We start from the raw sequence: 230,686 nt of genomic DNA, 5'->3' as shown, positions 1-230,686 counted from the left end.
CCGATATCGAGCAGCGCACCCACACCATCGCCGCCAGGATTCAGGCGGTCGACGATCATGGTGTCAGCCGCATGCATCGGCGCGCCCTGCTCGGCGCCGAGCTCCCTCATCTCACCGGACCCGATCCAGCCCCGGTCTGGATCGAACAACGCCGGGCACGCTGGGAGGGACTCCGGGCATGGTTCCTGCCCGCAGACGGGTCCGCACCGCGGATAGACCAGCTACGGCTGGTCGGCCGCAAGGCGATCATTGCACTATTGCAAGTTCTCGATCGCATCACCGAATCGCGACGACGATCGAGTAGCGCGGTTGCCGACTTCCGTGAGCTGGCCCGCTGGTTTGCGGTCATTCCGGACCGCGAGGATCTGCACCGGCTCTGGGCGACGGCGTTCGGTCTCGGGTCGGCCCGACACGCTCATCTGGCCCACCCGGACCCGGAACTGGTCGGCTATACCGAATCGTGGCACACCGCGCCGCCGGTCGAAGTGTCGCCGCTGCTTCGAACGTCCGGGCGTACCGAGCGTTTCGGACGCACCGGCACCATCCCGGATGTGGCAGCCGTCAAGGCCGAACGCGCCGCGCGCGCAGCCGCTGAACGCGCCGAGCTGGAAGCGGCGTGGGACATGCTCGATACCGGTGCCGCCGTGCGACTCTCGTCATTCGGCGCGCTCGATCACGACCTGTTCGATCGCTTACTCGAACTGCTCGGCAGGGCGTTGGGCGCGGGGGCGGATGCCACGGGCGCACGGCGCGGGGTCACGTTGGATGGGCGCGTCGAGATAGTGCTGCGCCCACCGGCGGACAGCGCTGAGGCGGAGTTGAAGACCCGCGCGGAGTGTTCCGTGGACCCGACTATGTGTTGGAGATCGAGGCGTTGGGGCGCCGCAGCGAACGCGAGGCCTCGGCATGATTCGACACCTGCCGGGCAGCCGGCGATGAGCGAGCTCGCCAATCAATTGGTCATCGCGGAACGGGCGGACGTCTCCCGCGGTGTCCGCGCGCTACTGGCCGACCCGTTGATCGTCGAACGACACGCACCGGAGATCTTCGACATCGTGCGCCGCCGCCGCGATCCGATCGCGAAGTGGTTCGACTTCTACTGTGGCTGGACGCTGGTCGTCGAGCCGCGCCTGGGTTATGCCCGATTGATGAAGGTACGCACCGAAATCGACTCGACCCGCCCGGCTCGGCGGATTCGTTCCGGCAGAGCCGAATTCGATCGGATCCGCTATGTGCTGCTGTGTGTGGTCGCCGCGGAATTGTTCTCGGCGCCGGTGACGACGATCGGCCTGCTGGCTCGGCGAGTGCATGCGGCCACCCGTCACGATCCGCTGTTACCCGAATTCGACACCGCCACCCGCGCGCACCGGATGGCGTATGTGGACGTGCTTCGCCTCTTGGAATCCTTCGGCGTCATTCAGGTCATGGATGGCAGCACCGACGCCTACATCGACTCCGACGCGGCGAAAGTGCTGTTCCGCGTGGATTCGACCCTGCTGCTCAGACTGCTCGCCACGCCCAATGGGCCATCGCAGATCGCTGGTGCGGCGACCGAGGTCAGCTCACGCCTCGATGACCTGCTGGCCGAGCTTGTCCGGGAACGCCGATACGGGCCGGCCGCGTCCGGTAAGCACGCCGACCGTGCGGGGGTATCCGATACCCAGCGCAACCTGTGGCTGCGGCACAGCGTCTTCCGTCGTCTCGCCGACGACCCGGTGGTGTACTTCGACGATCTCACCGGCGATGAACGCGCGTACATCACCTCCCTCACCGGAAGGCAGCTGCTGCGCAAAGCCGCCGACCAGGGTGGCTTTGTCCTGGAAGAACGCGCCGAGGGAATGCTCTTCATCGACCCCGACGCCATTGCCACCGACGTACGGTTTCCCGACGACGCCTCGACGGCCAACGTCGCGGCGCTGGTACTGCTCGACGCCATGCCGGGCCCGACCACCCCAGAGCGGTTGCACCGCGCGGCCGCCGACCTGCTGACCAGGTTTCCGCGATGGGCGCGCACATACCAGGGCGACGACGGTGCGCAACGTCTGGTCACCGATGCACTGGCGGTGTTGCGTTCGTTCGGGTTGCTGCGCACCCGGTCATCCGGCCTGATCGAACCCCTGCCCGCCGCGGCTCGCTACCGGCTCTCCACCATCCGCACTACCAGCAACGAGGAGGCCGAGTCATGACCGTGACCCAGCTACCGCGACACCAATCCGGCAGCGATCGGCAACCGCGGTGGCTGCCCACGCGCGCGGGCATCCTCAATGTGTGGCGCTACTACGATGAGATCTTCGAGTTCCACCACGGCCGGCTGCTGCTGCGTGGCCCGAACGGCAGTGGCAAATCGAAGGCGCTCGAGCTGCTGCTCCCTTTCCTGTTCGATGCCAGCCTCCGGCCGAATCGGCTGTCGACCTTCGGCACCGGGGAGCGCACGATGCACTGGAACCTCATGGGTGAGGGCGCATCCGGCACTACCCGCGTCGGGTACGTGTGGCTCGAGTTCTGCTTGCCCGGATCGCCGGATCGGTGGTTCACCTGCGGTGCCCGGCTGCAGGCCACGTCACGGACGACCAGTGTGCATGCCGATTACTTCACCACCGAACTGCGCATCGACGCTCCCGAGCCGTCGTCGGTGTCGTTGACCGAGTCGAACCGTCCGCTCACCCGAGCCGGTCTGGCCGACCGTCTCGGTGACGGCGGGGTGGTGCACGACAATGCCACGGACTACCGGGAGGCGGTGCGTTCGACGTTGTTCCCGACGCTGAACGACGACCGCTACGACGCGCTGATCACCGCCCTGCTGCAACTGCGGACACCCAAGTTGTCCCAACGTCTGGACCCGGCTTTGCTGTCTACCTTGCTCTCCCGCGCACTTCCGCCGCTGAGCAGAGAGGAAATCGCCGACCTCGCCGAAGGCTTCGAACGCCTCGACGCCCAGCGCGAACGCCTCGCCCGGTTGGATGAGGAAGTGGCCGCGACCAGGAAGCTGGCTCGCCAGCAGCAGGTCTACGCCCAGCGGGTGCTGCGCGCCCGCGCCGCGGCGCTGATCTCGGCGACCACCGAGCTGGATCGGTTGTCCGAGAACGCGAGGGTGTCCGCGGCCGAATACGACCGGGTGGATTCGCTGAACCAGGACACGCAGGCTCGGGTCGGCCGGTCCGCTTCGGAGCTGGCCACGACGGAGGCCGCGCTCGAGGGCTTGATGAAGCTACCGGCATATCAGAAAGGGCTCGAGCTCGACGATCTGCGGAAATCCGCCGAGCGGGCGCGCGATCGTGCCGCCGGCGCCGAACGCCGCGCAGCCGAGCTACGCCTGCGTGCCGAACGCGATGCGGCCCGAAGCGCGGAGGCGGCCGACACGGTCCAGAGCTGGCAGCGAGTGGCTGACAACGCGGCGATAGACGCCAGGCAAGCAGCCGGCCGGGCGGCATTGACGAGTGTGTTCGACGAACTGGAGCAACATTCGGAGGCTTCTCGAGCCCGTGCACTCCTGCGTGCGGCTGTCCGGTCCCGGCATGATCAGATCGACGACCTCCGCGACCTGCTGACCCGTCACAACAGCGCGATCACCCGGCGCACCGACGCCGAATCCGACCTCGACGCCGCGCGCGCCGGGCTCCTCGCCGCCGAAACCGCACACAGCCAGGCACAGCAAACATTCGATCAGGCGCTGGCCGAGTTTCGCGACGCTGTCCGCGGCTGGGCCGGCAGCTGCACAGCACTGGTGTTCGATGATGTCGACGGCCTAGTCGACCTCGCTGCGGATCGGCCGGCGCTGGTCGAGCGGGTCAATGCCGCCGCGAGCGTGGCGGGCCAAGAGATCATTCGCCGCGAAACGCACTGCCGGCACGAGATAGCGACGGTGAAAGCCACGCGAGACGACCGCATCGCCCAGCGCGATCGTCTCGCAACCGAGCAGGCAATCGCCCCGGAGCCGCCCCCGTGGCGCACCGCCGACCGAAGCCGGATGCCGGGTGCGCCGCTGTGGCAACTGATCGAATTCGCCGATGACCTCACCCCCGAGGCCGAGGCCGGTGTGGAGGCGGCCCTCGAATCGGCCGGGATTCTCGACGCCTGGGTCGGCGACGACGGCATGCTCACCGGTCACGACCTGTTCGCCGACCCCAGGGCATTGCCGCCGGTGCCGGGCAGGTCACTGGCCGATGCACTCCGCCCGGTGCCGGACGCCGGGGTTCCCACCGAACTGGTGTATCGGTTGCTGAGCAGCATCGCCTTCGGCGATGAGCTTGCGACGGATGTTGTGGCGGCGGTGTCCAGCGACGGCCGGTGGCGGCTGGCCAACCTCACCGGTTCGTGGTCGAAGGATCAACCGAGCTTCATCGGCGCGACCACGCGGGCACGTGTACGCGAACACCGTATCCACATGTTGGACACCGAGATCGCCGAACTCGAGCATCGCCTGGATGCGTTGGACAACGAGCTGGCTCGGTGCGCCGCACGACGGCAGCTCATCGAATCGGAACGGACCGGATTGCCGAGTTCCGAGGCGGTGGTCGCGGCCGAAACCGCCTGTACCCGTGCCGAATCAGTGCTCCACGCCGCCGACCGGCTGGTGCGTGAACGGGTCACCACGGTGAGCACACGGGAACAGCAGGTCGGGCGAGCCCAGCGTGCTCTTGCCGCGCGCGCCGCGGAGTCCGGGCTCCCGGCCGATCCGGCCGCGCTGCGCGTGATCAGCCAGGCCACCGCGGACTTCGAAGGTCAAACCGGGACCTGGCTGGATACCTTGGCCGAAGTGCGTAGCGCCCGTGCCACCGCCGGTGAAGCCGCCGACCGCGCCGTCCAGTCCGCCGCCGATGCCACGGCAGCCACTGCCGCCGCGGCAGCCGCGGCTGAGGAACACGAGATGCTGACTGCCGAGCTCACGACCATCGAGAACTCGATCGGGCAGGAATACCGGCACGTCATCGAGCAGATCGCCCAGACCCGGCAACGCATCGGTTCCCTCACCGAAAGCTTGGACAACGATCGCGCCGACCTGACCGAATATGCCCGCACGCTGGGAAGACTCGAGTCTCAGCGGTCAGCCGACATGGCCGCCCGCGATGCCGCCACCGCACATCGCGACGAGCTGGCCGCCGAGTTCAGGAGACTGGCCGTCGGCACCTTCCCTGATGACGGCAGGCTCCCCCATCTGGCGAAATTCCGGGCCACGCTGGCCGCCTCCGATGGTGTCCGCGCCGCGCTCGATGCCGCCCGGATGGTGGCGGCTGCCTGGCCCGCGATCCCACATTCACCGACCAACCTCAGCGAGGCCATGCGCAGGCTCGCCGATTCGGTCCACGAATGCCGCAGCGCACTGAGCACCCGCGCCGATCTGGATCTCGAATCCAACGACGACATCCAGGTGTTCACCGCCGTCGTCGACGGCGTCCGGGTCGGCTGCGCCGAACTGTTGCGTGCGATCGAAGCCGAGGCCGAACAGAGCAAGCAGGAGATCACCGACCAGGAACGGCGCCTGTTCGACCACACCCTCACCGGCGACACCCGACGCCACCTGGCCGCCCGGATCCGGCAGGCCAATGAGCTCGTGGACGGCATGAACGCCCGCTTGGAGCGAGTCCGTACAGCTTCCAATGTGGCGGTGAAACTCGTATGGCAGGTACGCAAAGACCTTCCACCCGGCACCAAAACCGCTCGCGACCTGCTCCTGCGCGATCCCGCCCGCCTCGATGGCGCCGATCGCGAATCCCTGCATCGCTTCCTGCGCGATCGGATCGAGGCAGCCAAGGCCGACGATTCCGCCACCAGCTGGGAGCAGCAGCTCGCGCAGGTCTTCGACTACACCGCCTGGCATCAGTTCGTCGTCAAGATCGATCGCGGCAAAGGCGAGGACTTCCAGGAGCTGACCAAGAAGCTGCACGGCGCACTCTCCGGCGGCGAGAAAGCCATCGCCCTGCACCTACCACTGTTCGCCGCCGTCGCCGCCCACTACCAGGCCGCACCGCAAGCCCCCCGCATGATCATGCTGGACGAGGTCTTCGTCGGCGTCGACACGGCCAATCGCGGACAAATCTTCGCCTTGCTGTCGGCCCTCGACCTGGACCTGGTACTCACCTCCGACCACGAGTGGTGCACCTACGCCGAATTGAGCGGTATCGGAATTCATCAGATCATCAGCGGCGACGGGGTCGATGCGGTGACGACGGCACGGTTCACCTGGAACGGGAGTGAGCTGATCGCGGTGTGAGACGGCCGTAGGACCCCCTACCGCCTCGGTCTGCACGACCGAGCCGCGCACGAGCTTGCGGGCAGCACCCGGTTCGGTCTCCCGAACCTCGAGGGCGGGCCGAGTCGTGAACCATTTACCGTCGAATAGCGTTGCTGTTCAGGTACTCTGGCGGAATCCGGGTCGCGCAAAATCCGGAGTATCCAGCGAGACCACCCCGGCCAGGAAGGATGCGCGTGAGCAGCACCTCGCGTGGCGACCACATCGATGTCCCCAGCCAGGTGCGTCAGGTAGCCCGCTTCCTCCGCACTACCTACATCGAACCCGGGTTGCTCGACCTCAGCGATCTCGACGACAAGCCCGACGAGGAACGCTCACCACGAGCACTATCCCGGGCATTGGCCGCCCAGGCTGTCCGCATCGTCACCGGGTTCGGTCCCGAGCAGGCCGCGCAAACTGTGATCGACGGTGTGGCCGACCAGGGAATCGACGCATTGGCGGTCGTCGAGGGCCCCGACCCGCACATCTACCTCGTGCAAGCGAAGTGGAGCAAGACCGGACGCGCTCCGAGTGAACGGTCGGCCGTGCAGGAGTTGCTACACGGACTGCGTCTCATCGACGACGAGGACTACGCACCGTTCAATCCCCGTGGCCGGCACCTCGCCGAATACGCCGGGAAAGTAATGACTTCGGACGCGGTCCCGGTGACCCAGGTGATCGTTCTGATGCGAGCCGACGAGGTCACCCCGGGATTCCGGGATGCCATCGAACACGGGGAGAAGGAATTCAACCGGCATGGCGCGATCCTGAACCACCGGATCATTCTGGCCCCCGAGATCTGGCAATCGGTGCGCGATGATCATTCGGCCGATCCGGTTGTCCTGTCGGTCGATCTCTTTCCGTGGTTCAGTATCTCGACGCCATACGAGTCCTATCAGGGGGTTGTCGACGCCGAGCAGGTTGCCCAATGGGTGGATGCCGGTTCGCACCTGTACAACCTGAACATTCGTAATCCGCTGGGTCGCACGTCGATCAACAACGGTTTGATCGAAACCCTGACCACCGAGCCCTCCGCCTTCTGGTATTTCAACAACGGCATCACCATCCTCTGCGATTCGGTGCAGAAGGCCCCCCAGTCGATGCGGAATCCGTACAGCCGTCCGCTCGCCCTGACCCTGCACAACGCCAGCGTCGTCAACGGAGCCCAAACCGTCAGGTCCATCGCGGAGGCGGTCGCCTGCGAACCTGATGCCGCCGCGGCACAAGTCGGTGTGCGCATCATCGTGACCGGCGAAGAGCAGGAATTCGCCAAGAAGACCACCCAGGCCACGAACCGCCAAAACCGAGTCGAGCAGCGTGATTTCATCGCCCTGGAGTCGGTGCAGGCCGAAATCATGGCCGAGCTTCGCGCCGAACTCGGCCTGGAATACGGTGTCCGGCGCGGGGAGCTCGACCCTCCGCCGGAGACCGGCTGTTCGGTCGTGGAGGCGGCGTGCGCATTGGCATGTGCCCATCCGGCCAGCCAGTACGCGGCGCGCATCGCGACCGACCTCGACGTCCTGTGGGAACGCGGCCCACAGGGCATCCATGACGCCCTGTTCCGCCCGCGTCCGAGCGCCTACCTGCTGTGGAACGCGGTCAATGTGCTGCGGGAGGTGCGCACCAGCCTGCACGCCTTGCGCTCTCGTTACGAGGGTCGCGCCATCGCACTCGCCGAGCATGGCGTCTACCTGCTCGCGCACCTCGTCTTCCGCAGTCTCGACACCGAGGCGATCAGCGAACCGGACCAGAACCTCACCTGGCTGGCCGGGGCTCGGCAGCAAGTCCCGGGGATTGTCGGCCGCCTGCTGCCCGCCGTGGTTACCGCGATCGACGACCTGTACGGCGAACGCTCGCAAATACGCGCTGTGTGCGCCGACGTCGAGCGCACTCGTGACGTGGTCGCGCGCGTCCTCGCCGCTGGCACGGACCAGTCGGCGCCCGTGGCTGGCAACAAGTACAAGCGAACCCGCACGACCAAACGCCTGCGGCGCCCGACCGCGGTCTCGGTGTTGATCGACCGGAATGTCCTGCCCGAGGGCGAACCTCTGACGTTGGTCGCCGGCCATCCGTCCGAGGCCGAAGCGATGCGGGCCTGGCTTGCCGAGGACCCCCAACGCGGGCGAGCGACGTGGGCTCTGCATCGGTTGAAGCCGATCCTGTGGGCCGTCGACGGCAAACAGTATTCGCCATCTGGTCTGGTCAGCCTGATGTGGGAGTGGGCAGGGTGGGCGAATCGCCCGGTCGCCAACCAGGGCACCCGGCGTTGGGTGACCTCGACTGGCGACACCTTGGCCGATCTGGCCTGGCGCGCGCTCGAGGAGCTCGAAGAGTCCGACTGATCGCCGCACGGCGCCAGGGCTGCCAACCACCCGAAACCGCCGGACACTCAGAGTGCGGCCAGCAGCTCCCCTACCTCCTCGGTGAACGGATCACCGGGCCCTTTGATCATCGTCAGATCCTCCAGCAGCGCTTGCAGCATCGTGCGGGCGGCCGCATGATCACCGATCTCGCGTTTCAGGTCACCGATCTCGAAGCGCAGGTCCAGCGCCAGTTCGCAGCCGCTGCCGTCGGCGGCGGTCAGCTCGGCCAGCACCTGTTCGAGTTCGGCCAGACCGGCCCCGACGTCACCCAGCGCCATCCGCCCGCGGGCGGCGCCGGCGCGGCATTCCAGGGCCGAGCGGCTGAGGCGGCCTTCGGCGCGCTGGTAAGCCTTGGCGAGCAGGTCGAACTCGCGGCAGGCGCGGCGGTCCTCACCGGCCAGCGCCCATGCCGCCGCCACCTGCTTACGCAAGCCGAGAACCTGGATATTCTCCTTCCCCAATGCCGATGCAGCGCTGTCGATCACGGTGCTCAGCGCGTCAACCGCCTGAGCGAATCGCCCGCTCTCGAGTAGCGACCAGTAGCGCTCCTGGGCAGCGGATATCGCGGTCTGCATATGCTGCGCCGATACCGGAGCGGTGGGGGCCGAAGGCTGCGAGCGCAGCCGGGTGGGTTCGATCTGCCCGGCTTCCAGCGGGGCGTTCGGGCGCCGGAATATGCGTGTCGGATCGGGGAATCCGGGCAGGTACAGCTCGGTGGGCGCCACGGGGGTACCCGGCCCGGGCAGGAACGGCAGCAGACGCTCGTAGACGGTGAAGGCATCGGCGGGCCGGCCCTGTGGGTCCTTGTGCACGAGATCGAGCACGAGCTGTTCGAACTCCGGCGGAACGTCGAGACCGAGTTGCCGCAACGGCACCGGCGCCTGCTCCGTATGCGCCAGCATGATCGAGAACTCCGAATCGGCCTCGAACAGTGGGCGACCGCTGATCATTTCGTGGATCAGGCAGCCGAGCGCGTACAGGTCGCTGAGTGGGGTGACCCGGCGGCCGTGGACCCGTTCGGGCGCCATATAGCGCAGGGTGCCGATCTGCTGGCCGGTGACCGTCAGTTTCGGCGCCGAACTGTCGAGGATGGCGGCGATACCGAAGTCGATGACCTTCACCGCACCGTCGCGAGTGATCAGTACATTCCCGGGTTTGAGATCGCGGTGCACGACTGGCAGCGCATGTGCGTACGAGAGCACGGTAGCGATCTGGGCCGCCACCGACGCCACCCAGGACAGCGGCAGCGGGTGATCCGGGTCGATGTAGTTCTGCAACGGAACTCCGTCGATGAGTTCCATCACCAGGTACACCGTCTCGAACGACGCATCCAGCACAGCGTCGAACACCTGCGGCACCCCGTGGTGGCGGATACGGGCGGTGACTCTGGCTTCGCGGCGGAAGCGCTCGGTGAATTCCTCGGCTTGTTCCGCGGTGACCACTTGATCGACGCGGATGGTTTTCACCGCGACTTCGCGGTCGAGCACGATGTCGTAGCCACGCCACACCGAACCCATGCCGCCGGATGAGATCTGCTCGGTGAGCTCGTACCGGTTATCGATGCGCCGCACCCGCATTGATCGTCCCCTGTTCCCCTACACCACTACCGGCAGACTTCGCCGCGCCTGCACCATATGCGACCGGAAGGCGTCCCCGCCGGACAACGGCACCCGGTCACGCTACGCCGTCCAGTCCGTGCTGTCGCCGGATCATCCGCCAGGCGGCCCGGCTGGCATGCCGGTTGAGCGTTTCCTTGAACGCCGGTTCGGAACGGCTGAAGTACTTGTTGCCCAGATCGGCGACGGTGTCGAAGTGTTCCATCATCTTGTCCTGGAACACTTCGACGAACTTGCCCTGGAATTCGTCCTCGCTGCGGTTGGCAACGGCGGCCAGCTGGACTTCCGGGTCGGCCAGCGCCTCCTGATACGGCTTGGCCAGATCACCCTCGTCGAATTCGGTGCCGAAGCGTTCGTTGAGCTGTTCGATCAGCTCCGACAGCAGTGACTTCTCCGGTTCCTTCGGCGCAGCAGCCGATTCACCGAACCCACGCAGGGTGGCCGGACCCTCGGGTGCGAGCCCGAGGTCGAGATCGCCGATGTGCTGTACCCGGACGTGGCTGAGATCGACCTGCCCGACGTCCACACCACCGTCGGCACGCCGCGGCAGTACGTTCAGCAGATGCTTGCCGTACAGGTGCAGCAGTTCCAGCTCGGCGTCCTGATACGGCACGATCTGGGCTAAGAATCCGTACTTGCGGACGTAATCGCGCAGCTCGATCCGGAACTGCTCGGCCAGCTCCACATCCGATTCCTCATCGCTGTGCAGCAGCGCCGCGAACCGGTCGACCGCCGGCTGGAGGTGCCGGTACAGCTCGGCGTGCAGCTTCTGCCATTTCGACTGCGATCCGGCAGCCTGCTGTTCGGCGGTCAGATAGGCATCGGCGAACGCCCGCATCTCCGATTCGATGAGTATCGGCGCGGCCATCACCTTGGTCTGCGCCAGATACAACAGGTTCGGGTCGGTCGGCATTGTCTCGGCCAGCTCGTAGTAGGGCCGAAACGATTCCTGGATGTCCTCGCCGTCATTGGCGAAGTCGAGGACGGCGAGATCGGATTGGGATTTCAGTTCATGGGTGCGGTTGAGCCGTGACAAGGTCTGCACGGCGGCGATTCCGTGCAGCTTCTTGTTCACGTACATGGTGGTGAGCAACGGCTGATCGAAACCGGTCTGGTATTTCTCGGCGACCACGAGGATGCGGTACTCGCGTTGTCCGGCACCACCGGATCGGGTGGCGAGATCGTCGGCGCGGGTGTAGGCGAAGGCCTTCGGCAGCTGGGATTCGGGTAGGCCGCCGTTCTCCTTGGATTCGGTGGTCTCCTCGCCTTCATAATCCAGCGGGCCCGAGAAGGCCACCAGCACACCGATATCCGGATACTTCTTGTCGTAGCCGATATCGGCCAGATGCCGTTTGATGGCCCGCGCCATCGCGACCGCGCTCTTGCGGGAATCGGTGACAACCATGGCCTTTGCCCGCCCACCGAGCAGATCGCGGGTGTGCTCGACGAAGTGCTCCACGATCACCTGCGCCTGCTGCACGACCGTGGAGGGATGGGTGAGCGCGAACCGGGCCAGCATCGTCTTGGCCTTGGATTCGGGCACCTCGCGGTCGGAGGGGTTCTCGTTGACCAGGCGGTAGAACGTTTTGTAGGTGACGTAGTTGCGCAGCGGGTCGAGGATGAAGCCCTCCTCGATGGCCTGACGCATCGAATAGGTGTGGAAGGGGCGGTAGCGGTCGCCGTCGAGAGTGCCGAACGATTCGAGCGTCTTGGCTTTAGGCGTCGCGGTGAAGGCGAAGTACGACAGATTCGCTGCCTGCGCCCGTTCGGCGGCCTTGCGGTCCAGCCGCTGTTCCAGCTTCAGCTCCGTCGCGCCGTCCTCTTCGTCGTCGGCATCCAGGCCCAGGTCGCGCAGCGCCGCCCGCACCGCGGTCGCGGCATCACCGGACTGTGAGGAATGTGCCTCGTCCACGATGATCGCGAACTTGCCGCCGCGCAGTTCGGTGGGATTACGGCGCAGGAAATCCAGCAGCGCCGGGAAGGTGTGCAGGGTGACGGTGATGATCTTGCCGGATCCCTGCGTGAGCGCCTTGGCCAACTGCTTAGACTTCGCGCCCTGCTTGTCGTCGATCTTGACGACCAGGCCGTGCACCCGCTCAAAACTACCGACCGTTTCGCTCAGCTGACTGTCCAGATTGCGGCGGTCGGTGATGATGATGACCTTGTCGAACACCGGTGTCCCCGGCGTCAACCCGGCCGCGGGATCGAGCTGGGCGGGATCGGCCGCAGTGTGCAGATCGGTGAGCCGATGCGCCAGCCAGCCGATGGTGTTCGATTTGCCCGACCCGGCCGACGCCATCACCAGATAGTTGTGTCCCGCACCGTGCGTGGACGCATGCGCGGTGAGTTTCTTGACCACATCCCACTGGTGATAGCGCGGGAAGATGATCGTGCGGCTGCCCCGCCCACCGGGACCTTTCGATTCGTGGGTGTGCACGAACCGTTCCAGCAGGTCCAGCCAGTTGTCCGGATGCCAGATCTGCTCCCACAGATACGCGGTCGCATGCTTGCCCTCGATGGTGGACGCCGGGTTTCCCGCACCGCCGGCCTTGCCCGGCCCCTCCGAACCGGTATTGAACGGCAAGAACCGCGTCTTCTTCACCTTCAGCTGGGTCGCCACGAACACCAGATGCGGGTCGACAGCGAAGTTCGCGATTACCCGCCGGGTGAAGATCAGCTCACTGGGATCGCGTTCACTGCGATACTGATCCTTCGCGTGCTCCACCGTCTGCCCGGTCAGCGGATTCTTCAACTCGGCCGTCGCCACCGGAATCCCGTTGAGCAGCAAGGCCAGATCGAGTCGATTCTTCGCGTCGGCTTGCTTCGTTGCGTATGGCAACTCGCGTACCACCGTCAGCCGATTGGCGCGGTAGTCCCGCAGATCATCCGGCGAAGTCACCAGATTCGGCTTGAAATACGCCAGCCGGATCCGCACTCCCCGATCCTTCACCCCCGACCGCAGGGTCTCGATCAGCCCCTTGAGCCCGATCTGCTGATCCACGGCCCTCGCGAACCCGAGCTCGGCGGCCCGCTCATCGCCGCCGTAGAAGGAGACCAGCTCATCCCACTCCTGCTGCTGCGTCGCACCGATGAAGGCGAGCAATTCGCCCAGATCCAAGCCGAGCTCGGGCCTGTACTCGTGCGGATTGCCTGCGAGCCAACCGTTGTCGAGCATGGCGGCGACGATGGAGTCGCCGAAGGTGAGTTCGTCATGGACCGGGCTCATTGTTCCCCCTTGGTGTCGGGTGTGTGACCGGCCGCAGCCGGGCCGGACCGTGTCGGTCGGGTTACTCGGCGATATCGGACATTGGGGCTACGGGGCCGGCCGATCTGCTCGACCTCTCCGTCTGCCACCAGGGTCGCCAGCCACCGTCTGGTGGTGCTGTCCGGCAAGTGGGTTCGGGCCGCGATCTGCGCACGGGTCAGTTCCGCGGCTCCGATAGCGGTAAGTATGTCCGCGCGCCGGTCGGCCCGCCGCGCCGCCGATGTGGAGTTTGGGGTGGCGGTGGGCGCGAGTTGGTACCGCGTCCACCGTCCGGTTCCCTCGCGGGCGACCAATCCGCGCGAGACGAGGTCTTGGAGTTCGGTGGTCGCCACCCGTGAATCAACGCCGGTTACCCGTCGATACCCCGAGTTGTCCAGGAACCCACCATCGCGCAGGACGGCCAGGCACAGGCATTGGCTCTCGGTGAGCTCGCGCGCACCGAGACCTTCGATCCAGCCGACCACCTCGGCGCCGAGCAGCGAATGATTCGGGAAGATGACCGAGAACTGGGCGATCCGATCGCGAAACTCCGGCGCGCGCATCCCGGCCGCGCGCAGCGAACGCACCATGGTCCGGATACCGGAACCGATGTTCTCGCACACCGGCCGCCCGTCCTCGGGCAGCACCACATCACGTAACAACCGCAGCAGGGTGGCATTACGGGCTGATGAGGCGCCCTCCTCACCCAGATGGTCGACGGTAACGGGCCCGAAGAGACCACCGGGGTTCCTGATCACAAGGCGATCGGGATACATCTCCACCTGCACCTGGGTGCCACGCGAATCCGGCGACAGATCTCGATGAACGAGGGCGTTGACCACGGCTTCACGCAACGCGACCTCCGGGTATTCCCAGACGTCTTGCCGGCCGACCCCGCTGATGACCGCCCGGCGCTTCATATTCCGGCGCAAGGCCTGCATGGTGTCCTGCACCATGATCGGGATCGGCCCTTCCGCGACGATCGAATCGAGGTACCGCACCCCGGTGTCGAGTTCGGCACCGTCGGGGGTCGGGTAGTGGACGAAGGTCAGTGCCAGTTGCGGGAATTGCTCCTGCGGAACCCCGCCGAGCGCGAGCAACCCGGCCACCGAGAGCGCCTCGCCGTCGCCGGACCGCACCAGCACCCGCATCCGGCGCAACACATCGTGATCGTCGAGCCCGGCGTAGGCGTGCGGCCGGGACTTGCGCAGCCGGTCGAGCAACGCCGACACCGCTGCCGGGTTCAGATCGTCGATACCGGTGCCGGGCACCGGCTCCTCGTCGTGGCGTGGCTGCCCGCGGTTGGCGAGCATCAGCTGCACCTCGTAGCTGGTCATCCGGCGATCGCTGTCACCGACCCGCACGAAACTGCCGTTGACGATCCCCGCGCCCCGGTAGAAGCACGGCTTCTGTTCCCGCAGCAGTTCGGGGACCTCGGCGATCACCAGCGTGACCTCCTCGAACGGCACCGCCTGGATCACCGGCCGCAGTGGCGGCTCCATCTCGGCACAGACGGCAGCGAGGTCGGCGGACATCTTCCCCGCGTCGGCCACACCTGTCGCCGCGAACCCGGACTCCTCATCCAACCCCAGCACGATCAGCCCACCGCGAGTGTTCGCGAACGCCGACAACGTGTCGCGCACACTGCGCGGCATTCCACCCGCCGCCTTCTTGACCTCGACATCGGCGTCATCGCGACCGACGGACCGGAGAAAGGCGACCATCTCGTCCAGGTCGGTCACGCTCATCGCGGCACTCCTCCGCTCGGCAACATGCTCACGTGGTAGCAAGCTAGCATGCTAGTGGTCATGTTAGTGAGCAAGTTGCTGGCGAAGGAGGACGCAGCCGCAGTCGAGGACGGGCGATTCGCCCCGGTCCACGCCGAACTCGGGATTGCGCCGCGCGATGCTCTCACGCCAACCGTTGCCGAGCATGGCGGCGACGATGGAGTCGCCGAAGGTGAGTTCGTCATGGACCGGGCTCATTGCGGTTATACCCCCTGGGTTGCGTTTCGGCCGCTGGCGGTTGATACGTCGAATTGGCCGGTTACGGCGGCGGTGATTAGGGACTGGCGGCGTTCGGAGAGGAGCCGGTTCCGCCTCTCGATCGCGGCACGCAAGTTGGCAAGATCCTCCCAGACCATCGCTACTCGATTAGCCAACGAATGTTGCATACTAAATTCAACATCCGGAACACGCAGCTGACGAATTACGCCCAATGGGAGCCCGGGTTGCGCAGCTGCTGTGATGGATATCCGCATTTGGTCCTGAACAAATCGCGACCGCAGTACATACGTGAGCCATAGACTCGATGCCCCGTCTACGACTCGAAGGAGCGCCACATTTCGATCCAGGACCACCCGGCCGAATCCAACTGGCACAATCGCGCACGCTCCAACTGTCCCCTTAACCGAAAGAAGAATATCACCTGGGATAACTTCAAATGACTTCTCTAGAGACGCGGCATCTTCCTCGCTGACGAAACTATCGAATTCAGTAGTCCGCAAAACTCCGGTCGATACGTTACGGGCTGTAAGAAATCGAACGCCTGATGCAGTACGCTGCGGCGGCTGATGCGTTCCATCCCTAAGTACCGACAACCCGTAGAATAGCTTCGTCGTCGAGCTTGAAGACTGGAGGACCTCTCGATCAACTATGGCGTCCCCCCGCTCTTCCAGCCCCTTAATGGACCTCATGCCTAGAAAAACAAGCCGGTCGATGCGGGAGGTTTCGGCGTCGAGGAAGTCGGCGATGCGGCGCTGCTCCTCGAGTGGGAGCAGCGCAACATCCAGATCCCTCAGAAACGAATCCGGCACGCGCTGTTGACCGGCAACACCGTACATTTCTGCCTCACCCAGCTTCAGGAACTGATGGGTGTTGACTAGGTACAGCAGGAACCGAGGATCAATTTCTCTGGCAGCACGGAGGACGTGCAGCTCGGTTGTACCTGCACCGGCACCGTTCTGGAGGCCATCAACCAACACGGCGCGGCCAGCCTCGAACGTAGGCGTAATCTTTGGAACCAGGACGTCTCCGTCTTGAAATCTTGTGAACCCCGTTGCGACTGCGGCTTTGGTGCGCCTTCTACTCAGCTCCCGCCAGGAGCCAGGCCATACCGCCTCCATCGGCAGGAATGTCAATTCTTCCTCGGCACCTAAACGGTCGAACGCAGGAGTCGGAGGGTTAATTTGCGCAAGATGCCGCAGCCGGACCTTACTCACTGCGTAACCTCCCCCAACAACTCCTGAATCTCCGCCTCCAACGCCTTCAACTCCGCATCGATCTCCTCTAGCGGACGCGGCGGCGTGTACACGTAGAAGTGGCGGGTGAACGGGATCTCGTACCCGATCTTCGTCTTGCTGTAGTCGATCCACGCGTCGGGTACGTGCGGGAGCACCTCGCGGGCGAGGTATTCGTTCACGTCCTCTTCGAGGGGCACGTTCTCGTAGTCCCGCAGTTCGGTGTCGGGTTCGGGAGAACCCTTGACGAGCTGGAGCTCACCTTCGGGGTCGCGGACGCCGAGGGCGTCGCGGAAGGCTTTGGCGAAGGGTGCGCCGGTGGGCCAGGGTTCGCCGGCACCGGCCACCGCGTCTTTCAGCGCGGTGATGGCGTCGGCCTTGGTTTTCCAGGTCGAGCCGACCAGCGGGCGCAGTAGGTCGGTAAAGACGGTGGGGTCGGTGTACTGCTTGCGAACGGGCGCTGAGGCAGCGAGCTGGTCGAGGGCTTCCGCGGTGAGTTCGAAGCGCAGGCGCAGGGGGCGTTCGACGGTGATGCGCTGGTAGCCGAAATCGCTGTTGGCGAAGACCTTCACCTTGCTGTGCAGGGGGTGGTCGGGGTCGGCGGCGACGTCGATGGCGTCGCGGTAGAGGCGGGTGATCTCGTCGATCTGCTCCTTGCCGACGTACTTGCGCTTGTCGCCGAGAGATTTGCGCATCTTCTCCCAGTAGTCGCGCGCGTCGAGCAGCACCACTTTGCCCCGGTGCTCAGCAGACTTGCGGTTGCTGAGGATCCAGAAGTAGGTGGAGATGCCGGTGTTGTAGAACAACTGATCCGGCAGGGCGACAATGGCTTCGAGCCAGTCGTTTTCGATGATCCAGCGGCGGATATTGGATTCACCGGATTCGGCGGCACCGGTGAACAGTGGTGAACCGTTGAAGACGATGGCGATGCGGCTACCGCCACCGTCGGGGCCGACGGGCTTCATCTTGGAGATCATGTGCTGCAAGAACAGCAGGGAGCCGTCATTGATGCGGGGCAGGCCGGCGCCGAAACGGCCGGCGTCGCCGAGGTTCTTGTGCTCCCATTCGACGGCTTCCTTGACCTTCTTCCACTCCACCCCGAACGGCGGATTGGCCAGTAGGTAGTCGGCGCGCAGGTGTTTGTGGCCATCGTCGCTGAAGGAGTTGCCGAAGACGATATTGTCCGGATCCTGGTCTTTGATCATCAGGTCCGAACGGCAGATCGCCCATGATTCGGGGTTCAGTTCCTGACCGTAGACCTCCACGCGCGCATGCGGATTCAGGTCCTTGATGTGTTCCTCGGCGGCGCTGAGCATGCCACCGGTACCGCAGGCGGGGTCGAGCACCTTGCGCGTCACGCCAGGGGTGCCGACCAGGTCGACATCGGGCGCGATCAGCAGGTTCACCATGAGTTCGATGACCTCCCGCGGGGTGAAATGCTCACCGGCGGTCTCATTGGACTGTTCCGCGAAACGCCGGATCAGCTCCTCGAACACGTAGCCCATATTGTGGTTGGAGACCCGTTCGGGATGCAGATCCAGATCAGCGAACTTGCCGATCACCTGATACAGCAGGCCCGCACCGTCGAGCCGCTTGATCTGCTGGGCGAATTCGTACTTCTCCAGCACCTCGCGGGCGTTATCGGAGAACCCGCCGACATAGTTGGTCATGTTCTTCGCCACCTGTCCCGGATCGGACAAGATGGACTTCAAGGTCAGCGGCGTGACGTTGTAGAAGCGGACACCGGAAGCCTTCTTCAGGAACGGATCCAGATCCAGATCGCTGCCCTTGCGCGCCTCCACCACCGCGAGCACCTTCTCCCGCGTCGGCTCCAGCACACACTCCAGCCTTCGCAACACGGTGAACGGCAGAATCACCTTGCCGTAGTCGGACTGCTTGTAATCCCCACGCAGCAGATCGGCGACCGACCATGCGTGGTTGGCCAGCTCGGTGTGCTTATTGGTGTTCACTTCCTACCTTTCCGAGAGGTGGTTTCCGCGGTATCGGCGGAGTGCTTCTGTGGTTCGAGTGCGCCGACTGTGAGGCCGGCGGTGATCAGTTCGGTCAGTCTGCCCGCGGTGGCGTCGGCGCGGCGGGCGGTTGTGCGTAATCGGTGCAACTGCCGGAAGGCCGCGCCATAGCGCTGTTGCTGTTCCATTGGCAGCAGCGGGATGCGCAGGCGGCTGGGGATGACCCGGATCGTGGTCGCGCCGACCATGGCGGCGGCATTGTCGGGTCCGGCGGCGAATCCGGCGAGGAACCAGGGATCGACCCGGGTCGGGTCCGGACGCAGCAGGAAGACATTCGGCCCGAGCACCGCACCCGCATCGCCGGAGTCGGCGACTCGCGCGCCGAGCTGACCGTCGCGGGTACCGCGCAACTGCGGAATCACCACATCACCGACTTCGACCACGACCACCGAGCCAGACCACTCCGCATCGACCACCCCGGACGGCGGGGCGCCGGTGACGAGGTCGCGGCCGGTCAGCACCGGCCTGCCCAGATCGGATTCGGCCACCGGCCCGGCTTCCTCACGCGAACGGTAGGCGAGCACTCGCAGCGCGCCGCCCTTGTCGAGATCGGCGACCGTCGCCGTGCGCCACGCCCGCTCTTCGACGCCGGTCAGCTCCGGGAGCTCGTCGAACGCACCGCGCAGTGCCGCGATATCGCCCGCCAAGTCGACCACGGTGGTCTCGACCGCGTCCACCGTCCGGGCAGCATCGACCGCCGCCCGGACATATCGTCCGGGCGTCAGGTCCACGTCCTCGTCGAGCACGTCCATCACCCGCACCACAGCCGCTACATCGGCGATGGCGGCGGATTCGATATCACCGCGGTCGAATGCGCGCCAGGATTCGGCGATGGTCTCCGACAGCTCCTTCCACTCCCCCGCATGATCGACCGCCGAATCGCGGGTAGTCGCGTCGATGAACAGCACGTCGGCGGCACCGCTGCCGTCGGGCCCGCGCAGCACCCACAGATGCAGGCCCAGCTGCCGTGGCGGGGCGGCGCCCGCCGGTAATCCGATGACCGCGCGCAGCGCACCCTGACGCAACAACTCACCGCGGATTCGGCGGCCGGAGCCACGCGAGGCGACCGCCGGCGGTAGCAGCAGCACACCGGTACCACCTGGCCGCAGATGCGCCAGCGCATGCTGCACCCAGGCCAGCTCCGATTCGCCCCGTGCGGGCACCCCGTATTTCCATCGGGGGTCGAGGGACAGGTCGTCGGCACCCCAATCACGCTGCTGATACGGCGGATTACTCAGGACCGCATCCACGTCCACGCCAGCGAACGCATCGGCAAGGAGGCTGTCGCCCGCGCGGACGGTGACCTCGGTGTCCGGGGCATCGACCGATAACAGCATGGCGGCGCGCTGTGCCTGCACCGCAAGAATGTCTTGGCCGAAACACGCCTGAGCGCCGAACCGGGCGGCCGCGGCCAGCAGGCTGCCGCTACCGCACGCCGGATCCAGCACCCGGCCGATGACGGCATCCGCCCCTGGGCGCGCCAGCTCGGCCATCAGATCCGCGACCGCATCCGGTGTGCGGTAGACGCCAGTCGTCGGGCCTTCCTCCAGACCACGTTCGGCCAGCGCCTCCACCGTTTGCGCGATGCCCGCATCCGCCACCGCGGCCCGCATCGTCCGCATGATCTCCGAATCGCCACGCGCGGCGTTGTCCTCGCCTGCGGCGGCGAGCTCGTCCAGCAGCCTGGGGATGTCCTGCGGCGCGACATGAGCACGGAGCAGGGTGCGCAATTCCCGCAGTGGTGATTCCGCCGATTCCACCCCGTGCTCACGCAACCAGCTGCGGACATCGCCGAGGTCGAACACCGGCCGCGACTCGCTGCCACCCGCGGGAGACGGGAAGTCGGGATGCCGCCGGCGCCAGTTGCTGACAGTAGCTCGGGTGACACCGGCCAGCCGGGAGATCTCCGCGGCGGTGACCAGTGGGGCGGTGTCTGACATACGCCTCCTCTCGTGTCCGGATAGCTTCACCCACCACGTCGTTAAAGTCAATCTCCGCAATATTGATTGACAATGTTTTCATTGCTGTTCTACTGTTACATCGCACCCAGCGACGGCGGCATGGTTCGCCGCAGCTTCCATCCCGATCACGTTGTGTCACAGGAGGTTTGCCATGCGTCAGCACCGCGATCAGCTCGCCGACCGTGCACTGCACCGGGGCGCCAGGCGCCGGCTCGCCGCCCGCGGCCACCGGCCACTGCGCCTGCGGCACGGCCACGACCTGCGGGAACTGCCTCCGCTGCCGCGCCGGTCCCGCTGCGACGCGACCGGGAAGATCCGCTACTTCGACCCGGAGACCGCGGAGCTGGTGCTGGCGGGGATCGACCACACCGATCCCCGCCGGCGCGAACAGCGCACCTATCACTGCTCGCGCTGCGGTGGCTGGCACCTCACCAGCCAGCCGCCGCGCGACGACCACACCCCCGGCACCGGCCCGGCGCCGCTGCCCTGATCAGGGAGAACCATGTTCACTCGAACCCGACTCACCGCGACCGTCCTGACCGCCGCCGCCGCGGCCACACTCGTCGGCGGCCTCGGCGCCGGCACCGCTGCGGCCGAAGCCCACGTCCGCCACTACTCCGGCTACGACGCCGAATGGGCCTGCAATGCCGATAAGGCGGCCATGGGCAGCGTGCCCGGCGCGGTCGTGCTGTGCGACCGGCTCAACGGCGGCCGCTACCGGCTGTCGGTGGTCCCGCACGCCGAGATCCCGCTACATCTGCTGACCCTGATGGCCACCGGCAGCTTCGACGGACTGTCATAGCCCGCTGACAACCCCTGACGGCTGAGCGCCGTCACCTCGTCGACCGCGATCCCCAAACGGTTCGCGGTCCGATCACCCCTGCCCAGACGAGCTCACTTCTTCGGCCCCGGCCAGCCGGGATCAACTGCACGACACACCTTCCCACCAGCCGTGATGGTGCCGATCTCGGCAGCCGGTCGTCGCCCCAGAGCTCGCCCACTCCCCCGGAGATCATCTGATGACAAAGAACCTGTCCTTCGCGGCGTTGGACGTCGAAACCGCGAACCCGAAGTACGGCAGCATCTGCTCGATCGGCGTCTCGATCGTCCGCGAGGGCGAACGCGTCAGCACTCAGCAGTGGCTGTGCCGCCCTCCAGATCCGGTGTCCACGTTCGCACCTCGCAATATGGGGATCCACAAGATCACCCCCTCGATGGTGGCCGACCAGCCGAGCTTCGCGCAGCGCGGGCAGGAGGTCCGTGCTGTGATCGGCGACCTGCCGGTCGTGGCCCACAACGCCCAGTTCGATATGGGCGCGGTGTATCAAGCGTGCGGTCACAGCCGGGTGCCGGTGCCGACCTGGGTGTACGGCTGCACCAAGGTGTGGGCGCACGTCAACTGCCGCTGGCGAAGTACCGGTTGAGCACCGTCGCGCAGGCGCTCGGCGTCGATCTCGACAACCATCACGAAGCCGGCGCCGACGCCACCGCCGCCGCAGATATCGCCATCCGTCTCGCCCGTCTCGCCGGTGCCGATGACCTCACCGGGCTGGCGCACGCCACCGGCACTCGACTCGGCCTGCTCAGCCCGGCCGGCCGGCGCGATTGCCGCTGACCAGGATTCCCAGCGAACCATCAGGAGCAACCATGCACTCTCTCGATGCACTGAACTTCTCCGGCAGGCGAAACGTGTCGCGCCTGGTCGAGACACTGACGACGATCACACCCGGCACCACCGCGACGGCCGCGTTCCGTTCGGACCTGTACGGCCGGCACTTGGTCTGCGGAACCGTCGTGGTGTCCGGCGCAACCGGCGGATACCTGCTCGGCGGACAGCCCCTGGACACCAACGGGCAGTCGCGGCGGCCGGTCGCTGACCTGTTCTCGCTCGAGGCATCGGTGAAACCGCTCACGCCGCACACCGAGCCGGATGTCGCCGGCCTGTCCCACGGCGACATCGTGACCGCCGTCTTCGACCAAGCACCTTACGGCTTGTTCGGCATCACCGGATTCGCGATCCACGCACCGGTGGCGGGAGTCTTCGCGGTCGGTGGCGGCTGGTACCTGACCGACCGCACCGGGTCACCTGCCGCACGACTGATCGGCATCGAGCGAACTGCCGGAGCCGGAGCACACGGGCTGCCGGTGCCAGCACCCATCATCCGCTGGCCGGAGGCCGCGGCTCCAACCGACTGAAACATTCAACCCAGAGCCCACCCCAGGAGTTTCAATGACCTACCCGACCGGCCCCCAGCCCTACCCGCAGCCGTTCCAGCCGCCCAAGCGCAAGATGCCCGTCTGGCCGTGGATCCTGATCGGCGCCGTCATTCTGCTGTGCGGCGGTTGCTTCGGCATCGTCGGCATCGCCGCCAACAACTCATCCGACAGCGACGCCACCTTCACCTCCGCCGCGAACCCGGAACCGGGCAATCCCGGCGAACCCGGTAAACCTGCCGAAAAGGATTTCGACACGGCGCCCTCCGGTGCCTCCGTCCGCGACGGCAAGTTCGAATTCACCGTCACCGCAGTGGATCCCCCGGTATCGACCATCGGCGACAACCCCTATATGCAGAAGACCGCACAGGGCGAATACATCCTCGTACACGTCACCGTCACCAACATCGGCGACCGCCCGCAGACCTACTTCAGCAGCAACCAGAAGCTGTTCGACGACCATGGCCGCCGGTACGAGAACGACACCATGGCCGAGTTGAACGTCAACGACCACCTCTCCACACCGATCAACCCCGGCAACTCCGTCGACGTCACGATCGTCTTCGACGTGCCGTTCGGTACTGTGCCCGCCGCACTGGAACTGCACGATTCGATGTTCTCGGGCGGGGCCAAGGTCGCACTGCGATGACACCGGATGGCCTACCGGGCCACCTCACCTCGGCTGGCCCAGCGCCGAATGCCGATGCCGATGGTTGTGCTCGTCGTTGAAGTCGCGGACACAAGGGTTGCCGGGTTGTCGCCGGCATCTTGACGACGGCATGCATGTAGCTGTTTCGCTTCATATTTCACGCGGTCGATGCCACGAATGCTCTCGAAGTTGCCGCGCGCGGTATCTGTCTCGACGTTTGCCGAGAGCACACACCTGGCTGGGATAATCCGGCTAGGATCGGGGCGGCTCACGATTGACGCGTCTCTGGCCTCCAGCACATCGAGGCCTTCTCACACGATCAGGGGGATCGTCGATGCAAGATCTGTCATCTGTCACCAGTACATCCGATTCGTCCACCCGACGTCTCACCGATCTCGTCGCCGCGGCACTGGCAGCCGACACCACAGTGCCCACCGCGGTCGCTGAGACCGTCCTGGCGTCATTCCCGGAGAGCGCCGGCCCCGCGACGAGCGGCACGGGCGACACACTGGCCGGGATGTTCGTCCGGTCGATCACGGTCAGCGGCTTTCGAGGGATCGGGCCACAAGCCCGGCTCCCCATTCAGCCCTCACTAGGCCTGACCCTCGTGGTAGGCCGAAATGGTTGTGGCAAGTCCAGTTTCGCGGAGGCTGCCGAGTTCGCGATCACCGGCGACAACAAACGCTGGGCAAACAAATCCAAGATCTGGAAAGACGGCTGGCGCAACCTGCACGAAGGCACGACACCGTACATTGCTGTCGAGCTACAGACCGAATGCCCGGACAACCCGCTGACCATCAGCGGAAGCTGGGGCCCCGGCACGGCCCTGGAAGCTGGTCAATGGATATCCCAGCGCAAGGCAGGTGATGCGGCCCCGCTGGACCGTTCGCGACTCGCGAAACCTCTCGAGCTGTATCGCCCGTTCCTTTCCTATAGCGAGCTGGGATCCCTCATCGACGGGACACCGAGCAGCATGTACGACGCGCTGCACAGCCTGCTCGGCCTGGACGACCTCACGACCGCGTTGGCTACCCTGCAACGCAGACGCCTGGACCTCGACAAGGCGATCAAGGAAACCAAGCGCGGCAAGGAAACTCTGCTCGCGGAACTCTCGATCCTCGAGGACGAGCGCGCGCGAACGGCCGAGCAACACCTGCAAGCGCGCCAGGTCGATCTCGAGGCGCTCTCACGTGTTGTGCTCGGCGCCGAGAAATCGCCGGAAGCAGGCGCATCGCTGTCGGCGGTAACCGCGGTCGAGCTGCCATCGGAAGAAGCCGTCGATGCTGCTCTCAGCCGACTCACAGCGGCGACGACCCGCCTCCTCGGCGTCGCGACCGCCGATGCCGAAGCCAGCGCGCGGATGCTCGACATCCTCGTGCTCGCATCCGAACTCGCCGAGGATGCCGACTGCCTGTGCCCGGTGTGCGGTGAGGGCGAACTCGACGAGCAATGGCGGGAATCCACGCGGCAGACGATCTCCGACATTCGCACTCGCACTGGAGAACTCGCCGAGGCGCAGAAGCAACACGCGGCGGCATCAGACCACGTCCGCGAGCTGATCCGACCGCTTCCCGCGGCCCTATCGAACTGCCCGATAGACTCGACGGCTGCTGTCCTCGCGTGGCGTGAGTGGGCCGAGCTCGCGGGTAGCGAGCCCACGTCGCTGCACTCCCGAATGCCCGCCCGCCATCGGCGGGCGCGTGCCGAGTTGGCCGCGCTACAGGCGCGCGCTCGGATCGAACTGGTCAGACTCGATGACGTCTGGGCACCGCTGGCCCGGCAGATCGCTGTCTGGGTCGAGATGGCGACGACCTGCGCCGGCGCGCCTGACGAGCTGAAAACAGTCAAAGCCGCGGAGAGCTGGCTCAAGAACGCGGCCGGGACCCTGCGCAATGAGCGCATGCGGCCGCTGACCGAGCTCTCGCAGCGGGTCTGGACAACACTGCGACAGCAGAGCAATGTCGAGCTCGGCGACGTGGTGCTGGAGGGGACGGCGCAGACTCGGCGAGTCAATCTCGACGTCACTGTCGACGGCGTCGCCGGTGCCGCGTTGGGGGTGATGAGCCAGGGTGAGCTGCACGCGCTCGGACTGTCGTTGTTCCTGCCGCGGGCCACCGCCGAGCAGAGCCCATTCCGGTTCCTGATGATCGACGACCCCGTGCAATCGATGGACCCCGCGAAGGTCGACGGGTTGGCGCGGGTGCTCGCCGATGTCGCACGCACGAGGCAGGTCATCGTCTTCACCCACGACTTGCGCCTGCAAGAAGCCGTGCGGCGCTTGCAGATTCCCGCGACAGTCCTCGACGTTCAACGGCGGGAACGATCTGTTGTCGAAGTCCGGGTGTCGATCGACCCGGTTCGCCGTTACATCGATGACGCTCGCGCGCTGAGTCTCACCCGCAACCTTCCCCGCGAGGAGGCGGACGAGATGATCGCACTGTGCTGTCGGCTCGCGATCGAATCAGCAGCCACCACCAAGGTCAGACGTGTTCTCGGCGAGCACGGATTCCCTCAATCCGACATCACCGAGCAGCTCGACAGGGCCGAGCGCACCGTACAGAAGCTGGCGCTGGCGGTGTTCTATGACCGGACCAGGGAATCCGACGTGCTCACTCACCTCGACAAAGAACTGGCACCTTGGGCATCCGACGTTGTCCGGACCTGCAACAGCGGCGCCCACGGCAGCACCCGGGACGAACTCGGTGATCTCGTCAACCGCGCGGAGAGGATCGCCAAGTGGATCAATCGCTGACTGCCGTCCACTCGCGTCTGCGCACGGCGGACACACTCATCACCGACGCGGGTGCCGACGTCGGCGGGATGTGGCCACGAGCCGCGGCCTGGATGCTGCGGATCGCGATCGAACAGGCCATCCTCGAGTTGTGGCGGGCCGTGTCGCCGCAGATGGAGCGTGTGACAGTGCGGGCACAACTGCTGGTCCTGCCCAAATACATCGGCGAGGAAGCCGCGGCCGAAGCCCGTCTGCTGTGGTCGGAGCTGTCGGCGACAGCCCACCACAACGATTTCGAACTGGCACCGGCGGTTCATGAACTACGCCGCTGGCAGGAAGCCGCGCGCCGTGTGGCCACTGCTGTCGATGCGGCCATAGCAGCCCGAAAGGTGCAAGAGACGACGCGCGCCTCCCACGGAACTCATGCGGGTAGGACTTGGGCACGATGACGTCGTTCCAGTCCTGTCTGTCGGCAACCAGGTCGGTGTCACCCATCCGTGCCGCAGCCCTGGATCATGCTGTCGCCGACCGCTGGAAATCATCCGCCGGCTGATCCCGACAGCACTAGGATCGGTGCGTTTTCCTGCAGGTATCCGGTGGCGTTCCCGCGCCACTCGGGTCCACTGCGCAGCGCACGGTCGAGGTCAGGGCCGGTGGCGTAGCGTCCCGGTGGGACAACCTGCTGAACTTGCGATGTGAGTTCTGGTCTCGCGGCGGTCGGTGCGGGTTTGTAGGTGTTGCGTAGGCGGTCGGCATCGGCGGGTGTCAGCCTGATGACGGCTTCGATCCAGTAGATCGTGGGGCCGGGTGTCCGTTCCGACGCGTTGTTCCAGGTGACCCACTGTGCCGTTTCGGGATTGCCGATGGCTGGGAAGTACTTCACCAACGCAGCAGTGTCGGTGCGGGTATCGCCGTGCCGGGTTGTCGCGGTCTCCTCCGACGGTGAATCCGTTCCCGGCATCGTGCAGGCGATCGGGGCACACGGCAGGATTGCCGCGAGGGCACCGTGAAACAAGCTTGCCGTCGGTCTCATCTGCCGTGCCTCGCTCTCGCGCTCCGGTCGTGACCAGCACGAATAGTACTGGCCACTGTTTGGGGCAGTCACGAGACAGGAAGGCCCGGGAGGTATCGGTGGGCCGCACCTCTGCTCGCTCGGATGCGATTCCGGCAATGACGGCGGAGCGCGGGCAAAGGGCAGAGCTATCCGAACTCGCCCCGCCGGACAGCGGCAGTGAAACCGTCCCAGGCCATCGGAGTGAAGACGAGGGCGGGACCTGCGGGGTTCTTCGAGTCGCGCACACCGACGCCGGAACTCGCCAGGTGCGCCACCTCGACACAGTCGCGACTTGCGGTACTGCGGCTGCTCTTGAACCAGCGGCCGCGGGATAACTCAGCGGACACGGTCGAACTCCTCTGCAAGATCGAGGCTTAGCGCACGGCTCTTGGCCTCGTCAAGAAGTCAGGCCGACCCGAGTTCGCCGTGCTGGACAGCAGCGGTGAAACCGTCCCAAACCTCCGGGGTGAAGACGAGGACGGGACCAGTGGGGTTCTTCGAGTCACGCACACCGACGCCCGCGTCCACATGAGCGACCTCGACGCACTCCTGGCTCCCCGAGCTGTGGCTGCTCTTGAACCAACGCGCTCCCGATAGATCAACGCTCACCGAACCCACTCCTCTGCTATTGCTTGGATGCACCGACGACTCTCGGTCTCATCCAACGCGACACGCTGAATGTCAGCATACGCATCGCGGTACTGCTCGAACTCTGCACGCTTGTCCAGGTATAGCGCGCCGGTAAAGCCCTGGACGTAGATGACCGGCGGGTCGGTGAGGTTCGCCGTCGGGTGGTTCGGGAACTCCAGGATGACGAAGTGGCCGGTGACGACACCCTTGTGCCGTCGGCCGTCAAGCGGCACGACGCGGATCGATACGTGGGGCAGTTGGTCGGTCGCCAGCAGATGGTTCAACTGGTCCGCCATGATCTGCGGCGACCCGATCCGGCGGCGAAGCACGGATTCGTCCAGCAAGACGTTCAGCTCCAGCGGATTCTCTCGGCTGTGTAGCCGCTCGAGCCGCCTCTTGTGCAGCTCGAGTCGAAGATCCACCTCCTCCGTTGTCATGCCGGGAAACTCTGCCCAGATCACCTCGCGCCGGTAGTCCATGGTCTGCAACAGCCCCGGCAGCAGCATCGTGTGGTACGAGCTGAAGCTCTTGGCGGCGTCTTCGAGGCCGACATACAGGTCGAAGTGTTTCGGGATCGCCTCGCCGAAGGCGTGCCACCAGCCCTTCGCGTGCGTCTCCTCGGTCAGACCCAGTAGCACCTCGGTGTCCCTGGCATCCACCCGGTACATCTGCGCCAGATGGCTGATGAACAGCGGATTGATCTTCGTCGGTTGCCCGGTCTCCATCCTCCAGAACGTCTGCTTCGAGACGCCGATCGCTTGCCGGGCGGCTTCCACGGAGATTCCGGCGGCTATCCGCTTCTCCCTGAGTAGTCCCGCGAGTATGCGGCGCGGGAGCGTGGAGTTGGTCGTCGTCGAACTCGCGGTCATCGTGGTGCTCCGTAGTGGTTGCGCGGACGATTCGGGGTTCGTACTGGAACCAATCGTGACGGCGCTCGGGGACTTTCGCCGCCGGATCGCGAAAACTCGCTCGGGAACGTTCCCGACGACCGTCGATGGTGGTCAACTGGATCTGCGCCCGGCAGGGAGACGCCCCGAATCCGTTCCGTCACTCCCGCTCCGGTGTCCGTCATCGCACCGGGCCGGGCGCTTCCAACCCTCGAACCCCGAAAGTCTGTGCCATGGAGCATGTTCCATTCGGCGATGCGCCGCGCACTCGCTGCCGGTACTACCGCGATGTCTGCGGCCTGCCGGCTTGGATCCAACCCGTCGAGCTCGGCCGCATTGTTGTACCGGCGGTGCAGGTATGGGCGCTGATGATGCCGTCGGCGCTCGGGCTTGCCGTCCAATCGGACCTGGAACGCTGTCGCGGCCGCGGCGCCGGGCCGATCATTTCCCACGTCCGGTCCGGCCGGTGGAGCTTTCTCGTCGAACCCGACATCCCCGACGATACCGCCCTCTTCGCCGAGATGTTCCGCCTGAACGTGTCCATCGTTCGCACCGGCGCCACCATCGCGCTCCCCTCCCCCAGCGACCGTGGCGAGCTCTTCCGTCGCTGGATTCACCTCCCGCCCTGCGCGATCCGCCCGTCCGGGCTGACAGTCATCGATTCGATCCGCGCCTGCGCCGCTCGGACCGGCTGGCGCAGCATCCCGACCGCTGTTGAGTCCCGATGACCTCACCCGGCACGTTCGGGTTGGCCATCACCGAACACCGCCGCCTGCCCACCATGACGATCGACCTCGCGCACGCGGTGATGCAGCGGCACATCGATTGCCCCATCTCGGTCTGCCCGATCAAACAGCAAGCCAAGGCCCGCCTCGTCGAAGCACGCCGCATGGTGCCGGCCGACCGGCCGCACATGGGCTTCTGACCACGATCCGGAGGTACACATGCTCGACGAACTGCCGCGGCGTGAGCCCGGCCGAACTCAGATCCCCTCACCGAGAGTCCGTCTGGTTTGCCAACTGGACTTCACCGAATTGACGCGTATCGCCGAGGCCTTGCGTCTATGGCAAACCACAATCGACGGGAGTACGCAGTGACCGACGATCACCAGCTCGCCCCGGACACCGGCCGCCTACGCTTCCTGATGGCCCGTGCTCGCCGCGCCGGATACCAGCTGATCGCCGAACCGAAAGAGCCCAACCGATGGACGCTCGTGGACCTCGAGGAAGGCGAGCGACTGTTCGAATCCACTTCCCTGGCCGAGATCGAGCACTACCTGAGCGAATAGCCTCGCAGCGCGGGCTCGTCCGCAGCCAGCTCGATGACAGAGGCCAAGCCGCCTCACGCCGCTGCTTGCCGAGCAGGACAACCCGCCTACGGCGCACGCACTTCTTCGGTTGGCTACCAGCCTCGCATAGTCCGACGTCAGGTATCCGGACGCTGGACAACCGCGTTCCAACGCGATGACCAGCCATTTCCGACTCGAGCGGGCAGGTCGAAACTTCTCTGTAACGCACCTCACAGCGCGGGCTATTAGTCAGTGAACGCCACGAAATGCGCTGACCAAGCCCTCCACCTGACCCTGCACAACCGAAGGTGCGCAACTATGACCTCGCCTCCCATCCCGCCCTCGTCGATGCCTCCATGGTCGCCTCCCGGCCCGTACCCAGGACTGCCCGCCGCACCGAGAAAAGAGCGGAACACCCTCGGGATAATCGCGGTCATTACAGCCGTCATTGGCTTCATCTTCGCCTGCATTCCTGGGGCTCTGATCGTTGGATGGGTTCTCCTCCCGATCGCTTTCATCCTCGGAATCGTGGGGGTGTGCCAGTCCGGCAAGACCAAAGGCACCAGCATCGCCGCCATCATCATCTCGGTCGTCGGCACCGTCGTCGGTTTCGTTGTCTTCCTCACCGTTGTCTCCGATGCGTTCGACGATGCGTTCAACAGCAGCGACGTATCGGTTGCCACCCCGGCGGCACCCGGACAGGCAACCGACTCCGACGCCCGCGACCAGGACGCATCACCGGATCAGGGCACACGTGCAAATCCGTACCCACTGGGGTCGGTGATCACCGACGGCGACTGGCAGGTGACTGTCAACAGCGTCACGCTCAACGCGAATGATGCTGTCGCCGCGGAGAACCAGTTCAACGACCCGCCCCCGCCAGGCTCGCAGTATCTACTGGCGAATGTCACGATCACCTATATTGGGACCGACCCACAAGGCGATACGCCATTCGCAACGGTCAGCTACATAACTGCGGACGGGAACACCGTGAACTCCCACGACAGCAACGCCGTCGCTCCCGACGCACTCGACACAACCAGCCCCCTTTTCGAGGGAGCGTCGACCACCGGCAACGTCGAATTCATTGTGCCGTCCGCATCGGCGGCGCAAGGTACCCTTGCCGTTGAACCGACACTACTCTCCGACAAGGTGTTCGTCGCAGTGAGCTGATCGACCCGATCGACCAGACAACTGTCGGGGGCCTCCTTCGGTCAGAGACCCTGAGGCACCCGGCAGTTCTTCAGCAGCCCGAAGAAGCAGATAGCACCAGGATTGGCTCATCTTCTCGGAGATAGGCGACCGCGTGCCCGCCGCATTCGGGGCCGCTGCTCAGCGCCCTATCGAGTTCGGCTCCGGTGACGTGAGGCCCGGCTGGAACAACCTGCTGAACTGAACCGGCACGGATTTGGGGACCTTTGAGCGCGCGGGGCTGAAGTCGCTCCTGGCTGAGCCAGCCCTCACAGAGGTGGGATGGACCGGACCACATGGCGCGGTGTGGAATCTCCAACCGGGCAGGTGTCCCTCGGCGCTCATACAATGACGGGCATTCACGATCAGCGCATTTCGGTAAGCCCACATCATCGCCATACCTGGGCACCGCACTGCGCGATCCGCGTCGGAGGAGGAAGTGGGATGTTCGAGCTGATCTCGAAGCTGGCCGAGATCTTGTCGTCACACTGGGGAGGTTTCGTCGACGGCAAGCGCGCGGGCAAGGATGCCGACGTCGCCGCACACTTGGTGCGTCTACTCACCGGATTACAGGACCTGTGTGTTCGCGGTCAGCAGTTGCTGGAGATGGCGGAGCGGCTGGTCGATGGCGACGATTCGCCGGAACTGTCCGCGGAATTCGTTCGCCTACTGGATGAACAGGCGCAGGCGGTGGACGGCATTCGGTCCCAACTGGATGGTTCCCAGACCGTGCTGGCAACCATCGATGCAGACTTCTATCTGGATCTGGCCCCGCTGGTTGACAAGAAGTCCGGACTGCTGACCCGGTGGTGCCAGCAAGTCGCGAGAAGTCACTTCTCTACCACAACTCTGTTCTTCTTGCCCGCCAACGATGTCACGCGAATAGTAGATGCCGGCCGTTCCGATACCAATGGTCTAGGCATCCACCGACCGGAATACACCGTCGCCCTCGCTGAGAGCATTCGCAGCATCGGGGCACGGGCGGTGCGCGACATTCGCCAAGCACCCGTCAGCACCCGCGAACAGGTAAATACAGAAATCGCTACCGCACGTGCCGACTTGGCGGGTGTAAGAGACTACTGCTCAACATTGCTGTCGGCGATTCAGGAAACGGTCGGCACCGAAGCCATGGCCATGCTGCGCCGAAAAGCATTGCGGTGAAACCGCACTATCGGCCGCGGTGCTGTGTCCTACGCAACTCCGGATCTCGTGGGTAACCGGTAGCCGCGAAAGCGTATGCACCGACGCCGGTGGCCAAAAGCGAAACCCTCTCGAATCCGAGCATCTTTGCGATTCTCGTGGTATTGAACATCAGGCGCTGGAACAAGCCGGTGTGCGCCAGTGCATCCGGAATCCGAATCTCGTCGATCTGCAACTCGTCCCTACCACACCAACTGATCTGAAGGATCGCTACCTCTGCGCCACCCTGCACCGTTATGTCGACACTGCCGCTTCCTTCCGGATACAAGGTGACGTAGGCACGTCCGCTGTCCAGCTGGTCCAACAACACTTCGGTGAACTTCGCAGGCGTTACCGATATCGACGCCGTCCAGCACCCTACGAACTCTTGGTCAAGCCCGACAGCAGTGAGTGCGGGCTCCAGACGCTGGAAGTCGGCGACAGTGAGCTCGGGTACCACTCCCTCCCACGGGCTCTTCGGTCCCTCGCCGTCCAGCACGAGTTCGGTTGCTTCGTGGGTCAATTCGTCCCACATTGGATCGAACCGGAATGGCGGTAGTGGCACATCCCCGCCGACCGCGGACCAGCCTCGCTGCCACCACGCCACACTTCGGACTGGGCGCATGCCGGCTCGTACAGCAGCGGCTACGTAGCATCGGACGAGCAGGAAAGCAGCCGCCACACTTCCCAGCTCGATCGGTCCGGGGCGCTCGCAGACGCCGGCGATCCTCTCCGCAGCGCGCTCCATTTCTGTGTAGGCCACGATGTGTGGCGCATCCACGACGCTGAATTCGATCGGAAAATCCAGCAATACGCCTGTGTCCAAGGGCTGAAAGACAACATCATCGGGCGTGATGATCAAGGGGCGAACCTCCTGACCGGAGCCAATGACGAACTCCAGGGCCGGATCCCCGTTCGGTGCCCAGATACGCCTATACCGTTGCACTTCGGCAACGTCGATAGTCACCGTGTCATCGAGTTCCGGTAGGTAGACCTCTATACTGCCGGCGGTCACATTCGGCTGGATCCTCAGCAATGCTTTCAGCGCCTCGATTACTTCCGCGACCTTCATCGCGTCCCCTGTCCGTTGCTGATGCCCAACGCCACTCATCCTCGCCTATCCGCGGCCGGCGCGCATCCATTCCGTCGCAGTAATCGCTGTCGATATCCACCGGCATCACATGGCTGGAGATCGGGTCGATTCCGTCATCCGGGAGCGAACCTCGGGCGGGCAGGGTTCGGCAATCTACGCCCGTTGCTCACCCCGATCCGGTCGGTGAACTGAACCTATGTATCCCGCAACGCGGTACGCAGCGCAGCGACCTAGACCCCAGTCCACCTGATAATCGTCATCTTTCGGCATTATCCCTCCGCTGCGATACCGCCAGGGTACGGCTTCCGTACGGGTTCAGCGTGTCCTTCTGCCGCAAGAACACAGCAATGCTGAAACCAATCACTACCGCAATCCGCAGAGGCGCACGCTCGACTTTCGCCCCGACAGAACCCGGAGCCGACCGTTATGACCGTTCCTCCAACCGAAACCACCGTCCGCGAGCCCGCCCGGGCGGACCCGATCCCCTCCGGCACCGCCCCAGTCGACAACCACCTGCGTCAAGAACCACCGAAACTCCCCACCAGACGCGCACACAATCAGTCGATGGCGACCACCCTCCGACTTTGACACACCCGCAACCGCGACCTCCTCGAGCGCGTTGCCGCCGGACCGAGGGCGTGCGGCTCGGTCCTGGTACGTCCATATCGAATCGCGGAAGGGCAATCACTGTGACGGAACCGGACGCACCGACACAGGCGGTTGCCCTCCTGCACAGCACCCACCACCCGGCCACCTATGAAGCACTGACGCGGAAACACCGGCTGACCATCGTCCACACCATCCACACGGATACCGTCGCCGTCCTGGCCGCGCTGATCCCCCACTTCGGCGCCCTCGAGCCGCGCACCCCGTGGTGGTGGTCACCCAAGCCGGCGACCTGATCACCGGAACACAGGAGTATCCCACTCATTCGAGGAGCCCTTCACGGATGGTGTAGGTCCGCAACTGTGTTGTACGAGGCAGAAAGGAGGCCCGCGACCTCGGCCTCGACATCCTCACCAAAGGCCGCCTCGCGCTCATCACCGACACCAGAGATGATGCGAACGACCGCCCTCGACCTCAGCGCCCGACCCACCGCACCGAAGGACGCTGCGTTACACCACTGCTGGGGCCTTGATCGCCGTTGCCGAGCCTCAGGCGCCCTAGATACATTCAGCCCACCCACCTATTACCGACAGGAACTGAATCGCCCCGCGTTTGATGCGCACCCGGTTATCCGACTCCGGCGGGTTGCTGGGTCAGGTCGGCATAGTAGTCGGCTTGGAACTCGACCGGCGGTTTGCGGCCCAGGCGGTGCATCAGCCGGGCGTTGTTGAACCAGCCGACCCAGTCGGCGGTCAGGAGTTCAACATCGGGCCACGCGGTGTAGCGGGCCGCGCCGGAATGGTGAGTCGTCACGAACTGCTTCGGTCTTGTATAGCCCAATTGTGGTCTCCGCCAACGCATTATCGTAGGCATCGCCGATCGATCCGATCGACGGGACCATGCCCGACAGCAACAACGTCTCCCCGAGCCGCCAAGCTGTGTATTGAGACCCGGCGTCGGAATGGTGAATAGTGTTGCCCGCCAGCGGGTGTCCTTCGCGGCCACGGACCGCAGCGGCCTGGCGGATCGCGGACTCGACGAAGCTGGTGGTTTTGCTGGTCGAGCATTCCCATCCCAGGATCCGACCCGCGTAGGCGTCGATGACGAACGCGGTGTACACGAACACGCCCGTGACCAGGCGGACGTAGGTGAAGTCCGCGACCAGCAGCATGTTCGGTGCCGGAACCCGGAATTGCCGGTCGACCAGGTCCGGTGCCCGCGACGCGGCGGGGTCGGGCTCGGTGGTGCGGACCTTCTTGCGGCGTGTGACACCGCGCCACCCGTGCTGCCGCATCAGTCGTTCCACGGTGCAACGCGCCACCGCGATGCCCTGACGTTGCAGGTGAGCCCACATCTTCTCGGCGCCGTAGAGCGACTCCCGTGCCTGCCGTCCGTTGTCGCCGGGCTCGTAGTAGCCGGTGAGGATCGCGGTGACCGTCGTGTCCCACAAGGCCCGTTTCGACGGTGCCCGCCAGGCCCAGGCGTGGAAGGTCCTCGGGGCGATCTTGACGCCGTGCGCGGTCAGCGCCCGGCAGATCGAAGCGACCCCGAACCGAGCGCGATGCTCGGCGATGAACGCGCAGATTACCGGTGTCGCGGGTCGCTCTCCCGCGCGAAGAAAGTTGTTGCAGCTTTCAGGATTTCGATGGTCTGTTCCAGCTCGGCGATCTTGCGTTTCTGCTCTCGGATCAGCTTCGCGGACTCCGTCGAGACGCCCTCGGCGGCGCCGGTGTCGATCGCTGCTTGCCGGATCCATTTACGCAGTGTCTCCCCGGTCATCCCGAGCCGGGACGAGACCGCGGTGATCGCGGCCCACTCGCTGTCGTAGTCGTCACGGTGCTCGGCGACCAGCCGGACAGCTTTGGCCTTGGTCGCTTCGTCGTACTTCGCAGGCATGATCTGCCCATCCTTCCCAAGAAAGAAGGTGGGCACCAAACCCAGGGCGACTCATACAGGTGCGCTCGCCGCCCGGGTGGCCGCGGTGAATTTATGTTGGATCGCATATGATTGGGGCATGAACCTTCAACGCAAGATCGCCACCATCCAAAAACAAATTGATTCGGTTGACTCAAACGGAGAAGTTGCCGACCTTGATCACTGGCGGGCGAGGAATGAAGTTGCGCTGCGCACAACCCTGGGAGCTGATAATCCGACCTATAATCACCTCATCAAGGTAACGTTCTCTCCCGGGATGGCCTGGTCTGGCATGTCCAATGACTATTACGTACAAGCTCGGCGAGGCGGCATCAAACAGTCGGTGGCGCTGATGAAAGCCGCTATCGGGGAGATAGAACTGGTTGACGGAATATCAGTCGACGAAGGTGGAGCTACCGCACCTGGCGGAACTCGAGTATTCATTGTTCACGGACACGACAACGCCCGAAGGCTCGAGGTTTCAACGCTCGTCCGCGACCTGACAGCTGTCAAACCGACAATCTTGATCGATTACCCTAATCAAGGCGATACGGTCATCGAGAATCTGGAGCGTGCCGCATCCGAGGCTGCTTATGCGATCATAGTAGCCAGCGGTGACGATGTCGGATCGACAAAAAATGCATCAGACGAACCGCGGCCTCGCGCCCGTCAGAATGTAATCTTTGAACTCGGTTATTTCATCGGCAAACTGGGGCGATCTAGAGTTGCGCTACTTGTGGAACCCGGCGTCGAACGTCCATCGGATACCGACGGAATTCTCTATATATCATTGGACCCGAACGGGGGGTGGAAACTGCCGCTCGCTAAAGAACTTAACAACGCTGGGATGACTGTCGACTTCAATGCCCTTGCCGGATAGAGCTCTTGATAGAGCAGTCCGGAAATGACACATCCATCTCCGTACACCCTAGTTATTTACAATACTGTCGAACTATCAGCCACAACGAAACGATGAGCCCAGTAGGAGAAAGCGGAAACATCTCGCTGCTCGCCCCTGCATTCTCCGCCCTATCGCCGTCACTCGTTTAATTATCGCCCCTACACCCGTTAATTAGGAACGGTGCGATGCCTGATCATGCGGTGCGGCGATCTTCAACCATGACCCCATCTCCTTCTGCTCAATCCTGGTTATTGCCATTGCGAGGACTTGCCCACGTGTATCCATATCGTTGTATGGAACTGTGCCGGTATTATAGAGCCGCCTTTCGGCCTCGACAGCTTCTCGCGCCTGACTGAACCTGAGGTAGTCCTCGTGCCAGTGAAAGGCTGCTCGCAGACCTGTTATAACCACCACCATCGAGCCGAGAATGGCGGGTACAGTGGCATTTTCGGGCGATACCGCGACAGAAACCGGTATGGCTGCCGAGCCAACCAACTGCAGTACCTCAGTGGCCCGATGGAACTTGCGCGCTTTGATTGCAGCCTGTCGATACCACTCGTACGAATCATTCGCCAGCGTCAAGGCGTAATCCTCATCAGCACTTCGGTAAGGCATCTGCATCCGTTCGCCGGGAAGCTGTCACATCATGATGACACTAGACGAGCCAGTGTTCCGCGCCTGAAATCCGTTGGTTAATTGTAGGACTCGGCGGCGACGAGGACTGGGCGGCCGAGATCGGGTCCGGAGTTGGTGGTGACTCAAGCGCAGCGTCGGGAGTTGGTGCGGGGTGCGCGGGCGGCGACATCGACGCAGGCGTATGCGTTGCGGTGCCGGGTCGTGCTGGCGTGCGCGGAGCCGGGCGCGGCGAACGCGCATGTGGCGACAACGGTCGGTGTCACGCCGATGACCGTGGCGAAGTAGCGGAACCGCTTCATCGAACACGGTCTGCCCGGGTTGGCCATCGAACCCCGGCCCGGACGGCCGCCGTCGATACTGTTGGACCGGGCGCTTGTTGGGCCAAGCGTATACTATTCACGAATTTGCACGAACGCCTAGAGAGACACAACTTGCCATCTGTGATAACTATCCTGGTAGTGCTGATCACGGGGATAACCGCCGGTTATTTTGGTGCATATTTTCGGTCCCGCGGGGACGTACAGCTTGTACAGACACAGGTTGACACATATTTCAATCTCAGTCTACGCCAGTATGAGATGCAGCTCGAGGCCGCTCGGCAAGCCAATATTCGCGAGCGCCTGACAGATGCCTACGACCGGTTGGGCGTGTGGCTCTACAACTTGGAGCGAACCATCGACGAAGTGTGGTTTGGCTACTACGGAGAAGATACATCAGTCGTGCGGCGCGCCCGAGACTTGCTTGAGAACTGGTACCCAGAGACTCTACGAGTACCACTGGAAGCATGCTCGGCCCAATTCTACTGGTCAACCGAGGTCCGGGAGGAAATACGGAAATTCGAAGGCCTGTCCTTCAATTTTGTTGCGTACGCCACAGCCGCGATATCAAATAAGCAGACAAACGAGAGTGAAGCTCTTATCCAAGAGGCCGGATCAGAAATGCGCCAAAGTCGACGCGAACTTCTCGCCGCCCTCGATAGAATTCGAGATTGCGCTCGTCTAGATTTGGACTACTAGTTCCGTGCTAGCAGACACTGGCACCCTACACCTCTCAGTGCTTAGCACATGCCAGGATCTGCGCGGCGGGACGGCCACCAGCGTCTTCGCGATCGGGCAGTCGCCCGCTCTATATATAGTGGTGTCGCGATAACCAACCTAGTGGCCCACTGGGCATTGTCGATGTCCATAAGCACTCGAGCATGTCCACAGAGCCGACTGTAATCCGGCCGGGGATGCGTCGATCGCATCAGACCGCCAAAGACTTCGTGGGCAACATGTTCTGGGGTAATGGAGCTGTGATGGTGTGGCACAGTCGCCGTCGGGAACTCTGGTATCACATGGACATTTGCCCATTCACGACGATTCAGTTCGCTGGCGAAATCGTACAACCAGTCTGTATTTGAGCCCATGCGACCGTAGCTCGCGACCCGGCTTCGAAGGTGCTGAATCGATCCGCAGAGAAGCAAGTCGAGTGATCGGCCATCGCCGCCGCCCTCGGATTGAACGCTACCGCCGAAGAGGACTACGTCATGTGGTGCACCTGATGTAGCGCTGTCCTGGCGGGCTGTACCGTATCTCATGTTGAGATCGAAGGTGATCCATTGATTGGGCCGGAGATTGGCCTTGAGTCCAGGTGCCTCGAAAGGTTGCGGACGATGTCTTCGATCAATGTGGCGGATAACCTTTTCGAGCTTGGCAGCGATCTCCACCGAACTGAGCGACCCAGCAGGCGTCAAGACCTTCATACCGTTGCCCGGCAGACCAATGGATACCTCACCTCCAGCCTTCCTCCGATCAAGCGAGCTCGCCTCGCTGAATTCCCACTCCAACTTGCCTTCGGAAACGAACAGGACCTCGCGAAAACGGGGCATGCGCACCACAACATCTTCGCAGCCCACCTGGAGACACCGCAATCACGCGATTTCGGCGGCCTATCATCCGATAGCTTCGCAGGGCCGCACTTAGCCTCGATCCACCGATGAAGTTGCTGAGTGGGCCGCGCGCCGCAGGCGCGCGGCCCAATGGAATTTGGGTGTCGGGTAGCTGCTGGTCTGCCCAGCCTTTCCACTGTTATTCCTAGTCGTAGGGGTGTTTCGCGGTGTTCAGGCGGTCGGGAGTCCGGTGGTGGCGTGCCACAACTGCTGCCAGGCCCGGGCCCAGGGCCAGTGAGGGGGCAGGTGCAGGACGGGTCTGCGTTGCGGGCGGGTGAAACGGGCGGGCACAGCGACGATCTTTCGGCGCAAACTCGCCCGCGAGCGCGGCCCAGTTGCGGGTCGGCGAGCCGACCGGCGGCACGCAGCAGATTGTGGGCGATCGCAGCACAGCACCCAAGCCGAATTCGCGCCGAAACACCCAGAGGGCATATGCGCCGGCGGGCCGTCGATCAGGTCGGCGAACACGGTTTCGATGACGGCATGGCAGCAGTGAGTGAGATCGGCGTCCACGACGGGTTCGGTCGAGTCGGTGAAGAACGGGTGATACCGCCAGACCGGGAACAACTCGTCCTGACGCGCAGCTTCGCGGACACGACGCACGATCAACCGGGCGGCCACCGCTTCGGGTCGCGCGACGCAGACGGCGCATGATCGCGGCGCATGATCGCTCCATGACCGAAAGGTCGTCGGGCCGCAACTCCTGGAACATCGCAGCGACAACCTTCAACGACTGGCGGCGCTCCTTCTCGATCCATTTCGTTTTCGAGTCGGTCCATGGCGTGAACAGCAGCAGTTCGATCGTCAGCAGGACCGCTCGGTGGCGGTCGGTGATGTTGCCGCACAGTTGAACAGGCGCCTCGCAGACCGACTCGGGCGCGATCGGCCGACAGGTGTCGGCGTAGGTGCGGGCCCACTGCGGCGCCGAATCGGACAACTGCTCGAGGAGTTCGACCGCTGAGGACACGACGGCGTCGCGGACCGCGATCTTGGCTTCGGGCGCGCGCTTCTCGGCGGCGAGATCGCGGTCGAGCATCAGCAGTTGCAGCGATGCGAGCAAGAAGGTTTCGCCCTCGTCGAGATGGAGTTCCGCTGCGATATCGCCGTCTTTGGTCGTCGTCACACTGGCCCTGTCGGTTTCCCGCGTCGTTTCGTTAGTGCCCGTTACTCGATGAGCTTTCGCAGATGGCGGCTTGCTGCATCGCTATCCCGCGATAGCTCGGCGCTCACTTCGCGCCCATGCCGACCGCCATGCGGATGAGCGGATCCGATCGCGCCCTCACGACTCCAATCAACCATGATGAACTCATGTCAGATCTGGTCTGGGACGACGTCAGGAACTTCTTCGATCCCGCTCTCATGGGTGCGCTGCCGGATATCTACGTCCACGACACGACGGTCGAGGACTGGCAGGCGGTGTTCGAGCTGGTTCGGTCGAGTGGGTGGGAGTGGGAGTTCAGGGAGGGGGATGAGGTGAAGGCGTTGCCTTCGGCGGCGGAGGTGTTGGGGCGGGGTGAGGATGATGAGGTGGTCAGTCTGCATGTTCGGGCGGCGCCGGAGCTGTTGGCGATTTTTCGACCGTGGGCCGAGGAGCAGATCGAGTTCGACGTCGACCTTCAGGAATTGCAGGGGCAGGTGGGGGTGGATGTGCTGTGTGGGTTTCTCGGCGCGATCGGGCGGGTGCTGCGGAAGGAAGTGGTGATGGTGGCCGAGGGGGATTTCGGGCATCCTGTGCTCGGGTATTCGCCGGAGGTGGATCGGGTGGTGTTGATGGCGGATCCCCATGAGTGAGCCGCCGGGGCGGTGGACCTGGATCTACACTGGCCGGGTGTATGTTCGACGGCTGATCGCAGCATCTTTCTTCGCCACGCTGACCACATTCGGCGCGGTGGCCTGCACCGTCCAGGGTGATGGGTACACCTCCGAGTGCAAGGTCGAGGGCTGCCTCATCACCTTCGAGCGCGGCGTCGATGCCGAAGCGAGCGTTCTCGGGCTGAAGATCAAGGTGGTCAAGGTGGAGGGCAATACCGTCAGCCTCTCAGTGGGCGGGCAGGAAGTCACTGTGCCGGTGGGCGAGTCGGGTTCCCTCGATGGCAACACCATCTCCGTCCGCGAGGTCACCGACGACAAGGTCGTCATCAATGTTTCCTCCGGTCTTCGACCCGGGAGCTGACCGAGCCCGACCAGTGAACCACGCCGCCTGAGCCGACAGCCGTTCCCACCTGGCGCTGAACTCGCAAGCACCCGAACAATGTTCATGCGTCTGCGCGATCGGTCGGCGGTCGAGCGGGAGTGGCGATGAAGGCCGGAGAGACCCCGGACATCCGAATGCTCTCCCGGAGCGGACCGGATTGATGACGAATCCGGGCGAGCGAGCGGAGCGTGGTCGGCCGGATGAGCCGACCACGCCGCGGTCTACTCCTCCCCCGCGTCTCCTGAGCAGCTCGCCGAGGCGAACGGCCCGCTGGAGGTCTGCTCGGAGACGACCTTGTCGCCAACCAGGATCCGGCAGGTGATCTCGCCGCCGTCGGCGTTGTTGGAGGCGGTCATGGAGACGTACTTGCCCAGACCGTCGATTCTGGTCGGGGCGCGGCCACGTCGCGCTATTGAGAGGTAGATCACATTGCAGGAAGAGTGCGTTACACCGGTTTTCTGAATGGGTACTGAAACAGGTTTTGGGCGTGACAGAATCGGCAGCGTTTCACAAGTGAATGGAGCATGATGAGATTCGCCGCTGTTCTCGGAACGTCCGCTGTTGCTGTCGGGCTGGTTCTGTCGATTCCGGTGCAGGCCTCGGCTCAGCCGGGGTCCGGGTGCCATGAGTCCTACGATCCGTGTGTGCCGATCACGTCCGATGTGGACTGTGCCGGTGGGAGTGGGAACGGGCCGGAGTACACCGGGCGGGTGCGGGTGATCGGGCCGGATGAGTACGACCTCGACCGCGACGGTAATGGGATCGGCTGCGAGAACAGCTGATTCCGGTGGGTGAGATCCGGGTGGACCGCCCGGATCTCGGCCACGTGTCTCGTGCTCGCTGGGCTCGCATCGCCTGGCTCCGGAGCACGTCGGCCTCACAACCAGGCGTGGCGGGTCGAAGCCGTGCTCGACCAGCAAGCGAACACCGAGGCTTCACAACGAACGCGAGCACAGGCGGCCTGGGCTATAGGACGTCAGGGGTGGGGATCGGCGCTCTGGCAATCGCGTCGGTGTTCGACTGATCGGCGTCGATCTTCAGGAACATATCGCCTGCACGCGAGATCGCGCGCTCATGATGGGCGACGACGACTTCTTCATGTCGGCCATCACAGCCATGACGACCGCCGAGGTCGGATTCCACCCGCAACATACCGGCCACATCACCATCTGGCTCATACTCGCTTCACATCACCGGTCCCTGTGATTCAATCCGGTCATGCGCAAAACCTTGCTGGTGGTCGCGTTGATCGCGGTGTGGTCGATGGTCGGAGTCGCGCCCGCGCAGGCTGGGACGCAGCCGTCATGGTCCGGCGACTATTCGGTGAAGCGTTTTGCCGCGACCAAGCACGGCACCAGTCTGGCGGCGAGGCAGTGGGAGCCCGACTTCGCCGATACGTATCGATTCGAGACGACCTGCACGGGTGACATATGCGTGGCAACCGTGCTCGATGGGCCGACACCCGCCAATCCGACACTTCCGCAGCCGCCGCAGTACACCTGGGACGGGACCAGCTGGGTCCACGCCTACGACTGGGAATGGGACTGCTACCAAGGAGAAGGTGTGCCGAAGGTGTGGGCTCCGGCGCATTCGGTGGCGTATTACACCCCGCGAGCGGATGGGACGCTGACCGGGTCGTGGCGTACCGATATCGATGGCGGACCGTGCGACGGTTCGGTGATCATGGATGTCGCGGCCTACCCTGTGCAGCGCTCTCCCCTACCGTTCGGGAGCAGTTCGTAGCTGGATCAGCCGACACGCTCACCCCACCGGACCAGCTTCAACCGCCCGCGGTCCTGAATCCACTCCGAGACCGAGGCATTCGGCACCGGAGGCAGTTCCTCGGGCAGCGCAGGTCCTGGACCGGCGAAGATTCGACGCAGTGCCGCGATGGTCGCGTCGTGGGCGACGATCAGTATCCGGGTTCGCGCTGCGGGACGTTCGAGATCGTTGACGAGATCGCGCACGCGCAGGGTGAGGTCGGCGAGCGATTCACCACCGGGCGGGCGGTAGAACCAATCACCCAGTCGCGCTCGACGTTCGGCCTCGTCGGGGGCGTCGGCGCGGATAGCGGCGGGCGACCACAGTTCCAGCGCACCCATTTCGCGATCACGCAAACGCTCGTCGACGACCACGATCGGTTCATCACCGGAGTGCCGCGCGGCCTGCGCCATCGCCGCCCAGGTCTGCCTGGTGCGGAGATACGGTGAGCAGAGAACGAGACCGGGGCGATCGTGGCGACCGAACCCGGACCACCATTCACCGAGCTTCGCGGCTTGGTCTCGACCCAGCGGGGACAGTTCGATATCCCCATCGGGAACGCGAGGACGAGTGTCGGCGTCCGGATCGTCACCCGCCGCGTTCACCGTGCTCTGCGCGTGCCTGACCGCCACGACCCCGGCGAGTTCCGTCGGCCGTGGCAGGTGGTGGGGGATCTCGTCGAACATCGAACGGTACGTTCCTTTCGGCTCCAGGCAGTCCGGGCTCGAAACCTCATCGGGCAGTGACGATCATCCACCACGGACGCCGTCATTCTCCACCGACACCTGCGCCGGACGTGCACACAAAGCCACGATGCTCTCTGCCACGACGAGGTCGAAGGTCAGCGGCCGAGCGGAATCGCGCCCAGTACCGCGCCGACCGGGGCCACCGCCTCCGCCCGCGAAACCTGGAGACGCCAGTTCAACCCGTGCGTACTCATCAAATCCAGGTATCCGTATCGCACCACCGGGCATACCGGGTTGTATCTGAACCGGCGATCCGGCGCCCCGGTCCGCTTGTTCACCACCGCATGGCGCTGCCCGGTCTGCTCGGTGTCACTGGGCACCGGGTGGTCGGCTTCCCGGAACTCCCCGACCTCGTGCGCGACGAACAGGTGCCGATAGTCGACATCGGTATATCGTTTCCCGTCCCGAACGAGCAGCCGATCGGGGAGGAAGTGCAGGCTCGACGGACCGACGGTGATGGTCGGCACCGCGACGTTGGTCGCAAGATGTTTCGGAGCGGCCAGCGATGCGGTGGCGTCGGCGCGAACGACCACCGTGTCCACCCCTGAATTGCGTTTGTACTGTTCGGTTGTCCGTACATCGCCGGTCTCGACAACCCGCCACATGCGCTGCGAACCAGTGAGGCAGGACCATGATCGGACCAGCTGCTCGAACCATGCGGCGGGCTCGTCGGTGACGTCGTAGAAGAGCACGACTCGGCTCTTCGCCCTGTCCTGCAAGATCAACCAGACACACATCGGCACCGCCGCGATGCCGATCGCGATACCCACCGGCGGCACATACAGCCACAGGCACAAGCTTGTCAGAATCAGCATTGTGGTGGCGGGGAATGCGCTGCCGACCCGCCCCGCCGCGGCGTTCAACTGATCCACCACGTCCCCGCTGCCGGTGGGCTCCAACGTCAGCGGGGTAGCACCGGTGACATCGCTCAACTCGACCTGACCGGCCGGGTGGCTGGTCGGCGCACCGACGCGCAGGTTCGGCCGAGCACGTCCACCGGCGCCGAAGGAGGCCCGGTAGTAGATTCCGTGGCGGCCGACGGCGACGTAGTTCCCGCGCGGGCCGCTACCCACGCGAAATCCGGGAAAGCCGACGCTCACCCCCACCCCCGACCCGCTCAGGTTGAAGCGGAACGGCCCGGCCGAGACACTGCGCCTGACATAGAACCCCATTGCACCCCTATCGCTTCACGTCCCGCCCGGTCCCAGGTATTGCGTTCGCTGCCATCAGTCGGTCAGGAATGCGACCCACAAATAGTCGCGTGGGCGACTCACCGCCACCAGTGCCTGGCGGGCGAGGAGTTCGGCTCGGTCGCGGGCGCCGCCGGACAGGGTGTCGATGGCGGCGGGCTTTTCGCTGATGTGGAAGACGGCGGCGAAGTCCATGCCTTTGGCTCGATGAACGGTGCCGACCTTGATGCAGTCGAGCTGGGTGCCGTCGTATTCCTCGAGAGCCAGGACCGGGAAGTTCGCCTGTTCCAAGACCTCTTGGTAGTGGGCGGCCTCGTTGTTGGTGTTGACGATGACGGCGATATCGGTGGCTGGCAGGCCCGAGTCCTTGATCGCGCGGACCAGGACCGTGTCGATATCGCTGCGGCGGACGATGTGCTCGGACGCATTGCCGCCCGGGAGCACCGAATCGCTGTCTCGCAACACGAATCCGCGGCCGCCGTCGAGATCGTCGACGCTGTTGCCCGCTTCGATCCGTTGGGTGTATCGCAGGATCGACTCCCGGTTGCGGTAGTTCGTCCGCAGGATGCGGCCACGCCCGGCCAGCGGGATGCCCGCGTCGGAGATTCGCCAGCCACCGGCGTAGACCTGTTGTTGACCGTCCCCGACCAGGAGCAGGTTGGCATCCGGCCCGCCACCGGCGATCTGGTGGACGAGGCGCAGCTGCATCAGGGTGAAGTCCTGGACCTCGTCGACGACGACCATGGCGAAATCTTCGCTGCTGTCCAGCGGCCTGGCGCGCAGTTCGTCGATGGCCTTCCGAATGATGTCGTTGAAATCGTCGGCGCCGCGATTGGCCATCCGAGCCTGGTATGGGCGATACAGGTGCTCCCACACATAATCTCGACGGCTGCCGTGGAGCTGGATGCCGTCGCGCCCGGTACGTCTGATCGCTTTGTAAGCGTCACGGGTCTCGAGGCCGCGGCCCTTGATCGTCCGATCGAGTTCGTCCTGCCAGTACTGATGATCGGTGCCGTCGATCCCGCCGAGCACTCGGCGCGCCCGGCTCCAGGCGCGGGCGAAGGCATCTTTCTGGATCGTGGAGTCGAGATAGTAGGGGACCTCGCGGCGCTTCAGAAAGTCGATCGTCCACGCATGGAGGCCGATGAACGTCGCCCGGTCGATCGCATGCGGCGCGAGATGGGCGAAGCTCTGCCGGTGATAGGCGGGCAGGGTTCTGACGAAGCTGGTGAACAGGATCCGGCCGGGATTGCGTTTGGCGAAATGAGCCATCCGGTGCAGCGCGACGACGGATTTGCCGGTGCCCGCCGGGCCGCTGAATCGGGCGGGGCCGCTGAAGTTCGTGTGTACCAGTGCGAGTTGATCCGGGTCGAGGAAGGTCATCCATTCGCGGAAGGGGCGGGCCAACCCGTTGGCCCTGGCGTCCTCGGTCAGCGATGATTCACCGAACAGCCCGTCGGATGCGGCCTGTTCGACTGTCGGCGCCGATTCGGTGGAGATGCGCTGGTACCAGGTGAGCCGGTCCGATACCGACAGTGCGATGTCTCGGGCCCTGCGCCGTGACAGCTTGGTCTCACCGGTGATCAGTGTTTCGCGGATGGTCGACTCATCGACCGCGATGTACTGATCGTGTGCCTCGGTGACCGCGGCGGACCGCATCAGCAGCATGACATCCAGCATGTGCGGTACGAACTGTTCACGACCGAACAGCAGACCGGCGAAGGCCTCCTCCGCGTGTTTGCGCACACGCACCAGGTGTGCGCGCGAGGGCACGACGTCGGTGAATATCAAGGCGTACACACCGGTTCGGCCGATGGCGAACCCGGACGCTCGGCCCTCGTTATCGCCTGCGCGGTCGATCAATAGATGCCAGTCGCGCTCGGATAGGGGGACCGACAGGAACCTGCGTTGCGCCGCCGTGAGGCGCGGCAGATCGGCTAGTTTGCGCTCGACCCAGCGACGTCGGCGCTCACGAGCAATGTCGGTCATGAGGAACCCCCTGACTTCTGGATGATGTTCGCATCCGGACGGAAGTTTACCGGAACATTGTCGTTTCAACAGTGAATTCCACTTGTTGCCAAGGTAATTGGAAATGTTCTTGCAGATGTTGTTGCATCAGAACCGTAACCATCCGCGCTTTTGGTACCCGGCTCGACCGCGCCCTGCTCGGCCGTAGTGCAATCAGCTGACGATCGAGGTGGGACCCCGTACGGCAACCGACGACCGCGCGACGGCGTTGCAGAACTCGGTGAACGACACGCCGTCGACTCCGAAAACGCCGCGGCGACATAGGATGTGCGACCGATTCGGCGCGAAACCCGACGCCCAGATTTCACCGGATGTCATGCTGTCGACAGCCGATCGCGCACCGGCGATCATCAGCGATGGGGGATGTCGATGGACGAGTTCCGTGTTTCACTCCGGCCGATTCCGGTGTATGAACCGCTCTTGCGGCCGTACGCGCCGTCGAGTCCACAGGAACCGTTCCCGGACGAGCGCGCAGCGTTACCGTGCCGGAGTCGGGTGCGGCCCCGGTCGGCGGCCGACCACCATCGAGAAACCGTAGGTACCCACCGAGCCGGGTGCTCGGCAGCGAAGGCGAAGCGCGGTGGTGAGGCGATGGAACAGGCGCGGGTGGCGGCGGAGCGGTCCTTGCGTGTGGCGCTGGAGGTACTCGATCGGAGGCGTCCGGTCGCCCAGCTCGCGGCACTCGCCGACCCGTCGACGGTCGCGGCGGTGCGCACGCTCGTCAGGGCCGATCTCGTACCCGGTCGGGAACTCGGCTCGGCAGTGCTGGCCGGTGTGCACGTGGTGATGGTGGACGAGCGCAGCGCCGAGGTTTGTGCGCGGTATCTGCGTGGGTCACGCAGGCTCGCGCTCGCCGCACGCATCGAACGCTCGGGTCCGAGAGGCTGGCGGCTGACCGCGTTACGGGTCAGCTGAGCCGCAACGGCCGAACCCGAGGATCACCGCGCCGCCAGCCGCTGCACCCACTCCAGATGGGTGTCGATGTCGGACACCGCGAACATCAGGTCGGCGAACACGTCCGAGTAACCGATATCGGCCAGAGTCGCTACGGTCTCGGCGACCTGTTCGACGTCGGCGCCCGCCGCGACGTTGACCCGGACGAAGGTGGCGACCGCTGCCGGATCCCGGCCCGCGGCGAGGGCGGCGTCATCGATGATCGCGCGCTGCTGCTTCAGCGATTCGAGGTGGTGTAGCCCGGCGGGCACCTGGACCACGGCCATCCAGCCGTCGGCCCGCTCCCCTATCCGCCGCAGACCGCGTGGGGTGAAGGCGCCGAGGTAGATCGGCGGGCGTGGGCGTTGCGCCGGTTTGAGATCGACCCAGGATTTCGGGATCGACCAGTGCTTTCCGTGGTGTTCGACCGGGTTCGAGGTCCACAGTGCGTCGAGCACGTCGAGCAGTTCATCGAGCTGGGCACCGCGCCCGTGGAAGGACGCACCCGCGGCCCGATACTCCTCCGGTGACCACCCGATACCGAGGCCGGGCAGCAGCCGACCGCCGCTGATCACATCGATACTGGTGAGCTGCCGGGCCAGCTGCACCGGCGGATACCAGGGAGCGACGAGCACATTGCTGCCGAGCCGGGCGGTGCTGGTCACGGTGGCGGCTACCGTCAACGCGATGAGCGGATCCAGGTTGGTGCGGAACTGCTCGGGAATGGTGTCGGTACCCGCATAACCGACCGATGGCTCTACCGGCGCGAGCAGCCGGTCGCCGACCCACAGACTGTCCGCGCCCAGTTGCTCGGCGGTCGAAGCGAAGCGGGCCACATCCTGATAGGCCGACTCGCCGAATTGCGGTAGCGCGAATCCCAACATGATCCCGAGGCTAACCATCGAACCGTAACCTTCAATATTTGCAGCCACGCTGTTCTTTTCTCGACCACCGCCGCCGACCCCGGCTCGATACCTCGACGCGATGAGCTGGGCCGACCGAATCGTGGACGTGAACACCGCACTGGTGGGAAGCTCGATATAACCGCGTGTCGATTCCCGAGGACGGTGAGTCATGGTGGACAGAGCGAATGGGGCGGGGCGGCCGGAGGCCATCCGGAATGTGGTGCTGGTCGGGGGTAGCGGGTCGGGGAAGACGACGTTGGTGGAGGCGTTGGCGCTGACCACCGGGTCGGTGAACCGGGCGGGGCGGGTGGAGGACGGGACGTCGCTGTCGGACTACGACGAGATCGAACAACGTCAGCATCGGTCGGTGCAGTTGTCGGTGGTGCCGGTGCAATGGGACGGGGTGAAGATCAATTTGATCGATACACCCGGATACGCGGACTTCGTCGGCGAGCTGCGAGCGGGTCTGCGGGCGGCGGATGCGGCGTTGTTCGTGGTGTCGGCAGCCGAAGGGGTCGAGGGCGTCGCCGGATCGACCAGGGCGTTGTGGGAGGAATGCGCAAGTGTGGGAATGCCGCGCGCGATCGTGCTGACACATCTGGATACCGCGCGCGCCGACTTCGAGGAGATGACCCAGACCTGCCAGGCGCTGCTCGGCGGCGGATCGTCGGACACCGTGCTGCCCTTGCATCTGCCGGTGTACGGACCCGCGAGTGCGGATGGGCATCGCCCCGCGACCGGGCTGGTCGAGCTGCTCGAGCAGAAGGTCGCCGACTATTCGACCGGCGAGCGCACCTGGAAAGAACCCGCACAGGAGGAACTGGATCTGATCGAGGAGGCACGGGCACGGCTGATCGAGGGCATCATCGCCGAAAGCGAAGACGAGACCCTGATGGAGCGGTATCTCGGCGGTGAGGCCATCGAGCTGACCACGTTGGTCGCCGATCTGGAGCGGGCGGTGGTGCGCGGCAGTTTCCATCCGGTGCTGTTCGCGGCGCCCGCGGCCGAGGAGGGCACGCAGGGGCTCGGCACGGTGGAGATGCTCGAACTGATGACCGCCGGGTTCCCGACGCCCGCCGAGCACGCAGTGTCGGCGGTGCATCTGGCGAACGGCTCGAAACCCACTCCCCTGCACTGTGATCCATCCGGTGAGTTGGCGGCGGAAGTCATCCGCACTTCGTCGGACCCCTATGTCGGCCGGGTTTCGCTGGTACGGGTGTTCTCCGGGACGTTGCACGCCGACGACACCGTCCACATCTGTGGGCACGGTTCCGGCACCGACCATGACGCCGACGAACGAGTCGGTGGCGTGACGGCACCGTTCGGCAAACAGCAGCGGCCGCTCGGTGAGGCCGTCGCGGGCGATATCGCCTACGTGACCAAGCTCGGCCACGCCGAAACCGGCGACACCCTGTCCGGTACCGGTTCGCCCCTGCTGATCGAACCATGGCAGATGCCGGAACCCTTGCTGCCCATCGCAATCCGCGCGCACAGCAAGGCCGATGAGGACAAGCTGTCGCAGAGCCTGTCCCGTCTCGTGGCCGAGGACCCGGCGATCCGGGTGGAGAACAACGATCGCACCCACCAGCTGGTCCTCTGGTGTCTGGGCGAGGCGCATCGTGATGTGGCGCTGGAGCGGTTGCGCACCCGGTTCGGGGTGCAGGTCGATGTGGAGGACCACAAGGTCGCGCTGCGGGAAACGTTCGCGGGCAAGGCCGGTGGGCGCGGCAGGCATGTGAAGCAGTCCGGTGGGCACGGTCAGTACGCGGTGTGCGAGGTGGAGGTGGAGCCGCTGCCGGAGGGGTCGGGGATCGAGTTCGTCGACAAGGTCGTCGGCGGGGCGGTGCCGCGGCAGTTCATCACCTCGGTCGAAAAGGGCGTGCGCGCACAGGCGGCGCGCGGTGTGGCGACCGGATATCCGCTGGTCGATGTGCGGGTCACGCTGTTGGACGGGAAAGCGCATTCGGTCGATTCCTCCGATGCGGCATTCCAGACCGCGGGTGCGCTCGCGCTGCGTGAGGCAGCGTCCGGGAGCCGGATCGAGCTGCTCGAACCCATCGCGGAGGTGCGGGTCAAGGTGCCCGACGATTATCTCGGCGCCGCGCTCACCGACCTGTCGGTGCGACGCGCACGCATCCTCGGCACCGAACCCGCCGAATCGGGGCGCACCCTGATCCGCGCCGAGGTCCCGGAGCTGGAACTCACCCGGTATGCGATCGATCTGCGTTCGCTCACCCACGGGGTCGCGCATTTCAGCCGCGACTACCTGCGCCATGACCCGATGCCCGCCCAGCTGGCCGAACGGGTGCGGAAGGAATCCGTGTCGGCATAGCCGACGGGCTGCCCGACGGCGCCGGCCGGCACCATCGGAGACGCGAGGCGGGCGGCGGTCACGGTGACCTCAGCGAAGGCGGCGAGTGCGACCACACGTCGTCCACCACATCGATGATGCGCACGACGAGCCGATGACCTGCCGCGATCGGCCGGTCCTGGGCGAGCAGCTGCGCCGACCGCTCAGACCTCTCGGACGAAACTCGCACAGTCCGGACAGCCGTCGAGGTATCGATGCCGACATTCGGCGGTGTGCCGGAGAAACGTGATCGCCTGTTGTCGACGGACGATCTCTTCTTCGAGGGCCGCGATTTTGGCCCGAACGACAGTCTGTGCCGCCGACTTCTTCGGCGCCATCGCGGCGACCACCTCGGGGAGCGAGAGTCCGACGCGCCGCAGTTTCAGCACCGTGCGCGCCTGGTCCACGGCGCTGTCGTCGTAGATGCGGTAGCCGTTGCCGTCACGACTCACGGTCAGGGCCCCGACATGTTCCCAGTGCCGCAGTACATGCGCCTCGACCCCGAGTTCCGCGGCTACCTCGCCGATCGTCTGCCTCATCCGCGGCCTTGCCTTCATGTCGACCTGAACCCTTAGCGTTCCGATCATGCCTGACACCACCGACCTCGTCGATTCCCGCCACCGATCGGTCCTCGTAACCGGCGCGACCGGCAACCTCGGCCGGGAGGTCGTCGACCGCCTCGTCGGGCGGGCGCGCGTTCGATGCCTCGTGCGGGAGGATCCCGGACCGCGCCCCGGAGTCGATTGGGTGGTCGGCGATCTCACCGACCCCGCCGATGTGCGGGCGGCGCTCACGGGCATAAACGCCGCATTCCTGATCTGGCCCCTACTCGATTCCGCCCCGGCTCGTGAGATCGTGCGCGAACTCGTCGCGGTGGCGCCTCGTATCGTCTATCTGTCTTCGACCGCCATCGACGACGACGTCTCCCGCCAGAGCGATCCCATCGTTCAGGTGCACGCCGATATGGAGGCCTTACTACACAATTCCGGTCTGCGCCCCGTCGTGCTGCGCAGTGACACATTGGCGTCGAACGCGCGCGGTTGGATAGCGCAACTACGGGCGGGCGACGAGGTGTCCGGCCCGGACATCGCGCGAACGGCCGTGGTCGATGAGCGAGATGTCGCCGACGCCGTCGTGGCCGCGCTGCTCGAGCCGCGTGACCGACTCGAGCACGAACCGTACCTGCTCACCGGACCCGAAGCTCTCACTCGCGCCGACCAGGTGGCCCGGCTCGCCGCCGTCCTCCACCGCCGCCTGCGTTTCCGAGCGCTGTCGGCCGACCTGGCGCGATCACACATGCTCGCAGACGGTCGACCGGAGCTACTCGTGGACGCACTGATCGCGGCCTCGGTGCGGCGACCGGAGTCCGACCGCATCACCGACCATCTCGAGCGCCTCACCGGTCGACCGCCCGGCACCTTCACCGAATGGGCCGCCGAGCACGCGGCCGAGTTCACCTGATGCGACCTCCGCGGCATGCCGACAAGCAGTGACACATATGCTCGATGACCTGTCCGGGCTGAGCGGGTACAAAGTCATCGACCCGCGGCGAGAACGACCCACAGGCTCGGCGAGATCACCTGCCACCGCATGGTGCGTCGGCCGTGCACATGATCGGCCGCATCCCGGATGGTCGGGGCGACGGATCCGCGGCCGCCGCCGGGAACCGTGACAGCTCGCACCGCCATTCGATGATCAGCGGGACAGTCCGACCGCGGGGTGCGAAAAACCAGTCGCGCAATCGACTCGTCACGCGGCGATGATTTACGAACCTCTCGGCTCGTCTGCATTCGTATGTGACTCGATGGCAAAAATACGGTGGTGTACGGAGCGGCCGGAAGTACGGGCGGGGCTGTGGCGCAGGCGTTATCAGCTCACTCGGTCAACGCCTGGGCAGCACACTTGCGAGCCTGGCCCAGCTGGATCGGGCAAGGCTCGCAAGTGACGACCGTTATGCCGTCGACCGGCGAATCGCTGCCCACGCCCCGGCCGTGCTCGCGACCGCAAGAACACCGGGAAGCAGCACCATCGGCACCACGCGCGGGCTGTCGGCGAACCATCGGCCGACCTCGGGCCACCAGCTCTGCCAGGTGATCAGGATCGCCGCGAGCCCGAACCCGATCAACAGCGCGGCGAAGAAGGAGTACACGCCGGTCACGCGCCAACGCTGATAGAGCGCACCCACCATCAACCCGGCCCCGGCGATCAGTGCGAGCAAAGCCAGGTATGTGCCGAGTTGGAGGAATGGGTTGGTGGTGAACAGGCCCGGGATGTCGAACATCACCATCCGCACACCCCAGCCGTCGGTGGCGTCCTCGATCCGCCCGAGCCCCCACAGCGCCAGCCCGGTGCCGACGATCTGCACCGCGGCGACCAGCAGAGTGGCCGCGAAGTAGTCGCGACGGGTGACGCTCATACCGAGTGCGAACGGGTAGGTCTGCGTCATGGCACCCAGATAGAACGCCAAGGCGAAGCCGAGAGCCGCGGACACACTGCCGGTGACGTTGTTTTCATCGGCGTCCACCAGCAGGAAGATCACCCACGGAATCAGGAATGACACCACAAGGATGCCGATCGGCCAGGCGATCAGCAGCGGCCAGGCGACGGTGTGGATCCGCGAAACGGACAGGGCACGGCGCAGCATTACTGGTCCTTTCCGCGCAGGCTGGTGGTTTCGACGATGAACTGTTGCAGCGATACCGGCTCGACAAGCAGTCCGAGCGATTTGGCGTGCGCGATGTCGTCGGCCCGGTCCTGGATGCGCAGCATCACCCTGGCCTGGTTGCCGAGCGCTTCGCGGCGTAGTTCGGGGCGGCCGCCGGTGAACGAGTCGACATCGGCGAGGGGGCCGGACACGGTCATCGCGGTATCGCGCAGATCGTCGGCGGGCGAGTCGACCACGAGACGGCCCTTGTCGATCAGCAGCACGTGTTCGAGGAGGTCGGCGACCTCGTCGATGAGATGGGTGGACAGCACGATGGTGCGCGGATGTTCGGCGTAGTCGGCGAGCAGCCGGTCGTAGAACAACTGCCGGGCGACGGCGTCCAGGCCGAGATACGGTTCGTCGAAGAAGGTCAGCGGTGCACGCGAGGCGAGGCCGATGATGACGCCGAGCGCGGAGGTCATACCGCGCGACAGCTTCTTGACCTTGCGGTCGGTGGGTAGATCGAAGTCGCGCAACAACTCTCGGGCGAAATCCTCGTCCCAATCACGCAGCAGATGACGGGCCGCGGCCAAGACGTGCTTGACCTTGTAGTCGGTCGGATACGCCTGACTTTCCTTGATGAACGACACCCCGCGCAGCACCTCGGTGTTCTCGTGTGGGGTGTGGCCGAATACGCGCACCTCCCCCGAGGTCTGGAACGCCTGGCCGGTCATGACCTGCATGAGGGTGGTCTTGCCCGCGCCGTTGCGGCCGAGCAGACCGTAGATGGTGTTCTCGCGCAGATCGAGGGTGATGTCCTCGAGCGCGGTGACGGATCCGAACCGCATGGTGAGTCCGCGCGTGGATGCGACGACTTCGGTGTCGAGCACGGCCGGTTCGATGGTCGCGGCGCTCATCGTGTCCCCTCTCGATGGTCGAGCATGGCTTTCAGTTCGTCGATGCCCATGCCGAGCTTGTCGGCCTCGGCGATGAGCGGGTCGATGAACTGTTCGGCGAAGCGTTCCCGTCGGCGCATCCGCAGGGCATTGCGCGCACCGGCCGTGACGAACATTCCGATCCCTCGTTTCTTGTACAGAATCCCGTCCGCCACCAGCTGATTCAGCCCTTTGGCCGCGGTTGCCGGGTTGATCCGATGGAAGGCCGCGAGCTCATTCGACGACGGCGCCTGTGACTCCTCGGGCAACGATCCGTCGACGATCGAGTTCTCGATCATCTCCGCGATTTGCAGGAAGAGCGGTCTGCCGTCCTCGAACACGGTCACCTTCCTCGGTTGAGTGGTTCATTACTCATGTAATGAACCATAGGGGTTCCGCTGGAGTGGCGTCAAGCGGAACGGGATGACGGCCGCCTCGCATCGACGCATGCCTGTCGACGAACCTGGCAGGCCTCGCATCCGACAGAAGCGCAGCCGGAACACGGACTCGCCGACGTCGAGATACCGAACTGGGAAGAGGTGTTCCATACGGCGTACAAAACCAATAGGGTGGCAGCTGATATCAGTCCAGCGGAAGGAACCCGACATGTCGGTCGGTGCGGCGGTGAACCCCTATATTCAGCAGCTCGGTGGAGGATTCATGTTCTCCAGGGAGGCAAAGGAATACGCGGCGGAAACCGGCGTCGAAGAGTTCTTCGGCCCCTACACCCGCGGCCGAGGCGGGGTACTGGGCGATGCGGACGCCGACGTGGTCACCGCGGCATTCGGATTCTTCCCCGGCCACTCGATTCGCAAGGCCTGGGAATCGGTGCCGATGCCCGCGGCGAAGGCCGCCGAACGATACGCACGAGTCTGCCAGGATTTCGGGCGACGCAAGCTCGCCGGATTCGAGGAGGCCGGCCGGCTCGCGGAACTGCTCGAATCCGTTGCCGCGGCCGCCGATCCGGCGGGCGTGCCGCTGTTCGCGGGCTGGCGGGCCATGCCGCTTCCCGATGACGCGCCGGCCCGCGTCCTGCAACTCACGCACGTACTGCGCGAACTGCGCGGTGGCCTGCATCTGATCGCCGTGCGCGCATCGGGCATCACCCCGCTACAGGCCGTACTCATTTCCGGCTCGGCCATCAACGACGGCCCCGGCCAGGCCCGCTGGTACGGCTGGCCCGAGCCGTTCGAGGTGATCACCGATGAAGTGCGCGCACGCTGGCAGCGAGCCGAAGAGGTGACCAACGATCTCATCGACCCGGCCTTCGCGGTACTCCACGAGGCCGAGGCCACCGAACTCACCGCACTCCTCACCGCCGCGCACACAACGGTATTCGCCCGCTAGAGGCGCAGTTTTCGCAGCCTCCGCCAGCGCTGCCGGAGGCTGCGGGTCCGGCCCAACCGCGAGGCCGCACACGGTAGCGCTGGAGCGCAGGTCGACATCAATGATGGACACCGGGTCGCCGCCCAATCCTCGAACGGCGACCCGTGTCCTGTTGGCGATCACCCGAACTCAAACCCACTGGGTATCGTCGGTGGGCCCTGACTCGGCGTCATCATCCGGCGCAGTCGAATCTCGCGCATCTCGCGTGCCGGGATCATCCTTCGCCGAGCGGCGCGCCGCGAACCTCCCGCCGGGCAATCCCGTTGCGTGTGGCGCCTGCGCATCGCGGGACTCATCGGGGAACATCCGGTCGACAGCGTGAGCGGTGGCCGCCGAGAAGTCCGTTGCGGGTGGTCCATCCATGCCGGGGATATCCCCGACACCCGAAATAGGCAGCACCGCGGGAATCCCAATGCCGGACGGGGCAGTGACACCGCTGGGAGGCGGCGACTGTTGCGTATGAAAATCTCCCTCGCCGGGCACAGGATCATGGCGGCGGTCCCAGCCGGGGATGTCATGATTGTCTTGCCGGTCCGTCAGCCACGAGCCCGGATCGAAGCTTTCCACCCTCTGGTTGATGGAGTCGGTGAGCTGTGAAATCCAATTGCTGACATTGCCTGCTCCGCCATCGCCGTGTCCCCCGGGCAGTGGGCTCTCACCGATATCAGGAAGGAGATCGTTTCGGCCACCGTCGAGGTCGGGCAGAAGGTTGTCGATACCCGGCAGAACTCCATCAAGACCGGGTAGTCCGGCACCAAAGCTCGGACCTGCACCATTTCCGAATTCAGGCAGGTCGAATCCGGGCTGTGAACCGGCATTACCCAAACCGGGTGGTTGGTACGGCAACTGCGTTGCCGGCGGGGTCGTTTGAGCCGGTGGCGTGACCTGGGCTGGGAGAGTTGTCGGCGTCCCCGGGGTTGTCGGGGTTGTGGGCGTTGTCGGGGTTGTCGGCGTTGTCGGGGTTGTCGGCGTTGTCGGGGTTGTCGGCGTCGTGGGCGACGTCGGGGTTGTCGGCGTTGTCGGGGTTGTCGGGGTCGTGGGCGTTGTCGGGGTCGTCGGCGTTGTCGGGGTCGTCGGGGTCGTCGGGGTCGTCGGCGTCGTGGGCGTTGTCGGGGTCGTCGGCGTTGTCGGGGTCGTCGGGGTCGTCGGCGTCGTCGACTCGTCGTCCTTGCCGTCGTCGTCCTTGCCGTCGCCGTCCTTGCCGTCCCCGTCCTTATCGTCCGTCGCCGACGCGTCGACATACTCGACCAGCAGATCCATACATTTCTGCACGGAATCACCCATGATGCGATACAGCGGGAATTCTTCCACTATGTCCTGGATACCGCCTGCACTACTACCCTTTTCACCCTTGACGCCCTTGGCGAGGGACTTGGCAATCGCATCATTGGCGGATTCCACATTGTGGTACATCTTCTTGTATGTGTCGATGTTGTCTTTCGACAGCTTTTCGACCATCTTCTTCAACTGTTCATCGTGCGCCTTGGCGTCATTGAACCGCTTTTCAATGTTCTTACTAGCTTTTTTATAACCCTCATTGGTGAGACCCGCCCCCTCCAAAGGTTTCACCGAAGATTCGTCGAAAACATCATTCTTTTTACTTGCGAGAAACTTGGGAATCTCGGGATTCTTCGACCCCATCTGACTTCCGATATGTTTCAACTTGACGTTCATGTATCCCACCCAGTTGTTCAACGCCGGCGACGGCTTTTCACCGCCCTTCGGCAACCTGAACTCGAGTAGGTGATTCTTCGGATTCGATCCGACGACGAGACCTGTATGCGACTTTCCCCAGACCGCAATCGCACCCGAGTCGCTCATCGGGTCGTACTTGTCCCAGTTCTTGGGCACCCCACCTCGGGCCGCTACGATTCGGCCATCATTCGTCAGGTAGAAGTTGTTGGGCTTGTTGTCGCTGTCATCATCCCAATCACCGTCATAGGCCGGACCCTTTCCGCCCTTCTCCTCCTGATTTCCAGGCTCCGTCGACCAAACCCGGTAATCTTTCTCTTCTTCATACTTGAATTCCTCGTCATCACCTCCTCCGCCGGTCTTTTCTACTAATTTCTTACCGATCAGATTGAGCCTGTTCGCACCATTCTGAAAGAAGCCTTCTTCCTCGAACTCTATTCGATAGCCACTCTTCGAACCCGAGATGTTGTTGACAACATTCCCTGTCGCGACCTCTTGTACGACAGCGTCCCCGTTTTCGATACCGAATCGGTATTGACCATTATCGGAGTAGAGCCACCGTTTCTTGTCCCCACCGAGCTCATCGCCCGGACTGAAGACACCACCCTTTATGTCATTCTTACCTGGCTCTCTACCGGCCACAGCACAACTCCTTTATCTACCTGCCGCACCGGACTGCTCGCGAGTCAGGAACGTTCGATCGGTTCATACATGCCGGCAAACACGCGGCGAGGCTACTTCTTCGGCCCAGCACGGCGCACATTCGCCGCACTATCAATATCTGTGTCATCGAATCTGGCGGCGGAAGTATCGTTGTAGTCACCCACCGTATTGCGATCGTCCCCGATGCCGGTGTATTTGACCTTGCGGCCATGGATCCGCCGCATCCATTGCCCGCGTGCTTTGTTGGCTGCTTTTCCGAACATCTCCTCGAAGTCGCGCTCCCAGTCGGAGTCCCCCTCGGAGCGGACGTAAGCGGGCGTCGCGGCCGCGCGCTCGGCGTTGGCCTGTTTACGCATCTCGGGCGAATCATGGTCCAGGATCATCTCGACGAACACTCTCCTTTTGTTGTGCCGGGCCCCCGTTCCGATGTCGGGCCTGGCTTCGGTTGCAGCCCTGATCGAGGTCAGTAGCCCGGACCGAATTCATCTTTCAGTTGCCGCCGGAACTCCGCATCCGTCGGAAGTCCCAGTGCATCGGCGGTGTATGGCGGCGTACCCGCCTCCAGTAGCTCCACCCGGCGACCGACTCGTGACTTCAGATAGGCAAGGCGGGCAACCCGCACGATCTCGGCCGCCGCCCAGTGATCGCTGTGTCCCCACACCTCATCCCCGAGGTGAATGCCGACGATCATGCCGCTGCGGTCACACGCGACACCCACCGAGAAATCAGGATTGAATACCTCGTGGTAAACCTCCTGCTCAGCAGGTGGTGCATCGTGCTCATCGAGTTCGTCCACATGTGTCATCAATCGGCTCCCCACCTGATGGTCAGGTCGAATCGGCAGCTGTCGAGCCAGGACTGTCCGGCGGTCGCATCTCCTCCAACGCGATTCGATGCTGACGAGCGGCATCGCTGGCGCTGTCGCGGATCGCAGCCATGATGTCGGTGACGAGGTCCTGAGCGTTCGCCGAATTGGCGATGGTTCCCGGAGCGATGTACAGATCTGTGAGCCTGCCCAGCCCGTCGACCTCCGGGATGACGCGACCGGACGGCGACGGGCGGCGGGCGCGAATGCCGTCGATTCGTTCGAGCATCGCATCGACGGCATGTACCGCCGCCCGACCGCCGTCGAGCGCGGCCTCTGTATCGGGATGCATCCCGAAGTCCCAATTGTCCGACATCGTCACCACACAGCGGGCAGCCGACGACCCGCGTCAGCGGCGCCGGGTAGCTGTGCCGCAGCCTGAGCTGAGCCGTCGATCGGTAGCTGGATCAATCGCGCATGCCGGATACCGCCGAATTCGGTCCGCACACCGCCTCCTCCCACGCTGGTATCCCTTCAATTTTTCATACGCCCGCATTTTTGCCAGGGATGGGAAGGGAGTAGGGCGCCCGCTATCTCTCGCGAGCTCAGCTCTCGACCGGTTTGACTGCCGTCAGCATTCCGGTCGAGTACCGGGTGCCAACGAACTGCGGTTCAGCGAAGCCGGCGGCGCGCAGGGTGTCGGTGTAGCGGCGGATGTCGACGTCGACGAAGGGGTCGGTGGCGGTGCCGCGGCGGGTCAGGCGCAGGAATCTGGCGAACACAGCACGGAACAGTGGGGAGGGGTTGGCGTCGGCCAGGAGGAGGCGGCCGCCCGGGCGCAGCACGCGGAACATCTCGCCGATGGCGGTGGCGCGGTGCTGTGCGGGGATGTGGTGCATGACGAAAGTACAGGTCGCTACGTCGAATTCGGCGTCGGGCAGGTCGAGCTGCTGGGCGGCGGACTGGATGTAGTGGTGGTTCGGGTCGTGGACGCGGTTGTGCTCGATGGCGGTATGGGACGGGTCTGTTCCGGTCGCCGATCCGGTCGGGCCGACTGCGGTGCCGAGCGAGCGGACGAGTTTGCCCGGACCACAACCGATATCGAGCGCCGTGTGGCCGGTTTGTGCGCCGCTGATCCTGGCCAGTTCACGGATGAGGCGAGCGTGCCTCCCGAGGAAGAACATGGCGGTGAATGCGTTGTAGCGGCGCAGGTCGGCGATGACGAGGCCGGTGTCCGCCTCGTCGACGAACATGGTGCTGGTGTGCTGCTTGTGTCCTGACATGTGCCTATCGTCGGAACTTTCGCCGAGTCCGGCCAGCATCAGAATGGGTGGATACGTTCGTTTCCGCACAGATCCACCTGATCTGTCCGCCGACAAGAGAGCCAGCATGGACGAATCCCCCGATCGCCGGGTGCGCAGGACCCGGAACCTGCTGCATCGCGCGCTGATCGAGTTGATGATCGAACGCGGATACGAGCGGGTGACGGTCACCGATGTCATCGACCGCGCCGACGTCGGCCGCTCCACTTTCTACGCGCATTACCGCGACAAGGACGACCTGCTCGTGGTGAGCTGCACCGATTTCCTGCGCCGGGAGATCGACCGGGTGCGCGGGGCGCATGGCTCACCGCTGGCTCCGCTGCGGGTGATGTTCCGGCTGGCCGCCGACTACCCGGACGTCTACCGGCCCCTGATCGGCCCGAAGAGCAGCGCGACCGTGCTGCGGGCTTACCAGCGGTCGGTCACCAGCATCGTCACCGAACAACTCGACGGGCGGCTCGAGATGGACCAGAGCGAGTTCGCCGATACGGTCGCGTTTCTGTCGTGGGGGTTGATCGGACTACTCGAGTCGGTCATCGACACGAAGGACCCGACGCCGCCCGCGACTTCGTGGAAGCGGTTCGAGACGCTGTGCACGTCGGGCCTCGCGGATCGTATGAGACCGGCGGGCTCGGGGTGAGCGGCAAAAGGACTCCGCCTCGGATCGGTTCGGACTACCCACCGTCACGAGTTCGCGGCCGCGCGCCCTGTCCGACCCTGGTGCCCACGGTCACCGCACTTCCGCCCGATCGCTGTCGGTGACGTTGCCGCAGTGGATGCCTACTGACACCCCCGACCACACCCCGTGGCAGAGATCGGGCCAGGGCGGGCGGCGAAGGATGGCGAGGGTGGCGCCGTCGGCATCCGATCGCCTCCCACCGGATTCTCGCAACCCTGCCGCATACCCACCGACAAGCCGGGTATGCCGTGCTCGAGGCGGCCATATCGCCGCCGGTCAGCAGCGGTAACGGTCAGGAGGATGTCATGGGTGTTGTTCACCGAGTGGTCGCGTCGATCGCAGTTGCCGCGGCTATGGCGCTCACCGGGGCTGGGGTTGCGGGGGCTCAGCCGGAGGCTCCCGAGCCGGAGTCGCCGCTGACCCAGTACATGGAGATGTTGCCGCCCGCGCCGGAGGGGTGTGCGGCGATGTGGGATCCGATCGAGGATCGGATCGAGGATTCGGTGCCGCCGCAGGCGCAGGAGGCGTTCGACGCGTTCGACGACTGGTGCGAAGGCGATGAAGACTGACGCCCGCGAGGCGGGTCAGCGAACGGTGAGGCGGACCACCGGGTAGATCCGCTTGGACTTGGCCTGGTATTTCCCCAGACGGGGCTGGTCGGCGACGATGCGTTTCCACGCCTGCTCGCGGTCGTCGCCGTCGAGGCGCTGCGGAGTCACCGGTACGGCATCGTGGCCCGGCAGCTCCATCGACACCTTGTCGGGATGCGCCATCAGGTTGACGTACCAGTCCGGGTTCAGGCTCCCACCGCCCGAGGCGACGACCAATTTGGCGTCCTCCCCGTCCGGGAACCAGGCGATCGGCGATTCCCGATGCTCACCGCTCCGTCGCCCGACCGTGTGCAGGATCAACACATCCATCCCCATGACCTTGCCGCTGCGTTTGCGGCGCATACGCCGGTTGGTCCTGGCGTTCATCGTGCGCTGCATCCACCGCGAGAGCGGGCCGGGTGTTCCGGGTTTGCGTTCGGTGCGACCGCTGCCCTGCTCGCCTGCCATGCCTGACCTCCCAGTTGGTTTCTCGGTCCATGCCGCGATCGTTCAGGCTCGCCGCATTCCGGCTTTCACGTTAGCCACGGCCACCACGGGGACGCTTCTCGATTCCTGATCGCTGCGAGCAGGAATCACCCATGGCAGCGCCGTCTGTACTACGCCGATTGTCCCTCGCTCGACTGCACCGGTTGCGACTCGGGGGCAGTGCGCTGCGACATCGGACACCCAGATTTCTTCATTTGGTGAATGATTCGACCTCGGCCCCACGAGCCCGAAACGGGACGAGCCCTCCCGCACCGTAGTGCGGGAGGGCTCGAAACATCTTGCGTTACTTCGATTTACACGTCGAAGTACAGCTCGAACTCGTACGGGTGCGGGCGCAGGTTCACCGGGGCGATTTCCTGCTCGCGCTTGATGTTGATCCAGGTCTCGATCAGGTCCTCGGTGAAGACGTTGCCTTCGGTGAGGTAGTCGTGATCGGCCTCGAGGCGGTCGATGACGGTGGCCAGGCTGGTGGGGGCCTGCGGGATGTTCTTGGCCTCCTCCGGCGGAAGCTCGTAGAGGTCCTTGTCGACCGGGGCCAGCGGCTCGATCTTGCGCTTGATGCCGTCGAGACCGGCCATCATCATGGCGGCGAAGGCCAGGTACGGGTTGCCCGAGGAGTCCGGCGCGCGGAACTCGATGCGCTTGGCCTTCGGGTTGTTGCCGGTGACCGGGATGCGGACCGCGGCGGAGCGGTTGCGCTGCGAGTACACCAGGTTGATCGGGGCCTCGTAGCCCGGAACCAGGCGGTGGTAGGAGTTCACGGTCGGGTTGGTGAACGCCAGCAGCGACGGCGCGTGATGCAGGATGCCGCCGATGTAGTGACGCGCCAGATCCGACAGACCGCCGTAGCCGGACTCGTCGTGGAACAGCGGCTTGCCGTCCTTCCACAGCGACTGGTGCACGTGCATGCCCGAGCCGTTGTCACCGAAGAGCGGCTTCGGCATGAAGGTGACGGTCTTGCCTTCCTGCCATGCGGTGTTCTTGACGATGTACTTGAACAGCTGCAAGTCGTCGGCCGCCGAGAGCAGGGTGTTGAACTTGTAGTTGATCTCGGCCTGACCGGCGGTGCCGACCTCGTGGTGGCCGCGCTCGAGTTCGAAGCCGGCCTGCTGGAGGTTGGTGGAGATCTTGTCGCGCAGGTCCACGTAGTGGTCGTACGGCGCGACGGGGAAGTAACCGCCCTTGTTGCGGACCTTGTAGCCGCGGTTGAGGGTGCCGTCCGGGTTGAACTCGGCACCGGTGTTCCAGGAACCCGAGACCGACTCGATCTCGTAGAAGGCGCCGTTCATGGCCGAGTCGTAGCGGATCGAGTCGAAGATGTAGAACTCCGCCTCGGCGCCGAAGTACGCGGTGTCGGCGATACCGGTGGAGCGCAGGTACTCCTCCGCCTTGCGCGCGATGTTGCGCGGGTCGCGGGAGTAGGCCTCGCGGGTGAACGGGTCGTGCACGAAGAAGTTCAGGTTCAGCGTCTTGGCCGCGCGGAACGGGTCGAGCTGCGCGGTGCTGTAGTCGGGCAGCAGCAGCATGTCCGACTCGTCGATCGACTGGAAACCACGCACGGAGGAGCCGTCGAAAGCCAGCCCTTCCTCGGCGAGATCGGCGGTGAACGCCTGCGCCGGGATGGAGAAGTGCTGCTGAACACCGGGCAGATCGCTGAAGCGGATGTCGACGTATTCGACGTCCTTGTCAGCGATGTATTTGATGACCTCGTCGGCCGTGCTGAACGTCACTTAGTTCTCCTTACGGATAGTTTCCCAGGCCAGTGTCGATTGCATGGGCGTCGCGACCAGACGGTATGGACGCGGTGTTTCCCGGCAGTCAAGGTTGTGTTTCGCCAGTGTTACACGTGCGATCGAACGGGTGGCATGTGCCACCCACGCTCCGGCAATAGCGCCATTGTGCCATCCGTGACCTGGGCCGACGGCGTGAGCACCGGTTATGCGGTGGATGGTGACCTGCCGCACCCACCTATTCTGGAAGCCATGGCACGTATCACCGGATCCTGGCTTTCCGGACCGACAGCGGATCCGGGTGATCCGGCAACTCCCGAGTTCCGCGGCGAACACATCGGGCTGCCGCGTTCCGGTGCGGGATCGCTGGTCGGGCTCGGCCGCCGGATCGCGGCGCTGATGGTGGACTGGGTGATCTCGATGGGTATCGCGGCATTGATCGTGCGGCCGAACCCGCAGCAGATCATCGCCGACCTCGACCTTCCGGCCGATAAGCAGCCGCCGACCAACTTCGAGGCCGTGGTGAGCGCGTTGAGCACCCCGACCTGGCTGGTATGGGTGGTGATCGGCATCCTCGCGGTATCGCTGTTCGGGTTCACACCGGGTCAGTACTTCCTGCGCCTGCGGGTGATCCGGGTCGACGCGCCGGTCCGGGTGGGTTTCGTGCGTGCGCTCGGCCGCCAGCTGCTGCTCATCTTCGTCGTGCCCGCCCTGTTCACCGACGCCGACGGGCGCGGTATGCACGATCGGGCGACGGGGACCGCGGTGGTGCGTTCCCGCTGAGCCCCGCGCCTCTCGACAGAGACGCGGGGACAGTAGCGGTCACTCGAGGACGCGTCCAAGGAACTCACGCATCAACGCCGCGATCTCCACACCGTGCGTTTCCAGCGCGAAATGCCCGGCGTCGAGCAGATGCAGTTCCGCGTCCGGCAGGTCGCGCAGATAGGCGCGGGCGCCGTCGGCTCCGAAGATCTCGTCATGGGCGCCCCAGGTGATGAGGGTCGGCGGACGATGCTCGGCGAAATACTTCTGGAACGTGGGGTAGCCGTCGAGGTTGAACTGGTAGTCCCAGAACAGCTGGAGCTGGATCTCCTTGTTGCCCGGACGGTCGAGATATGCCTGATCGAGAGTCCAGGTATCGGGATTGACGAGGTCGACGCGATCGGCGGGCACGCCGTGCAGATACTGCCATGTCGTGGCGTCGAGCTCGAGGAGCGTGCGCACCTGCTGCTCGTTGGCCTGCCGGTCCTTCGCGTGCGCGAACAGCACGTCCCAGAACGGGGTGAAGCCCTCGACGTAGGCGTTGCCGCTCTGGGTGATCAGTGCGGTCACCCGTTCCGGATGCCGAGCGGCGATGCGCAATCCGATGGGTGCGCCGTAGTCCTGGATGTAGAGCGCGAAGCGGGCGATGCCGAGGGTGTCGAGCAGGGCTTCGGTGATGTCGGCGAGCTTGTCGAAGCTGTAGTCGAATTCGTCCACTCCCGGCATATCCGATCGGCCGAAGCCGATGTGGTCGGGTGCGATCAGATGGTAGGTGTCGCCCAGTTCGGCCAGCAGGGTGCGGAACATGGCCGAGCTGCTCGGAAAGCCGTGCAGCAGCACGACGGTGGGAGCCGTGGGGTCTCCGGCTTCGCGGTAGAAGACATTCAGCCCGTCGATGCTGACGGTGCGGTGGTGGATGGCGATCATGCTCGTGTCCTTCTCGGTCGATGTCGGATCGGTCTTGTAACCGTTCATCGACTGTTTAAAGGTTAGAGATGCGGGTGGACATTCCCGCATCGGCGAAACTTTGTCGAGTTTTCTCGGTGACCCAACCCCAGGCCCGTCGCTAACTGGCCTTATAGCGATCACAAATAAAAAAAGAGCCCGCGCCCCACAGGGACACGGGCTCGATGCCTGCGCGGTCAGCGCCTGCGGATGGTGCGCTGTACGCCGCGCATCTTGGCGCCCGCGGGCATCGGGCCCTTCGGCAGGGCGGGGCCGGTGCGCGAGCTGAGGGCGGCGAGGCGTCCTTCGATGAGGTCGATGCGCTTGGCGTCGATATTGCGGGGCAGTTTGGTGAGGTAGCGCTGCAATTCCTTCAGCGGTACCTGACCTTCCTCGTTACCGATGATGACGTCGTAGATCGGGGTATCGCCCACCAGCCGGGCGGTGCGCTTCTTCTCCTGCGCCAGCAGCGACTTCAACCGCTGCGGGGCACCCTCGGCGACGAAGATGACACCGGGCAGGCCGACCACGCGATGCACGGCGTCGAGCTGGGTGGTGGCGGCGACACCGTTGCTGACCCGCCATTTGCCTTGCAGATTGTCCAGTACCCAGGCCGCGGCGCCCGCCTGACCTTCGGCCTTGCTGTAGACCGAACGCTGCACCCGGCGGCCGAAGATGATGAACGCGACGAGCACACCGAGCAGAATGCCGAGCGGCAGCAGGAACCATTGCAGGCCGAAGATCAGCCCGATCAGGAAGAACACGACGGTGATGCCGACCAGCGCGCCGATCATCAGCGGCAACAGCAGCTTGTCTTCCTTGCGCTGCATCTGGAACGCCTGCCACAGCTGCTGGCGGCGCTCCTTCGACTGCTGTTTGCGGGCCGCTTTCGCCGCGGCCTTCGCTTCCTTGGTGGGCTTACCTGCTGGCATGTCTCTCAGAATAGTGCCCACGGGTGAACGTCTCGCCACGGGACGACCAGCGCTCACCGGGGCCGCACCTGCGATCATGTCTCTACGGCGATCCGGCCGCCCGCGACGTCGGCGGTGTCGACGGCACCCCCGGTTCCGGGGGCTGGACGTGCGTCCGGCAACCGGATACTTCTTAGGTGCGCTGCCGACGTAGTCCGTCGCCGGTCCGCGCATGGACCGGAACGGATGCGGAGGTGCTCGAGCGGTGAGCCGACGACCGGTCCTGATGCGCGCGCTCCTGCTCGTTCTCGGCGTCCTCGTGGTGGTGACCGCCGGGGTACCCGTGATGGGCAGCGCGCAGCCGCAGCCGCCGTACCAGTGGCGCGAGACCTACATCGACGCACCGGACGGCACCCGGCTGCACGCCGATATCCTGCGCCCGACCGGTCTCGCCGACGATGCCCGCACCCCGGTGATCCTCACCGTCAGCCCGTATCGCGCGCATTCGGCCTACCTGAGCGAACCGCGCCTCGGCGGCGGGCCGTCGGTGGAGAACCTCACACCGGAGCTGTTCCTGAACGCCGGATACACCTACGTCATCGTGGACCTGCGGGGATTCGGCGGCTCGTCGGGCTGCCCTGACTTCGGCGGGCCTGGTGAGCGCGCGGATGTGTTCACCGCGGTGGAATGGGCGGCGCAGCAACCGTGGTCCACCGGCAAAGTCGGGATGTGGGGCACCTCGTACGAAGCCTGGACGGGGCTGATGGGGTTGGCGACCAGACCGGAGGGACTGGCCGCGGTGGCCGCGTTCGAACCGGTGGTCGACCCATACACCTACCTGTACATGCAGGGTGTGTCGTGGAAGTTCTCCGGTAAACCGGTCACCGAGGACGGCGTGCGCCCCGCTGATCTGGCGGGCTTCGAGCACGTGCTGATCGCGTCCACCCCGCCGCACCCCGGCGACTCCCCCGAATATCGGGCCAACGCCGGGCAACTGCCGATGCAGTGCTACGCCCGCTACCTCGAACAGATCACCGACCACAACGGCGGCACCGAATTCTGGCGCGACCGCGATCTGGTCGCGAAGCTGGACGGCAACACAACGCCGCTGTTCCTCGGACAGGGGTTCCTCGACTACAACACTCGCGCCTACCGCTCGCTGGAACTCTGGAACAACCTCGGACCGGGCGACCACAAGGCCTGGTTCGGGCAGTGGGGGCACCAGACCTGCCACGAGAAGTGCGCGACCCCGCATTTCGACGCCGAACTGCTGGCATTCTTCGACAAGCATGTGGCCGGGCGTGATGTGCAGGTACCGGGGCCGCGGATCACCGTCGGACAGTTCGATGGGCGATGGCGCGGGGAAACGCAATGGCCCGCGGCCGACACGGTGCGGGTGCCGGTCGACCTGCGCACCGGTCGCTACACCGACCGTGGGCTGCTGCCCGGACCGGACCGGGAGATCTGGTCGGTGACCGAACCGTTCGCGCGCGAAGTACATCTGTCGGGCGTTCCGTCGGCGACAGTGACGCTGAACGGTCCGCCGACCGCGACGGTGGCGGTGGAGCTGTTCGATATCGGCCCGGACAATCGCGCCGTCGTCATCACCCGCGGTATCGCGCCGGTGAGCAATACCGCACACGTGCAGCTCCTCGCCCAGGACTGGCCGATCGCGGCAGGTCATCGGCTCGGTGTGCGCATCACCGATGTGGTGGACGATGTGTGGTCGCACTCCCCCGCCTTCGCCGAGGTCACCGTGACCGCCGCCCGTCTCGAGGTCCCCGTGCTCACCGCGCCGCGCACCGCCGACCTCCCCGGCGGTATCGGTGAAGCCCTCCCCAAATGGCAGCACCGGAAGACCCGCACCCTCGACGCCGGGGTGGTGAACAATGCAGTGGTGCCCATGAACCTGCCCACTGCCACCCGATGAACGAAGCCGCGCGGAACGAACCCGAGGGTGCTACGCCGATCGGTTCGGCCGACGATGCGACGGATGCCGACAGACAGCGCGAGTCCGGGGAAGCGCCCGGCGTCGCGACAGCCGCGTCCGCGCGGCATCCTGACGGCGTCGGGCTGTCGGAGTCCACTGATGGCGCCGGGGTTGCGGGTGGGGCGCCGCGTATCGGCAGTCCGGCCGATCACCGTGGCGTCGACGACGCGACTGCCGAGCGGCTGGCGGCGGCTCTGCGGTGTGCCACGGTGTCGCGAGAGGATCCCGCCGACACCGACGACGCGGCGTTCGCGCTGCTGGCCGCGCACCTCGAGCGCTCGTTCCCCCTGGTGCACGCGGAGCTGGAACTCGAGATCTTCGGGTACAGCAGGCTCTACACCTGGCGTGGTGCCGATCCGGCGCGGACGGCGGCGATTCTGCTGGCGCATCAGGATGTGGTGCCCGCCGATGATCAGCCGCATTGGACCCATCCGCCGTTCGCGGGGGTGGTGGATGACGAATTCATCTGGGGGCGTGGGGCGATCGACGACAAGAGCCGGGTCATGGCCCTTCTGGAGGCGGTCGAGGCGGCACTGGGCGCGGGGGTGCGGCCCGCGCGGACGGTGTATCTGGCGTTCGGTCACGACGAAGAGGTCTTCGGCGATGACGGCGCGGTACGGATGGCGCAGACATTGCGCGAACGCGGAGTGCGCGCCGAGTTGCTGCTCGATGAGGGCGGGGTGATCACCGAGGGCGTGGCCGATGGCGTGGACCAGCCGGTGGCCTCGATCATGCTGGGAGAGAAGGGATATGCGACCGTTCGGCTGTCGGTGACGGATACCGGCGGGCATTCCTCGATGCCGGGCAGGCAGACGGCGGTCGGGCGGATCGCGCGGGCGGTCGGGCGCATTCAGGATCGGCCGATGCCGCTGCGGTTGACGCCGGTGGTCGTCGATATGCTCGCCCGGCTGCGCGAGGCCATGCCCGCGACCAGGCGCAGGCTGCTGGGGCTGACCGGGATCGCGGGGCCCGTGGTCGCGCGAGTGCTGGCCGCGAGGCCGCAGACCGAGGCGATGGTGCGCACGACGACCGCGCCGACCGTCATCCGGGGCGGGGTGAAGGCGAATGTGCTGCCGCAGTATGCCGAAGCACTGGTGAATTTCCGCATCCTGTCCGGTGATTCGGTGGCCGGGGTGCTGCGACATTGCCGCCGCGTGGTCCGCGACGACGGGGTGCGGATCGAGCTGGTCGGCATGTCCTCGGAGCCCTCACAGGTCGGCGCACCCGGCCCGGCCTTCGATCGGATCGCTCGCCTGGCCACCGATGTGGTGCCCGGTATCGCCGTGACCACCGGCATCGTCCCCGGCGCCACCGACTCCCGCCATTACGACGATCTGGCCGACACCCGCTGCAACTTCGCCCCGGTCGTCTTCGACCAGACCGACCTCGAACGCATCCATGGAACCGATGAACGGATCTCCCGAGTGAACTACGCTCGCCTCATCGAATTCAACCGGCGGCTGATAGACCAGCTCGCCGACCCGGCGCCAAGCACCACACGAGGAACCGACACATGAGCCAAGCCGCCGAGCCGGACAAGCAATCCGCCTCGAACACCACCGATTCCGATCCGACCTCCGCCACGGGCAACGCGCCCACCGCGGATATCGCGGCGAGTTCTGCGTCTACCGGGACGAGTGCCGCGAACGGCGAGACCGGTACCGGAAAGGCCGCGGCGAAGGCGAAGACCCCGGCCAAGGCCCCCGCCAAGAAGGCACCCGCGAAGCGCGCCCCACGTGCGGCCAAGAGCGCCGACTCGGGTGCTGCGGCTGACGGCAGCGGCTCCGGCGATGCCCCGAAGGATGCCGCGTCCGGCGCAGCGGCGAAGCGTGCCGGTTCCCGACCGGCAGCCAAGAAATCCGCCTCCGGCACCGCCGCAAAGAGCGCCTCCGGTGCTGCCGCAAAGGCCACCACTTCCGGTACCACCGCCGAGGGTGCAGACCTGGGCACATCCGCGAAGAGCACCGGTTCCGACTCGGCGGCAAAGAAGACCACCGCCGGTACCGCTGCGAAGAGCACTGCCTCCGGCGCTGCCGCGAAGACCGCTGCGTCCGGCACTGCCGCGAAGCGCACGGACGCGAAGGGCGCCGGCCCGGCAGCGAAGAAGGCTGCGGCGAAACCTGCCACCGAATCCGTGAGCGGTTCGACGGGCAAGGCCGAAGCCGATGCGGGCACCGGCGACACCGGCGCGCAGGCCGCCAAGAGCGCGCCGCGTGCCCGCAAGAGCACCTCGACGACCGCGGGCACAGCCGCGAAGAAGGTCGCTGCCAAGAAGCCGGGTGCGAAGGCGACGGCGAAACGTGCCGTTGCCGCGGCCGATGCGGACGTGACGTCGACCGATCCGGCCGCAGCCGTGGCCGCTGATGCGAAGGCGGCCGGGAGCGCGTCGTCGACCGGCAAGTCCGCCCCGGCCAGCAGTCCTGCGAAGAAGCGGACCGCGAAGACCGCAGCAGGTGGCGCGCCCACTACACGTGCGGCGGCGAAGTCCACGAATTCCGAAGCCGACTCCACCGCCGACGAGAAGGCCGGTGAGGTCGCTGCGGACGAGACCCCGGCCGGGGACGTCACCGGTACCGGCACAGCGACCACGCACGCCGCCACGGTCACCCCTGACGCCAGCGCCGACGAGGGCGCCGAATCGGCAGCCATAGTTTCCGACGATGCCGAGCCCACCGACGCAGCCAATTCCACGGTGGCGACCGCCTCCACCGGCTCGGACACAGGTGCGACCACAACAAGCACAAGCGCGGCCGAGGAATCCGCGGCCACGCCGGACTCGACCAGCCCCGAACCGGCGACCGACACCGATGAGTCCGGCGCCGACGACGCGGGCGGAGTGGAGCCGACAGCATCAGCGGACTCGGCCGATACTCCCCCGGCAACAGCCGATGATGAAACCTCGAATGACGCGGTCGCGGAAGGGTCGGACGCCGCACCGGCCGGTCCCGGCACACCTGCCGATACCGGCTCCTTCATCGATCATGGTGCTCGGATCGACTGGCGTGCTTGGCTTCCCGAGAACGCGGCGCGTGGTGTGATCGTGCTGGTGCATGGTGTCGCCGAGCATGCCGGACGCTACGAGCACGTCGGGCAGCGCCTGTCCGGTGCCGGGTTCGCGGTGTACGCGTTGGATCATCCGGGGCACGGCACGTCCGATGGGAATCGGGCGAATATCGGGTCGATGGATTCGGCGGCCGACAATGTGGCCACACTGCTCGCGCTGGCGCGGCGGGACTTCCCGGAGCTGCCCGCGTTCCTGCTCGGACATTCGATGGGCAGTCTGATCGTGCTGTTCCTGGCGACGCGCGCGCCGATCGAGGTCGACGGTGTGGTCGTATCGGCGCCGCCGCTCGATATCCCGGTGGGTAATCCGATCCAGCGTCTGCTGGCGCCGGTGCTCACCCGGTTGACGCCGAATCTCGGTGTGCTGATGTTGGATTCCTCCGATATCAGCCGGGATCCGAAGGTCGTCGCGGCCTACGACAGCGATCCCCTGGTGTTCCGCGGCAAGCTGCCCGCGCGCACCGCCACCGAGATCCTGAACGCGTCGGTGGCGGTCAAGGGCCGGTTGCACCGGCTGACCGTGCCGACGCTGGCCATGCACGGGACCGCCGATACCATCGCGGCGCCGTCGAGCACCGATCTCATCGAGAAGGGCGCGGGCACCGAGGATCTCACCGTGCGGCGCTACGACGGCCTGTACCACGAGATCTTCAACGAGCCCGAGCAGGACCAGGTGCTCACCGATGTCGTCGACTGGTTGGAAGCGCACCTCGGCCAGTAGTCAGCGAAAGGCGCCGAGGTCGAACCAATCGACCTCGGCGCCTTCGCTGTTCGTACTACGTCAGTTGTACTTGTTCGCGCAGGCCGCCTCACCCTGCAACACACCGAGGCGGAAGGCCTCGAGTCGCAGGTAGCCGCTTTCCACGGTCTTACCGTTGACGTCGCTGGCCGCCAGACCGTCCGACAGCAGGCCGGAGATGGCCTCGTCCAGGTCACCGGCCGACAGCCGGACTTCGCTGCCTTCCTTGCTCAGTTCGGTGGTCACCGCACCGGTCAGGCAGGAGGTCCGCAGACCGGCGGTTTCGGCGCCCTCCAGCGACAGTCCGCGCGCCTGCTGTACGGCAAGGGTGTAGCGGGAGATGAAGACGACGAACGCGTTGTAATCGCCGCTGACGATCGCCGACAGCGGTTTGTCCTCGTCTTCGAGGGGGCCACCGCGTTCGGCCAGCGCCGCGATATCGGTGCCGATGGAGTTGCTGCCCGGGCAGTAGGACACCGGCTCGGTGACGGTCACGCCGGAGCAGCTGGCGGCCACACCGGAGTAGTCGTACTGCGGGACGGTGTCGGCCGGAAGCGCCTTCGCGGCGGCATTGGCCACGCTGACCAGCGATTCCTCATCGACCGGCAGCTGGCGGTCGCCGTTGTCGTCCTCGAAGGTGATCGGCAGACCCGAGCGACGCTGTTCGATCTCGTCCTCGTTGATGGACTTGCAGGCTTCGGCGCCGCTGGTGTAACCCATCTGCACCGCCGTCACCCGCTCGAACGCCGAACCGTGCACATTGTCCGGATCGTCGGGGTCACGGTCGCGCACCGCGACGGTCGCGCCGAGCACGCCGTTGAGTCCGTCGGTGGTGTTCATCGTGAAGTACTTGGAATCGCCTTCGGCGACATAGCGCAGGTACACACCGGCCAGGCAGTCGGCCTGCTGTTCCCGGACCAGGCCGGGCGTGCGACGGTCGGAGATCTTGGCCTGGCCCTGGAGGGCGTGGCCGTATTCGTGTGCGAGCACCATCACGACCGACATGTCACCGAACTCTTTGACCAGCTCGGGCAGCAGCACACCGCGGTCCCAGCCGATCGAATGGTCGGTGCTGCAATAGGCGGCATTGACCATCTGGTAGGTGTCGATCGTGCAGAACTCGACCGCCTCGGACTTCGACGCCAGCGCCGACCACGAGATCAGCTGGTCGACCGGCTCGAACGTGCCGGGAAAGGTCTTGCTGTACTCGGTCTTCCAGAACTCCTGGACGTCGTAGACCGCATTGAGGGCGAGCTGGTCCATCGGACCGCCGTCACCGTTCTCGGCCTGGATCGGCGCGTCCGGAGCGTCATCACGTGGGCCGCTCGGTCCGGTGCTCGATGTCGCACCGGCGATCTGCCACGGATTGTCCTGCCCCGGACCCGACTGCGCCGCCTCGGCCGATTCCGAACAGCCGGTGAGTACCAGCGCGGCGCATGCCACGATGGCGGCGGTAAAGCGCAGCCGCTTGTTCCTTGTCACTTGATTGCCTCCCCAAGGTCGACCGGGCCGGAATACAACCCGGGCTCGGACCGACGCCGCATGCGTCTGCCGTCCGAGCGCTCCACATGGTAATCGCTCGGCCGCGCCGAAACGCATCGCAGCAGAGAAAATTCGCCACCGACGGATACACGCGCCCCCACCGCAACGAATCGGCGAGTGTCACCCGGCTGCGGCGTTTCGCGAGTAGCCCCGCCACCCGGTGCCACTCGCCGACGCCACCAGCGGTTGTGGTGGGCTGGTCAGTGCAGGCGGGTGTCGGCGAGGAGGGCGCGGTGGTCGGTGCCGGGGACGACCATGGTCCAGACTTTGTCGGCGGACGCGTCCGCCAGCAGGACATGATCGATGCCGATGACCGGGCCCCACCTGCGGTCCTGCGGGTAGGTGCGCAGCGGTCCGGCCCCGGCCTGGTCGGCGGCGGCTTCGAAACGGCCGCGCAGCAGATCGCGGAAGGCGCTGTGATCGCGGGTGGCGTTGAAGTCGGCGCCGACGATGGCCGGACGCTGTTCGAGTTCGAGAATGTCGCGGATGGCGCGTAGTTCGCGCTGCCAGCGGTCGAAGTCCAGCGGCGGCGGCACCGGGTGGAAGGCGTAGACGGCGATCGGACCGCGGTCGGGATGGTCCATGACGGCCGAGATGTTGTTGAGCAGGAATCCGTCGTAGTTCTCGGTGTCGCGCAGCGGGTATCGGCTGTAGATGCCGGTGCCGACGCCACCGGCCTCGGAATCTTCCAGATAGTGGTACGGCAGCAGCTCGTCGATGCCCGCGGCGGTGAGCCCGGCGACGGCGCCCGCGGTGAGTTCGTTCAAGGTGAGCACATCGACGCTCTGCCCGCGGACCGCGTCGACCACAGCGCCGGTGTCGGCGCCGCCGAACAGCAGATTGGACTGCATCACGGTCAGTTCGGGCCCGTCGGCGGCGTGACCGTCGGGTACGAAGATCGGCACCTGTGTCCACAGCACCGCCGCCACCGCGATCCCGGCGGCGATCATGCTGCGTCGGCCGCGGGCGATGGCGAACAGCACCAGCGCCACGACCGTCCCCAGCATCAGCAGCGACGCACCGGAGGCCAACAGCACCATCGTCCGCTGCTGCCATCCGCTGAAGTACAGCGCGATCCCCGCGACGCCCGTCGCGAGGGCAACCCACCCCGTGCCGAGCAGCGCTCGGTCCACCCACATTCGCATGTCTGGGACCTTAGAACGGGCCGGTGACCGATTCGTGGATCAATTGTGTGGATCCTGTGAGAATCACAGCGCCCTACACTCGTGTTCGGACAGGAGGGTGGCTATGTACTTCGAAGAGTTCGATTCCCCGGGCGCGCTGTCGCCCGCTACCGCCGAGGCCCTGGTCGACGTGGCGGGCCGATATTCCTCGACCATCGTCATCACCGCGAACGACCATTCGGTGCATGCACCGCTGTTGCCGTTGTGCTGGGCGGATCTGGGTATCGCGGCGGGCACCACTGTCACTGTCACCGCCGACAAGGGCCATCGCCCGCCGGACGTCGAGGACAGGAGTGCTCTGCGCGCATTCGTCGGCCGGTTCCGCGAGGTCACCGGATCGGATATTCGGTAGCGGGTTCCACCTCCTCCGCGTTCCGACCCAGCTCGGTCAGGGGCGATTCTGGTCCGACAGGCGTCCGACCTCCGCGACAACCACCGGCGCTTCGACGCTGCCGACTCGACCGCGTACTCGTCCGTGCGGCAGGACCAGGTAGCGACGCCGCTCAGCCTCCGAAGACCCGCTCCACCACGCCTTTCGCGCGTCGCGTGATCCGCATGTAGTTGTCCAGGAATTCTCCGCCGTCGCCGTTGCGCCAGCCCGCCGCGTACGCGACTGCCGAGAGTTGCGGGCCCGGCGCGGGCAGCTGGTCGCTGGGTTTGCCGCGGACCTGGACCAGGGCATTGCGGGCTTTGGTCGCGATCAGCCAGGCCTGGCGCAGCAGGTCGACATCGTCCGGATCGAGCAGGCCCTTCTGCTCGATGACGTCCAGCGATTCCAGGGTCGAGGTGTTGTGCAGCTCGGGCACCTCATGCGCGTGGCGCAGCTGCATGAGCTGCACGGTCCATTCGATATCGGCGAGCCCGCCGCGACCGAGTTTGGTGTGGGTGGCGGGGTCGGCGCCGCGCGGGAGCCGTTCGGAGTCGACGCGGGCCTTGATCCGGCGGATCTCGCGCACCGATTCGGCCGACACCCCGCCCGCCGGATACCGCACCTTGTCGATGACGTGCAGGAACCGGACGCCGAGTTCCTGATCACCCGCCACCTGATGGGCGCGCAGCAGCGCCTGCTCCTCCCACGGCTGCGCCCACTGCTGGTAGTAGGCGGCGTAGGAGGCGAGCGTGCGCACCAGAGCGCCGTTGCGGCCTTCCGGGCGCAGGGCGGCATCCACTTGCAGCGGCGGATCGGTGCTCGGCGCACCGAGCAGCCGCTGGACCCGCTCGGCAATGCCGATGGCCCATTTGACGGCCTTGGTCTCGTCTTCGCCCGGACGCGGATCGCAGACGAACAGCACATCGGCGTCGGAGCCGTAGCCCAGTTCCATACCGCCGAGCCTGCCCATGCCGATGACGGCGAAATCGGCGGGAGCGGGTGCGCCGCGTTCGGCCTCACTGGCGCGGATCACCGCACGCAGCGACGCCTCGAGCACCGCGACCCAGACCGACGACAAGGCCCGGCACACCCGCGGCACATCGAGCAGGCCGAGCAGATCGGCGGAGGCCACCCGCGCCAGTTCGTGTCGTCGCAGTGACCGTGCGGCCGCGACCGCGCGTTTCGGATCGTCGTAGCGCGCGGCGGCGGTGAGGATGCCGCGCGCGACCTCCTCCGGTTGCGGGCCGAGCAGCAGTGGGCCGCCGGGCCCGTCGGCGTACATGCGGATGGTTTCGGGCGCGTTGATCAGCAGATCCGGCAGATACGCCGAGGATCCGAGCACGATCATCAACCGTTGCGCGACCGCGCCCTCATCACGCAGTTCACGGAGGAACCAGGTCTGGTCGGCCAAACCCTCCGACACCCGGCGGTAGGCAAGCAGACCGGCATCCGGGTTGGGTGTGTCGCCCAACCATTCCAGCAGCGTCGGCAGCAGCAGCGCCTGGATGCGGCCCTTGCGTGACACCCCGCCGGTGAGCGCGCGCAGGTGGCCGAGGGCGTGTTCGGGCGCGGCGTAACCGAGTGCGGCAAGCTGGCGGACAGCGGCGTCGGGACTCAACCGCAGGGCGTCGGAATCCAGGCGGGCGACCGATTCCAGCAGCGGACGATAGAACAGTTTGGCGTGCAGGCGCCGGACCCGGACGGTGTTGCGGCGAATCTCGGTGCGCAGCACTCCCATCGCGTCCTGGCGGCCGTCGGGACGCATATGGGCGGCCCTGGCCAACCAGCGCATACCGTCGGCGTCGTCGTCGGCGGGCAAGGTGTGGGTGCGCTTGAGTCGCTGCAATTGCAGCCGGTGCTCGAGCAGACGCAGGAACTCGTAGGAGGCGGTGAGGTTGGCGGCGTCGTCACGGCCGACGTAGCCTTCGGCCGCCAGCGCCGTCAACGCTTCGACGGTGCCCTGTACATGCAGTGCCTCGTCCACCCGGCCGTGCACCAATTGCAGTAGCTGCACGGCGAATTCGACGTCACGCAAGCTGCCGTGCCCCAGCTTCAGTTCACGTTCCCGCATATCGGCGGGCACCAGATCTTCGACCCGGCGACGCATGGCCTGCACATCGGGCACGAAATCGGGGCGTTCGGAGGCCGACCACACCATGGGCATGAGTGCGGTGCGGTACTCCTCGCCGAGCGCTAGATCGCCGGTCATCGGGCGGGCCTTGAGCAGCGCCTGGAACTCCCAGGTGCGCGCCCAGCGCTGGTAGTAGGCGATATGAGATTCGAGGGTGCGCACCAGCGCACCGGCCTTGCCCTCGGGTCGCAGTGCCGCATCGACCTCGAAGAACGCGGCGCTGCCGATGCTCATCATCTCGGCGGCCAGGCGGGCCGCGGTCGAATCGGCGGGCTCGGCGACGAACACGATATCGACATCGCTGACGTAGTTGAGTTCGCGCGCACCACATTTGCCCATGGCGATCACCGCGAGCCGCACCGGACACGGCTCGTCCCGGCACACCCGAGCGACGGCCACCGACAGCGCCGCGGTCAAGGCCGCGTCGGCGAGATCGGCGAGGTGGCGGCCGACCACCTGATACGGCAGTACCGGTTCGTTCTCCACCGTGGCGGCGAGATCCTGGGCGGCCAGCAACATCAGCTGATCGCGGTAGCGTTTACGCAGCAGCGCAACGACTTCCGGCCCAGACTCTCCCGCCCGATACAGCATCGGCCCGGCGTGCGGACCGGTCTCCGGCGCCGCGTCGACGGCGTCGAGCAGATCGGCGACGAGTTCGGCGCGATCGGGAAGATCGGTGCGGCGCAGCGACTTCCACGCACCCGGATCGGCGACCAGATGATCGCCGAACGCGGTGGACGAGCCGACCAGCGCGAACAGTCTGCCGCGCAACGCCGTATCGGTGCGCAACGCCGCATCCAGCTCCGCCCAGTCGTGTCCGAGAGCTTCCCGGAGCCGGAGGAGGGTGGTCAGCGCCAGATCGGCGTCGGGCGCGCGCGAGAGCGCCCACAGCAGCGGAATGCCATCGATGTTGTCCCATGCCAGTTCGGCCAGGGAGGCGGCGGCCGTCGGCTCGAGTAATCCGAGACGGCCGACGCCGGGGACAGCGGAGCGGGCAGTCGGGGGCCGGACCATGTCTTCAAATTACATGTTCGCGGTGCGCTCATGGTGGGCGCGACCCCACCGCGCTCTCACAGCCCGAGATACTCCTTCAGCTCGAACGGCGTCACCTGGCTGCGGTAGTCCGCCCACTCCCGACGCTTGTTGCGCAGGAAGAAGTCGAACACGTGCTCACCGAGGGTTTCGGCGACCAGTTCCGAACGCTCCATCGCCTGCAACGCCTCGTCGAGAGTGCCGGGCAGCTCCCGGAATCCCATGGCGCGGCGTTCGGCGGCGGTGAGCGACCAGACGTCGTCCTCGGCCTCCGGCGGCAGCGTGTACCCCTTCTCGATACCGCGCAGGCCGGCAGCCAGCAGCACCGCGAAGGTCAGGTACGGGTTGCAGGCCGAATCAGGGCTGCGGATCTCGACGCGCCGCGACGAGGACTTGTTCGGCGTGTACATCGGCACCCGCACCAGCGCCGACCGGTTGGACCGGCCCCACGACGCAGCCGTCGGCGCTTCGCCGCCGTGGATGAGGCGCTTGTAGGAGTTCACCCACTGGTTGGTGATCGCGCTGATCTCGGGGGCGTGCTCGAGGATGCCCGCGATGAACGCCCGCGCGGTGGCCGAGAGGTTGATCGGATCGTCCGGATCGTGGAAGGCGTTCGCCTCGCCCTCGAACAGGCTCATATGCGTATGCATGGCCGAACCCGGGTACTGGGCGAACGGCTTGGGCATGAAGGTGGCGCGCACACCTTCGTCGATGGCCACTTCCTTGATCAGGTAGCGGAAGGTCATCACATTGTCGGCCATGGACAGCGCGTCGGCGTAGCGCAGGTCGATCTCCTGCTGACCGGGCGCGCCCTCGTGATGGCTGAACTCCACCGAGATGCCCATCGATTCCAGCGCGTCGATGGCGTGGCGACGGAAGTTGGGCGCGGAGTCGTGCACGGCCTGGTCGAAGAAGCCGCCGCTGTCGGCGGGCACCGGGTCCGAACCGTCGGGGGTGTTCTTCAGCAGGAAGAACTCGATCTCGGGATGCACATAGCAGCTGAAGCCGACGTCACCGGCCTTGTTCAGCTGGCGGCGCAGCACGTGTCGCGGATCGGCCCAGGACGGGGACCCGTCGGGCATGGTGATATCGCAGAACATGCGCGCGGAATGCTGATGGCCCTTGCTGGTGGACCACGGCAGCACCTGGAACGTCGACGGATCGGGCCTGGCGACCATATCGGCCTCGGAGATCCGGGCGAATCCCTCGATGGCCGAACCGTCGAAACCGATGCCTTCCTCGAAGGCGCCTTCGAGTTCGGCGGGGGCGATCGCCACGGACTTCAGGTAGCCCAAGACGTCGGTGAACCAGAGCCGCACGAAGCGGATATCCCGCTCTTCGAGCGTCCGCAGCACGAATTCCTTCTGGCGATCCATGACCGCGACTGTAGGCACCTGGCGTTAAATCTGTGTTACATGGCGGCACGGGATTTGTATCCCGTGCGGTGAGCCGACCTGCGCGTCAGCACCTGAGCCCCGGTTGGGGCGCGATCAACTCGGTCAGATAGGCGATGACCGCGTTGTCCACACAGGGCGAACCCTCGTTCAACACCACCGTGTGGCTGTCGCCCTCATAGGTGATCAGCGCGGCGCCCAGCTGCTCGGCCAGGTCGACACCTGCCTGATACGGCGTGGCCGGATCGCCGGTGGTGGACACGACGACCGTCGTCGGCAGACCGTTCACCGAGATCTCGTGCGGTTGGCTGGTGTTGGGCACCGGCCAGCTCGCGCACAATTCCAGCGGCGCCGCACCGGTGCCGCGGCCGTCGTCCATGAACGGGGCGGCCTTGCGGTATTCGGTGTCCTGCACGGCCGCAACGGCCGGATCGGTGATGCGCGGATCGTCCACGCAGCGAATGGCGTTGAAGGCGTCGTTGAGGTTGTTGTAGGAGCCGTCCTCGTTGCGACCGTTGTACAGGTCGGCGAGCTGGAGCAACGTATCGCCGCGGCCCTCACCCAGTTCGGTCAGGCCCAGCGACAGCACGCGCCAGAAGCTCTCGCTGTAGAGGGTCTGCCGGACGCCGGTGAGAGCATCGCCGTAGCTGAGGCCACGGGCGTCGGTGGTGGAAGCGGGCGTATCCCACAGGGGGTCGACCAGTTCGCGGAACCGCTTCACCGCGGTGGACAGATCGTTACCGAGCGGGCAGTCCTCGCGGGTCACGCAGTCGGCGGCGTAGGCGTCGAAGGCGTTCTGGAAGCCTTCGGCCTGGCGCAGCGACTCCTCCACCGGGTCCTGGGTCGGGTCGATCGCGCCGTCGAGCACCAGTGCGCGCACATTGCCGGGGAACTTCTCGGCGTAGGCGGTGCCGAGTCGGGTGCCGTAGGAGTAGCCGAGATAGCTGAGCTTCGGATCGCCGAGCACGGCCCGGATGACGTCCATGTCCTGGACGACCTCGCGGGTGCCGACATGGGCCAGGAACTCCTCGCCGGTCTGCTCGACGCAGGCGTCGGCGTATTCGCGGTTGTCGGCTTCCTCGGCCGCGATGCCCTCGGGCGTGTTCTCCAACGGCGGCTCGGCGCGTTCGGCGTCGGCTTCCTGCGGGGTCAGACAGGCCACCGTCGGCGTGGACGAGCCGACACCGCGCGGATCGAAACCGACCCGGTCGAACCGTTCGGCCACCGCGGTGCCCCCGCCCACCGACACGGTGGACAGACCGGACATGCCCGGCCCGCCGGGATTGAGCAGCAGCGAACCGATGCGGTCCTTCCCCTCCGCCGGGAGCCGCGACAGCGCGATCTGGGCGGTGGCGCCGCCGGGGTCGCTGTAGTCGACGGGAACGGTGATGCGGGTGCACTGGGTGGCGGGCGGCAAGGTCTCGTCCGGTCCGGTGAAATCGGCGCAGCTGCCCCACTGCGGGGTCTGGGTGTAGAACTGTGCGAGGCCGTCCGGGGGCGGGGGCAGCGGTGCCGGGGGTTCCTCCCGCGACTCCGCGCAACCGGCTGCCACAGCCGCCACCGCCAGCACCGTCACCAGCACACCACGCCCACTCCGCACCGGCGCCATGCTAGTCGGGGTTCGGAGTGCCGCCGCACAGCGCCACCTGGGCATGAGCGCCGCGTAGCCGTGCGACCGCTGCCGCTCATCCGTGCGCCCGTTCGTTCGCGCCGGCGTCTTCCGCGCGACGACGACCGTGACACCCCGGCTGCGTCCCGCGATTCGGCCGCGGCTGTTCGCGGGCTCCGTCGCGCGGTGGCAGATGTGACCAACTGCACTGGTCGCGGGCCTTAAATGGGCGGTGCGGCCGGTGGCACACTGGATGGCGTCACCCAGACCCGGGGACCCGTACACGGGCCTCGAGGACGACGAAAGGGACGATGATGTCCGTATCCGATTCGGAAACCCCTGCCTACGGCGCCACCTCCGCCGAGACGAAACCACGACGCAAGACCCGTGTCCCACATCTACAACAGATGAAAGCCGCGGGCGAACGCTGGTCCATGCTCACCGCCTACGACTACTCGACAGCGCGGCTGTTCGAGGAAGCGGGCATTCCGGTGCTGCTGGTCGGCGATTCGGCGGCCAACGTGGTCTACGGCTACGACACGACCGTGCCGGTCACCATCGACGAGCTGATCCCGCTCGTGCGCGGCGTGGTGCGCGGCGCACCGCATGCGCTCGTGGTGGCCGATCTGCCGTTCGGCACCTACGAATCCTCACCGCAGCAGGCATTGGCCACCGCGACCAGGTTCATGAAGGAGGGCCAGGCGCATGCGGTGAAGCTGGAGGGCGGTGAGCGGGTCGCCGAACAGATCGCGCTGATCACGGCCGCGGGCATCCCGGTGATGGGCCATATCGGCTTCACCCCGCAGAGCGTCAACACCCTCGGCGGTTTCCGGGTGCAGGGCCGCGGCGACGGCGCCGAACAGCTCATCGCCGACGCCATCGCGGTACAGGAGGCCGGTGCGTTCTCCGTGGTGATGGAAATGGTCCCGGCCGATCTCGCCGGTCAGGTCACCCGCAAACTCACCATCCCCACCGTCGGCATCGGCGCCGGCGCCGACTGCGACGCCCAGGTGCTGGTCTGGCAGGACATGGCCGGTTACACCAGCGGCAAGACCGCCAAGTTCGTCAAGCGTTTCGCCCACACCGGCGACGACCTACGCACCGCCGCCGCCACCTACGCCGACGAAGTCCGCCGCGGCACCTTCCCCGGCCCCGAACACAGCTTCTGAGCCACCTCCGGTCGGGCAGCGTGCACACTCGCTCTGCCCGGCCGGTCTGCGCGGGGACCGCCTCGCGCACGATCTCCCAGTCGATACCGAGGCGACGGAAACGGCTGCGGCGGTCGCGGGTGCACGCCCCGGCGGCGGGAACGTCGGGCGGACGGTGTATCGGGGAAATGGCAGACTCGGGGGCGAAACTCTCGAGTCGAGCAGAGGTACTGATGCCGCAACGTCGTTGGATGTCCCGGAGCACGCTGGTGGTGGCCGGGGTGTGTGCTGCTGTCGTATTGACCGCGTGCGGAGGTGAATCCGGGAGCGGATCGAGCGAGGCGGGTGGGTCGACGACCATCGCGCCGACGAGCGTTCCGACGCCGGGTGGGGTGACGCCGCCCGCGCCGGGTAAGCCGCTGGAGGTATCGGATTCCGCGGCGACCGGGCTGTGCGAGATGATCCGGCCCGAGCTGTCGAACTGGCGGGTGCAGGGGCCGACGCTCGGACGGATCGGTTTGAACGCGATGGTGCACGATTGGGCGCTGCGCAATGGCGCCATCAATGCCCAGGTGCTGGCCGACAAGCCCTCGATCGACCGGATCACCGTGAAGGCCTGCCCGGATGTGCGGCAGCAGGCGGTGGACGCGCTCGAGCTGCCGGATCTGGCCTCCGGTCTGGCGTTCTGATGCGCACCCTGTACCCGCCGATCGAGCCCTATCAGCAGGGCATGCTCGACGTGGGTGCGGGCCAGTCGGTGTATTGGGAGGTCAGCGGCAATCCCGACGGTAAGCCGGCGGTGTTCCTGCACGGCGGTCCCGGCGGCGGTACCGCGCCGTTCCATCGGCAGTTCTTCGATCCGGCCGAATATCGGATCGTGCTGTTCGATCAGCGCGGCTGTGGACGCTCCACCCCGCATATCGCCGATGGCGCGGATCTATCGGTGAACACCACCGACCATCTGATCGCCGATATCGAGCAGCTGCGCGAGGCACTCGGCATCGAGCAGTGGCTGGTGTTCGGCGGTTCGTGGGGATCCACGCTCGCGCTGGCCTATGCGCAGCGTCATCCGCGGCGCGTCACCGAGCTGGTGTTGCGCGGGATCTTCCTGCTGCGCCGCAAGGAGATCGACTGGTACTACAACGGCGCGGCAGGCTACGTCTACCCGGACGAGTGGGAGAAGTTCCTGGCACCGGTCCCCGAAGCCGACCGCACCGGTGATCTGGTCGAGGCCTATCACCGGCTACTGCACTCCCCCGACGAGGACGTAGCCACGGCCGCCGCGATCGCCTGGTCCACCTGGGAGGGCGCGACGAGTTCGCTGCTGCCGCAACCGGATCGGGTCGCCGAAACCGGTGAACCACGGTTCGCGCTGGCCTTCGCCCGCATCGAGAACCACTACTTCCGGCACGGCGGATTCCTCGACGAGGGCCAGTTGCTGCGCGATATCGACACGATCGCGGATATTCCCGCGGTGATCGTGCAGGGCCGCCACGACATCGTCTGCCCGGCCGTCAGCGCATGGGAACTGCATCGGGCGTGGCCGGGTTCGGTACTGCACATCGTCGACGATGCCGGGCACGCGGCCAATGAGCCGGGAATCACCCACCGCCTCGTCGAAGCCACCGACGGGTTCGTGAAAGGACGCTAGGTCATGACGGCCACGGCCGCAGACGCGCTGATCGCGGCGCTGGGTGAGGACATCGATCGGCTGCTGACCGCAGAGCCCGAAGTGCGCGCCGACGCATGGGATTCGGTACATCAGATGCGTGTGGCGACGCGCCGTCTGCGCAGTGTGCTGCGCTCGTATCGGCGGCTGTTCCGGCGCAATCCCGCAGCCGCCATGGGCACCGAATTGGCGTGGCTTGCCGGACTGCTCGGCGTCGCGCGGGATGCGGAGGTGCGGGCCGAGCGGTTCGCGGCGCTGCTGGATTCCGAGGTGGTCGCCGGAGCGGATCCGGCGGTGCTCGACGCGGTGACCCATCGGCTCGTCGACGCCGAACGCGCACGGTACGAGTCGGCACACGCCGAGGTACTCACCGCCCTCGACAGTGACCGCTACCGTGCGCTGCGGGCTCGCCTGTCGCGCTGGCGTTCGGCACCTCCGCTGCGCAAGGGCCGCGTGGACGGCCCGGCGGCCGATGCGTTCACCACGGTGCTCCATCGCGATCGGGCACGTCTGGCTCGATTGATCCGCACCGAGACCACCGCCACCCTGGATCAGCGGATCGAGTTACTGCACGATATCCGCAAGGGCGCCAAACGTTTACGCTATTCCTGCGAGGCCGCCGCCGACACATTGGGTGGGCCGGCTCGCGAACTCGGGGCGCAGGCCAAACGATTGCAGACCGTTCTCGGCGATCACCGTGATGCGGTCGAATCCCACGAGGCCATCCTCGCCCGCGCCGCCGACGCCCGCGCCGCCGGTGCGGACACCGCGCTCTACATGGCTCTGGCCGATGCGGAGGACCGGGCCGCAGGCGAGCATCTGGCCCGCTATCCGGCCACCGCGGCGGCGCTGTCACCCGTCTGAGGCTCACGCACTACACAGCGCAGCCGCTGACCGTCTCGGCCGATCGGCGGCGGCCGCTCGGAACGCCCGGTGACGCTGACACCATGAGCACAGCGTTCACGCCGGTGTCTTGCTCGCTATCTCGACGAGTTCGTACCGCTGTGACGAGTGGTCGGCGGGCGGGTTGCCGACGGACGTCACGCGGACCACCAACTCGTATTCGTAGCCGGGTTCGTAGGTGAAACCATCGATACCGTCATAGAACAGCTGCCAGTCCTCGCCGGGCGCATAGCGCACCTGTAGGCAGCGCATCGGCGCCACGCCCACGCAATCGGCCTGCTCCGCGGCGACGGACATGCGGACCGTGTCATCGTCGGCGGGTGGCACCGCCTCCGTGTCCGAGCCGCATCCGATAACACCGAAGGCGACGAGCAGGAAGGCGAGAAGCAACGATGATCGACGAGCCATCGAAGGGTCCTTTCATCGGTGGGGCGCCACGCCGCTGACCGTGCCGAGGGTAGCGGACGCGTTGCCCGACGACGCGGATCGGCAAGGTTTGTGTATCAGGACAGGGCCGTGAAGATCACCTTGCGAGTCACCGGGTCGGCCGAGGTCAACCGCACCCGTACCGTCGCGCCTTCGGGCGGCGAGCCTTCGCACGGTCCGAGCAGCGGCGGGTCGGGGATGAAGATCTCCGCGGGGCGGTTGCCGTTGCCCTCGCGCACCACGACGGCGTCGAATTCGGCGCCGACGCGTTGGGACAGCAGCGTCGCCTCGGTCAGATCGATACAGGCGCGTTCGATCTTGTTGGCCACACCGTCGCTGCGTTTCATGGTGTCGGCGGTCGATGCCAGCCCCTCGCGTACCCACTCCGGGACCGGCGTGCCCGCGCAGTGGGCCAGGCAGATCTCGGTGGTGAAGCGGTCGACCAGACGCCGCAGCGGCGCGGTGACATGAGCGTACGGTGCGCCGATCGCGCTGTGCCGCAGCCTGTCCGAGGCCGGGTCGGTGCCATCGAGAACGGTGTAGGCGGCGCCGCGCAGCAGGCCGGTGGCTTCCGACATGAGCACCAGCGCGGCGGGTGTGTTGGCGTCGAGCCCGGCCAGCATCCGACCCACCGGTTGATCGGCGGGCCAGGCGATGCCGAGCGCGGCGGCGGTGCGGCGGATCGAGGCGATGGCCGAATCGGGCGGCGGCGGCATGGTGCGCAGCAGGCCGATGCGTTCGGAGCCCTCTCCGCCACCGTCGAGCATGATGCGGGCCGCGCACATCCCGGCCAGCAGCGAAACCTGTTCGTTCCAATCATCGACATCGGTGCGCGGTTCCAGGACCAGGCGCCAATGCCCGTCGGCGGCTTCGTCGCGGATCACGCTCTGCGCGGGCAGTCGCAGCTCGATCGCGCCGCGCGCCAGGCCCGCCGCGATGCGCCGCGTACCGAATTCCGGTAGGGCCGCGATCGACGGTGGCAGGCGTCCGGCGTCCGCGTCGGCCTGGACACCGGCATAGTCGAGACGGGCGCGGGAGCGCACCAGCGCGCGCTGCACCGAATACCGCACCGGCTCGGTGTCATGGTCGAGTTCGATGCTCCACAACGCCGCGGGGCGGGTCTGGTCGGGCAGCAGGCTGGCCGAGTTCTCCGACAGCACCGGCGGATGCAGCGGCACGGTGGTGTCGGGCAGATAGAAGGTCTGGCCGCGGGTACCGGCTTCGGCGGCGAGAGCACCGTCCGGGACCACGACGGCGCCGAGGTCGGCAATGGCGTAGTGCAGTAGGAAGCCGGTATCGGTGCGTTCGAGATGCAGCGCCTGGTCGAGGTCGAGCGCTCCCGGCGGATCGATGGTGACGAACGGGATATCGGTGCGATCCACCCGGATGCCCGCGAACGCGTCGACCGCGTCGCGGGCTTCCGCGGTGGCCTCGGCCGGATAGGTCGAGGTCAACCCGAATTCGGATCGAATGGCGCCGAAATCGACCGGCGCCGAGACGATCCGCTGGTGGAGTTCCACGCTGTGGGTGCTACTTCGCTACTTCAGCGCCAGCATGGTGCCGCTCAGCTGGTCGAACGGCCCGAAGACGGTGAACACGACCCGACCCTCCGGATACTCCGACGACAGCGCCGCAGCCGAATCGAGGGCGGTGCCGAAGGAGGCCGCCGACGGATGCGGCAGACCGGCGAGGGTGCGCCCGACACCACTCTGATGCACCCATCTGGTGTCGGCCGGGTTGAGGTCGACCTGTACCCCGCCCGGCAGCGGGGTCACCGCGACGGCTCCGGCGGAACCGGCGCCGAGCGTGGCGAAAACCGATGCGGCCCCGGCGATGAACGCGCCGACGACCAGAGAACGAACTACCCGCATATGAGTTGAGACCTGCTTCCCGAGTGTTTCAGTGTGAGTGATGCATCGTGAGTGATGTATCGCAGCCCCGCGACGCATTTCGATCCGACGGCGACCACTCTATGACCTCCATCACGTTCTGGGCCAGTTCCGGACGAATCCGGCGCAGATGACGCGCCGACTCGGCGGCCCGCCGTCCCGGTCGCTGCTAGGGTGGCCGAGCGTAACCATCCCGCTTCACGACATCTTGGGAGTTCCGCACCTCATGTCCACACTTGTGTACGACTACCTGCTGCCGCTGCTCGGTCCCGAACAGGCCGCCAACTTCGCGCGGATGCTGCTGATCGGCCCCGCCTGATCCAAGCCGGTAGTTCGCCTCCCGTCCATGTCGCGGGAGGCGATTTCCGCCGGGTGCCGCTAGCATCCGGCAACGTGATCAGAACTTCCGCCGCGATTGCGGCATCTGCCTGCGCCCTTGCCCTGTTCGTCGCCGGTTGCGAGGACGAGACGAGCTCCAGCGTCGCCCAGACCACTGCGGCGACCTCCGGTTCGGCGAGCGCATCGGCGACCGGAACCAAGTCCGGCACCGCCACCAGCGACGCGGCCGCACCATCGACCGAGGCCGATGACGATATGGGCCTCGACACCGTCAAGGTCAGCTCCTTCGTCGTCGCCTACAAGCAGGCCTTCCCGAGCCTGTCCGACGGCCGCAGCGATGAGGAGATCGGCGAAATCTTCACCGATACCTGCGAGGACATCCACGAAGGCAAGCCCGAGTCCGAGATCCTGACCGAGATCTCCAACCGCACCAAGAACGGCCGCGGTTCGGCGTCGCCGGAGGAGTCGAAGGCGATCTACGAGATGATCAAGGTGCTGTGTTGAGACGCACCGAAGACTGATACCGATGCGGCGGTGCCCGAGTGGGGCACCGCCGCATCGCCGTATGGGCGGACGAGTCGGCGTATAAGCCGGATCCTGTCCCCGGTTCGCACCGGGTGGCGGCCATCCATCTGGACACACCGTTGCCGGGTGCCTCGAGCGGTCCACCCGCAGGCTCGGGCGAGCAGCCCTCGAACACCTGCGCAGTCGCACCGCACGCGATGCGACCTTCGACCTTGCTCCGGGCGGGGTTTACCGAGCCGCCCCGGTCACCCGGGGCGCTGGTGCGCTCTTACCGCACCGTTTCACCCTCACCACACGATCCCGCAGGATCGCGGGCGGTCTGTTTTCTGTGGCACTGTCCCGCGGGTCGCCCCGGGTTGCCGTTAGCAACCGCCCTGCTCTGTGGAGTCCGGACTTTCCTCGGCGGCGGGCTGCGACACCGCAGTGCCCGTTCCCGTCGCCGCGGCCGCCCGGCCGACTCGTCCGCCAGGACAGGATACTCGGTAAGTTGTTCGACCATGGAACGTGTCGAGGTCAGCTTCCCGTCGGGGGGAGAGCAGTGCGCCGCCTGGCTCTACCGCCCGGACGGCGTGCCCAAACCCCGCCCGCTCGTGGTGATGGGACACGGCCTGGGGGCCAACAGGGAAATGGGATTGGATAGGTACGCGCGACGGTTCGCGGCCGCGGGTATGGGGGTGCTGGTCTTCGACTACCGCCATTTCGGTGCCAGTGACGGCGCACCGCGTCAGCTGCTGCATATCGCCCGTCAGCGTGCGGACTGGCATGCCGCGATCGCCTACGGGCGCACCATTCGCGGTTTCGATGCCACCCGGATCGCGTTGTGGGGCACCTCGTTCAGCGGCGGGCATGTGCTGTCCATCGCCCCGGACGACGCCTATATCGCCGCCGTGGTGGCTCAGGTGCCGTTCACCAGCGGGTGGGCCGCGGCCCGAGCCAAGGGCCCGACCAGCCTCACCAAGGTCGCCACCATCGCCGCCACCGATCTGCTGATCGGCCCCATCCGGCGCAAGCCGGTGCCGGTGCGATTGGCCGGGCGCAAACGCTCCGCGGCGCTCATGGCCGCCTCCGATGTGCCGGAGGGCTTCGGCAGGCTTGCCGAGGAAAGCGAGACCTATCAGCCGAAAGTGTCTGCTCGCGTCGCGTTCTCGGCACTGTTCGACGCACCGGGCCGTCGCGCCAAATCGTTGAAGATGCCGGTGCTGTACGCGCTGTGCGACAACGATTCGATCGCCCCGGTCAAGAGCGCGTTGCGCGCCGCCGAACGCACCAAGCACGCCATCGTGAAGCGTTACGACGCCGGACATTTCGACATCTATTTCGACGACCTGTTCGAGCAGGCCGTGCACGACCAGACCGAATTCCTGGTCTCGGTCCTGCGCCCCTGACCGATCGGCACCGGCGGGGCCGGTATCGTGGAGGTACCGAGCCCGCCCTTCCGGTGGCAGGCCATGTCGAAGGCTCCGATGCGCCGCGAAGCATCGTTGTTGTGGATCACGCTCTCATGTCCGGCGCACCTGGCACCGCACTCACCTTCCGCGGGAAGGATTTTCCCGCCCGCCGATGAGCGCCGCGCGGGTACGGACCCGCCCGGAACTGCGCCGCCAGCGCCGTCACCGTGCGCACGGCTGCTGGAATCACCTCGTGAGCCGGGCCGACTCGGAAATACTTGCCGCTCCCGGAGTAGACAGGCGATCGTTCACTGCCGCCTCCGCGGAGGGACGTCGGCCCCTTCGAAGCTCACGTAGTGCTCCATTTGTCCAAGACGGGCTGTCGGTGCGGTGCGATCCTCGGATTCATGAGTGAACAAACCGTATCCAGGGAGTTCGAAACGTTTACGCAGCTGTGCAGGGACTGGGACGATGCGCTCGTCGCCAATGATGTGGAGCGCATCGGATCATTCACGACGCCGGGGTGGGTGTTCGTCTCGCAGGACGGGGTGATGGCGGGGAGTCGGTTCTTGGCGGCGGTTGGCAGTGGGGTGGTGCTGCATGATGTTTTCCGGAGCGAGGTGACGTCGGTGGTCGGGTTGGGTGAGGTCGCGGTGGTCGTGGCTCGGGTGTTCAACACGGGCGTGTATCAGGGTGAGCGGTTCGAGAACGACGAGTGGGCCTCCGATGTGTTCGTTCGGCGCGAGGGGCGGTGGCTCTGCGAGGTCACTCATCTCACTCCGGCGCGGAGCGCGCCTGAATGAGCATGTCCTCGGCCCGCCACTGTGCCGAGGACATGCGGGCAGGGCCGGCGGACCGGCACCGACCGCAGTCCGCGTCGGTGTTATCGAATTCGTCGCGCGACGATCGCGAAATTCAACGGGATACGCGGTACGCCGTGCGCCAACGTCCATCCCTCGGCACAACCGACCAGCGAAGGGAATGCGGGCCAATCCATGTAGGGCAGTTCGTGGAGAGCTTCGATGCGCAGGTCTGCCCGGATCAGGGCGGTGACTATCTCGCCCAGGCCGTGCTGCCATTGATGATTGGTTGTGTGGGCTACCTGGCCGTCAGAATCCTCGGTGTAGCTGCCGGAGTCCTCATGGGTGAGCGCACCGCCGCCACCGAGGTAGTCGTGGGTGATGGTCCAGGGACGGAAATCCACGGCGCCCAACAGCGGATGATCGTCGCGGATGAGGAACACGCCCCCCGGTTCGAGAAGGTCGTGGATGGACTGCGCCCAGTCGATGAGATCCGGGAGCCAGACGATGGTTCCGGCGCTGGTGACGATCGTGTCGAAGCGGCGGTCGATGCGGGAGGAGGCGTAGCGGGCGTCGCCCTCCACCCAGGTGATGTCACGGCCGTCGGCTTCCGCGATGCGAGCCGCGTGCCGCAGGGAGTTCGGCGAGAGGTCGAGGCCGTGCACCTCGGCCGCCCCGAGCCGCGCCCACGAAACGGTGTCGGTGCCGATATGGCATTGCAGATGCAGTAAGGAACGGCCTTCGATACCGGACGCCGGCAGATGCGGGGCGAGCACGGCCAGATCGTTACGCACGACCTGGGAGATGTCGGCGGGATCGGCCAGAAAGGCGTCCACGTCATACATTTTCGAGCGCGCGTGCACATCTGCCCGATCGTCCCAGTTGGTGCGGTTGGCGGCGATGGCCTCTGCCTCGTACACGGCCGGTCCTCTCAACGGATTCGGATCTCTCGACCGACCCTTTGTACAGAACACCGGATCCCGATACCACCGATTTTTCCGGATCATTCGTGCGGTGTGCCGAATTCCTCGATCAGCACGGGATATTCCTCGCCACCGTGTCCCGCGAGGACAGAGCGGTCCGCCATCGCCTTGATCAACTCGGGCAGTTCGGCATTGATACCCGCCGCTTCGCATTCCTCGATCAGGTGCGCCATCGTCCGTACGTGGGTCTCCAATGAGGCCACCTCGGCCGGGTAAGACCCCCTGTCGATCTGCTCCGCATGTCCGGGCAGCCATTCGGCCACTTCGGCGGCCATCTGCCGCATGAACGGCGCGAACGTCACAGCATCGACACCGGCCGTCCTGAGCAGGGCGGTGCCCTGAAGCCAGGCATTCAGAACGCTCCACATCATGGCCAGGCCCGCCACGTCGTACAGCGATGCCAGACCATGATCGGCACCGAGGTAGGTGACGGTGCCGAGCACGTCGAGGGTCGATGCGTTGGCTTCGAAATCCGCCTGCGGCCCGCTGTACAGCAGCACCGCGTCGGCGCTGCCGATCACCGGTGGGACCGCCATGATGGCGCCGTCCAGGTATCGGGCGCCGCGCTGCTCGGCCCACCGAGCCGCTTGCCTGGCGTGAGCCGAGCTGCCGGAGGTCAGATTGAGCACGGTGGTGCCGTGCAGATCGCTCGCGCCGAGCAGCTCGTACATGGCCTGGTAGTCGGTGACGCAGATGATCGTCAGGGAACCGGCCTTCAGCGCGTCGTCGACGGTCGGCGCCATGCGCGCACCCTCGGCCACCAGCTGATCGGCTTTGGCGGCCGTCCGGTTCCACACGGTTGTCGGATGCCCGGCTTTCAGGAACGCACCCGCGAGCGCCTGGCCCATCAGGCCGAGTCCGATGATTGTCACGGTTGTATCGGTAGTGGTCATGGGAGCATCATCAACGTTCATACCGATATGAAGGTCAAGTGAGGATGCGATGCGGATCGGAGAACTGAGCAGCCGGACGGGTGTCAACACCCACCAGTTGCGCTACTACGAGGCGCAGGGCCTGCTCGAGGCAGACCGCGGCGCGAACGGCTACCGCGACTACGACGAGTCCGCCGTGCTGCGGGTACAGCAGATCCGGCATCTGCTCGGTGCCGGCCTGTCCTCCGAGGACATCGCCTACATGCTCCCCTGCGCGACCGGAGCAGCACCTGAACTCCCCGGCTGCCCGGAGATGCTGGCCGCGATGCGCTCTCGACTGCGGCGAATCGACGACCAGATGGACCGGCTCACCCGATCCCGCGACGCCCTCGCCGACTACATCGCGGCAGCCGAACGCACAGGCGACGACCACTATCCGCCCCTCGACGGATCCGATCGCGAGTCGATCCCCGCCTGATTACACGCGACGGGCTCGCAGCACTGTGTCCGCGAGGGTGACCTCGGTGCCGTGTGGGCCAGGGGTGCGGCGTGAACGGTCTTCGGCGACTTGGATTTCCCATCGGGACGGGTCCAGGGTGGTTGCGATGTCGGTGGCGGTGATGTGGGCTCGGGATGAGTGGGCGTGGGCGGACAGGTGGTCGGTGGGGTGGTGGCCGACGATGAGCAGAGTGCCGCCGGGGGCCACGGCGGCGGACAGGCGGGCGAACAGGTCCCGCGGGGAGCCGGAGGTGTGTACGTAATGGGTGCAGACCAGGTCGAAATGGGCTGTGGGGGGATGCCATTCGGTGAGGTCGGCCTGTTGCCAGGTGATGCGGGATGCGATGTCCGCACCGGCGGTGCCGGCGCGGGCGCGGGCCTGGTCGAGTGCAGCGGTGGAGATGTCGACGGCCGTCACCTGCCAACCGCGGGTGGCGAGCCAGATCGCTTCGCCACCGGTTCCGCACCCCGCGTCCAGCGCCGTGCCAGGGGCCAGCTCACCCACCTCCGCGACGAGCTGGGGATTGGGCTCCCGGTCGGCGGCGTGGGTGCCGTGGTAGCGGGCTTCCCAGAACTCTTTGCCGAATTCCTCGGTCACGGTGATCCTTTCGGTTGATGTGGGTGGGCGCCACAGCGGGTGGCGCGGTGGGGCGAGGCCCCTTGCCGCACCGACCCGCCGCTTGCACTGGACAGATCTCGTCTACACCTCGGCCGGGGACGGCTCCCGGAGCGCGGCAACGGCCAGTCGCGTTTCCTCCGCGACCAAGTCGGCGTTGATCTGCGCGCCCGCCATGGTCCCGGCGGCCCCGGCCGCGCCCACCTGGGCGGTCAGATCGGTGACATTGCCCGCCACCCACACACCCGGCACGTCGGTGCGCCCGGTCGGGTCCGCGGGAATGTGTTCACCGACGCCCATGGGGTGCTCCACCGGCGTCAATCCGAGGTCGTTCAGGAAGCTCGCACGCGCCACCATCCGCGAACCCACCGCCAGCGCGTCGCGGGCGACGACGGTGCCATCGGCGAGCCGGACACCCACCAGCCGATCCCCCGCGACTTCCAGCGCCGCCACCTCGCCGGTCACCACCCGAATTCCGCGTGCCGCGAATTCCTCGGCGACCTCACCGGTGGGCGCCGCCGCGGTGTGGGCGAAGAATGTCACGTCATCGCTCAGCTGCCGGAACAGCATGGTCTGGTGCACCGCCATCGGGCCGCTGGCGAGCACGCCGATGGCCTGATCGCGCACCTCCCAGCCGTGACAGTACGGGCAGTGCAGCACATCGCGACCCCAACGCTCGCGCAGACCGGGAATATCCGGGAGCACGTCGGTGAGACCGGACGCGACCAGCAGCCTGCGCGCCCTGGTCGATCGGCCATCGGTCAGCGTGACCGCGAATTCGTCGCCGTCGCGCACCGCGGTGCGCACCTCGCCGGTGAGCACCTCTCCCCCATAACCACGGACCTCGGACCGGCCACGCTCGAGCAGTTCGCCCGGTGGCACACCCTCGCGGCCGAGCAGTCCGTGCACGCCCTCCGCCGGTGCGTTGCGCGGCGCGCCCGCGTCGATCACCGCCACGGTCCTGCGCGACCGCGCCAAGGTCAGCGCACCACTCAATCCTGCGGCTCCGCCGCCGAGTACCACCACGTCATAGCTGCTTTTCAGCTCATCGGTCACGTTGACCACCTCCGCAGACGATGATGCGGGCACTTGTCGATCCCGGCAAGAAAAATTGCCAATACCGCAAAATTGGGCGAGCCAGGCACCGGGCGATACCGCGGCAACCGCGGCCAGGCCAACTATGCCGCGGCCAAGGCGGGTATGCAGGGCTTCACCAAGACCCTCGCCTTCGAACTCGGCAAGTTCGGCGTCACCGCGAACGCCATCGCACCCGGTTTCATCGTCACCGAGATGACCGCGGCCACCGCCGCCCGCGTCGGCGCCTCCTTCGAGGACTTCCAGACTGCCGCCGCCTCCCAGATCCCCGTCGCCCGCGTCGGCTACCCGGAAGACATCGCCCACACGGCCTCCTTCCTCGCCAGCGAGGGCGCGGGCTTCGTCTCCGGTCAGGTCATCTACGTCGCCGGTGGACCCAAAGACTGATCAATTCCCTTGCGGGTGTGCTCTATCCGGCGCACGATCGACCGATGATCGTGCGCCGGGTACACCCCGAGGACTGGCCGACCGCCCGAGCCATCCGGCTCGACGCGCTCGCGGGATCGCCGCCGGGCACCTTCAGCACGACCTTCGCCGAAGCCTCGGCATGGGACGAACAACACTGGCGCGCATGGGCGAAGGGGCGCACCCTGTTCGTCGCACAGAACGGCGACACCCCACTCGGTTCCGCGGCCGGTTGCCTACCGGATGGATCACCGGAACTGGTGTCGGTGTGGGTGAATCCCGTCGCTCGCGGCACCGGAACATCCGACCGCCTCGTACACGCGGTGTGCGACTGGGCCCGCACCGGCGGACATGCCGAACTGCGACTGTGGGTGCTCGACGGGAACCATCACGCGGAGAATCTGTATCGGCGCCGAGGATTCCACCGCACCGGACGCGCGCAGCCCTGCGGACCGGATGACCCGCGACCGGAGAACGAGATGATCCTGCGGTTGAGCCCTCCAGCTGAGCCGAGCGAACCCGGCGCACAGCCGGATTCCCCGGTACGACATTCGCGTCGGTCAACCGATCGATAACGCTGCCGACATCGTCGACAAGCGGCACACGAGGCCATTCCCCGAAGGCACCGTCGCCGCGGTCGGAGGTGCGAACGCGTTCGCCGGATCGATTCTCATGGGGCAGGGGCCTTTCCGGTGATCACCTCGCATTTCGGGTGTGCTGAGTTCATCGTGCTCACCGCCGCCCGAATCGCGCGACGGCCGACAACACGGCCTCCCTCATGGCCGGGCTCCCGGTGTGCCCGGAATCGTCGATCACCTGTAGCTGCGCCTCGGGCCAGGCCGCGGCCAGTTCCCAGGCGGTGCGCAGTGGTGCGCTCAGGTCGAGTCTGCCGTGGATGAGTACGGCCGGGATGCCGGTGAGTCGGTGGGCCTCACGCAGGAGTTGACCGTCGGGCAGCCAGGCGGCGTGGGCGAAATAGTGGGCGCAGATCCGCGTCATCGCCAGCATCTCTTGTTCCGATCGGGCGCTGTACTGTCCTGGCGATCCGGTCTTCTCGTGCGCGATGACGGCATCCTCCCACGCACACCAGCGGCGCGCGGCCGTCAACCGCACCTGCGGATCGGGATGATCGAACAACCGGCTGTACGCGGCGACCAGATCACCCTCGCGTTCGGCAGCGGGGACACCGTCGCGGAATGCTTCCCACTGTTCGGGCAGCAGGAGCCGCACACCGCGATAGAGCCAGTCGACCTCCTCGCGCCGCGTCATCGTGACGCCGACCAGCACGATTTCCGAGACCCGCTCCGGATATCGCTGCGCGTACGCGAGGATCAGGGTGGAACCCCATGATCCGCCGTACAGCAGCCATCGCTCGATCCCCAGATGGACCCGCAACCGCTCGATATCCGCGATCAGATGCTCGGTGGTGTTGTGCGCCAGGCTCACTCGTGGATCGGCCGCGTTCGGCAGGCTCTGCCCACATCCGCGCTGATCGAAGAGCACGATGCGGTAGATCTGCGGGTCGAAGGTTTTGCGTGAGCCGCGCGATCCTCCCGATCCGGGACCGCCGTGCACGACAAGGGCGGGTTTTCCGGCGGGGTTTCCCGAAGTCTCCCAGTAGATCCGCTGGCCGTCACCGACCTCCAGCAGCCCGGACGCGTACGGCTCGATTGTGGGAAAGGGGCGCGGCGGCGGTGAATCCACGGACCGGACGCTAACACGGTTCGCACAACCTCATCGGGCGGACTGTGAGCGCACCGTCACGGTGGGGCAACTGCGGTGCAAATGGCGGGAAATAGGAAGCGGTGAGGATGGTGGGCATGATGTGGGTGAACTCGGGTCGATGGGCGCATGGGCGGCGGGCGGGCGGCCCGGCGGCGGCGCAGGGGGCCGACGATGCCGCGTTCGTCGGCGGCGGGTGCTCGACGCCACCGGCAGTCCGTGCGGCCCGGATATTCCGGGCTCGGCGGGTCGCCATGCCCGCGCCGGGAGGCTCGCGGTGAGCCCGGCGGCCGCACGGATGGCGGTGGCCGACCACGGCACGTTCGATCGGGACATCGGTGACGTGCCCGCGCGCTCGGTGGACGACGCACGGGCATGGCTGCGGGAACGGCTCGAGCCGATCGGGAGCGCCGAGCGTCCGTTGGCCGAGGTCGTCGGTGCGACGCTGGCCGGTCCGCTCACCACCGCGACCGCGTTGCCACGCGTCGACACCGCCGCCATGGACGGGTACGCGGTCTGCGGGTCCGGGCCGTGGGTGCTGCGCGATGACACCCGCGTGGCGGGCACCCATGGTGGTCGACCACTCGAGTCCGGGCAGGCGGTCCGCATCGCGACCGGGGCGCCCGCACCCGCCGGTTCGACCGCAGTCATTCGCGACGAATTCATTTCCACCAGTACGCTTTCCGGCGAAACGCTGGTGATACGCGACCCGGACGCTCCGGTCCGCGACGATACGCGGCGGCGCGGCGAGAACTGGGCGCCGGGCGCTCGGCTCGCCGCGGCGGGAACGCGGGTGTCCGGGGCGGTGGTGTCGGCGGCATTGAGTGCGGAGATGCATGCGGTGCCGGTACGTGGTCCATTGCGCGCGGATGTACTGATCACCGGTTCCGAGATCCGGGCGGAGGGTCCACTGACACCGGGCCAGACCCGTGACGCGATCGGCCCGGTACTGCCCGGTTATCTGCGGGCGTGCGATATCGAGACCACGCATGTCTGGCGGCTCGACGACTGCCGGGAACTTCTCGGCTCCTGGTTCGCCTTGCGTTCGGACGCCGAACTCGTCGTGGTGGTCGGCGCCACCGGCCGCGGCGCCGCCGACCACCTGCGCGCCCTGCTGTCCGGGCTGGGCGCCGAGATCCTGATCGACGGGCTCACCATCCGGCCCGGCGGCTCCCAGCTGGTCGCGCTGCTCCCCGACGGCCGAGTGCTGCTCGCGCTCCCCGGCAACCCGTTCGCCGCGATCGCCGCCCTGCTGATCACCGGCCCGGCGATCGTCGACGCCCGCACCGCGCGCACCCCCACCGAACCGCTGCGTGGCCGGATCGCCGACTCGTCCGGCACCCAGGACAGGCACACCCGCGTCGTCCCGGTCTGCCAGCAACCCGGCGGGGTCTGGCACAGCACCGGCCCGGTGCACACCCCGCACCTGGCGAGCCTCATCTCAGCTCAGGCGCTCGCCCTGCTCCCGCCCAAGTCCGGTCGAGGAACGCTGGTCGAACTCATCCCCATTCCGCGGTGAGCCCCACAGCTTTTCGCGCATATCTGACACCGTCACACCCGACACCCACACCGCGACGGCGATGAACACGATCTGCTCCGGAATCCGAAACCACAGCGGGGTCGCGGGATCGCCGTTCAACGGAATATCGGAGACCGCCGCATGGACGTTCGCCGGAAACATCACGACGAACAATGCGGCGAGGCCGAGTCCGGCGGCCCGCCGGGTGCCGGTGACGACCAGACCCGCCGCGCCGAGCAGTTCCAGCACACCGGTCAGGTAGACCGTGGCGCCAGGAAAGGGGACGAACGCCGGAACCATGGCGACGAGATCGTCATGGCTCGGCATCGCATCGACGGTGTCGGGAACGAAGTGGGCGAGGCCGGTGAAGACGAGCATCACCGCCAGTCCGTGCGCGAAAGATACTCGCCAGGTATCGAATCGGCGGACGCCGAAGGCGCCGAGCATACGGAAGACCAGGGTGGGGACGATCAGCAGCAGCGGGGTGGTCAGCACAGGGCACTTCCGATCAGGGATGGCGCAGGGGTGGCGAGGGGACGGGTCATCACCGTGCTGTGGCGATGTTCCAGAACTCGGCGTAGCGGCCGCCGCGATTCAGCAGGTCGTCGTGGGCTCCTTCTTCCACGATGCGCCCGCCGTCGAGGAAGACGACGCGGTCGGCGGTCTGCACGGTGTGCATGCGGTGGGCGACCATCAGCACCGTCCGGCCTGCCATCAGCCGTTCGATGCCCCGGTGGACGGCGGCTTCGTTGACCGGGTCGAGGGCGGAGGTGACCTCGTCGAGCAGGACGATGGGGGCGTTCTTCAGCAGGGCACGGGCGATGGAGACGCGCTGGCGTTCACCGCCGGACAGCAGCGCACCGCCTTCGCCCACGTCGGCGCTCCACCCGCCGGGAAGCCGTTCGATCACCTCGTCCAAACCCGCCGCCGTTGCCGCAGCACGGATGTCGGTGCTGGTGGCGTCGGGGCGGCCGAGACGAATGTTGTCTTCGATGGTGCCGTCGAAGAGGTAGACGTGCTGGAAGACGATGGCGATCTGCGTCATCAGTGCGCTGCTGCCGATATCGCGGACGTCGACGCCACCCACCCGCACCGCGCCCGCGCTCACCTCGTGGAATCGCGCGACGAGCTGGAGCAGGGTGCTCTTGCCCGCGCCGGAGGGGCCGACGATCGCCACCCGCGCACCGTGCGGCACCGTCAGGCTCAGGTCGCCGATCACGGTGCGGTCGCCGTGTTCGAAGGTGACGGCGTCGAACTCCACATTGTGGCGTTGCGGCCGGACGGGCTCGGCGGGTTCCGGTAGCGGCTCGGTGCGCAACAGGGTGTCGAGTCGCGTCAGCTGGGCGCGCGCACTGCGCAGCTTGCCGCCGATCTCGGCGAGCGACAGCAGCGGTTCGGCGCATCGGGCGGCGAGCACCAGGAGGGCGAGCACCTCGGCCGCGCCGATCCTGCCGCCCACCGCGAGGTAGGCGCCCAATGCGAGCAGCACGGTGAACGTCGCCTGCACGGCGAGGGTGAGGCCGACGATGCCGGGTAGGGCGGTCAGCGCGGATCGGCGGGCAGCGCCCTGGAGGCCGCGCAACGAATCATCGAGCAGGTCGAAGCGTTCGGTGGTCCGGCCGCCCGCGCGCAGCACCGGCTGGGCCTGGAGATATTCGATGACCCGACCGGCGGCCCGCTGGTCACGTTCGTGACGTACGGCGTCGGCGTCGGCCATCGCGCGTCCGGTCCTGGCCTGGATCACCGCCACCAGCGGGACGGCGAACAGGGCGGCCAGCCCCAGCTGCCAGTCGAAGACCGACATCACGACGACGATCGTCAGCGGTGTCACCGCGGCGGTGAGGAACGGGGCGAGCAGATGCGCGATGATGCTCATCGCTTCCAGCACGCCACGGCCCGCCAGTACCGATACCTCGCCGACGCGGTCGGGGCCGTACCAGCCGATGGGCAGCCGGGCCAGGTGGTCGCCGAGCCGGTGGTAGGTGCCACGCAGCAGAGTGGTTCCGGCACGGAATCCGGCCAGATCACTGAGGTAGCGCAGCACCGCGTACACCGCGACCGCGATGCCGAACGCGATCAACCACGGCCAGGCGTTCTCGGGGGCGCCGCCGAACAACTCCCGGAGCACAGGGACCAGCAGCGCATAGGACAGCCCCTCCAGGATCGCGGTGGTGATCATCAGGGCCACGGTGCGGCGCACCGGCCCGGCGTACTGATTGCCCAGCACGCGCAACAACATTCCGATCATGACGACACATCTCCTCGATGAGATTGCCAGAACGCGGCGAACCTGCCCCGCGCGGCCAGTAACTGTGCGGGAGCGCCGCTGTCCACGATCACCCCGTCCTCGAGCATCACTACGGTGTCGGCGTCGGCGATGGTCTCCCACCGGTGGGCGATGACCAGGATCGTCCGGTCACCGCGCAAGCCGGCCAGCGTGTGGCGCACGGCCTGTTCGGTCTGCGGGTCCGCGAATGCGGTCGCCTCGTCCAGCACCAGAACAGGGGTGTCGGCCAGCAAGGCGCGAGCGAGCGAAAGACGTTGTGCTTCACCGCCCGACAGCCCGATCTCCGCGCCGAGCACGGTGTCGTAGCCGTGCGGCAGCTCCAGTATCCGGTCGTGGATGCCCGCCATCTCGGCGGCGCGCACCACCTGCTCGCGGTCGGCGCGCGGGACTGCGAGCGCGATGTTGTCGGCTACGGAGGCACGCAGTAGCCGCACGTCCTGGAAGACGAAGGAGACCCGCCGATACAGCTCGTGACTGCCGATCTCGCGCAGGTCCACACCACCGAGGGTGATCATGCCGTGGGTCGGGTCGAAGAACCGTGGAAGTAGCTGTACGAGTGTCGATTTACCGCTTCCCGATGGCCCGACCAGCGCGGTGACGGTACCCGGTTCGAGCACCAGATCTATGCCACGCAACACCTCCCGGTCGGTGTCGTAGCCGAACCGGACCGCACGCAACTCCACCCGGTGGCCGCGTGGTGGGACGGGGTGAGCGGGTTCGGACAGCGGCTCGACGTTCAGCACGTCCCGGATCCGGCCGACCGCGCGTCCGGCGGCCTGCATATCGTCGAAACCGTGGCCGAGCGCTGCGACCGGGGCCGTCACACCCAGCCCGAGCAGCAGGAACGGCAGCAGATCGGCCGGAGCCAGCGTGCCACCTGTGATCAGGATCGCGCCGCCCGACAGCACGATCAGCAGGACGAACGGCGGTGACAGGGCCAGCTGCATTCCGGCGGCGATCGGGGAAAGTCCGCGCGCCCAGCGCAGGAACGTATCGGCGAAATCATCGACCGCCGTGGCGAACCTGCGGTGCGCGTGTTCGCCACCGCCGAACGCCTTGACCACCGCGATGCCCTGGACGAACTCCACCACCGCGTCGGCGATACGGCCCATCGCCGCGTCGAAATCGCGCTGCTCGCGCTGCCGGGCCGACGTCATCATCAGCGGGACCAGCGAGACGGCGAGCGCCACCGGGATCAGCGTGATCAAGGTCAGTCGCCAGTCGACGGTGACCAGATAGACCAGGGACACCAGCGGCACCACGAAGGCCGACACCAACTCCCCCGGCGCGTGGGCGATGAACGGATGCACCGCGCTCACGTCTTCGCCGACCACCTTGGCCAGCTCACCGGTCCGGCGCCGCGAGAACCAGCCGATCGGGACGCGGCCGAGGTGGGCGGCCAGCTGCCGACGCAGCGACAGCTGCACCCGGCCGTCGAGCAGATGTCCGAGCCCGGAGGACGCGGCGGTGAACAGCAGCCGGACGAACAAGCCCGCCGCTCCCAGCGCCACCACGAACCGGACATGACCGTGGTCGATGGGTTCCGGTGCCAGCAGCGTGCGGCCCAGCTCGATCACCGCCAACAGCGGCGCAAGACCGGCCACGGCACCGATGACCTGGAGGACGACCACGGCGGTGAAACCGCCTAGGTGGGGACGCAGGAGCGTGGCGAGGCTCTGTGGACCGGTTCGGCCGGTATCCGATGGGGCCGATCGTTCTTTCGTCGCGGTGAGGTCGGTGGTGGTCATCGCTGTCCCGTCGTGGATCGCTCGTCTCGACGCGTCGTCGTCGAGCCGGGAGCGCGTGAGCCGATCGAGCCACGCGCCCCATTGAGACAGTGACTGTCTCCAGAGAGTGACTCTAGGGATCAACTTCCAGACAGTCAATATCTGAACGAAAGCAGCAATCTCCAGAGAGTGACTTGCTGATAGTCTGACGAGATGAGCGGACTTCGTGAGCGCTGGCGGCGCAAAGCCACGCACACCATTCAGGAATGCGCCCTCGACCTGTTCGACGAGAAGGGGTTCGGCGCCGTCACGATCGACGAGATCGCGGCCGCCGCCGAAGTGTCACCGTCGACGGTCTACCGCCTCTTCGGCACGAAGGAAGGGATCATCGTCGCCGACGAGTTCGACAATCTGAGCACCGAAGAGATCGAAGACATGGTCGACCCGCACGATCCCATCGGCAGCCTGCTCCGCTCCGTGCGCGCCGAAGAATCCGCACCAGAACGCGCCACCCCGGACTCCGACGCCGACACCCCGCCCGACCGCGGCCCATGGCGCCGGGTCCGCTACCACTTCACCGAACCCTCGGTGCGCATGGCCGCCTGCGCCTCCGCCGACCGCACCGGCCAGCGGCTCACCCCCCTGATCGCCTCGACCGGCCTGCTGACCGAAACCCAGGCGCGCGTGGCCGCCCATGCCCTGGCCTTCGGCTATTTCGCCGCCATGGAGCAGTGGTACCTCGACGGCGGTGAGCGCCCCATCGCCGACTATGTCGAGGAGGGTTTGCGCCCACTACGCGCCATCTGGCCCGCCGCCGACGAGGAAAAGTCCGCTTAGCGGCTCATATCCACGATCCGGGTGTTCTCGGACCGGCCTGCCGCAGACCGAGGTATTCGATTCCGGCGAACACCGCGACGGTCAGCGCGCCCATCAGCAGGAACATCACCCCGAGGCCGGTGAGTCCGATCAGCCCGGAGAACGCCAGCGCCGTCATCCCCACGGCCGACGCACCGTTCACCGCGACCACCGCGGCCGCATGCCGACCGTTGATCACCGGATACCCGGCGATCAGCAGTAGGGCCAGGCCACCGCCGATCATCGCGACGGCGAACGGGATCGACCAGGACGTCGGCAGGCCGAGCGGGTCACGCAGTGGGATCGCGCCCGCCAGCATGATCACCCCGAATGCGCCGGTGGCCCAGCCGTCCACCCGCAGTGCGCGCCGTAGCCGGTCGACCGGGGCCAGGCCGGTGGGTTCGTGGAGCACAGTGCTCATGAGGTCTTCCTCTCTCGAACGGTCCCTCGACGCGTGGCGTCGACACCGGCACCACTGTGCAACCCGCGAGGTCATCGGCTCAATAACCTCCGAGGTCATGGCCTCGCCTCGGCGGGGTCGGCTAGCGTGCACCCCATGACCTCCACCCAGCTCGTGACCCCGTCCGGAGTCGGCGGTCTGCTGCGCGAATGGCGGCAGCGGCGGCGGCTGAGCCAACTGGATCTGGCGCTGGCGGCCGAGACCTCCGCGCGGCATGTGTCGTATGTGGAGACCGGGCGCGCGCAGCCGAGTCGCGCCATGATCCTGCGACTGTCCGATACCTTGGATGTGCCGCTGCGCGAACGCAATACGCTGTTGATGGCGGCCGGTTACGCACCCGCATATCGGGAGAGCAGTCTCGACGACGCCGCATTGTCCGCGGTACGTTCGGCGCTGGATACGATGCTCGCCGCGCACGAACCGTATCCGGCGGTGGTGGTGGACCGGCTGTGGAATGTGGTCACCGGCAATCGCGCGATGGGCATCCTCACCCTCGGCGTACCCGATCACGTGATTGCGCCCGCGCCGAACGTCTATCGGTTGGTCCTGCACCCTCAAGGCCTGACCGCACGCCTGACCAGCCCGAACCGGGTGCGTGAACTGTTCCTGGACCGGCTCGCCCGGCAGGTCGGCGCGACCGGCGACCCTCAGCTGCGCGCCCTCTACGACGAGGTCACCGCCTACCCGGTACCGGATGCGCTCGACGACGACGAACCGGATCAGCCGAGCCCGTTCCAGTTCCCGATCCGGGTCCGCACCCCGGCGGGCACCCTGTCGATGTTCTCCACCATGGCCACCTTCGGCGCACCGGCGGATGTCACCCTGTCCGAGCTGGCGATCGAATTGTTCTATCCGCTGGACGAATTCACCGCGACAGTCTTGCGCAGCGCGGATCTGCCCGACACCGCGGCGATCATGCGTCGAGCATCCCCTCGCTGAACTCACGATCCAGATCCGGATCCGCTGCCGACACCGCCGCGTCCAATTGCATACCGACCTCACCGACATGCGGTTCGGTCATCATGTGCAGATGATCGCCTGGCACCGCGACCACCTCGAATCGGCGGCCTGCGTACTGCTGCCAGCCATTGTTCTGGCTGTCGAACATGGTGCCGATGGTCTGATGCGCGATATCGAAACCGCGCGGGATGCCGTCGGTGGCACGCAACAGCGTGATATCACGATCGACGATCGAGGGCCGGTAGTCGATGAGCGCGGTGTAGTTGGCGTGGAACACCTCGTACAGCCGTCGAATCGCTTGCGCCGGACTGCCTTCGGGCAGGATTCCGGAACGGATCGCCTCGGCGAGCATGGCGTCGAACAGTTCCGCCGAATCGTGCACATCCGGTTCGAATTCGCCGAGCGCGGTCTCGTTTCCGCGGGCGTACCAGAGCAGTTCGAGGAAGAACCAGCGGATCAGTTTCTCCTCGGGAATCGGCTCCCGCGTCTGCTGCCGCAGCGCCATCGTGTCCAGCAACGTCACGCTGGCCACCTGGTCGTCGGGCAGCCTTCGCCCCATCTCCAGCGCCACATATCCGCCGAACGACCAGCCCGCCAGATGGTATGGGCCTTCCGGGTGCACCCGGCGAACAGCGGCGATATAGGAATCGGCCATCTCACCGACCGAGGTCAGCGGTGTGCTTCCGGTGTCCGCACCGGCCGCCTGCAACCCGTAGACCGGGCGATCCGAATCCAGATACTTGGCGACCGCCAGATAGCAGAGCACATTGCCGCCGATCGGATGCACCAGGAACAGTGGCGGTTTGGTCCCCTCCGGCTGGATCGGCACCAGCGGATCGAAGCTGGTACAGGTGTCGCCCGCGCGGATCAACCCGGCCAGTCCCGCCGCGGTGGGCGCGGCGACGAACGCGCTCATCGGCAGTTCGACGCCCCAGCGTCGGGACAACCCCATCACCACGCGCATAGCGCCGATGGAGGTTCCGCCCACGGCGTAGAAATCCTCATCGGGGCAGATGGACGGCAGCCCGGCGTATTCGGCGAGCAGTTCCATGGCCGAACGCTCGATAGCGTCGACCGGTTCGCGATGTGGACGCGCCAGTTCGGCACTACCGGACGTCGATTGTGCGAGCAATGCGCGGTCGTCGCGTTTACCGCTGGGCGTACGCGGCATCGACTCCACCCACTGGAACCGTGCGGGCACCATGTGCGCGGGCAGGATCGACCGCAGTTCGGCACGCAATGCGGTGAGGTCGGTCGTCTCATCACCGACCAGGAACGCGATCAGCGCGCCATCGATACCGCCGAACCCGCGCGCCACCACGGCGGCCTCGGTGATGCCGGGGAACTGTTCGACCAGTCCGAGGATGCTCAGCTCGACCTCGGCCGGTTCCACCCGATAGCCGCGAATCTTGACCTGACTGTCGCTGCGGCCCAGGCATACGATGTCACCCGAAGGTAGCCGCACACCCAGATCACCGGTGCGGTAACGGATCACGCCACCGGGTGCGGCGACGAATCGTTGTGCGGTGAGCCCCGGCATGGCCTCGTATCCGCGGGCCAGGGTCTGTCCGCCGATGTAGATCTCACCGATGACGCCAGCGGGCACCGGCCGCAGCCGACGGTCGAGGATGTGGGCGGTATCGCCGTCGACCGCACGACCGATCGGTGGCAGCACCGGAAACGCGCTCTCCGGGCCGGTCAGCGGATGGGTGGTCGCCACATGGGTTTCGGTGGGGCCGTACTGGTTTTCCAGCAGCAGGCCGGGGATCGCCGCGCGCAACGCCCGGATCTCATCGGTGATGCGCAACTGCTCACCCGAGGAGGCCAGCACCTTCAACCCGGCCGGATAGATCTGGCGTATCGACGCCGCCTCGGCGAACGCCTGTAAGGCCACATACGGCAGGAAGACCCGTTCGATCTCCTCATCGGCGACGGTGCTCAGCAGATCGTTCATATCGGCGCGCAGATCTCGTTCGCTCACCCGCAGGGTGGATCCGGCCGCCAGGGTGGTGAAGATCTCCTGGAACGCCACATCGAAACTCAGCGGCGCCGCTTGCAGGGTGCTGGCGAGTCCGGCGCCGGACTCGGTGCGCAACTGCCAGTCGACCAGCGCGGTCAACCCGCGGTGCGGCATGGCCACACCCTTGGGCGCACCGGTGGAACCCGAGGTGAACAGCACGTAGGCGGTGGTTTCCGGGTGCACCGGCGCGAATCTCGGCACCGTGGTGTCGGCCGGTCCGGCGGGAGCGGTGAGTTCGGCGATATCGAGTACCAGTGCTGGATCGTCGATGAGGTCGAGGTGTTCGACGTCGACGACCACCCGATGCGGCCGGGCGCGTTGGATCATCAGGTTCAATCGGGCCCGCGGGTAGCGCACGTCCAGCGGGACGCTCGCCGCGCCGATCCTGGCCACCGCGAGCACCAGCGCCACCAGCTCCGGGGTGCTCCGGCCGATGATCGCGACCTTCGATCCCGCCGACACACCGTGTGCGAGCAGCCGGGCCGCGATGAGGTCGGCGCGCGTCACGAGTTCGTCGTAGGTCCAGACGGCATCGTCGGAGGCGACGGCGATATCGGTCGGGCGTACGGCCGCCACCTCGGTGATCAGCGAACCGACATCGCGCCCGCACACCCATTCGGCGCCGGGATCGGCGGCGGTTTCCGGGTTGTCCACCACTGCGGCCAGCATCCGGAGTTCGGTGCGTGCCACGGTCGCACACTGCTGGGCACCGAGGGCGCCGTCACCGTCGACCCGCAACCACATCCGGCCGTCGCGTGGATCGGTGGCGGCGGTGACCAGCAGTTGGAAGTTGGTCTCCTCGCGGATGTCGATGTCATCGAGCCGCACCCGGTCCGCGCCGAGCACGGTCTGGAACTGGTGGTAGTTGACGTAGTTGAACGCCGTCTCGAAGACCGGTCCGCCGTGATCGGCCATGATCGCGCGCAGCGGATAGCGCCGGTGCGGGTAGGCGTCGCGGTCGCGGCGCACCACCTGGTCGACGGCGTCACGCCAGGTGATGGCGCTGGCGTCCAAGCGCATCGGCAGGGTGTTGAGGAACAGTCCGGCCAGGCTTTCCGCACCCGCGCGGTCGGGGCGGCCGTGGCTGATGACGCCGGTGGTCACATCGACGCGACCGGACAGCAGCCGCAGCGCCAACAGGTGGGCGGCGAGATAGACCGCCTTCTCCGGCACCTGGTGTCGCGCGGCGAAATCGGCGACGCGTGCGCTGAGTCGCCGCGGCACCAGAGCCCGCGCTCGTGCGGGCTCGCAACCCTGTGACTGATGCGCCGCCCAAGCCGTCAACGCGGTCGCCTCCGCACCGGCCAGGGTCTCACGCCAGAAGTCGCGTGCGGAATCGCGTTGGGTGGCCGTCAGTTCCGCTTGTGCGTATTCGGCGAGCGCGGCCGCCGGATGGGCGGTGTCGTCGACGCCGGTGTCCAGGACACCGAGGGCGTGCAGGTAGTCACGTAGCAACTCGAGTACCGAGGTGGCCACGCTCCAGCCATCGAGGATGGCGTGGTGGAAGCTGAACACCAGATCCACCGCGGCGGTATCGGCGCCCGGATCGGGGGTGCGCAGGAACACCCGCAGCGCGTGCAGCGGCGCCCGGTCGATGACGTACCGGGCGTGCCTGCGTTCCTGGATATAGTCCTCGACCCGGCGTTCGGCCGCCGAATCCGCCAGGGCGGACAGATCGATGACCTCGTAATCAGCGGTGATGTCGGGATGCACGATCTGGAGCGGCACCGAGAACTTCGTCGGCTCGAACGACGACCGCAGCGCGGGCTGACGCCGCAGCAACCGATCGAACGCCGTCCGGAACTGCCGCTCCTGCCACGGGATCCGCAGCCGATACCGGAACACGTCCTTATAGGTGACCGAATCTGCGCGCTCGAGGCTGTGGAAGATCATGCCGAGCTGGAGCGCGGTGGCCGGGAAAGCGTCCTCGGCGCGGTGCAGTGCGGCGTGATCGATCAGCGCAACAGTCGCCAGCCGCGTGGTGATCGGTTCCGGCGCCCGCTCGACCCCGCCGGAGATCACCTCCGCCAGTTCGGCGATGGTGGGGCGCTGATAGAAGGTATCGACGTCGAAGCGCAGCCCGGCGCGTTCAGCGGCGGTGCGCACCGACAGCGCGAGGATGGAATCACCGCCGTGGGTGAAGAAGTTGTCGTGCACACCGATCGAGTCGACGCCGAGGGTGTCCGACCAGACCCGCACCAGCGCGGCCTCCACCTCGGTGCGCGGCTCCCCCGCACCGGCGGACCGCTGGGCTGGACGCTGCTCGGCCGCCGCCTGCGCCAGCACCCGCCGATCCGCCTTGCCGTTGCGGGTCACCGGAATGCGCTCCACCCGCACCAACCTGGTGGGCACCATGTACTTGGGCAGCCGGGCGCCGAGTTCGGCGGCCAGCCGGTCGGTCGTCGGTTCGGCGTCGGATTCGCCGACGTAGTAGCCGACCAGAGACACACCGTGCTGTGCGGATTTCTCGTCGACCACGGCCGCCGCGTGCACGCCCGCGCAGTCGAGCATCGCGTTCTGCACCTCTCCGAGGGTGACGCGGTTGCCGCGCACCTTCACCTGATCGTCGAACCGGCCCAGATATTCGAGCTGGCCGTCCGGCAGCCAGCGCACCAGATCGCCGGTGCGATAGCGACGCCGACCAGCGACGGTGCGGTCGTGCACGAACGACGCGGCCGTCAGCTCGGCGCGACCGCGGTAACCGCGGGCCACACCGACACCGGCAATGTTCAGCTCACCCGGCACACCCGGCGGCAGCCTGCGGCCGTGCTCGTCCAGCACCAGCAGATCGATATTGTCGATCGGCCTGCCGATGGGCACCACGTCCAGCGGTTCACCGTCGGGGCAGTCGAAGTAGGACACGTCGACCGTCGCCTCGGTCGGGCCGTACAAATTCACCAGCTGCGGTGCGGTGACATCGGCCGCGGCGAACAGGGCGTGGAAGCGCCGCACCAGCGCGGGCGGCAGGGCCTCACCGCTACAGAACACCCGCCGCAGGGTGGCGATGCGGTCGACGGCGGCGCGGTCGGTCTCCAGTTCGCCGATGAAGGCCGCCAGCATCGACGGGACGAAATGCAGCACCGTCACCGCGTCGTGCTCGATGGCAGCGATGATGCGGCGCGGATCGCGCTCGCCACCGGCTTCGAGCAATGCCACTCGGGCGCCGACGATGGCCCACCAGAACAGTTCCCATACCGACACGTCGAAGGTCGCTGGCGTCTTGTGCAGGACGACGTCGCGCACGTCGAGCGGATACCGGCGCTGCATCCAGTTCAGCCGGTTGACCACCGAGCGATGCTCGATCATCACGCCCTTGGGCCTACCGGTCGAACCGGAGGTGTAGATGAGGTAGGCGAGATCAGCCGGATGCGATCGGTTCTGTACGTGTACCGGACGGCCCTCGCCAGGCTGTACGCGTAGCACGCCGAGCCGGTCGAATACCGACTGGTGTTCGGGCCCGGCCGCCACGAATCGCGCACCGCAGTCGGCCAGCACGGTCTCGATGCGGGTGGCCGGGAACTCCGGGTCCAGTGGCACGTACGCGCATCCGGCCCGCAGGATGCCGTACATGGCGATCAGCATGTCCGGCGACCGGGACAACACCACGGGCACGCATTCGTTGCCGGTCGCGCCGAGCGCGAGCAACTGATCGGCGAAAGCGTCGGCTCGCTCGGCCAGTTCGGCATAGCCGAGCCGGGAGCCGTCGGCGGCGATGACGGCGGTGCGCGCCGGATGCGCCGCGGCCTGATCGGCGAAGAGCCGGTCGAGCGTGGTGTACGGGAAATCCGCGCGCGGTCCCGCCTCGAACTCGGCGACCCGGTGTGCGGTCGGCGGCGCGAGCAACGGCAGCGCCGATACCGGCAGCGCCGGATCGGCCAGCGCGGCCTCGATCATGGTGGCGACGCTGTCGATGGCGCTGCCGATCGGGTAGGTGGCGTCGAAGACGTCCGGGTCGTAGATCAGTTGCATACTCAGTGAGCCGTCGCGCTGATGTTCGATGGCGACGATATTGAGCGCTTGCAGGCAGGATCCGGCATTGGGCAGCCGCAGCCGCTCCATGATCTGGTCGAGATGATCCGAGGCGGGCAACCGCATGTACGAATACGACACATCGAACAGCGTTGGCGCGGACGGGTCTTCGGCCAGGGCCCGCATCAGATCGCCATAGGCGAAGCGCTGCCGCTGCTTCAATGCCTTGATCTGTACGGCCACGTCGACGGCCACCTCGGACAGCGTCCGCGCACCGCCGATGCGCACCCGCACCGGCAACATGTTGGTGACATGCCCGCCCGCGGCCAACGCCACCGGCGTCTCGCGGTTGAGCATCGGCACACCGAGCATCACTTCCTCGGTGCGGTGCACCGCGCACAGATAGGCGCCGAGCGCGGCGGCGGAGTACGCGAACGACGAGGTGCCGGTGGCGCGCAGCCGGTCCAGATACGCCTTGTCCAGCCGCACCACTCGATGTCCGCGCACGGCTGTCGGTGTGGCGGTCCGGGTGAACAGGGCGGGGACGGCGTCACCGATATGGTCGAGCAATGCCGCGCGGTCGGCCTGCCATTCGGCCGAGAAGCGATAGTCCTGCTCGGCGTCGAGCAGTTCCCGATACGACGGCAACGGCTGGTCGGGTTCGACGCCCTCGGTGTCGAGGAAATCGTGGATCAGGTGCGCGAGCAGCATGTTCAACGCCCATCCGTCGGCATTGGCGTGCAGCACCCGGATGAAGATGTGGAAATCGGCCGGATCGTCGACCAGTACCGCGACGGCCACATTCGCCGGACCGTCGATGGGCTGTGCCGAGGCCAGGCTCATCCACCGGGCGCAGGCTTCGGCCGGATCGGGCTCATCGGTGAAATCGACATGCTCGAGCACGGGTTCGGCTTCGGAGACCCACTGCCGGAACTCGCCGTCGACCAGTTCGAACCGCAACCGCAGCGCATCATTGCGGCGCACCGCCCGATGCAGCACCTCCCGCATCCGCGCCACATCCAACGGCCGGTCGACATCGCCTTTCACGGCCAGCTGAGACACCGGTTCCGGTGCGAACCGGAACGCCGCGGACAGAATGTCGCGCTGGTAGGCGGTGACCGGCCAGCGGGTCGGTCCGGGTTCCTCCGCTTCCGCCGGTGTCGTCTCGGAATTCACGCCTAGCTCCTCGTGCGGCCGGATGCGGGCCCGCTGCCTGCGTCGACGGGTCACGGCATCGTGATCACGCGGGGACGCCAGAGCAGCCGTCCGTATCGATCGAAGGTCGCGGCGGTGACGGCCGGGGAACAGCCGGGCCGCCGCTAGGTAGTCGGATGGGGAACGAACTGTCTCAGATCGCCGACAGCAGCGCCCGAATGCTTTCGTCGGCGAGCAGTTCGGCACGTTCGGTCGACACCGCCGGTTCCACATAGCCCACGTTGAACGACAGCTGACCGTGGGTCGCGTTGGCTGTCGCCATGATGAAACCGCTCACCGACATCCCGGAGACGAACTGCGCCTCCGACAGTCGCCAGGCGCCGATCTTGTCCGGCACGTCGTACTGCCCCAGGTAGGTCATGCACAGATGACCAGGGCCGCGGCTGTCCATCAGCTTCACCGTCGAAGCACTGGCGGCCACCGACTTCGGACCGACCGCCTGCAACAGATTCAGCGCCGACATATGGTCACGGCGCGCCATCCGCTCGCGGTAGGCGCCGTCGATCTCCTCGGCCACCTGCCACAGCGAGGCCCACGGCGCGTAGTTCGCCATGGTGGCGATCATGCCCTGATAGGAACCGACTTCGGCGTCGGAGACCACACCGTCGAGGTGCGAGCGGAAGTTCACCGAACTGCCCACCGTGTACGGCGCCGCGCCCGTGGTGCCCGCTTCCCGTGCCGCACCGACCAGCAGCGCCGCCGACAGCACCGACTGCAACGTCACTCCACGCGCGCTACATCCGGCCAGCAGCGCGTCGAGCCGATCACCATCGAGACTGCGGTGCACGACTCGGCTGCGGCGCTGCGCGGGCGGCACCAGGGTGGTCGGTTCCAGCCGGCGCGGCCTGCGCAGCTGGGCCAACTGATCGCGCACCTGCGCACCGATCATCTTGCGAGTTCCGCTGCCGCCCCGATACTTCGCCGGGAACAGCTGCTCCGGCCCCGGCCGCACCGGGCTCGGCGGCAGCTCGGCTGCTTCACCCGCGGCCACGTGCAGGATCTGCGCGGCCACGGTCATCGCCGATTCGCCGTCGGCGATCGCATAGTGCAGGGTGACCACCAGATCGGCGGTCTCACCCGCCGGATCGGTGATCAGCACCGCGCGCGCCAGCGGACCCTGCTGCCAGTCGAAGGGCTCGCGCAGCTCGACCTCATCCGTCTCGGACAGCCAGGCCTCGGGGTCCGCGGATTCGACCACCCGCAGCGGCAGCGGCCGGTCCGTCGGCACGAACCTCGGTTCGGTGCCGTCCGGATTCGCCGCGATGGCGACCCGCAGCAGCGGATGTCGATGCTGCACTTCGTCCAGGCCCGCGCGGATCTGCTCGGCGGTGACGGTGCCGTGCACCCGCACCCGCGACAGGATGTGCAGCGGTGCCAGCTGATCGGCGATCCAGTGCCAGCGCTCCATCGGGGAGAGCGCGCGGGGCAGCTCGACGCTCGGCCCGCCCAGCTCCGGGAAGCCCATGGGCTTGGCCAGGTTGGTCAGGAAGAAGGTCTCCGGCGCCCGCCGGAAGTAGGTGTCGCGCACCGCGACGGCCTTGTCGTTATCGGTCTGTTCGACCTTGGCCAGCTGCGCCGAACCGTTGACGAACATGGCGCTGCGATCGGCGCGCAACTGTTCGTAGCGACGCAGCCCGGCCACCGGATCCAGCGAATGGGCCAGGGTATTCGCCAGCACCACGGCATCTTCGATCGCCGAGTTCGCGCCCTGTCCCAGACTGGGCAGCATCGGATGTGCGGCATCACCGAGCAGGGTCACTCGGCCGCGGCCGAGTTCGGCCAGCGGCGGACGGTCCTGCGCGGGCACGGCCAGTACCTCGGACCATTCGGTCTGCTCGATGCACGCGCGCACCTCCGGCGCCCAGCCGTCGTACAGTCGCAGCAGATCGTCCTTGGTGCCCTGCCAGTCGGCGGCCTCCGCGCCGGGCATGGTCATCGTGCCCCACCAGTAGACCCGGCCGTGGCCGATATCGTGGATGCCGAAACGCATTCCGGTGCCCCAGTAGTGGGCGGACGCACCGCGCGGAACGCGCGGGTGTTCGAACGGGACACAGGCCAGCCAGCACACGAAATTGCCCGGCCGCGGCTCGGACCTGCCGTGCAGCTGCGCGCGCACCATCGAGTGGATGCCGTCGGCGCCGATCAGCAGATCACCCTCGGCCGCGCGGCCGTCGGCGAACTCGACCCGGACGCGGTCGCCGTCATCGAGGAAACGCGTGGCCTGCGCGCCGGTGAAGGTCGGCGTATCGCCGATCGCGCGAACCAGCGCGGTATGCAGATCGGCGCGATGCAGCGCGACCGCGGGCGCACCGAGCTTCGCATCGAGTGTGTAGACGGGCAGCTCCCGGATCAGGGTGCCCTCCGGCTTACGGAACTGGAAGGTCTCCACGCGGCCACCGCGTTCGAGCAGTTCGGTGTCGATACCCAGATCGAGGCTGCGCAGTGCGTTGATCCCATTGGCCTGTACCGAAAGACCGAATCCCTGGGCCCGCAACTCCGGCCCCGCCTCGTAGAGCTCGACTCCGAACCCGGCATGTTGCAATGCGGCGGCTGTGGTGAGTCCGCCGATCCCCGCCCCTAGCACAACGACCTTGATCGGACTGCTCATCGAACCTGCACTCTCATAGACCAATAGGCGGCGCAATACGGCTTCTTCCCTCGAAACCGCTGGTGAGCAGTGTTACTCGCCGATCGTCACCCCCGACAGCGCCGACCGGGAAACCAACACCCTTTCCCGGCCAGGCAGGCCGTACGGGACGCCTGTGCCTGACCGGTCCGAAGCGTACCGCGATCCTCTAAATTCGACCAACACAACCGTGATTCGCGCACAAAAGTTGTCGGTGGGCGCAATTACGTTGGAATTCGGCGGGATTCGCCGCTCACGCTGGGCATTGAGCAGTCCTCCAAAACAACTCACGACACCCGATGAGGGCATGGCACATCAGTTGCCGGGTGAGAATTATAGGTAGCTCGTATCATTGATCAGCCGCACCGAGGACCCACCATCGGGATAGAACTCGGCGACAGACAGCGACGCCAGGTCCAGATGCAGCCGGTAGAGCAGCGAAGGACCGACACCGAGTGCGAGTTGCAGCAGCGTCTTGATCGGTGTGACATGGCTCACGACAACGAGATTCGCGCCGGGATACAACGCGACCAGATCGCGGCGCGCCGCCTCCACCCGCGCGCGCACCTGATCGAAGCTCTCGCCGCCCGGTGCGGGCTGCGACGGATCGCCGAGCCAGGCCGAATGCCGTTGCGGATCGCGTTCGGCGGCCTCGGCGAAGGTCAGGCCTTCCCAGTCGCCGAAATCGGTTTCGATGAGACCGTCGCAGGTCTGTGTCGCGACGCCGAGAGCGGTGGCCGCCGCCTCGGCGGTCTCCACGGCCCGGCCGAGCGGTGAGGTCACCACCGCGGCGATATCACCCTTGGCCGCCAGCATCTTCGCCGCGCGCGCGGCCTGTTCCCGGCCGAGGGCGGTGAGCGGCGGATTACCGCGACCGGAGTAGCGGCGTTCGATCGACAGCTCGGTCTGGCCGTGGCGCAGCAGCAGGAATCGGGTGGGGCGGCCGGACAGTCCGGTCCAGCCGGGCGGTGGTTCCTTCGCGGTCACCAGCCGTTCGTCCGGGCTGGCCGCGCGGACCTCCTCGGTCCAGTTCGACCGCTCACCCTCGACCGCGGAGCGCGAGCGAGTGGCGGCCGCACCATCGGAGCCGGGCGCCGGATCGTCGGTGGCAGGCCCGGTATCCGATCCGCCGCCACCGCCGAGCCCGGTGGGCGCGTGCCCGGCCTCGCGTGCGGTGCGGACCTGGTCCACCAGACCGCCGTCGTCCATGGCCTCGTTGGCCAGCTGGTCGGCGTGTGAGTTCTCCTTGCGCGGAATCCATTGGAAACTCACCCGGTCGAACCCGGCGACCAGACGTCGGGCGCGATCGGCCAGCGGGATCATCGCCGCGTGCTTGACCTTCCAGCGGCCCGACATCTGCTCGACCACCAGTTTGGAATCCATCCGCACCGACACCTCACGGGCGCCCATCTCGGCGGCGGCCTCCAGACCGGCGATGAGTCCGCGGTACTCGGCGACATTGTTGGTGACGACGCCGAGGTATTCCTTGCGTTCGGCGAGGACCCGCACATGGTCGGCGTCGAAGACGACGGCGCCGTACCCGGCGGGGCCGGGATTTCCGCGCGAACCGCCGTCGGCCTCGACGATCACCTCACGCACGGACACCACCGCCACCTCCTCGCCTTCACGAATCCGAACTCACAGACCCGACTCTTTGGTGCGGACCATGATCGCGCCGCATTCGGGGCAGCGCACCACCACGTTCGGTTCGGTCTTGGCGATGCGGGCGATCTCGCCGCGATCGAGTTCGATCCGGCAGGCGCCGCAGCGGCGGGCCTGGAGCAGTGCGGCGCCGACGCCGTGCTGGGCGCGCTGGCGGTCGTAGATGGCGAGCAGATCGTCCGGGAAGGCGCCGACCAGCTCGGCGCGATCGCGGTCGCAGCGGTTCTGCGCCACGTCCAGATCGGCCAACGCCTCGTCGCGGGCGCGGGTGGCCGTCGCCAGATCGTCGTCGGCCTTGCTCAGCCGGGCACCGGCATGGTCGTGGTCGGACGCGGACGCTTCACGCCGCTCCATCACCTCGAGCAGATCGTCTTCGAGCACCGAACGCCGCCGCTCCAGACTGCCCAGCTCGTGCTGGAGTTCGGAGAGCTGCTTGGCGCCCACCGAACCGGAGGTCAGCATGCCGCGATCGCGTTCCTCACGTTTGCGGACCGCCTCGATCTCACCCTCGAGTTTGCGGATATCGCGGTCGAGGTCGTCCAGCACGATCTCCACGGCCACCGCGGCGTCTTTCTGCGCATTGCGCTCGGCCTCGAGCCGCACCACCTCCTGCTGCTCGGGCAGTACGGTGCGCCGGTGGGCGATTCGCGTCAGCTCGGCGTCGACGGCGGCGAGCTTCAGCAGCTTGGCCTGGATCGGTGGTTCGACATTCAACGCGGACAAACTCCTGACACGCTGTGGACGGATAGCGGCTCAACCGTACCGCGCCGACCAGCCGATACCGGCCAGACGTTGGGATCGGTCACCAATCAGGTCGTGCGCTCATCGGCGGGCGAGCGCGGCGAACTGCACGCTCGCCCCCACGAAACCGGCGGCGCCGAGACCCACGCACCACGCCACCGCGGCGCCGGCGTGGCTACCGGCGCCGGTGCCGTCGAGCAGCCCGCGCACCGTCTCGACCACCGGCGTGGCCGGTTGATGTTCGGCGAACCCGCGCAACCAGCCCGGCATGGTGGAGACCTGCACGAACGCACTGCTGATGTACGGGATGAACATGATCGCGTAGGTGAGCCCACCGGCCGCCTCGGGATTCTTGGCGACCAGGCCGAGCGCGACCGCGATCCAGCACACCGCGGTGACGAACAGCGCGATCATCAGCGCCGCCGCCAGCCAGCCGAGCGGACCCGCTTCGGGCCGGTAACCGAGCACGACCGCCACCGCCACCGCGATGCCGATCGCGACCATATTGCGCACCAGCCCCTCGGCGACATGTCCGGCGAGCACCGCCTGGCGAAACATCGGCAGCGTGCGGAACCGGTCGACGCTGCCGTTGGTCATATCGGTGGAGACGCCGGTGGCGGTGATGGAGGAGGCGAAGCCCGCGCACAGCAGCATGATGCCGGGCACCACATAGTTCAGATACGGTCCGCCGACATTGATCGCGCCGCCGAACACATAGGTGAACAGCAGCATGATCAGGATCGGCATGAGCAGCGAGATGATCAGCGTGTCCCGGCTGCGCAGCGTCTTGCGGGCACTGCGCTGGAACATGGTGGCCGTATCGGCGACGACGTGCCCGATCACCGGCCCGCTGCCTCGATGATGTCGGCGGCGCGCGCGCTCGCACCCTCGGTGGTGAGGGTCGTGGCGAACTCCGCCGCCCGTGCCGCGCACGCGGGGGTGAGCACCGACCGCAGCTTCTCCTCCAGCCGGTCGGCGCTGAGCTGGGTGAATCGCAGGTGCGCGCCGACGCCGAGACGTTCGACCTGTCCGCCCCACATGGGTTGTTCGAAGGAGACCGAGCACACCAGTGTCGGCAACCCGGCGCGCAGGCTTTCGAACAGCGTCCCGATGCCGCCGTGGTGCACGGCCGCCGCGCAACGCGGGAAGACGATGTCGTGGGCGAAGGGCCCGACGATCTTGACGTGCTCGCCGACCTCGGCGTCGATGTCCAGATCGCTCCAGCCCACGCTCACCAGCGCCCGCACCCCCAGCCGGGCCGATACCCGCGACACCATGGCCAGCACGGAGGCGGTATCGCGGAGGGGCATGCTGCCGAATCCGAAGAACACCGGCGCCTCGCCCGCCTCGACCCAGGCCAGGATGTCGTGGTGGTCACCGGCCAGCTCACCCACGGCCTCGCGGGTCTGCCGATCGAGAGTGAGGAATCCGGTGAACGGCCGCCGCGCGCCCCATTCCTGTTCGAGCCCAGGCACCAGCGCGGGATCGTAGATCTGGACTTCCGGCACGTTCGCCCTGGCAAGGACCGCGGCGGTGCTGGCCAACGATTTCGGCAGGCCGAGCCGTCCGCGCAGTTCGTTCAGATAGCGCGCGAACACCACCCGGCGCAGGTTTTCGGCCAGCACCCAGGTGGTGCGGTTGACCAGGGCGGGCGGATCCCACTGCGGTGGCAGCGCGCCGGGGAACGGATAACGGCTGTTGTAGCGGCACGGGTAGTAGTGCACGCTGACCAGCGGGACGTTCATCGCTTCGGCCACCGAACTCGCCCTGTCCTCGGTGACGGTCGTGGCGACGATGAGTTCGGCATCGGCGCAGACGTCGATGACTTCCTGGTTCATCTGCGCCGCGTATCCGGCCATCTGCCGTCCGACCAACTGCATCAGCCGGAAAGTGCTGCCCGCCGCCAATGCCTGCTGCCCCTCGGGCGAGCTGTAGAGCTGTTGGATATCGGGGCCGCACGCTCGCGCGGTGAGCCCGGCGTCGCTGACGAAGCCGACCAGATTCGGCGGAGCGCCGATCAGCACATCGTGCCCGCGGCCTTCGAGTTCGCGGCCGAGCGCGACGATGGGCTGCACGTCGCCACGGGTTCCGGTGAGCGGAATGGCAATCTTCACTCGGCGCTTCCTTCGGTATTCGATGACGCGGCAGCGATGCCGCACATGGTGCGCCGAGCCGACGCCACCGCGGCCCGGCCCGCTGACGCGGTGTGTTCACTCGTCGTGCGTCGGTACAGTGACATTGTGCACATCGCGATGTTCATGGATTACCACCCGGCCACGCTCGGTGGTGTCCAGACGGCTGTCGATTCGCTGTGTCGGGGGCTCGAAAGCGCAGGTCACCGTGTCACATTGTTCGTCGCGCCCGCGGTGGGCGCGCGGGTGGACACGGCGGCGAACGTGGTGGAACTCGAGGCCGCGCCTGTCGCGGTGAACGGCTTTCCGATGGTGCTGCCCACCAGGCGTAATGCCCGCCGTATCGATGACGCGTTCGCCGCGCGCGGCCCGGTCGATGTGGTGCACACCCACACCACCTACGGCGTCGCGATCGCGGGGATGAAAGCCGCACGGCGGCATCGGCTTGCGCTGGTGCACACCGCGCAGAGCCGCGACGACGCCTTCATCGAGCACACCTCCCCCGCCCCGTATCCGGCGGCACTGCTGATGCGGGCGCTGCACGGACGGTTCGTACCGCATCGCCATCACATGCCCCATCGTGCCGAAAGCCGTGCGGCGCGGCATGCCTGGTGGACGATCGCCGGTCAGGCGCAGGCCGCCGATCGGGTGATCGCGCCGACAAGGCATTTCGCGGATCTGCTGGTCGATCATGGAGTGACGCGCCCGATTCGGGTGATATCCAACGGTGTCGACGACGCCCTGGTCGACAGTCGTTCCGGCGCGGACCTCTCCCGTCCTGAATCGGATGCGCTGCGGCTGATCTGGTGCGGGCGCCTGTCCGCCGAGAAGCGGCTGCTCGAATCGATCGAGGCGGTGCGCGCGGTACCGAACTGCACGCTCGACATCTACGGAGAGGGCGATCAGCGCGAGGCGGCCGCGGCGGCGATCGCCGAACACGCGCTCGGCGACCGGATCCGGTTGCACGGCAGGGTCACTCAGGCCGAATGCTTGAACGCGATGGCGAGGGCCGACGCGCTGCTGTTCCCGTCCTCGGGTTTCGATACCCAGGGCATGGTGCTGCTGGAAGCCGTCGCGATGGGGTTGCCGATCGTGTACTGCGATCCCGATCTGGCCGAATCGGTGCCCGTCGGCGGTGGTGTCCGCACCGCGTACCCGTCCGCCGCCGGAATCGCCGAAACTCTGTCCCGGCTCGCCGGTGAGCGTGGCGCGCTCGCCGACATGCGCACGGTGCAGTCCAAACACAGCGACGGAGTGCGGCAATCCCGGCAGATCGGCGCCGTCGCCGAGGTGTACCGGCAGGCGGCCGAGGAGGCCGCGGCGAGCCCGGAGCAGGTGATGCCGCGTAGCCTGGCCGAGATCCCCACCGCACCGGGCGGTCTGCCGCTCGTCGGTCACAGTCTGCGGGCCCTGCGCGACGCACCGGGTTTCGTGACCTCGCTGTCGGAACTCGGCCCGATCGTGCGGCTGCACTTCGGCCAGAAGACCGGCTATCTGCTCACCACCCCCGATCTCGTGCGCGAGGTCGGTCTCGGTGAGGCGGAATTCAACCGTGAGGATCTGCGCGAGGCGATCAAGGACGTCGCGGGCGGATCGGTGAACGTACTGCGCGGCGCCGAACACAAACTGCGCCGCCGGATGATCGCGCCCGCCCTGCGGCAGAGCCGCCTCGCCGAATACACCAGGGCGGCCGCCGATATCGCCGAGAACTGGTCGTCGGGGCTGCCTTCGGGCACCACGGTGAACCTCATGGACGAAGCGCACGGACTCGTCCTCGACACCGTCTCCTCCACGCTGTTCAAGGCCAGCTTCAGTGATACCGCGCGGCGCGAGATCCGCGACAATGTGCCGTGGCTGCTCAGTCAGGTGATCATCCGCACCGCCATGCCGCCGCAGATCCGCCGGCTGCGGGTGATCGCGAACTGGCGGTGGGAGCGCAAATCCCGGCATCTGCGCGGCGCCATCGGTGATGTGATCGCCGAATACCGTCGCCTCGACGAAGATTTCAACGATGTGGTGTCGGCGCTGATCCGGCACCGCGACGAGGAGACCGGTGCGACCCTGTCCGATGAGCACATCATCGATGAGGCGATCCTCATGCTGGCCGGTGGTGTCGGCTCGATGGCCTCGCTGGCGGGCTGGCTGTGGCATGAGGTGATGCGCCGACCCGAGGTCGCCGAGCGTGTCTACCGCGAACTCGACGAGGTGGTCGGCTCCGGGCCGGTGCGTGCCGAGCACATCAACGCGCTGCCCTACCTGAAACAGGTGGTGTCGGAGACGATCCGGTTCTGGGGGCCGTGGATCAGCGCCGCCACCGCCGACGGCGATGTCACCATCGGCGGGGTCACCATCCCCGACGGCACCGCCGTCATGTTCAGCCCGTATATGGTCCAGCACGACAAGCGCTACTACCCCAATCCCGAAGCCTTCGACCCCGACCGCTGGTCCCCCGCCCGCGCCGACGAGATCGACAAGAAGTCCAGCCTCTCGTTCGGCGTCGGCCGGCGCCGCTGCCTCGGCGACCACTTCGCCATGCTGGAGATCACCCTCGCCTCGGCCGCGTTCTTCGCCCGCTGGAAGCCGACACCGGATCCCGACTATCAGGTGCGCGCATCCAACCGTGACTTCGTGCTCTCGCCCTCGGCATTGCCGGTGACGCTCGCGCCGAGGTAGATCGAGGTACTGCTCCCGCTCGACAGCGCCGGGATCGTCAGTCGCGCAGCGTGGCGGCGCCGACCTGGGCGAACTTCTCGTCCAGGTCACCGCTCGGCGCACCCGCGACGCCGATGCCCGCGATCGGGGCGCCGTCCACGACCACCGGAGCGCCACCGCCGAGGAAGAGGGTGCCGGGGATATCGGCCAGTTGCGGTGCGGAGTTCAGGCGCCCGGCCAGCTCCGAGGTGGGGGCGTTCCAGGACACGGCGGTGTAGGCCTTCTTCTCGGCCGACTCGTAGGACTGTGGGCCCGCCCCGTCACCGCGCAGCGTCACCAGGGTGTTGCCGTTGCGATCCACCACGGCGACGCTGATGCGCTGGTTGTCCTTGCGGGCGGCGTCGAGTGCGGCCTGGGCGGCTTCGGTCGCGGCGTCGATGGTGAGGTGGGTGCTCTGGGTGGTGTTGCCCGCGGCGGCGTTCACCGAGACGGGGGCAACGGCCACCTGCTCCGGGGAATCGGCGTTCACCGAGACGATGCCGATGGTGCCCGCGGCGATGGCCGCGACGGCGACACCACCGATGGCGATCCGGGTGCGGGTGGCCACGGAGGTGCGGGTGCTGCGCGAGTTCATGGGGTTCTCCTCGTCTCGGTGAACGGCGGTCGCCATTCGGTTCACCTTCGATCCTCGGCGTCGGCCGGAGGTTTGCCATCGGCTCCGCGGCTCGGTCTGCCGAGGCGATCGGCCGACCGACGGGTCATCCGATCGGTTGACCCGCCGCCGCGTCCCGCACGGCAGAATGGACGTGTTTGCCCAGTTCGACGCGATCGAGGAGGTGGCGGTGCCGGAGGTTTCCCCTGCGGATCAGGGCGAGGAACGGGTGCTCGCCATCGTCATGCACGCGACGTTCTATGTGTTGCTGGGTGCGTCGCTGGCGCGGTTCCTGATCCGCCATCCCGGCAGTCCCCAGTCCGGCTGGGTGCTGGCGCTCTCGGGTCTGCTCGCGCTGCTCTACGTGGTCGGCGCACCGCGCGGGAATCGCGGGACCGTATGGTTCGCGCTGCTGGTCGCCTGCTGGGCGGTACTCGTGGTGCTCGCACCCAGCTTCGCGTGGTGCGCGGTGCCATTGCTGTACACCGGTTTCCGTATCCTGCCGACGCGCGTCGCGATCGGTCTGGTGGTGGTGCTCACCGGGCTCGTGGTCCTCACCCAGGTGCGGCTGGCCGGGTGGGGTGATCCGAATCTGCTGCTTGCCCCGCCCGCGGTGGCGGCGGTGACCACGGCATTGTTCGTGCAGATGCGCCGTCAGACCGTGCGCCAGGCCGGGCTCATCGATGATCTGCTGCGTACCAGACAGGAACTGGCCGCCACCGAACGCCGCGAAGGCACGCTGGCCGAACGGCAACGGCTGGCCGCCGACATCCACGACACCCTGGCGCAGGGACTGTCCAGTCAGCGCATGCTGCTACAGGCCGCCGACCGGATCTGGGACAGCGATGCCGAGCGGGCCCGCGCACATGTGCGCACCGCCGCCACCATCGCCGAGCAGAATCTCGCCGAGGCCCGCCGTTTCGTGCACGATCTGGCACCGGCCGATCTCGCCGCCACCGGATCGCTGGACGCCGCACTGCGGACACTGGCCGATCGGGAGAGCTCCGAGGAACTCGCGGTGCGCTGCGTCATCGACGGCCCGCCGGTGCGGCTACCGGGTCGGATCGAGGCCACCGTGCTCCGTATCGCCCAGGGGGCGTTGGCCAATGTCCGCGAGCACGCCGCGGCCCGCACCGCCACCGTGACCCTCGCCTACCTCGACGATCAGCTCCTGCTCGACATTGCCGACGACGGCCGCGGATTCGACCCCGCCGCACCCGCCGGCTCCGGCAGTAGCCGCGGTTACGGGCTGCCAGCCATCCGGGCCCGTCTACAGCAACTCGGTGGCACCCTGACCATCGAGTCCGCGCCCGGTGAAGGCGCCGTACTCTCGGCCGCGATCCCCTTGGAGCGAGCATGACGAATCCGACCGTGCGCCTGCTGATCTGCGATGACCATGTGGTGGTCCGGGCCGGTCTGCGGGCGCTGCTGGACAGCGCCTCCGATATCGACGTGGTCGGTGAGGCGGGCAGCGGCGCCGAGGTGGTGACCCTGGCCGGTGCGCTGCACCCCGACGTCGTCCTGATGGATTTGCAGCTCGGCGGCGATGTCGACGGTGTGGAGGCCACCCGCCGTATCACCGCGCTGCCCGCGCCGCGCCCACATGTGCTGGTACTCACCACCTTCGACACCGATGCCGACATCACCCGCGCCATCGCCGCGGGCGCCACCGGCTATCTGCTGAAAGCCGAACCGCCCGAGGAACTCTTCGCCGCCATCCGCACCGCAGCGGCCGGACGCACCGCGTTGTCGGCGCCGGTGGCCAACCGGGTCATGGCCCGCATGCGCGATCCGCGGCCAGGTCTGACCGCCCGCGAATCCGATATCCTCGCTCAGCTCGCCCATGGCCTCGGCAATCGTGAGATCGCCCGCGCCCTGCACATCAGCGAAGCCACCGTGAAGACCCACCTGGGCCGTATCTACGCGAAACTCGGCGTGGACACCAGGGCGGCGGCGGTCGCGGTGGCCACCGAGCAGCGGCTGCTCGGCTGAGATGCCGCCGAGCAGCCGGGTGATCGCCGGATATCAGACGGTGGCGTGCTGGACGATGACGTTGCCGTAGGAGTTGCGCGCGAACACCTCGACGACGTCCTCGTCCCGTTGCGGCTTGTCGACGGGGTCCATCAGGTTCTGCACGGAGCCGTACAGCGCTTTCGTCTTCAGCCGCGCCGCGCTTCCCGGACGGATCCCGACCTCGAGGTTGCCCATGGAGGTCTCCAGGTTCAGCACCCCGCGCGCGGCCTCGCCGATCCGGATACTGCCCATATCGGTTTTCGCCGTCACCGAGCCGCGGGGACGTTCGACCGTGATGTCACCGGCGGAGGTCTTCAGATCGCATTGGCCGAGTTCACCGGTGCCGAGCAGCCTGCCAGCCGCGATGTCCGCGTCGAGCCGGGAGCCGGTGGGCGCCTCGATGGTCACCACGATCGAGCCGGATTTCGCCCCGAACGGGGTGTAGTTGTGCCAGCCGCGCGGCGAGGTGACCGTCAGCTTTCCGGCCACGAGGTCGACCCGGATCTGCTCGGCGGCGCGCACATCGTCTTTCTTGGCGGCGTCGGTGGGGCGGATCTCGACCACGGTGTCAGTGCGGTCGGAGGCGTGCACGGTGATGTCACCGCACAGCACGTCGACGGTGATGGCGATCGGCTCGGGGGTCTGGAACGTGGTCATTGCGGCACTCCTCGGTTGTCGTTCATCCATCCGCTCGTTATACGTATACATCTACGTATAACGAGCGGCTGGCACCGACTATACGTAGATGTATACGTACACGCAAGGGTGGTGTGGATTCTGCTTCGCGATCCGTTCCTCGAGCGATGCCCGGATCGGGTCGGCCGGTCGATAGTCCCTGCTCACGGGTTTCATCGCCCGCTCCACGCGCGTCCTCGTCGAGGTGGGCGAGCGCATGCGTATCGGACCTGTGCACCAGGCCCACCCGCACGATGAGGAGTTCGGCCCGGCATCGTGCACCCGCACAACCCGGACGCGATGAACGGCTCGGCTCCAGGTGAGCCGAGCCGTTCGTTCCTCGTCAGGCAGTGAGGTCGTAAACCGTCACACCATCCACCTCGGTAGCGGTGAAGTTCGCCTCGACCCATGCGGTGATGCGTGAGCCTTCCGCATCCGCGGCGTTCGGTCCGCCGCGGTTGCCGCCGAGGAAGTAGTGGATCCTGCCCTCGGCCACGTACTGCTGGAACTGTTCCAGCGTCGGCGCGGGATCGCTGCCGTTGAAGCCGCCGATCGGCATCACCGGCAGTTCGGTCGCCAGCTGGTATCCGGCGGCACTGTTGGAACTCACCGTCGCCGCCACCCAGGTGTAGCTCGCGCCGTTCTCCTCGAGCAGGGCTACCAGCTCGTCGCCCGGTTCGCTCGCACCCATCACACCGCCACCTGGACCACCCATACCACCGAATCCGTCACGGCCGGAGGGTTGCCCGGTCGGTGCGCCACCGGCCGGGAGGCCCCCGGTTTGCGCACCGTCAGTCGGTGGCTGCCCGATCTGTGCCCCATCGGCCGGGACGCCCCCGCCACTCGGAGGCGACCCGGTCGGTGTACCACCGGCCGGGAGTTGCCCGCCCCGTGCACCGTCGGCCGGAAGTTGTTCGGGCGATATGCCATCGGCCGGACGTTGCCCGGTCGATCCACCGGCGTCCGAACGTTGACCGCTCTGCGCGCCCTCGTCCGGAGTTTGCCCAGACGATGTGTCATCGGTGGGAAATGGCGCTGCCCCGTCCCCCCGCGAGATCCCAGGTGGGCCCAACTGCCCACCTCCTCCGGAACGCATCCCACCGGGGCCGCCCATGCCACCGGTTTCCGGCCCCGCGGTCGGAATCGGCCCGGCGTGCGCCGAATTCACCGTATCCACGGTGTAGGCCGCCGGTCCCGACAAGGCGACGATCCCCGCCAGCACGGCCGCGCCCACCGCCGGTTTCGTCGGCATCGGAATCAGCGTCGCGACCGTCGCAAGCACGCCCGCCACGAGCACCGCCCACCGCAACCACGGCAGGAAATCGGCACTGCGCGACAACAGCATCCACGCCGTCGCGGTGGTCAGGCCGATGGCCGCCGCCGTGCACGCCCGCACCCACCACCGGGAGCGGTTGCGCCACGACATCTGCGCGCCGATGCCGACCAATGCCGCGATCGCTGGTGCCAGCGCCACCGTGTAGTACTGATGGAAAATTCCCGCCATGAAGCTGAACACCAGACCGGTGACGAGCAACCATCCACCCCACAGGATCAGCGCGGCGCGCTGGCGGTCGGTGCGGATAGCGCGACCGCGCAGCAGCAGCCCGGCCACCAATGCCACCAGGGCGGCGGGGAGCAGCCATGCGATCTGCCCGCCCTGTGCGGCATCGAACATCCGGCCGATCCCGGTGCTCCCCCACATACCGTTGCCGCCGGGTGGCAGTTCACCGCCGGGGCCGACGCTTCCGGTCTCGTTGCCGTTGAGGCGGCCGAGCCCGTTGTAGCCCATGGTCAGTTCCAGGATCGAATTGTGCTGTGAGCCACCGATCCACGGCCGTTCCGATTCCGGCCACAGCTCCACCGCCAGCAGCCACCAGCCCGCCGCCACCACCATCGCGGCCCCGGCGGCGAACAGTTGGATGATGCGTTTACCCCATCGCGGCGGGCCCGCGATCAGATAGGTCAGCGCCAACGCGGGCACCACCAGTAGCACTTGCAGTTGTTTGGCCAGAAATCCGAATCCGATGAACGCGCCGGTGAGCACCAGCCAGCGCCATCGTCCGTCCGCCACCGCACGCAGCATCGCCCAGGCCGCGGCGACCATCAGGAACACCAGCAGCGCATCGGGATTGTTGAACCGGAACATCAGCGCCGCGACCGGAGTGACGGCCAGCGCCAGTCCGGCGATGAGTCCGGCGGGCGCGCCGAAGGAGCGCCGCATCGTCGCCCAGACCAGCGCCACCGTGGCGACGCCGAGCAGCACCTGCGGTACCAGCATGCTCCAGCTGTTCAGCCCGAACAGCCGCACCGACAGCTCCATCAACCACAGCGACCCCGGCGGTTTGTCCACGGTGATCGAGTTCGCGGCATCGGAGGAACCGAAGAAGAACGCCTTCCAGGACACCGAACCCGCCTGCACCGCGGCCGAATAGAACGAGTTGGCCCAGCCGTTGGCGCCGAGGTTGTACAGGTAGCCGAGACCGGTGCCGAGCAGCAGCACCGCGAGCGCCGGATACTCCCAGCGATGGCGCCGGGTGGGCGAGGTGGAGGCGGCTGTCGGGGGCGCGATCGCGGTGACAGTCATCGGAGCACTTCCTTCCGGACACCGGGACGCGTCGCCGGGTCGCGGAATATCCAGCGCAGTCCGACGAACCGCATCAACGTCGCCACCAGATTCGCGCCGACCAGGACGAACAGTTCGAGCTGAACGGGCGCGCCCGGCGCCCAGCGATGCAGCGCGAACAGCGAGCCGCTGGTCACCAGCAAACCGAAAGCGAAGATCAGCAGCCCTTGGAATTGGTGAGTGAGGATTCCCGTCGTCCCGCGCACACCGAATGTGAACGCCCGGTTGGCGGCGGTATTGGCGATCGCGGTCAGCACCAGCGCGACGAAATTCGCGATCTGCGCGCCCGTCAACGGCTGCAACAGCAGATACAGCACCATGTAGGCCAGCGTCGAGCCGACACCGATGATCGCGAACCGCACCAGCTGCCCCACCATGCCCAGCGGCACACCCGGCACCAGCGGTTCACGGCCGACAGCGCGGCGCAATTCCGGCAACGGCAGTGCGCCGGTGGCGAGTTCGCGGCCGAGCCGCCAGATACCGAGCAGATCCTTGCGCGCGGTATCAATGAGGTCGACGCGACTGTCGGGATCGTCGATCCAGTCCACCGGCACCTCGTGAATGCGCAACCCGGCGCGTTCGGCGATCACGAGCAGTTCGGTGTCGAAGAACCATTCACCGTCGCGGACCAGCGGTAGCAGCTCGCGCGCCACCTCGGCCCTGATCGCTTTGAAACCGCACTGCGCATCCGAGAAACGGGCCCGCAGTGAAGCTTTCAACAGCAGGTTGTAGCAGCGTGAGATGACTTCACGTTTCGGTCCGCGCACCACCCTCGACGCGGCGTCGAGGCGGGTGCCGATGGCCAGATCGGAATGGCCGGAGACCAGCGGCGCCACCAGCGGGAGCAACGCGTTCAGGTCGGTGGACAGGTCGACGTCCATATAGGCCACCACCTCGGCATCGGAACGCTCCCATGCCGCCCGCAGCGCCCGTCCACGCCCCTTCACGCTCAGGTGCAGGATCTCGACGTCCTCGAGTTCCTCGGCCAGCAACCGCGCGACTTGCAGGGTGGCATCGGTACTCGCGTTGTCGGCGATGGTGATACGAGCGGGAAACGGAAATCCCGCCGCGAGGAATCGGTGCAACCGCCGCACGCAGACACCGAGGTCGGTTTCTTCGTTGTATACCGGGACGACCACGTCCAGCACGGGTGCCGCCGACGAGGTGTCCGTGTTTTCCGCCGTCTCGGCGACGGCCACGATTTCGGTCATGGCACCACGCTGTCCGGCGCCGCTGGGGCCCGGCTGCGTCCCGGCTGGGAGGTTACTGGGAACCGGGACGCGGCCAGAATTCGCTGGCCTGACACGACCCGCGGGGGCATGATGCGCTCATGGGGCGAACATTCGAGGACCTGGTGTCCGAGGCCGAATCGGTATCGGTCGACGGCTGGGACTTCACCTGGTTGGCGGGGCGCGCGACCGAGCAGCGCCCGTCCTGGGGGTATCAGCGGTCGATGAGCGCACGTCTGGCCGAGGCCACCGCGGCGCTCGACATCCAGACCGGTGGCGGTGAGGTACTGGCGGGGGCGCCGAAACTACGCAACCCGAATCCGTTCGCCGCAAACGTCATCCCGACGACGAGAGCGCCGCCGCCGAAGCCGCCGGTCTACACATCGTCGACGTCCGCTTCGAACGTCTCCGCATGGAATTCTTCGATATCGGCGCCGTGATCTACTTCCTGCGCAAGGTGATCTGGATGGTGCCGGGATTCACCGTCGACGAGTATCGCGAGCGGCTGCGGGACCTGCACGAGAAGATCGAACACGAGGGACCGTTCATCGCCCACTCGACCCGCTTCCTGATCGAGGCCCGCACACCCCGGTGATGCTCATACCCGGATCACCGTGCGGGTCAGCGGTATTCGGCGACGACCTCGTACAGGCCGGGATTCGCGCTCGCGATCTTCCTCGCGTCGTCGACCGACGCCACGACCGCCGGGTTCATACCCGCGGCTTCGCAGGCCTGCGCACTGTCCCAGTGCGCGACGTTGACGAGCTGGAATCGCGCGTCCGGCAGCAGCGCCCGATGCAGGCGGACGTCCCGGAAACCGGGCGCGGTGCGCATGAGCGCGGCCCGCTCACGCCACTGTTCGATGAACGCGTCGACCTGCTCGCCGGGCACCTCGAGCACATTGATGAAGGTAACGCCCTGGTCGGTCATAGAAATCCTCTCCACAAGCTTCAGACATGTTGAAGCTTAGCTTCGACTTCCCGCTACGCCAACGCCTACCCGAGAAACCGAGTGCGCCGACGACCGCGGCGTCGGCCGCGAGATCGCATCGGAAACCCTATGTGGCCGTTTGTCGGATACCGCCTGGAGTGGGCGGGCACTACCCGCCGTCAGCGCATCGCGCCGAACTCGATACGGCCGGGTCGGCGGCGTTGGTCCGAAGGTTCCGGCCGGTCAGCAGATGGTGCCCGGTTCCGCCGCGGTGGCCTTCAGCAGGTCGCGGATCAGATCGAAGTCGATATCGGCCGGGTTGCGGAACCGCAGGCACCCCTTGCCCATGTCGTGGTTCGCGAGTCGGTCGGCGAACGCGTCGCGGACGTCACTGCGCAGCAGGTAGAAGGAGATGTACTGCTTCTGATCGGCGAAGGCGATCTCCGCTGTCCCGGCCCGCTGGTAGGTGGGCATCCCGTACGCCATCACCTCGTCGAAGCCCGAGAGTTCCGCCCGGCAGACCCGTCGCAGCTCGACCAGGGCAGCCCGCCGGTCCTCCCGGACCTCGGCGAGGTAGCCGTCGACATCGGTCGCCTTGCTCTGGACCATGCGACCAGCCTATGCCTCCGTCAGCATCGCGGTCGGATCAGACGAATCATGTGAGCTTGTCCGGGTTGATAGCCGAGTAGATCTCGCGCATCCGGTTGCCGCACGCATCCGGTTCGACCACGACGACCGCTGCACCGCGAACTGGCGCTGCTCGGCGAGGCCGGTCTGCGACCCGAACAGGCGCTCGCCGCCGCGACCAAGCGGGCCCGCGCGATATTTCGGACTCATCGATCGGGGACGAATCGCGCCGGGGCCGCGAGCAGACCGCCGGCACCCCGGAAACACACCGCCCCCACATTACTTGCTAATGTTCGCAACTAATCATGATTGCGGGAAGAAGGATATGCCCATCGCCATCCTGAACGAGATCCGGTTCGGCCAGGGCGGCGGACCGATCGTCGCGCCGAACATGAGCCTCGCGCGACCCGATTCACCGGGTTCGAGGCACTCCACCGCTGCCCGCCCACCCGATCGGAGACACCGGTGACCAGCGATCCGACCACGCCGAATCTCGCACAGCGCATTCGCTACCTGTGCGGCGGGACGCTGCCAGCGTCCATGCACCAGTGGGTGATCGACGACCTCACCGGCCCCGGCGCGGCACGGCGCTACCTGACGCGTTTCCTACTGCCGATCATTCCGCCGCTGTGCCTGTTCCTGCTCATCCCCGGTCCGCTATGGATGGGGCTGTCGATGATGGCCCTGCTGTATCTGCCGCTGATCTACTTCACCGTCGCGCTGATGTACGTCTACCGGCGCAACCGCCTCGTCAAACACGGCCTCGACCCCGCCCTGGCCGATTCCCGCGAACGCGAGAAATCCGCCGCCGAACGCGACGCCTACGAACGCCGCCACGGACGCGGCTGACCCCTCCTCGTCGCGCGAGTGGCACCTGGCTGCGGCGTTTCGCGAACAGACCCCACGCTGAGGTGCCACTCGCGGATGACTGCCGGGGGTCAGGCGGAGACGGTCCAGGGGTCGGTGCGGAGGGTGGAGACTCGGGTTTGCAGGTCCGGGAGTTCGGCGCGGACGATGGACTCGGCTTGGGCGCACCAGGGGAATTCGGTGGCCCAGTGGGCGGCGTCGATGAGGGCGGGGCCGTGGCGGCGCAGATGCTCGTCGACGGGGTGGTGGCGCAGGTCGGAGGTGAGATAGGCGTCGACCTTGCGGCGCACGACAGTATCGAGATAGGAATCGCCCGCACCGCCGCAGACCGCGACAGTCTGGACGAGGCGGTCGGGATCACCGGCGGCGCGCACACCCCAGACGGTCTCGGGGAGAGCGGCAGCGGCGCGGGAGGTGAAGGCGCGCAACGTCTCCGGTTCGGGCAGCGTGCCGATGCGGCCGATGCCGAGACGGCCGGGCAGGCTCGCGCGCTCGGTGAGGTGGAACGCCGGTTCCTCGTAGGGGTGCGCGGTGCGCAGGGCGTCGAGAACGGCGCTGCGTGCGACCGGTGGCGCGACGAGTTCTATGCGGTCCTCGTCGACGTATTCGATCTCACCGATGGAACCGATGGCCGGATCGGCGCCTTCCATCGGCCGGAACTGCCCAACCCCCGCCACCTTCCACGCGGCCTCACGGTATCTGCCGCTGCCGCCCGCACCGGCGGCGAACAGTGCCGCGAGCAGTCGATCGGTTTCGGTGCGGGGCACCTGGACCACCCATTTGTCCACCGCGACAGCTGGTTTCGCGTCCAGCGGACCGGTGACGGTGAGCCCGAGCGCCTCGGCGAGTGCGTCCGACACTCCGGGATCGGCCGAATCGGCGTTGGTGTGGGCGCTGAACAACGCACAGCCCGAACGGATCAGCCGGTGCAGTAGCGCACCCTTCGCCGTATCCGCTGCCACGGTGTCGACCCCGCGCAGCAACAGCGGATGGTGCACCACCAGCGCCTGCGCGCCCCATTCGATCGCCTCGTCGACCACGGCGGCGGTGGCGTCGACGGCGAACGCCACCCGGCGCACCGGCTCCCCCGGATCGCCACATACCAGCCCCACCGAATCCCACGATTCGGCCAGCTGCGGTGGATAGGCCGCATCCAGCACCTCGATGAGTTCCGCCAGCGTCGTCACCGCTCAACCTCCATCGTCCGACTCGACCACAGCAATCATCCCCCGCCGATACTCCGTCACCGCGCACCGGCATCCCGGTGCGGAGAACAACTGACGCCTGCACCCTCGACGCTCCGATCCATCACGGCACCACCTCCGAGCAGGAGATGGATAGACCGAGGATCGTCCGGGGCGAGGGGTCAGTGCGGATCTGTCGCGGAGCGGATCGCGTCGATCAGGCGGTCGACCTGCGCTGGTCCGCGCACCGCGACCCGTAGATGGTCGGCGTCGAGGCCAGGAAAGGTATCCGCGCGACGTACCGCTATCCCGTTGTCGGCCAGATGCTTACGCAGGTGCCCGCCGCCTTCCACCTGGAGCAGGAGGAACGGGCCGGAGGCCGGGGTCTGGACGGCGATACCGAGACCGGTCAGGCGGTCGATCATCGCGTCGCGATCCAGGGCGATCCGCTCGGCGCGAACGCGGCTCTCGGCCACGGCCCGCGGTTCGGCCGTCGCCACGAACGCCTCTAGTTGGAGCGCTCCCAGCGGCCAATGCGGACGGCCGTGCGCGAGACGGGCGAGCAGATCGGGGGCGCCGAGCATGTAGCCGCAGCGCAGACCGGGCAGGGCCCAGGTCTTGGTGAGGCTGCGCAGCACGAGGACGTCGGGCAGATGCTCACCGGCCAGCGATTCCGGTTCACCGGGCACGGCGTCGGCGAAGGCTTCGTCGACGACGATCACGCGGCCGGGGCGACGCAGCTCATGGATGGTGTCGGCGGAGTGCAGGACCGAGGTGGGGTTGGTGGGATTGCCGAGCACGACGAGATCGGCGTCCGCGGGGACGCGCGCCGGATCGAGGACGTACGGCGGCGCAAGCACCACCCGCATCACCGCGACGCCCGCTTCCCGCAATGCCAGCTCCGGTTCGGTGAACGACGGATGCAGTACCGCCGCACGTCGAGGTGTCAGACGCGGCAGCATCGCGAACCCTTCGGCGGCACCCGCCAGCAGCAGAACCTCGTCGGGACGTCGACCGTGCCTGGCGGCGACCGCAACTCGGGCGGCCAGCTCGTCCTCGGCGCTCGGATAGCGGCCGAGCCCGTCGAGGCGGGCGGCGAGCCGGGCCCGCAACCAGTCCGGCGGGGCGCTGCCCTGCACATTCACCGCGAAATCGAGCAGCCCGGGGCGGGCCTCCACATCGCCGTGGTGGCGCAGTTCGGCGAGATCGATGCGGTCGGCGGGCACGAGTGCACACCCTACGTGGCGCGCCATGCGGGTGACCGGCCGAGATTCTCACAGTCGGTCGCGTGCGCAATCCGGCAGGTCGGTACCTTGGTTTGCGTGTTCTTCATGGTGTGCGCTTCCCACGGTGATCGGTGATGTCGGTGCAGCTGAGTCTCGTTTTCGTCTGTACCGGCAATATCTGCCGATCCCCCATGGCGGAGAAGATTCTCGCCTCGCATCTGTACCGTGCGGGGCTGGCCAATCGTGTCCGGGTGAGCAGCGCGGGGACGACCGCGTGGCACGTCGGCGCCGACGCGGACCCGCGCACCAACGCGACATTGCGGCGCCACGGCTATCCGACCGGCCATACCGCCGCGGTCTTCGGTGATGCGCACCGCGACGCCGACCTGGTGATCGCGCTCGATTCCGGCCACGACCGGGAACTCGCGCAGCTCGGCATCCCGACCGAGCGGCGCAGGCTGCTGCGCAGTTTCGATCCCGAGGCCGACGGCGCCGACGTCCCCGACCCCTACTACGGCCCCGACGCGGGATTCGAGCTGGTCCGCGATCAGATCGAGGCCGCCGTCCCCGGCCTGCTCGACTGGGTGCGACTGACACTGGCCACACCCCAACCGGTAGCCGACGGAGGACGCTGATGCGCCGGTTGGCGTTTCTGCTGCGACCCAGCTGGCTGATCCTTGCCGTGCTGGTCGTAGCGTTCGCCTACCTGTGTTTCACCGTGCTGGCGCCGTGGCAGCTCGGGAAGAACACCGACACCTCCGAACGCAACGACCTGATCGCCGAATCGGTGCACGCCGACGCGATCGACGTCACCACGGTGCTCGACGATCCCGACGGCGCGACCGAATGGCGGCGGGTCGTGGCGGAGGGCACCTACGTCCCGGAGTCGACGGCGCTGGTGCGGTTGCGTCATCTCGACGGTGCGCCCGGTTACGCCGTACTCGCCGCCTTCCAGCTGACCGACGGCCGGATTCTGCTGGTCGATCGCGGCCTCGTCGGCGCGGTCGACGGCTCCCGACCGCCGCAGATCGCCGAACCACCGACCGGACAGCAGCGCATCGAGGCGCGCGTGCGCCGCTCGGAGGGCATCAGCGCGGACAAGCTGCCGACCGTCCAGGACGGATACCGGCAGGTCTACTCGGTGGACACCGAACAGGAGACCACCGTCCTCGGGCTGCCGATCACCGCGCTACCCACCGAGGTACGCGGCGGCTATCTCCAACTCACCGAGAACCAGCCCGGCGCCTTCACTCCCACTCCACTCCCCCAGCTGGACGCGGGCCCCTATCTGTCCTACGGCCTGCAATGGCTCGCCTTCGGCATCATGGCGCCGCTGGGGCTCGGCTATTTCGTGTACGCCGAGATGCGGGAGAGGCGCAAAGAGCGCGCCGCGAACGCTTCGGTTCCGGCCGGGACGGTCGCAGCGGGGCCGCCGACCGACGAGCCCGAACGTCGCGAGGCGGGCGCGGCATCGAGCACGCCCGAGACCGCCACCGCACCGACGTCGAACGAGGCACGGCTGGCCGACCGGTACGGGCGCACGCGCAAGTAGCGGGGCCATCGGCGGACGGCCCGAGTCAGCCGATCGGGTCGCGGCTCAGCCCGGTGCCATCCGGCTCAGATGCTCCCACTTGCGGTACCCCTCGACCCGCGCCGCGTCGATTTCCATCACCTGGTCGTAGGACTTTCCGCCCACGATGAGTCGACGGGGCGGATCGGCGAGATCGGCCAACTCCAGGATCACCGGTGCGGCCGTGCTCGGTTCCGGGCCCGCGTCCTCGCCCCACATCTCGGCCAGTTCCGCACGCAGGGATTCGTATTGCGGAGCGGGTTCTGTCGCCGTGATGCCCGCGGTGAACAGGCCGGTGGAGTATCCGCCCATCTCGACGATGGTGACCTCGATGCCGAACTGTTCGACCTCCATCGCCAGCGCCGCACTGATCGAATCCAGCGCGACCTTGCCCGCACCGTAGACGCCGACGGAGGCGAACCCGCCGACACTGCCCATCGAGGTGATCTGCAAGATCCGGCCGCCGCCCTGCGCCCGCAGATGCGGCACCACCGCCTGCGACACCCAGACGGCGCCGAAGAAGTTCACGTCCAGATGAGCGCGAATCTGTTCCTCGGTGACCTCCTCGACCATGCCGTACAGCATTCCGCCCGCATTGTTGACCACGATGTCGAGCCGGCCGAAGGCGGCGACCGCTCGCTCCACCCCGTCGAAGACGGCGGCGCGGTCGGAGACGTCCAACGCCAGCGACACCAGATGCTGCGGATACTGTCCCGCGAGATCGGCGAGCGGCTCGATATTGCGGGCCGCGGCGACGACGCGATCACCTGCGGCCAGCGCGGCCTCGGCGAACGCCCTGCCGAGACCTCGGGAAGCACCGGTAATGAACCACACTCTGGCGGTCGTCATATCGTCTCCTCTTATTCGAGACGGTCCGTCTCGTCTCCAATAGAGTGGCGGACGGTTCGCCTTTTGTCAATACGGTCCGTCTCGTCTCAGTTAAAGTGGCTTTCATGACCGACACGACCAATCGCTCCCGGCGCAGCGAACGTTCCCGGCAGGCAATCCTTGCCGCCACTCGCGAACTGATCTCCGAGGTCGGATACGCGAAGGTCTCTATCGAGGCCATCGCGGCGCGCGCGGGCGTCGGCAAACAGACGATCTACCGGTGGTGGCCGTCCAAAGGCGCGGTCATCTTCGATTCCTTCCTCGCCCTCAGCGAGGGATCCGATACCGACATCGCCCTGCCCGACACCGGCGATCTCCGAGCCGATCTCACCCTCGTGATGCGCGCGACCGTCGCCGAATTCGCCGACCCGGATTTCGACAAACCGATCCGCGCACTCAACACCGAGATCATCAACGACCCCGATCTCGCCGAGCAGTACCGCGAAAAGCTCGCCGACCCCGTCGAGGAGGCCAAGAAAGCCAGGCTGCGCAGCGCACAGCGAGCAGGCCAACTCGCCGCCGACGCCGACCTCGACCTGGTCCTCGAGGTGCTCTACGCCCCCTTGTTCCAGCGATGGATGCACCGCTCCGGCCCACTCACACCCGAATACGCCGACGCCCTCGTCGACACCACCCTGCGCGCCTTCGCCCCCTGAGCCGCGGGCCGCGAGGTGTGGGCGAGGAGGTGTGCACTCGATCAGCGCGACCGACGGCGGTCGGGCCACATCGGGCGGAACAGCAGGCGAAGCGAGCGCGCCACTGACCGGTCAGCGGGATATACATGCTGCTCAGCGCCGGAGCGCGATGGCCGATACGCAACCGGCGAGGACGACGACCGCGGCGAGCTGCACCGTTTCCGACATGTGCACGGCGCGACGCAGGTCCGGCACCGTCGGTTCCGGGCCGTCACCCAGGGTGGGGCGTTCCTCGATGCCGTGGCGGTATCGGGTCGTCCCGCCGAGCCGGATGCCGAGCGCGCCCGCCATCGACGCTTCCACCACGCCCGCGTTCGGGCTCGGGTGTCGGGCGGCGTCACGGCGCCAGGCCCGCCAAGCCCGCGACGGGCGGCCACCCGCGGACGGGGCGAGCAGCACGGTGAGCAGACCGGTGAGGCGGGCCGGGGCGAGATTGGCGAGGTCGTCGGTGCGGGCGGCGGCCCAGCCGAAGCGGTGATAGCGGTCGTTGCGGTAGCCGATCATGGCGTCGAGAGTGTTGACGGCGCGATAGCCGAGCAGGCCGGGTACACCCGCGACAGCGCCCCAGAACAGGGGCGCGACGGTAGCGTCCGAAGTGTTCTCGGCGATCGATTCCAGCGCCGCCCGCGCGAGCCCGTCAGCGTCCAGGGCCTGGGGATCGCGCCCGCACAATGACGGCAGCAGAGCCCGCGCGCCATCGATATCGCCGGATTCCAGCTGTCCCGCCATCTCCCGTCCGGTGCGGGCCAGGCTGCGTCCACCCAACACCGTCCACGTGGCCAGCGCCGTCGCGAGCACCCCGCCACGTCCCAGCACCACCCCGGCCCCGGTCACCGCCCCCACCAGCACCACCTCGTGCACCACCCCGGCCGCGCGCCGATCCGCGTAGCTCACCGACTCCACCGCCGACGCCACCGCCCCGAACCCGGCCACCGGATGCCACCGCCGCGGATCCCCGAACACCCGATCCAACCCGAACCCGAGCAGCAACCCCACCGCTCTAGAAGTAGCCCTACGCACCCCGAGACCCTAACGAGCACACCCCAGCCCAAACCCACCCAGGTCACACCCGGCACCCGGCCACCAGCCGAAATCAACCGCCGCTCACCCCAGCGCCACGCACCACCCCTGCCCGCACTCGCCGGGCACACCGCCGCTGTCAGCCGCTCACCATCGAGCACGCACCACCGCCCCATCGTCGACATCACCGGCCCCGTCGGCACTGCTCACCACTACCGACGCCACGCACCGATCTGGCTGCCGCCCAGTCATCCGCGCCCTGCCACCCCGAAATGCGGCACGCGACCAGCGCACCACCACTCACCACCTGCCGAGTAGCACCTCAGCGCGGACCCCACTCGCGAAATACCGCAGCCAGGTGCCACTCGTGGCCCGGCCGCTGGGTGGGTGGCGAGGGCGGTGGCGGAAGGGGATCGGTGCTGGTGAGCGTTATGTCTTGGTGGCGGCGGACGATGTCACACTTGTTCGGCCCGTGTCGTCGGCTCGATGACAGGATTCGAACCGCCCGGGACCGGGCCGCACCGAGGGATAGTGCAGTGAGTATCGACAAGCGCGGCGAACGCATCGATCAGACCGAACTGGCCCGGCGGTTCGAGGAGCATCGGCAGTATCTGCGCAGGCTGGCCTACAGCACGCTCGGCAGTATCAGCGATGCCGAGGATGTGGTGCAGGAGGCGTGGCTGCGGTTGCAGCGGCAACACGAAACGGGTGATGTCGGCGAGATCGAAAATCTGCGGGCCTGGTTGAGTACCGTGACCGGACGGTTGGCGCTGGACCATCTGGGGTCGGCGCGGGTGCGGCGCGAACAGTATGTCGGCGAATGGCTGCCGGAACCAGCGGTGACATCCTGGGACGATCCGGCCGATCGGGTGAGCCAGGACGAACGCGTCACCATGGCGCTGCTGGTGGTGCTCGAATCGCTGTCGCCCGCCGAACGCACCGCCTTCGTACTACAAGATGTGTTCGGCATGTCCGGACCAGAGGTGGCCGAGGTGGTCGGCCGAACACCTGCCGCCGTGCGCCAACTCGCCTCCCGAGCCCGTAAACGCGTCGAGGACGGCTCACCGCGTTTCCCGGCCTCACCGGACGAACACGAGAAGGTGGTGTCGGCGTTCGCGCTGGCCTGGCGGTCCGGCGATATGAACGCCTTGCTCGGTGTGCTCGATACGAGCGTCACCTTGACCGCCGATGGTGGCGGCAAGGTCCCGGCCGTGCGCCAGCCGGTCACCGGGGCCGAACTCATCGCGAAGCTGCTGTTCGGCTGGTACAGCTCACCGTCGGCGCGGTCGTGGGGCCGCATGGTGCTGGTCAACGGCCGTCCCGGCCTCGTCGTCTTCGACGGCACCCATACCGGCGTCTTCTCCTTCACCGTCGAATCCGGCCGTATCACCGCGATCGACGTCATCCGCAACCCGGACAAACTCCACGACATCCCCGACTCCGGCGAGCCGTGGTTCACCAACGATGCGGCGGACGACTCGGCGACGGACTGACGCACCGGTGCCGTGCACCGCCGGACACCTCAGCCGACCATTCCCACCGGCCGCGCTGTCGAATACCCGTGCGCCTCCGCCACTTCCGGCGACACCAGACGGCCGGCTTCGGCGGTGAGCCCGTGGGCGAGTCCCGGGTCGGCGGCGCAGGCGGCTTGCCAGCCGTCGGCGGCGATGGCCCGGATATAGGGCAGGGTGGCGTTGGTGAGGGCGATGGTCGCGGTGTGCGGGACCGCGCCGGGCATGTTCGTGACGCAGTAGTAGAGCGAATTCGCCACGCGGAAGGTCGGGTTCGCATGAGTAGTCGGGCGGGAACCGGCGAAACAGCCGCCCTGATCGATGGCCACGTCGACGAGCACCGATCCCGGCCGCATACCCGCCACCAGCTCCTGCGACACCAGTTTCGGCGCCCGCGCGCCCGGCACCAGCACCGACCCGATCACCAGATCGGCGGCGAGGACGGCGCGTTCGACTTCGGCGGTGTTGGAGGCGATGGTGGTCAACCGGCCGCCGAAGCGAGCGTCCAGCTCGCGCAACCGGTTCGGATTGGTGTCGAGCACACTGACCCGCGCACCCATGCCGACCGCCACGGTCGCCGCGTCGGTACCGGCGACACCGCCGCCGAGCACCACCACATCGGCGGGACGCACACCGGGCACCCCGCCGAGCAATACACCCGCACCGCCCATCGGCGCCATCAGATGGTAGGCGCCCACCTGGGTGGCGAGCCTACCCGCGACCTCACTCATCGGCGCGAGCAACGGCAGTGTGCCGTCGGGGGCGCGCACCGTCTCGTAGGCGATCGCGGTGGTACCCGACCGCAGGATCGCATCGGTGCATTCCCGTGAGGCCGCCAGATGCAGGTAGGTGAACAGCACCTGCCCCTCGCGCAGCCGGTGATACTCCGGCGCGATCGGCTCCTTCACCTTCAACACCAGCTCCGATGACGCCCACACCTCGTCGGCGTCGGGCACCGGTCGGGCACCGGCGGCGACGTAGTCGGCATCGGGAAATCCCGATCCCACTCCCGCCCCGGCCTGCACCAACACCTCGTGTCCGCGTCCGGCCAGGTCCGCGGCGCCCGCGGGCGTCAGGGCCACCCGGAACTCCTGCTCCTTGATCTCCCCAGGCACACCGATCTTCATGACGCCATCGTTGCCCAGATGGACCGCGTGTGCCATGAACCCGGCCCCGATGTCGCAACTTGCTCGCCACGGAGCACGGATCGGCACCGATTCTGATCATGTCGCCCAGCACCGTCGATGCGGTGTGCGCCTCTCAGACGTCGACGGTCTCGCCCCGCGGTGGGATCACCAACTGCGTCCCGCGTCCGGCGTAGTCGAAGGTGCGCCGCAGATGGTCGAGTGTCTCCGAGAAGTGCGCCCACCCTTCGCCGTGCACCGCCACGATCACCGCCTCGCCGAGCAGCTCCGCCGCCTGCAACGCGGTGCGGGCGTTCAACGTGGCGTCCGCGTCACCGAACAGGCCGACGTTCGCCGCCCCCACATTCAGCACCGCGACATCGATCCGCCCGACCCGCTCGACGATCTCGCGCACCACATCCACCGACGCGTTGTCGCCGGAAACGTACACCGTCGGCTCCCCCTCGGCCCGCAGCACGAACCCGGTGACGACACCGGTGACCGGCTCGCACCCTTCGGGCCCGTGCAGCGCGGGCACACCGGTCACGGTGACCGCACCCAGCGTGACCGTCTCCCAATTGCGCAGACCCCGAACACCGTTCATCCGCTCGGCGGCACCCGGAGTCGACAGCACGGTGGGCACCGTGGTGAGGAATTCCCGGCCGGAGGTGTCCAGGTTGTCGGCGTGCTGGTCATGGGACAGCAGCACGATATCGACCGGCCCGACCTGCTCCGGCGATGCCGCTGGCCCGTCCAGTTTGTGCAGGGTGACCGGCCCCGGATAGTCGCGCGGCGCGTCGAAGGTCGGATCGGTGAGCCAGGTCGAGCCCGCATAGCGCAAGCGCAGGGTCGGTCCGCCGACGTGCAGGACCTCGATGGTGGTGCGGGTGATCGTGTTCGTCATGGCAACCAGTTTCTGCGCCACGAACATGACGCGACAGTGGCCCGCAGGACATATATCGCTAATATCGGGCTATGACATCGATCGCGGTCATCGCCTTCGACGGCATCAGCCCGTTTCATCTGTCGGTGCCGTCGCTGGTGTTCGGTCGCGCGGGTATCGTCACGACCTCCGACTGGCCGTACGAGGTCCGCATCTGTGCGGAGCATCCCGGAATGCTGTCCACCGCGGCCGGTTTCGACATCTCGGTTCCGAACGGTCTCGACGCGGTGGACGACGCGGATATCGTGATCGCACCGAGCTGGCTGCGCGGCGCCGTACCACCGGAACCGATCCTCGACGCGCTGCGCACCGCACACGCCCGCGGCGCACGCGTCGTCGGATTGTGTCTCGGGTCCTGGCCGATCGCCGCCAGCGGGCTCGTCGACGGCCGCGAGATCACCACTCACTGGTCCGACGCCGAACCTCTGGCCCGCGCCTACCCCGCGGTGCGGGTGCGCGCCGACATGCTCTGGTCGGACCTCGGTGATGTCATCACCTCCGCCGGCGTCGCCGCGGCACTGGATTGCTGTCTGCACATCGTGCGCACCGATCTCGGCAGCCGCGCAGCCGCCGATCTCGCCCGCGGACTCGTGCTCGCCCCGCATCGCAGCGGCTCACAGTCGCAGTTCATCCCCGTCGCGGTGCCCGCGGCCACCGACGACGACCCGATCGAGCACGCGATGGTCTGGGCCCGCACCCGACTGGCCGAGCCCATCGACCTCGACGCCTGGGCGCGGGCCGCGGCGATGTCGCGACGTACCTTCACCCGCCGGTTCCGGGAACGCACCGGCAGCAGCCCGCAGCAGTGGCTACTGCATCAGCGAACCGACCGCGCCCGGCTGCTGCTGGAAAGCACCGACGACACCATCGAGCGCATCGCGGCGGATTCGGGCTTCGGCACCGCGGTCACCCTCCGCCACCATTTCCATCGGCTGCTCGGCACCGGCCCCGCCGCCCATCGCGCGCTGTTCCGGGCGCGGACACCGGCGACCGACCCACCCGCTAAGTTCTCGGCATGAGGATTGAAATCAACGGGATCGCGCCCGAGGTCGACGACAGTGCGTTCATCGCGGTCAATGCCACTCTGATCGGTCGCGTGCGCATCGAGGCCGAAGCGAGCATCTGGTACAACGCGGTGCTGCGCGGCGACGGCGAGCAGATCACCATCGGCGCGCGCAGCAATATCCAGGATGGCTGCGCGGTGCACACCGATCCCGGGTTCCCGGTGGTCGTCGGTACCGGAGTGTCGGTGGGACACAATGCGATCCTGCACGGCTGCACCGTCGAAGACGATGTCCTGATCGGCATGGGTGCCACCGTGCTCAACGGTGCGGTGATCGGCGCTGGCAGCCTGATCGCGGCCAATGCGCTGATCCCGGAGGGCGCGCAGATCCCACCGGGTTCGCTCGTCGCCGGTGTCCCCGGCAAGGTGCGGCGGGAGCTGACCGAGGATCAGCAAAATGGCATTCGCCTGAATGCGCTCGCCTATTTACACCACACCGAAACCCACCGCAGCGCCAAAGTGCTGTGATACCCAACACACTGATCAAGCGTCCAGTAGGATCCGCTGCTAGCATTTTTTACAGCGCGCCCGCCTGATCGGGCTCCCCCACCGACCCGCCGATCCTTCGGCTCAGGGGTGTTCAGGTGAGCCCGTGTGGTGACGGCACGCTGGCGAGCAGGAGGTAAGACCGTGGCGTACAAGCAGTCGAGTATGCACCGGCCGAAGGGGCGGATCAGTGTGGCCGATATCGCGGCCCAACCGGGCGGTATCGAGGCGCTCCAGCGGCGCGTGCACGAATTACGTTCCAGCGGCGTAGATTTCGCGGCCAACGCGATCGAGCAGGAAATGGCCGAATTCGACCTACCGCGGCACTGAGCGACGCGGCGTCGGCGATCGGCGCATAATGTGCGGCAACGAACGCACCGCCGCGGCGGCGTGATGCCGTGCGCCGTCACCGTGGAGACTCGATGCCGACCGTCCCGCCCCTATTGCAGCGCATCCTCGGCGCCCCGGCAGCCGATAACGACGCACTCTTGGCGAGCGCGCTGTCGGCGTTCCTGGATTTCGGGGTCAAACGCACCAGCATGGGCGAGATCGCCCGCCGGGCCGGTATCAGCCCGGCCACGCTCTATCGCCGCTTCGAATCGAAGAGCGATCTGGTGGAAGCGGTGACCATCCGTGAGGCACAACGGCTCGTCGCCGAGATCGATGCCAAGGTCAGCACAGTCGAGGGCACCGCGGATCAGCTGGTGGAGATCTTCGTGGCCTTCATCGCCGCCATCGCGCGCAGCGAACTGCTGCGCAGATTGTTGCGTACCGAGCCGGAGCTGATCCTGCCCCGGCTCACCACCGAGGCCGGGCCCGTCCTCGCCATCGGCCGCACCTATCTGGCCGGGAAGCTGCGCGAATTGCATGCCGCCGAAGCCGCTTCGGACTTCGACGCCGATCTGGTCGCCGAGATCATGGCCCGCCTGGCCCTCTCGCTCGCGCTCACCCCGGACGGGCTCATTCCCCTCGACGACGAAAACGCCGCCCGCGAATTCTCCCGCCGCACCCTGCTGCCCATGGTCGGGGTACATCCGGACGCATAGCGGTGTCACACCGCATCCGGTGAGCACGTCCATCAAAACTGCTCCCGCACAACGTGAACAGGCCCCGGATCGCTCCGGGGCCTGTTCGCGTCTACCGTAGTCCGTATCAGCCGATCACAGCGGAATGTTCTTGTGATGGCTCTTGCGCGAGGGTGCCGACGCCAGCGCCGCGGCGATCACGCTGCGGGTCTTCGCCGGGTCGATCACCTCGTCCACGACACCGATCGCGATGGCGCGCTCCACGCCGCCCGCGATGGCCTCGTGCTCGGCGGTGAGCCGTTCGTGCAGCGCCTCACGCTCATCCTCCGGTGCGGCGGCCAGCGCCTTCTTGTGCAGGATGCCGACCGCGGCCTTGGCGCCCATGACAGCCACCTCGGAACCGGGCCACGCGTACACCGCGGTCGCACCGAGCGAACGGGCGTTCATCGCGATATAGGCGCCACCGTAGATCTTGCGGGTGACCAGGGTGACCCGCGGAACCCGGGCCTCGGCGAACGCGTGCAGCAGCTTCGCGCCACGACGCACCACGCCCTCCCACTCCTGGCTGACGCCGGGCAGATAACCGGGGACGTCGGTGATGACGACCAGCGGAATGCCGAACGCATCGCACAACCGCACGAACCGGGCCGCCTTCTCGGCGCTCTCGGAGTTCAAGCAGCCACCCAGCCGCAGCGGGTTGTTGGCCAGCACACCGACGGTGCGGCCGCCCAGGCGACCGAGACCGGTTACCATGCTGCGCGCGTAGCCGCCCTGCAACTCCTCGAAGCTGGACTCGCCGTCGACGTTGTCGAGCAGCTCGTGCACCAGCGGCTTCACGTCGTAGGCGCGCTTGGCCGATTCCGGCAGCAGCGCCTTCAGGTCGACATTGCCGTGCTCGGCGGCGACCAGATCGAATTCGCCCTGTTCGGCGAACATCGACACCAGCCGACGAGCGCGGTGCATGGCGTCGGCCTCGTCGTCGGCGACGATATGGGTGACGCCGGACTTCTTGCCGTGTGTCTCCGGGCCACCGAGGGTGGCCATATCGACCTGCTCACCGGTGACGCTGCGGACCACGTCCGGGCCGGTCACGAAGACCCGCCCCTCGGGCGCCATGATGACGATATCGGTCAGCGCCGGGCCGTAGGCGGCGCCACCGGCAGCGAAGCCGAGCACCACCGAGATCTGCGGGACGAGGCCGGACGCGCGGACCATGGCCTCGAAGACCAGTCCGACCGCGTGCAGTGCCTCGACACCCTCGGCCAGGCGGGCGCCGCCGGAATGCCACAGACCGACCACCGGAATCCCGGAATCGATGGCGGTGTCGATGGCGTCGACGATGTGTTTGCAGCCCTCGACACCCATGGCGCCGCCCATGACGGTGGCATCCGAGCAGTAGGCCACGGTGCGCACACCGTCGACCTCACCGATCGCCGCCAGCACGCCGGACTTGTCACGCGGGTGGAGGGGAAGAATGGTTCCTGGATCGAAGAAGCGCTGGAGCCTGCCCAGCGGATCACGCGGATCTGTGGCGGTGTCCTGCTGATACGCGGGAGCCAAGATGGTCATCGCGTTCTCTCCTCAATGATGGGCGGCCGCGGTAGCAGCTACGGGTGTCGAGGGCCCGGCGGGGGTCGAGCCATTCAGTTGGCAAAACCCCCACCGGGTTCGTCGATCAGCCGGACCTGGGTCAGGCCCGACCGAAGGCGAGCGCGACATTGTGCCCACCGAAACCGAAGGAGTTGTTGATCGCGTACTCGATCTCCTGGCGGCGGGCTTCGCCCTTCACCACATCGAGGTCGATCTCCGGGTCCTGGTTTTCCAGGTTCAGCGTCGGCGGGACGATGCCGTCCCGGATGCTGAGCACGGTGAGCACCGACTCGAGGGCGCCCACGGCGCCGATCGAGTGACCCAGTGCTGACTTGGGCGCGTAGACCGAAGCGTGCTGGACGCCGGCCTTGTGAATCGCGTTCTTCTCCGCGGTGTCACCGATCGGGGTGGCAGTCGCGTGGGCATTGACATGGGTGATGTCCTTGGGCGACAGACCCGCGGTCTGCATCGCCCTCGTCATCGCGCGACCGGCGCCGGTGCCCTCGGGATCGGGGGCGACCAGGTGGAAGCCGTCGGAGGTGATACCCGCACCGAGCAGGCGAGCGTGGATGGTGGCTCCGCGCGCCTTGGCGTGCTCCTCGGTCTCGACGACCATGAGCGCACCGGCTTCACCGAAGACGAAGCCGTCTCGATCCTTGTCGAACGGACGCGAGGCGCCCTTCGGATCGTCGTTGCGGGTGCTCATCGCACGCATCATGGAGAACGCCGCGATCGGCACCGAGTCGATGTAGCCCTCGACGCCGCCGGTGACGACCATGTCGGCATCGCCCATGGCGATCATCCGCCACGCGTTGGCGATGGCCTCCGATCCCGACGAGCACGCCGAGACCGGAGTGACCACTCCCGCCCTGGCCTTCAGCTCGAGACCGACGACGGCCGACGGACCGTTCGGCATGACCATCTGAACAGCGAGCGGCGAGATCTTGCGATAGCCGCCGTTCTTCAGCTTGTCCACCGAATCGATGAGTGCGTCACCGCCACCGAGACCGGTGCCGATGGCCACACCCAGCCGGTCGGGATCGACCTCGGGGCTGCCCGCGTTGCGCCAGACCTCACGACCGAGCACGGTCGCGAGCCGCTCGACGTAGGCCATCCGCCGGATCTCGACCCGGCTCAGCAGGGTGTCCGGCGAAACCTTCAGGTGACCGCCGATGCGGACCGGAAGGTCGTATTCCTCGACGAAGGAATCCTCGAGAACGTCGATGCCGCTCTCGCCGTTGAGGAGTCCCTTCCACGTCGCATCGACGTCGCCCGCGATCGACGTGGTCGCCGCCAGGCTCGTAACGACGACGTTCGGGAAGTTCCCGTTCAAGGTGGAAGGAGTGGTCACGGTGTCGGCCCTACTCGGCGTTGTCGAACTTGGCCTTGAGCTCAGCGGCGGTTTCCGCGTTCTCCGCCTCGAGCTTCTGGATGTAGCCGACGGCGTCGCCGACGGTCTTCAGGCTGGCCAGATCCTCGTCCGGGATCTTGACGCCGTACTTGTCCTCGGTCTGCACAGCGATCTCGACCATGGACAGCGAGTCGATGTCCAGGTCATCGACGAAGGACTTCTCGATCGTCACTTCGGAGGGCTCGATACCGGTCACCTCTTCGATGATCTTGCCGAGTTCCTCGACGATTTGTTCCTGGGTCAGAGCGGCCACTTTGGTGGCTCCCTTCTTGTTACTGTGTAGGGCTTTACTGTTTTTCTTCGGATCGAACGGGCGGATAGTTACGCCTGCTCGGTCACGACCGGGCCTCATCTTCGAAGCACGATCGCGGATGGAAAGCTAGCCGGAGCCGGTGAGCTCGGCCAAGGTGGGGAGGTCAGCGGGGGTCTTCAGGGCAAGCGTCGGCGTCCCCTTCAGTTCCCGCTTGGCAATTCCGACGAGGGTGCCCGCCGGTGGCAATTCCACCACCGCCGAAACGCCGGTCTCCCGGATCGTCTCGGTGCACAGATCCCACCGGACCGGCCGGGTGACCTGCGCGGCGAGCTTATCGACCGCGTCCCGACCCGATTCGACCGGCTTGCCGTCGAAGTTCGACAGCAGGGTTCTGGTCGGCTCGTTCGGCACGATCTTGGCCACAGCTGCGGTGACCGCGTCCTGGGCCGGAGCCATGAATGCGGTGTGGAACGCGCCCGCGACGGGCAACGCGCGAACCCTGGCCTTTTCCGGCGGGTTCGCGGCGAGCTCGGCGAGAGCGGCCAGGCTGCCCGCGGCCACGATCTGGCCCACCGCGTTGCGGTTGGCCGGGACGAGGTCGAGTTCCGCGAGCCGTTCGAGCACGGCGGCTTCGTCGCCACCGAGCACGGCGGACATTCCGGTCGGTTCGAGCGCGCACGCCTTGGCCATTTCCGCACCGCGGATGGCGGCCAGGGTGACCGCGTCGTCGGCGGAGATGACTCCGGCGACGGCGGCGGCGGCGAGTTCGCCGACCGAGTGTCCGGCGACGATGGTATCCGCCGGAAGTGAATCGGTGTCGATTTCGGCGAAAGCGAGCAGCGCCGCGGCCACCACCAGCGGCTGGGTGACCGCGGTGTCGGTGATTTCTTCGGCCGTCGCGGTGGTACCGAGACGAACCAGGTCCAGACCGGAGGCCTTCGACCACAACGCGAGACGGTCATGCGCGCCGGGGAGGTCGAGCCAAGGCGCGAGCATGCCGGGTGTCTGGGAGCCCTGTCCAGGGGCGAGCAACGCGATCACATCTCTAAGAGAACACTGTGAGGCGGCACTCAGGAGATGTCGACGCGAATGAAGCTTGCCGACCCGTTTTGTGTGAACTCCACAAAACGCCATGTGGCTCGTCAGGATCGACAGAGCCTTTGTCGGCGTTACAACCCATCTCCGTCGGTCGAGACGTAAGTGGCCTCAGATGCTGGTGTTGACGATTCGTTACGAGTTCGTGTCAAACGACCTACTGTGGCGGCAATACGGAGCACGTACGCATCCCGCGGATTGAGCGGATCACGCCCGGTGACCTCACCGATTCGTTTGAGTCGGTAGCGAACGGTATTTGGATGGACGTACAGCTGGCGGGCACAAGTCTCGACGGCTCCACCACAGTCGAGATAGGCGTCGAGAGTGTCCGCGAGCGACGATCCCGCCGCGGCCAACGGTAGAACAAGGTACTCGTTCAACGCCTCGACCGCAGCTCGGTCACCCAGCAGGGCTCGTTCGGGCAGCAGTTCGGCCGCGTGCACCGGCCGCGGGGCGCCCCGCCAGCCGATCACCGCCTCCATACCGGCCAGCGCCTCCAGCGCGCTGGCGTGCGCGGCGCCGAGGGTGCGCGTGGTCGGGCCGATCACCACCGGGCCATCGGAGAAGACCTCGGCCAGCAGATCGGTCACGAACGACGACATCTGGGTGGTGTCGTCGAGATGTCCGCTGACCACCATCACCAACCGCGAACCCTGTACGACGGCAAGAGCCGCGCGGCCGTGCCTGGCAGCGATGGTGTGCACCGCACCGACCACCGAGACACCCTGATCGCTCGGCGGGGTGCCGACGAGCACGGTGGCGGGCGCGGTGGCGTCCCAGTTCAGCGTCGCGGCCCGCGACAGCATGTCCGGGCCGGTATCGCCGCGCACCACGGCGTCGACGACCAGTGCCTCCAGCCTGGTGTCCCAGGCGCCGCGCGATTCGGCGGCGCTCGCGTACACCGAGGCGGCCGCGAAACCGAGCTCACGCCCGTATCGCAGTACCGCCTCGGTGAGCGCGACCAGCTGCCGGTCGTTGCGCGCCAGCGCGGGCAGCCACTGTTCGAAGAACTCCATGGCCACCCGGACCATGTCCACGGTCTGGCGCAGCGTCAGCCGCCGCGCCAGATCCTGCGGGATCACCTGGAACGCGTCCAGGCTGAACCGGATATCGCTGTCGGGGTCCTGCAACCACTCCAGGAAATTCACCACCGCGGTCTGCACCAGCATCTGGACGCCGGCCCGCTGCGCGGCGTCCAGATCGGCGAAGAACGGCAACCGATCCTGCATCGAGCCCACCGCTTCGGTGGACAGTCGCCCCGAGAACTGCTTCACACGTTTGAGCAGCGTGTCCGGCAGCGGGTCGCGGGTCTGCCGGTTCGGCGAGAGCGCGCCGGTCGGCAGATACACCTCGTGCTCGGAGGAGCCGTCGGAGATCCGTCGGGGCCGCGGCGGTTTTCGATCCACCATCTAATGGTGCGCTATTCGGTTTCTCCGTCCGCGCCCGCCACCGGCTTCGGCGCGGCGTCGACGTCATCGATGCGGTAGTGCTCGGCGGCCTCGGTGAGGACCGACGGGTCGAGTCTGCCCGCCCGGACCAGTCCCTCGAGGGCCGCGACCGCGATCGATTCGGCGTCGACATTGAACACCCGGCGGGCAGCCGGACGCGTATCGGAGAAGCCGAAGCCATCGGTGCCGAGCGTGATGAACTCACCCGGCACCCATTTACGCACCTGATCGGGCACCGCACGCATCCAGTCGGTCGCGGCGACGTAGGGGCCCTCGACCCGCGAGAGCGCCTCGGTGACATACGGGACGGCCGCCTCGGTACCGGGAGCACGCAGCGCCGCGATCTCCTTGGCGAGCGCCTCCTTACGCAACTCACCCCACGACGTCACCGACCACACATCGGCCTGCACACCCCATTCGGCGAGCAGTTCCTGCGCGCGCACACCGTCGGGCACGGTGACACCGGAGACCAGGATCTGGGCCCGCACATCACCGGCGGCGCCGGGCTTGTACAGGTAAATGCCCTTCAACAGACCCGCGACATCCAGGTTCTCCGGCTCGGCGGGCTGCTGGTACGGCTCGTTGTACAGAGTGATGTAGTAGAAGACGTTCTCGCCGCCGAACACATCGTCGGCGCCGCGGTTGCCCGGTTCGGTGCCCGGCACCGCGTACGGGACGGCGTCCGGTGCCCCGCCGCCGTACATCCGGCGCAGACCGTCACGCACGATATGGGCGATCTCGAAAGCGAACGCCGGATCGTAGGTGACCACGGCCGGGTTCGTCGAAGCCAGCAGCAGGGAATGCCCGTCGTTGTGCTGCAAACCCTCACCGGTCAGGGTGGTGCGGCCAGCGGTGGCGCCGAGGACGAAACCGCGCGCCAGCTGATCGGCGGCGGCCCACAGACCGTCACCGGTGCGCTGGAACCCGAACATCGAATAGAAGATGTAGAGCGGGATCATCGGCTCGCCGTGCGTGGAGTACGAGGTACCCGCCGCGGTGAACGACGCGGTGGACCCCGCCTCGTTGATGCCCTCGTGCAGGATCTGCCCGACGGTGCTCTCCTTGTAGGCGAGCATCAGCTCGGCATCGACCGAGGTGTAGAGCTGGCCGTTGCGGTTGTAGATCTTCAGCGACGGGAACCACGAGTCCATACCGAAGGTGCGGGCCTCGTCGGGAATGATCGGCACGATCCGCTTGCCGATCTCCTTATCGCGCAGCAGCTCCTTCATCAGACGCACCAGCGCCATCGTGGTGGCCACGTTCTGCTTGCCCGAACCCTTGCGCACCGACCGGTAGACCTCGTCGCCCGGCAGCGTCAACGGCTTGGCCGTGGTCCGCCGCTCCGGCAGGAAGCCACCCAGCGCCTTGCGCCGATCCAGCATGTACTGGATCTCGCGGGTCTGCGCACCGGGGTGGTAGTACGGCGGCAGGTACGGGTCCTTCTCCAGCTCGGCATCGCTGATCGGGATCCGTTGCAGGTCGCGGAAGTCTTTGAGGTCCTGCAAGGTCAGCTTCTTCATCTGATGGGTGGCGTTGCGGCCCTCGAAGTGCTTGCCGAGGGTGTAGCCCTTGATCGTCTTGGCGAGGATCACCGTCGGCTGACCCTTGTGCGCCATCGCCGCGGCGTAGGCGGCATAGACCTTGCGATAGTCGTGGCCGCCGCGCTTGAGGTTCCAGATGTCCTGGTCCGACAGATCGGCCACCAGGGCCTTGGTGCGCGGATCGCGGCCGAAGAAGTGATCGCGCACGTAGGCGCCGTCATTGGCCTTGTAGGTCTGGTAATCGCCGTCGGGTGTGCTGTTCATCAGGTTGACCAGCGCACCGTCGCGATCGGCGCCGAGCAGCGCGTCCCACTCCCGGCCCCAGATCACCTTGATGACGTTCCAGCCCGCGCCACGGAAGAACGACTCCAGCTCCTGGATGATCTTGCCGTTACCGCGCACCGGGCCGTCGAGCCGTTGCAGGTTGCAGTTGATGACGAAGGTCAGATTGTCCAGACCCTCGTTCGCCGCCACCTGGATCAGACCGCGCGATTCCGGCTCGTCCATCTCGCCGTCGCCGAGGAACGCCCACACATGCTGCTGTGAGGTGTCCTTGATACCGCGGTCGTGCAAGTAGTGATTGAAACGCGCCTGGTAGATGGCGTTCATCGGGCCCAGGCCCATCGACACCGTCGGGAACTCCCAGAAGTTGTCGAGCAGCCGCGGATGCGGATACGACGGCAGGCCCTTACCCGGACCGCCGTGGCTGTACTCCTGCCGGAAGCCGTCCATCTGGTCGGCCGACAGACGGCCCTCCAGGAAGGCGCGGGCGTAGATGCCGGGCGAGGCGTGACCCTGGATGAAGATCGAATCGCCGCCGCCGGGATGGTCCTTCCCGCGGAAGAAGTGGTTGAAGCCCACCTCGTACAGCGCCGCCGAGGACGCATAGGTCGAGATATGGCCGCCGACACCGATGCCGGGGCGCTGCGCGCGATGCACCATGATGGCCGCGTTCCAGCGGATCCAGGCGCGGAAGCGGCGCTCCACCTCTTCGTCGCCGGGGAACCACGGCTCGTTCTCGGTGGGGATGGTGTTGACGTAGTCGGTGGAGGTCAGCGCGGGAATCGAGACCCGGCGCTCACCGGCGCGCTCGAGCAGCCGCAGCATCAGGTACCGCGCGCGGCCCGGGCCCTCCCGGTCGAGCATGTCGTCGAAGGACTCCAGCCATTCGCTGGTCTCCTCCGGATCGATATCGGGCAGGTAGGAGGCCACCCCTTCGCGGATCACCCGGACCCGTTCGCCGGACTGGCGGCCGGCGGACGATCCGTTCGCGTCGCGGGCGGCAGGCGGCGTGGAATCGGGTACAGCGGGTTGCGCTGGAGCGGAAGAGTGGATCAGGTCGGTCAAATCTGCTCCTCGTACATGGGGCGGACAAGCTGATGGCGTCTGTTTCCCCGGGCGGCCACGCTGGTGGGCGGACCACCCGTTTACGAAAGTCCGGGCGCACCCTCCATCCTTGCCGAGGATGCGTCCCAGGTCATCATGTCAGCCACAAATCCAGTACGGTTTCTCTGCGACGGGTTACTCGGCAGTTTCCGGTGTGGACCGGTGTTCGGGGGTTGCCCGATGACCGCCACAGACGAGAGAGACGGGAGCGGGGAGGACGATGAAACTGCTGGACCCACGCGGGGTCGGGCTGGTGTGCGCGGCCACGGCATTGATCGCGGGAGCGACCATTGCGGGCTGCTCGAACAGCGTGGACGGTACGGCCGCGCCCAATGCCGTCGACCTGTCGGCCTATCAGACCTTCGCGTCGTCGTCCTCGGCCGCGGCGACTTCGTCCCGCAAGGCGGCGGCGCAGGCCAAGGCCATATCCGACAACTGCGATCAGTTCCCCATCATCACCGGTGTCGGGGTCAGCAAATACAACGAGTTCGTCGACGCGCACGATTCCAACGCCCCCGACTACGACGCCAAACGCGATACCGCGGCCACCACGCTCGAGGACGCGGCGAATCAGGTCGAGACGGGCGTCAATGCCGCCAAAGATGATCTGCCCGAAGATCTGAAGGCCAAACTCACCGAATACGTCAATGCCGCGCGTGGGTTGGCACAGGCGGCAAGGGGTATGCATTACACCGCGCCGGTCGGCCCGCTCAACGACGCGAGTCGCCGGGTCAACGACGCCCGTAATGCGGTCCGCGACGCCTGCCCGGCACGCTGAATCGAGTCGAGTGCACGCGACATCCGATGGCCAATTCATCGGATCGGCTTGCGTTGCGGCCGATAACCATGTTCGCTTGCAACTACCTGTAGTCGGCATATTGAGGAGGACACCACCGTGGTCGCCGCGGCGGACGCGCAGAATTTCGCTCAGAAGCTTGGCATCATCCACGGCTTGGTCGTCCAGGAGCTGGGCTGGGACGAGGACACCAACGACGACCTTCGGGCCGACGTCGAGGAAACCATCGGAACGGAACTGCTGGACGAGGATTCCGACGAGGTCATCGACGTCGTGCTGCTGTGGTGGCGCGATGGTGACGGCGACCTGGTCGACGAGCTGATGGAGGCGATCGGCCCGCTCGCCGACGAAGGTTTCATCTGGGTGCTCACACCCAAGACGGGCCAGCCCGGACATGTCGATCCCAGTGAGATCGCCGAGGCAGCGCCCACCGCGGGCCTGACCCAGACCTCGGCGATCAGCCTCGGTGAATGGGCGGGCAGCCGCCTGGTGCAGCCGAAGGCACCCTCCAAACAGCGCTGATCACCGCGCTTCACCTATGGTTGCGGCCGGGCGCGCCGACGCGTGTCCCGGCCGGGCCCGACATGATGGAGGATCAGCGATGCCACTCGAGGTAGGCACCCTCGCGCCGGACTTCACGCTGAAGGATCAGAACAATCAGGAAGTCAGCCTGTCGGACTTCCGCGGCAAGAAGAATGTGCTCGTGGTGTTCTTCCCGCTGGCGTTCACCGGCATCTGCCAGGGCGAGCTGTGCAAGGTGCGCGACGAACTGCCCAAGTTCCAGAACGACGACGCCGAGATCATCGCGATCTCGGTCGGCCCGCCGCCCACCCACAAGATCTGGGCCGCCGAACAGGGCTACACCTTCCCCCTGCTCTCCGACTTCTGGCCACACGGCGCCATCGCCCAGACCTACGGCGTCTTCAACGAGAAATCCGGCTACCCCAACCGCGGCACCTTCGTCGTCGACAAGGACGGATTCATCCGTTTCGCCGAAATGAACGCCCCCGGAGAGCCCCGTGACCAGGCGGCTTGGGAGAAAGCGCTCGCCGCGCTAGATTCATAACCCGCTCCCCCGTTTCCCGACGGGACGAGCACGGGCGTATAGCTCAGCGGTAGAGCTCTGGTTTTACACACCAGCGGTCGGGGGTTCGATCCCCTCTGCGCCCACTTTCGATGCCAGTTCGGTCAGCAGCCCGTGAACCCACTCTCACCCACGAGGACACCATTGCGGCGGCGTGACTGGCCTCCTCACCGGCCTGGCGGAACTGCTGATGGACATCGTGCGCTGAGCATGAACCCGATCACCTCTGATCAGCCAACGCGAGGGTCGGCGCGCACAAGGTCATAGACATAGGATCGTTCGCCCTTGCGACTCACCCACGCGCCCTCGGGAGGGATCTCGCCTTGCCCTGGCTCATCGAACGGACGGCTCGATACCAGACCGGTCGCATCGCACACGACCCAACCGAAGTCAGGCAGCCGGCGACACCAGATATCGAGGTCGACCCGCCTATACGAGGGGAAACCATGCGCGTCCCCGTCGCGAACGAACTCGTAGGTCAACCCGTCCACGCGCCGCACGAACCTCACACCCGACATGGGACCATCCTCACCGAGGACCCTGACCTGATCAACCAGGCCCCGCCCCAGCTCGAGAAGAAGCTCGCTCCGCTCCGTCGTCGAATCTCGATACTCAGATCGCTTGTCGCACATCAGCGGTCAAGGTGAGCGCACCAGGAACCGCTGCGAACGCTCGGCGCAGTTCGGCGCTCAGGTCGGCAGCATCGAGCGGGTCCGGCGACACCGTCCACGAGTCCATGGCGCAGTGAAACGCCGACACCAGGATGTCGACGGCCAGGCGTGGTCGTGGGTCGTCGGCCAGGTCGAGCTGCCGGTGCAGCGCGGCGACCGCGGCTCTGCTGGTCTGGTCGCAGAACTGGAAATTGTGCGCGGCCATCGATGGGGTTCGTTGGGATAGCCGATAGCTGAAGGCTGCTCGGCGGGGCCAGTCTCCGGTGGCCGTCCGGTCCACTGCCGACAGCAGCGCGCCCTGGAGCGCACGCAGCACCGTGTCTCCTGCTGGTCGATGCTCCAGCTCGTCCAGGAATGTCCGCCACATGTCCTGGAGCGGGGCCATCGCGACGTCCTCTTTGCCCGCGAAGTTGCGGAAGAAGGTGCGTTTGGAGACGTCAACGGCATCGCAGAGTTCGTCGAGGGTCACGTGGTCGAAGCCGCGCTCGGTGCGCACTCATCGTCGACCGTTCCGCCCCAGCCGGATTACGCCTCGGCCAGGCGCCCGATCCCGAACCTGCGCCGAACCAGGCGCTGGTGCGCGTCACGGCGACATCGTTGAACAGCGGCGAGATCATCCACGGTGTCGCCGCCGCTGACGACGGAGCCGTACTCGGTGGGGATGCGACGGGTGTCGTCGAGCGGTCCGCCGCCGATGGCACCGGACCCGCCGTGGGCACCGCCGTCGTCACCCTGGGCGCCGCGGGCGCGTGGGCCGAATTGCGTGCCGTCGACACCGGTCTGCTCGGCACCGTGCCCGATGGTGCGGATCTCGCCGCCATCAGCACGGTCCCCGTCGCAGGAGCCTCCGCATTGCGGACGCTGCACCGCCTCGGCCCATTGCTCGGCACGAAGGTCCTCATCACCGGCGCCACCAGGGGTGTCGGACGATATGCGGTGCAGTTGGCACGCCTCGGGGCGCCGAGGTCATCGCGACCACCGCGAACCCCGCCGCACACGGCGAGGGTCTGCGCGCCCTCGGCGCGCACCACGTTATCGCCAGGCCCGCCGATGCGAGCAGCAGAGTCGATGGCGTCATCGATCTGGTCGGCGGTCGTCAACTCGTCGAAGCCTTCGAAACCCTCACCGAGAGCGGCACTCTCGTCTCCGTCGGGCATGCGGCAGGAGAGGACGAGCACCTTCCCTTCGGAACACTCTTCGGCGACGACCGCAGGCACGATCGGACGATCGCCACCTTCTTCCTGCTCGGTTGCCGGGGCCTCGGGCCCGACCTGACCTGGCTGTCAGATCGTGTCGCCACCGGGATTCTCGATCCACAGATCACCTGGCGCGGCGACTGGGCGCAGGCGGCCGACGCGGTCACGGCGCTGCTCGAACGCCGACTGCATGGCAAAGCGGTGCTGGAGATGTCGACGTAGCAGCCGCGAGTGCGGTACGAACGCCGGCGGTAGGCGACTCGCTAGACCTCCCCGGCAATCCGGGCGCAGGCTTCTCGTTCGAAGGGTAGGCCTGCTTTGCGGAATGCCAACAGCGAGTTGCCGCTTCGGTAGTTCCAGATCCGCGGGTTGTCGACCAGGGCTGTCAGGATTCGGCGTTGCGTTGCCGATGGCTCGAGGTGATCGTCGTAGGGAGTGGCGAAGGCGGCCAGCAGCAGTGCGCCCCAGGTGTGGTCGAAGCCGGTCCAGTCGGCGTGCCGGATGATCGTTTGCGCTGGTGCGGCGATGCGCTCGAAGTCGGCGACTCGGGCGAGGGCCGCGGCGATGAGTTCGCTGAGCCGGTAGAGCGCTGGGTCGGTGACGCCGTGGTCGGCCGCGTGGGCGAGCGCAGTGACGATGATGTCGGTGGCCGTGGGGTTGTCCGCCAGGCGGGGTGCGAGGGCGGCGCAGACCCGGACGTCCGGATCGGGGTCGGTGAGGTACTGCTCGGTGTCGACGCCGAGTTCGCCGAGCCGCCGCACCCAGTAGGCGCGCTCGTCCGACGGATCATCGGCCCATACGCGCAGGCGGGCGGCGAGGACGGGGCGCTGCCCGGCGAGTTCCGATGTCGCGACGTGTGCTGCCGCCGCGTGAACAGCCAATTTCCGCACGAACCGGTCGGCGTGGTCGAGGAAACCGACCACCACGGGGTAGGTCTCCTGGACCGCCCGCTGTAGCGGCGCGAGGAGATCCTCGAAATACGGGTCCTCGGCTGCCGTACTGGTCGCGTCGGCCACTCCACCGAGGAACTCGATGAGCCCGTCGCGAACCTCCGGGGCGACTCCTCCCCCGGCGAGCAGCCGGACGACGACGTGGGCGGCGGGGGCGGTCGCCGACTCGGGGAATCCTTGATGAAGTACGGCCACGTCCAGATGGTCGAGTGCAGCGTGCCGCGCGTCTGGATTCGCCGACGTCAGCGCCGCCAGATGTGCGGCAGTGTCGGTCGCGGGACCGTAGGCATGGCTGAGCGATCCCCAGTCGATCTCGTCGAGCATCCGCATATGCTTGCATCGCATGCTGCGGCAGGCCGCACCCACCCGGCTATCGGCGAAGGCCGCTGACCGCGATCGGCGAAGCCGTCCCACTCGGCGCGGGAAGCCGCGCGGCGCTCCGTTCACAGTGGTGAACGCGTAACCTCCGCCACCCAATCGGCATTGGGTTCGATCGCATACGGTTTGGGCGATCCGCGATCGGTCCAGCTCGGTTCGAGGAAGGTCTCGGCGGCCCAGCAGGTGCGCCGATAGAACCAGCAGTGGTCGGCGCTGGTCTCGACATCAGATTTGCGGACGATGATCCAGCCGCTGCCATCCTCGCGCAGGCATTGGCTGCGGCCGTCGTCCGGGCACTCCTGTGGATCGAACCCGGCCGCCTTGTTCAGGACCTCGGGCTTACCGTTGTCCTCGTTCTCACCGGCGAGAACGCGCAGGCGGTTCACCGGGAGAACAGACGGCATATCGCCGCCGTAGCCGGTGGCCCACACCGCGCGTACTCGCGAGTCGTGGTTGGGAGCCAGGTGGGCAACGGCACCGCCCTGGCTGTGTCCCCAGGCGGCGATACCGAGATCGCAGTCGACGGTGTCGAGCGCGCAGGCGGCCTGGAGCAGGCTGCGCGGTTCCTGCGGTGCGAACAGGCAGCGGGTCTGGTTTCCGTGATCGCTGGCCAGGGCGAGCACGGTGTTGTCGTAGTCGACCATGAGCGCGACGAAGCCGCGCCTGGCCATCGCCTCGGTCACCGCGTTCGCCGCGGGTATGTTGCCGAGACGGTCGGCCTCGGGATCCTTGCCGATATTGGTGCCGACGAAGTACAGGAACAACGGATGACGCCGACCATCGGCCGAGGCCGGTTCGAACCCGCGCGTCTGATAGTCGCGGCGGCAATCGGCACTGTTGTCCACGGTCCCGGCGTAGACGGGCGGCGCCGCGATCGGCGCAACCGCGTCCCGGTTCTGCGCCGAGGACACTCCCACCGGACCGGAGCACCCCAGAAGCAGCACGACCAGCCCCAACAGGACCACCCGCCACCACGACCATCCGCGTGTTCGATCCCGCGAATCGCCGTCCGATATCAGTTCGATCGCCACGCCGCCGAGCCTAGTGCTGCCGCCCAAAGAGTTTCGGTCCCACGCCGAGGGGTCGGGTCGCCGAGCACACTTCACCCAGCCGGTCCCCGAATCCACCCTCTTGTGAGGACCTCACCCCAGCGGTTTCGGCCTCGGCAGGAATCCGGTGTCGATGAAATAGTCGATATGGCGGTCGATGAGGTCGATGGTCATCGGCGGGCACACGATTCCCGACCCGGACAGTGCGTTTCGAGTGTTCGTATCGTCCCAGGACTGCCGGTATCCCGCGAAGGTCGCTCGCTCGCCGAGGATCAGCGCCTTCGCGAGGTCGCCGTCGGTGCCCGCGCCGACCGCGAGCCGAGCGGCCAATTCGGTCGCAGAGGCGACGGCCACGTCGAAGCCCTTGCGACGCAGCCGCTCCCATACCGTGTCGAGCGGCACGGAGGTGCGGTTGACCAGATGGTGCACGGCGGTCGCGGCGCCGGAGGTCATCATGTGCACGATCGCCGCGGACACGTAATCGGCGGGGACCAAGCTCAATTCGGTACCGCGGGCGGGAAGAGAACCGCCGAGCAGCACCGCCGCCCGAATCAACAGCCAGACAGCGTCGTCGGAGCTGGTGGCGCCGGTTCGTGAACTGCCGCAGATCCGGTCGGGACGGTGGATCACCGTCGGCAGACCACGGTCGGCGGCCTGCGCCATCAACTCCTCACCGACCCATTTGCTCAGCACATAGCCGTTACCCGCGAGCACATCGAGACCCGGACGCGTTTCGTGCACGGTGAGCCGTGGTCCGGCCACCGTCGCCGAGCCTACCGAGGTGGTGGAGACGAAATGCACGGGTTTGTCCGGCCCGGTGCAGGCGAAGCGCAGGATCGATGCGGTACCGATGACGTTGGCGACCCGCAGCCGTGCATAGGGCTCGGCGTGATTGACCCGCGCACCGTTGTGCACGATGACGTCGACCTCGGCGCAGTGCGTTCGATACTCGGGGGCCGTGAGTCCGAATTCGGGCTCGGTCAGATCACCCGCGACGGCCACCACCCGCGCCGCGATATCCGGACGCCACAGCCGGTACCTGCGCAAGGCATCCATGATCCGGGTGTGCGCCGCGCGCGCGTCGGCGGCCCGGACCAGACAGCGGATCTGCGCGTTCGTATCGGTCGCCAGTTGCCGGACCAGATGGGCGCCGAGAAACCCGGCCGCACCGGTGACGAAGACCGCGCGCGGATCGGGAACGCTCGTCGGGATCCGCGTATCAGGCGCGATCGTCGCATCGAGTTCGGCGTCGGCGCCGATCTCGGTTTCCGGGCGGCGGCGCGCATCCGTGCGCACGACCTTGTTCGGCCCCGCCAGTTCGGTGATCGACCGCGGATGTCCGCCGAACCCGTATCGGCCCGTTATCGCTGACGCCGACCAGCCGGGCTGTGGGTGCACACGATGAGCGTAGCCAGATTTCGGCTGGTATCCGCGTCCGCACTTCTGGGGCCGGTACCTTTCGGGTCCCCGCGCCCCGGCGGCGCGAGCGCTCACCGCAGTGTGGGACTCCGCTCGGCCACCACCTCGTCGAGTTCGGTGGCCGGTTCCGGTTCGGGATGTTGTTGCGCCCGCCGGGCCAGCGCGATCCACCCGAGCATCAGCAACGCCATCCACACATAGGCATTGCCGACGAGGTGCTGACCGATCGACCAGCTCAGTTCCCGGTCCTCGCCCTGCGGGACGTGCTCGTGCGGCGCGACGTAGAACACCCACGCGATGGCGATCGCGGCCAGATAGCAGCCGATGGCGGCGGCGCGCGGCAGTCTGCCCGCATAGGCGACCATGACCAGCAGGCCCGGTGCCACCCACACCCAGTGGTGCGACCACGAGATGGGCGAGACCAGCAAGGCGAGCAGTGCATTGGCGAACAGCGCCAGCGGTGCCACGTCGGCGACCTTGCGCATGATCGCGAAGACCAGTACCAGCGCCACCGCGGCCAACACCAGCCACAGCGCGGTGAAGGCGATACCGGAGATGCCGAAGCGAGCGAGCACGCCCTGGATCGACTGATTGGTATGGAAGACCGAACCGGACAGTCCGGACATGTTTCCGCCGCCGAACCAGTAGTCGAACGATTCGCGCGGCAGTACCGCGAAGGCCAACGCGGTGACCGTGGCACCGGTGGCGGCGGCGGTGATGGCGGCGCGGTAGTCGCGGCGCACCAGGAAGTACAGCACGAACGCGGCGGGCGTGAGTTTGATGGCCGCGGCGATACCCACCAGCACACCGCGCGGCCATTTCGTCTTCTCGGTGAGGCAGTCGGCCGCGACCAGACCCATCAGGATCAGGTTCACCTGGCCGAAGTCCAACGTCGAGACCGTCGGCTCGAGCAGCAGGCTCAGCGGCAGGGCGGTGGCCGCCGCCCACCACCCGAGGCCACGCTGTTGCGGCCACATGCGCCGGGCCACCAGGAGCAGGGTCAGTGCGAGCGCGGCGACCGAGACCGTGAAGTAGCTGACCACCGCCACGCTCCACGGCAGCAGCGCGAACGGCGACAACGCCAACGCCGCGAATGGTGGATAGATGAACGGCAGCCCGATCCCGAACGAGGTCTCGGGCAGATCGCCGTACATGTCACCGCCGTCGCGGAGGGTCTCGATCCCGATCCGGTAGACCTCGAGGTCGATGAAACCGCGGGAGATGTGATCGGTGAGCCAAAAGGCGACCACGATGGACAGCAGCACCGGAATACACCATGGTGCTACCCGGGACCAACGTGTGGGCAACGTGAGCGGACTATGTGTCATAAAGAGTGTGTGTTGTCTTGCCTGGACTCGGCTGGGCGTCGATCCCGGTCGATCCGGCTTCCTGGCGTGCTCGGATTCCGACCACCTCCCCGCTGCTCGACGACCCCGGCAACCATACACAAGCCCGGCCGGTCGAGGGGAACGAGGTCCGTGCGGCGGCTCGGCTCACCCCACGTCGCGGCGCAACCAGGTGACTTCGGCGCCTTCGCTGCCGCAGCGGAAGACCTCGAGGTCCTCGTCCCAGGCGGTGCCGAGCGCGCGGTCGAGTTCGGCGGCGAGGTCGTAGCCGGAATACTTGTCGAGTTCACGTGCGGTTTGCAGCATCACCCGCAGCCGCATCTCGCCGAGGGTGACATCACCGTTGGCGCTGGTGGATCCGTGCCAGAGCCCGAGGGTGGGGACGAAGCTGTAGCGCTCGCCGTCCACCCCCTCGCTCGGGTCCTCGGTGACCTCGAATCTCAGTACCGGCCAGGATCTGAGGGATTGGGCGATGCGCGCGGCGGTGCCGACGGGGCCGATCCAATCGCTGGTTGCCCGCAGTTGGCCGGAGGCGGCCGGTTGGGCGGTCCAGCGAAGCTTGGCGGGGGCCCCGAGAGCAGAGCCGAGTGCCCACTCGATGTGCGGGCACAGCGCGGCTGGCGACGAGTGAATGTAGACCACACCCGCCGTCGCATCCGCGAACTGACTCGATGCGCGCACCACTGACACCTCCAGCTTCGACGAGGAACGTCTTCCCCAACGGCCCGTCGAACTGGCGTTGCCCGAGTGTACTCGAGTGTCCGGTGTTACACCTGTTACTCAGCAGACGAGTTACTTCGGCGTGTCGCCTCAGCGATCACCGCATCGCTGAACGGCGGCCACACCGACCGTGCCCAATCTCCGAAATTCTCGTCGCTCAAGGCGAGACACGCCAAGCCGACTTCCGGGTCGACCCACAGAAATGTGCCGGATTGGCCGAAATGTCCGTAGGTTCGCGGCGAGTTCGCCGAGCCGGTCCAATGCGGGGATTTCCCATTGCGGATCTCGAATCCGAGTCCCCAATCGTTGGGCCGCTGCGATCCGAACCCAGGCAGCACACCATTGCGGCCCGGGAACTGGACGGTCGTGGCCTCGGCGTGGGTCTCGGCCGAGATCAGCTGCGGATTCAACAGTTCCGTGGCGAAGCGCAGCAGATCGTCTGCGCTGGAACGACAGGCGTGACCGGCGGAGCCGTCCAGCACCGATGACGTCATGCCGAGCGGCGTGAAGACGGCATCGCGCAGATAGTCCTCGAAGGCGATACCGGTCTGTTCGGCGACGAAGCTCGCGAGCACCTCGAAACCCGAACTCGAATAGATACGCCGTGCGCCCGGCTCGGCCATCACATCGGTGGTGTCGAAGGCCAGCCCCGAGGTGTGGGCCAGCAGATGCCGCACCGTCGAGCCCGGCGGGCCCGCAGGCTGATCGAGTTCGATCGCGCCCTCCTCGACCGCGACCAGCACCGCGTACGCGGCCAATGGTTTGGTCACCGAGGCCAATCGGAACACTCGGTCGGTATCGCCCGCGACGGCGGTGTCGCCGCCACTGGACACCACGGCCGCCGCCGCGTGCCGAACCGGCCAATCGCTGATCTGCTCGAGGGAACGCACACAGCCGAGCCTACGAGAACATGGCCGATACCATCGAGTAACCATGAGTGAGCACCCCACGATCCACGGCGAGGTCGAGGCCGGTTTCGGCCCCGTCGCCGACGCATTCCGGCGCAATTTCACCCAGCACGGCGAAATCGGCGCCGCCGTCGCGATCTACGCGGGCGACCGCCCGGTGGTGGACCTGGGGGCCGGATACCGCGATCGGGCCCGCGTCCAGCCCTGGGAGCGCGACACCATCGTGCCGGTGTTCTCCTCGACGAAGGGTATGGCGGCTTTCGCACTGGCGACGGCGGCTTCCCGTGGCCTGCTCGATTACGAGCAGCCGGTGGCGAAGTACTGGCCGGAATTCGCGGCGGGCGGCAAGGACGCGATCACCGTCCGCCAGTTGATCGACCATCAGGCGGGCCTGTCCGGGCTCGACCGCCCGGTAAAAGCCGCCCAGGTCGCCGATCTCGACGGACTGGCCGAGATCCTGGCCGCGCAGAAACCCGCGTGGCGGCCGGGCACCCGGCACGGCTATCACGCGCTGACCCTCGGCCTGTACCAGGGCGAGCTGCTGCGCCGGGTTGATCCGCAAGCCCGCACGATCGGACAGTTCTTCGCCGACGAACTGGCGACGCCGCTCGGCCTCGATTTCTTCATCGGCCTACCCGCCGACCAGAGCCTGGACCGCGTCGCCGTCCTTTCCGCGACCAAGGGCCTCGACATCCTGCGCTACGAACGCGATATCCCGCTGCGGATCGGCGCCGAGGTCTACACCAAACGCGGCCTGTCCTATGCGGCCCTGACCAATCCGCGCTTCGGCGCGCCCGCGCGCGCCGCCCGACGGGAGTTCCTCGACCTGGGCGTTGCCAGTCACGGCGGCGTCGGTTCCGCCCGCGCACTTGCGGCCATCTACGGCGCGGCAGCGGGCCGCACCGGTGCGCTTCCGGTCCAGGATGCGGTATTGGACCGGCTCGCCCTCGCCGACACCGCCGACGATGTCCCCGCCGATGACCTCGTGTTGCACACCAAGAGCCGCTACCACCTCGGTTTCCGCAAATCGCGGGGCGCGTTCCGCTTCGGATCCGATAAGCGCGCCTACGGCACCACCGGGCTCGGCGGCTCCTTCGGATTCGCCGATCCCAGCACCGGATTCGGCTTCGGCTACGTCATGAATCGTCTCGGCATGGCCGTTCTCGATGACGTCCGCAGCCGCAATCTTCGCCAAGCCCTGCTGCGCTGCACCGGCTGACCCGGCCTCACGAATCGCGGATCGCCACCCGACTCGGCCATCCGTGCGGCGGCGCGCGCTACATGCTGGGCATAGACTCGGCCGAGGACGATTCACGTGCGCAACCGCCAAGAATCGAGGTTCGCTCATGACCGCGAAACCGACCACGGTCGACGCCATATCGCCGGATTCCCCGACGACGTCCGCCCGGTCCTGAACGGGCTGCGTGCCACGATCCGCGCGGCGCTGCCGGGCGCGGAGGAGTCCATCCGCTACGACATCCCGACCTACCGGCTCCACGATCACAATGTCGTGCACTTCGCCGGCTGGAAGCAGCACATCAGCCTGTACCCGGTCCCCGAGGGCGACGCCGAGCTGGCGCGCACCCTCGCGCGGTATCAGACCGGCAAGGGCACGCTGAAATTCCCGCTCGGCGAGCCGATCCCGGAGGAGTTGATCACCCGGATCGTCAGGCTGCTCGCCGAGCGGTAGCGGGTCAGCGGTCGGCGTCGGTGTACTTGATGATGCCGCGGATGTTCTTGCCGTCGAGCATGTCCTGGTAGCCCTGGTTGATCTCTTCCAAGGAGTAGCTGCGGGTGACCATATCGTCCAGGTTGAGCTGGCCGCTCTTGTACAGCGAGAGCAGCCGCGGCGCGTCCTGGCGGGCGTTGCCGCCACCGAAGATGCAGCCCTTCACCGTCTTCTGGAGCATGGACAGCAGGAAGCTGTTCATCTTCACCTCACCGGCGTCCATCCGGCCCATCGAGGTGACGACAAGGGTGCCCGCCTTGCTGGTGAGGATCAGGCCCTCTTCGATGTAGTCGCCGTGCATTTCGCCCATGGTGAGGATGACCTTCTCGGCCATCCGGCCTTCGGTGGCATCCATCAGCGGCATGATCGCCTCGGCCATGCTGGCGTAGGTGTGGGTGGCGCCGAATTTCTGCGCCTGTTCCCGCTTCCACGGGTTGGGGTCGATGGCAACCACTTTGGAGGCGCCGGAGAGCACCGCGCCCTGGAGCGCGCTCATGCCGACGCCGCCGATGCCCGCGATGACCACGGTCTCGCCCGGCATCACATTGGCGACGTGGGTGGAGGATCCGAAACCGGTCGGCACACCGCAGCCGACCAGGCAGGCGACCTCGAAGGGAATCGACGGATCGATCTTCACCACCGAGGTGTGGTGCACCGTCATGTACGGGGAGAAGGTGCCGAGCAGGCACATCGGGATGACGTTCTCGCCCCTGGCCTGGATGCGGTAGGTGCCGTCGCTGATGGCCTGGCCGAGCAGCAGGCCCGCGCCGAGGTCGCACAGCGCCATATTGCCCGAGACACAGGCCGGACAGCGACCACAGGCCGGGATGAACGACAGGATGACGTGGTCGCCGACCTGTAGATCGCTCGGCACATTCGGGCCCAGTTCGGTGATCACACCCGCGCCTTCGTGCCCGCCCATGACGGGGAAGCTCGGCATCGGCGTCGCACCGGTGACGATGTGGTGATCCGAATGGCACATGCCCGCGGTTTCCATGCGGATCTGCACCTCACCGGCGACCGGGTCACCGATCTCGATTTCTTCCACCGACCACGGCTCGTCGATCCCCCACAGGATCGCGCCCTTCGTCTTCATTCCTGTAGACCTCTCGCGTGCTTCAATGTGACTGCACCCACAGTACGAGAAAATTGAAACGCGTTCTAGTAGCTGGGTGAAAATTCATCCATGAAGGCCCGTGAGCAGTGCGAACACGTTCTAGTATTGGCATCCGTTTTCAGCAGCGGACCGATCACTCCATCAGGCCGTGGGCCCGCTCGAACAGTTCGAGGGTGATGGCGTGCAGGAAATCGCCGACCTGCTTCGGCGCCTTACCCGCGAACGCCCGCGCATGGGTGCCCTCGAGCACGATGCCGAGCTTGAAACAGGCCAGCACCGTGTACCAGGTGACGGCGCTCAGATCGCGTTCGGAGAATTTCGCGTAGTGCTCGATCATCTCCTCCGGCGTCGGCAGGCCACCGACCGCGCCGAGCTTGCCGACCAGGGCCGCACCGGTGGTGCCGGGCACCGGCCTGGTGGCGATCTGCCAGCCCAGATCCAGCAGCGGATCACCGATGGTCGACATCTCCCAGTCGACCATGGCGGCGACCTCGGGGCCGTCGTAGGAGAACATCATGTTCGCCAGATGGCAATCGCCGTGCAGGATGCCCGGCGTCCACTGCGCGGGGCGATTGCGGTCCAGCCACTCGCCGACCCGCTCGACGCCGGGGATCTCCGGGCCCGGATAGCCGTCATTGGACGCGTACGATTCGAGTTCGCCGAGCCAGCGCGGAACCTGGCGCTCCAGGAACCCGTCCGGCTTGCCGTAATCGGCGAGCCCGAGCGCCTGATAGTCGAGCGAGCCGAGCCGCGCGATCGCCTCGACCGCCGACAATCCCATCTGCCGCCGGATCTCGGGATCGCCCGCGTGCAGTTCGGGTAGCTCGGTCTGCGGGTTGAAGCCGGTGATCGGTTCCGTCAGATAGAAGACGGCGCCGAGCACGGATTCATCCGCGCACGCGGCGATGACCCGCGGCGCCTTCACGTCGGTACCGCCCAGCGCGCCCAGTAGCCTCGCCTCGCGCCGGATGACGTCGTTGCTCTTGGCCCGCAGATGCTTGGGGCCGCGGCGCAGCACGTACTCGCGCCCACCGCGGGTGAATCGCAGCATGATGTTCTGGGTGCCGCCGCCCAGCTCGGTGACCTCCTGGAACTCTCCCTCGGGCAGGCCCTGTTCGGTCATCCAGTTCCCGATCACGGCGAAATCGACGACCTCGCGGTCCACACCGGCCGGTTGCGCAACAGACATGCTCCACATTCTGCACCACCGAACGGCCGAATCTGAAGGCACCTGACCACAGTTAATGGGCCGGGTCGCAGCGTAGGGTTCGCAACACCATGCGCACGCTGTTGATCGACAATTACGACTCGTTCACCTACAACCTGTATCAGCTGATCAGCGAGGTATATGGGACCGAGCCGACCGTCGTGCGCAACGACGAGGCGCGGACGGTGCGGCAGCTGCGCCTCGACCGATTCGACAATGTCGTCATCTCGCCGGGACCGGGCCGCCCCGACGTGACACGCGATATCGGCGTCTCGGCCGCGGTGATCCGGGAAACCGACCTGCCGCTGCTGGGCGTCTGCCTCGGACATCAGGCGATCGTGATGGCCGAGGGCGGCGTGGTCGATGCGGCGCCGGCGGCGCGGCACGGCTATCTCGATCGGATCGAGCACGACGGCGATGGCCTGTTCGCGGGGCTGCCACCGCGGTTCACGGCCGTGCGCTATCACTCGCTCCGCGCTGTCGAGCCACTGCCGGATGCGCTGGAGGTGACCGCGCGATCGGCCGATGGCGTGGTGATGGGGGTGCGGCACCGCAGCCGCCCGCAGTGGGGTGTGCAGTTCCATCCGGAATCCATCGCGAGCGAACACGGTGGGGCGATTCTGGCCAACTTCGCGCGATTGACGACGGCACGCGGAATTCGATCCGGTTCGGCATCGGTCGCCGACGGGTCGCCGGTCCCCAAGGATGCCACCGCGCGGAACACCTCCCCTGCCTCGCCTGCGACCGTTTCGCCGCGCGCCATGGGCCACGCGTTCTCGACAGCGCCGAACGACGCCGATCGCCGCGCAACGGCGCGGTCCGAGGCCGTTTCACCCTCTACCGCTGCATATTTCGCCGACCGCCTCGCGCCCCGCGCCGGCCATGCGACACCGACCCGTGCGGGAGCGTCCGGCTCGGAATCCTCGAACGATCACAGCGATAACGCGGCACGCTCGGCCGACGACTCCTTACAGCTCCGGCATCACGTACTGGAGCGGGCCGTGGACACCGAGGCGATGTTCCTTCGGCTCTACGGCGATTCGGCGACCGCGTTCTGGCTCGACAGCGAGCATGTCGAACCGGGCCTGGATCGGTTCTCGTTCCTGGGTGACGCGAGTGGGCCGCTGGCCGAAGTGGTGCGGTATCGGGTCGGGGCCGGTGTCGTCACAGTGTGCGGGGCCGAGGGTGAGCGCGCGGTGCCCGGCCGGATCCTGGACTACCTCGATGCGCAGCTGCGGGCCCGGCGGATCGAATTGCCGGATCTGCCCTTCGATTTCACCGGCGGATATGTCGGCTATCTGGGTTATGAAGTGAAGGCCGACTGCGGGGCGGGGGCCGCGCATCGCGCCGAGGCCCCGGACGCACAGTGGATCTTCGCCGATCGGATCGTGGTGGTCGATCACGAGGCGGGACGGACGCATCTGCTCGCACTGGCCGAACCGGCGGCAACCGGCTCTGCCGACGAGTGGCTTCGCACCACCGCCGAGGTAGTGGAATCGCTGCCCACCTGGGCCAATCCACCCGAACTCGCCATCGACGCCGATACCGATGCGGTCGCGGCTTCCCTCGGGCGTGGCCGCGAGCGCTATCTGATCGATATCGCCATCTGCCAGGACGCGTTGCGGGCGGGCGAATCCTACGAGATCTGCCTGACCGATACCGCCACCGTCCCCGCCACCGCCGACGGCCTCGACGTCTACCGGACGCTGCGCCGCTGCAATCCCGCACCGTACGCGGCGTATCTGCGATTCGACGGCCTCGAGATCGCCTGCTCCTCCCCCGAACGTTTCCTGAAGATCGACCGCCACCGCACCGTGGAGAGCAAACCGATCAAGGGCACCGCGCCGCGCGGAGCCACGCCCGCCGAGGACGAGCGGCTGCGCGGTGAACTCGCCGCCAGCCCGAAGACCAGGGCCGAGAACCTGATGATCGTCGATCTGCTGCGCAACGATCTCGGCCGGGTCTGCGCGATCGGCAGTGTGCATGTACCGAAATTGATGGTCACCGAAACGTATTCCACACTGCATCAGCTGGTGTCGACCGTGCGCGGTACGCTCCGGCCGGAAGCGAGTGTGATCGACTGTGTGCGTGCGTGTTTCCCCGGCGGGTCGATGACCGGCGCACCCAAGGTGCGCACCATGGAAATCATCGATGAGCTGGAAACGCGGGCCCGCGGGGTCTATTCCGGCACCATCGGGTTCCTCGGCCTCGGCGGCACTGCCGACCTCAATATCGTCATCCGCACCGCCGTCCGCCAGCACGACCGCTGGCGGATCGGCGCGGGCGGGGCGATCGTATTGGATTCGGCGCCGGAGGAGGAGTACGAGGAGATGGTCCTCAAGGCCGCCGCCACGCACCGCGCGGTCACCGCGCTCGAGCCGAGCCCCGCACGCATCGGCTGAGCCGAGGCCCCGGATAGGACTGGCCACCCGCAGGTCGGGCCGCCCGCCTATCGGCGTTTGGGGTCGCGTGCACGAGCGCCGCGGTCCGGCTGCTGCGGCGGTTCGGTGGCGTCCTCACCGCGTCCGGCCAGGCGGCCGAGCATGCTCACTCCCGGCAGTTTCGACAGCGCGCCGAACAGATCCTCACCGAGGGAGATCATCGCCTCCAACCGCGGCAGCAGCCGGTCGTAGGCGGCGAAGGCCGGGTCGGCGAGGGCGAGCGTGCGGTCGAGGCGGTCGATGGTGGAGTTGAGACGGTCGATCGCGGTGGACAGGTTGTCGAGCAGATCGGGCAGTTGGGAGGCCAGCTGGGCCGAAGCCGGTGGCAGCCGCACGGCCGCGTCGAAGGAGTAGCCCGCGGTGAGCCGCGCGGCGTCCAGCGCCTGCCCGGCCGCGGTCTGCGCCGCCTCCACCGCGGATTGGGCGGCGGCCAGGACGTCACCGGGGTTGGGCACCTTCCGTGATCCGGGCGCCCGCCCCGGCGGCTGCTTGCCCGCATCCTTCGGATTCGTCATAGCACTACTGTGCCCCAACCTGCGCGGATGCGACAGGATTGCGGGCGAAGACCGGACGGTGTCGCCACCACCGCGGGGTAGTCGTACACCGGGCGCCGACGGCCCGCCCCGTAAGCGAGAACAGCCGTGGCAAGACTGTCGGAGCCTCGTGGCATAGTTCGACAACGATGAAACTCAGCAAGGGCGCGAACGCGCCGGTACCGACTTCGCTTCTAGCCGTGGTCGTTTCATGGCGTTCGGGGCATGCGGTGGACGCGCACGCGCTGTTGCTCACCGATTCGGGCACGGTGCGCACCGATCGTGATCTGGTCTTCTACAACGCGCCCCGGCATATCTCGCAGGCCGTCACTCTCGATCAGGCGCCCGCGGCGGGGACGGCACGGCTGAGTGTGTCGTTGCCGCGCACCGAAGCCGAGGTGACGCGCATCGTCGTCACCGGATCGGTGGACGAGGCCAGTTTTGCCGATATCGCGGGTCTCACCGTCACCGTGCTCGATGCCGACGGCCCCATCGCCGCGTACGAGGTCGAGGACTCGGAGTCGGTGGCGGCGATGATGTTCGGCGAGTTCTACCGGCGCGACGGGCAGTGGCGGTTCCGGGCCGTCGGGCAGGGCTGGGAGTCGGGGATGGCCGGATTGGTCACCGAGTTCGGTGTCGTCGTCGATGAACCGGGCGCACCCGCGGCGGCGCCACCCGCCGCCACGCGGCGCGCCCCTGATGCCGATCGCTCCCCCCGGCGCGCCCCCGGCAATGTCCTCACCCACGAACCCGCCCGTACCGCGCCGACGCTGACATTGCGCCGCGACATCGCACCGGAACTACCCGCCGAACCCCCACCACCACCCGAACCCGACCACGCGAACTGGCATCCCGACCCGCACGACGGCACCCGGCTGCGCTGGTGGGACGGCACCCACTGGACCGGCGACACCCGCCGGGCGCTGCCCGCGCACCCGCATCTGTGCGATCGGTGTGGAAACCGCAGGCGACGCAAGATCTTCGGCGGCCACCACGACTGCCGCGGCTGCGCCGACGAGATCGAGGAGTACCTCACGCACTGGCACACCCAGGTCTGGCGGGTGCTGTCGGGTTCGGGACCGCAGGGCCCGGAATGGGCGGCGCTGTGGGCGTCGTTGCGGTATCAGCGCATCGAGGAGAGCGCCGGGCGCGCCTCGCTCCGGCCGCTCGCGCTGCATCATGTCGAGCGCATGGTGGCCTTCGCGATGGCCGACGGGCAGATCGATGGCGAGGAGTTCGAGCGCTTCAAACAGACCGTGGCCGAACTCGGTCTCAGCGGCCCGCAGATCGACGATCTGCATCGCCGTATGCATCGCGGCCGCACCCTCACCCGGCTGCGCACCGGCGATCTGCCGACGGTCCGCACACCGGGCCTGCACCTGGACCCCGAGGAACGGGTGCATTTCGACGCGGGCGCGACACAGGTCCGGGTGCTGGCCAAGGGGACGAAATACACCGACGGGCGGTTGATCGTCAGCAATAAGAAGCTGCGGTTCGTCGGTTCCGACTCGGGTATCGAGATGCCGTGGTCACGGATCGTCTCGGTCGCCATCGAGCCCGATGAGCAGACCGGCGCCGATATCGTCGCGATCGCCGCGACCTCGGCGCGCGGTGGCGCCCGCTTCGCTGTCGACGATCCGCATTACGTCGCCGCCGCCGTCGAGGGTGCGCTGCGCGTCGCCAAACGGCTCGCCCTCACCCCTGGTCAGCGCGACACCCGCAGCATTCCGCAGGAGGTGAAGGCGGAGGTGTGGCAACGCGACGGTGGCAAATGCGTCGAATGCGGTGACGGCCACTATCTCGAATTCGACCACATCATCCCGCTCAGCCGTGGCGGCGCCACCAGCGCGACCAATTTGCAGATCCTGTGCCGGGCCTGCAACCGCACCAAGGGCGCGCGCATCTGAGCCGTCAGTCGGGGATCAAACCGGCCGACCGGCCGAGATCGGCCAGCATGGTGTCGAACAGGATCTCCGGATTCGACAGCGGCACCGGATAATTGCCGAACACCTCGAGGGTGACGTGCCCGTAGAGCCGCGCCCAGATCTGGATCATCAGATAGGTGACGCCGAGGTCGAGCCGGTCGGCGGGCACGGGCTGGCCCGCCTCGGCGAGCGCGGCGAGCAATTCGGTCTGAAAGCGTTGCAGATCTGCGCGCAGCTCGCCAGGAATGTCGTCGGCGGGTGGGGTGGTGACGTCGTAGGTGGCCAGCAGCCTGCCCGCGGCGGCGAGAAAGATCCGGCCGAAGGGTTCGTCGAAACCGCGCATACCGCGGCCGCCGCTGCCCGGCGAGGCGAATACGAGGGTGAATTCCCTGGTGTGGGCCAGCGCCCACTGCCGGAATCCCTGGCAGATGGCGAAGAATTGGATGGCGCCGTCATCGGGCAGCTCGGCGATCCGGTCCGATAGTTCGGCGGCCAGATCGGCGCAGATATCCAGGCGCAGGCTTTCCAGCAGATCGTCGAGCGATCGGTAGTACCGGTAGAGCGCGGGCGCGGTGACGCCGAGCGACCGTGCGATCGCGCGCAGGGTGACCGCATCGGTGCCCTGTTCCACCAGCAGCGTGCGCGCGGCGCCACGGATATCGGCGTCGGTGATCACCGGCGCGCGACCGCGCGGCGTCGGGTGGGTGATCCGCAGGTTCAAGCGAGACCGACTTTCCGGCGCGCACCGTCGGTGATCGTTGTGGTCACGGCTTGCTCCTGCGGGTTCGGGCGTCCGCCCTCGAATTCGTGGGTCCGATAAGGAGATGAAACCACATCCGGGCGACAGTGAACACTGTTTAGTAATGTCCGTTAACTCACTAGCCCGGCCACTCCTACGTCATGGCGGCCCATCCATCGGCCCGGTGCGTTCCCGAATGCACCTCGATTCCACCGGGAGATCCGGCAACCCGAGTCGCCATCCCCGAGGACCCGCCTCGACGCCGGGTCAGGAAACAGGTTCGAGCGGTGGCGGCACCCAGGCACCCGTGAGCGCGGCTTCGCGCGGCGCGTACAGGCGCAGCACCAGCGAGAACTGGCCGGCGGGTGGTATCGGCAGCCAATTGCCCGCGGGCACCGTCGAACCGGGATCGGCGTATTGGACGGCGAGTTCGAGCGTTCCGTCGGGCTGGTACACCACGGGAACCTGATGGCCGATGGAGTAGATCTCGGCCGGGTTGGCGACGAGATGCCCGTTGGCACCGTAGGCGGTGAGCGACCAGAAGGCGTCCACCGGAGGTGTCGCACCGGGCGGGAAACGCAGCCGGAACGGGACCGAGGCGCCGTCTCCGCCCGCATCGCCGAATAGCGTCGGATACATCGCGTTCTCCGCGAGGTTGGCCCCGAGACCACGGTTGGCGGTGCTGGCCCGCAACAGATAGTTGGTGCCGTAGCGGCCGATATCGGTGTTGATCACCCACCCGTTCTCGGTCCTGGCGAGCGGGTCCAGGTAGACCGCGATCTGACGGCGAGCGGTGTCCGCGCCCGCGATCAGCTCATCGGTGTCGATACCGCGTGGGTGGCCGCCAGGGGTGATGCCGACCGTCGCGAAGCGGTCCAGCGCCGGGGCGTCCTCGGGGGCGGGCGGATTGTCGACCATCAGGGCGCACATCCGGTCGAAGAAGTCGCGCGCGGACATATCGGCCACCGCCTCGACGGGTGGCTCCGGCAGTTCGGCAGGCCCCTCCTGACCGGCGGGCGGTGAGGTAATGGCGCCGGGCGGCCAGGAACTCAGCGGCGTGAGCCTCAGTTGCGTCTGGATGGCGCGGACGGCGGGCACATCGTCGCGACCGTTGACCTGAATGCGGCCGAGCAGCCACACCATCCGAGTCGGCATGGGCAGGGACCGCATTCCTTCGGGCACACTGCCCGACCAGCCGGGACCGGAGATCAGGTAGGCATAGGGCGCCGCGGTGCCCTCGGCCTGCTGGGGGCGGACACTGCTCGGATTGTGCACCGTATTGGTCCAGGCATCGAGCAGCTGCATGACCCAGTAACGGCGCGGGTCGATCTCGGGCACCTGGAGCACCATGGGCTCCTCGCGCAGATCGAGCCAGGCCGAGGAATACAGGGAGTCGAGGCCGACCCGGCGGCTACCGCGCGTGCTCGGCACCGGTAGGCCGGCGGCATGCTGGAACCGGTTGCTGCCGCCGCCTTCGGTGAGGGCCTCACGGTTGGCGTCCATCAGCACGAGCGGATAGCCGAAGATGTAGGCGTCGGTGGCGACCTCGGTGCGGTCCTGCGCGGTGCCGGAGGGCGTCGCCGAACCGTCGTCGCCCGATTCGCCACAGGCCGCCAGACCCGCGGCGGCCACCACGGCACCGAGAACCGCGCGACGGGAAAACGCCGGTCGCTCATCGGATGCCCGATCCGGTGCCGCCGACCCGACGGGATACCGCGGTGCGGTGCGACTCATCGCAGAACTCCCTGCTGTCCGATATCGCCGGAGTGGAGAGATACGCGAGGAAGTATAGCCGTGCGTTTGCCGACGCTCGTCGACACACGCATGACCGGATCAGGTGCCGAGCACGGTGTTCATGATGGTGCCCGCGCTGGTGGCGACGGTGCCGCCGATCATGGCGCCGGCGACCATCTTCGGCGACTGCAAGGCGCCGCCGCTCCATTTCTCCCAGGCGAAACGCCCACCCGCGTAGACGATGCTGATGGTGCCCGACAGCATGGCCAGCCAGGTGCCGTAGCGCAGGAACTGCTCCACCTTGTCGGCCAGCGGCGGTGGCTCGGGTGTGGGATTACCCATCTGCGCGAGCGTCGTGACCGTGTCTGCAAGCGACGTCGAGATGATGCTCACGTCCGTACCTCTCCCGTGCTACCGAACCGATATATCCACACACCGCGGGCGTAAGACGTTACGCACCAAGCGAATCGACGCAGTCGGTGGTGACCCCCGCGCCCTTCATCATCCCGGACCCCCGACTCCTCCCGCAAGTGTTGCCACACAGGGGAATTGACTACACCTGCCGCTGGAAAACGCGAGGTCGGAGGCACGTGACTGCGATCGACCGGATGACCGGATACGATTTCACCGAAGAGTTCCCGCCCACCCCGAACCAGAGTGAGCAGCGAGATGATCCTGGCCGCCGTCTACGACACCGTCGCGCAAATCGGCAACCCCACCCCAGAAGCCCCACCGATGTCGGACAAGATCCTCCAACTCGTCCGCTACCTGACCTGGTTCGTGCTGCTGTCCGGAGTCTGCGGCATCATCTACGCGGGCGGCAGGTTCGCCTGGGAGAAATGGACCGGCGGCGGTCTCCAATCGCCGAAGATGGTCGCGGGCGCCATGATCGGCGGCGCGGTCGCCACCAGCGCGGGCACCATCATGAACGCCGTCATCGGCTGATCCTTTCGGCGGCTGTCGCGCAGGCACTCCTGCACGGCCTGCATAGTCGGCTGCCCGCCGCTGGCGAGCTTGACCTTCGAGTTGGTCGAGGCCCGATGATGGCCGGGTGAATGCGGACAGGCGATTGATCACCATCGGGGTGCTGGCTCGCGCATGCGGACTGACGCCCAGTGCGCTGCGGTTCTACGACGACTGCGGTCTGCTCGTACCCGCCGAGGTCGACGCGGCCACCGGGTACCGGTACTACACCGACGAACAGCGCGAACGCGCCGTCCTCATCCGCAAACTGCGCGATATCGACATCGGCCTCGACGCGGTCGCCGCGATACTGTCCGCGGAACCGGACGAGGCGGCGCGTCTGCTGGACGAACACGTGGACACCCTGACGCGACGCGCTCGCGAGGCTGCCACCACCGCGGCCGCGATCAAATCCGAACTCGCGCTCCTGCCGCGGGTATGCCTGCCGGGTGCGCTGCTGGCGGCGACGATCACGCAGGTCGGTTCGGCAGTCGCCGCCGACGGCGAGTTCCGGGTGCTCACCGGCATTTTCGTGGAAGCAGATCGGGAGGCCGTCGTTCTCACCGCCACCGACCGGTACCGGCTGACCACCCGCACCCTGGTCCCGCATTCGTGGTCGGGCGAGAGCTGGGCGCGGGTCATCGATGCGGCCGAGCTGGCGCGAATAGTGCCCTGGCTGGCCGAACAGGACGAGACGGCGCTGATTCCGGAACCGGATGCCGTACGTCTGAGTAGCGCGGGAACCGACCGCCGCTGCGCGACGATCGACGAACCATTCCCGGACTACCGAGCTCTGCTGTCCGACTTGGCGCCCGTACGCACCCGCGTGGTCCTACCGCGCCCGGTGCTGCTCGACGCCATCGATTCGTGCGAGGACACGCTGTATCTGTCGATCGGCGCGAACGTGGTCACGGTCGCCGAGGCCGGTCCCCCGGCATGCACCGATCGAGGCACCGCGCCGAACGGCACGATCCCGGGCGGGGCAGAGCACAATTCCGGCGACGGGGCGGTTGGCTCCGGCGATACGGCAACCGACCCACACGAGGCACACAGTCCGCACGAATCCGGCAATACGACTACCCATTCCGATGGCTGTAGCGGTGACACCCACACGGCAGCCGCGCCGTCGAAAACGACGATTCCGGCGACAGTGACGGGCACGGATCTCGCCGTGACCTTCGAACGCACGAACTTGCGATCGGCGATCACCACCACCATCGGCCCCGACATCATGCTCGACATCTCGGCGCCCGATCTGCCCGTCGTCATCCGATCCGCCACCGACGGCGACCTCACGACCCTTGCCATGCCGACCCGTCCACTCGTCGAGGAGAACCCCGCATGACCGAGCCCGATCCGACCATGGCCGCCATCACCGCCGCCGTCACCCGCGGCCGCGCGGGCGATGGTGCAGGTGCGCGCAGCACCCTCACCGATCTGTGGACCGAGATCGGCCCGCACGGCGACCCGTTCCACCGCTGCACCCTCGCTCACTATCTCGCCGACCTGTACGACGACCCCGCGCAGGCGCTGGCCTGGGATATCCGCGCCTTGGATGCCGCAGAGACCCTCGCCGACGCCCGCGTCAAGGAGTTCGACGCCACCCTCGATGTCCGTGGATTCTTCCCGTCCCTGCACCTGAACCTCGCCGACAACTACCGCCGCCTGTCCGCGTTCGACGCCGCGCGCCAGCAGGTCGACGCCGCCCGCACCCACCTGCACGCCCTTCCCGACGACGACTACGGCGCGATGATCCGCACCGCCCTCGACGAGATGGCGGACTTGATCAGCAGCGGCACCACTACCCGCCGCGCCTCAGCCCCGACCGGCCGACCCTGAACGGTCACGCATGTGCAGCCCGACCGCCGCGACGCCACTGCACCGAAACCACCGGCCCCACTCCGGCCCGGCCATCGGTCGATACCGGCGCTGTGGCGACCGAACGCGACTACGACTCCGATCCGCGGCGGTTCCGGCCCGGCAGCCGCATCACCGCCACGCCCCTGCGGCCTGGCGCGGATCTGTACAGCTGGATCGCGGACCGGCTCGGCGGCCACCGCCGCGCGCTCGACCTCGGCTGCGGTGACGGTGCGCTGGCGCCCACCCCGAAGAGTGGGTGTTGATCAGCGCCGTTGCAGTGTGACCCCCGCCAGCGGGTAGGGCGCGGCGGCAGGTGTGTCGGCGATGTTCATCGTCCCGATCCAATGGCCTTGGCGCGGGTCGATATCACGCAGATCCAGGCCGATCGGTACGAAATCGAAGGTCACATAGGTTTCGTCGGTTCCGACGGGCCGCTGATGCCCGGCCCGGCTGAACGTCGGACACGCCAGTACGACCGATCGACCGTCCACGAAGACTTGCAGATCGCAGTTCTCCAGTGGCGAGCCGAGCACATTCGAGGGATGCCGGACGATGTGGTAGGTCCCCGGCGGGATGACGCCATTGCGCGGGAATTCCGGATCATCAGCGGACGCGACAGCGGGCGCGGCGCACAGGGCCGCGCCCGCCAGCACGACACCGGCCACGATATGTCGAAGCTTCACTGCATCTCCTTCGGGTTTTCGTCCACGGTAGGCGGCGCGATCCCGCAGCGTGGTCAGCACGAACGCGTGTCGCCCCGGTCGATATCGGTGGCACACATCCGCGGGCGCTGTCGGTGACCTACATTTCCGCCCTGGTCGATCGGGCGGTCGGAGCGGCCGAGCCGTTCCTCGAGCACGGCCTGCTCGGCAGGGTTGCTGGTGAGGTCGAGGGCTCGGCGGTCGGCCGTGCGCGCCTCGGTGTGGCGGCCGAGTTCGCGCAGGAGTTCGGCACGGGTGGCGTGGAAGAGGTGATAGTTGGCCAGCTGTGCGGCCAACTCGTCGACCTCGGCCAAGGCGGCGGAGGCTCCTTCGACGCGGGCGGCCGCGACCGCACGGTGCAGCCGGATGACCGGTGACGGGTTCAACCGCAACAGCATGTCGTAGAGCAGCAGGATCTGCGGCCAGTCGGTATCGGACCAGCTCGCGGCTTCCGCATGGCATGCGACGATCGCCGCCTGTAGCTGGTACGGGCCAGGCCGTCGCAGTCGGCCCGCATCGGTCAGCAGTTGTATCGCACGGTCGATCACCACGCGGTCCCACCGTGCACGGTCCTGGTCGCGCAACAGCACGATCCGCCCGGCCGTGTCGAAGCGTGCGGCCGCCCTGGCGCGGTGCAGCCGGATCAGGGCGAGCAGGCCCATGACCTCGGGTTCGCCGGGCAGCAGCCGGTCGGTGAGGGTGGCGAGCCATTCGGCGTCGACGGCCAGATCGCGTGCGCCCGGCTGTCCGGTGGCGAGGTAGCCCTCGTTGAACAGCAGATAGATGACCGCGAGCACCTCGGTCAGGCGGTCACCGATCTCATCATCGCCCGGCACGCGGTAGGGGATTCCCGCCTGGCCGATCTTGCGCTTCGCCCGCGTGATCCGTTGCGATACCGTCGATTCCGATACGAGGAAAGCCTTCGCCAGCTGAGCCGTGCTCAATCCGCACACCATCCGCAATGTCAACGCCACCTGCGCCTCGCGGGACAGGGCGGGATGGCAGCAGGTGAACATCAGCCGTAGCCGATCGTCGGGCTCGTCGTACACCGGCCAGTGCAGCTGACGTAGCTTGTCGCGGTAGTTCGCCTCGCGGCGCAGCACATCCAGCCCACGCCGCCGCGCCACCGTGAACAGCCAGGCCCGCGGCTGCTCCGGGATACCGTCGACCGGCCAGGTTCGCAGGGCCCGCTCCACCGCATCCGACACCAGATCCTCGGCGGCGGCGAAATCACCGAGCAAGGCCACCAGCGCCGACGCCAGTCTGCTGCTGTGCTCACGGACCACCTCCGCGAGCACGGCCGCCGCCTGCGGCTCGGTCACATCAGGACCGGGCGGATCTCCACCAGCGGGCATCCCGGCCATGTCCGCGCCATCCCGATCGCCTCGTCCAGATCGGCCACCTCGACCTCGACATACCCGCTGACCACCTCTTTGCCCTCCACGAACGGCCCATCGGTGATCAGCGGGGCACGCTCACCGTCGAGCCGGACGGTCGTGGCCGTCTCGGGCCCGGCCAGTTTGCGATTGTGCGCGATCTGGTCGGAATACCGCGCCAACCACGCTTGGACCTGTCCGAACCCGCGATCGCGCTCGGCCTGATCCATCGCCTCCCAGTCCTTCTCCCACTGCTCGGTCTCGCAGAACATCAGCACGTATTTCATGCCGGTTCACCTCCTTCACCCATTAGACGATCGGGCGGAGGCAGATTCCGACAACTCGTGGAACCGGGCGGAAAATCGTCGGGTGGCACCCGCGTCAGCTCGGTGGCAGATGATCGGCCATCAACAGCGCGAACTGGCTGCGCGCATCGTCGAACGGATGGGCCGATCGCAGTGCCCGGCTCTGCACGATCGCGCCCTCGATCACCGACAGCAGCAGGCCCGCGAGCGCACCGGCGGTCGCGCGTTCGATACCCGCACCGACGAAGCCCTCGGCAAGACGAGCAGTCCACTGGGCGAATGCCTGGCCCGCAGCGGACCGGACCGCCGGATTCGACTCGTCCAATGCGGCCGCCATCATGAACGAGCCCGCGCGGTAGTCGCTGGATTCGAGGGGGCCGCGCCAGAAGCCGAACAGATCATCGAGCCAGCCCTCCACCGACGATGTCGTCGCCAACGCATCGGCCATGGTGCTGACGTGGGAATACACCAGGCGTGACACGATCCTGGCCGCCGTCTCCACCAACTCACCCTTCCCGGAGGGGAAGTGCTGGTAGAGCGAGTTGCGCGAGGCATTGCTGCGTTTGAGCAGTTCACTCAGCCCGGCGGCGTGCACACCGTGCTCCTGCACCGTGCCGATGGTGCTGGCGAGCAGTCGGGCGCGGGGTCCGGCCGTCACTGAATTCCTCCAAGCCTTGATTGAACCGATCGGTCCATGTTAGAACTTCGTCGACGTGAACCGATCGGTTCACCGGGAGAGGAACCCGTGCCCGCCCAGATCGCCACCGCCACCCCGGTCGCCCATGCCGCCCTACTCGGCCTCGGGGTGTATCGGCCCCGCCGCGTCGTACCCAATGCCGAGATCGTCGACCGGATCGATTCCTCGGACGAGTGGATCCGCACCCGCTCGGGCATCGCCACCAGGCACTGGGCGGAAGACGACGAGACCATCGTCGGGATGAGTACAGCTGCCGCCCGTGCCGCGCTGAACGCCGCCGGACTGACCGCCGACGAGGTCGACACCGTCGTCCTGGCCACCTCGTCCCAAATGGTGCTCGGCCCGTCGGCGGGCGCGGTGGTGGCCACCGAACTCGGTATGCACGACACCGCCGCGTTCGATGTTTCCGCTGGCTGCGCGGGCTTCTGCTATGCGCTGGCCAACGCGGCGAATCTGGTGCGCGCGGGCCAGGCGCGTCATGTGCTGGTGATCGGGGTCGAACGACTCTCCGATCTGCTCGACCCCACCGACCGCAGCTGCGCGTTCATCTTCGCCGACGGGGCGGGCGCGGTTGTCGTCGGACCGTCGGAGTCCGAGGGCATCGGCCCGGTCGCCTGGGGATCCGACGGCAGCCAGACCGCGGCGATCAAACAGGACAAGGATTTTCAGCAGTACTTCGCCGAGGTGGCCGCCGCCGAGGCGAGCGGCGGGACCACCGAGCGCCCCTATATCCGAATGAACGGACAGGCCGTATTCCGTTGGGCGGTGACATTTTTGGAGAAGGCCTGCCGCGATGCCCTGACACTCGCCGGAGTCACCGTCGACGACCTCGACGCCTTCGTCCCGCACCAGGCCAATATGCGTATCACCGACGCCCTCACCCGCGCCCTGCACATCCCCGACTCGGTCGCCATCGCCCGCGATATCGTCGACACCGGCAACACCAGCGCGGCGTCCATCCCCATGGCCATGCACCAACTCCTCCACTCCGGCGACTCCCGACCAGGCGATACCGCACTGCTGGTGGGCTTCGGCGCAGGCCTCGCCTATGCCGGCCAAGTAGTCCGACTCCCCGCCTTCGCCTGAACAGCAGTACGAGCGGCACATCAGCGAGGGGTCTTGCCGACCGATGCCTCAGCTGAGTGCCGCTCGCGCGGAGGGAAATACGATCGGCCCGGCGCCGCCTCCGGGCCGATCGTCCGGCGCCGTCAGTCCTGATCGACGGTGCCGAGTACCTTGCCGGTGTTCGCGTCGACGGTCACGTCGTACTCCACACCGGCGGGAGTCCGGACCTCCACCTCCCAGACCGCGACGCCGAGTTCGGTATCGAACTCGGCCGAGACCGCGACACCATCCGGGACCTGCGCGGCCGCGGTGTTCATGGCCTCCTGCCGGTCGATGCTCGGGTTCGCGACCAGCGACCATTCGCTGATCGGGCGATCCAGCGATACGGTGTGCCCGGCCGATCCACCGAGGGTCAACGTGGCGATGCCGATGCCGACTGCTGCCAGGACCACGGCGCCGACGAGGATCCAGCGAAGACTGGTGGCGGCGCGACGGATGATGCTGACCATGGTGAGACCTCCTGTGGGGGTGTGCTTCCCGAATGTGGTTCCCACTGTGGCAAAGCAATGCTGAAGGTGAGCTGAAGCAACCTTAAGGACGTTTCAGCAAGAATCTGCGACGCTGTGCTGATGCGTCTGCTGATCGTGGAGGACGAGAAACGTCTCGCCCTCGCACTGGCAAAGGGTTTGTCCGCCGAAGGCTTCGCCGTCGATGTCGTCCATGACGGCGCCGAAGGACTGCACATGGCCACCACCACCGACTACGACCTGATCATCCTCGACATCATGCTGCCGGGAATGAACGGTTATCGGGTGTGCGCGTCATTGCGCGCGGCGGGCGATGACACCCCGGTCCTGATGCTCACCGCCAAGGACGGCGAGTACGACGAGGCCGAGGGGCTCGACACCGGCGCCGACGACTATCTCAGCAAACCGTTCTCCTATGTGGTGCTCGTTGCCCGCATCCGGGCCCTGTTGCGCCGCCGGACCCGCGCCGGGGCCCAGGTCCTGCGCGTCGGTGATCTCGTTCTCGATCCCGCGACGCACACGTGTCGCCGCGGCGACCAGGAAGTGATCCTCACCGCCAAAGAGTTCGCGGTGCTCGAGCACCTGGCCGTGCGGGCCGGTCAGGTGGTGTCCAAATCCGATATCTTGCAGCATGTCTGGGATTTCGCCTATGACGGCGACCCGAACATCGTCGAGGTGTACATCAGCACCTTGCGCCGCAAGATCGACGCGCCCTTCGCCTGCCGCACCATCCTGACCGTTCGCGGCGCGGGCTATCGGCTGACGGCCGATCGTGGTTGAACAGACGCGCCGCGGGCGCGCGCCGTGGAGTTCGGTGCGGGCGCGCACCACCACGGCCGCGACCGCCGTGGTGGCCGTGGCGCTGACGGCGACGGGTCTGATCGTGCTCGCAGCGCTGCGCGACAACCTGGTGGAGAGCGCGAGCGTGCAGGCAGAAGGCAATGCCCGCGATATCGCCGCCCAGCTGGAGGCCGGTACGCCGCTCACCGCGCTGCGGTTTCCCGATCCCGAAGACGAACCCGCGCAGGTCGTTTCGGCCGACGGGCAGGTGCTCGCGGCGGATGCCGATATGCATGTCCCCGGCCCGATCGCCAGGTTCACACCGCCCACCGCGGCGGAGGCCGCTGGCGCCGAGGAGGGAGACGACGAGGAAGAGGAAGAGGAAGAAGAGGACGACGACGATGATGAGGAGGAGGAAGAAGACGAGGACGACGAGAGTCCGGTGAAGGCCGCGGAAACCGTCGCCGATCCTCGGAATGCCCCCGGCGCCACACTCGCCGCCACCGCGGCACCCGACGCCGCCACCGGGGAGGTGGCCTTCCAGAATGTCGGATTGCCCGCCGAGGACGCCGCGGGCACCGAGAACTTCCGCGTCGCCGCACTCGCCGGGTTCACCCCCGACCGGCAGCCGGTCACCATCTACGCGGGCGCATCCCTCGACACCGCCGAGAGCGCGGTGGCCGACGCACGCCGAGCCATGCTGATCGGGCTGCCGCTGCTGCTCGCGGTGGTCGCCGCGGTGACCTGGCTGGTCACGCGTCGGGCGCTGCGGCCGGTCGAGGCTATCCGCCGCGAACTCGCCGAGATCATGCACGGTGATCTCTCGCGCCGGGTCCCCGAACCCCGTTCACGCGATGAGATCGCCCGGCTCGCCGCCACCACCAACGAAACCCTCGCCGCCTTGGAGAAATCCTCGGAACGGCAGCGTCGGTTCATCGCCGATGCCGCGCATGAGCTGCGCAGCCCGATCGCCAGTCTGCGCACCCAGCTCGAAGTGGCACAGGCGCATCCGGGACTGCTCGAGCTGGACGGTGTCCTCGGCGACACCGTCCGGATCGAACATCTGGCCGCCGACCTGCTGCTCCTGGCCCGGCTCGACGCGGGTGAACAGCCGCGCGCCGACGAGGTGGACCTGACCGCACTGATCCGGGAACAGCGATCCCGCCGGATGGGTGATCGCCTTCCGGTCGACTACATGCTGCCGGACGAGGCGGTCATGGTCACCGGAAGTCGGACCCAGATCACCCGTGTGCTCGGCAACCTCATCGACAACGCCCAACGACATGCGGCGACATCGGTGCGGGTGGCGCTGCACCGCGCCGCAAGCACCGCGGTGATCGAGGTCGTCGACGACGGCCCCGGCGTCCCCGAGGCCGACCGCGAGCGCATCTTCCAGCGTTTCGTCCGCCTCGACGATGCCCGCAGCCGCGATGACGGCGGCGCGGGCCTCGGCCTGGCCATCGTCCGTGACGTCGTCGAACGCCATGGCGGTGTCATTCGCGCCGAGGGCGCCGCGCACGGTGGCGCCCGCTTCGTCGTCGAGTTCCCGGTGGCTGGGTGAGTTCCCGGCCACCGGAGTCCGCTATCCGACGCGGGCGGCCTCGCGGGCGAGGATGCGTTCGCGCTGTTCTTCGAATTTGACGACGTCGCGGGTGAGTTTTTCCATGTACTCGCCGAGTTCCTCGCGGCTGCGTTCGCCACGCGCGGTGAAATCGTTGCGGTTGAAGACATTCCAGATACGCAGCACCGGTGCCACGACCTCGTCCAGATGCTGGCGCAGATCGTAGATCCCGTGCTTGACCATCAGGACACCATTGCGTCGCCAGTTCGGCATACCGGTGCCGGGCATGGTGAAGGTCTTCACGATATGGGTCACCGATTCCATCGTCTGATCGGGTGCGAGGTCGAACGCCGCAGCGGTGATGTTGCGATAGAACATCATGTGCAGGTTCTCATCGGCCGCGATGCGTTGCAGCATCCGGTCGGCGATCGGATCCTCGCAGACTCGTCCGGTGCTGCGATGACTGATCCGGGTCGCCAGCTCCTGGACGGTCACGTACGCGACCTGGTCCAGCACACCGCCGAACCCCTCCGGCGCGTGCACACCGCGGGTCAGATGCACCATTCGGTCGTTCTCCAGAGCGACGGGGTCGACCGCGCGGGTGCAGATGAGGTAGTCACGCATCGCGATGGCGTGCCGATTCTCCTCGGCGGTCCACCGGCCGACCCAGGTGCCCCATGCGCCGTCCTGGGAGAAGTTCTCCGAGATCACCCGGTGATAGGAGGGCAGATTGTCCTCGGTGAGCAGATTGGTCACCATCGCGACCTTGGCGACCTCCGACAGCCGTGACTGCTCCGGATGCCAATCCTCACCGCCCATGGCCGCGAAATTGCGGCCTTCGTCCCAGGGCACATAGTCGTGCGGGTGCCAGTCCTTGGCCGTGGCCAAGTGTCGGTCGATATTGGTCGCCACAACCGGCTCCAGCTCGGTCAGCAGCTCGACTTGCGTCAAATCCCTTGCCATGCAGCGCCTCTCAATTCGATGGAACAACCACGAACATCCCGCTGATCACGCATCACAGACTGTGCGGCCGCGCCGCACCCACACCACGGACGAGCCCGAGCGGTGTGGTGCTCGAGTGTAGCGACCGTGGCCCGCTCACAACAGCCTGGCGGCCACTGCGATAGGCAGTGGCCGCCAGGTTCCCTCACCTCGCCTGAGCCGGGCGGTCAGGTGCGGACGGGGTCGGGTGCGTTCTGCTCGGCGTGTGCTTCCAGGTCCGGGGCGGCCGGGTCGAGGACGAAATCGCTTCTGCGGATCAGCAGCAGGGCGGCCAGGCCGCCGACCAGGCATATCACTCCGCCGATCGAGACGACGTCGTGGAAGGCGTCGACGAAGGCGGCGGTGGCTACCTCCCCGGCATGGGCTGCCTGCTCCGGTGGCACAGTGGAGACGAACTCCTGGACGGCTCCGGCGGCGACCGCGTCCGAGGCGGCTTCGGCCTGTTCCCCGGTCAACCCCAGCTCGTCGGTGAGGCTGGTGTCGATCGAGGCGTGCGCGACCGCGCCGAGGGCGGCGATACCGAGCGCGGCACCCACCTGCTGGAATGTCTCGTTCGCACCCGAACCCATGCCCGAGTCCTCGGCCGGGACCAAGGCCACCGCGGCATTCGCGCGCGGCGGATTGAACAGGCCCATGCCGAGGCCGGTGACCAGGAACGGAATCAGCGCGGCGGTCCAGCTGTCGCCGGGTTCGATGCGCAGCATCAGCAGGAACCCGACACCGGCGAGCAGCAATGCGGTGCCGATCAGGACGTTCATCGGCAGTCGGGCGCTGAGCACACCTCCGGCGACGGCGGCGACGAACAGCATGGCGGTCAGCGGCAGGAAGCGGATACCGGTCTCGACCGCCGAATGGCCGAGCACGCCCTGCATCCACAGCACACCGAACAGGATCGCGGGCAGCACGGCGAAGTTGATCGCGAAGGTGGCCACCGACAGCGCGTCGAAGGTGCGGTTGCGCAGCAGCCCGAGATCGAGCATCGGATAGCGGGTCCGCAGTTCCACGATGACGAAACCGGCCATCAGCGCGACCGAGACCGCCAACAGGATCAGTGTCTGCGCCGACGCCCAGCCGACGATCGGTGCGCGGATGATGCCGAAGACGAGGGTGATCAGCGCCACCGAGAAAAACCCGAGCCCGGCGTAGTCGATCGGATGCGATCGGCGACCGACACTCTCCGGCACGCGGGTGAACAGCACGATCAGCGCGACGATGCCGATCGGCACATTCACATAGAACACCCAGCGCCAATCGAGTTCGGTGAGCAGCCCGCCGAGCAATGGCCCGGCCGCGACGGCCACACCGGTGGTGGCGCCGAAGATTCCGAACGCCGCGCCGCGCTCCTTACCCTGGAAATCGGCGGCGATCAGCGCGGGCCCGATCGCGTACAGCATGGCACCGCCGACACCCTGCGCACCGCGAGCGATATTGAGCAGCAAGGGGTCTCCGGCGAGGCCGCAGGCCGCCGACGCCACGGTGAACAGTACGAGCCCGATGGCGAACATCCGCCGCCGCCCGAGCCGGTCACCCAGTGAGCCGGAGGTGAGCAGGAACGCGGCGAGGCCGAGCGCATAGGCGTCGATCACCCATTGCATCTCACCGAAGGTCGCCGTCATATCCACTTGGATGGCGGGCAACGCGACGTTCACCACGGTGATATCGAGCATCAGCATGAACGTCGCGACGGACACCGTCGCGAGCGTCCACCATCGATGGACGCTCGCGGGCGGAGCGTCCGTGTGCACTGCTGTCATATCGACCTCCATCGAGTCGGCTGGGTGTTGGGCGGATCAGTTCGTCGAGTACTTGTCGAGCCAGTCGGCCAGCGGATCGAAAATGCGGGCGGGAGAGCGGGATTGACCGAGCAGATGTCCGGCGCCCGCGACGACGATGGACCGCTTCTCGGGCGCGGAGACGAAACCGGCCAGCGCATCCGCGCCACCGGCGGACCAGCGGTCGTATTCGCCGTGGATGGTGAGGACCGGGACGGTGATCTCGCCCGCTCTGGCCAGATTGAGCAGCAGTCCTGGGGATTGGCTGATCAGGTCACCGCAGGGCAACTGATTCTGGAGCGGTACCGCCGCCGCGAGCACCGCGGGATCGGTGTCGGCGAAGTTGTCCGCCGCGAAGGCCGCGCTCCCCCGGTCGAAGTAGACATATCCCGTTGTGCCGTTGCCCGATTCGTGCGCGAGACCACCCGTTGCGCATTGACCGGTCGCCACCGCGACCCGCGCGAGCACCTCGGGTGAGATCGCCCGATCCGACCAGGCCATGAGGACGATCGCATCGACATCGCCGAAGGTATAGGCCGCGGTCTCGGCCAGCTGGCCACCATTGGAGTGGCCGGCGAGGAAGACCTTGCCGAAACCGGGAGCCGGATCACCGGTGGTGAGCCGGTACTCGCCCCGACGCAACGCCTGCACGATCTGATGCGCCATCGTGGCCTGCGCACCGATACAGGCGGCCGCGCCCTCGGGAACATCGCTGCTGTCGTAGCCGAGCCGGTCGATGGTCAGCGACGCGTGCCCGCGCGCCGCCATCTCGTAGGCATGGTGATAGCCGGGCACCGGCAGCCGCCAATACCATTCGCCGCTGGCGGAACTGTGCTGGTACAGCGTGATCGCACCGTCGCCGTCGAGTTGATGCCGTGGTGCGGTGAGATGCCCGCGGATGGTGTAGGTCCTGCCGTCGCCCGCGCAGGGCACGGCAGTCTCGTTGACGTTCACCACGCGGAATTCGACCGGAACGTCCACGACATCCGCGGGCGAGGTGGGTGGCGCGGCCACCGCCGGACCCGCAGTGGCCGCGAGGATCACGAGGGCAAGACCGATCCGACGGGCGAAACGCACCGCGGAACGCATGACACGAACTCCTTCATCACCCGGATGTCCGGCGGCGGCGCGGCGGCGTGAACGGATGCTCATCGGACCGACACCTTCTGGATCTCGTCGCCGCGCACCTCGGATTCCACCGGCGCGCCAGCACCCAGCCGGGTGTGCAACCGCCGCAATATCGGTGGCGCCCACCAGTTCCACGGCCCGGCCAGGCGCATGAGTGCCGGGACCAGCACACCGCGCACGATCGTCGCGTCCACCAGCACCGTCAGCGCCATACCGATACCGAGCTGTTGCAGGAAGACGACACCGCTGGTCGCGTAGGCGAGGAACGACACCGCAAGGATCAGCGCCGCCGTGGTGACCAGCGGCGAGGAGCGCGCGATTCCGCGCACCACGGACTCTCGCGCGTCGCCGGTGCGGTCGTAGTCCTCCTTGATCCGGGAGAGCAGGAAGACCTCGTAGTCCATGGACAGGCCGTAGGCGATGCAGAACATCACGATCGGGATGCTCGGTTCGATCGCCTCGGTGGGCGTGAAGTCGAGAACGCCTGCCAGGTGCCCCTGCTGGAAGCCCCACACCAGCACGCCGAACATCACCGACAGCGACAGCAGGTTCAGCACGGTCGCCTTCAGCGGCGCGAGGACCGAACCGGTCATGGCGAACAGGATGACGAAGGTGACCAGTGCGATCAGCACCGCGACCAGCGGCAGCCGGTCGAGCACACCGTCGGTGTAGTCCTGGATCCGGGCGGGCGCCCCGCCGACGAGCACCTCGAACGGCGCAGGCACGGCCCGGACCTCCTCGGCGAGATGGTTCACCCCCCGGCCGAGTTCGTCGTTGGTCGGCAGCACCGCCAACCAGGTTCCGGTGCCGGTGTCGGCGACGAAACGCGTTCGGTCCACCGCGAATCCGGCATTCGCGCCGTCGACGTAGCTGCCAGCGGCCGAATCGACCCGCAGCACACCGGGCACCGCCGACAGCCGCGCGGCGTATTCGCCGACCGAATCCGGGTCGGCGGCCGGGGCGACCACGGCGACCGCATCGGCGTCCTCGGTATCGAACTCGGCGCGGAAGGTGTCGTAGGCCGTGCGGACCGGCGCCGAGGGTTGTAGTACGCGATCGTCGGGGGCGCCGAATTGCGCGCCCAGCGCCGGGGCGCCCAGGGTCAGCACCACGATCAGGCCCGCGACGCCGCCGAGTACGGGTCTGCGCATTACGCCGGTGGTCACGCGCGTCCACAGACCGGCGCCCGCACCGGGGTCTCGGCGCGGACCGCTCGGTAGGGCACGTGTGCCGAGCAGAGCCAGTGCGGCGGGCAGGATGACGCCCGCGCCGATCACCGCGGTGAGGACGACGCCGACGCCCGCATAGGCGAACGAGGACAGGAACGGGAACTCGAACACCAGTAGCGCCGCGAGCGAGGCGCCGACGGTGACCCCGCTGAACACGATGGTGTGCCCCGCCGAACGCAGCGCCACTCGCACGGCATCGGGCACCGCGCGCCCGGATTCCAGTTCTTCCCGGTACCGGTAGATCAGGAACAGGCAGTAGTCCACGCCGAGGGCGATGCCCATGCACAGCGCGATATTCGCCGCGAACGGCGATATGTCGGTGAAGGAACCGACCACGCGCAGCACGGCCAGGGTGCCGACCACCGAGAACAGCCCGATCCCGAGAGTGATCAGGGACAGCGAGACACGACGGAGCACGAACCACAGCAGTACGAACACCAGCGGCAGGATCAGCAGCTCGGCGCGCAGGAAGTCCTTGCGTGACTGTGCGGCGATCTCGCGGAAGGCCTGATCGCTGCCCGCCAACGTCAAGGTCACCGCCGTGTTCGCATCGTCGGCGGTGACGAGGCGGCGCTCGAGTTCGGGCAGTACCTCATCGCGGACGTGGTCGGCCTCGCCCGGCGACCAGGCCAGGATCACGGCCTCGCCCTTGTCACGGCTGGCCAGTGTCGGCGAGGGCGCGACGTCCCAGTAGGACCAGGCGTCGGCTATTCCGGGTTCGTTACGGACGAGTTCGGTGAGCGTGCGCCCGGCCTCGGCGACGGCGGGGTCGTCGACCGGGCGGCCGGTGTCGGAGGTGACCAGCACCGCGATATTGGGCGTGTTCGTGCCGAACCGCTGCGCGAGCACCTGGTCGGCGGCGACCGCTTCCCCGCTGACGGATTGGAATCGGCTCTGCGTCAACGCGTTCAGCGCTCCGGCCGCCAGCAGACCGAGGACGACGAACGCGACGATCGCGCTCGCGACGACGACGCGCGGATATCGAGTGGTCAGATGGCCGATCACGGAGTTCCCCTCATTGATTGAACATATTTACGATCAATCACTCGCATTTGTGAGAATACGAGCAATCACTCGCCTTGTCTACTCGGGGCGAACACCGGGCACCGGCGGTTCATGGCCCGCGGACCCTGCGACCCGGTCCGATGCAACCGCCGAGGGCAGCGCCGGGCACCTCGCCAGCAACGCGGTGACGTCCAGATCCCGCGCGGCCGCGACGGTGTACCCATCCGGCCGGATCAGGACGAGCCGACTCCCGACCAACTCCTGCTCCGGCGCGTAACCATCTGGCGCACGGAATGTTTCGACGACGCCGAGGTCTTCGACCACCCGACCGCCCGAGACGATGGCGACGATGCGCAGACCCGCCCCGTATTCGGCGATCCGCCGCGGGATATCGCGCACCCGAGCCGATTCCCCGGCCACGGTGTCGCAATCGAGCAGCACCACCACGACGTGATCCGGCCCGTCGAGCAGTGCGCGCAGTTCGACTGCCTCGTCGTGCGCCTCGATCAGGGCCACCTCGGGCAGTGCCCGTCCGAGTGCCCGCCGCCCGCCGTGCTCGCTCACCACCGGACTGCTGCGATAGTCCAGATCGTGCTGCGCCAGCGTGGGTACGAGTCGCTTCTCCAGCAGCCCGCTGCGACTCAGGCCCGACAGCACCAGATCGCGGGCGAAGCGGCCCACCGGTGACCGCACGGTCCACAGTTTCGTCTGCCGGTCGGCCGCCTGCACGACCTCACGGGCGATGGGCGAGCGCTCGGATTCGTAGCTGTCGAGCAAGGCCTCGGCGCCCGTGCAACCCGCGATGACCGTGGCCAGTCGCCAGCCGAGGCTCGCGGCATCCTGGATCCCGGTATTGAGCCCCTGCCCACCCGCCGGACTGTGCAGATGTGCGGCGTCCCCGGCGAGCAGGCATCGACCGCGGCGATACCGCACCGCCTGTCCCATGTGTACGAGAAACTTCGTGCTCCAACCCAATTCGGCGATCTCGATCGGATAGGGAGCGCGGGCGTCGGCGATGGCCTGGAGTTCGGCCACCGAGAGCGCCTCCGAGGTCGAATCGGTGGTGCTGACATCGGCGAACACGCGCACCTGGCCATCGGGCAGCGGCACGACCACCAGAACGCCGTCCGGATGCAGGTGATAGTGCGCTTCGCCGGGCGGTACCGGGGCGGTGATGGCGCCGTCGCCGAGGGCGAACCGCCTACCGTAGGTGCTGCCCTCGAACGCGATTCCGGCCGCCTCGCGCACCGTGCTGTGCGCGCCGTCGCAGCCCACCACCCAGGACACCGTCAGTTCCTCGGTGCGGCCGTCGTGGTCGAGGACCACATCGACGGCGTCGCCGCGATCGTCGAGCGAGGCCAGCGCGGTCCGCCATTCGACGGCCACACCGAGACCACCCAGGTGGTCGATCATCACCGATTCGACCGCGGGCTGGGTGATGATCACCGGTGCGGCCTCGTTGCCGCTGCCCGGCCCGAACTCGACATCGGCGACGGACTTGCCGCGCGAGAAGTACCGCGCGGCCGTCATCGGGATGCCGTGCGCGCGGATCCGCTCCGCGGTGCCCTGCCGTCGCAAGACGTCGAAGGCGCCGTCCCACATGGTCAGCGCACGTGCCTGGTTGGCCGGTCGGCTCGCGGCGCGATCGATGATCCGGCAGGAGATGCCATTGCGGCGCAGTTCGGTTGCCAGCGCAAGGCCGGTCGGCCCCGCGCCGACCACGAGGACTGTTTCGGTCATGACGAGACCTCCGTACGGTCGGGGAACGAACTCCGGTGGCCGTCCATCGGGATGAGTTCGATGGCGCCGTCGGCGAGTACGCGATCGAACTGGCGCAGCTCGACCTCGACCCGGACGCAACCGGGCTCTTTCGATTCCGACTGCACCGCACGGCATTCCAGCGGTGCGCCGAATTCGGCGAAGTTGATGAACCGGGCCGAGCAGGCCCCCACCGCGGTGATCGGCGAAGCCAGCCGGCCCGCCCGCACCGCGGAATCGATGCTCGCCTGCCGGAACGCCTCGATGAGGAACGGGCCGGGCACATGGTCGTAGTCGTGATCGAACAGTGCCGGATGGCGTGGGTCGGGCAGCAGCGGATAGCGCGGGTCCCCGTCCACGACCTGCGGTTCGCCGATGACGACATTGCGGGAGTCGAGCCGTCCCACCGCCGCGGGCGGCAGCGGAGGCACCGCCGCGTGCGCCGGCCCGTTCGGAACCCTGGACAGCTGATAGCTGCGCAGCGCCTCGTAGTCGGTGCGGGACAGGAACACCGCGTCGGCCTCGAGGGTCATCGCGGGGACGTCGTCGACGAGCAGCTCACCGGCCAGGGTCATATTCGCGAAATCCGGGCCGCGATCCTGGCGCGAGACGATGCGGTAGTGGATGATCCCCTGCATGGGCGCTCGCTCGTCGTCGTGGAACGCGTCGAGTGCGGTGACGGCGAACTCGTAGCGTTGCATGCTGAACGGCAACGCCAGGGGAACGCCGACGTGGCGGTGCAGTACGACGAACGAGCCCTGCCGCGCCGCCTCCGCCATGGCGAACGGATCGTGGTGGGTGGTCCTGCGGTCGTACCAGAGGCTGTGCGCCCGCGGTATCTGGACCGCGACCCGGAAGGTGGATTCGTCCTCGGCCACCGAATCGGCGACGAACACCTCACCGAGCGCCCGCCGATGCGCGAGCGCCCGCGGCACGGTCTGGTCGAAGGTGAGGGCCGGTGGGGCGGGTCTGGTCGACTGGGTCATCGGATTCTCCCTGTGGTTCGGGGCACGAGGCGGCGGCGAATCACTCGCAGCACAGCGGTTTCGGATTGCCGTGGGTAGAAGTGGCCGCCGGGGAACTGCCGCCAGGTGAACGCGGCGGTGGTGTAGGGACGCCAGGCGGCGAGATCGGTGGCGTCGACGGTGGCGTCATCGAGGCCGCCGAGCGCGGTGATCGGGGTCCGCACGATGCGATCGGGCCGGTGGGTGTAGTGAGCGCCCAATTCCATATCGGCCCGCAGCGCGGGCATGAAGTGCCTGGCCAGCTCCGGGTTGTCCTTGATCTGGCCGGGCACACCGTCGTACAGCTGGTCGACCAGCTCGAGCAGTTCCGCGTCGTCGGCGGGGATGGCGATCCGCGGCGTGCGGGCCGGGCTCGCCCTTGCCGAGACGAACAGGTGCTCGGCGGAGGTCAGCCGGTGGGCGATCTCGTAGGCGAACAGCGCCCCGAGACTGTGCCCGAACAGCGAGAACGGCGGCCGGACCCGATCGCCGATCGCCTCGGCGAATTCGTCGAGCAGCGGTTCCCATGCCACGGTGAACGGCTCTCGCCAGCGCCTGCCACGACCGGGCAGGGTGATCGTGTGCACCTCGATCTCGGGGCCGAGCGCGTCGGCCCAGGATCGGTACAGCTCCGGTCCCGCACCGGAATGCGGGAAGCACACCAGACGCATGGCGGAATCCGGTTGGGGCCGTGGGCAGTCCAGTGCGGGTGCCAGTACACCGCCCGATGCGACGGGTTTCGTCACGACGGCCCCACTCCCTGGCCCGCCGTGGCGGGCGATTCCGCCGCGACGATGACCGAGGCCAGATCGCGGACGGTGCCGTGATCGACCACATCGAGCAGATCCTGTAGCCGCACCGCGGTGCCGGTCATCGCCTCGACCTGGTTCTTGACCTCGACGATGACCAGTGAGTCCAACCCGAAGTCGCGGATCACCGTCGTCTCCTCGACCTCCGCGATCGGCCGCCGTAGGGCCTGGGCGAACCGTTCCCGGATGAACCTCGTGAGGGCATCGATACGTTCGGTCGGATCGACGTCCGATCCCAGGCCCGGCTCCACCGGGTCATCCGATAGCTCCCGACCGAACTCGAGCGTCGATCCCGTCACCGGGGTCATCCGCCCACCGGCGGTGACCCGCTCCGGCAACCAGTACCTGGTGCGATCCCATTGGTACAGCGGCAGATCCACTCGGCCGGCAACGACGCCGGTCACCTGCTCCCAGTCGACGGTATGTCCCGCGGAGTAGAGATCGGCCAGGCCGCGGCGCATGGTCTCCCCCACCGGATGATCGCGGCGCATGCTCGCGACGACCGTCGCGCTGCCACCGGCGTGCTCGACGGTCGCGGTGATATCGCGGACGAGTACCGCGTGCGGTCCGACCTCGAGGAAGGTGGTGATCCCGGCTGCGTGCGCCGCGGCGACGGCGGGCGCGAAGCGCACCGCGTCGGTGAGATTGCGGGCCCAGTGATCGCCGGTGAGGTCGTGTGCCGCCGCTCGGCGTCCGGTGACCGTCGAATACAGCGGCACCACCGAGTCGACCGGCTCGATCGAATCGGTTTGCCGGGTGAGTTCGTCGGCGAACGGGCGCAGCATGGTGCTGTGGAAGGCGTAGTCCACGGGCAGCCGCTTGACGGTCCAGCCGCGCCGTTCTACGGCATCGGCCACCTCGTCGATCGCCTCCGCGGGGCCGGAGACGACGGTCGAGCGCGGACCGTTGACGGCGGCCACCGTGACGCCCACTCGCCCACCGAGCAGATCGTCGACCTCGGCTTCCGCGGCCGCGATGCTGATCATGGCGCCACCGCGCGCACCCTGTTCGGTGAGCACGGCGCGGCGCACCAGAATCTGGAAGGCCTGCTCACGAGTGAGCATTCCACTCACCGCAGCGGCCACGATCTCGCCCATGCTGTGACCGATGACCGCCGAGGGCACGATACCGCTCGAGCGCAACATCGCGACGAGAGCGAATTCGGTAGCGGCGATGCAGATCTGGGCAATGTCGGTGCGGTCGAGCCTGCTCTCCCGCTCCGGCGCGCTCAGTTCGGCGCGCAGCGACCATCCGGCCAGCCGCGCCACGATCTCCTCACTGAGGAGCAGATCTGCACGGGCGACGGGGTCGGCGTACAGCCGCTCGCCCATGCCGTGCCATTGCGACCCCTGACCGCTGAACACGAACGCCAGACCCGCGGGCGCACCGGTCCGGCGCGGTGGACGCACGAACGGCGCGGCCGCCGCGGCCACCAGTTCGGCCACCGTGGCGCCGGTCGGGCAGGTCCGGTACGGATGATGGGTGCGCCGGGTCGCCGCCGCGGCGCAGATCTCGGCCGCGGTCGCCTTGTCCGCACCGTCGAGCAGTTCGGCGTACTCCTGTGCCAGCCTGCGCGCCGACTCCCCACTGCGCGCCGAGATGGGCAGGATGAACCCGCGATCGCGCCGATCCGATCCGGTCACCGTCGCTTTCTCTGCGGCCGGGCGAGCCTCCAGCACCGCGTGGACATTCGCACCGCCGAAGCCGAACGAGCTGACCGCCGCCAGACGGCCCGTCTCGGGCAGGGCTTGAACCTCGGTCGGCAGCCCCAGCCGCGTACCGTCCAGGGTGATCTCCGGATTCGGCTGCCGCAGATGCAGATTGGGCGGTACCTCGCCGTGCTCGAGCACGAGCATCGCCTTGATCAGGCCGGTGATCCCGGCCGCCGCTTCCTGATGCCCGAAGTTCGTCTTCACCGCACCGACCGCGCACGGCACGGTACCCGCCCCGTAGACCTCGCGGATGGCATCGAATTCGATGGGGTCGCCCAGCGGTGTCCCGGTGCCGTGCGCCTCGAGGTAGACGACCTCGGACGGATCGACCTCCGCATCGCGCAGCGCACGTCGCAGCAGATCGGCCTGGGTGCGCGGATTCGGCGCGGTCAGGCCGTTGGTGCGGCCGTCATGGTTGGCCGCGGTCCCACGGATCACCGCTCGCGGCGGGTGACCCTGTGCTGTCGCCAGCGATTCGCGGGTGAGCACCACCATCGCGCAGCCTTCGGCGCGGACGATACCGTCCGCACTCGCGTCGAAGGTCCGGCACCGGCCCTCGGATGCCAGCGGCAGCACCTTCGCGGTGACATCGGTGGACACCGGCGACACGATGACGTTCACGCCACCGACCAATGCCACATCGCAGTCACCGGCCCGCAGCGCCCGCACCGCCAGATGGACCGCGGTCAACGACGAGGAGCACGCCGTGTCGACCGCCATGCTCGGCCCGTCGAGGTCGAGCAGATAGGACAGGCGATTCGCCACGATGCTGTGCGCGCCGCCGGGGGCCGTGTAGGTGTCGATGCCCGCCGGATCACCCAGCTGCATCATCAGGTAGTCACTGCCATAGACGCCGACGAACACGCCGGTCGTGGTGTCGCGCAACGTTTCCAGCGGGATGCCCGCATCCTCGATCGCCTCGTGGGCGACCTCGAGCACCAGGCGTTGCTGCGGGTCCATCCGTGCGGCTTCATCCGGTGAGATGCCGAAGAAGTCCGCGTCGAAACCATCGATCTCGGTCAGCAGCCCGCCGTACCGGATCGCCGGTCCGCCATAGGGTCCAGGGCCACGTCTACCGTCGGTGGCTTCCGACATCGGGGTGACGGCATCGAAACCTGCACGCAGCGCGGTCCACAGCGCTGCCGGATCGTCGATGCCACCCGGCATCCGTACTCCGGCGCCGAGGATGGCGATGGGTTCGTGTAGTGCCGCGGCTTCGGCGCGCAGGCTGCGGATTTCGCGTAGCGCCCGTTCGAGCGTTGCGCGCCTGCCGCCGGACTCACTCGTTGTCATCCGGTTGTCCCTTCGGTGATCAGGTGTCGAGTTCGGCTGCCAGCAGCTGTGCCAGCTCGTCGTCGGTGAGGTCGGACAGCTCGTCGTCCAGGTCGTCGGCGACCGCCGGTTGCGCCGGGCCGGTGGCGGCGGTGGCGTCATCGAGCAGGCCATCGGCGAGCCGCGCCGCGGTCGGATGGGCATAGACCAGACCGGCGGACAGTCGCCTGCCCAAGGCGGATTCGAGCCGGTTGCGCAGTTCGACCGCCATCAGCGAATCGAAACCGAGTTCCTGGAACGGCAGGTCCGGGTCGACCGGCCTGGAGGTGCCGAGGATGGCCGCCACCTGACCGAGGACGAAGGTGCGCAGGATGCCCGCGCGGACGACCGGATCCTCGGCTTCGGCCAGCGCATCGGCCACCGAGGTATCGACCGGCTCGGCCGGGGCGTCGGGCAGCAGTTCGCTCAGCAGTTCCGCGGCCGCGGGTGGCAGCCCCGAGCGGGTGAACCGTGCCGGGTCGAAGGCCGCGACCGCGAGCAGCGGCTCGGGATCCGAGAGCGCGGCCTCGAGCAGCTCCATCGCGATATCGGGGTCCAGCGGCGGCACACCGGAGCCCGCGAGCCGGTCCGCGCTTCCGGCGGCCGACGCCAAGCCGATCTGGGCCCACGGCCCGAACGCGATGCTCTTGGCCGGTAGGCCGTTCGCGGCCCTGGCCCCGGCCAACGCATCGAGGTAGGTGTTGGCGGCGGCGTAGGCGCCTTGGCCGGGCGAGCCGAACAACCCGGCCAGCGAGGAGAACAGGACGAAATGTTCGATCGGGTCGTCGAGCGTCGCGCGGTGCAGATTCCACGCACCACCCGCCTTACCCGCCAGCGCACGATGCATTCGGCTCGCATCGATCTGGTCGACCACACCGTCCTCGAGCACACCGGCGAGGTGGAAGACCGCTCCGATCGGCCGGTGCCGCGTCAGGATCGTCGCGAGTGCGTCGGCGTCGGCGACGTCGACCGCGGCCACGGCGACCCGGACCCCACGCGCCCGCAGTTCCTCGATGCGCTCCACAGCGTCCTGGTCCGGTGCGCCGCGGCCCAACAGCAGCAGATTTCTGGCCCCGCGCCCGCTCGCCCACTCCGCGACCCGCAGGCCGAGTGCGCCGAGTCCACCGGTGATCACACAGATGTGGTCCCCGGTGACCGTGAACCGGGTTCGGGTGCGTGGTGCGGGCCGCAGCCGTGGCGTCGCCGTCCCACCGTGCACGACGAGTTGCTGCGGCGTCCGGCCGTCGCGCAGTGCGCTCACCAGGTGGGCGAGCTGCGCGGCGTTCGGCTCCGCGGGTAGATCGACCGTGCTGCAACGCAGTTCACGATGTTCGGCGGCGATGACCCGGGCCAGACCGTGCAGCGCGGCGGCGGCCACCGTGTTCTCGTCTGCCGCGTGCTGAGTATTCGCGGTCAGCACCCACAATCGTGGCGGAGCGCCCCGCCAGGTGCGGGCGGCGACGAACCGCAGCAGCTCGACCGTGCCGAGTGCGTGCTCCGCAGCGGTGGCCGGATCAGCGCCGACCGGGCCGAACGCGCGTGCGTCGATGATCCCGATCGGACCGGCCGCACCACTGTCCAACTCCGCGACCAGCGATTCGTAATCGTCGGTCCCACTGGGTGATCCGACGACACAGTGGTCGCCCGCCGCCGCGAGACGGTCGGCGAGTGCCGTCGATATCGCGGTATCGGCGCCGAGGATCAACCACGCTCCGGTGGCGCCGTCGGGCGAGCCCGGATCGTGCTCGTGCAGCCCGACCCGGTAGACGCGACCGGTGTCGACCGCACGCGCGGCGGTCTTGGTCACCCGGAATTCCTGCGCCGACCATACGACCGTGTCGTCATCGGTGAGGATCACCAGGTCCGCGGTCAGGCCGTGCTCGTCGTTCTCGATCAACCGCGCATGGCACCACACGCGCGATGGCGGTGTGGCGAGGTTCGCCGCGTGCACCCGGCCCGCGCCCGAGGGCAGCGGGAGCACACCGGGTGGCAGTTCGGCATCGGCGGCCGCGGCGATGGTGTGCAGGCAGGCGTCGAGCAACGCGGGGTGCAGCCCAGCCGACCGCTGCGGCAGTCCTTCGGGCAGTTCGAATCGGCCGATCGCCTGCCCTGAGCCGCGCGCCAGTCGGGTAACGGCGCGGAACAGCGGGCCATAGCGCAATCCCATTCGCTCGAATCGTTCGTAGAACTCGTCGAGCGGCACCTCGATATCGCAGCGGCGCCTCAGTTCCTCGACACCCGTGCTGATCTGCGCCCCCAACGCCTCACCGGCGAGTCCGAGCCCACCCCTGGCGTGCACGACCACGGCGTTGCCCGCGCGGGAGGCGATGCTGAACTCATAGCCGGTCGCCACGCGCTCCATGGCGAGTTGCAGTGGCGCGGGATCGTAGGCCGTGGCGACATAGGGCGCCTCGAACCGGACATTGCTCACGACCGTGGTCGAATATCCGTCCGCGCCTACTTCCGCGGCGGCCGCGGTGACGGCGGCCAGCCAGTAGGCGCCGGGGACCACGGGCACACCGTCCACGACGTGGTCGGCGATCTCGGGTGTGCGCACAGCATCGATCGGCAACGGCCACAAGGCGAGACCGGGCTGAGTGACGACCGGGATCCGAGCCCCGAGCAACCTGCCCGCGACAGCCGCCGCGTCACCGCCGGCCGCCGGGCGCACCAGCGGAAACCGTTGGTGATTCCAGCCCTGCGAAGGGATCGGCAGCGCGGGCGCCGCCGAATACAGTGCCGTCCAGTCCACGGCGGCGCCGTGCACATAGAGCTGTCCGAGCGCGGACAGCACCGCCCGGAGTTCGTCCTCGTCCCGGCGGCTGGAGGCGATGACCACCGCGTCCGGACCGGCCAGTTCGGCAATCGACCGCTCGAGCACCGGATGCGGTGCGATCTCGACGAGGATGTCGTGGCCGTCGGCGCGCAGTCGGGTCAGTGCGTCGGCGAAACGGACCGTCTCGCGCAGATTACGCGACCAGTACTGCGCATCGGTGCCCGCGCCCTCGATCACCGCGCCGGTGACCGTGGAGTACATCGGTACCTCCGGCACCCGCGGTGTCAGTCCCGCAAGACCTGCACGCAATCGGGGCTGCAACGGTTCCACCGCCGGGCTGTGCGCGGCGAACTCGACCGAGATGCGCCGCGCGAACCCACCCTCGGCTTCGACGTCGCGCACGATCGTGTCGAGGGCGTCCGGCGGGCCGGAGAGCACCAGGGCCCGTGGGCCGTTGACCGCGGCCAACGAGACCTCGCCCCGGTATCCGTCGAGCAGCGCGTGGACCTGCTGTTCGTCCAGTTCGACCAGGGCCAGCCCGCCCGCACCGGATATCTCGGTCAGCAACCGGCTGCGGGTGCTGGCGAGCAGCGCGGCGTCCGCGAGCGAGAGGGCACCGCTGACCTGGGCGGCCGCGATCTCCCCCATGCTGTGCCCGCAGACCGCCGATGGCTCGATTCCGAACTCACGCCACATCTGCGCCAGCGCCACCTGCATGGCGAACAGCGCGGGCTGCACCTGCGCGGTGCCGTTGGCGACGATCCCGTGCTCGGCCGACCACAGCGATTCACCGAGCAGGGGCGCGATTTCGGCGTCACAGCGCCGGATGGCCGCGTCGAAGGCGGGCACCGCGGCGGCGAGCCGTTTGCCCATCCCCGCCCATTGCGACCCCTGACCGGGGAAGACCAGGCCGATCCGACCGATTCGAGACGCCGCCGTCGCGGGTCCGCAGACGCCGGGAGTGCGTTCACCGTCCGCGATCGCGGTGAGGCCGTCGATCAGTTCATCGATGTCACCCGCCACCACACAGGCGCGGTGCAGATCGTGATCGCCGCGCAGGGCGGCAGCCGCCGCGGCACGGGCGGGCCAACTCGGGTCGTCGACGTTATCGGCGGCCAGGCGCGCCAAGGCCCGTGCGCGCCGCCGCAGACCACGTTCGGATCTGGCCGATAGCGGGAAGAGCACCGTCTCGGCGGCCGGACCGGTCACCGGCTCCGTCGCGGGTTCGGCATCGGCCGGAGCAGTGGCGAGGACGACGTGCGCATTGGTCCCACCGAATCCGAACGAGCTGACACCGGCGAAGGCCGTCTCATCACTGGCAAGCGGCTCCGCGGCCTCCTGTACCCGCACCGCGACCCGATGCAGTTCCAACCGCGGATTCGGAGTCTGGAAGTGCAGTGTGCGGGGCAGCGTCCGATTATGCAGCGCCAGAGCAGTTTTGATCAGGCCTGCGATACCCGCCGCGGCTTCGGTATGGCCGAGGTTGGATTTGGCCGAACCGATCCGCAACGGCCGATCGTCCGGACGATCCGCGGCCAGCACCGTGGCCAGCGCACCGACCTCGATCGGATCGCCGACCGCGGTACCGGTGCCATGCGCCTCGACATACGTCACCAGGGCCGGGTCGACGCCCGCGTCGCGGTAGGCCGAGCGCAGCACCCGCTCCTGCGCCGGGCGGCTCGGTGCGATCAACCCGTTGGTACGGCCGTCCTGGTTGACGGCGCTGCCGCGGATGACCGCGTACACCCGGTCACCATCACGGCGGGCGCGGGCGAGGGTCTTCAGGACCACCACGCCCGCACCCTCGCTGCGCACATAGCCATCGGCCCGCTCATCGAACGGCTTGCACCGACCGTCCGGCGCCATCAGGCTGCCCTTGCCGAAGCTCTGCGCGATGCGCGGACTGGCGACGATATTGACGCCACCGGCCATGGCCAGATCGGATTCACCCGACCGCAGCGATCGGCAGGCCAGGTGCACCGCCACCAGCGACGATGAGCAGGCCGTATCCACGGTCATGCTCGGACCACCCAGATCCAGGCAGTAGGACAGCCGGTTGGCGATCACGCTGAGCGCGGAGCCGGTGCCGTCCGACGACGCGGTCTCGGTGCCCGGCGCCAGCACCGCGGCGCCGTGGTCGTAGGTGGAGGCGCCGATGAAGACGCCGGTCCGTGTGCCCGCCAGCCGTCGCGGCCCGAGCCCGGCGTCCTCGAGCGCGTTCCACGCGACCTCGAGCACGATCCGCTGCTGCGGATCCATCCGCGCCGCCTCCCGCGCCGCGATGCCGAAGAACTCCGCGTCGAAACCCTCGACGTCGGCAAGGAATCCGCCCCAGCGCGGGTTCTCGTCGGTGAGCGCCGTCGTGTCCCAGCGATCCGCCGGTACCTCGGTGACGGCGTCGATACCGTCGCGGAATACCCGCCACAGCTGCTGCGGGCCGTCTCCGCCGCCGGGGAAGCGGCAGCCGATCCCGACGATCGCGATCGCATCGTTGTCGACGATTTCCGGGACAGGCGCCGACTCCGGCTGGTCCACCGCCGCATTCCCGCTCGCCGCGACGATCGCCGAGACCGCTTCCGCGATCGTCGGATGGTCGTAGGCGAAGGTCGGCGACAGGGTCAGTCCGGTCCAGCGTTGAAGATCATCGGACAGCTCCACGGCCTGCAACGACGACATCCCGAAGGCGACGAACGGCGCGTCCGGCGTCAGCGTGGCCGGATCGACCCGGACGAGTTCGGCGATCCGCGCGGTCAGCCACTGCTGCACGCGGGCGGCGTCGGCGCTCATCGCGCGCCCTCGCTCAGCAGCGCCGGAACCGCCGCTTCGAGTGTCCCCGCCGCGTAGGCCTCCCGGCAGGCATGCCGCTGTAATTTGCCGCTGGAGGTCTTCGGCAGGGTCGCCGGCGCCACCAGGACGATGTCGTGCGGGGTGACCGAGAATTCGACCGTGACAGCCGACCGCACGGCCGCCGTCACCTCGGCGAGGTCGAGGCCATCCGCATCGGTCTTGACCTCGGCGACCACGATCAGCGCCTCGGCTCCCCCGGCCTCACCGGCGAATGCCGCGGTGCAGCCGCGCCGGATCGAAGTACTCGCGGCCTCCACCGCAGCCTCGATGTCCTGCGGATAGTAGTTGCGGCCGCCCAGGATGATCAGGTCCTTGCGCCTGCCGACGACATAGAGTTCACCGTCGTGCAGCACGCCGAGATCGCCGCTGCGCAGATACGGCCCGTCGGCCGGTTCGGTGGTCGAGGCCGAGAAGGTCTCGGCGGTCGCCGCCGGTTTCTCCCAGTACCCGGCGGCCACATCGGGGCCGCCGATCCAGATCTCGCCCACCGTGCCATCCGGCAGCGCGACACCGGTGTCCGGGTCGACGATCGCCAGCCTGCGATCCAGTTCCGGCCGCCCCGAGCTGACCATCACCTGCCCGCTGCCCGGCGCGAACCGCCCGGCGTGCAGCTCCGCACGATCGACCTCCACGCGCACCGCCCCCGCCCCGCGCACGGCACCCGTGGTGAACAAGGTCGACTCCGCGAGTCCGTAGCACGGGTAGAAGCTGCGGGCATCGAAACCGTGCGGCTCGAACGCCGCAGCGAACTGTGCGAGCGTCGCCTCCCGGATCGGTTCCGCGCCATTGAAGGCGACCTCGAGCGAGCTGAGATCGATGTCCTCGCGCTCGGATTCACGAATGCGGCGGCAGCACAGCTCATAGGCGAAGTTCGGTCCGCCGGTGATCGTCGCCGAATACTCGGTCACCGCGCGCAACCAGCGCACCGGCCGCTGGACGAATTGCAGCGGCGGCATCAGCACGGTGCTGCATCCGGTGTAGACGGCGGGCACGACCGTGCCCATCAGGCCCATATCGTGGAACAGCGGAAGCCAGCCGACCACTCGCGCGTCCCGGTGGTACCCCATGGCACGACTGATGAGTTCCTGGTTGTACATCAGCGCCTCATGGGTGACGACCACCCCTTTCGGCGCGGAGGTCGACCCGGAGGTGTACTGCAAGAACGAGATGTCCGCACCGCGCACCGCCACCGGCTCGAAATCGGTGTCGTCCCCAGCGTCGACACCGATCCAGGTGAGTGCCGAAAGCTCCGGCGCGAGAGGCACCAGCAGATCGCGGATCTGCTCCGGCGCGCCGGTCAGGACGATCCGGGCGCCGCTGTCGCGCGCGATGGTGCGCAGCGTCGCGATCCGCCGGTCCGACGAGAGCGGAAACGGCGGATACACCGGCACCGCAACAACTCCCGCGAACTGGCAGGCGAAGAACGCGAGCACGAAATCCGGGGCGTCCGGGGCGAGGATCAATGCCCGCTCACCGGGCGCGACGCTCGCCGCCAGCCGCTCCGCCAGGGCGCGAGCCCGACGTTCCAGCTCCGCGAACGTCCATGAATGCGATTCGTTCTCGCCGTCCGGCAGGAATGTGAAAGCAGTCCTGTCCGCACTGTCGGCGGCGCGATGGGAAATCGACTCCCCCAGGGTTTGCGTGCGCGGCGTGAGCAGCATGAAAACTCCTCGTTCTCGGATTTCGCAGATCGATCGACCGAAATTCGACCGTGTGACATACGGCGCTGCATTGCGCCCTTCCCCCAACGATCACCACATTAACGGCGGCGCGGCATCGGGTACAGGTCAGTCGCGGGGCTCCGAAGGAGATACACATATCGCCCGATGGATGTATCACTCGAGATCACTTGCGCCACCATGTGGTTGGGTGCACGCCGATCAGCAGGTCCCGGGCGACGGAAATGCTCCGAGAACATTTTCCTCGAGGAGTCCGTTCGGTGTGGGCATTTCGCCATATATTCCACCCGAACCGGAGGATGTATCACCTTCGGGAATCTGGTGGCGCCTGTTTTCCGGTCGATAACCTGACCAACGTCGCAGCGAATCCGGCCGTCGAACGGGGTGTTCACGTGAGAATCACAAGTGGAAATGATCGGATCGCGATCTGGTCCGATTTCGGCGGTGTACTGACACCTCCGGTCGAGCACACGTTCGCGGCCTTCTGCCGCCGGACGAACATCGACCCGCCGACCTTGCGCGCCGCGTTGGCCGAGGTGACGGCGTCCTTCGGCACCGACGACATGATGCTGCCGCTGGACACGCCCCTCATCTCCGAGGACGACTGGCTGGCGCTGGTATCCGCCGCGCTGGACCGCCGGGGCGTGCGCATCCGCATCCCGAGCCTGGCCGAATCGTGGTTCGACGGCCGTGCCGCCAACAGCGAATGGGCCGATACGCTGCTCACCTACCGCGAGGCGGGCTTCTTCGTCGGGATGCTGTCGAATATGCCACCCGCATGGGAACCGTACTGGCGCCGCATGGTCGACCCCGAGGCGCTCTTCGCCGCCGTGCTGAACTCCGCCCAGATCGGCTGCCGCAAACCGGACAGGGAGATCTTCGATCTGGCCGCGGCGCGGGCGGGTGTCGAGCCCGCGCGATGCGTGCTCATCGATGATCTACCGCAGAACTGCGCGGGCGCCCGCGCCGCCGGATGGCATGCGGTGCTGTTCACCGACGCGTTGACCGCGGGCGCCGAACTCGAGGCCACGGTGCAGACCATCACCGCCGACCTGGTGGCCACCGACACCTAGTGTCCCGCCCAACCATTACCTCGACATCCTGCCCGCCGCCTCCGCGAGCGGTACGCATGTCGTCGGACGTCGACATTCGGCCGCATCGCGCAGTGCACGCGCGTATCGGGGATAGTCGCGCTGTCCGACGTGCTCGCCCATTTCGAGCGAGGCGACGGCGGACGTGGTCGGCCCGGGTCTCAGCGCGCCGTTGCGGCGCCGCTATCCGACCGCTCCGCCGCGTTCCGAATTCGCGCGATAGCGGTTGACCGCGTCGATCCGCGATACCGCACCGAGTTTGACGAAGATACTGCGCAGATGCCGCTTGACCGTTCCTTCGGTGATCGACAGCACGTTCGCGATCTGTCGATTGGTCATCGCCTGGGCGACCAGCTCGAGAACCTGCGCTTCCCGATCCGACAGGCCCCCACCCGAGTCCGGTGGCTCCCCATTGGTGAGAAATTCTCGCGGCACACTCAGCGTGACCCGCGTCCCCTCCGTCCTCGACGCCCGGATCGCGCTGCCCAGTTCACTTCTCGACACACCCTTGTGCAGGAAGCACCGCACGCCCGCCATGAGCATGTCGTGCAGCGCATCGCCCACATCGATCGGACTGAGAACCGCCAGCGCGGCATCGGGCCACGCGCCGACCAGCAGTTGGGTGAGTTCGACCGGCGAATTCCGCATACCGTCGATATCGAGCAACACCACGTCCGGACGCAGCGCCGTGATGCGTTCGACCGCCTCGTCACAGGCGACATCGGCCACGACGGTGAAATCGTCTTCGGCTTCCAATGATTCGCGCAAAATCTCCCGCGTCAGCGAATGCTCCCCTACCATGAGAATGCGTAGAATCGGTGGGGTCGATTCCATCGCGGGGACGGCGGCCTTGGGACGATGGCAGCGATCGAGTAGGGAAGGTACCGAATCGATCGATCGTTCCGCTTCCATCAAACCCCCTCGGTGACAGGCGGCGACATAACGCAGGCAACCGCCGGTTGACACGCGCTTCGTTGCCCTGTCACGAATTTGCCGCGGCATACGCCGACCACCCGAACGGGCGTCGTCATATGCCGCAGCGACTCAACACTATTGCTGGGCGCCAATAGTTTTCAATCATTGCCGCGACCCGTGAGGCAATGAACCCGGCACCCGCCGCCATTCGTTCGCGTCGAGAAGGCGGCTTCCGTGCGAAACGAAATGGCGTCGATCTTCAGATCGGTCCCGCACCCCCTGGTACGCTCTCTTTGACGAGCATTTACTCGCCTTATGCAGCTTACGAGCGTGCGGACCCCTTGTCCAGCCGTCAGAAAGGAGGGCAGGTGCCGCCAGCCGGGTCGACAACCAGCGAGCGGGCGCATGTGCGGCGACAAGCCCGTGGCCTGCGGCGACGCGAGCAGATCCTGTCCACCGCCGAGGCCGTTTTCGCCGAGGTCGGATTCGATCGCGCGACCACCAATCTCATCGCGCAACGCGCCGAGATCTCACCCGGTTCGCTGTACCAGTTCTTCCGTAACAAGGAAGAAATCGCGTGCACGCTGTTGCAACACTACGTCTCCCAGCTCGACCGCGCCCGCGCCGACGCCGTCGGCGCCGAGGGCCAACCAGAACATGATCTGAAGGCGTTCCTGGACCGCTCCGTCGACCGAATGGTCCGCTTCACCGCCGAGCACCCCGGCGTCCTCGCCCTCTTCATGCGCCCGGACAACCCACCCGAACTCCACGAGGCCATGGCCCCCCTCCAGGACAGCCTGTCCACCCGCGTCCACGAGGTCCTCACCGCCCGCGCCCCCCACAAACCCGAAGCCGACATCCGCCGCTACACCCTCGTAGCCCTCCAGATAGTCCGCGGCGTCCTCCCCGCCATAGCCACCTCCCCCGAACCCGAACACCCCGAGCTGATCACCGAACTCAAACGGGCCCTGCACAGCTACTTGAACGACGCTTTGCAGTAGGGCGGTCCACCGGCAGATGCCAGGACCGAACGACCGACGGCGACTATGGTCAGCAGTCGGTGGCGACCCCGGACGCCGCGGACCAATCACCATTGCCAAGTTCCGGATCTGAACCAACTCAGCTGATACTGATGCTGTTTCCGCTGGTAGAAACCTGTTTGTGGGGCGGGCGGGGCTCGAACCCGCGACCAATGGATTATGAGTCCACGGCTCTAACCGACTGAGCTACCGCCCCCGGATGCGGTGGTCCGCAGGTGTGGGGAATGGTACCGGGTCGGGCGCGGCGGGGGCCAATCGGGCGGGGGCGTGGTTAGGGTGGGGCGTTGCCGGGAACTGCTGAGGGGTTGGTATGGCCGGGGTTTTCACGAAAGTGTTGCAGGCGCACCAGTGGATCTATGAGCACAGTGGCGGATGGGTGGGTCATCGGCTGCTGTTCGGGAATCCGACATTGCTGTTGCGGACGGTGGGCCGAAAGACGGGGCAGCCGCGGACCTCGGCGCTCACCTATGCGCGTGATGGGCGCGACTATCTGGTGACGGCGTCGAATGGTGGTTCGCCGCGCCCGCCGGGATGGCTGGCGAATCTGAAGGCGAAGCCGGACTGCGAGATCCAGATCGGGCGGAGCAGTATCCGGGTGACGGCGCGTCCGACGCTGCCGGGCGATCCGGAGTATGCGCGGCGCTGGGAGCTGGTGGATCGAGTGAATCAGGGCCGCTACAGCGAATATCAGGAGCGCACCCGGCGGCCGATCGCGGTGGTGGTACTCACCCCGGTCGAGTGAACCGGGGTGAGTACCACCGTTGATGGCGGATGATGGACTGTCAGTAGTGACTTTCCCGTTCTCGTTCCGCGCCGGTGCCGACATCACGCCCGCGACGGGATTCCACCATGTCGCGCGGTGGACGGCTGGCGATATGTACTACGGACGCAACGAGAATAAGGATCATGACAACTATGGCTGCGGTAAGCACGCAGGCACCATAGCCGCAGATTTCGCTACCCGCAGGTAGTCATTTCGGTCGGTTTGTGTTACTCAACAGTGTGCGTCCGATGGCGGTGCGTGAATCGATGGCCGCGTGCGCTCGATCGGCATGCTCCAGCGGAAAGGTCTGGCCGATAACGACCTCCAGGCGTCCGGCCGCGACCTCGGCGAGTGCCCGTTCGGCCAACGCGGACCAGTCGGTGGTGTCGGAGGTGACGTCGAACAGGCTGAGCACCGTGATCGCCCGGCGTTGCGCGGATTCGGTGTCCACGGTAGCGAAATCACCTGCTGCGGAACCGTATCCGATGAACCGGCCGCCGTCGGCCAGCGCTTCGGCCGCCGCTCCGCCGAGTTCGCCGCCCGCACCGTCCAGAACGACCCGCACACCCGCACCCCCGGTCGCGGTGCGGACCTCGTCCACCCAGCCGGGTTCGGAGTAATCGACCAGCACGGAGGCGCCCAGCCGCTCGGCCAGCTCGAGTTTGGCTTTTCCACGGGCCGCCGCGATCACCTTGGCGCCGGCATTGCGTGCGAGTTGAGTCAGCAGGGTACCGAGCCCACCGGCCGCGGCGGTGATGAGCACCCATTCGCCGGATTCGATGGCGGCCCGATCGAAGACGGCCAACGCGGTCCTGCCGTCGTGAGTCAGTGCGACAGCCTGATCCAGCGTCACACCTTCGGGCACGGTAGTCAGCGTCTCGACCTTCGCCAACGACTTCTCCGCATATCCGCCGATCGGCAGCCCGCCTCCGACGTTGCTGTGCGCGGTCCGGGTGCTGACGCGTCGGCCGATCCACGACGGGTCGACCTCCGGCCCGACGGCGGTGACCACGCCGCCGACCGCTCCGCCCGGCACATAGGGCGGCTCGACAGCGAAGAATTCGGTGCCCCACCCTGAGCGCAGCCTGGTGTCGAGGAACATGACGTCGGCCGCACTCACGTCGACCAGAACCTCTCCTGCCGCGGGGACGGGTTCGGGCGCCTCACGCACCTCGAGCACGTCGGGACCGCCGAACGTCGTCGCGTACACCGCTCGCATGACCAACCTCCATCGTTCCGGGTTTCTCGGATACGACAAGCCTCAACCCTGAAGTTTGGTTCAGGTCAAGGTCGGGTGATCGCTATCACAAATAGCAGGGCGGTTCAGCCTCCACCACCACAGCCGCCTCCTCCACCGCCACCGCCACAGCCGCCTCCACCGCCACAGCCGCCACCGCCGGAGCCGCCGTCACCGCCCGAGTCCCCCGAGCCCCCGCCCCACCATCCCGCACCGCCCGCAGCACCGGCGGCCGATCCGGATCCGCGGCGACGCGATCGAGCAGACCGCGTCGATCTCGTCTGTGACCTGTACCGTTTCGCGACGGCCCAGAACAGGATCGCCAGTACTCCCCCGAGGATCAGCAGCACGAACACCACGCCGATAACAACATCCGTCATCCCCCATGAGTACCCCCGGTCGACCGTCAGGAACCCCCACCGCCACAACCGGATCCGCCACCACACCTCGATCCGCCGATCACGGCTGTCACGCAACTGCGTGGATGTGTCGTGCCGCATCGCCCCGTCGCAGGCACCGGCCAACTCACACCGGAGACTCGGCCGCCCGACGGAGTTCGTCTTCGATCGTCGCCACCCTCCCGAGATCGATGCCCCATGGCTTGTCCACACCGACCCGCGCATCGAGGTCCCACAGCACGCCCGGTTCCTCCGGTGCGGCAACCATCGACCAGGCGACCACGGTGCGGCCCAGCTGGGACGCCATGGAGCCATGCGGATTGCCCTGCGTCGCAACACCGTCCGGGTAGTGGTGCAGGAACCTGTGGTACGCCTCGTCGCAGAATCCGGCGTACAGCTCGGTGCAGAGAATGAATCCGTGCCAGGCCTCGTCCACCGCATGTGACGGCATCCCGATCACCTGCCCGTCCCGCATCGCCGCCCCGCAACACCGAAGCCACTGCCGCAGCCCGGTCTCCACCAGCTCACGCGGCTGCCACGGGCACGTCTTGTAGATGGCGTCGGGCAGCTCCAGCTCACGAACGACGCGATCGACCCTCGCCAGATCGATCTCCCGGTTGCCGCGTCTACCGAATCCGAACACAGTTCACTGTACGACCGGCAGCCGATACGCTGCGAGCATGGCGCTTCTGTTACTGCTGTTCGTCCTGATCGTGGTGATCTCGATCGTGGCTGTAGGTGTGGTACTGATCGTGCTCGCCGTCCAGCGCAGCAGCCGCCCGCAGAATCGGAGCAGGCCACCCGGGCCGTACTGGTCGGCGGGTTCCGCCGGGTATTCGGATGGAGCCGGCGGTCACCACGGGGGCTACAGCGACGGCCCGGGTCACAGCGGCCCGAGCTGCGGCGGTGGGTCGAGCTGCGGCGGTGGAGGCGGATCCAGTTGCGGCGGTGGTGGAGGCGGTGGAGGAGGTTCCTGAGGGGCGCATTCGACGCCCGACCTCAGGTCAACTTCACCCGCGCCGCGACGAATCTGCCGATTGCGGGTGCCAATCGGCTCAGGTGGTAGTTCACCCTGGCTTCCGGCGTCACCGGGACGATGCTGCGGCCGCGTGCCACGGCGTGCACGATCTGTTCGGCCACCTTTTCCGGGCCGTAGTGGCGCATTCGGTAGAGGTTGTCGTAGTGCTGTTGTTTGCGCTTTTCCTCTTCGGGGTCTACGCCGGAAAAGCTGGTTGTGGCAACGATGTTGGTGTGCACTATGCCGGGGCAGATGGTGTGTACGCCGATGCCGCGGCCGGACAACTCGGCGCGTAGGCAGTCGGAGAACATGAAAACGGCCGATTTGCTGGTGGCGTAGGCGCTGAAACCCTGCTGCGGTGAATAGGCCGCCATGCTCGACAGGTTCACGATGTGTCCACCCGCGCCACGTTCGGCCATGGCGGGGCCGAAGGCTCGGCATCCGTTGACCACACCGCCCAGATTGACGCGCATGACCCGGTCGAACTCCGCCGACGGCGTATCGAAGAAATCACCGGCCTGACCGATGCCCGCGTTGTTGATCAGGATGTCCGGCACGCCATGCGCTTCCAATACGGTGCGCGCATGGTCGGCCACCGCGGATTCGTCGGAGACGTCGAGCTGATACGAGTGCGCGAGCCCACCGGCCGCGGCCACCAGCTCGGCGGTCTCCTTGGCCGCGGCCGGATTGATATCCGACAGGACGATCTCGGCGCCCCGGCGCGCGAACGCCAGCGCCGTCTCCCGCCCGATACCGCTGCCGCCGCCGGTGATCACCACCAGCTGGTCACCGAATTCACCACGGCTACGCCCGATCTCCGCGCGGCGAAGGCCACGCGGAGTCGTGCCGCCCGCGAGGGCGTCGACGAGTTCGGTCGTCGCGTTCGCCAGCAGTTCGGGATGTGAGAACGGCATCCAGTGCCCGGCAGGCACATCGCGGCGCCACAACCGCGACGCCCACTTGCGTTCATCGTCATAGCCCGCGGGCCGGATCGCGACATCACGTCCGGCGACGATCAGCTGCACCGGTACCTCGGTATGCCGTTCACGCGGTGACAGCAGGCGCGGCAGGATGTTCGCGCGATAGATCAGCAGCCCGTCGACGATGTCCTCGCGGAATGTGCGCCCGAGCGTCACATTCGACGCCGCGGTCTCGTTCATCAAACCGACGAACTGCCGCCAGCGCCCCTCGGTGGCCAACTGCCCGAGCACGACCTGCGGCAGCGCCGGAGTCATGAAGAAGAACGTGTACGCCGAGGACGCCAGCTGCGTCATCGGCTGCCAGATATTGCGCGGCGTCGGTCGTGAAAGCCTGTTGCGCACCCATTTCCCGACGTGATCGAGATTGGGGCCGGATACCGAGGTGAAGGAGGCGATCCGCTGTTCGGCGCCGGGTTCACAGACCGCTTCCCATACCTGGATGGATCCCCAGTCGTGGGCGAGCACATGTACCGGCCGGTCGGGGCTGACCGCGCCTGCGACAGCGAAGAAGTCCGAGGCCAGCTCGTCGAGCCGGAAGTCCGCGGTGCGGCGGGTACGGGTGGATTCACCGTGTCCGCGAGTGTCGTAGGTGACGACGTGGAATCGGCGCGCCAGCAGCGGCACGACCTTGTCCCACAGATGATGGGTGTCGGGCCAGCCGTGCACGAGCACGACCGTTTCGGCGGTCGGATCGCCGAATTCGTAGACGGCGAGTTCGATATCGCCGTTGCGCACGGTCCGGCGGGTCTGGTCCGGTTCGGGTGATCGGGTGGTCATGGGTCGGTCTCCTCGCCCCAGAGCTAGATGTCCAACGTCAAACGTCCGCCCGCCGCACGGGATACGCAGATCAGCATGTCCCCCGCGGCGTGATCGGATTCGGTGAGTACGGTCTCCCGGTGTTCGGGTTGCCCGGCGAGCACGCGCACCGCGCAGGTGCGGCAGAAGCCCTGACGGCACGAATACGGCCGATCCGGACGGGATTCCAGCACCACGTCCAGCGCCGACCGATCGGGGGGCACCCGCACCACCTCACCGGTGGAGGCGAATTCGATCTCGAAGGCGACGCCGTCGACGATCGGCGGCGGGGAGAACCGCTCGGAATGCAGTTCCACACCCGGCATCCGCCGGACCGCGTCGGCAACCATCGAGGTCATCGGCACCGGGCCGCAGCAGTAGACGGCGGTACCGGCGGCCACGCCGGGTAGCAGCGCGGCGGCGTCGGGCAGGCCGTGGTCGTCGTCGGTGCGCACCGTGATCCGGCGGCCGAAGGTCTCGACCTCGTCCAGGAACGGGATGGTGTCGCGGTTGCGTCCGGTGTAGACCATGGACCAGTCGACGCCGAGCCGATCGGCGAGGCGCATCATCGGCAGGATCGGGGTGATACCGATACCTCCGGCGACGAAATGCAACCGGGTGGCGGGCGAGCCGTATCCGGGCACCGCGAACGGAAACGCATTACGCGGCCCACGCACCGTGATCGGTGTGCCGACGGCAAGGTCACGGTGCACCTCGATCGAACCGCCGCCGCCCTCGGGGATGCGCCGCACCGCGACGCGATACGCGTGCCCGTCGGACGGGTCGCCGCACAGCGAGTACTGCCGCAGCCTGCCCGACGGCAGTTCCAGGTCCAGATGGGCACCGGGGCGCCACGATGGCAGCCGACGACCGTCAGGGGCGCGCAGCACCAGGCTGATCACATCGGTGTCGTGCGCCTCGATCCGACGTTCGGTGACGACGAGGGCGAGCCGATGATCATCGACGCGCGGAGCCTGCGGTCTGCGATTGACCAGCGCGGCCCACCGCAGCCGCGCGTCGACCACCGCATCCAGCACCCGCACCGTCCGGTCGTGCGACCGTTTGCCGTAGAGGTCGCCGGGCGGAGTGTCGGGGATCCGGGTCGAATTCACGACGCGGCCGCCCGAGCCGCGGGCGAGGCGGCCAGATAGGCGATGGCCTGCGCGGTGGAGCCGACCGTCTCGGGGTTGTAGCCCGGTTTGAACGTCGACAGCGCGCTCCACAGCAGCGACGGCACCCCGGGCAGGGCACCACGCCACATGGCGCCGAACACGGCGGGCACCAACCGCGGATAACCATAGTCGGGCAGGGCCGGATCCTGGCGCACCAGGAATTTGGTGCCGCGCAGCACGAGTCCGATGAAGACCGGGAACACCAGCGTCATGATCGCGGCCCGCCGCAGATAACCGGCCCCGAAGTACACCGCCACATCATGGGCGACGTGCCGATGCTCGACTTCCTCGGCGCCGTGCCAGCGGAACAGGTCGGCCACCCGCGGATCGGCGTCGAACTTCTCCAGATCGGCATTGAGCACCCAGTCGCCGAGGTAGGCGAAGAAATGTTCCAGGCACGCGATGAACGCCAGCCGCTCGACCAGCTGCTGATGCCGGGAATTGCCCGCACTCTCACGCGGGCCGAGGGATTTGCGGAACAGGTATTCGGCCTGACGCAGATACGGCTCGGGGTCGATGCCGTGCGAGGCGAGCACCTCGTGCAGGACCTTGTCGTGGGTCTGGGCGTGCATGGCTTCCTGGCCGATGAAGCCGAGCATGGCCTCGCGCAGCTTCTCGTCCTTGACCGAGGGCAGCGCCTCGGTATAGGTGGCGCAGAACATGCGCTCGCCCTCGGGCAGGAGCAGGTTCAGGGAATTGATCAGATGCGAGGCGATCGGCTCCGCCGCCATCCAGTGCAGCGGGGTATCGGCCCAGTCGAATCGCACATTGCGAGCATGCAGCGCGACCGGCCCCGGATCGGCGTCCGGGCGCGGGCGGCCCCGGCGAAGTAGCTTCATCGATACTCCTCAGCGTCTCACGGCGTGTTCGTCGATCACCGGCGATCTTCCTTCACGACCGTAGAAACAGCATACACATACCTAGGACCATGAGTTACATACAGATTCCGGACCGATACCAACAGGTCACAATCTGACAATATTGCCCGCCACTGTGATCGACCTCGCGTCAAATCAGGGCAAAACTAGAACACGTTCTAGTAGTCTACGGCTATGGAACAACTCACCGGGCTGGATGCCAGTTTCCTCTATCTGGAAACCGGAACCCAGCATCTACACGTCTGCGCACTGCTGATCCTCGATCCCGTCGACGGCACCTATTCGTTCGACGAACTGAAGGCCGAACTAGGCCGCAGGCTGCCGCTGATCCCCCATATGCGACGCCGGGTGCACGAGGTGGCGTTCAACCTCGACCATCCGGTCTGGGTCGACGACCCGGATTTCGATCTGGACTACCACATCCGCCGGGTCGGCCTGCCCACACCGGGCGGGCGAGCCGAACTCGCCGAACTCATCGGCGATATCGCCAGCCGCCCGATGGACCGGGATCGGCCACTGTGGGAGATGTCGGTGGTGGACGGTCTCGACGACGGCAAGGTCGCGGTGATCTGCAAATACCATCACGCCGCCGTCGATGGCATCACCGGTACGAACATGATGATGCATCTGTGCGATCTCGAACCGGGCCTCACCCGACCCGAGCCGCAGCCGTGGCAGCCCGAACCCGAACCGAGCGATCTCGCACTCGCGGCTCGGGCGGTGGTGCGTTTCCCGGCCAAGATGGGCCTGCTCGGCATGGTGCCCAAAACCGTCGGGATGGTCGCGGGTTTCGCCCAGCGACGCCGGAAAAACCAGGCGGGCATGGCATTACCGTTCTCGGCGCCGCGCACACCGTTCAACAAGGCGATCACCGCTCACCGCGCCGTGGCCTTCACCAAGGCCGATCTCGGTGCGATCAAGGAGATCAAGGCAGCCTTCGGCGTGAAGGTCAACGATGTGGTGCTCACGGTGGTGGGCGGGGTGCTGCGCAGCTACCTCGGCAACCATGACGAACTGCCCGCGCGTTCGCTGATCGCCTCGGTGCCGGTGTCGGTGCACGATTCCACCCGGCATACCGAGGGCATCAACAAGGTCTCCACCCTGTTCTGCCGCCTCGGCACCGATGTCGCCGATCCGGTCGAACGGCTGAACATGCTGGCCGCGGCGAACGAGCACGCCAAACAGGAGCACGATCTGATCGGCGCCGATTTCCTCCAGGACTGGTCGAAATACGCTCCGCCCAACACCTTCCAGCTGGCCTCGCGGGTCTATTCGTCGCTGAAGCTGGCCGAACACCATCCGGTGGTGCACAACCTCGTGGTGTCGAATGTTCCTGGACCGCCGATGCCGCTGTATTTCCTCGGCGTCCGCGTGGACGGAATGTATCCGTTCGGCCCGATCTTCCATGGCGCGGGCTTGACCGTCACCGTGCTGTCCAATTGCGGCGACCTGGACTTCGGGTTCATCGCCTGCCGGGAACTGGTGCCCGATATCGGCGATCTGGCCGACGCGGTACCCGCCGTGATCGCGGATCTGTTGGCCGCGGCGCGAACTCGGGGCTGATCACCGCTCCGACCGACCGCCCTGTTCGCCATCGGCGTCGAACAGGGTCGTCCACTCACAGCCGCGCCGTCACCGCCGCGCACGCCTCGCTGAGCGCCGGAACGAATCGGTCCGCCGCGAACGCACACGCCGTATGCCCCGCCTGGACCGGATGAATACTCGTCCCCGGTATCGCGGCCGCCAATTCGATCTGCCGGTACACCGGAATCGCCTTGTCCTTGGTCGTGATGACCACCGCTGTCGGCATGCGCAGGCTCGCCAGCCACTCGGTGGCGTCGAAGGTGCCGATCTCGGCCAGTATCGGAGTCAGTGCCCAACCGCTGGTACTGCGGAACTCCCCCATCGCCCAGCGCCGCAGTTGTCCGGGCACCAAGGCCGCGGGCAGTTCCGGCAGCGCGCCTGCCAGCCGCCCGGCGCGCTGATACGGATAGTCGCCCAGCGCGTCGGCCATGGCCGCGAAACCGCGATGGAATGCCCGTTCACGCCATTTCTCCTGGAAGCGATAGGGGGTTGCGCAGAGTACGAGCCCGGCCACCCGTTCGGGATGACGATGCGCGGTCAGCAGGGAGACGACCCCGCCCAGCGAATACCCCACACCGACGAAGCGATCCACGCCGAGCGCATCGGCCACCGCGACCACATCGTCGGCGCAGTCGTCGAGCCGAAACCGCTCCGAACGGATGCCACGCCCATGCCAGCGCTGATCGAACAGCACGATCCGATAGCGCTCGGACAGCGTGTCGAGCGCGGGGAACCAATTGAGCATCGCGGTGCAGGCGGTGCCGTGCAGCAGGATCAGCGTCGCCGCGCCCGGCGGGCCGGGGATGTCGACGATGTAGGTGCGGCCGCGGCCCGGCAGTTCGAGCAGCCGTCCGCCGGGGATCTCGTCGATCGCGGGCACCACGAACGGACCGGTCCGCACCGATCGGTCAGTTCCCATCACGACCCTCCGCAGCCTCCATCGAGCACATTTCTAGAACTCGTTCTACTCGATGATGCCATAGGCGCTCCGGTGCGCTCGCCCGGCCGTCGACCCGGAACATCGCGGCAGCTCGAACAGCTCACTCACACTGCCAGCTTCGACAGTCGCCACCCACCCACCTTCTGTAACGTGTTTCAGAAGTAGGCAAACGAGAAGGAGTGGTGATGGCACGGTTGACCGGCAAGGTGGCATTGATCAGCGGCGGGTCGCGCGGTATGGGCGCCTCGCACGCGCGGGCGATGCTGGCCGAAGAGGCCAAGGTCGTGATCGGCGATGTGCTCGACGACGAGGGCAAGGCGCTGGCCGAAGAGTTGGGCCCCGACCTCACCCATGTGCACCTCGACGTCCGCGAGCCCGAGGATTGGCGCGCCGCCGTCGCGACCGCCGTCGAACAATACGGATCGCTGAATGTGCTGGTCAACAATGCCGGGATCGTCAACGGCAATCTGATCACCGACTTCGAGTACGCCGAATGGCAGCGGATCATCGACATCAATCTCACCGGCACCTTCCTCGGCATGCAGGCCGCGACGCCCGCGATGGTCGCGGCGGGCGGCGGATCGATGATCAACATCTCCTCCGTGGAGGGCCTGCGCGGCAGCCCCGGCCTCCACGGCTACGTCGCCAGTAAGTTCGCCGTTCGCGGGCTCACCAAGTCGGTGGCGCTGGAGCTGGCCCCGCAGGGCATCCGGGTGAATTCCATCCACCCCGGCCTCATCCGCACCCCGATGACCGAGGGCATCCCCGAGGATTTCCTCCAGATCCCACTCGGCCGCGGCGCCGATCCGGAAGAGGTCTCCGCGCTGGTCACCTATCTGGCCAGTGACGAATCCTCGTACTCGACCGGCGCCGAGTTCGTCATCGACGGCGGGCTCACGATCGGCGTTCCGCACAAATCGTCCTGAGCCCGCCGGTCACGACATGAGCTTGCGGGCGATGGCGCTACCGAAGGCCATATCGATCATCCGCTCCAGCGTCCGCACAGTCTTGTCGGTGTACGGGTACCAGATGTTCTCCTTCTTCAGCTGCCACCGATCCAGCAGCACCGGCTGGGCGTGGGTGAAGCCGCGCAGCGCGTCCCGGCCGTTGACGTGGCCGAGGCCGCTGTCCTTGCGGCCGCCGAACGGCGCCTCGGGGACCCCGTAGATCACCGAGGCGTCGTTGTGCACGACCGAACCGGTGCGCAGCTGTTTGGCGATCCGCAGCACGGTGTCGGGGTCCTTGGTGAACACGCTGCCGCTGAGACCGTATTCGCAGTCGTTGGCCATGCGGACGGCCTCGTCCTCATCGGCCACCCGCATGATCGCCACGACCGGGCCGAAGGTTTCCTGCCGCATCAGATCCATGTCATGGGTGACGCCGACGATCAGCGTCGGTTGGAAGAACACGCCGTCGGCGGTATCGCTCTTACCGCCGACCAGCACCTCGGCGCCTTTGGCCACGGCATCGTCGACATGTTCGGTGACGATATCGAGCTGACGGTCCCAGAACAGCGGACCGACATCCTTACCGACCCCGTAAGTGACCGCCTCGGCCTTCTCCCGCACCTTGGCGATGAATTCGTCGGCGACGGTGTCCACCACGTAGATCCGCTCGACGCCGACGCAGACCTGTCCGGTATTGAACATCGACAGATACACCGCGCCCGCCGACGCCCGCTCCAGATCGGCGTCCGCGCACACGATCATCGCGTCCTTACCGCCGAGTTCCATGGTGCAGGGAATCAGCCGGGCCGCACATGCCGCGGCGATCTTCTTACCGGTGGGGACGCTGCCGGTGAACGAGATCTTGTCCACATCGGCCGCCACGAGCGCCGCGCCGGTCTCGCCGTCGCCGTGCACCACCTGCACGACATCCTCGGGAACACCTGCTTCGTGCAAAATCTTCACGGCCCATTCCGCCGAATGTGGTGTCACCTCGGAAGGTTTGAGCACCACCGAGTTTCCGGCCAGCAGCGCCTGTGCGATCGGGTTGAGCGAGAGCACGAACGGGCCGTTCCACGGCGTGATCACGCCGACCACGCCCAGCGGCTGATAGTTGACGATCAGCTTCTTCAGCGGCGCCAGGTAGCCGTGCAGCCGTCGCCGTTCATCGGCCAGATCCTTGCGCGCGCGGCCACTCCAGTAGTTCAGGAAATCGCAGGCGGGCACGATCTCGATCGCCAGCGCCTCCACCCGCGGCTTACCGGTTTCAGCCTGGACCGTCGCGACGATCTCATCGCGCCGGGAGACCAGCACGTCGACCGCGCGGCGGATGATGTCGGCGCGTTCGGTGACCGCTCGCGCCGCCCACCCCGGCTGCGCGGCGCGGGCGCGCCGGACGACCTCGGCCACCTCGTCCGCGGTGCTCACCACGATTTCGCCGACTTCGTCACCGGTGGCCGGATTGCTCAGGCCGAGCCTGCGGTGGCCGTCGGCCGTCGATGGCAGCGAGTGGACTATGGCCATGAGAATCTCCTCACCCCGAGGACGCATCTGAAACAAGTTCTACTTGCGGCGCCAGACTACGACATTGCCGACCGGCTGTACATGCCCGTCAATCAGTTGATTGAAACAACTGATTGACATGTGGTGTGGCGCTGGTTCACGATCGAATCGCGGCACGCCACACCCCACGGGGCTCGGCCGCCACTCCTCGGACCCATCGGCAGGAGCCATATGACAGCCGAAGTTCACGGCGACAGCCTGAACGCGCCGTACAGCCTGCAATTTCCGTTCAATCGGACCGTCGGCCCCACGATCGGCGCGTTCCTCGGCGGCCTGCGCGAGGGCAGGCTCTTCGGTGTCCGCACCGACCGCGGCACGGTGCTGTGTCCGGCGGCCGAATTCGATCCGGAGACCGCCCGCGCCACCGGTGAGCTGGTCGAGCTCGCGGCGACCGGAACGGTGCGGCACTGGACCTGGGTGCCACACCGCCCCGAGGACGATCTCACTCATGACTACGCGTGGGCATTGATCACCATCGACGGCACCGAGGGCGGTCTGTTCCATGCCGTCGACACCGGTGGCGACTCCTCCCGAATGACGCGAGGGTTGCGAGTCGCACCGCGGTGGCGGGCGCAGCGAGTGGGCAGTATCCGCGACATCGTCTGCTTCGCACCGGTGGCGCCGTCATGACCACACCGCTGCCCGAACCCGTCACCGAGTTCACCAGCCCGTTCGGGATGGACTACACCTACGTCGCGGGTGTCGGTCGCTCGGTGTTCCTGCGCGGACTTGCCGAGCGTCGGCTGTTGGCGCGCCGCTGCCCGAGCTGCGCCCAGGTGTATCTGCCGCCACCGGAATTCTGTTCCCGCTGTCTGACCGAACTGGCCGAGCCGTTCGAACTGCCCGGCGACGGAACCATTTCCACCTTCTGCGTGGTGAATTTCCCGTTCCCCGGCCAGGTCTTCCAGCCGCCGTACGTGGTGGCCCACATCCAGGTGCGCGGTGCGGATACCCGGCTGATGCATCTGATCCAGGAGATCGAGCCGAGTGCGGTGCGTATCGGGATGGCGGTGGAGCCGGTCTGGTGCGCCGACGACGATCTCGACACGTCGATGAACAGCATCCGCTACTACCGGCCGGTGGCTTCCGCCGAATCCGGCGCCACCACAGGAGGTTCCGATGCGTGAGGTCGGAATCGTCGCCTTCGCTCAGTCGCCGTGCACGGCCGCTGATCGCCGCCACGATATGGCCGAGATCCTGCTGCCGGTGATCCGCCGCGCGCTCGACACCGCCGGAATCACCCGTGACGAGGTGGATTTCTTCACCTCCGGCAGCCACGATTTCTTCGAGGGACGCACCTTCGCGTACATCGAATCGCTCGACGCGGTCGGCGCGTGGCCACCGATCTCGGAATCGCATGTGGAGATGGACGCCGCGTGGGCGTTCTATGAGGCCTGGAGCTGGTTGCAGCTCGGCGAGGGCGATATCGCCGTCGTCTACGGCATCGGCCGCGGGTCCTTACCGCGCGATCTCGATCAGGTGATGGCCGCCCAGCTCGACCCCTATGTCCTCGCGCCGCTGCGCCCGCATCGCGATGCCATCGCGGCGCTACAGGCCGCGGCGCTCATCGAGGCGGGTGCGGTGAGCGAACGGCAGCTGGCCGAGGTGGTCTCGCGCAGCCTCGCGTCGGCCATCGGCAATCCGGCCGCGCAGATTGCCGGCGAATACTCGATCGATCAGCTGCTCGACGCGCCCTATATCACCTCGCCGCTGCGGGCCCACGATGTGGCGCCGGTCGGCGACGCGGCGGCGGTCGTGGTGCTCGCCGCGGGTGCCTCCGCACGTGGGCTCGCGTCCCGACCCGCGTGGGTGCGCGGCGCCGATCATCGGATGGACGGCCACTATCCGGGCACCCGTGATCTCACCCGCGCCGACACGGTCCGCACCGCGGCCGCCCGTGCCGCCGAACTCGCCGGGTTCGGTCCGGACAGGGTCGATATCGCCGAATTGCATTGCGAATACAGCCATCAGGAACCACTGCTCGCCACCACGCTCGACCTGCACCGCGCCCGCATCAATCCGGGCGGTGGCCCGCTGACGGGACGTCCGGCGACCGCGACCGGGTTGATCCGGATCGGCGAAGCCGCACAGCACATCCTGGACGGTCGCGCCGACCGCACCCTCGCCCACGCCACCAATGGGCCCGCGCTGCAACAGAATCTGATCTGCCTGCTGGAGGGAGACCGATGAGAACCGCGGTCATCGGCATCGGACAGAGCACACAGGCCAAGAAACGCGAGGTCACCATTGGTGCGCTGGTGCGCGAATCGGTGGACGCCGCACTGGCCGACGCCGGACTCGAACACAGCGATATCGATGCCATCGTGCTGTCGAAGACCCCGGATCTGTTCGACGGTGTGATGAACCCCGAGCTGTACCTGGCCGACGCCATGGGTGCACGCGGCCTGCCGGTCACCCGCGTCTTCACCGGCGGCAGCGTCGGCGGGCACGCCGCCATCTACGGCGCGCATCTGGTGCAGGCCGGATTGGCCCGGCGGGTGCTCGTGGTCGCGTATTCGAAGGAATCCGAGGGCGATTTCACCTGGGCGCTCTCGCGCGGTCTGCCGTTCAGCGCCAATCTCGGCGCCGGCGCGGGCGGACATTTCGCGCCGGTCATCCGCGAGTACATCCGCCGGTCGGGCGCGCCGGAACATATCGGCTGGCAGGTCGCGGTCAATCATCGGCTCAATGCGACACGCAATCCGTACGCGCATATCCAGCGCCCGGATATCACCGTGGAGCAGGTGCGTGATTCACCGATGCTGTGGGATCCGATCCGGTATCTGGAATCGTGCCCGTCCTCGGATGGATCGTGCGCAGTGGTCATCGCGGGCGAAGCCGACGCCGAAGGCAATCCGCGACCACCCGCCTGGATCCACGGGATGGCCTGGCGCACCGAGACCGGCCATTTCGCCGGACGCGACGAGGTGAACCCCGAAGCGGGCAGACAATGCGCGGCCGAAGCCTATCGGCAGGCGGGGATCACCGATCCGGCCCGCGAGATCGACACCGCCGAGCTGTACATCCCCTACAGCTGGTACGAGCCGATGTGGCTGGAGAATATCGGCCTGGCCGAGATCGGGGCGGGCTGGAAGATGGTCGACTCCGGTCGCACCGCCTTCGGCGGCGAGCTGCCGGTCAACCCGTCGGGTGGGGTGCTGTCGGGGAATCCGACCGGGGCCACCGGGCTGTTGCGGTTCGCCGAAGCGGCATTGCAGGTCCGAGGGACCGCGGGCGCGCATCAGGTGCCGGGGGCCCGGCGCGCCATCGGGCACGCCATGGGCGGTGCGTCGCAATTCCATGCCCTGTGGGTCGTCGGCAGCGAGCGACCGGCCCGATGATCACCACATATCAACGCGTACGGCGTTGTCGAGGAGAAGAGCAATGAGTCAGCGTGTGTTCGTCATCGGCGTCGGGATGACGAAGTTCGAGAAGATCGCCAGCCGGGACTGGCAGTACCCGGATATGGTCGCCGAAGCGGTGGGCGCGGCACTGGCCGACGCCGGCATCGACTACGACCAGGTGCAGCGGGCTGCTGTCGGTTACGTTTTCCAGCCGTCCACGGCGGGGCAGCGGGCGCTCTACGATGTGGGGCTCACCGGGATTCCGATGGTCAATGTCAACAACAACTGCGCCACCGGCTCGACCGCGCTGATGCTCGCCCGCGAATGGGTGCAGGCCGGTCTGGTCGAGGTGGCATTGGCCGTCGGCTTCGAGCAGATGACCAAGGAGGCCATGGCAGGCACCGGCAACCCCGGCGTCACCACCATCGACCGCCATATCGCGGTCCTGAAGTCCACCAACGGATTCGGTAAGGCACCGCTGACGGCCCAGTTCTTCGGCGCCGCGGCCGCCGAGCACATGCGCCGCTACGGTACGACCCGCGAACAACTCGCCGGGGTCGCGGTGAAGAACCACGAGCATTCGACCCGCAACCCCTACGCGCAGTTCCAGGACCCGTACTCGCTCGAACAGGTGCTCGGCGACAAACCAGTGCACGATCCGCTGACCCGCTCGCAATGCTCACCCATGTCGGACGGTTCCGCGGCGGCGGTCGTGGTCGGTGAGGCGTTCGTCCGGAAACACGGGCTCGCCGACCGCGCCGTGGAGATCCTCGGACAGTCCCTCGCCACCGATGACACCTCGTCGTTCGCCACCGAATCCATGATCGATGTGGTGGGTGCGCCGATGACGCGGAAGGCGGCGCAGGAGGTGTTCGCGGCGACCGGTGTCGGTATCGACGAGGTCGACGTGATCGAATTGCACGACTGCTTCTCGATCAACGAACTGATCACCTACGAATCGCTCGGCATGTGCGCACCCGGCGAATCGGGCGCGTTGATCGAGGCCGGTGCGACGACCTACGGCGGCCGCTGGGTGGTCAATCCGTCGGGTGGTCTGATCTCCAAAGGCCATCCGCTCGGCGCGACCGGTCTGGCGCAATGCGCCGAACTCACCTGGCAGTTGCGTGGCGAGGCCGGGCCGCGGCAGGTCGACGGCGCACGCCACGCCCTGGCGCACAATCTCGGTCTCGGCGGGGCCTGCGTAGTGACGCTCTACGGTGCGCCCGCACCACTCGATTAGGGTGCGCACGTGACCCGAGGACTACCCGCCGAGGCCGCGCCGGATGCCGGGCTGCCCACCGATCGACGCCTGATCCTGGCCGCCGAACGACTGTTCGCCGAACGCGGGATCGATGCGGTGTCGCTGCGGGCGGTGATGTCGGCGGCGGGCGCGAATGTGGCCTCGGTGCACTATCACTTCGGTTCCAAGGACGCGCTGGTCGAGGCTCTGCTCGACCAGCGAGGGGGCGAGGTCTCGCATCGACGCGCCGAATTGCTCGACAGCATCGAGGCTTCCGGTGATCCCTCGGCGCGCAGCCTGGCCGAAGCGTTCGTTCGACCGGTCGCCGAACAGGTCGCGGCGGGTGCCACCGCGTGGGTCACCATCGTCGCGGGGATCATCGGCAGCCGTCATCCGGCGCTGTCGCGGATCACCGATGGTTTCGCACCGCAGGCGCGGCGGTTCACCACGCTGCTCGGCGCGATCTATCCCGAGGTCCCCGCCCGGACCATCCGTTTCCGGCTGACCCAGGCCATGAGCCTGACCTTCCAGGCGCTCGGTGATCTCGACGGGCTGCGCGATATGCTCGCACTCAGCGGGACCCGGCTGACGTCCGAGGAAGTACTCCAGGAGCTGATCGATATGGTCACCGCGATCCTGGCCGGGCCGCCGGATCGCTGATACCTCAGTTCACCTGGCGGGCACCAGCACCCCAGTACTGCGCACGCAACGCCTTCTTGTCCGGCTTGCCCAGCGGGCTGAGCGGGATGCTGTCGGCGAAATCGACTGTCTTGGGCGTGTATACCGCGCCCTTGCGCTCCTTCACCAACGCCTGGAGTTCCGCCACCGCCACCTCACGGCCCGCACGCAGCACCACGACCGCCTTCACGGCCTCACCCCATTTGTCATCGGGCACACCGATGACCGCCGCCGCGCTCACGGCGGGATGGGCGGACAGCACGTCTTCCACCTCACGCGGGTAGACGTTGAAGCCGCCGGAGACGATCATGTCCTTCTTGCGGTCGACGATGTAGAGGAAGCCGTCGGCATCGCGGCGGGCGATGTCACCGGTGTGCAGCCACTCGTGTTCGGTGGCCTCGGCGGTCTGCTCCGGCTTGTTCAGATAGCCCTTCATCACCAGCGGGCCGCGGACGCAGATCTCGCCGGGCTCCCCCGTCGGCACCTGGTTGCCCTCATCGTCGAGCAACGCCACATGCAGCCACGGCACCGGGCGGCCACAGCTGGCCAGCCGCTCGGGCACGGCCGGATCGTGGTCTTCCTTGCGCAGCACCGAAATCGTCATCGGGCATTCGGCCTGGCCGTAGAACTGGAAGAAGATCGGGCCGAACTTCTCGATCGCCTCGGCCAACCGGGTCGGCGAGATGGCCGAGGCGCCGTAGAAGACGGTTTCCAGGCTCGACAGATCGTATTTGTCCAGGTCCGGGTAGTCGAGCAGGGCGTAGAGCATGGTCGGCACCAGCATCGTCGAGGTGATCCGGTACTTCTCGATGGTGGCGAGCACGGTGGCCGGATCGAATCCGGGCAGCACCACGATGGAGCCGCCTTGCAGGCTCGTCGGATTCCAGAACGCGCCACCGGCGTGGCTGAGCGGTGTGCAGACCAGGAAACGCACCTCGCTCGGCCACTGCCATTCGGTCATCTGGATGCGCAGCAGGGTCGCACCACCCCGGAAGCTGAGCATCACGCCTTTCGACTTACCGGTGGTGCCGCCGGTGTAGGCGAGGCTGACGGTATCGCTGGGCGCGACATCGGGGGCGACCAACGGTGCCGGTTCGAAACCCTGCGCGGCGGCCAACAGATCCGTACCGGCCTCGGTCGGGCCGAAGGCCAGCAGGTTCTTCAGCCCCGGCACCCGTTCGGCCAGCTGTGCGGCCCGCTCCTCGTACTTGTCCGGGTCATAGATGAGCGTCTCGATACCGGCGTCCTCGAGCACGTAGGCGTGATCGTCGAGCGAACCCATCGGATGCAGCGCGGCGAACCGGGCGCCGGTGACGGCATTGGCGCCCTGGGTGAACAGTACCTCCGGACGATTCGCCGACAGGATCGCCACCGGACTGCCCACACCGAGCCCGAGGGAGGCGTAGGCCTGCGCGAACGTGCTGATCTGATCGCGCACCTGCCGATAGGTCAGCTCCTCGTCCCCGATGTGCACCGCGGTCCGATCGGCATACAGATCGAGCGAGCGGATGAGCATATCGACCGCCAACGGCTCCCGATGGAGCTGATCGACCTCGGTGAGCTGCGGATCAGTATTCATTCATGCGCCTTCCGGGCCCGCGTCGCGACAGATACCCCTCCAAAGCTAGAACTCGTTCTAGTTTTGAGCAAGGGTTCTTCGTGATCTGTTCCACTCCCGGCCCAGCCGACACTCCGAAACGGGCGACACACCGGGATGCGCGGAGTTGTGGCGGTGAATCCGGGGATGGTGTCGTCGGGCGCTGATAACGTCTGGGGCGCAAGCGATTCACGTGTGCGAGGGGGCTTGGATGGATGTTCCGGGGCGAGGTCGGGACGCGTTCACGAGACTGTCATGACTGTGCCGACCGATGAGCCAACGCGCTATCTGGCCGCCGCGGTTCACCTCGAGGGCGGGCTGGCCGATGCGTTGATCGAGGAGTATCTGGCCGAGCCCAAACGGGCGATCCCGCCGTCGCCGGGAGTGGACGCGACGACCGTGCTGCGGGAGGCGCTGGCGGCGCAGGCGCGGCGCAGGACCGTGAATGCCGTACTGCTGGGATTGCTCGCCGTCACCACGGTGCTCGCGTTTCCACTGGTCGTGCTGTGGCTGGCGTCCGGGCTCACCTGGCGGGTGTGCTCGGCGATCGTGTCACGACTGGCCTACAGCGCGTCGGGCCCCGGCGGTTTCCTCGCCGGGCGGAGCCAACGCTGGTGGGCGACGGCCATCATGTGGTGGCTGCTGTCCTTCGTCTGGGTCTTGATTCCGATGCTGGTCGCGGTACCGTTCGGCGCCTTCCTGATCGGATCATCGGATTCCGATGGCTCGGGTATCGCGGTGCTGCTGGTCCTGGTCGCGCTGGCCCTGATCGTCGCGATGCTGTGTGTGCTCGTCGCACGGCACTATCTGCCGTGGCAGGTCGCCACCAACTGGTTCGGCTACGGGCGATACCAACCACAGACCGCGCCGCGAGAAGCGGTGGTCAAAGCGTCCGCGCCGTACGCACAGCGATTGCATCGCATCACCCAGGATCAACTGCGGCGGGCCCAGGAGGACTCCGGCGAGATCGTGGTCTATCGCGGGCGCAAGCCGTTCGTCGGCGCGGGCAACCGAGTCCGTTCGTGGTCGGCCGCGCTCGAGCTGTACTCGAAGACGACTACACACGATGCCGACGCCACGGAGCATGCGGTCGGCCTCGTGCCGAGCTTCGATCCGCGCGAACTCCAGGACTTCGTCTCCGAGGACCTGAAGAAGCTGCGCAAAGCGCCCACTCTCACACCGGGATGGCGCTTCTCCGATCTCGGAATCACCAGCTGGGCCCTGCTGTCGCCGGTCGATATCGTGCACAACCCGTCCGCGGGCCCGCTGCTGGATCGGCTGAACGCGGGCATCGAGCCGCAGCTGAACCCCCAGGATTGGGCCGATCTGGCCAACAAGTCACCGGAGTGGCTGCGCTACTACCGTTGCTTCCGGTTGGAGAGCTGGGCGCGCCAGCTCGCGGTGTCGGGCTTCCTGCACGTCGGCTGCGAGGAACGCATGCTGGTACTGGAATGGCACGCGTTCGTGCTGCCGCCCATCGCACCTGCGTTCCGTCGCGTCGACACCCCGCCGGACATGCTGGAACTACGTGCGCTCGTGGCAGCCATGGCCGACATGGCGCTACTGCCGACCACCGTGCCGAGCCGCATCGGCGATCTGGTGCGCGCGATGATGGCCCGCCGCCGCCCCGGCGGCACCTGGACCACTCCCGACGAAGCGGCACAGGTACTCGGCGCGGCGGCGAGCATCCGGGAAATCGGCGCGGGCACCAGGCTCAACAACTTCTTCCAGGAGACCGACTGCGACCGCTACCTCAAGATCCTGGAGCGGCGCACCCTCGACGCGGTGCATCGGTATCTCACCGAGAAGGGCATCGCCGCCAAGGGTTTCGACGATATGGTCAAGCAGATCAACAACTCGACGATCGTCAACAACTCCAACATCATCGCCGGAAACATCGGTGGCGCGGGCAATTCCGGCTCGGTGCAGCCCGGCCCGGACGACAACTCGACCGCGACGGAATAGGAGCCCCCATGCCCGACAACCCGCCTGACCATTCGGTCCGCATCACCGGCGGCCAGGTGGTCGCCGGAAATATCGGCGGTTCCGGTAACAACGGACAGATCAATGGTCCGGTCGAACTTTCCGGCAGCCCGGACGCCGATCGGCTCGCCGCCCTGCTCACCGACCTCCGCGACGAACTCACCCGCCTCCGCGGCCAACTCGCCACCGCACCCGATTCCGCCGCCGATGTGGATGATGTCCTCGCCGACCTGGCCCGGCCGGAACCGGATATCAGTGGTGCCGCCAGCCGCTGGGAACGGCTGCGCCGCCGGATCCCCGAGCCGTTGCAGAACCTCGACACGATTCAGCAGATCGTCGGACTGTTGGAACAGGTGCGCGGACTGGCATCCTGACGCATCGCATCACCATCCGGCCGCGAACTGCATCCACACCAGCATCACCACAACGCTCAGCAAGCAGACGGGACCCACTGAGCGCTGCACCTTGGCGCGGGTGGAGACCGGGGCCGCCCACACCACCCAGAGTGAGGTCGCACCAAGGGCGGCGAAGGTCAACCAGGTGACGAACACGCTTGCGAGATACATCCGGCATCGGCCTCCTGCCTCCCCCTGATGCTCGCCGGGCAGCGCGCTATCGCGCGCTCGCCGTCGATGTCTCGGCATCGAAGGGTGTTCTGACTGTGAAATCTCGATGGCCACGGCGACCGACCTGCTCCAACAGATTTCACCGGGATAGCAACTGTATCCGCGACGAGACAGGAAATAGCAGGGCTCGAATCCGCGGCTGTACAGCTCACAGCGGTATCCATTCGGGAATTGTTTCCGCACACATTGTTTCCGTGGTCCGAACCATGCCGCTGGCACATCTACGCACCTATCCGGGTCGCTGCACACCGCAAGCGCTGGTCACGCCGAGTTCGCAACCGCCGGAGCACAACACATCGACCTCCCGACTGTCCATCGTGCCGAATCCCGGTGATCGTTTTTCGTGAGGTTTCCAGAGACCGCCGTTCCGCGTGAGAACTCGCCGCCGCCGCAAATACCGTTGGCGCAGTTTTGGTGTCGCCGAAATTCGGGTCGGCACCTTCGCTGGAATGTTGTCGTTCAGGAAGGCTTGTTATGCGGTGGAGTGTTTCGCGTCGTGTGTTGCGTGCTGCGGTGGTGGCGGGTGCTGCGGTGTTGGTGGTCGGGTTGGTGGGTGGGCAGGCGGTGGGTGTGCCGTCGGAGCGGGATTTGGCGGAT

Annotated in this window: 201 protein-coding genes, 2 tRNA genes, 1 other RNA gene and 4 pseudogenes (1 of these 208 cut by a window edge); 90 read left to right on the top strand and 118 right to left on the bottom strand. The window is 67.1% G+C overall.

What is annotated here, in order from left to right:
• The 3 genes from QH168_RS11210 to QH168_RS11200 all read left to right on the top strand — a co-directional run.
• Positions 1 to 2,186: the 3' portion of a TIGR02677 family protein gene (locus QH168_RS11210; RefSeq protein WP_280234516.1), read on the top strand. The gene continues 619 nt to the left of window position 1, outside the view; the window shows 2,186 of its 2,805 coding nt (coding positions 620–2,805); its start codon lies off the left edge, out of view; its stop codon occupies positions 2,184 to 2,186.
• Positions 2,183 to 6,211: a TIGR02680 family protein gene (locus tag QH168_RS11205; RefSeq protein WP_280234515.1), complete on the top strand. Its 4,029-nt coding sequence runs from the start codon at positions 2,183 to 2,185 to the stop codon at positions 6,209 to 6,211. Before QH168_RS11210 ends, QH168_RS11205 begins: the two co-directional genes overlap by 4 nt.
• Positions 6,212 to 6,426: 215 nt before the next feature.
• Positions 6,427 to 8,571: an AIPR family protein gene (locus QH168_RS11200; protein WP_280234514.1), complete on the top strand. Its 2,145-nt coding sequence runs from the start codon at positions 6,427 to 6,429 to the stop codon at positions 8,569 to 8,571.
• 47 nt (positions 8,572 to 8,618) lie between these two features.
• On the opposite strand, the gene QH168_RS11195 is transcribed toward QH168_RS11200, so the two are convergent.
• The 7 genes from QH168_RS11195 to QH168_RS11165 form a co-directional block, all read right to left on the bottom strand.
• Positions 8,619 to 10,163, bottom strand: a complete 1,545-nt coding sequence (locus tag QH168_RS11195) for a serine/threonine-protein kinase (RefSeq protein WP_280234513.1) — start codon at positions 10,161 to 10,163, stop codon at positions 8,619 to 8,621.
• Positions 10,164 to 10,266: 103 nt separating this feature from the next.
• Positions 10,267 to 13,434, bottom strand: a complete 3,168-nt coding sequence (locus QH168_RS11190; protein WP_280234511.1) for a type I restriction endonuclease subunit R — start codon at positions 13,432 to 13,434, stop codon at positions 10,267 to 10,269.
• On the bottom strand, positions 13,431 to 15,200 hold the full coding sequence (locus tag QH168_RS11185; protein WP_280234510.1) for an ATP-binding protein: 1,770 nt from the start codon (positions 15,198 to 15,200) through the stop codon (positions 13,431 to 13,433). The genes QH168_RS11190 and QH168_RS11185 overlap by 4 nt, the downstream gene beginning before the upstream one ends.
• Before the next feature lie 63 nt (positions 15,201 to 15,263).
• On the bottom strand, positions 15,264 to 15,437 hold the full coding sequence (locus QH168_RS11180) for a hypothetical protein (RefSeq protein WP_280234508.1): 174 nt from the start codon (positions 15,435 to 15,437) through the stop codon (positions 15,264 to 15,266).
• Positions 15,438 to 15,442: 5 nt separating this feature from the next.
• Positions 15,443 to 16,672, bottom strand: coding sequence for a hypothetical protein (locus tag QH168_RS11175; RefSeq protein ID WP_280234507.1), 1,230 nt, complete (start codon positions 16,670 to 16,672; stop codon positions 15,443 to 15,445).
• Positions 16,669 to 18,660: a type I restriction-modification system subunit M gene (locus QH168_RS11170; RefSeq protein WP_280234506.1), complete on the bottom strand. Its 1,992-nt coding sequence runs from the start codon at positions 18,658 to 18,660 to the stop codon at positions 16,669 to 16,671. The genes QH168_RS11175 and QH168_RS11170 overlap by 4 nt, the downstream gene beginning before the upstream one ends.
• Complete coding sequence (locus QH168_RS11165) at positions 18,657 to 20,660, bottom strand: N-6 DNA methylase (RefSeq protein WP_280234505.1); 2,004 nt, start codon at positions 20,658 to 20,660, stop codon at positions 18,657 to 18,659. Before QH168_RS11165 ends, QH168_RS11170 begins: the two co-directional genes overlap by 4 nt.
• 172 nt (positions 20,661 to 20,832) lie before the next feature.
• Between QH168_RS11165 and QH168_RS11160 the strand changes: the two genes are divergently transcribed.
• The 8 genes from QH168_RS11160 (at position 20,833) to QH168_RS11125 (ending at position 26,724) form a co-directional block, all read left to right on the top strand.
• Positions 20,833 to 21,171, top strand: a complete 339-nt coding sequence (locus tag QH168_RS11160) for a hypothetical protein (protein WP_280234504.1) — start codon at positions 20,833 to 20,835, stop codon at positions 21,169 to 21,171.
• Between the two features lie 12 nt (positions 21,172 to 21,183).
• Positions 21,184 to 21,483: a hypothetical protein gene (locus QH168_RS11155; RefSeq protein WP_280234503.1), complete on the top strand. Its 300-nt coding sequence runs from the start codon at positions 21,184 to 21,186 to the stop codon at positions 21,481 to 21,483.
• A 217-nt stretch (positions 21,484 to 21,700) separates the two neighbouring features.
• Entirely contained in the window at positions 21,701 to 22,105 is a 405-nt protein-coding gene (locus QH168_RS11150) for an exonuclease domain-containing protein (RefSeq protein WP_280234502.1), read from the top strand.
• Positions 22,102 to 22,296, top strand: a complete 195-nt coding sequence (locus QH168_RS11145; RefSeq protein ID WP_280234501.1) for a hypothetical protein — start codon at positions 22,102 to 22,104, stop codon at positions 22,294 to 22,296. The genes QH168_RS11150 and QH168_RS11145 overlap by 4 nt, the downstream gene beginning before the upstream one ends.
• 32 nt (positions 22,297 to 22,328) lie before the next feature.
• On the top strand, positions 22,329 to 22,877 hold the full coding sequence (locus tag QH168_RS11140; protein WP_280234500.1) for a hypothetical protein: 549 nt from the start codon (positions 22,329 to 22,331) through the stop codon (positions 22,875 to 22,877).
• Positions 22,878 to 22,911: 34 nt separating this feature from the next.
• Positions 22,912 to 23,544, top strand: coding sequence for a DUF4352 domain-containing protein (locus QH168_RS11135; protein ID WP_280234499.1), 633 nt, complete (start codon positions 22,912 to 22,914; stop codon positions 23,542 to 23,544).
• A gap of 334 nt (positions 23,545 to 23,878) precedes the next feature.
• The gene (locus tag QH168_RS11130; RefSeq protein WP_280234498.1) at positions 23,879 to 26,296 is read left to right on the top strand and encodes an ATP-binding protein; all 2,418 of its coding nucleotides are present in this window, start codon (positions 23,879 to 23,881) and stop codon (positions 26,294 to 26,296) included.
• Complete coding sequence (locus QH168_RS11125; RefSeq protein WP_280234497.1) at positions 26,281 to 26,724, top strand: hypothetical protein; 444 nt, start codon at positions 26,281 to 26,283, stop codon at positions 26,722 to 26,724. Before QH168_RS11130 ends, QH168_RS11125 begins: the two co-directional genes overlap by 16 nt.
• An 89-nt stretch (positions 26,725 to 26,813) precedes the next feature.
• Here the strand turns inward: QH168_RS11125 and QH168_RS11120 are convergent, their stop codons facing one another.
• The 4 genes from QH168_RS11120 to QH168_RS11105 form a co-directional block, all read right to left on the bottom strand.
• Positions 26,814 to 27,161 (bottom strand): hypothetical protein, encoded by a 348-nt coding sequence (locus QH168_RS11120; protein ID WP_280234496.1) that lies wholly within the window; start codon positions 27,159 to 27,161, stop codon positions 26,814 to 26,816.
• A gap of 314 nt (positions 27,162 to 27,475) precedes the next feature.
• On the bottom strand, positions 27,476 to 27,676 hold the full coding sequence (locus QH168_RS11115) for a DUF397 domain-containing protein (protein ID WP_280234495.1): 201 nt from the start codon (positions 27,674 to 27,676) through the stop codon (positions 27,476 to 27,478).
• A gap of 58 nt (positions 27,677 to 27,734) precedes the next feature.
• On the bottom strand, positions 27,735 to 27,938 hold the full coding sequence (locus QH168_RS11110) for a DUF397 domain-containing protein (protein ID WP_280234494.1): 204 nt from the start codon (positions 27,936 to 27,938) through the stop codon (positions 27,735 to 27,737).
• Positions 27,935 to 28,828, bottom strand: coding sequence for a helix-turn-helix domain-containing protein (locus QH168_RS11105; protein WP_280234493.1), 894 nt, complete (start codon positions 28,826 to 28,828; stop codon positions 27,935 to 27,937). The genes QH168_RS11110 and QH168_RS11105 overlap by 4 nt, the downstream gene beginning before the upstream one ends.
• A gap of 251 nt (positions 28,829 to 29,079) precedes the next feature.
• Here QH168_RS11105 and QH168_RS11100 point away from each other — a divergent pair, with 251 nt between their 5' ends.
• The 5 genes from QH168_RS11100 to QH168_RS11080 all read left to right on the top strand — a co-directional run bounded on the left by QH168_RS11100 (position 29,080) and on the right by QH168_RS11080 (position 32,486).
• Positions 29,080 to 29,574, top strand: coding sequence for a DNA-directed RNA polymerase subunit beta (locus QH168_RS11100; RefSeq protein WP_280234492.1), 495 nt, complete (start codon positions 29,080 to 29,082; stop codon positions 29,572 to 29,574).
• The gene (locus QH168_RS11095) at positions 29,571 to 29,771 is read left to right on the top strand and encodes a hypothetical protein (protein ID WP_280234491.1); all 201 of its coding nucleotides are present in this window, start codon (positions 29,571 to 29,573) and stop codon (positions 29,769 to 29,771) included. The genes QH168_RS11100 and QH168_RS11095 overlap by 4 nt, the downstream gene beginning before the upstream one ends.
• Before the next feature lie 168 nt (positions 29,772 to 29,939).
• Positions 29,940 to 30,134 carry a hypothetical protein gene (locus tag QH168_RS11090; RefSeq protein ID WP_280234490.1) on the top strand — a complete coding sequence of 65 codons (195 nt, stop codon included), beginning with the start codon at positions 29,940 to 29,942 and terminating at the stop codon, positions 30,132 to 30,134.
• A gap of 318 nt (positions 30,135 to 30,452) precedes the next feature.
• Positions 30,453 to 31,307 carry a DUF4352 domain-containing protein gene (locus tag QH168_RS11085; RefSeq protein ID WP_280234488.1) on the top strand — a complete coding sequence of 285 codons (855 nt, stop codon included), beginning with the start codon at positions 30,453 to 30,455 and terminating at the stop codon, positions 31,305 to 31,307.
• A 462-nt stretch (positions 31,308 to 31,769) separates the two neighbouring features.
• Positions 31,770 to 32,486: a hypothetical protein gene (locus QH168_RS11080; RefSeq protein WP_280234487.1), complete on the top strand. Its 717-nt coding sequence runs from the start codon at positions 31,770 to 31,772 to the stop codon at positions 32,484 to 32,486.
• Between the two features lie 7 nt (positions 32,487 to 32,493).
• Here the strand turns inward: QH168_RS11080 and QH168_RS11075 are convergent, their stop codons facing one another.
• On the bottom strand, positions 32,494 to 33,576 hold the full coding sequence (locus QH168_RS11075; protein ID WP_280234486.1) for a hypothetical protein: 1,083 nt from the start codon (positions 33,574 to 33,576) through the stop codon (positions 32,494 to 32,496).
• 710 nt (positions 33,577 to 34,286) lie between these two features.
• Between QH168_RS11075 and QH168_RS11070 the strand changes: the two genes are divergently transcribed.
• On the top strand, positions 34,287 to 34,499 hold the full coding sequence (locus QH168_RS11070; RefSeq protein WP_280234484.1) for a hypothetical protein: 213 nt from the start codon (positions 34,287 to 34,289) through the stop codon (positions 34,497 to 34,499).
• 331 nt (positions 34,500 to 34,830) lie between these two features.
• Here the strand turns inward: QH168_RS11070 and QH168_RS11065 are convergent.
• A pseudogene (locus QH168_RS11065) lies at positions 34,831 to 36,099 on the bottom strand (IS3 family transposase).
• 118 nt (positions 36,100 to 36,217) lie between these two features.
• Between QH168_RS11065 and QH168_RS11060 the strand changes: the two are divergent.
• Positions 36,218 to 36,997, top strand: a complete 780-nt coding sequence (locus QH168_RS11060) for a nucleotide-binding protein (RefSeq protein ID WP_280234483.1) — start codon at positions 36,218 to 36,220, stop codon at positions 36,995 to 36,997.
• Positions 36,998 to 37,189: 192 nt separating this feature from the next.
• On the opposite strand, the gene QH168_RS11055 is transcribed toward QH168_RS11060, so the two are convergent.
• Positions 37,190 to 37,633 (bottom strand): DUF4231 domain-containing protein, encoded by a 444-nt coding sequence (locus tag QH168_RS11055; RefSeq protein WP_280234482.1) that lies wholly within the window; start codon positions 37,631 to 37,633, stop codon positions 37,190 to 37,192.
• 138 nt (positions 37,634 to 37,771) lie between these two features.
• Between QH168_RS11055 and QH168_RS11050 the strand changes: the two genes are divergently transcribed.
• Both QH168_RS11050 and QH168_RS11045 read left to right on the top strand, forming a co-directional pair.
• Positions 37,772 to 37,939 carry a hypothetical protein gene (locus QH168_RS11050; protein WP_280234481.1) on the top strand — a complete coding sequence of 56 codons (168 nt, stop codon included), beginning with the start codon at positions 37,772 to 37,774 and terminating at the stop codon, positions 37,937 to 37,939.
• Positions 37,940 to 38,112: 173 nt separating this feature from the next.
• On the top strand, positions 38,113 to 38,670 hold the full coding sequence (locus tag QH168_RS11045) for a hypothetical protein (RefSeq protein WP_280234480.1): 558 nt from the start codon (positions 38,113 to 38,115) through the stop codon (positions 38,668 to 38,670).
• A gap of 41 nt (positions 38,671 to 38,711) precedes the next feature.
• On the opposite strand, the gene QH168_RS27695 is transcribed toward QH168_RS11045, so the two are convergent.
• The gene (locus QH168_RS27695; protein ID WP_432421075.1) at positions 38,712 to 39,524 is read right to left on the bottom strand and encodes an SAVMC3_10250 family protein; all 813 of its coding nucleotides are present in this window, start codon (positions 39,522 to 39,524) and stop codon (positions 38,712 to 38,714) included.
• A 231-nt stretch (positions 39,525 to 39,755) separates the two neighbouring features.
• A pseudogene (locus QH168_RS11040) lies at positions 39,756 to 40,205 on the bottom strand (IS1380 family transposase); the annotation flags it as partial.
• A gap of 618 nt (positions 40,206 to 40,823) precedes the next feature.
• Here QH168_RS11040 and QH168_RS11035 point away from each other — a divergent pair.
• The gene (locus QH168_RS11035; RefSeq protein ID WP_280234479.1) at positions 40,824 to 41,375 is read left to right on the top strand and encodes a hypothetical protein; all 552 of its coding nucleotides are present in this window, start codon (positions 40,824 to 40,826) and stop codon (positions 41,373 to 41,375) included.
• Positions 41,368 to 41,757 (top strand): hypothetical protein, encoded by a 390-nt coding sequence (locus tag QH168_RS11030; RefSeq protein ID WP_280234478.1) that lies wholly within the window; start codon positions 41,368 to 41,370, stop codon positions 41,755 to 41,757. The genes QH168_RS11035 and QH168_RS11030 overlap by 8 nt, the downstream gene beginning before the upstream one ends.
• Positions 41,758 to 41,999: 242 nt before the next feature.
• On the opposite strand, the gene QH168_RS11025 is transcribed toward QH168_RS11030, so the two are convergent.
• Complete coding sequence (locus QH168_RS11025; RefSeq protein ID WP_280234477.1) at positions 42,000 to 42,134, bottom strand: hypothetical protein; 135 nt, start codon at positions 42,132 to 42,134, stop codon at positions 42,000 to 42,002.
• A 171-nt stretch (positions 42,135 to 42,305) separates the two neighbouring features.
• Here QH168_RS11025 and QH168_RS11020 point away from each other — a divergent pair, with 171 nt between their 5' ends.
• Positions 42,306 to 42,560, top strand: a complete 255-nt coding sequence (locus tag QH168_RS11020) for a hypothetical protein (RefSeq protein WP_280234476.1) — start codon at positions 42,306 to 42,308, stop codon at positions 42,558 to 42,560.
• Between the two features lie 184 nt (positions 42,561 to 42,744).
• Here QH168_RS11020 and QH168_RS11015 read toward each other — a convergent pair whose 3' ends face one another.
• A complete protein-coding gene (locus tag QH168_RS11015; RefSeq protein ID WP_280234475.1) occupies positions 42,745 to 42,921 on the bottom strand; it encodes a hypothetical protein in 177 nt (58 codons plus the stop codon).
• 75 nt (positions 42,922 to 42,996) lie between these two features.
• Between QH168_RS11015 and QH168_RS11010 the strand changes: the two genes are divergently transcribed.
• Positions 42,997 to 43,521, top strand: a complete 525-nt coding sequence (locus tag QH168_RS11010; RefSeq protein ID WP_280234473.1) for a hypothetical protein — start codon at positions 42,997 to 42,999, stop codon at positions 43,519 to 43,521.
• Between the two features lie 5 nt (positions 43,522 to 43,526).
• On the opposite strand, the gene QH168_RS11005 is transcribed toward QH168_RS11010, so the two are convergent.
• The 3 genes from QH168_RS11005 to QH168_RS10995 form a co-directional block, all read right to left on the bottom strand.
• Positions 43,527 to 44,225 (bottom strand): histidine phosphatase family protein, encoded by a 699-nt coding sequence (locus tag QH168_RS11005; protein WP_280234471.1) that lies wholly within the window; start codon positions 44,223 to 44,225, stop codon positions 43,527 to 43,529.
• A gap of 155 nt (positions 44,226 to 44,380) precedes the next feature.
• The gene (locus QH168_RS11000; protein WP_280234470.1) at positions 44,381 to 45,457 is read right to left on the bottom strand and encodes a DUF4236 domain-containing protein; all 1,077 of its coding nucleotides are present in this window, start codon (positions 45,455 to 45,457) and stop codon (positions 44,381 to 44,383) included.
• A 54-nt stretch (positions 45,458 to 45,511) separates the two neighbouring features.
• Positions 45,512 to 47,464 (bottom strand): UvrD-helicase domain-containing protein, encoded by a 1,953-nt coding sequence (locus tag QH168_RS10995; protein ID WP_280234469.1) that lies wholly within the window; start codon positions 47,462 to 47,464, stop codon positions 45,512 to 45,514.
• A gap of 630 nt (positions 47,465 to 48,094) precedes the next feature.
• Here QH168_RS10995 and QH168_RS10990 point away from each other — a divergent pair.
• A complete protein-coding gene (locus QH168_RS10990; RefSeq protein ID WP_280234467.1) occupies positions 48,095 to 48,418 on the top strand; it encodes an Rv3235 family protein in 324 nt (107 codons plus the stop codon).
• Positions 48,419 to 48,441: 23 nt separating this feature from the next.
• Here QH168_RS10990 and QH168_RS10985 read toward each other — a convergent pair whose 3' ends face one another.
• A complete protein-coding gene (locus QH168_RS10985; RefSeq protein ID WP_280234466.1) occupies positions 48,442 to 49,320 on the bottom strand; it encodes a TIGR03619 family F420-dependent LLM class oxidoreductase in 879 nt (292 codons plus the stop codon).
• A 190-nt stretch (positions 49,321 to 49,510) separates the two neighbouring features.
• Here QH168_RS10985 and QH168_RS10980 point away from each other — a divergent pair, with 190 nt between their 5' ends.
• Positions 49,511 to 51,673 carry an elongation factor G-like protein EF-G2 gene (locus QH168_RS10980; RefSeq protein ID WP_280234465.1) on the top strand — a complete coding sequence of 721 codons (2,163 nt, stop codon included), beginning with the start codon at positions 49,511 to 49,513 and terminating at the stop codon, positions 51,671 to 51,673.
• Positions 51,674 to 51,855: 182 nt separating this feature from the next.
• Here QH168_RS10980 and QH168_RS10975 read toward each other — a convergent pair whose 3' ends face one another.
• Positions 51,856 to 52,230 carry a MerR family transcriptional regulator gene (locus QH168_RS10975; RefSeq protein ID WP_280234464.1) on the bottom strand — a complete coding sequence of 125 codons (375 nt, stop codon included), beginning with the start codon at positions 52,228 to 52,230 and terminating at the stop codon, positions 51,856 to 51,858.
• 46 nt (positions 52,231 to 52,276) lie between these two features.
• Here QH168_RS10975 and QH168_RS10970 point away from each other — a divergent pair, with 46 nt between their 5' ends.
• Positions 52,277 to 53,152, top strand: coding sequence for an SDR family oxidoreductase (locus QH168_RS10970; RefSeq protein WP_280234463.1), 876 nt, complete (start codon positions 52,277 to 52,279; stop codon positions 53,150 to 53,152).
• 490 nt (positions 53,153 to 53,642) lie between these two features.
• Here the strand turns inward: QH168_RS10970 and QH168_RS10965 are convergent, their stop codons facing one another.
• From QH168_RS10965 to QH168_RS10955, 3 genes are read right to left on the bottom strand one after another with little or no spacing between them, the layout of a single operon-like run.
• Positions 53,643 to 54,335: an ABC transporter permease gene (locus QH168_RS10965; protein WP_280234462.1), complete on the bottom strand. Its 693-nt coding sequence runs from the start codon at positions 54,333 to 54,335 to the stop codon at positions 53,643 to 53,645.
• Complete coding sequence (locus QH168_RS10960; RefSeq protein WP_280234461.1) at positions 54,335 to 55,252, bottom strand: ABC transporter ATP-binding protein; 918 nt, start codon at positions 55,250 to 55,252, stop codon at positions 54,335 to 54,337. The genes QH168_RS10965 and QH168_RS10960 overlap by 1 nt, the downstream gene beginning before the upstream one ends.
• A complete protein-coding gene (locus tag QH168_RS10955; RefSeq protein WP_280234534.1) occupies positions 55,249 to 55,611 on the bottom strand; it encodes a GntR family transcriptional regulator in 363 nt (120 codons plus the stop codon). The genes QH168_RS10960 and QH168_RS10955 overlap by 4 nt, the downstream gene beginning before the upstream one ends.
• Before the next feature lie 265 nt (positions 55,612 to 55,876).
• On the opposite strand from QH168_RS10955, the gene QH168_RS10950 reads away from it, so the two are divergent.
• Positions 55,877 to 56,617, top strand: a complete 741-nt coding sequence (locus QH168_RS10950) for an SCO6745 family protein (RefSeq protein WP_280234460.1) — start codon at positions 55,877 to 55,879, stop codon at positions 56,615 to 56,617.
• A 168-nt stretch (positions 56,618 to 56,785) separates the two neighbouring features.
• On the opposite strand, the gene QH168_RS10945 is transcribed toward QH168_RS10950, so the two are convergent.
• From QH168_RS10945 to QH168_RS10920, 6 genes are all read right to left on the bottom strand, one after another.
• A complete protein-coding gene (locus QH168_RS10945; RefSeq protein ID WP_280234459.1) occupies positions 56,786 to 58,990 on the bottom strand; it encodes a hypothetical protein in 2,205 nt (734 codons plus the stop codon).
• Positions 58,991 to 59,082: 92 nt separating this feature from the next.
• A complete protein-coding gene (locus QH168_RS10940; protein WP_280234458.1) occupies positions 59,083 to 59,406 on the bottom strand; it encodes a hypothetical protein in 324 nt (107 codons plus the stop codon).
• A gap of 68 nt (positions 59,407 to 59,474) precedes the next feature.
• Positions 59,475 to 59,816 (bottom strand): hypothetical protein, encoded by a 342-nt coding sequence (locus QH168_RS10935; RefSeq protein WP_280234457.1) that lies wholly within the window; start codon positions 59,814 to 59,816, stop codon positions 59,475 to 59,477.
• Positions 59,817 to 59,838: 22 nt separating this feature from the next.
• The gene (locus QH168_RS10930) at positions 59,839 to 60,192 is read right to left on the bottom strand and encodes a hypothetical protein (protein WP_280234456.1); all 354 of its coding nucleotides are present in this window, start codon (positions 60,190 to 60,192) and stop codon (positions 59,839 to 59,841) included.
• Positions 60,193 to 60,194: 2 nt separating this feature from the next.
• A complete protein-coding gene (locus QH168_RS10925; protein WP_280234455.1) occupies positions 60,195 to 60,323 on the bottom strand; it encodes a hypothetical protein in 129 nt (42 codons plus the stop codon).
• 98 nt (positions 60,324 to 60,421) lie between these two features.
• Entirely contained in the window at positions 60,422 to 61,099 is a 678-nt protein-coding gene (locus tag QH168_RS10920) for a class I SAM-dependent methyltransferase (RefSeq protein ID WP_280234454.1), read from the bottom strand.
• Between the two features lie 106 nt (positions 61,100 to 61,205).
• Between QH168_RS10920 and QH168_RS10915 the strand changes: the two genes are divergently transcribed.
• Positions 61,206 to 61,778 (top strand): TetR/AcrR family transcriptional regulator, encoded by a 573-nt coding sequence (locus QH168_RS10915; RefSeq protein WP_280234453.1) that lies wholly within the window; start codon positions 61,206 to 61,208, stop codon positions 61,776 to 61,778.
• A 287-nt stretch (positions 61,779 to 62,065) separates the two neighbouring features.
• On the top strand, positions 62,066 to 62,386 hold the full coding sequence (locus QH168_RS10910; RefSeq protein WP_280234452.1) for a hypothetical protein: 321 nt from the start codon (positions 62,066 to 62,068) through the stop codon (positions 62,384 to 62,386).
• 15 nt (positions 62,387 to 62,401) lie between these two features.
• On the opposite strand, the gene QH168_RS10905 is transcribed toward QH168_RS10910, so the two are convergent.
• Together QH168_RS10905 and glnA (QH168_RS10900) are read right to left on the bottom strand one after the other, a co-directional pair.
• Positions 62,402 to 62,875, bottom strand: a complete 474-nt coding sequence (locus QH168_RS10905) for a nitroreductase family deazaflavin-dependent oxidoreductase (protein WP_280234450.1) — start codon at positions 62,873 to 62,875, stop codon at positions 62,402 to 62,404.
• A 332-nt stretch (positions 62,876 to 63,207) separates the two neighbouring features.
• Entirely contained in the window at positions 63,208 to 64,644 is a 1,437-nt protein-coding gene (gene glnA, locus QH168_RS10900; protein ID WP_280234448.1) for a type I glutamate--ammonia ligase, read from the bottom strand.
• 252 nt (positions 64,645 to 64,896) lie between these two features.
• On the opposite strand from glnA (QH168_RS10900), the gene QH168_RS10895 reads away from it, so the two are divergent.
• Positions 64,897 to 65,427: an RDD family protein gene (locus tag QH168_RS10895; protein WP_280234447.1), complete on the top strand. Its 531-nt coding sequence runs from the start codon at positions 64,897 to 64,899 to the stop codon at positions 65,425 to 65,427.
• A 39-nt stretch (positions 65,428 to 65,466) separates the two neighbouring features.
• Here the strand turns inward: QH168_RS10895 and QH168_RS10890 are convergent, their stop codons facing one another.
• Together QH168_RS10890 and QH168_RS10885 are read right to left on the bottom strand one after the other, a co-directional pair.
• Complete coding sequence (locus QH168_RS10890; protein WP_280234533.1) at positions 65,467 to 66,333, bottom strand: alpha/beta fold hydrolase; 867 nt, start codon at positions 66,331 to 66,333, stop codon at positions 65,467 to 65,469.
• A gap of 215 nt (positions 66,334 to 66,548) precedes the next feature.
• Positions 66,549 to 67,283 (bottom strand): DUF4191 domain-containing protein, encoded by a 735-nt coding sequence (locus tag QH168_RS10885; protein WP_280234446.1) that lies wholly within the window; start codon positions 67,281 to 67,283, stop codon positions 66,549 to 66,551.
• A 244-nt stretch (positions 67,284 to 67,527) separates the two neighbouring features.
• On the opposite strand from QH168_RS10885, the gene QH168_RS10880 reads away from it, so the two are divergent.
• The 3 genes from QH168_RS10880 to QH168_RS10870 are packed head-to-tail and all read left to right on the top strand — an operon-like array spanning position 67,528 to position 73,036.
• Positions 67,528 to 69,192: a CocE/NonD family hydrolase gene (locus QH168_RS10880; protein ID WP_280234443.1), complete on the top strand. Its 1,665-nt coding sequence runs from the start codon at positions 67,528 to 67,530 to the stop codon at positions 69,190 to 69,192.
• Positions 69,189 to 70,769, top strand: a complete 1,581-nt coding sequence (locus QH168_RS10875; protein WP_280234442.1) for a M20/M25/M40 family metallo-hydrolase — start codon at positions 69,189 to 69,191, stop codon at positions 70,767 to 70,769. Before QH168_RS10880 ends, QH168_RS10875 begins: the two co-directional genes overlap by 4 nt.
• Positions 70,766 to 73,036, top strand: a complete 2,271-nt coding sequence (locus QH168_RS10870) for an alpha/beta fold hydrolase (RefSeq protein ID WP_280234441.1) — start codon at positions 70,766 to 70,768, stop codon at positions 73,034 to 73,036. The genes QH168_RS10875 and QH168_RS10870 overlap by 4 nt, the downstream gene beginning before the upstream one ends.
• 60 nt (positions 73,037 to 73,096) lie before the next feature.
• On the opposite strand, the gene QH168_RS10865 is transcribed toward QH168_RS10870, so the two are convergent.
• Positions 73,097 to 74,536, bottom strand: coding sequence for a metallopeptidase (locus QH168_RS10865; RefSeq protein WP_280234440.1), 1,440 nt, complete (start codon positions 74,534 to 74,536; stop codon positions 73,097 to 73,099).
• A 260-nt stretch (positions 74,537 to 74,796) separates the two neighbouring features.
• On the bottom strand, positions 74,797 to 75,741 hold the full coding sequence (locus tag QH168_RS10860) for an endonuclease/exonuclease/phosphatase family protein (protein WP_280234439.1): 945 nt from the start codon (positions 75,739 to 75,741) through the stop codon (positions 74,797 to 74,799).
• Between the two features lie 103 nt (positions 75,742 to 75,844).
• On the opposite strand from QH168_RS10860, the gene QH168_RS10855 reads away from it, so the two are divergent.
• On the top strand, positions 75,845 to 76,132 hold the full coding sequence (locus tag QH168_RS10855; RefSeq protein ID WP_280234438.1) for an HPr family phosphocarrier protein: 288 nt from the start codon (positions 75,845 to 75,847) through the stop codon (positions 76,130 to 76,132).
• A gap of 151 nt (positions 76,133 to 76,283) precedes the next feature.
• Here QH168_RS10855 and QH168_RS10850 read toward each other — a convergent pair whose 3' ends face one another.
• From QH168_RS10850 to QH168_RS10840, 3 genes are all read right to left on the bottom strand, one after another.
• Positions 76,284 to 79,295: a bifunctional [glutamine synthetase] adenylyltransferase/[glutamine synthetase]-adenylyl-L-tyrosine phosphorylase gene (locus tag QH168_RS10850; protein WP_280234436.1), complete on the bottom strand. Its 3,012-nt coding sequence runs from the start codon at positions 79,293 to 79,295 to the stop codon at positions 76,284 to 76,286.
• 56 nt (positions 79,296 to 79,351) lie between these two features.
• Positions 79,352 to 80,689 (bottom strand): type I glutamate--ammonia ligase, encoded by a 1,338-nt coding sequence (glnA, locus tag QH168_RS10845; RefSeq protein ID WP_280234434.1) that lies wholly within the window; start codon positions 80,687 to 80,689, stop codon positions 79,352 to 79,354.
• Between the two features lie 85 nt (positions 80,690 to 80,774).
• Positions 80,775 to 82,316, bottom strand: a complete 1,542-nt coding sequence (locus QH168_RS10840; protein WP_280234432.1) for an alpha/beta hydrolase — start codon at positions 82,314 to 82,316, stop codon at positions 80,775 to 80,777.
• A gap of 314 nt (positions 82,317 to 82,630) precedes the next feature.
• Between QH168_RS10840 and panB the strand changes: the two genes are divergently transcribed.
• The 4 genes from panB to QH168_RS10820 all read left to right on the top strand — a co-directional run bounded on the left by panB (position 82,631) and on the right by QH168_RS10820 (position 85,997).
• On the top strand, positions 82,631 to 83,485 hold the full coding sequence (gene panB / locus QH168_RS10835; RefSeq protein ID WP_280234430.1) for a 3-methyl-2-oxobutanoate hydroxymethyltransferase: 855 nt from the start codon (positions 82,631 to 82,633) through the stop codon (positions 83,483 to 83,485).
• Between the two features lie 230 nt (positions 83,486 to 83,715).
• Positions 83,716 to 84,153, top strand: a complete 438-nt coding sequence (locus tag QH168_RS10830) for a hypothetical protein (RefSeq protein WP_280234429.1) — start codon at positions 83,716 to 83,718, stop codon at positions 84,151 to 84,153.
• Positions 84,153 to 85,115 carry a prolyl aminopeptidase gene (pip, locus tag QH168_RS10825; RefSeq protein WP_280234428.1) on the top strand — a complete coding sequence of 321 codons (963 nt, stop codon included), beginning with the start codon at positions 84,153 to 84,155 and terminating at the stop codon, positions 85,113 to 85,115. The genes QH168_RS10830 and pip (QH168_RS10825) overlap by 1 nt, the downstream gene beginning before the upstream one ends.
• Before the next feature lie 3 nt (positions 85,116 to 85,118).
• The gene (locus QH168_RS10820) at positions 85,119 to 85,997 is read left to right on the top strand and encodes a CHAD domain-containing protein (RefSeq protein WP_280234427.1); all 879 of its coding nucleotides are present in this window, start codon (positions 85,119 to 85,121) and stop codon (positions 85,995 to 85,997) included.
• 96 nt (positions 85,998 to 86,093) lie between these two features.
• Here the strand turns inward: QH168_RS10820 and QH168_RS10815 are convergent, their stop codons facing one another.
• The 3 genes from QH168_RS10815 to QH168_RS10805 all read right to left on the bottom strand — a co-directional run bounded on the left by QH168_RS10815 (position 86,094) and on the right by QH168_RS10805 (position 88,333).
• Positions 86,094 to 86,444: a DUF4377 domain-containing protein gene (locus QH168_RS10815; protein WP_280234426.1), complete on the bottom strand. Its 351-nt coding sequence runs from the start codon at positions 86,442 to 86,444 to the stop codon at positions 86,094 to 86,096.
• 95 nt (positions 86,445 to 86,539) lie between these two features.
• Entirely contained in the window at positions 86,540 to 87,982 is a 1,443-nt protein-coding gene (locus tag QH168_RS10810; RefSeq protein ID WP_280234424.1) for an RNB domain-containing ribonuclease, read from the bottom strand.
• Between the two features lie 18 nt (positions 87,983 to 88,000).
• Positions 88,001 to 88,333 carry a hypothetical protein gene (locus QH168_RS10805; protein ID WP_280234421.1) on the bottom strand — a complete coding sequence of 111 codons (333 nt, stop codon included), beginning with the start codon at positions 88,331 to 88,333 and terminating at the stop codon, positions 88,001 to 88,003.
• Positions 88,334 to 88,744: 411 nt separating this feature from the next.
• On the opposite strand from QH168_RS10805, the gene QH168_RS10800 reads away from it, so the two are divergent.
• On the top strand, positions 88,745 to 89,194 hold the full coding sequence (locus QH168_RS10800) for a hypothetical protein (RefSeq protein ID WP_280234420.1): 450 nt from the start codon (positions 88,745 to 88,747) through the stop codon (positions 89,192 to 89,194).
• A gap of 66 nt (positions 89,195 to 89,260) precedes the next feature.
• Here QH168_RS10800 and rnpB read toward each other — a convergent pair.
• Positions 89,261 to 89,676, bottom strand: an RNA gene (rnpB, locus tag QH168_RS10795) — RNase P RNA component class A.
• Between the two features lie 36 nt (positions 89,677 to 89,712).
• On the opposite strand from rnpB, the gene QH168_RS10790 reads away from it, so the two are divergent.
• Both QH168_RS10790 and QH168_RS10785 read left to right on the top strand, forming a co-directional pair.
• On the top strand, positions 89,713 to 90,600 hold the full coding sequence (locus QH168_RS10790; RefSeq protein WP_280234418.1) for an alpha/beta hydrolase: 888 nt from the start codon (positions 89,713 to 89,715) through the stop codon (positions 90,598 to 90,600).
• Positions 90,601 to 91,010: 410 nt separating this feature from the next.
• The gene (locus tag QH168_RS10785; protein ID WP_280234417.1) at positions 91,011 to 91,406 is read left to right on the top strand and encodes a nuclear transport factor 2 family protein; all 396 of its coding nucleotides are present in this window, start codon (positions 91,011 to 91,013) and stop codon (positions 91,404 to 91,406) included.
• A gap of 80 nt (positions 91,407 to 91,486) precedes the next feature.
• Here the strand turns inward: QH168_RS10785 and QH168_RS10780 are convergent, their stop codons facing one another.
• Both QH168_RS10780 and QH168_RS10775 read right to left on the bottom strand, forming a co-directional pair.
• A complete protein-coding gene (locus tag QH168_RS10780; protein WP_280234416.1) occupies positions 91,487 to 92,323 on the bottom strand; it encodes a class I SAM-dependent methyltransferase in 837 nt (278 codons plus the stop codon).
• Between the two features lie 83 nt (positions 92,324 to 92,406).
• Positions 92,407 to 93,279 (bottom strand): NAD(P)-dependent oxidoreductase, encoded by an 873-nt coding sequence (locus tag QH168_RS10775; RefSeq protein WP_280234415.1) that lies wholly within the window; start codon positions 93,277 to 93,279, stop codon positions 92,407 to 92,409.
• Between the two features lie 49 nt (positions 93,280 to 93,328).
• Between QH168_RS10775 and QH168_RS10770 the strand changes: the two genes are divergently transcribed.
• Positions 93,329 to 93,736 (top strand): MerR family transcriptional regulator, encoded by a 408-nt coding sequence (locus QH168_RS10770; RefSeq protein ID WP_280234413.1) that lies wholly within the window; start codon positions 93,329 to 93,331, stop codon positions 93,734 to 93,736.
• On the opposite strand, the gene QH168_RS10765 is transcribed toward QH168_RS10770, so the two are convergent.
• Together QH168_RS10765 and QH168_RS10760 are read right to left on the bottom strand one after the other, a co-directional pair.
• Positions 93,737 to 94,354, bottom strand: a complete 618-nt coding sequence (locus tag QH168_RS10765; RefSeq protein WP_280234411.1) for a class I SAM-dependent methyltransferase — start codon at positions 94,352 to 94,354, stop codon at positions 93,737 to 93,739.
• A 102-nt stretch (positions 94,355 to 94,456) separates the two neighbouring features.
• Positions 94,457 to 95,428 (bottom strand): NAD(P)/FAD-dependent oxidoreductase, encoded by a 972-nt coding sequence (locus QH168_RS10760; RefSeq protein ID WP_280234409.1) that lies wholly within the window; start codon positions 95,426 to 95,428, stop codon positions 94,457 to 94,459.
• Positions 95,429 to 95,530: 102 nt separating this feature from the next.
• On the opposite strand from QH168_RS10760, the pseudogene QH168_RS10755 reads away from it, so the two are divergent.
• Positions 95,531 to 95,854: pseudogene (locus QH168_RS10755) on the top strand (SDR family oxidoreductase); the annotation flags it as partial.
• A gap of 44 nt (positions 95,855 to 95,898) precedes the next feature.
• Entirely contained in the window at positions 95,899 to 96,447 is a 549-nt protein-coding gene (locus tag QH168_RS10750) for a GNAT family N-acetyltransferase (RefSeq protein ID WP_280234407.1), read from the top strand.
• Positions 96,448 to 96,604: 157 nt separating this feature from the next.
• On the opposite strand, the gene pip (QH168_RS10745) is transcribed toward QH168_RS10750, so the two are convergent.
• Positions 96,605 to 97,576 (bottom strand): prolyl aminopeptidase, encoded by a 972-nt coding sequence (pip, locus tag QH168_RS10745; RefSeq protein ID WP_280234406.1) that lies wholly within the window; start codon positions 97,574 to 97,576, stop codon positions 96,605 to 96,607.
• 121 nt (positions 97,577 to 97,697) lie between these two features.
• Here pip (QH168_RS10745) and QH168_RS10740 point away from each other — a divergent pair, with 121 nt between their 5' ends.
• Positions 97,698 to 99,113 carry a molybdopterin molybdotransferase MoeA gene (locus tag QH168_RS10740; RefSeq protein ID WP_280234405.1) on the top strand — a complete coding sequence of 472 codons (1,416 nt, stop codon included), beginning with the start codon at positions 97,698 to 97,700 and terminating at the stop codon, positions 99,111 to 99,113.
• On the opposite strand, the gene QH168_RS10735 is transcribed toward QH168_RS10740, so the two are convergent.
• The 3 genes from QH168_RS10735 to QH168_RS10725 are packed head-to-tail and all read right to left on the bottom strand — an operon-like array spanning position 99,036 to position 103,148.
• A complete protein-coding gene (locus tag QH168_RS10735) occupies positions 99,036 to 99,608 on the bottom strand; it encodes a DoxX family protein (protein ID WP_280234403.1) in 573 nt (190 codons plus the stop codon). The two genes, QH168_RS10740 and QH168_RS10735, sit on opposite strands and share 78 nt — an antisense overlap.
• Before the next feature lie 49 nt (positions 99,609 to 99,657).
• Entirely contained in the window at positions 99,658 to 101,361 is a 1,704-nt protein-coding gene (locus QH168_RS10730) for an ABC transporter ATP-binding protein (RefSeq protein WP_280234401.1), read from the bottom strand.
• Entirely contained in the window at positions 101,358 to 103,148 is a 1,791-nt protein-coding gene (locus QH168_RS10725) for an ABC transporter ATP-binding protein (protein ID WP_280234399.1), read from the bottom strand. The genes QH168_RS10730 and QH168_RS10725 overlap by 4 nt, the downstream gene beginning before the upstream one ends.
• A gap of 192 nt (positions 103,149 to 103,340) precedes the next feature.
• Between QH168_RS10725 and QH168_RS10720 the strand changes: the two genes are divergently transcribed.
• Entirely contained in the window at positions 103,341 to 103,964 is a 624-nt protein-coding gene (locus QH168_RS10720; RefSeq protein ID WP_280234398.1) for a TetR/AcrR family transcriptional regulator, read from the top strand.
• A gap of 4 nt (positions 103,965 to 103,968) precedes the next feature.
• Here the strand turns inward: QH168_RS10720 and QH168_RS10715 are convergent, their stop codons facing one another.
• Positions 103,969 to 104,403 (bottom strand): hypothetical protein, encoded by a 435-nt coding sequence (locus QH168_RS10715; protein WP_280234397.1) that lies wholly within the window; start codon positions 104,401 to 104,403, stop codon positions 103,969 to 103,971.
• A 135-nt stretch (positions 104,404 to 104,538) separates the two neighbouring features.
• Here QH168_RS10715 and QH168_RS10710 point away from each other — a divergent pair, with 135 nt between their 5' ends.
• On the top strand, positions 104,539 to 105,381 hold the full coding sequence (locus tag QH168_RS10710) for a helix-turn-helix domain-containing protein (RefSeq protein WP_280234396.1): 843 nt from the start codon (positions 104,539 to 104,541) through the stop codon (positions 105,379 to 105,381).
• Here QH168_RS10710 and QH168_RS10705 read toward each other — a convergent pair.
• From QH168_RS10705 to QH168_RS10680, 6 genes are all read right to left on the bottom strand, one after another.
• Positions 105,356 to 112,567, bottom strand: a complete 7,212-nt coding sequence (locus QH168_RS10705) for a non-ribosomal peptide synthetase (protein WP_280234395.1) — start codon at positions 112,565 to 112,567, stop codon at positions 105,356 to 105,358. The two genes, QH168_RS10710 and QH168_RS10705, sit on opposite strands and share 26 nt — an antisense overlap.
• 172 nt (positions 112,568 to 112,739) lie before the next feature.
• Positions 112,740 to 115,214 (bottom strand): FAD-dependent monooxygenase, encoded by a 2,475-nt coding sequence (locus QH168_RS10700; RefSeq protein WP_280234394.1) that lies wholly within the window; start codon positions 115,212 to 115,214, stop codon positions 112,740 to 112,742.
• A gap of 351 nt (positions 115,215 to 115,565) precedes the next feature.
• A complete protein-coding gene (locus QH168_RS10695; RefSeq protein ID WP_432421074.1) occupies positions 115,566 to 116,831 on the bottom strand; it encodes a bifunctional RNase H/acid phosphatase in 1,266 nt (421 codons plus the stop codon).
• A gap of 39 nt (positions 116,832 to 116,870) precedes the next feature.
• Positions 116,871 to 117,608, bottom strand: a complete 738-nt coding sequence (locus QH168_RS10690; RefSeq protein WP_280234393.1) for a zinc ribbon domain-containing protein — start codon at positions 117,606 to 117,608, stop codon at positions 116,871 to 116,873.
• 108 nt (positions 117,609 to 117,716) lie between these two features.
• On the bottom strand, positions 117,717 to 118,478 hold the full coding sequence (locus tag QH168_RS10685) for an ABC transporter permease (RefSeq protein ID WP_280234392.1): 762 nt from the start codon (positions 118,476 to 118,478) through the stop codon (positions 117,717 to 117,719).
• Entirely contained in the window at positions 118,475 to 119,749 is a 1,275-nt protein-coding gene (locus tag QH168_RS10680) for a glycosyltransferase (RefSeq protein WP_280234391.1), read from the bottom strand. The genes QH168_RS10685 and QH168_RS10680 overlap by 4 nt, the downstream gene beginning before the upstream one ends.
• A gap of 36 nt (positions 119,750 to 119,785) precedes the next feature.
• Between QH168_RS10680 and QH168_RS10675 the strand changes: the two genes are divergently transcribed.
• Entirely contained in the window at positions 119,786 to 122,440 is a 2,655-nt protein-coding gene (locus QH168_RS10675; RefSeq protein ID WP_348537581.1) for a cytochrome P450, read from the top strand.
• A gap of 37 nt (positions 122,441 to 122,477) precedes the next feature.
• Here the strand turns inward: QH168_RS10675 and QH168_RS10670 are convergent, their stop codons facing one another.
• Positions 122,478 to 123,053, bottom strand: a complete 576-nt coding sequence (locus QH168_RS10670) for a GlcG/HbpS family heme-binding protein (protein ID WP_280234390.1) — start codon at positions 123,051 to 123,053, stop codon at positions 122,478 to 122,480.
• Between the two features lie 208 nt (positions 123,054 to 123,261).
• Between QH168_RS10670 and QH168_RS10665 the strand changes: the two genes are divergently transcribed.
• Positions 123,262 to 124,431: a sensor histidine kinase gene (locus QH168_RS10665; protein WP_280234389.1), complete on the top strand. Its 1,170-nt coding sequence runs from the start codon at positions 123,262 to 123,264 to the stop codon at positions 124,429 to 124,431.
• Entirely contained in the window at positions 124,428 to 125,063 is a 636-nt protein-coding gene (locus tag QH168_RS10660; protein ID WP_280234387.1) for a response regulator transcription factor, read from the top strand. The genes QH168_RS10665 and QH168_RS10660 overlap by 4 nt, the downstream gene beginning before the upstream one ends.
• 33 nt (positions 125,064 to 125,096) lie before the next feature.
• On the opposite strand, the gene QH168_RS10655 is transcribed toward QH168_RS10660, so the two are convergent.
• The 3 genes from QH168_RS10655 to QH168_RS10645 all read right to left on the bottom strand — a co-directional run bounded on the left by QH168_RS10655 (position 125,097) and on the right by QH168_RS10645 (position 129,593).
• A complete protein-coding gene (locus tag QH168_RS10655; RefSeq protein WP_280234386.1) occupies positions 125,097 to 125,741 on the bottom strand; it encodes a hypothetical protein in 645 nt (214 codons plus the stop codon).
• A 361-nt stretch (positions 125,742 to 126,102) separates the two neighbouring features.
• Positions 126,103 to 128,343: a glycosyltransferase family 39 protein gene (locus QH168_RS10650; protein WP_280234385.1), complete on the bottom strand. Its 2,241-nt coding sequence runs from the start codon at positions 128,341 to 128,343 to the stop codon at positions 126,103 to 126,105.
• On the bottom strand, positions 128,340 to 129,593 hold the full coding sequence (locus QH168_RS10645) for a bifunctional glycosyltransferase family 2/GtrA family protein (RefSeq protein ID WP_280234384.1): 1,254 nt from the start codon (positions 129,591 to 129,593) through the stop codon (positions 128,340 to 128,342). Before QH168_RS10645 ends, QH168_RS10650 begins: the two co-directional genes overlap by 4 nt.
• 119 nt (positions 129,594 to 129,712) lie before the next feature.
• On the opposite strand from QH168_RS10645, the pseudogene QH168_RS10640 reads away from it, so the two are divergent.
• Positions 129,713 to 130,206 (top strand): annotated as a pseudogene (locus tag QH168_RS10640) (hypothetical protein).
• 26 nt (positions 130,207 to 130,232) lie between these two features.
• Here QH168_RS10640 and QH168_RS10635 read toward each other — a convergent pair.
• Both QH168_RS10635 and QH168_RS10630 read right to left on the bottom strand, forming a co-directional pair.
• Positions 130,233 to 130,541, bottom strand: coding sequence for an antibiotic biosynthesis monooxygenase family protein (locus QH168_RS10635; protein ID WP_280234383.1), 309 nt, complete (start codon positions 130,539 to 130,541; stop codon positions 130,233 to 130,235).
• A 243-nt stretch (positions 130,542 to 130,784) separates the two neighbouring features.
• Complete coding sequence (locus tag QH168_RS10630; RefSeq protein ID WP_280234381.1) at positions 130,785 to 131,150, bottom strand: iron chaperone; 366 nt, start codon at positions 131,148 to 131,150, stop codon at positions 130,785 to 130,787.
• A 483-nt stretch (positions 131,151 to 131,633) separates the two neighbouring features.
• Between QH168_RS10630 and QH168_RS10625 the strand changes: the two genes are divergently transcribed.
• Complete coding sequence (locus QH168_RS10625) at positions 131,634 to 132,017, top strand: DUF5313 family protein (RefSeq protein ID WP_280234380.1); 384 nt, start codon at positions 131,634 to 131,636, stop codon at positions 132,015 to 132,017.
• Positions 132,018 to 132,106: 89 nt separating this feature from the next.
• Here the strand turns inward: QH168_RS10625 and QH168_RS10620 are convergent, their stop codons facing one another.
• Together QH168_RS10620 and cobC are read right to left on the bottom strand one after the other, a co-directional pair.
• A complete protein-coding gene (locus QH168_RS10620) occupies positions 132,107 to 133,222 on the bottom strand; it encodes a Nif3-like dinuclear metal center hexameric protein (protein WP_280234378.1) in 1,116 nt (371 codons plus the stop codon).
• A gap of 179 nt (positions 133,223 to 133,401) precedes the next feature.
• Complete coding sequence (gene cobC, locus QH168_RS10615) at positions 133,402 to 134,445, bottom strand: Rv2231c family pyridoxal phosphate-dependent protein CobC (protein ID WP_280234376.1); 1,044 nt, start codon at positions 134,443 to 134,445, stop codon at positions 133,402 to 133,404.
• A gap of 134 nt (positions 134,446 to 134,579) precedes the next feature.
• Between cobC and QH168_RS10610 the strand changes: the two genes are divergently transcribed.
• Positions 134,580 to 135,080: a low molecular weight protein-tyrosine-phosphatase gene (locus QH168_RS10610; RefSeq protein WP_280234375.1), complete on the top strand. Its 501-nt coding sequence runs from the start codon at positions 134,580 to 134,582 to the stop codon at positions 135,078 to 135,080.
• The gene (locus tag QH168_RS10605) at positions 135,080 to 135,997 is read left to right on the top strand and encodes an SURF1 family cytochrome oxidase biogenesis protein (RefSeq protein ID WP_280234373.1); all 918 of its coding nucleotides are present in this window, start codon (positions 135,080 to 135,082) and stop codon (positions 135,995 to 135,997) included. The genes QH168_RS10610 and QH168_RS10605 overlap by 1 nt, the downstream gene beginning before the upstream one ends.
• 45 nt (positions 135,998 to 136,042) lie before the next feature.
• Here the strand turns inward: QH168_RS10605 and QH168_RS10600 are convergent, their stop codons facing one another.
• Positions 136,043 to 136,864 (bottom strand): SDR family NAD(P)-dependent oxidoreductase, encoded by an 822-nt coding sequence (locus tag QH168_RS10600; RefSeq protein ID WP_280234372.1) that lies wholly within the window; start codon positions 136,862 to 136,864, stop codon positions 136,043 to 136,045.
• Positions 136,865 to 136,968: 104 nt separating this feature from the next.
• Between QH168_RS10600 and QH168_RS10595 the strand changes: the two genes are divergently transcribed.
• Positions 136,969 to 137,559 (top strand): TetR/AcrR family transcriptional regulator, encoded by a 591-nt coding sequence (locus QH168_RS10595; protein ID WP_280234371.1) that lies wholly within the window; start codon positions 136,969 to 136,971, stop codon positions 137,557 to 137,559.
• Positions 137,560 to 137,691: 132 nt separating this feature from the next.
• Here QH168_RS10595 and QH168_RS10590 read toward each other — a convergent pair whose 3' ends face one another.
• Positions 137,692 to 138,618, bottom strand: a complete 927-nt coding sequence (locus QH168_RS10590; protein WP_280234370.1) for a cobalamin biosynthesis protein — start codon at positions 138,616 to 138,618, stop codon at positions 137,692 to 137,694.
• Positions 138,619 to 139,154: 536 nt separating this feature from the next.
• Between QH168_RS10590 and sigJ the strand changes: the two genes are divergently transcribed.
• Complete coding sequence (sigJ, locus tag QH168_RS10585) at positions 139,155 to 140,111, top strand: RNA polymerase sigma factor SigJ (protein ID WP_280234368.1); 957 nt, start codon at positions 139,155 to 139,157, stop codon at positions 140,109 to 140,111.
• 29 nt (positions 140,112 to 140,140) lie between these two features.
• On the opposite strand, the gene ald is transcribed toward sigJ, so the two are convergent.
• A complete protein-coding gene (ald, locus tag QH168_RS10580) occupies positions 140,141 to 141,256 on the bottom strand; it encodes an alanine dehydrogenase (protein ID WP_280234367.1) in 1,116 nt (371 codons plus the stop codon).
• Between the two features lie 133 nt (positions 141,257 to 141,389).
• A complete protein-coding gene (locus QH168_RS10575; protein WP_280234366.1) occupies positions 141,390 to 142,157 on the bottom strand; it encodes an MBL fold metallo-hydrolase in 768 nt (255 codons plus the stop codon).
• A 71-nt stretch (positions 142,158 to 142,228) separates the two neighbouring features.
• Between QH168_RS10575 and QH168_RS10570 the strand changes: the two genes are divergently transcribed.
• The 4 genes from QH168_RS10570 to QH168_RS10555 all read left to right on the top strand — a co-directional run bounded on the left by QH168_RS10570 (position 142,229) and on the right by QH168_RS10555 (position 144,791).
• Positions 142,229 to 143,215, top strand: a complete 987-nt coding sequence (locus QH168_RS10570; protein ID WP_280234365.1) for a GlxA family transcriptional regulator — start codon at positions 142,229 to 142,231, stop codon at positions 143,213 to 143,215.
• Positions 143,212 to 143,727 (top strand): gamma carbonic anhydrase family protein, encoded by a 516-nt coding sequence (locus QH168_RS10565; protein WP_280234364.1) that lies wholly within the window; start codon positions 143,212 to 143,214, stop codon positions 143,725 to 143,727. Before QH168_RS10570 ends, QH168_RS10565 begins: the two co-directional genes overlap by 4 nt.
• Positions 143,728 to 143,889: 162 nt before the next feature.
• Positions 143,890 to 144,075, top strand: a complete 186-nt coding sequence (locus tag QH168_RS10560; RefSeq protein ID WP_280234363.1) for a hypothetical protein — start codon at positions 143,890 to 143,892, stop codon at positions 144,073 to 144,075.
• 92 nt (positions 144,076 to 144,167) lie between these two features.
• A complete protein-coding gene (locus QH168_RS10555) occupies positions 144,168 to 144,791 on the top strand; it encodes a TetR/AcrR family transcriptional regulator (protein ID WP_280234362.1) in 624 nt (207 codons plus the stop codon).
• A 114-nt stretch (positions 144,792 to 144,905) separates the two neighbouring features.
• On the opposite strand, the gene QH168_RS10550 is transcribed toward QH168_RS10555, so the two are convergent.
• The 6 genes from QH168_RS10550 to aceE all read right to left on the bottom strand — a co-directional run bounded on the left by QH168_RS10550 (position 144,906) and on the right by aceE (position 153,335).
• A complete protein-coding gene (locus QH168_RS10550) occupies positions 144,906 to 146,339 on the bottom strand; it encodes an acyl-CoA carboxylase subunit beta (RefSeq protein ID WP_280234361.1) in 1,434 nt (477 codons plus the stop codon).
• Between the two features lie 121 nt (positions 146,340 to 146,460).
• On the bottom strand, positions 146,461 to 147,711 hold the full coding sequence (locus QH168_RS10545; protein ID WP_163824947.1) for a KasA/KasB family beta-ketoacyl-ACP synthase: 1,251 nt from the start codon (positions 147,709 to 147,711) through the stop codon (positions 146,461 to 146,463).
• A gap of 10 nt (positions 147,712 to 147,721) precedes the next feature.
• On the bottom strand, positions 147,722 to 148,024 hold the full coding sequence (gene acpM / locus QH168_RS10540; protein WP_163824948.1) for a meromycolate extension acyl carrier protein AcpM: 303 nt from the start codon (positions 148,022 to 148,024) through the stop codon (positions 147,722 to 147,724).
• Positions 148,025 to 148,150: 126 nt separating this feature from the next.
• Positions 148,151 to 149,065 carry an ACP S-malonyltransferase gene (locus QH168_RS10535; RefSeq protein ID WP_280234359.1) on the bottom strand — a complete coding sequence of 305 codons (915 nt, stop codon included), beginning with the start codon at positions 149,063 to 149,065 and terminating at the stop codon, positions 148,151 to 148,153.
• Positions 149,066 to 149,193: 128 nt separating this feature from the next.
• A complete protein-coding gene (locus QH168_RS10530; protein WP_280234358.1) occupies positions 149,194 to 150,528 on the bottom strand; it encodes a PucR family transcriptional regulator in 1,335 nt (444 codons plus the stop codon).
• 11 nt (positions 150,529 to 150,539) lie between these two features.
• Entirely contained in the window at positions 150,540 to 153,335 is a 2,796-nt protein-coding gene (gene aceE, locus QH168_RS10525; RefSeq protein WP_280234530.1) for a pyruvate dehydrogenase (acetyl-transferring), homodimeric type, read from the bottom strand.
• 379 nt (positions 153,336 to 153,714) lie between these two features.
• Here aceE and QH168_RS10520 point away from each other — a divergent pair, with 379 nt between their 5' ends.
• The 4 genes from QH168_RS10520 to QH168_RS10505 all read left to right on the top strand — a co-directional run bounded on the left by QH168_RS10520 (position 153,715) and on the right by QH168_RS10505 (position 155,460).
• Positions 153,715 to 154,272, top strand: coding sequence for a hypothetical protein (locus QH168_RS10520; protein ID WP_280234357.1), 558 nt, complete (start codon positions 153,715 to 153,717; stop codon positions 154,270 to 154,272).
• Between the two features lie 117 nt (positions 154,273 to 154,389).
• On the top strand, positions 154,390 to 154,812 hold the full coding sequence (locus tag QH168_RS10515) for a DUF3052 domain-containing protein (protein ID WP_280234354.1): 423 nt from the start codon (positions 154,390 to 154,392) through the stop codon (positions 154,810 to 154,812).
• A gap of 79 nt (positions 154,813 to 154,891) precedes the next feature.
• Positions 154,892 to 155,356 carry a peroxiredoxin gene (locus QH168_RS10510; protein WP_280234353.1) on the top strand — a complete coding sequence of 155 codons (465 nt, stop codon included), beginning with the start codon at positions 154,892 to 154,894 and terminating at the stop codon, positions 155,354 to 155,356.
• 32 nt (positions 155,357 to 155,388) lie between these two features.
• Positions 155,389 to 155,460, top strand: a tRNA-Val gene (locus QH168_RS10505).
• Between the two features lie 526 nt (positions 155,461 to 155,986).
• Here the strand turns inward: QH168_RS10505 and QH168_RS10500 are convergent.
• Entirely contained in the window at positions 155,987 to 156,541 is a 555-nt protein-coding gene (locus QH168_RS10500; protein WP_280234352.1) for a TetR/AcrR family transcriptional regulator, read from the bottom strand.
• A gap of 29 nt (positions 156,542 to 156,570) precedes the next feature.
• Complete coding sequence (locus tag QH168_RS10495) at positions 156,571 to 156,912, bottom strand: hypothetical protein (protein WP_280234351.1); 342 nt, start codon at positions 156,910 to 156,912, stop codon at positions 156,571 to 156,573.
• On the opposite strand from QH168_RS10495, the gene QH168_RS27690 reads away from it, so the two are divergent.
• On the top strand, positions 156,795 to 157,463 hold the full coding sequence (locus tag QH168_RS27690) for a zinc-binding dehydrogenase (protein WP_432421072.1): 669 nt from the start codon (positions 156,795 to 156,797) through the stop codon (positions 157,461 to 157,463). The two genes, QH168_RS10495 and QH168_RS27690, sit on opposite strands and share 118 nt — an antisense overlap.
• A 41-nt stretch (positions 157,464 to 157,504) precedes the next feature.
• On the opposite strand, the gene QH168_RS10490 is transcribed toward QH168_RS27690, so the two are convergent.
• The 6 genes from QH168_RS10490 to QH168_RS10465 form a co-directional block, all read right to left on the bottom strand.
• Positions 157,505 to 158,515: a hypothetical protein gene (locus QH168_RS10490; protein WP_280234349.1), complete on the bottom strand. Its 1,011-nt coding sequence runs from the start codon at positions 158,513 to 158,515 to the stop codon at positions 157,505 to 157,507.
• A 119-nt stretch (positions 158,516 to 158,634) separates the two neighbouring features.
• The gene (locus QH168_RS10485; protein ID WP_280234348.1) at positions 158,635 to 159,600 is read right to left on the bottom strand and encodes a hypothetical protein; all 966 of its coding nucleotides are present in this window, start codon (positions 159,598 to 159,600) and stop codon (positions 158,635 to 158,637) included.
• A 111-nt stretch (positions 159,601 to 159,711) separates the two neighbouring features.
• Complete coding sequence (locus tag QH168_RS10480) at positions 159,712 to 161,016, bottom strand: thioester reductase domain-containing protein (RefSeq protein WP_280234347.1); 1,305 nt, start codon at positions 161,014 to 161,016, stop codon at positions 159,712 to 159,714.
• A 92-nt stretch (positions 161,017 to 161,108) separates the two neighbouring features.
• Positions 161,109 to 162,302 carry a glycosyltransferase 87 family protein gene (locus QH168_RS10475; protein ID WP_280234346.1) on the bottom strand — a complete coding sequence of 398 codons (1,194 nt, stop codon included), beginning with the start codon at positions 162,300 to 162,302 and terminating at the stop codon, positions 161,109 to 161,111.
• 228 nt (positions 162,303 to 162,530) lie between these two features.
• Complete coding sequence (locus tag QH168_RS10470; protein WP_280234345.1) at positions 162,531 to 163,064, bottom strand: DUF3145 domain-containing protein; 534 nt, start codon at positions 163,062 to 163,064, stop codon at positions 162,531 to 162,533.
• Between the two features lie 95 nt (positions 163,065 to 163,159).
• Positions 163,160 to 163,993 (bottom strand): serine hydrolase domain-containing protein, encoded by an 834-nt coding sequence (locus tag QH168_RS10465; RefSeq protein ID WP_280234343.1) that lies wholly within the window; start codon positions 163,991 to 163,993, stop codon positions 163,160 to 163,162.
• Between the two features lie 43 nt (positions 163,994 to 164,036).
• Here QH168_RS10465 and QH168_RS10460 point away from each other — a divergent pair, with 43 nt between their 5' ends.
• Together QH168_RS10460 and QH168_RS10455 are read left to right on the top strand one after the other, a co-directional pair.
• Positions 164,037 to 165,230, top strand: a complete 1,194-nt coding sequence (locus QH168_RS10460) for a serine hydrolase domain-containing protein (RefSeq protein ID WP_280234342.1) — start codon at positions 164,037 to 164,039, stop codon at positions 165,228 to 165,230.
• Positions 165,231 to 165,326: 96 nt separating this feature from the next.
• Entirely contained in the window at positions 165,327 to 165,701 is a 375-nt protein-coding gene (locus QH168_RS10455; RefSeq protein ID WP_280234341.1) for an iron chaperone, read from the top strand.
• A gap of 4 nt (positions 165,702 to 165,705) precedes the next feature.
• Here QH168_RS10455 and QH168_RS10450 read toward each other — a convergent pair whose 3' ends face one another.
• Together QH168_RS10450 and QH168_RS10445 are read right to left on the bottom strand one after the other, a co-directional pair.
• Complete coding sequence (locus QH168_RS10450; protein ID WP_280234339.1) at positions 165,706 to 166,836, bottom strand: NDMA-dependent alcohol dehydrogenase; 1,131 nt, start codon at positions 166,834 to 166,836, stop codon at positions 165,706 to 165,708.
• A gap of 154 nt (positions 166,837 to 166,990) precedes the next feature.
• The gene (locus tag QH168_RS10445; protein ID WP_432421071.1) at positions 166,991 to 168,055 is read right to left on the bottom strand and encodes a phosphotransferase family protein; all 1,065 of its coding nucleotides are present in this window, start codon (positions 168,053 to 168,055) and stop codon (positions 166,991 to 166,993) included.
• 80 nt (positions 168,056 to 168,135) lie between these two features.
• Between QH168_RS10445 and pabB the strand changes: the two genes are divergently transcribed.
• On the top strand, positions 168,136 to 170,466 hold the full coding sequence (pabB, locus tag QH168_RS10440; protein ID WP_280234337.1) for an aminodeoxychorismate synthase component I: 2,331 nt from the start codon (positions 168,136 to 168,138) through the stop codon (positions 170,464 to 170,466).
• 47 nt (positions 170,467 to 170,513) lie between these two features.
• Here pabB and QH168_RS10435 read toward each other — a convergent pair whose 3' ends face one another.
• Positions 170,514 to 171,020 carry a hypothetical protein gene (locus tag QH168_RS10435; protein ID WP_280234336.1) on the bottom strand — a complete coding sequence of 169 codons (507 nt, stop codon included), beginning with the start codon at positions 171,018 to 171,020 and terminating at the stop codon, positions 170,514 to 170,516.
• A 167-nt stretch (positions 171,021 to 171,187) separates the two neighbouring features.
• Between QH168_RS10435 and QH168_RS10430 the strand changes: the two genes are divergently transcribed.
• Positions 171,188 to 172,945 carry a TerD family protein gene (locus QH168_RS10430; protein WP_280234335.1) on the top strand — a complete coding sequence of 586 codons (1,758 nt, stop codon included), beginning with the start codon at positions 171,188 to 171,190 and terminating at the stop codon, positions 172,943 to 172,945.
• A 4-nt stretch (positions 172,946 to 172,949) separates the two neighbouring features.
• Here the strand turns inward: QH168_RS10430 and QH168_RS10425 are convergent, their stop codons facing one another.
• The 3 genes from QH168_RS10425 to QH168_RS10415 all read right to left on the bottom strand — a co-directional run bounded on the left by QH168_RS10425 (position 172,950) and on the right by QH168_RS10415 (position 175,778).
• Complete coding sequence (locus QH168_RS10425) at positions 172,950 to 173,684, bottom strand: TetR/AcrR family transcriptional regulator (RefSeq protein WP_280234334.1); 735 nt, start codon at positions 173,682 to 173,684, stop codon at positions 172,950 to 172,952.
• A gap of 285 nt (positions 173,685 to 173,969) precedes the next feature.
• Positions 173,970 to 175,436 carry a DUF1254 domain-containing protein gene (locus tag QH168_RS10420; RefSeq protein WP_280234333.1) on the bottom strand — a complete coding sequence of 489 codons (1,467 nt, stop codon included), beginning with the start codon at positions 175,434 to 175,436 and terminating at the stop codon, positions 173,970 to 173,972.
• 99 nt (positions 175,437 to 175,535) lie between these two features.
• Positions 175,536 to 175,778 (bottom strand): hypothetical protein, encoded by a 243-nt coding sequence (locus QH168_RS10415; RefSeq protein ID WP_432421073.1) that lies wholly within the window; start codon positions 175,776 to 175,778, stop codon positions 175,536 to 175,538.
• A 327-nt stretch (positions 175,779 to 176,105) separates the two neighbouring features.
• Between QH168_RS10415 and QH168_RS10410 the strand changes: the two genes are divergently transcribed.
• The 4 genes from QH168_RS10410 to QH168_RS10395 all read left to right on the top strand — a co-directional run bounded on the left by QH168_RS10410 (position 176,106) and on the right by QH168_RS10395 (position 178,522).
• A complete protein-coding gene (locus QH168_RS10410) occupies positions 176,106 to 176,381 on the top strand; it encodes a hypothetical protein (protein WP_163825018.1) in 276 nt (91 codons plus the stop codon).
• Between the two features lie 106 nt (positions 176,382 to 176,487).
• Complete coding sequence (locus tag QH168_RS10405; RefSeq protein WP_280234331.1) at positions 176,488 to 177,744, top strand: MerR family transcriptional regulator; 1,257 nt, start codon at positions 176,488 to 176,490, stop codon at positions 177,742 to 177,744.
• Positions 177,741 to 178,238, top strand: a complete 498-nt coding sequence (locus QH168_RS10400) for a hypothetical protein (protein WP_280234330.1) — start codon at positions 177,741 to 177,743, stop codon at positions 178,236 to 178,238. The genes QH168_RS10405 and QH168_RS10400 overlap by 4 nt, the downstream gene beginning before the upstream one ends.
• A gap of 92 nt (positions 178,239 to 178,330) precedes the next feature.
• Positions 178,331 to 178,522: a hypothetical protein gene (locus QH168_RS10395; RefSeq protein WP_280234329.1), complete on the top strand. Its 192-nt coding sequence runs from the start codon at positions 178,331 to 178,333 to the stop codon at positions 178,520 to 178,522.
• On the opposite strand, the gene QH168_RS10390 is transcribed toward QH168_RS10395, so the two are convergent.
• The 4 genes from QH168_RS10390 to QH168_RS10375 form a co-directional block, all read right to left on the bottom strand.
• Positions 178,523 to 178,942, bottom strand: coding sequence for a hypothetical protein (locus QH168_RS10390; RefSeq protein WP_280234328.1), 420 nt, complete (start codon positions 178,940 to 178,942; stop codon positions 178,523 to 178,525).
• A gap of 53 nt (positions 178,943 to 178,995) precedes the next feature.
• A complete protein-coding gene (locus QH168_RS10385; protein WP_280234327.1) occupies positions 178,996 to 180,282 on the bottom strand; it encodes an RNA polymerase sigma factor in 1,287 nt (428 codons plus the stop codon).
• Entirely contained in the window at positions 180,279 to 180,623 is a 345-nt protein-coding gene (locus QH168_RS10380) for a YciI family protein (RefSeq protein WP_280234326.1), read from the bottom strand. Before QH168_RS10380 ends, QH168_RS10385 begins: the two co-directional genes overlap by 4 nt.
• A 94-nt stretch (positions 180,624 to 180,717) precedes the next feature.
• On the bottom strand, positions 180,718 to 181,299 hold the full coding sequence (locus QH168_RS10375) for a TetR/AcrR family transcriptional regulator (protein ID WP_280234325.1): 582 nt from the start codon (positions 181,297 to 181,299) through the stop codon (positions 180,718 to 180,720).
• Positions 181,300 to 181,386: 87 nt separating this feature from the next.
• Between QH168_RS10375 and QH168_RS10370 the strand changes: the two genes are divergently transcribed.
• Positions 181,387 to 182,424 (top strand): beta-ketoacyl-ACP synthase III, encoded by a 1,038-nt coding sequence (locus QH168_RS10370; RefSeq protein WP_280234323.1) that lies wholly within the window; start codon positions 181,387 to 181,389, stop codon positions 182,422 to 182,424.
• Positions 182,425 to 182,546: 122 nt separating this feature from the next.
• Here QH168_RS10370 and QH168_RS10365 read toward each other — a convergent pair whose 3' ends face one another.
• Positions 182,547 to 182,912: a PepSY domain-containing protein gene (locus QH168_RS10365; protein ID WP_280234321.1), complete on the bottom strand. Its 366-nt coding sequence runs from the start codon at positions 182,910 to 182,912 to the stop codon at positions 182,547 to 182,549.
• 120 nt (positions 182,913 to 183,032) lie between these two features.
• Here QH168_RS10365 and QH168_RS10360 point away from each other — a divergent pair, with 120 nt between their 5' ends.
• Complete coding sequence (locus QH168_RS10360) at positions 183,033 to 183,710, top strand: response regulator transcription factor (protein ID WP_280234320.1); 678 nt, start codon at positions 183,033 to 183,035, stop codon at positions 183,708 to 183,710.
• Positions 183,703 to 185,271: a sensor histidine kinase gene (locus tag QH168_RS10355; protein WP_280234319.1), complete on the top strand. Its 1,569-nt coding sequence runs from the start codon at positions 183,703 to 183,705 to the stop codon at positions 185,269 to 185,271. The genes QH168_RS10360 and QH168_RS10355 overlap by 8 nt, the downstream gene beginning before the upstream one ends.
• 21 nt (positions 185,272 to 185,292) lie before the next feature.
• On the opposite strand, the gene QH168_RS10350 is transcribed toward QH168_RS10355, so the two are convergent.
• From QH168_RS10350 to QH168_RS10305, 10 genes are all read right to left on the bottom strand, one after another.
• Positions 185,293 to 186,234 carry an acyl-ACP desaturase gene (locus tag QH168_RS10350; RefSeq protein ID WP_280234318.1) on the bottom strand — a complete coding sequence of 314 codons (942 nt, stop codon included), beginning with the start codon at positions 186,232 to 186,234 and terminating at the stop codon, positions 185,293 to 185,295.
• Between the two features lie 206 nt (positions 186,235 to 186,440).
• Positions 186,441 to 187,964: an MFS transporter gene (locus QH168_RS10345; protein ID WP_280234317.1), complete on the bottom strand. Its 1,524-nt coding sequence runs from the start codon at positions 187,962 to 187,964 to the stop codon at positions 186,441 to 186,443.
• 99 nt (positions 187,965 to 188,063) lie between these two features.
• Positions 188,064 to 189,197: an alpha/beta hydrolase gene (locus QH168_RS10340; RefSeq protein WP_280234316.1), complete on the bottom strand. Its 1,134-nt coding sequence runs from the start codon at positions 189,195 to 189,197 to the stop codon at positions 188,064 to 188,066.
• Positions 189,194 to 191,407: an MMPL family transporter gene (locus QH168_RS10335; protein WP_280234315.1), complete on the bottom strand. Its 2,214-nt coding sequence runs from the start codon at positions 191,405 to 191,407 to the stop codon at positions 189,194 to 189,196. Before QH168_RS10335 ends, QH168_RS10340 begins: the two co-directional genes overlap by 4 nt.
• A 78-nt stretch (positions 191,408 to 191,485) precedes the next feature.
• Positions 191,486 to 193,147 carry an FAD-dependent monooxygenase gene (locus QH168_RS10330; protein WP_280234314.1) on the bottom strand — a complete coding sequence of 554 codons (1,662 nt, stop codon included), beginning with the start codon at positions 193,145 to 193,147 and terminating at the stop codon, positions 191,486 to 191,488.
• On the bottom strand, positions 193,144 to 194,151 hold the full coding sequence (locus QH168_RS10325; RefSeq protein ID WP_280234313.1) for an AfsA-related hotdog domain-containing protein: 1,008 nt from the start codon (positions 194,149 to 194,151) through the stop codon (positions 193,144 to 193,146). Before QH168_RS10325 ends, QH168_RS10330 begins: the two co-directional genes overlap by 4 nt.
• Positions 194,148 to 194,915, bottom strand: a complete 768-nt coding sequence (locus QH168_RS10320) for a thioesterase II family protein (RefSeq protein WP_280234312.1) — start codon at positions 194,913 to 194,915, stop codon at positions 194,148 to 194,150. Before QH168_RS10320 ends, QH168_RS10325 begins: the two co-directional genes overlap by 4 nt.
• On the bottom strand, positions 194,912 to 197,983 hold the full coding sequence (locus tag QH168_RS10315) for a type I polyketide synthase (protein WP_280234311.1): 3,072 nt from the start codon (positions 197,981 to 197,983) through the stop codon (positions 194,912 to 194,914). Before QH168_RS10315 ends, QH168_RS10320 begins: the two co-directional genes overlap by 4 nt.
• A 19-nt stretch (positions 197,984 to 198,002) precedes the next feature.
• Positions 198,003 to 203,564 (bottom strand): type I polyketide synthase, encoded by a 5,562-nt coding sequence (locus tag QH168_RS10310; protein ID WP_280234310.1) that lies wholly within the window; start codon positions 203,562 to 203,564, stop codon positions 198,003 to 198,005.
• Positions 203,561 to 205,285, bottom strand: a complete 1,725-nt coding sequence (locus tag QH168_RS10305; protein WP_280234309.1) for a fatty acyl-AMP ligase — start codon at positions 205,283 to 205,285, stop codon at positions 203,561 to 203,563. The genes QH168_RS10310 and QH168_RS10305 overlap by 4 nt, the downstream gene beginning before the upstream one ends.
• A 410-nt stretch (positions 205,286 to 205,695) precedes the next feature.
• Between QH168_RS10305 and QH168_RS10300 the strand changes: the two genes are divergently transcribed.
• Positions 205,696 to 206,376, top strand: a complete 681-nt coding sequence (locus QH168_RS10300) for an HAD family hydrolase (protein ID WP_280234308.1) — start codon at positions 205,696 to 205,698, stop codon at positions 206,374 to 206,376.
• 201 nt (positions 206,377 to 206,577) lie between these two features.
• Here the strand turns inward: QH168_RS10300 and QH168_RS10295 are convergent, their stop codons facing one another.
• Positions 206,578 to 207,195: a response regulator transcription factor gene (locus QH168_RS10295; protein ID WP_280234307.1), complete on the bottom strand. Its 618-nt coding sequence runs from the start codon at positions 207,193 to 207,195 to the stop codon at positions 206,578 to 206,580.
• A gap of 482 nt (positions 207,196 to 207,677) precedes the next feature.
• On the opposite strand from QH168_RS10295, the gene QH168_RS10290 reads away from it, so the two are divergent.
• Positions 207,678 to 208,310 (top strand): TetR/AcrR family transcriptional regulator, encoded by a 633-nt coding sequence (locus tag QH168_RS10290; RefSeq protein ID WP_280234306.1) that lies wholly within the window; start codon positions 207,678 to 207,680, stop codon positions 208,308 to 208,310.
• Positions 208,311 to 208,471: 161 nt separating this feature from the next.
• Here the strand turns inward: QH168_RS10290 and QH168_RS10285 are convergent.
• Positions 208,472 to 208,545: transfer RNA gene (locus QH168_RS10285), tRNA-Ile, on the bottom strand.
• A 114-nt stretch (positions 208,546 to 208,659) separates the two neighbouring features.
• On the opposite strand from QH168_RS10285, the gene QH168_RS10280 reads away from it, so the two are divergent.
• Entirely contained in the window at positions 208,660 to 209,091 is a 432-nt protein-coding gene (locus QH168_RS10280; RefSeq protein ID WP_280234305.1) for a nitroreductase family deazaflavin-dependent oxidoreductase, read from the top strand.
• Between the two features lie 229 nt (positions 209,092 to 209,320).
• Here the strand turns inward: QH168_RS10280 and QH168_RS10275 are convergent, their stop codons facing one another.
• From QH168_RS10275 to QH168_RS10255, 5 genes are all read right to left on the bottom strand, one after another.
• Positions 209,321 to 210,331 (bottom strand): zinc-binding dehydrogenase, encoded by a 1,011-nt coding sequence (locus QH168_RS10275; RefSeq protein WP_280234304.1) that lies wholly within the window; start codon positions 210,329 to 210,331, stop codon positions 209,321 to 209,323.
• A gap of 543 nt (positions 210,332 to 210,874) precedes the next feature.
• Positions 210,875 to 211,390 (bottom strand): hypothetical protein, encoded by a 516-nt coding sequence (locus tag QH168_RS10270; RefSeq protein ID WP_280234303.1) that lies wholly within the window; start codon positions 211,388 to 211,390, stop codon positions 210,875 to 210,877.
• Positions 211,391 to 211,746: 356 nt separating this feature from the next.
• Positions 211,747 to 213,522 carry an SDR family oxidoreductase gene (locus QH168_RS10265; RefSeq protein WP_280234302.1) on the bottom strand — a complete coding sequence of 592 codons (1,776 nt, stop codon included), beginning with the start codon at positions 213,520 to 213,522 and terminating at the stop codon, positions 211,747 to 211,749.
• Positions 213,523 to 213,545: 23 nt separating this feature from the next.
• Positions 213,546 to 214,652: a PDR/VanB family oxidoreductase gene (locus QH168_RS10260; RefSeq protein ID WP_280234301.1), complete on the bottom strand. Its 1,107-nt coding sequence runs from the start codon at positions 214,650 to 214,652 to the stop codon at positions 213,546 to 213,548.
• Positions 214,649 to 215,551 (bottom strand): metal-dependent hydrolase, encoded by a 903-nt coding sequence (locus QH168_RS10255; protein WP_280234300.1) that lies wholly within the window; start codon positions 215,549 to 215,551, stop codon positions 214,649 to 214,651. The genes QH168_RS10260 and QH168_RS10255 overlap by 4 nt, the downstream gene beginning before the upstream one ends.
• A 213-nt stretch (positions 215,552 to 215,764) precedes the next feature.
• Between QH168_RS10255 and QH168_RS10250 the strand changes: the two genes are divergently transcribed.
• Positions 215,765 to 217,153 (top strand): WS/DGAT/MGAT family O-acyltransferase, encoded by a 1,389-nt coding sequence (locus QH168_RS10250; protein ID WP_280234299.1) that lies wholly within the window; start codon positions 215,765 to 215,767, stop codon positions 217,151 to 217,153.
• 55 nt (positions 217,154 to 217,208) lie between these two features.
• On the opposite strand, the gene QH168_RS10245 is transcribed toward QH168_RS10250, so the two are convergent.
• Positions 217,209 to 218,093, bottom strand: a complete 885-nt coding sequence (locus QH168_RS10245) for an alpha/beta fold hydrolase (protein ID WP_280234298.1) — start codon at positions 218,091 to 218,093, stop codon at positions 217,209 to 217,211.
• A 206-nt stretch (positions 218,094 to 218,299) separates the two neighbouring features.
• Here QH168_RS10245 and QH168_RS10240 point away from each other — a divergent pair, with 206 nt between their 5' ends.
• Positions 218,300 to 219,040, top strand: coding sequence for a glucose 1-dehydrogenase (locus QH168_RS10240; protein ID WP_280234297.1), 741 nt, complete (start codon positions 218,300 to 218,302; stop codon positions 219,038 to 219,040).
• A gap of 9 nt (positions 219,041 to 219,049) precedes the next feature.
• Here QH168_RS10240 and QH168_RS10235 read toward each other — a convergent pair whose 3' ends face one another.
• Positions 219,050 to 220,582 (bottom strand): aldehyde dehydrogenase family protein, encoded by a 1,533-nt coding sequence (locus tag QH168_RS10235; RefSeq protein WP_280234296.1) that lies wholly within the window; start codon positions 220,580 to 220,582, stop codon positions 219,050 to 219,052.
• Between the two features lie 210 nt (positions 220,583 to 220,792).
• Between QH168_RS10235 and QH168_RS10230 the strand changes: the two genes are divergently transcribed.
• The 6 genes from QH168_RS10230 to QH168_RS10205 are packed head-to-tail and all read left to right on the top strand — an operon-like array spanning position 220,793 to position 225,865.
• A complete protein-coding gene (locus tag QH168_RS10230; protein ID WP_280234295.1) occupies positions 220,793 to 221,251 on the top strand; it encodes an OB-fold domain-containing protein in 459 nt (152 codons plus the stop codon).
• Positions 221,248 to 221,748, top strand: coding sequence for a Zn-ribbon domain-containing OB-fold protein (locus QH168_RS10225; protein ID WP_280234294.1), 501 nt, complete (start codon positions 221,248 to 221,250; stop codon positions 221,746 to 221,748). The genes QH168_RS10230 and QH168_RS10225 overlap by 4 nt, the downstream gene beginning before the upstream one ends.
• Complete coding sequence (locus QH168_RS10220) at positions 221,741 to 222,811, top strand: lipid-transfer protein (protein ID WP_280234293.1); 1,071 nt, start codon at positions 221,741 to 221,743, stop codon at positions 222,809 to 222,811. The genes QH168_RS10225 and QH168_RS10220 overlap by 8 nt, the downstream gene beginning before the upstream one ends.
• Positions 222,808 to 223,962, top strand: coding sequence for a thiolase domain-containing protein (locus QH168_RS10215; protein WP_280234292.1), 1,155 nt, complete (start codon positions 222,808 to 222,810; stop codon positions 223,960 to 223,962). The genes QH168_RS10220 and QH168_RS10215 overlap by 4 nt, the downstream gene beginning before the upstream one ends.
• Before the next feature lie 43 nt (positions 223,963 to 224,005).
• Positions 224,006 to 225,205, top strand: a complete 1,200-nt coding sequence (locus QH168_RS10210) for a lipid-transfer protein (protein WP_280234291.1) — start codon at positions 224,006 to 224,008, stop codon at positions 225,203 to 225,205.
• Positions 225,206 to 225,214: 9 nt separating this feature from the next.
• Entirely contained in the window at positions 225,215 to 225,865 is a 651-nt protein-coding gene (locus tag QH168_RS10205; protein WP_280234290.1) for a TetR/AcrR family transcriptional regulator, read from the top strand.
• A 4-nt stretch (positions 225,866 to 225,869) separates the two neighbouring features.
• On the opposite strand, the gene QH168_RS10200 is transcribed toward QH168_RS10205, so the two are convergent.
• Positions 225,870 to 227,462, bottom strand: coding sequence for an AMP-binding protein (locus tag QH168_RS10200; RefSeq protein ID WP_280234289.1), 1,593 nt, complete (start codon positions 227,460 to 227,462; stop codon positions 225,870 to 225,872).
• 273 nt (positions 227,463 to 227,735) lie between these two features.
• Here QH168_RS10200 and QH168_RS10195 point away from each other — a divergent pair, with 273 nt between their 5' ends.
• Complete coding sequence (locus tag QH168_RS10195) at positions 227,736 to 229,445, top strand: hypothetical protein (RefSeq protein WP_280234288.1); 1,710 nt, start codon at positions 227,736 to 227,738, stop codon at positions 229,443 to 229,445.
• A gap of 8 nt (positions 229,446 to 229,453) precedes the next feature.
• Positions 229,454 to 229,837, top strand: a complete 384-nt coding sequence (locus QH168_RS10190) for a hypothetical protein (protein ID WP_280234287.1) — start codon at positions 229,454 to 229,456, stop codon at positions 229,835 to 229,837.
• Positions 229,838 to 229,846: 9 nt separating this feature from the next.
• Here the strand turns inward: QH168_RS10190 and QH168_RS10185 are convergent, their stop codons facing one another.
• Complete coding sequence (locus QH168_RS10185; RefSeq protein WP_280234286.1) at positions 229,847 to 230,029, bottom strand: hypothetical protein; 183 nt, start codon at positions 230,027 to 230,029, stop codon at positions 229,847 to 229,849.
• Between the last annotated feature and the right edge of the window lie 657 nt (positions 230,030 to 230,686).

Origin of the sequence: Nocardia cyriacigeorgica (genome assembly GCF_029868385.1) — a bacterium.
GTDB lineage: Bacteria > Actinomycetota > Actinomycetes > Mycobacteriales > Mycobacteriaceae > Nocardia > Nocardia cyriacigeorgica_F.
This window is presented reverse-complemented; position numbering and strand designations above follow the sequence as displayed.

Excerpts from the sequence above, each read along its gene's own strand:
- QH168_RS10790 (WP_280234418.1), top strand. The coding sequence starts at position 89,713 with ATGGAACGTGTCGAGGTCAGCTTCCCGTCGGGGGGAGAGCAGTGCGCC.
- QH168_RS10295 (WP_280234307.1), bottom strand. The coding sequence starts at position 207,195 with ATGGTAGGGGAGCATTCGCTGACGCGGGAGATTTTGCGCGAATCATTG.
- QH168_RS11085 (WP_280234488.1), top strand. The coding sequence starts at position 30,453 with ATGACCTCGCCTCCCATCCCGCCCTCGTCGATGCCTCCATGGTCGCCT.
- QH168_RS10720 (WP_280234398.1), top strand. The coding sequence starts at position 103,341 with ATGAGCGGACTTCGTGAGCGCTGGCGGCGCAAAGCCACGCACACCATT.
- QH168_RS10445 (WP_432421071.1), bottom strand. The coding sequence starts at position 168,055 with ATGTGGAGCATGTCTGTTGCGCAACCGGCCGGTGTGGACCGCGAGGTC.
- QH168_RS10310 (WP_280234310.1), bottom strand. The coding sequence starts at position 203,564 with ATGAGCGCCGACGCCGCCCGCGTGCAGCAGTGGCTGACCGCGCGGATC.
- QH168_RS10365 (WP_280234321.1), bottom strand. The coding sequence starts at position 182,912 with ATGGTCAGCATCATCCGTCGCGCCGCCACCAGTCTTCGCTGGATCCTC.
- QH168_RS10655 (WP_280234386.1), bottom strand. The coding sequence starts at position 125,741 with ATGACCACGTTCCAGACCCCCGAGCCGATCGCCATCACCGTCGACGTG.
- QH168_RS10565 (WP_280234364.1), top strand. The coding sequence starts at position 143,212 with ATGAGGATTGAAATCAACGGGATCGCGCCCGAGGTCGACGACAGTGCG.
- QH168_RS11010 (WP_280234473.1), top strand. The coding sequence starts at position 42,997 with ATGCGCAAAACCTTGCTGGTGGTCGCGTTGATCGCGGTGTGGTCGATG.
- QH168_RS10230 (WP_280234295.1), top strand. The coding sequence starts at position 220,793 with ATGACAGCCGAAGTTCACGGCGACAGCCTGAACGCGCCGTACAGCCTG.
- QH168_RS10420 (WP_280234333.1), bottom strand. The coding sequence starts at position 175,436 with ATGAGTCGCACCGCACCGCGGTATCCCGTCGGGTCGGCGGCACCGGAT.
- QH168_RS10600 (WP_280234372.1), bottom strand. The coding sequence starts at position 136,864 with ATGACGACCGCCAGAGTGTGGTTCATTACCGGTGCTTCCCGAGGTCTC.
- QH168_RS10520 (WP_280234357.1), top strand. The coding sequence starts at position 153,715 with ATGAAACTGCTGGACCCACGCGGGGTCGGGCTGGTGTGCGCGGCCACG.
- QH168_RS10930 (WP_280234456.1), bottom strand. The coding sequence starts at position 60,192 with ATGTCGGACAATTGGGACTTCGGGATGCATCCCGATACAGAGGCCGCG.
- QH168_RS11035 (WP_280234479.1), top strand. The coding sequence starts at position 40,824 with ATGCCGACCGCCATGCGGATGAGCGGATCCGATCGCGCCCTCACGACT.
- QH168_RS10860 (WP_280234439.1), bottom strand. The coding sequence starts at position 75,741 with ATGCGAATGTGGGTGGACCGAGCGCTGCTCGGCACGGGGTGGGTTGCC.
- QH168_RS10985 (WP_280234466.1), bottom strand. The coding sequence starts at position 49,320 with ATGTTGGGATTCGCGCTACCGCAATTCGGCGAGTCGGCCTATCAGGAT.
- QH168_RS10970 (WP_280234463.1), top strand. The coding sequence starts at position 52,277 with ATGCCTGACACCACCGACCTCGTCGATTCCCGCCACCGATCGGTCCTC.
- QH168_RS10360 (WP_280234320.1), top strand. The coding sequence starts at position 183,033 with ATGCGTCTGCTGATCGTGGAGGACGAGAAACGTCTCGCCCTCGCACTG.
- QH168_RS10885 (WP_280234446.1), bottom strand. The coding sequence starts at position 67,283 with ATGCCAGCAGGTAAGCCCACCAAGGAAGCGAAGGCCGCGGCGAAAGCG.
- QH168_RS10575 (WP_280234366.1), bottom strand. The coding sequence starts at position 142,157 with ATGACGAACACGATCACCCGCACCACCATCGAGGTCCTGCACGTCGGC.
- QH168_RS11030 (WP_280234478.1), top strand. The coding sequence starts at position 41,368 with ATGAGTGAGCCGCCGGGGCGGTGGACCTGGATCTACACTGGCCGGGTG.
- QH168_RS10785 (WP_280234417.1), top strand. The coding sequence starts at position 91,011 with ATGAGTGAACAAACCGTATCCAGGGAGTTCGAAACGTTTACGCAGCTG.
- QH168_RS11140 (WP_280234500.1), top strand. The coding sequence starts at position 22,329 with ATGCACTCTCTCGATGCACTGAACTTCTCCGGCAGGCGAAACGTGTCG.
- QH168_RS10715 (WP_280234397.1), bottom strand. The coding sequence starts at position 104,403 with ATGAGCACTGTGCTCCACGAACCCACCGGCCTGGCCCCGGTCGACCGG.
- pip (WP_280234428.1), top strand. The coding sequence starts at position 84,153 with ATGCGCACCCTGTACCCGCCGATCGAGCCCTATCAGCAGGGCATGCTC.
- QH168_RS10350 (WP_280234318.1), bottom strand. The coding sequence starts at position 186,234 with ATGGCAAGGGATTTGACGCAAGTCGAGCTGCTGACCGAGCTGGAGCCG.
- QH168_RS10280 (WP_280234305.1), top strand. The coding sequence starts at position 208,660 with ATGGCCGGGGTTTTCACGAAAGTGTTGCAGGCGCACCAGTGGATCTAT.
- QH168_RS10190 (WP_280234287.1), top strand. The coding sequence starts at position 229,454 with ATGCCCGACAACCCGCCTGACCATTCGGTCCGCATCACCGGCGGCCAG.
- QH168_RS10935 (WP_280234457.1), bottom strand. The coding sequence starts at position 59,816 with ATGACACATGTGGACGAACTCGATGAGCACGATGCACCACCTGCTGAG.
- QH168_RS10830 (WP_280234429.1), top strand. The coding sequence starts at position 83,716 with ATGTCCCGGAGCACGCTGGTGGTGGCCGGGGTGTGTGCTGCTGTCGTA.
- QH168_RS10550 (WP_280234361.1), bottom strand. The coding sequence starts at position 146,339 with ATGACCATCTTGGCTCCCGCGTATCAGCAGGACACCGCCACAGATCCG.
- QH168_RS10315 (WP_280234311.1), bottom strand. The coding sequence starts at position 197,983 with ATGACAACGAGTGAGTCCGGCGGCAGGCGCGCAACGCTCGAACGGGCG.
- QH168_RS10555 (WP_280234362.1), top strand. The coding sequence starts at position 144,168 with ATGCCGACCGTCCCGCCCCTATTGCAGCGCATCCTCGGCGCCCCGGCA.
- QH168_RS10670 (WP_280234390.1), bottom strand. The coding sequence starts at position 123,053 with ATGAACTCGCGCAGCACCCGCACCTCCGTGGCCACCCGCACCCGGATC.
- QH168_RS10400 (WP_280234330.1), top strand. The coding sequence starts at position 177,741 with ATGACCGAGCCCGATCCGACCATGGCCGCCATCACCGCCGCCGTCACC.
- QH168_RS11190 (WP_280234511.1), bottom strand. The coding sequence starts at position 13,434 with ATGAGCCCGGTCCATGACGAACTCACCTTCGGCGACTCCATCGTCGCC.
- QH168_RS10250 (WP_280234299.1), top strand. The coding sequence starts at position 215,765 with ATGGAACAACTCACCGGGCTGGATGCCAGTTTCCTCTATCTGGAAACC.
- QH168_RS10225 (WP_280234294.1), top strand. The coding sequence starts at position 221,248 with ATGACCACACCGCTGCCCGAACCCGTCACCGAGTTCACCAGCCCGTTC.
- QH168_RS10210 (WP_280234291.1), top strand. The coding sequence starts at position 224,006 with ATGAGTCAGCGTGTGTTCGTCATCGGCGTCGGGATGACGAAGTTCGAG.
- QH168_RS11130 (WP_280234498.1), top strand. The coding sequence starts at position 23,879 with ATGCAAGATCTGTCATCTGTCACCAGTACATCCGATTCGTCCACCCGA.
- QH168_RS11100 (WP_280234492.1), top strand. The coding sequence starts at position 29,080 with ATGGAGCATGTTCCATTCGGCGATGCGCCGCGCACTCGCTGCCGGTAC.
- QH168_RS10340 (WP_280234316.1), bottom strand. The coding sequence starts at position 189,197 with ATGAGCATCCGTTCACGCCGCCGCGCCGCCGCCGGACATCCGGGTGAT.
- QH168_RS11095 (WP_280234491.1), top strand. The coding sequence starts at position 29,571 with ATGACCTCACCCGGCACGTTCGGGTTGGCCATCACCGAACACCGCCGC.
- QH168_RS11025 (WP_280234477.1), bottom strand. The coding sequence starts at position 42,134 with ATGACCGCCTCCAACAACGCCGACGGCGGCGAGATCACCTGCCGGATC.
- QH168_RS11005 (WP_280234471.1), bottom strand. The coding sequence starts at position 44,225 with ATGTTCGACGAGATCCCCCACCACCTGCCACGGCCGACGGAACTCGCC.
- QH168_RS10700 (WP_280234394.1), bottom strand. The coding sequence starts at position 115,214 with ATGAGCAGTCCGATCAAGGTCGTTGTGCTAGGGGCGGGGATCGGCGGA.
- QH168_RS10570 (WP_280234365.1), top strand. The coding sequence starts at position 142,229 with ATGACATCGATCGCGGTCATCGCCTTCGACGGCATCAGCCCGTTTCAT.
- QH168_RS10870 (WP_280234441.1), top strand. The coding sequence starts at position 70,766 with ATGAGCCAAGCCGCCGAGCCGGACAAGCAATCCGCCTCGAACACCACC.
- QH168_RS10195 (WP_280234288.1), top strand. The coding sequence starts at position 227,736 with ATGACTGTGCCGACCGATGAGCCAACGCGCTATCTGGCCGCCGCGGTT.
- QH168_RS10220 (WP_280234293.1), top strand. The coding sequence starts at position 221,741 with ATGCGTGAGGTCGGAATCGTCGCCTTCGCTCAGTCGCCGTGCACGGCC.
- QH168_RS11160 (WP_280234504.1), top strand. The coding sequence starts at position 20,833 with ATGCGTCAGCACCGCGATCAGCTCGCCGACCGTGCACTGCACCGGGGC.
- QH168_RS10770 (WP_280234413.1), top strand. The coding sequence starts at position 93,329 with ATGCGGATCGGAGAACTGAGCAGCCGGACGGGTGTCAACACCCACCAG.
- QH168_RS10710 (WP_280234396.1), top strand. The coding sequence starts at position 104,539 with ATGACCTCCACCCAGCTCGTGACCCCGTCCGGAGTCGGCGGTCTGCTG.
- QH168_RS11180 (WP_280234508.1), bottom strand. The coding sequence starts at position 15,437 with ATGAGCCCGGTCCATGACGAACTCACCTTCGGCGACTCCATCGTCGCC.
- QH168_RS10855 (WP_280234438.1), top strand. The coding sequence starts at position 75,845 with ATGTACTTCGAAGAGTTCGATTCCCCGGGCGCGCTGTCGCCCGCTACC.
- QH168_RS10980 (WP_280234465.1), top strand. The coding sequence starts at position 49,511 with ATGGTGGACAGAGCGAATGGGGCGGGGCGGCCGGAGGCCATCCGGAAT.
- QH168_RS10895 (WP_280234447.1), top strand. The coding sequence starts at position 64,897 with ATGGCACGTATCACCGGATCCTGGCTTTCCGGACCGACAGCGGATCCG.
- QH168_RS11135 (WP_280234499.1), top strand. The coding sequence starts at position 22,912 with ATGACCTACCCGACCGGCCCCCAGCCCTACCCGCAGCCGTTCCAGCCG.
- QH168_RS10605 (WP_280234373.1), top strand. The coding sequence starts at position 135,080 with ATGCGCCGGTTGGCGTTTCTGCTGCGACCCAGCTGGCTGATCCTTGCC.
- ald (WP_280234367.1), bottom strand. The coding sequence starts at position 141,256 with ATGAAGATCGGTGTGCCTGGGGAGATCAAGGAGCAGGAGTTCCGGGTG.
- QH168_RS10200 (WP_280234289.1), bottom strand. The coding sequence starts at position 227,462 with ATGAATACTGATCCGCAGCTCACCGAGGTCGATCAGCTCCATCGGGAG.
- QH168_RS10915 (WP_280234453.1), top strand. The coding sequence starts at position 61,206 with ATGGACGAATCCCCCGATCGCCGGGTGCGCAGGACCCGGAACCTGCTG.
- QH168_RS10490 (WP_280234349.1), bottom strand. The coding sequence starts at position 158,515 with ATGCTCGACGAGATCGACTGGGGATCGCTCAGCCATGCCTACGGTCCC.
- QH168_RS10995 (WP_280234469.1), bottom strand. The coding sequence starts at position 47,464 with ATGACCGACATTGCTCGTGAGCGCCGACGTCGCTGGGTCGAGCGCAAA.
- QH168_RS10875 (WP_280234442.1), top strand. The coding sequence starts at position 69,189 with ATGAACGAAGCCGCGCGGAACGAACCCGAGGGTGCTACGCCGATCGGT.
- QH168_RS10805 (WP_280234421.1), bottom strand. The coding sequence starts at position 88,333 with ATGCGGGTAGTTCGTTCTCTGGTCGTCGGCGCGTTCATCGCCGGGGCC.
- QH168_RS11055 (WP_280234482.1), bottom strand. The coding sequence starts at position 37,633 with ATGCCTTACCGAAGTGCTGATGAGGATTACGCCTTGACGCTGGCGAAT.
- QH168_RS11080 (WP_280234487.1), top strand. The coding sequence starts at position 31,770 with ATGTTCGAGCTGATCTCGAAGCTGGCCGAGATCTTGTCGTCACACTGG.
- QH168_RS10430 (WP_280234335.1), top strand. The coding sequence starts at position 171,188 with ATGAAACTCAGCAAGGGCGCGAACGCGCCGGTACCGACTTCGCTTCTA.
- QH168_RS10215 (WP_280234292.1), top strand. The coding sequence starts at position 222,808 with ATGAGAACCGCGGTCATCGGCATCGGACAGAGCACACAGGCCAAGAAA.
- QH168_RS10950 (WP_280234460.1), top strand. The coding sequence starts at position 55,877 with ATGTCGGTCGGTGCGGCGGTGAACCCCTATATTCAGCAGCTCGGTGGA.
- QH168_RS10460 (WP_280234342.1), top strand. The coding sequence starts at position 164,037 with ATGAGTGAGCACCCCACGATCCACGGCGAGGTCGAGGCCGGTTTCGGC.
- glnA (WP_280234434.1), bottom strand. The coding sequence starts at position 80,689 with ATGGATCGCCAGAAGGAATTCGTGCTGCGGACGCTCGAAGAGCGGGAT.
- QH168_RS10975 (WP_280234464.1), bottom strand. The coding sequence starts at position 52,230 with ATGAGGCAGACGATCGGCGAGGTAGCCGCGGAACTCGGGGTCGAGGCG.
- QH168_RS10530 (WP_280234358.1), bottom strand. The coding sequence starts at position 150,528 with ATGGTGGATCGAAAACCGCCGCGGCCCCGACGGATCTCCGACGGCTCC.
- pabB (WP_280234337.1), top strand. The coding sequence starts at position 168,136 with ATGCGCACGCTGTTGATCGACAATTACGACTCGTTCACCTACAACCTG.
- QH168_RS10610 (WP_280234375.1), top strand. The coding sequence starts at position 134,580 with ATGTCGGTGCAGCTGAGTCTCGTTTTCGTCTGTACCGGCAATATCTGC.
- QH168_RS11075 (WP_280234486.1), bottom strand. The coding sequence starts at position 33,576 with ATGAAGGTCGCGGAAGTAATCGAGGCGCTGAAAGCATTGCTGAGGATC.
- QH168_RS10630 (WP_280234381.1), bottom strand. The coding sequence starts at position 131,150 with ATGGTCCAGAGCAAGGCGACCGATGTCGACGGCTACCTCGCCGAGGTC.
- QH168_RS10415 (WP_432421073.1), bottom strand. The coding sequence starts at position 175,778 with ATGGGTAATCCCACACCCGAGCCACCGCCGCTGGCCGACAAGGTGGAG.
- QH168_RS10635 (WP_280234383.1), bottom strand. The coding sequence starts at position 130,541 with ATGACCGACCAGGGCGTTACCTTCATCAATGTGCTCGAGGTGCCCGGC.
- QH168_RS11000 (WP_280234470.1), bottom strand. The coding sequence starts at position 45,457 with ATGGGGTTCTATGTCAGGCGCAGTGTCTCGGCCGGGCCGTTCCGCTTC.
- QH168_RS11105 (WP_280234493.1), bottom strand. The coding sequence starts at position 28,828 with ATGACCGCGAGTTCGACGACGACCAACTCCACGCTCCCGCGCCGCATA.
- QH168_RS10510 (WP_280234353.1), top strand. The coding sequence starts at position 154,892 with ATGCCACTCGAGGTAGGCACCCTCGCGCCGGACTTCACGCTGAAGGAT.
- QH168_RS10990 (WP_280234467.1), top strand. The coding sequence starts at position 48,095 with ATGGAACAGGCGCGGGTGGCGGCGGAGCGGTCCTTGCGTGTGGCGCTG.
- QH168_RS10920 (WP_280234454.1), bottom strand. The coding sequence starts at position 61,099 with ATGTCAGGACACAAGCAGCACACCAGCACCATGTTCGTCGACGAGGCG.
- QH168_RS10650 (WP_280234385.1), bottom strand. The coding sequence starts at position 128,343 with ATGACTGTCACCGCGATCGCGCCCCCGACAGCCGCCTCCACCTCGCCC.
- QH168_RS27695 (WP_432421075.1), bottom strand. The coding sequence starts at position 39,524 with ATGCCCCGTTTTCGCGAGGTCCTGTTCGTTTCCGAAGGCAAGTTGGAG.
- QH168_RS10965 (WP_280234462.1), bottom strand. The coding sequence starts at position 54,335 with ATGCTGCGCCGTGCCCTGTCCGTTTCGCGGATCCACACCGTCGCCTGG.
- QH168_RS10960 (WP_280234461.1), bottom strand. The coding sequence starts at position 55,252 with ATGAGCGCCGCGACCATCGAACCGGCCGTGCTCGACACCGAAGTCGTC.
- QH168_RS10820 (WP_280234427.1), top strand. The coding sequence starts at position 85,119 with ATGACGGCCACGGCCGCAGACGCGCTGATCGCGGCGCTGGGTGAGGAC.
- QH168_RS11205 (WP_280234515.1), top strand. The coding sequence starts at position 2,183 with ATGACCGTGACCCAGCTACCGCGACACCAATCCGGCAGCGATCGGCAA.
- QH168_RS10850 (WP_280234436.1), bottom strand. The coding sequence starts at position 79,295 with ATGGTCCGGCCCCCGACTGCCCGCTCCGCTGTCCCCGGCGTCGGCCGT.
- QH168_RS10595 (WP_280234371.1), top strand. The coding sequence starts at position 136,969 with ATGACCGACACGACCAATCGCTCCCGGCGCAGCGAACGTTCCCGGCAG.
- QH168_RS10240 (WP_280234297.1), top strand. The coding sequence starts at position 218,300 with ATGGCACGGTTGACCGGCAAGGTGGCATTGATCAGCGGCGGGTCGCGC.
- QH168_RS10245 (WP_280234298.1), bottom strand. The coding sequence starts at position 218,093 with ATGGGAACTGACCGATCGGTGCGGACCGGTCCGTTCGTGGTGCCCGCG.
- QH168_RS10380 (WP_280234326.1), bottom strand. The coding sequence starts at position 180,623 with ATGAAATACGTGCTGATGTTCTGCGAGACCGAGCAGTGGGAGAAGGAC.
- QH168_RS11165 (WP_280234505.1), bottom strand. The coding sequence starts at position 20,660 with ATGTCAGACACCGCCCCACTGGTCACCGCCGCGGAGATCTCCCGGCTG.
- QH168_RS11060 (WP_280234483.1), top strand. The coding sequence starts at position 36,218 with ATGAACCTTCAACGCAAGATCGCCACCATCCAAAAACAAATTGATTCG.
- QH168_RS10275 (WP_280234304.1), bottom strand. The coding sequence starts at position 210,331 with ATGCGAGCGGTGTACGCGACGACGTTCGGCGGTCCCGACGTGCTCGAG.
- QH168_RS11150 (WP_280234502.1), top strand. The coding sequence starts at position 21,701 with ATGACAAAGAACCTGTCCTTCGCGGCGTTGGACGTCGAAACCGCGAAC.
- QH168_RS10330 (WP_280234314.1), bottom strand. The coding sequence starts at position 193,147 with ATGACCGAAACAGTCCTCGTGGTCGGCGCGGGGCCGACCGGCCTTGCG.
- QH168_RS10645 (WP_280234384.1), bottom strand. The coding sequence starts at position 129,593 with ATGACCGAAATCGTGGCCGTCGCCGAGACGGCGGAAAACACGGACACC.
- QH168_RS10435 (WP_280234336.1), bottom strand. The coding sequence starts at position 171,020 with ATGACGAATCCGAAGGATGCGGGCAAGCAGCCGCCGGGGCGGGCGCCC.
- QH168_RS10450 (WP_280234339.1), bottom strand. The coding sequence starts at position 166,836 with ATGAAGACGAAGGGCGCGATCCTGTGGGGGATCGACGAGCCGTGGTCG.
- QH168_RS10725 (WP_280234399.1), bottom strand. The coding sequence starts at position 103,148 with ATGACCACCACCGACCTCACCGCGACGAAAGAACGATCGGCCCCATCG.
- QH168_RS10905 (WP_280234450.1), bottom strand. The coding sequence starts at position 62,875 with ATGGCAGGCGAGCAGGGCAGCGGTCGCACCGAACGCAAACCCGGAACA.
- QH168_RS10185 (WP_280234286.1), bottom strand. The coding sequence starts at position 230,029 with ATGTATCTCGCAAGCGTGTTCGTCACCTGGTTGACCTTCGCCGCCCTT.
- QH168_RS10890 (WP_280234533.1), bottom strand. The coding sequence starts at position 66,333 with ATGATCGCCATCCACCACCGCACCGTCAGCATCGACGGGCTGAATGTC.
- panB (WP_280234430.1), top strand. The coding sequence starts at position 82,631 with ATGTCCGTATCCGATTCGGAAACCCCTGCCTACGGCGCCACCTCCGCC.
- QH168_RS10750 (WP_280234407.1), top strand. The coding sequence starts at position 95,899 with ATGATCGTGCGCCGGGTACACCCCGAGGACTGGCCGACCGCCCGAGCC.
- QH168_RS10305 (WP_280234309.1), bottom strand. The coding sequence starts at position 205,285 with ATGCTGCTCACGCCGCGCACGCAAACCCTGGGGGAGTCGATTTCCCAT.
- QH168_RS10840 (WP_280234432.1), bottom strand. The coding sequence starts at position 82,316 with ATGGCGCCGGTGCGGAGTGGGCGTGGTGTGCTGGTGACGGTGCTGGCG.
- QH168_RS10775 (WP_280234415.1), bottom strand. The coding sequence starts at position 93,279 with ATGACCACTACCGATACAACCGTGACAATCATCGGACTCGGCCTGATG.
- QH168_RS10675 (WP_348537581.1), top strand. The coding sequence starts at position 119,786 with ATGCCGCACATGGTGCGCCGAGCCGACGCCACCGCGGCCCGGCCCGCT.
- QH168_RS10265 (WP_280234302.1), bottom strand. The coding sequence starts at position 213,522 with ATGACCACCCGATCACCCGAACCGGACCAGACCCGCCGGACCGTGCGC.
- QH168_RS10730 (WP_280234401.1), bottom strand. The coding sequence starts at position 101,361 with ATGATCGGAATGTTGTTGCGCGTGCTGGGCAATCAGTACGCCGGGCCG.
- QH168_RS10815 (WP_280234426.1), bottom strand. The coding sequence starts at position 86,444 with ATGGCTCGTCGATCATCGTTGCTTCTCGCCTTCCTGCTCGTCGCCTTC.
- QH168_RS10660 (WP_280234387.1), top strand. The coding sequence starts at position 124,428 with ATGACGAATCCGACCGTGCGCCTGCTGATCTGCGATGACCATGTGGTG.
- QH168_RS10255 (WP_280234300.1), bottom strand. The coding sequence starts at position 215,551 with ATGAAGCTACTTCGCCGGGGCCGCCCGCGCCCGGACGCCGATCCGGGG.
- QH168_RS11155 (WP_280234503.1), top strand. The coding sequence starts at position 21,184 with ATGTTCACTCGAACCCGACTCACCGCGACCGTCCTGACCGCCGCCGCC.
- QH168_RS10325 (WP_280234313.1), bottom strand. The coding sequence starts at position 194,151 with ATGACCCAGTCGACCAGACCCGCCCCACCGGCCCTCACCTTCGACCAG.
- QH168_RS10410 (WP_163825018.1), top strand. The coding sequence starts at position 176,106 with ATGATCCTGGCCGCCGTCTACGACACCGTCGCGCAAATCGGCAACCCC.
- QH168_RS11185 (WP_280234510.1), bottom strand. The coding sequence starts at position 15,200 with ATGAGCGTGACCGACCTGGACGAGATGGTCGCCTTTCTCCGGTCCGTC.
- QH168_RS10235 (WP_280234296.1), bottom strand. The coding sequence starts at position 220,582 with ATGGCCATAGTCCACTCGCTGCCATCGACGGCCGACGGCCACCGCAGG.
- QH168_RS11020 (WP_280234476.1), top strand. The coding sequence starts at position 42,306 with ATGAGATTCGCCGCTGTTCTCGGAACGTCCGCTGTTGCTGTCGGGCTG.